The organism is Kangiella sp., assembly GCF_048265365.1.
Lineage (GTDB): Bacteria > Pseudomonadota > Gammaproteobacteria > Enterobacterales > Kangiellaceae > Kangiella.
This window is the reverse complement of sequence record NZ_JBLXBT010000002.1, coordinates 1-230,686: the sequence shown is the minus strand read 5'-3', so window position 1 is coordinate 230,686 and position 230,686 is coordinate 1. Positions and strand designations below refer to the sequence as shown.

The 230,686-nt window shown below is 43.4% G+C and carries 198 protein-coding genes, 4 tRNA genes and 1 other RNA gene (1 of these 203 cut by a window edge); 140 read left to right on the top strand and 63 right to left on the bottom strand.

Annotated features, from left to right (window positions below; all coding sequences use genetic code 11):
* The 14 genes from ACN0VI_RS10285 to ACN0VI_RS10220 all read left to right on the top strand — a co-directional run.
* On the top strand, positions 1–1,050 hold the 3' portion of the coding sequence (locus ACN0VI_RS10285; protein WP_417446727.1) for an O-antigen ligase family protein. It extends 141 nt beyond the left edge of the window; the window shows 1,050 of its 1,191 coding nt (coding positions 142–1,191); its start codon lies beyond the left edge, outside the window; its stop codon occupies positions 1,048–1,050.
* Positions 1,051–1,052: 2 nt separating this feature from the next.
* Positions 1,053–2,318 carry a chondroitinase-B domain-containing protein gene (locus ACN0VI_RS10280; RefSeq protein WP_417446726.1) on the top strand — a complete coding sequence of 422 codons (1,266 nt, stop codon included), beginning with the start codon at positions 1,053–1,055 and terminating at the stop codon, positions 2,316–2,318.
* 26 nt (positions 2,319–2,344) lie between these two features.
* A complete protein-coding gene (locus tag ACN0VI_RS10275; RefSeq protein WP_417446725.1) occupies positions 2,345–4,483 on the top strand; it encodes a bi-domain-containing oxidoreductase in 2,139 nt (712 codons plus the stop codon).
* Entirely contained in the window at positions 4,483–6,297 is a 1,815-nt protein-coding gene (locus tag ACN0VI_RS10270; protein WP_417446724.1) for a heparinase II/III domain-containing protein, read from the top strand. The genes ACN0VI_RS10275 and ACN0VI_RS10270 overlap by 1 nt, the downstream gene beginning before the upstream one ends.
* A 2-nt stretch (positions 6,298–6,299) precedes the next feature.
* The gene (locus ACN0VI_RS10265) at positions 6,300–7,517 is read left to right on the top strand and encodes a glycosyltransferase family 4 protein (RefSeq protein WP_417446723.1); all 1,218 of its coding nucleotides are present in this window, start codon (positions 6,300–6,302) and stop codon (positions 7,515–7,517) included.
* A complete protein-coding gene (locus tag ACN0VI_RS10260; RefSeq protein WP_417446722.1) occupies positions 7,514–8,104 on the top strand; it encodes a sugar transferase in 591 nt (196 codons plus the stop codon). The genes ACN0VI_RS10265 and ACN0VI_RS10260 overlap by 4 nt, the downstream gene beginning before the upstream one ends.
* A 2-nt stretch (positions 8,105–8,106) precedes the next feature.
* A complete protein-coding gene (locus ACN0VI_RS10255; RefSeq protein WP_417446721.1) occupies positions 8,107–8,721 on the top strand; it encodes an acetyltransferase in 615 nt (204 codons plus the stop codon).
* A 1-nt stretch (position 8,722) separates the two neighbouring features.
* The gene (locus ACN0VI_RS10250; protein ID WP_417446720.1) at positions 8,723–9,898 is read left to right on the top strand and encodes a DegT/DnrJ/EryC1/StrS family aminotransferase; all 1,176 of its coding nucleotides are present in this window, start codon (positions 8,723–8,725) and stop codon (positions 9,896–9,898) included.
* Between the two features lie 10 nt (positions 9,899–9,908).
* Positions 9,909–11,852: a polysaccharide biosynthesis protein gene (locus ACN0VI_RS10245; RefSeq protein ID WP_417446719.1), complete on the top strand. Its 1,944-nt coding sequence runs from the start codon at positions 9,909–9,911 to the stop codon at positions 11,850–11,852.
* A 265-nt stretch (positions 11,853–12,117) separates the two neighbouring features.
* Positions 12,118–13,023 carry a sulfate adenylyltransferase subunit CysD gene (gene cysD / locus ACN0VI_RS10240; RefSeq protein ID WP_417446718.1) on the top strand — a complete coding sequence of 302 codons (906 nt, stop codon included), beginning with the start codon at positions 12,118–12,120 and terminating at the stop codon, positions 13,021–13,023.
* On the top strand, positions 13,023–14,441 hold the full coding sequence (gene cysN / locus ACN0VI_RS10235; RefSeq protein WP_417446717.1) for a sulfate adenylyltransferase subunit CysN: 1,419 nt from the start codon (positions 13,023–13,025) through the stop codon (positions 14,439–14,441). The genes cysD and cysN overlap by 1 nt, the downstream gene beginning before the upstream one ends.
* Before the next feature lie 20 nt (positions 14,442–14,461).
* Complete coding sequence (locus ACN0VI_RS10230; protein ID WP_417446716.1) at positions 14,462–16,210, top strand: SLC13 family permease; 1,749 nt, start codon at positions 14,462–14,464, stop codon at positions 16,208–16,210.
* An 18-nt stretch (positions 16,211–16,228) separates the two neighbouring features.
* Positions 16,229–16,825 carry an adenylyl-sulfate kinase gene (gene cysC, locus ACN0VI_RS10225; protein ID WP_417446715.1) on the top strand — a complete coding sequence of 199 codons (597 nt, stop codon included), beginning with the start codon at positions 16,229–16,231 and terminating at the stop codon, positions 16,823–16,825.
* A 51-nt stretch (positions 16,826–16,876) separates the two neighbouring features.
* A tRNA-Val gene (locus ACN0VI_RS10220) sits at positions 16,877–16,953 on the top strand.
* Between the two features lie 602 nt (positions 16,954–17,555).
* On the opposite strand, the gene nth is transcribed toward ACN0VI_RS10220, so the two are convergent.
* The 8 genes from nth to ACN0VI_RS10180 all read right to left on the bottom strand — a co-directional run bounded on the left by nth (position 17,556) and on the right by ACN0VI_RS10180 (position 24,218).
* Entirely contained in the window at positions 17,556–18,191 is a 636-nt protein-coding gene (nth, locus tag ACN0VI_RS10215) for an endonuclease III (protein ID WP_417446714.1), read from the bottom strand.
* On the bottom strand, positions 18,184–18,885 hold the full coding sequence (locus tag ACN0VI_RS10210; protein ID WP_417446713.1) for an electron transport complex subunit E: 702 nt from the start codon (positions 18,883–18,885) through the stop codon (positions 18,184–18,186). The genes nth and ACN0VI_RS10210 overlap by 8 nt, the downstream gene beginning before the upstream one ends.
* Positions 18,878–19,519 carry an electron transport complex subunit RsxG gene (gene rsxG / locus ACN0VI_RS10205; RefSeq protein WP_331893125.1) on the bottom strand — a complete coding sequence of 214 codons (642 nt, stop codon included), beginning with the start codon at positions 19,517–19,519 and terminating at the stop codon, positions 18,878–18,880. The genes ACN0VI_RS10210 and rsxG overlap by 8 nt, the downstream gene beginning before the upstream one ends.
* Positions 19,509–20,591: an electron transport complex subunit RsxD gene (rsxD, locus tag ACN0VI_RS10200; protein ID WP_417446712.1), complete on the bottom strand. Its 1,083-nt coding sequence runs from the start codon at positions 20,589–20,591 to the stop codon at positions 19,509–19,511. Before rsxD ends, rsxG begins: the two co-directional genes overlap by 11 nt.
* Entirely contained in the window at positions 20,588–22,192 is a 1,605-nt protein-coding gene (rsxC, locus tag ACN0VI_RS10195; protein ID WP_417446711.1) for an electron transport complex subunit RsxC, read from the bottom strand. Before rsxC ends, rsxD begins: the two co-directional genes overlap by 4 nt.
* Positions 22,192–22,779: an electron transport complex subunit RsxB gene (rsxB, locus tag ACN0VI_RS10190; RefSeq protein WP_417446710.1), complete on the bottom strand. Its 588-nt coding sequence runs from the start codon at positions 22,777–22,779 to the stop codon at positions 22,192–22,194. Before rsxB ends, rsxC begins: the two co-directional genes overlap by 1 nt.
* 8 nt (positions 22,780–22,787) lie before the next feature.
* Entirely contained in the window at positions 22,788–23,369 is a 582-nt protein-coding gene (gene rsxA, locus ACN0VI_RS10185) for an electron transport complex subunit RsxA (RefSeq protein ID WP_018625604.1), read from the bottom strand.
* Positions 23,370–23,684: 315 nt separating this feature from the next.
* Positions 23,685–24,218, bottom strand: coding sequence for a hypothetical protein (locus tag ACN0VI_RS10180; protein WP_417446709.1), 534 nt, complete (start codon positions 24,216–24,218; stop codon positions 23,685–23,687).
* Between the two features lie 105 nt (positions 24,219–24,323).
* Here ACN0VI_RS10180 and uvrY point away from each other — a divergent pair, with 105 nt between their 5' ends.
* From uvrY to ACN0VI_RS10150, 6 genes are all read left to right on the top strand, one after another.
* Positions 24,324–24,962, top strand: coding sequence for a UvrY/SirA/GacA family response regulator transcription factor (uvrY, locus tag ACN0VI_RS10175; RefSeq protein WP_331892459.1), 639 nt, complete (start codon positions 24,324–24,326; stop codon positions 24,960–24,962).
* Positions 24,963–24,985: 23 nt separating this feature from the next.
* A complete protein-coding gene (gene uvrC / locus ACN0VI_RS10170; RefSeq protein ID WP_417446708.1) occupies positions 24,986–26,824 on the top strand; it encodes an excinuclease ABC subunit UvrC in 1,839 nt (612 codons plus the stop codon).
* Positions 26,825–26,895: 71 nt separating this feature from the next.
* On the top strand, positions 26,896–27,462 hold the full coding sequence (gene pgsA / locus ACN0VI_RS10165; RefSeq protein WP_417446707.1) for a CDP-diacylglycerol--glycerol-3-phosphate 3-phosphatidyltransferase: 567 nt from the start codon (positions 26,896–26,898) through the stop codon (positions 27,460–27,462).
* Between the two features lie 150 nt (positions 27,463–27,612).
* A tRNA-Gly gene (locus tag ACN0VI_RS10160) sits at positions 27,613–27,688 on the top strand.
* Between the two features lie 64 nt (positions 27,689–27,752).
* Positions 27,753–27,826, top strand: a tRNA-Cys gene (locus ACN0VI_RS10155).
* A 44-nt stretch (positions 27,827–27,870) separates the two neighbouring features.
* Positions 27,871–27,957: transfer RNA gene (locus ACN0VI_RS10150), tRNA-Leu, on the top strand.
* Positions 27,958–28,065: 108 nt separating this feature from the next.
* Here ACN0VI_RS10150 and ACN0VI_RS10145 read toward each other — a convergent pair.
* From ACN0VI_RS10145 to ACN0VI_RS10130, 4 genes are read right to left on the bottom strand one after another with little or no spacing between them, the layout of a single operon-like run.
* Positions 28,066–29,301 (bottom strand): ATP-binding protein, encoded by a 1,236-nt coding sequence (locus ACN0VI_RS10145; RefSeq protein ID WP_417446706.1) that lies wholly within the window; start codon positions 29,299–29,301, stop codon positions 28,066–28,068.
* Positions 29,298–29,999, bottom strand: a complete 702-nt coding sequence (locus ACN0VI_RS10140; protein ID WP_417446705.1) for a response regulator transcription factor — start codon at positions 29,997–29,999, stop codon at positions 29,298–29,300. The genes ACN0VI_RS10145 and ACN0VI_RS10140 overlap by 4 nt, the downstream gene beginning before the upstream one ends.
* 2 nt (positions 30,000–30,001) lie before the next feature.
* Positions 30,002–30,439: a DUF3019 domain-containing protein gene (locus ACN0VI_RS10135; RefSeq protein WP_417446704.1), complete on the bottom strand. Its 438-nt coding sequence runs from the start codon at positions 30,437–30,439 to the stop codon at positions 30,002–30,004.
* A gap of 8 nt (positions 30,440–30,447) precedes the next feature.
* Positions 30,448–31,362 carry a MipA/OmpV family protein gene (locus ACN0VI_RS10130; RefSeq protein WP_417446703.1) on the bottom strand — a complete coding sequence of 305 codons (915 nt, stop codon included), beginning with the start codon at positions 31,360–31,362 and terminating at the stop codon, positions 30,448–30,450.
* Positions 31,363–31,604: 242 nt separating this feature from the next.
* Here ACN0VI_RS10130 and ACN0VI_RS10125 point away from each other — a divergent pair, with 242 nt between their 5' ends.
* The 4 genes from ACN0VI_RS10125 to ACN0VI_RS10110 all read left to right on the top strand — a co-directional run bounded on the left by ACN0VI_RS10125 (position 31,605) and on the right by ACN0VI_RS10110 (position 43,756).
* Positions 31,605–36,872: a S8 family serine peptidase gene (locus tag ACN0VI_RS10125; protein ID WP_417446702.1), complete on the top strand. Its 5,268-nt coding sequence runs from the start codon at positions 31,605–31,607 to the stop codon at positions 36,870–36,872.
* A gap of 150 nt (positions 36,873–37,022) precedes the next feature.
* The gene (locus ACN0VI_RS10120) at positions 37,023–37,739 is read left to right on the top strand and encodes a response regulator (RefSeq protein WP_417446701.1); all 717 of its coding nucleotides are present in this window, start codon (positions 37,023–37,025) and stop codon (positions 37,737–37,739) included.
* Positions 37,736–40,006, top strand: a complete 2,271-nt coding sequence (locus ACN0VI_RS10115; protein WP_417446700.1) for a tetratricopeptide repeat protein — start codon at positions 37,736–37,738, stop codon at positions 40,004–40,006. The genes ACN0VI_RS10120 and ACN0VI_RS10115 overlap by 4 nt, the downstream gene beginning before the upstream one ends.
* A 276-nt stretch (positions 40,007–40,282) precedes the next feature.
* The gene (locus ACN0VI_RS10110; protein ID WP_417446699.1) at positions 40,283–43,756 is read left to right on the top strand and encodes a S8 family serine peptidase; all 3,474 of its coding nucleotides are present in this window, start codon (positions 40,283–40,285) and stop codon (positions 43,754–43,756) included.
* An 80-nt stretch (positions 43,757–43,836) separates the two neighbouring features.
* Here ACN0VI_RS10110 and ACN0VI_RS10105 read toward each other — a convergent pair whose 3' ends face one another.
* Positions 43,837–44,187, bottom strand: a complete 351-nt coding sequence (locus ACN0VI_RS10105) for a hypothetical protein (RefSeq protein ID WP_417446698.1) — start codon at positions 44,185–44,187, stop codon at positions 43,837–43,839.
* 12 nt (positions 44,188–44,199) lie between these two features.
* Complete coding sequence (locus ACN0VI_RS10100; protein WP_417446697.1) at positions 44,200–47,409, bottom strand: winged helix-turn-helix domain-containing protein; 3,210 nt, start codon at positions 47,407–47,409, stop codon at positions 44,200–44,202.
* 222 nt (positions 47,410–47,631) lie between these two features.
* Between ACN0VI_RS10100 and ACN0VI_RS10095 the strand changes: the two genes are divergently transcribed.
* From ACN0VI_RS10095 to ACN0VI_RS10060, 8 genes are all read left to right on the top strand, one after another.
* The gene (locus ACN0VI_RS10095) at positions 47,632–48,246 is read left to right on the top strand and encodes a DUF2589 domain-containing protein (protein WP_417446696.1); all 615 of its coding nucleotides are present in this window, start codon (positions 47,632–47,634) and stop codon (positions 48,244–48,246) included.
* Positions 48,247–48,310: 64 nt separating this feature from the next.
* Positions 48,311–48,982 (top strand): DUF2589 domain-containing protein, encoded by a 672-nt coding sequence (locus ACN0VI_RS10090; RefSeq protein ID WP_331889425.1) that lies wholly within the window; start codon positions 48,311–48,313, stop codon positions 48,980–48,982.
* A 68-nt stretch (positions 48,983–49,050) separates the two neighbouring features.
* The gene (locus tag ACN0VI_RS10085) at positions 49,051–49,239 is read left to right on the top strand and encodes a hypothetical protein (RefSeq protein ID WP_331889423.1); all 189 of its coding nucleotides are present in this window, start codon (positions 49,051–49,053) and stop codon (positions 49,237–49,239) included.
* Between the two features lie 39 nt (positions 49,240–49,278).
* A complete protein-coding gene (locus ACN0VI_RS10080) occupies positions 49,279–49,794 on the top strand; it encodes a hypothetical protein (RefSeq protein ID WP_417446695.1) in 516 nt (171 codons plus the stop codon).
* Positions 49,795–49,805: 11 nt separating this feature from the next.
* On the top strand, positions 49,806–50,156 hold the full coding sequence (locus ACN0VI_RS10075; RefSeq protein ID WP_417446694.1) for a hypothetical protein: 351 nt from the start codon (positions 49,806–49,808) through the stop codon (positions 50,154–50,156).
* A 147-nt stretch (positions 50,157–50,303) separates the two neighbouring features.
* The gene (locus ACN0VI_RS10070) at positions 50,304–52,124 is read left to right on the top strand and encodes a PDZ domain-containing protein (RefSeq protein WP_331889499.1); all 1,821 of its coding nucleotides are present in this window, start codon (positions 50,304–50,306) and stop codon (positions 52,122–52,124) included.
* A gap of 69 nt (positions 52,125–52,193) precedes the next feature.
* A complete protein-coding gene (gene xthA, locus ACN0VI_RS10065; protein ID WP_331889417.1) occupies positions 52,194–53,009 on the top strand; it encodes an exodeoxyribonuclease III in 816 nt (271 codons plus the stop codon).
* Between the two features lie 48 nt (positions 53,010–53,057).
* Positions 53,058–56,201: an AsmA-like C-terminal region-containing protein gene (locus tag ACN0VI_RS10060; RefSeq protein WP_417446693.1), complete on the top strand. Its 3,144-nt coding sequence runs from the start codon at positions 53,058–53,060 to the stop codon at positions 56,199–56,201.
* Between the two features lie 13 nt (positions 56,202–56,214).
* Here ACN0VI_RS10060 and ACN0VI_RS10055 read toward each other — a convergent pair whose 3' ends face one another.
* Positions 56,215–57,066, bottom strand: a complete 852-nt coding sequence (locus ACN0VI_RS10055) for a 6-pyruvoyl trahydropterin synthase family protein (RefSeq protein ID WP_417446692.1) — start codon at positions 57,064–57,066, stop codon at positions 56,215–56,217.
* 94 nt (positions 57,067–57,160) lie between these two features.
* Between ACN0VI_RS10055 and ACN0VI_RS10050 the strand changes: the two genes are divergently transcribed.
* The 10 genes from ACN0VI_RS10050 (at position 57,161) to ACN0VI_RS10005 (ending at position 66,875) form a co-directional block, all read left to right on the top strand.
* Positions 57,161–58,168, top strand: a complete 1,008-nt coding sequence (locus ACN0VI_RS10050; protein ID WP_331889411.1) for an adenosine kinase — start codon at positions 57,161–57,163, stop codon at positions 58,166–58,168.
* Positions 58,169–58,225: 57 nt separating this feature from the next.
* Positions 58,226–58,687 carry a phosphohistidine phosphatase SixA gene (gene sixA, locus ACN0VI_RS10045; RefSeq protein WP_331889409.1) on the top strand — a complete coding sequence of 154 codons (462 nt, stop codon included), beginning with the start codon at positions 58,226–58,228 and terminating at the stop codon, positions 58,685–58,687.
* Between the two features lie 372 nt (positions 58,688–59,059).
* Positions 59,060–59,692 carry a lysophospholipid acyltransferase family protein gene (locus ACN0VI_RS10040; protein ID WP_331889407.1) on the top strand — a complete coding sequence of 211 codons (633 nt, stop codon included), beginning with the start codon at positions 59,060–59,062 and terminating at the stop codon, positions 59,690–59,692.
* Positions 59,689–60,603 (top strand): 50S ribosomal protein L3 N(5)-glutamine methyltransferase, encoded by a 915-nt coding sequence (gene prmB, locus ACN0VI_RS10035; RefSeq protein ID WP_331889405.1) that lies wholly within the window; start codon positions 59,689–59,691, stop codon positions 60,601–60,603. The genes ACN0VI_RS10040 and prmB overlap by 4 nt, the downstream gene beginning before the upstream one ends.
* Positions 60,604–60,617: 14 nt before the next feature.
* Complete coding sequence (locus ACN0VI_RS10030) at positions 60,618–61,163, top strand: elongation factor P hydroxylase (RefSeq protein ID WP_417446691.1); 546 nt, start codon at positions 60,618–60,620, stop codon at positions 61,161–61,163.
* A complete protein-coding gene (locus ACN0VI_RS10025) occupies positions 61,151–62,272 on the top strand; it encodes an ATP-NAD kinase family protein (RefSeq protein ID WP_417446690.1) in 1,122 nt (373 codons plus the stop codon). Before ACN0VI_RS10030 ends, ACN0VI_RS10025 begins: the two co-directional genes overlap by 13 nt.
* A gap of 456 nt (positions 62,273–62,728) precedes the next feature.
* Positions 62,729–63,292, top strand: a complete 564-nt coding sequence (locus tag ACN0VI_RS10020; protein WP_331889399.1) for an NAD(P)H-dependent oxidoreductase — start codon at positions 62,729–62,731, stop codon at positions 63,290–63,292.
* Entirely contained in the window at positions 63,292–65,184 is a 1,893-nt protein-coding gene (locus ACN0VI_RS10015; protein ID WP_331889397.1) for a monovalent cation:proton antiporter-2 (CPA2) family protein, read from the top strand. Before ACN0VI_RS10020 ends, ACN0VI_RS10015 begins: the two co-directional genes overlap by 1 nt.
* Positions 65,185–65,186: 2 nt before the next feature.
* A complete protein-coding gene (locus tag ACN0VI_RS10010) occupies positions 65,187–65,903 on the top strand; it encodes an ABC transporter permease (protein WP_331889395.1) in 717 nt (238 codons plus the stop codon).
* A 99-nt stretch (positions 65,904–66,002) separates the two neighbouring features.
* On the top strand, positions 66,003–66,875 hold the full coding sequence (locus tag ACN0VI_RS10005) for a pirin family protein (protein ID WP_331889393.1): 873 nt from the start codon (positions 66,003–66,005) through the stop codon (positions 66,873–66,875).
* Positions 66,876–66,956: 81 nt separating this feature from the next.
* Here ACN0VI_RS10005 and ACN0VI_RS10000 read toward each other — a convergent pair whose 3' ends face one another.
* The gene (locus tag ACN0VI_RS10000) at positions 66,957–67,991 is read right to left on the bottom strand and encodes a hypothetical protein (protein ID WP_417446689.1); all 1,035 of its coding nucleotides are present in this window, start codon (positions 67,989–67,991) and stop codon (positions 66,957–66,959) included.
* A 241-nt stretch (positions 67,992–68,232) separates the two neighbouring features.
* On the bottom strand, positions 68,233–68,490 hold the full coding sequence (locus ACN0VI_RS09995; RefSeq protein WP_417446688.1) for a DUF5676 family membrane protein: 258 nt from the start codon (positions 68,488–68,490) through the stop codon (positions 68,233–68,235).
* A gap of 307 nt (positions 68,491–68,797) precedes the next feature.
* Here ACN0VI_RS09995 and ACN0VI_RS09990 point away from each other — a divergent pair, with 307 nt between their 5' ends.
* On the top strand, positions 68,798–69,595 hold the full coding sequence (locus tag ACN0VI_RS09990; protein ID WP_417446687.1) for a putative porin: 798 nt from the start codon (positions 68,798–68,800) through the stop codon (positions 69,593–69,595).
* A gap of 67 nt (positions 69,596–69,662) precedes the next feature.
* On the opposite strand, the gene mnmD is transcribed toward ACN0VI_RS09990, so the two are convergent.
* Complete coding sequence (mnmD, locus tag ACN0VI_RS09985) at positions 69,663–71,582, bottom strand: tRNA (5-methylaminomethyl-2-thiouridine)(34)-methyltransferase MnmD (RefSeq protein ID WP_417446686.1); 1,920 nt, start codon at positions 71,580–71,582, stop codon at positions 69,663–69,665.
* A 9-nt stretch (positions 71,583–71,591) separates the two neighbouring features.
* Positions 71,592–72,149, bottom strand: coding sequence for a GTP cyclohydrolase I FolE (folE, locus tag ACN0VI_RS09980; RefSeq protein WP_331892493.1), 558 nt, complete (start codon positions 72,147–72,149; stop codon positions 71,592–71,594).
* A gap of 97 nt (positions 72,150–72,246) precedes the next feature.
* On the opposite strand from folE, the gene ACN0VI_RS09975 reads away from it, so the two are divergent.
* From ACN0VI_RS09975 to ACN0VI_RS09965, 3 genes are all read left to right on the top strand, one after another.
* A complete protein-coding gene (locus ACN0VI_RS09975; RefSeq protein ID WP_417446685.1) occupies positions 72,247–73,308 on the top strand; it encodes a 4-phosphoerythronate dehydrogenase in 1,062 nt (353 codons plus the stop codon).
* Positions 73,305–73,541, top strand: coding sequence for a hypothetical protein (locus ACN0VI_RS09970; RefSeq protein WP_417446684.1), 237 nt, complete (start codon positions 73,305–73,307; stop codon positions 73,539–73,541). The genes ACN0VI_RS09975 and ACN0VI_RS09970 overlap by 4 nt, the downstream gene beginning before the upstream one ends.
* Positions 73,542–73,771: 230 nt before the next feature.
* Positions 73,772–73,981 (top strand): cold-shock protein, encoded by a 210-nt coding sequence (locus ACN0VI_RS09965; RefSeq protein WP_331892489.1) that lies wholly within the window; start codon positions 73,772–73,774, stop codon positions 73,979–73,981.
* 94 nt (positions 73,982–74,075) lie between these two features.
* On the opposite strand, the gene pdxH is transcribed toward ACN0VI_RS09965, so the two are convergent.
* From pdxH to ACN0VI_RS09950, 3 genes are all read right to left on the bottom strand, one after another.
* A complete protein-coding gene (gene pdxH / locus ACN0VI_RS09960) occupies positions 74,076–74,711 on the bottom strand; it encodes a pyridoxamine 5'-phosphate oxidase (protein ID WP_417446683.1) in 636 nt (211 codons plus the stop codon).
* Positions 74,712–74,813: 102 nt separating this feature from the next.
* On the bottom strand, positions 74,814–76,181 hold the full coding sequence (locus tag ACN0VI_RS09955) for a DEAD/DEAH box helicase (protein ID WP_331892487.1): 1,368 nt from the start codon (positions 76,179–76,181) through the stop codon (positions 74,814–74,816).
* 165 nt (positions 76,182–76,346) lie between these two features.
* On the bottom strand, positions 76,347–76,619 hold the full coding sequence (locus tag ACN0VI_RS09950; RefSeq protein WP_417446682.1) for a DUF3820 family protein: 273 nt from the start codon (positions 76,617–76,619) through the stop codon (positions 76,347–76,349).
* 77 nt (positions 76,620–76,696) lie between these two features.
* Here ACN0VI_RS09950 and ACN0VI_RS09945 point away from each other — a divergent pair, with 77 nt between their 5' ends.
* Both ACN0VI_RS09945 and ACN0VI_RS09940 read left to right on the top strand, forming a co-directional pair.
* Positions 76,697–77,971: a dipeptidase gene (locus tag ACN0VI_RS09945; protein WP_417446681.1), complete on the top strand. Its 1,275-nt coding sequence runs from the start codon at positions 76,697–76,699 to the stop codon at positions 77,969–77,971.
* A gap of 72 nt (positions 77,972–78,043) precedes the next feature.
* Positions 78,044–78,247 carry a DUF3185 family protein gene (locus tag ACN0VI_RS09940; protein WP_331892483.1) on the top strand — a complete coding sequence of 68 codons (204 nt, stop codon included), beginning with the start codon at positions 78,044–78,046 and terminating at the stop codon, positions 78,245–78,247.
* A 159-nt stretch (positions 78,248–78,406) separates the two neighbouring features.
* Here ACN0VI_RS09940 and ACN0VI_RS09935 read toward each other — a convergent pair whose 3' ends face one another.
* Positions 78,407–79,270 (bottom strand): LysR family transcriptional regulator, encoded by an 864-nt coding sequence (locus ACN0VI_RS09935; RefSeq protein ID WP_331892482.1) that lies wholly within the window; start codon positions 79,268–79,270, stop codon positions 78,407–78,409.
* Between the two features lie 234 nt (positions 79,271–79,504).
* Between ACN0VI_RS09935 and leuC the strand changes: the two genes are divergently transcribed.
* The 19 genes from leuC to ACN0VI_RS09840 all read left to right on the top strand — a co-directional run bounded on the left by leuC (position 79,505) and on the right by ACN0VI_RS09840 (position 95,841).
* On the top strand, positions 79,505–80,938 hold the full coding sequence (gene leuC / locus ACN0VI_RS09930) for a 3-isopropylmalate dehydratase large subunit (protein ID WP_417446680.1): 1,434 nt from the start codon (positions 79,505–79,507) through the stop codon (positions 80,936–80,938).
* Positions 80,938–81,579 carry a 3-isopropylmalate dehydratase small subunit gene (gene leuD / locus ACN0VI_RS09925; protein WP_417446679.1) on the top strand — a complete coding sequence of 214 codons (642 nt, stop codon included), beginning with the start codon at positions 80,938–80,940 and terminating at the stop codon, positions 81,577–81,579. Before leuC ends, leuD begins: the two co-directional genes overlap by 1 nt.
* Positions 81,580–81,815: 236 nt before the next feature.
* Complete coding sequence (locus ACN0VI_RS09920) at positions 81,816–82,193, top strand: hypothetical protein (RefSeq protein WP_417446678.1); 378 nt, start codon at positions 81,816–81,818, stop codon at positions 82,191–82,193.
* A 13-nt stretch (positions 82,194–82,206) separates the two neighbouring features.
* Positions 82,207–83,283, top strand: a complete 1,077-nt coding sequence (gene leuB / locus ACN0VI_RS09915) for a 3-isopropylmalate dehydrogenase (protein WP_417446677.1) — start codon at positions 82,207–82,209, stop codon at positions 83,281–83,283.
* Positions 83,284–83,291: 8 nt separating this feature from the next.
* Positions 83,292–83,918: a heme ABC exporter ATP-binding protein CcmA gene (ccmA, locus tag ACN0VI_RS09910; protein WP_331892475.1), complete on the top strand. Its 627-nt coding sequence runs from the start codon at positions 83,292–83,294 to the stop codon at positions 83,916–83,918.
* The gene (ccmB, locus tag ACN0VI_RS09905; RefSeq protein ID WP_417446676.1) at positions 83,918–84,589 is read left to right on the top strand and encodes a heme exporter protein CcmB; all 672 of its coding nucleotides are present in this window, start codon (positions 83,918–83,920) and stop codon (positions 84,587–84,589) included. The genes ccmA and ccmB overlap by 1 nt, the downstream gene beginning before the upstream one ends.
* A 59-nt stretch (positions 84,590–84,648) precedes the next feature.
* Entirely contained in the window at positions 84,649–85,425 is a 777-nt protein-coding gene (gene ccmC, locus ACN0VI_RS09900) for a heme ABC transporter permease CcmC (protein WP_331890848.1), read from the top strand.
* The gene (gene ccmD, locus ACN0VI_RS09895) at positions 85,426–85,650 is read left to right on the top strand and encodes a heme exporter protein CcmD (RefSeq protein ID WP_331890846.1); all 225 of its coding nucleotides are present in this window, start codon (positions 85,426–85,428) and stop codon (positions 85,648–85,650) included.
* Positions 85,651–85,657: 7 nt separating this feature from the next.
* Positions 85,658–86,137, top strand: coding sequence for a cytochrome c maturation protein CcmE (gene ccmE, locus ACN0VI_RS09890; RefSeq protein ID WP_331890844.1), 480 nt, complete (start codon positions 85,658–85,660; stop codon positions 86,135–86,137).
* Between the two features lie 11 nt (positions 86,138–86,148).
* The gene (locus ACN0VI_RS09885; protein ID WP_417446675.1) at positions 86,149–88,137 is read left to right on the top strand and encodes a heme lyase CcmF/NrfE family subunit; all 1,989 of its coding nucleotides are present in this window, start codon (positions 86,149–86,151) and stop codon (positions 88,135–88,137) included.
* On the top strand, positions 88,127–88,693 hold the full coding sequence (locus ACN0VI_RS09880; protein WP_417446674.1) for a DsbE family thiol:disulfide interchange protein: 567 nt from the start codon (positions 88,127–88,129) through the stop codon (positions 88,691–88,693). The genes ACN0VI_RS09885 and ACN0VI_RS09880 overlap by 11 nt, the downstream gene beginning before the upstream one ends.
* Positions 88,690–89,136 carry a cytochrome c-type biogenesis protein CcmH gene (locus tag ACN0VI_RS09875; RefSeq protein ID WP_417446673.1) on the top strand — a complete coding sequence of 149 codons (447 nt, stop codon included), beginning with the start codon at positions 88,690–88,692 and terminating at the stop codon, positions 89,134–89,136. Before ACN0VI_RS09880 ends, ACN0VI_RS09875 begins: the two co-directional genes overlap by 4 nt.
* Before the next feature lie 3 nt (positions 89,137–89,139).
* Positions 89,140–90,165, top strand: a complete 1,026-nt coding sequence (locus tag ACN0VI_RS09870) for a tetratricopeptide repeat protein (RefSeq protein WP_417446672.1) — start codon at positions 89,140–89,142, stop codon at positions 90,163–90,165.
* A 153-nt stretch (positions 90,166–90,318) separates the two neighbouring features.
* Positions 90,319–90,684, top strand: a complete 366-nt coding sequence (locus ACN0VI_RS09865; protein ID WP_417446671.1) for a hypothetical protein — start codon at positions 90,319–90,321, stop codon at positions 90,682–90,684.
* Positions 90,685–90,761: 77 nt separating this feature from the next.
* Complete coding sequence (locus ACN0VI_RS09860; protein WP_417446670.1) at positions 90,762–91,607, top strand: DUF692 domain-containing protein; 846 nt, start codon at positions 90,762–90,764, stop codon at positions 91,605–91,607.
* 13 nt (positions 91,608–91,620) lie between these two features.
* Positions 91,621–92,406 carry a DNA-binding domain-containing protein gene (locus ACN0VI_RS09855; protein ID WP_417446669.1) on the top strand — a complete coding sequence of 262 codons (786 nt, stop codon included), beginning with the start codon at positions 91,621–91,623 and terminating at the stop codon, positions 92,404–92,406.
* Between the two features lie 89 nt (positions 92,407–92,495).
* Positions 92,496–93,224, top strand: coding sequence for a VacJ family lipoprotein (locus ACN0VI_RS09850; protein WP_331890832.1), 729 nt, complete (start codon positions 92,496–92,498; stop codon positions 93,222–93,224).
* Between the two features lie 35 nt (positions 93,225–93,259).
* Positions 93,260–94,168, top strand: a complete 909-nt coding sequence (locus ACN0VI_RS09845) for a 5'-nucleotidase (protein ID WP_417446668.1) — start codon at positions 93,260–93,262, stop codon at positions 94,166–94,168.
* 113 nt (positions 94,169–94,281) lie between these two features.
* Positions 94,282–95,841, top strand: a complete 1,560-nt coding sequence (locus ACN0VI_RS09840; protein ID WP_417446667.1) for an amidohydrolase family protein — start codon at positions 94,282–94,284, stop codon at positions 95,839–95,841.
* A 41-nt stretch (positions 95,842–95,882) separates the two neighbouring features.
* On the opposite strand, the gene ACN0VI_RS09835 is transcribed toward ACN0VI_RS09840, so the two are convergent.
* From ACN0VI_RS09835 to pabB, 4 genes are all read right to left on the bottom strand, one after another.
* Positions 95,883–96,779 (bottom strand): TIGR01777 family oxidoreductase, encoded by an 897-nt coding sequence (locus tag ACN0VI_RS09835; protein WP_417446666.1) that lies wholly within the window; start codon positions 96,777–96,779, stop codon positions 95,883–95,885.
* Positions 96,780–96,981: 202 nt separating this feature from the next.
* On the bottom strand, positions 96,982–98,355 hold the full coding sequence (locus ACN0VI_RS09830) for an L-serine ammonia-lyase (protein WP_417446665.1): 1,374 nt from the start codon (positions 98,353–98,355) through the stop codon (positions 96,982–96,984).
* Positions 98,356–98,484: 129 nt separating this feature from the next.
* Entirely contained in the window at positions 98,485–99,048 is a 564-nt protein-coding gene (locus tag ACN0VI_RS09825; RefSeq protein WP_417446664.1) for a CoA pyrophosphatase, read from the bottom strand.
* Positions 99,041–100,459: an aminodeoxychorismate synthase component I gene (gene pabB / locus ACN0VI_RS09820; RefSeq protein ID WP_417446663.1), complete on the bottom strand. Its 1,419-nt coding sequence runs from the start codon at positions 100,457–100,459 to the stop codon at positions 99,041–99,043. Before pabB ends, ACN0VI_RS09825 begins: the two co-directional genes overlap by 8 nt.
* 175 nt (positions 100,460–100,634) lie before the next feature.
* Between pabB and ACN0VI_RS09815 the strand changes: the two genes are divergently transcribed.
* The 7 genes from ACN0VI_RS09815 (at position 100,635) to ACN0VI_RS09785 (ending at position 109,343) form a co-directional block, all read left to right on the top strand.
* Positions 100,635–102,140, top strand: coding sequence for a fumarate hydratase (locus tag ACN0VI_RS09815; RefSeq protein WP_331890823.1), 1,506 nt, complete (start codon positions 100,635–100,637; stop codon positions 102,138–102,140).
* Between the two features lie 2 nt (positions 102,141–102,142).
* A complete protein-coding gene (locus ACN0VI_RS09810) occupies positions 102,143–102,418 on the top strand; it encodes a hypothetical protein (RefSeq protein WP_417446662.1) in 276 nt (91 codons plus the stop codon).
* 50 nt (positions 102,419–102,468) lie between these two features.
* Positions 102,469–103,353 (top strand): methylisocitrate lyase, encoded by an 885-nt coding sequence (prpB, locus tag ACN0VI_RS09805; protein ID WP_417446661.1) that lies wholly within the window; start codon positions 102,469–102,471, stop codon positions 103,351–103,353.
* A 19-nt stretch (positions 103,354–103,372) separates the two neighbouring features.
* Entirely contained in the window at positions 103,373–104,512 is a 1,140-nt protein-coding gene (gene prpC / locus ACN0VI_RS09800; RefSeq protein ID WP_331891746.1) for a bifunctional 2-methylcitrate synthase/citrate synthase, read from the top strand.
* Positions 104,513–104,676: 164 nt separating this feature from the next.
* Complete coding sequence (gene acnD / locus ACN0VI_RS09795) at positions 104,677–107,265, top strand: Fe/S-dependent 2-methylisocitrate dehydratase AcnD (protein ID WP_417446660.1); 2,589 nt, start codon at positions 104,677–104,679, stop codon at positions 107,263–107,265.
* A 61-nt stretch (positions 107,266–107,326) separates the two neighbouring features.
* Complete coding sequence (gene prpF / locus ACN0VI_RS09790; RefSeq protein ID WP_417446659.1) at positions 107,327–108,508, top strand: 2-methylaconitate cis-trans isomerase PrpF; 1,182 nt, start codon at positions 107,327–107,329, stop codon at positions 108,506–108,508.
* A gap of 88 nt (positions 108,509–108,596) precedes the next feature.
* Positions 108,597–109,343, top strand: coding sequence for a hypothetical protein (locus ACN0VI_RS09785; protein ID WP_417446658.1), 747 nt, complete (start codon positions 108,597–108,599; stop codon positions 109,341–109,343).
* Between the two features lie 95 nt (positions 109,344–109,438).
* Here ACN0VI_RS09785 and ACN0VI_RS09780 read toward each other — a convergent pair whose 3' ends face one another.
* Positions 109,439–109,933 carry a winged helix DNA-binding protein gene (locus ACN0VI_RS09780; protein WP_417446657.1) on the bottom strand — a complete coding sequence of 165 codons (495 nt, stop codon included), beginning with the start codon at positions 109,931–109,933 and terminating at the stop codon, positions 109,439–109,441.
* 177 nt (positions 109,934–110,110) lie between these two features.
* On the opposite strand from ACN0VI_RS09780, the gene ACN0VI_RS09775 reads away from it, so the two are divergent.
* The 8 genes from ACN0VI_RS09775 (at position 110,111) to ACN0VI_RS09740 (ending at position 119,055) form a co-directional block, all read left to right on the top strand.
* Positions 110,111–111,277 (top strand): dipeptidase, encoded by a 1,167-nt coding sequence (locus ACN0VI_RS09775; protein ID WP_417446656.1) that lies wholly within the window; start codon positions 110,111–110,113, stop codon positions 111,275–111,277.
* Positions 111,278–111,367: 90 nt separating this feature from the next.
* Positions 111,368–112,069 (top strand): hypothetical protein, encoded by a 702-nt coding sequence (locus ACN0VI_RS09770; RefSeq protein ID WP_331891521.1) that lies wholly within the window; start codon positions 111,368–111,370, stop codon positions 112,067–112,069.
* Between the two features lie 184 nt (positions 112,070–112,253).
* Positions 112,254–113,291, top strand: a complete 1,038-nt coding sequence (locus ACN0VI_RS09765; RefSeq protein ID WP_417446655.1) for a lyase — start codon at positions 112,254–112,256, stop codon at positions 113,289–113,291.
* A 228-nt stretch (positions 113,292–113,519) separates the two neighbouring features.
* A complete protein-coding gene (locus ACN0VI_RS09760) occupies positions 113,520–114,866 on the top strand; it encodes a glycosyl hydrolase family 18 protein (RefSeq protein ID WP_417446654.1) in 1,347 nt (448 codons plus the stop codon).
* Between the two features lie 25 nt (positions 114,867–114,891).
* On the top strand, positions 114,892–115,404 hold the full coding sequence (locus ACN0VI_RS09755) for a hypothetical protein (protein WP_417446653.1): 513 nt from the start codon (positions 114,892–114,894) through the stop codon (positions 115,402–115,404).
* 116 nt (positions 115,405–115,520) lie between these two features.
* Entirely contained in the window at positions 115,521–116,111 is a 591-nt protein-coding gene (locus ACN0VI_RS09750; RefSeq protein WP_417446652.1) for a hypothetical protein, read from the top strand.
* 41 nt (positions 116,112–116,152) lie between these two features.
* Complete coding sequence (locus ACN0VI_RS09745; RefSeq protein WP_417446651.1) at positions 116,153–117,712, top strand: hypothetical protein; 1,560 nt, start codon at positions 116,153–116,155, stop codon at positions 117,710–117,712.
* 362 nt (positions 117,713–118,074) lie between these two features.
* The gene (locus tag ACN0VI_RS09740) at positions 118,075–119,055 is read left to right on the top strand and encodes a hypothetical protein (RefSeq protein ID WP_417446650.1); all 981 of its coding nucleotides are present in this window, start codon (positions 118,075–118,077) and stop codon (positions 119,053–119,055) included.
* A gap of 4 nt (positions 119,056–119,059) precedes the next feature.
* Here ACN0VI_RS09740 and ACN0VI_RS09735 read toward each other — a convergent pair whose 3' ends face one another.
* A complete protein-coding gene (locus tag ACN0VI_RS09735) occupies positions 119,060–120,391 on the bottom strand; it encodes an NAD(P)/FAD-dependent oxidoreductase (protein WP_417446649.1) in 1,332 nt (443 codons plus the stop codon).
* Between the two features lie 273 nt (positions 120,392–120,664).
* On the opposite strand from ACN0VI_RS09735, the gene ACN0VI_RS09730 reads away from it, so the two are divergent.
* From ACN0VI_RS09730 to ACN0VI_RS09685, 10 genes are all read left to right on the top strand, one after another.
* Positions 120,665–121,006, top strand: coding sequence for a hypothetical protein (locus ACN0VI_RS09730; RefSeq protein ID WP_417446648.1), 342 nt, complete (start codon positions 120,665–120,667; stop codon positions 121,004–121,006).
* An 83-nt stretch (positions 121,007–121,089) separates the two neighbouring features.
* Complete coding sequence (locus tag ACN0VI_RS09725; protein ID WP_331891530.1) at positions 121,090–121,719, top strand: flavin reductase; 630 nt, start codon at positions 121,090–121,092, stop codon at positions 121,717–121,719.
* A 592-nt stretch (positions 121,720–122,311) separates the two neighbouring features.
* Complete coding sequence (locus ACN0VI_RS09720) at positions 122,312–124,657, top strand: efflux RND transporter permease subunit (RefSeq protein ID WP_417446647.1); 2,346 nt, start codon at positions 122,312–122,314, stop codon at positions 124,655–124,657.
* Positions 124,657–126,420 (top strand): fatty acyl-AMP ligase, encoded by a 1,764-nt coding sequence (locus tag ACN0VI_RS09715; RefSeq protein WP_417446646.1) that lies wholly within the window; start codon positions 124,657–124,659, stop codon positions 126,418–126,420. Before ACN0VI_RS09720 ends, ACN0VI_RS09715 begins: the two co-directional genes overlap by 1 nt.
* Positions 126,417–128,204, top strand: coding sequence for an acyl-CoA dehydrogenase (locus ACN0VI_RS09710; RefSeq protein WP_417446645.1), 1,788 nt, complete (start codon positions 126,417–126,419; stop codon positions 128,202–128,204). Before ACN0VI_RS09715 ends, ACN0VI_RS09710 begins: the two co-directional genes overlap by 4 nt.
* Entirely contained in the window at positions 128,201–128,479 is a 279-nt protein-coding gene (locus ACN0VI_RS09705) for an acyl carrier protein (protein WP_331891534.1), read from the top strand. The genes ACN0VI_RS09710 and ACN0VI_RS09705 overlap by 4 nt, the downstream gene beginning before the upstream one ends.
* An 18-nt stretch (positions 128,480–128,497) precedes the next feature.
* Positions 128,498–132,493, top strand: coding sequence for a non-ribosomal peptide synthetase (locus ACN0VI_RS09700; protein ID WP_417446644.1), 3,996 nt, complete (start codon positions 128,498–128,500; stop codon positions 132,491–132,493).
* A gap of 15 nt (positions 132,494–132,508) precedes the next feature.
* Complete coding sequence (locus ACN0VI_RS09695) at positions 132,509–132,988, top strand: SRPBCC family protein (RefSeq protein ID WP_417446643.1); 480 nt, start codon at positions 132,509–132,511, stop codon at positions 132,986–132,988.
* Positions 132,961–133,713, top strand: coding sequence for a 4'-phosphopantetheinyl transferase family protein (locus ACN0VI_RS09690; RefSeq protein WP_417446642.1), 753 nt, complete (start codon positions 132,961–132,963; stop codon positions 133,711–133,713). The genes ACN0VI_RS09695 and ACN0VI_RS09690 overlap by 28 nt, the downstream gene beginning before the upstream one ends.
* 95 nt (positions 133,714–133,808) lie before the next feature.
* Positions 133,809–135,254 carry a bifunctional 2-methylcitrate dehydratase/aconitate hydratase gene (locus tag ACN0VI_RS09685; RefSeq protein ID WP_417446641.1) on the top strand — a complete coding sequence of 482 codons (1,446 nt, stop codon included), beginning with the start codon at positions 133,809–133,811 and terminating at the stop codon, positions 135,252–135,254.
* 72 nt (positions 135,255–135,326) lie between these two features.
* On the opposite strand, the gene ACN0VI_RS09680 is transcribed toward ACN0VI_RS09685, so the two are convergent.
* Together ACN0VI_RS09680 and ACN0VI_RS09675 are read right to left on the bottom strand one after the other, a co-directional pair.
* Complete coding sequence (locus ACN0VI_RS09680) at positions 135,327–135,596, bottom strand: DksA/TraR family C4-type zinc finger protein (protein WP_417446640.1); 270 nt, start codon at positions 135,594–135,596, stop codon at positions 135,327–135,329.
* 50 nt (positions 135,597–135,646) lie between these two features.
* The gene (locus ACN0VI_RS09675) at positions 135,647–136,549 is read right to left on the bottom strand and encodes a pseudouridine synthase (protein WP_417446639.1); all 903 of its coding nucleotides are present in this window, start codon (positions 136,547–136,549) and stop codon (positions 135,647–135,649) included.
* A gap of 447 nt (positions 136,550–136,996) precedes the next feature.
* On the opposite strand from ACN0VI_RS09675, the gene ACN0VI_RS09670 reads away from it, so the two are divergent.
* On the top strand, positions 136,997–137,524 hold the full coding sequence (locus ACN0VI_RS09670) for a hypothetical protein (RefSeq protein ID WP_417446638.1): 528 nt from the start codon (positions 136,997–136,999) through the stop codon (positions 137,522–137,524).
* Positions 137,525–137,704: 180 nt separating this feature from the next.
* Here the strand turns inward: ACN0VI_RS09670 and ACN0VI_RS09665 are convergent, their stop codons facing one another.
* Positions 137,705–138,364 carry an integrase core domain-containing protein gene (locus ACN0VI_RS09665; RefSeq protein WP_417446637.1) on the bottom strand — a complete coding sequence of 220 codons (660 nt, stop codon included), beginning with the start codon at positions 138,362–138,364 and terminating at the stop codon, positions 137,705–137,707.
* Positions 138,365–138,711: 347 nt separating this feature from the next.
* Positions 138,712–139,248, bottom strand: a complete 537-nt coding sequence (locus tag ACN0VI_RS09660; RefSeq protein ID WP_417446636.1) for a hypothetical protein — start codon at positions 139,246–139,248, stop codon at positions 138,712–138,714.
* 183 nt (positions 139,249–139,431) lie between these two features.
* On the opposite strand from ACN0VI_RS09660, the gene ACN0VI_RS09655 reads away from it, so the two are divergent.
* On the top strand, positions 139,432–140,355 hold the full coding sequence (locus ACN0VI_RS09655) for a hypothetical protein (protein WP_417446635.1): 924 nt from the start codon (positions 139,432–139,434) through the stop codon (positions 140,353–140,355).
* Positions 140,356–140,368: 13 nt separating this feature from the next.
* Here the strand turns inward: ACN0VI_RS09655 and ACN0VI_RS09650 are convergent, their stop codons facing one another.
* Positions 140,369–141,124 carry an SDR family NAD(P)-dependent oxidoreductase gene (locus tag ACN0VI_RS09650; protein WP_331890617.1) on the bottom strand — a complete coding sequence of 252 codons (756 nt, stop codon included), beginning with the start codon at positions 141,122–141,124 and terminating at the stop codon, positions 140,369–140,371.
* Positions 141,125–141,189: 65 nt separating this feature from the next.
* On the opposite strand from ACN0VI_RS09650, the gene ACN0VI_RS09645 reads away from it, so the two are divergent.
* Both ACN0VI_RS09645 and ACN0VI_RS09640 read left to right on the top strand, forming a co-directional pair.
* Positions 141,190–141,696 carry a GNAT family N-acetyltransferase gene (locus tag ACN0VI_RS09645; protein WP_331890618.1) on the top strand — a complete coding sequence of 169 codons (507 nt, stop codon included), beginning with the start codon at positions 141,190–141,192 and terminating at the stop codon, positions 141,694–141,696.
* A 60-nt stretch (positions 141,697–141,756) separates the two neighbouring features.
* Complete coding sequence (locus tag ACN0VI_RS09640) at positions 141,757–142,056, top strand: DUF6694 family lipoprotein (RefSeq protein ID WP_331890619.1); 300 nt, start codon at positions 141,757–141,759, stop codon at positions 142,054–142,056.
* A 75-nt stretch (positions 142,057–142,131) separates the two neighbouring features.
* Here the strand turns inward: ACN0VI_RS09640 and ACN0VI_RS09635 are convergent, their stop codons facing one another.
* Positions 142,132–142,560, bottom strand: coding sequence for an ATP-dependent zinc protease (locus tag ACN0VI_RS09635; RefSeq protein ID WP_331890620.1), 429 nt, complete (start codon positions 142,558–142,560; stop codon positions 142,132–142,134).
* Between the two features lie 14 nt (positions 142,561–142,574).
* Complete coding sequence (gene rimK, locus ACN0VI_RS09630) at positions 142,575–143,489, bottom strand: 30S ribosomal protein S6--L-glutamate ligase (RefSeq protein WP_012800955.1); 915 nt, start codon at positions 143,487–143,489, stop codon at positions 142,575–142,577.
* A gap of 222 nt (positions 143,490–143,711) precedes the next feature.
* Between rimK and ffs the strand changes: the two genes are divergently transcribed.
* Positions 143,712–143,808: signal recognition particle sRNA small type (gene ffs / locus ACN0VI_RS09625), an RNA gene on the top strand.
* A 109-nt stretch (positions 143,809–143,917) separates the two neighbouring features.
* On the opposite strand, the gene ACN0VI_RS09620 is transcribed toward ffs, so the two are convergent.
* On the bottom strand, positions 143,918–144,406 hold the full coding sequence (locus ACN0VI_RS09620; RefSeq protein ID WP_417446634.1) for a hypothetical protein: 489 nt from the start codon (positions 144,404–144,406) through the stop codon (positions 143,918–143,920).
* 290 nt (positions 144,407–144,696) lie between these two features.
* Between ACN0VI_RS09620 and dnaX the strand changes: the two genes are divergently transcribed.
* The 17 genes from dnaX to ACN0VI_RS09535 all read left to right on the top strand — a co-directional run bounded on the left by dnaX (position 144,697) and on the right by ACN0VI_RS09535 (position 162,266).
* Positions 144,697–146,970, top strand: coding sequence for a DNA polymerase III subunit gamma/tau (gene dnaX / locus ACN0VI_RS09615; RefSeq protein ID WP_417446633.1), 2,274 nt, complete (start codon positions 144,697–144,699; stop codon positions 146,968–146,970).
* A gap of 24 nt (positions 146,971–146,994) precedes the next feature.
* Positions 146,995–147,324 carry a YbaB/EbfC family nucleoid-associated protein gene (locus ACN0VI_RS09610; RefSeq protein ID WP_012800958.1) on the top strand — a complete coding sequence of 110 codons (330 nt, stop codon included), beginning with the start codon at positions 146,995–146,997 and terminating at the stop codon, positions 147,322–147,324.
* A gap of 406 nt (positions 147,325–147,730) precedes the next feature.
* Positions 147,731–148,330: a recombination mediator RecR gene (recR, locus tag ACN0VI_RS09605; protein ID WP_331890469.1), complete on the top strand. Its 600-nt coding sequence runs from the start codon at positions 147,731–147,733 to the stop codon at positions 148,328–148,330.
* 33 nt (positions 148,331–148,363) lie between these two features.
* Positions 148,364–148,996, top strand: a complete 633-nt coding sequence (locus ACN0VI_RS09600; RefSeq protein WP_331890471.1) for a class I SAM-dependent methyltransferase — start codon at positions 148,364–148,366, stop codon at positions 148,994–148,996.
* 132 nt (positions 148,997–149,128) lie between these two features.
* Positions 149,129–150,739 carry a S41 family peptidase gene (locus tag ACN0VI_RS09595; protein ID WP_331890473.1) on the top strand — a complete coding sequence of 537 codons (1,611 nt, stop codon included), beginning with the start codon at positions 149,129–149,131 and terminating at the stop codon, positions 150,737–150,739.
* 26 nt (positions 150,740–150,765) lie between these two features.
* A complete protein-coding gene (locus tag ACN0VI_RS09590; RefSeq protein ID WP_417446632.1) occupies positions 150,766–151,134 on the top strand; it encodes a hypothetical protein in 369 nt (122 codons plus the stop codon).
* Positions 151,135–151,255: 121 nt separating this feature from the next.
* Complete coding sequence (htpG, locus tag ACN0VI_RS09585; RefSeq protein ID WP_417446631.1) at positions 151,256–153,160, top strand: molecular chaperone HtpG; 1,905 nt, start codon at positions 151,256–151,258, stop codon at positions 153,158–153,160.
* Positions 153,161–153,574: 414 nt separating this feature from the next.
* Entirely contained in the window at positions 153,575–154,072 is a 498-nt protein-coding gene (locus ACN0VI_RS09580) for a papain-like cysteine protease family protein (protein ID WP_417446630.1), read from the top strand.
* Positions 154,073–154,262: 190 nt separating this feature from the next.
* A complete protein-coding gene (locus ACN0VI_RS09575; protein ID WP_417446629.1) occupies positions 154,263–154,829 on the top strand; it encodes a hypothetical protein in 567 nt (188 codons plus the stop codon).
* Between the two features lie 48 nt (positions 154,830–154,877).
* On the top strand, positions 154,878–155,726 hold the full coding sequence (locus ACN0VI_RS09570; protein WP_417446628.1) for an alpha/beta hydrolase: 849 nt from the start codon (positions 154,878–154,880) through the stop codon (positions 155,724–155,726).
* A gap of 60 nt (positions 155,727–155,786) precedes the next feature.
* On the top strand, positions 155,787–156,278 hold the full coding sequence (locus tag ACN0VI_RS09565) for a hypothetical protein (protein WP_417446627.1): 492 nt from the start codon (positions 155,787–155,789) through the stop codon (positions 156,276–156,278).
* Between the two features lie 193 nt (positions 156,279–156,471).
* Positions 156,472–156,828 (top strand): VanZ family protein, encoded by a 357-nt coding sequence (locus ACN0VI_RS09560; protein WP_417446626.1) that lies wholly within the window; start codon positions 156,472–156,474, stop codon positions 156,826–156,828.
* A gap of 185 nt (positions 156,829–157,013) precedes the next feature.
* Positions 157,014–157,670: an adenylate kinase gene (adk, locus tag ACN0VI_RS09555; protein ID WP_417446625.1), complete on the top strand. Its 657-nt coding sequence runs from the start codon at positions 157,014–157,016 to the stop codon at positions 157,668–157,670.
* A gap of 41 nt (positions 157,671–157,711) precedes the next feature.
* Positions 157,712–158,704: a ferrochelatase gene (gene hemH / locus ACN0VI_RS09550; protein ID WP_417446624.1), complete on the top strand. Its 993-nt coding sequence runs from the start codon at positions 157,712–157,714 to the stop codon at positions 158,702–158,704.
* 24 nt (positions 158,705–158,728) lie between these two features.
* Entirely contained in the window at positions 158,729–160,690 is a 1,962-nt protein-coding gene (locus ACN0VI_RS09545; RefSeq protein ID WP_417446623.1) for an ATP-dependent DNA helicase, read from the top strand.
* Positions 160,691–160,699: 9 nt separating this feature from the next.
* The gene (tsaB, locus tag ACN0VI_RS09540) at positions 160,700–161,401 is read left to right on the top strand and encodes a tRNA (adenosine(37)-N6)-threonylcarbamoyltransferase complex dimerization subunit type 1 TsaB (RefSeq protein WP_331890495.1); all 702 of its coding nucleotides are present in this window, start codon (positions 160,700–160,702) and stop codon (positions 161,399–161,401) included.
* 139 nt (positions 161,402–161,540) lie between these two features.
* A complete protein-coding gene (locus tag ACN0VI_RS09535) occupies positions 161,541–162,266 on the top strand; it encodes a Slp family lipoprotein (RefSeq protein ID WP_331890497.1) in 726 nt (241 codons plus the stop codon).
* A gap of 162 nt (positions 162,267–162,428) precedes the next feature.
* Here ACN0VI_RS09535 and ACN0VI_RS09530 read toward each other — a convergent pair whose 3' ends face one another.
* Genes ACN0VI_RS09530 through purB form a run of 3 tightly spaced genes read right to left on the bottom strand, consistent with a single transcriptional unit; the run spans position 162,429 to position 166,429 of the window.
* Positions 162,429–163,817: an MATE family efflux transporter gene (locus ACN0VI_RS09530; protein ID WP_417446622.1), complete on the bottom strand. Its 1,389-nt coding sequence runs from the start codon at positions 163,815–163,817 to the stop codon at positions 162,429–162,431.
* A gap of 55 nt (positions 163,818–163,872) precedes the next feature.
* Positions 163,873–165,033 carry a cupin domain-containing protein gene (locus ACN0VI_RS09525; RefSeq protein ID WP_417446621.1) on the bottom strand — a complete coding sequence of 387 codons (1,161 nt, stop codon included), beginning with the start codon at positions 165,031–165,033 and terminating at the stop codon, positions 163,873–163,875.
* Between the two features lie 31 nt (positions 165,034–165,064).
* A complete protein-coding gene (gene purB / locus ACN0VI_RS09520; RefSeq protein ID WP_331890503.1) occupies positions 165,065–166,429 on the bottom strand; it encodes an adenylosuccinate lyase in 1,365 nt (454 codons plus the stop codon).
* 326 nt (positions 166,430–166,755) lie between these two features.
* Here purB and ACN0VI_RS09515 point away from each other — a divergent pair, with 326 nt between their 5' ends.
* Entirely contained in the window at positions 166,756–167,157 is a 402-nt protein-coding gene (locus tag ACN0VI_RS09515) for a hypothetical protein (protein ID WP_331890505.1), read from the top strand.
* 62 nt (positions 167,158–167,219) lie between these two features.
* On the opposite strand, the gene ACN0VI_RS09510 is transcribed toward ACN0VI_RS09515, so the two are convergent.
* Positions 167,220–167,702, bottom strand: coding sequence for a hypothetical protein (locus tag ACN0VI_RS09510; protein ID WP_417446620.1), 483 nt, complete (start codon positions 167,700–167,702; stop codon positions 167,220–167,222).
* Between the two features lie 225 nt (positions 167,703–167,927).
* Between ACN0VI_RS09510 and acnB the strand changes: the two genes are divergently transcribed.
* Together acnB and ACN0VI_RS09500 are read left to right on the top strand one after the other, a co-directional pair.
* Positions 167,928–170,540, top strand: coding sequence for a bifunctional aconitate hydratase 2/2-methylisocitrate dehydratase (gene acnB, locus ACN0VI_RS09505; RefSeq protein WP_417446619.1), 2,613 nt, complete (start codon positions 167,928–167,930; stop codon positions 170,538–170,540).
* 112 nt (positions 170,541–170,652) lie between these two features.
* The gene (locus tag ACN0VI_RS09500) at positions 170,653–171,051 is read left to right on the top strand and encodes an MAPEG family protein (protein WP_417446618.1); all 399 of its coding nucleotides are present in this window, start codon (positions 170,653–170,655) and stop codon (positions 171,049–171,051) included.
* Between the two features lie 103 nt (positions 171,052–171,154).
* Here ACN0VI_RS09500 and ACN0VI_RS09495 read toward each other — a convergent pair whose 3' ends face one another.
* The 12 genes from ACN0VI_RS09495 to ACN0VI_RS09440 all read right to left on the bottom strand — a co-directional run bounded on the left by ACN0VI_RS09495 (position 171,155) and on the right by ACN0VI_RS09440 (position 187,364).
* On the bottom strand, positions 171,155–173,791 hold the full coding sequence (locus ACN0VI_RS09495; protein ID WP_417447043.1) for an EAL domain-containing protein: 2,637 nt from the start codon (positions 173,789–173,791) through the stop codon (positions 171,155–171,157).
* Positions 173,792–173,910: 119 nt separating this feature from the next.
* On the bottom strand, positions 173,911–176,070 hold the full coding sequence (locus ACN0VI_RS09490; RefSeq protein ID WP_417446617.1) for a S46 family peptidase: 2,160 nt from the start codon (positions 176,068–176,070) through the stop codon (positions 173,911–173,913).
* Between the two features lie 160 nt (positions 176,071–176,230).
* Complete coding sequence (locus ACN0VI_RS09485; RefSeq protein ID WP_331890515.1) at positions 176,231–176,887, bottom strand: CoA transferase subunit B; 657 nt, start codon at positions 176,885–176,887, stop codon at positions 176,231–176,233.
* A gap of 10 nt (positions 176,888–176,897) precedes the next feature.
* The gene (locus tag ACN0VI_RS09480) at positions 176,898–177,599 is read right to left on the bottom strand and encodes a CoA transferase subunit A (RefSeq protein WP_417446616.1); all 702 of its coding nucleotides are present in this window, start codon (positions 177,597–177,599) and stop codon (positions 176,898–176,900) included.
* A gap of 30 nt (positions 177,600–177,629) precedes the next feature.
* A complete protein-coding gene (locus ACN0VI_RS09475) occupies positions 177,630–178,571 on the bottom strand; it encodes a hydroxymethylglutaryl-CoA lyase (RefSeq protein WP_417446615.1) in 942 nt (313 codons plus the stop codon).
* Positions 178,571–180,580 carry an acetyl/propionyl/methylcrotonyl-CoA carboxylase subunit alpha gene (locus ACN0VI_RS09470; RefSeq protein ID WP_417446614.1) on the bottom strand — a complete coding sequence of 670 codons (2,010 nt, stop codon included), beginning with the start codon at positions 180,578–180,580 and terminating at the stop codon, positions 178,571–178,573. The genes ACN0VI_RS09475 and ACN0VI_RS09470 overlap by 1 nt, the downstream gene beginning before the upstream one ends.
* A gap of 21 nt (positions 180,581–180,601) precedes the next feature.
* The gene (locus ACN0VI_RS09465; RefSeq protein ID WP_417446613.1) at positions 180,602–181,432 is read right to left on the bottom strand and encodes an enoyl-CoA hydratase/isomerase family protein; all 831 of its coding nucleotides are present in this window, start codon (positions 181,430–181,432) and stop codon (positions 180,602–180,604) included.
* 18 nt (positions 181,433–181,450) lie between these two features.
* Positions 181,451–183,061 (bottom strand): carboxyl transferase domain-containing protein, encoded by a 1,611-nt coding sequence (locus tag ACN0VI_RS09460; RefSeq protein ID WP_417446612.1) that lies wholly within the window; start codon positions 183,059–183,061, stop codon positions 181,451–181,453.
* A gap of 15 nt (positions 183,062–183,076) precedes the next feature.
* Positions 183,077–184,225, bottom strand: coding sequence for an acyl-CoA dehydrogenase family protein (locus ACN0VI_RS09455; RefSeq protein WP_331892035.1), 1,149 nt, complete (start codon positions 184,223–184,225; stop codon positions 183,077–183,079).
* 55 nt (positions 184,226–184,280) lie between these two features.
* Positions 184,281–185,459 (bottom strand): thiolase family protein, encoded by a 1,179-nt coding sequence (locus ACN0VI_RS09450; protein WP_417446611.1) that lies wholly within the window; start codon positions 185,457–185,459, stop codon positions 184,281–184,283.
* Between the two features lie 316 nt (positions 185,460–185,775).
* Positions 185,776–186,936, bottom strand: a complete 1,161-nt coding sequence (locus ACN0VI_RS09445; protein WP_417446610.1) for an isovaleryl-CoA dehydrogenase — start codon at positions 186,934–186,936, stop codon at positions 185,776–185,778.
* A gap of 44 nt (positions 186,937–186,980) precedes the next feature.
* Complete coding sequence (locus tag ACN0VI_RS09440; protein ID WP_417446609.1) at positions 186,981–187,364, bottom strand: MerR family transcriptional regulator; 384 nt, start codon at positions 187,362–187,364, stop codon at positions 186,981–186,983.
* Between the two features lie 440 nt (positions 187,365–187,804).
* On the opposite strand from ACN0VI_RS09440, the gene rmf reads away from it, so the two are divergent.
* The 5 genes from rmf to pbpC all read left to right on the top strand — a co-directional run bounded on the left by rmf (position 187,805) and on the right by pbpC (position 198,446).
* Positions 187,805–187,987 (top strand): ribosome modulation factor, encoded by a 183-nt coding sequence (gene rmf / locus ACN0VI_RS09435; protein ID WP_012800996.1) that lies wholly within the window; start codon positions 187,805–187,807, stop codon positions 187,985–187,987.
* A 158-nt stretch (positions 187,988–188,145) separates the two neighbouring features.
* A complete protein-coding gene (locus ACN0VI_RS09430) occupies positions 188,146–189,486 on the top strand; it encodes an energy transducer TonB (RefSeq protein ID WP_417446608.1) in 1,341 nt (446 codons plus the stop codon).
* 14 nt (positions 189,487–189,500) lie between these two features.
* Positions 189,501–190,868: a TonB family protein gene (locus ACN0VI_RS09425; RefSeq protein ID WP_417446607.1), complete on the top strand. Its 1,368-nt coding sequence runs from the start codon at positions 189,501–189,503 to the stop codon at positions 190,866–190,868.
* Positions 190,869–191,133: 265 nt separating this feature from the next.
* Positions 191,134–196,071: an alpha-2-macroglobulin family protein gene (locus tag ACN0VI_RS09420; RefSeq protein WP_417446606.1), complete on the top strand. Its 4,938-nt coding sequence runs from the start codon at positions 191,134–191,136 to the stop codon at positions 196,069–196,071.
* An 11-nt stretch (positions 196,072–196,082) separates the two neighbouring features.
* Complete coding sequence (pbpC, locus tag ACN0VI_RS09415; protein ID WP_417446605.1) at positions 196,083–198,446, top strand: penicillin-binding protein 1C; 2,364 nt, start codon at positions 196,083–196,085, stop codon at positions 198,444–198,446.
* Positions 198,447–198,483: 37 nt separating this feature from the next.
* On the opposite strand, the gene ACN0VI_RS09410 is transcribed toward pbpC, so the two are convergent.
* On the bottom strand, positions 198,484–199,497 hold the full coding sequence (locus ACN0VI_RS09410; RefSeq protein WP_417446604.1) for a GAF domain-containing protein: 1,014 nt from the start codon (positions 199,495–199,497) through the stop codon (positions 198,484–198,486).
* A gap of 217 nt (positions 199,498–199,714) precedes the next feature.
* Between ACN0VI_RS09410 and ACN0VI_RS09405 the strand changes: the two genes are divergently transcribed.
* The 8 genes from ACN0VI_RS09405 to ACN0VI_RS09370 all read left to right on the top strand — a co-directional run bounded on the left by ACN0VI_RS09405 (position 199,715) and on the right by ACN0VI_RS09370 (position 210,230).
* Positions 199,715–202,828 (top strand): hypothetical protein, encoded by a 3,114-nt coding sequence (locus ACN0VI_RS09405; protein ID WP_417446603.1) that lies wholly within the window; start codon positions 199,715–199,717, stop codon positions 202,826–202,828.
* Positions 202,829–202,975: 147 nt separating this feature from the next.
* The gene (gene queA, locus ACN0VI_RS09400; RefSeq protein WP_417446602.1) at positions 202,976–204,073 is read left to right on the top strand and encodes a tRNA preQ1(34) S-adenosylmethionine ribosyltransferase-isomerase QueA; all 1,098 of its coding nucleotides are present in this window, start codon (positions 202,976–202,978) and stop codon (positions 204,071–204,073) included.
* A complete protein-coding gene (tgt, locus tag ACN0VI_RS09395; protein WP_331891653.1) occupies positions 204,063–205,184 on the top strand; it encodes a tRNA guanosine(34) transglycosylase Tgt in 1,122 nt (373 codons plus the stop codon). The genes queA and tgt overlap by 11 nt, the downstream gene beginning before the upstream one ends.
* A 28-nt stretch (positions 205,185–205,212) precedes the next feature.
* Positions 205,213–205,527 (top strand): preprotein translocase subunit YajC, encoded by a 315-nt coding sequence (gene yajC, locus ACN0VI_RS09390; protein ID WP_331891654.1) that lies wholly within the window; start codon positions 205,213–205,215, stop codon positions 205,525–205,527.
* Positions 205,528–205,592: 65 nt separating this feature from the next.
* Positions 205,593–207,512, top strand: a complete 1,920-nt coding sequence (secD, locus tag ACN0VI_RS09385; RefSeq protein WP_417446601.1) for a protein translocase subunit SecD — start codon at positions 205,593–205,595, stop codon at positions 207,510–207,512.
* A 13-nt stretch (positions 207,513–207,525) separates the two neighbouring features.
* A complete protein-coding gene (gene secF, locus ACN0VI_RS09380; protein ID WP_331891657.1) occupies positions 207,526–208,464 on the top strand; it encodes a protein translocase subunit SecF in 939 nt (312 codons plus the stop codon).
* Positions 208,465–208,546: 82 nt separating this feature from the next.
* Positions 208,547–209,704 (top strand): mechanosensitive ion channel family protein, encoded by a 1,158-nt coding sequence (locus tag ACN0VI_RS09375; RefSeq protein ID WP_417446600.1) that lies wholly within the window; start codon positions 208,547–208,549, stop codon positions 209,702–209,704.
* Positions 209,691–210,230: a CAP domain-containing protein gene (locus ACN0VI_RS09370; protein ID WP_417446599.1), complete on the top strand. Its 540-nt coding sequence runs from the start codon at positions 209,691–209,693 to the stop codon at positions 210,228–210,230. Before ACN0VI_RS09375 ends, ACN0VI_RS09370 begins: the two co-directional genes overlap by 14 nt.
* 97 nt (positions 210,231–210,327) lie before the next feature.
* Here ACN0VI_RS09370 and rimO read toward each other — a convergent pair whose 3' ends face one another.
* The 5 genes from rimO to ACN0VI_RS09345 form a co-directional block, all read right to left on the bottom strand.
* Positions 210,328–211,680, bottom strand: a complete 1,353-nt coding sequence (gene rimO / locus ACN0VI_RS09365; RefSeq protein WP_417446598.1) for a 30S ribosomal protein S12 methylthiotransferase RimO — start codon at positions 211,678–211,680, stop codon at positions 210,328–210,330.
* 137 nt (positions 211,681–211,817) lie between these two features.
* Complete coding sequence (ppnN, locus tag ACN0VI_RS09360) at positions 211,818–213,200, bottom strand: nucleotide 5'-monophosphate nucleosidase PpnN (protein WP_417446597.1); 1,383 nt, start codon at positions 213,198–213,200, stop codon at positions 211,818–211,820.
* Positions 213,201–213,315: 115 nt separating this feature from the next.
* Complete coding sequence (locus ACN0VI_RS09355) at positions 213,316–213,852, bottom strand: GspH/FimT family pseudopilin (RefSeq protein ID WP_331891663.1); 537 nt, start codon at positions 213,850–213,852, stop codon at positions 213,316–213,318.
* Positions 213,853–213,973: 121 nt separating this feature from the next.
* On the bottom strand, positions 213,974–215,302 hold the full coding sequence (locus ACN0VI_RS09350; RefSeq protein WP_417446596.1) for a sigma-54-dependent transcriptional regulator: 1,329 nt from the start codon (positions 215,300–215,302) through the stop codon (positions 213,974–213,976).
* Positions 215,303–215,324: 22 nt separating this feature from the next.
* A complete protein-coding gene (locus ACN0VI_RS09345; RefSeq protein WP_417446595.1) occupies positions 215,325–216,986 on the bottom strand; it encodes a sensor histidine kinase in 1,662 nt (553 codons plus the stop codon).
* Positions 216,987–217,111: 125 nt separating this feature from the next.
* Here ACN0VI_RS09345 and ACN0VI_RS09340 point away from each other — a divergent pair, with 125 nt between their 5' ends.
* Complete coding sequence (locus ACN0VI_RS09340) at positions 217,112–218,743, top strand: NAD+ synthase (protein WP_417446594.1); 1,632 nt, start codon at positions 217,112–217,114, stop codon at positions 218,741–218,743.
* A gap of 29 nt (positions 218,744–218,772) precedes the next feature.
* The gene (locus tag ACN0VI_RS09335; RefSeq protein WP_331891667.1) at positions 218,773–219,111 is read left to right on the top strand and encodes a P-II family nitrogen regulator; all 339 of its coding nucleotides are present in this window, start codon (positions 218,773–218,775) and stop codon (positions 219,109–219,111) included.
* An 88-nt stretch (positions 219,112–219,199) separates the two neighbouring features.
* On the opposite strand, the gene bamD is transcribed toward ACN0VI_RS09335, so the two are convergent.
* Positions 219,200–219,970: an outer membrane protein assembly factor BamD gene (gene bamD, locus ACN0VI_RS09330; protein ID WP_331891668.1), complete on the bottom strand. Its 771-nt coding sequence runs from the start codon at positions 219,968–219,970 to the stop codon at positions 219,200–219,202.
* Between the two features lie 93 nt (positions 219,971–220,063).
* Here bamD and rluD point away from each other — a divergent pair, with 93 nt between their 5' ends.
* The 4 genes from rluD (at position 220,064) to clpB (ending at position 225,328) form a co-directional block, all read left to right on the top strand.
* A complete protein-coding gene (gene rluD, locus ACN0VI_RS09325) occupies positions 220,064–221,038 on the top strand; it encodes a 23S rRNA pseudouridine(1911/1915/1917) synthase RluD (protein WP_331891669.1) in 975 nt (324 codons plus the stop codon).
* Complete coding sequence (gene pgeF, locus ACN0VI_RS09320; protein ID WP_417446593.1) at positions 221,035–221,760, top strand: peptidoglycan editing factor PgeF; 726 nt, start codon at positions 221,035–221,037, stop codon at positions 221,758–221,760. Before rluD ends, pgeF begins: the two co-directional genes overlap by 4 nt.
* 27 nt (positions 221,761–221,787) lie before the next feature.
* Positions 221,788–222,534, top strand: coding sequence for a lysophospholipid acyltransferase family protein (locus ACN0VI_RS09315; protein WP_331891673.1), 747 nt, complete (start codon positions 221,788–221,790; stop codon positions 222,532–222,534).
* A gap of 205 nt (positions 222,535–222,739) precedes the next feature.
* Complete coding sequence (gene clpB, locus ACN0VI_RS09310) at positions 222,740–225,328, top strand: ATP-dependent chaperone ClpB (RefSeq protein WP_417446592.1); 2,589 nt, start codon at positions 222,740–222,742, stop codon at positions 225,326–225,328.
* 80 nt (positions 225,329–225,408) lie between these two features.
* On the opposite strand, the gene ACN0VI_RS09305 is transcribed toward clpB, so the two are convergent.
* The gene (locus ACN0VI_RS09305) at positions 225,409–226,608 is read right to left on the bottom strand and encodes an NnrS family protein (RefSeq protein ID WP_417446591.1); all 1,200 of its coding nucleotides are present in this window, start codon (positions 226,606–226,608) and stop codon (positions 225,409–225,411) included.
* A 117-nt stretch (positions 226,609–226,725) separates the two neighbouring features.
* Here ACN0VI_RS09305 and ACN0VI_RS09300 point away from each other — a divergent pair, with 117 nt between their 5' ends.
* Genes ACN0VI_RS09300 through ACN0VI_RS09290 form a run of 3 tightly spaced genes read left to right on the top strand, consistent with a single transcriptional unit; the run spans position 226,726 to position 228,566 of the window.
* Positions 226,726–227,190, top strand: coding sequence for a hypothetical protein (locus tag ACN0VI_RS09300; protein ID WP_331891678.1), 465 nt, complete (start codon positions 226,726–226,728; stop codon positions 227,188–227,190).
* A 52-nt stretch (positions 227,191–227,242) separates the two neighbouring features.
* Positions 227,243–227,971 carry a hypothetical protein gene (locus ACN0VI_RS09295; protein WP_417446590.1) on the top strand — a complete coding sequence of 243 codons (729 nt, stop codon included), beginning with the start codon at positions 227,243–227,245 and terminating at the stop codon, positions 227,969–227,971.
* Positions 227,972–227,984: 13 nt separating this feature from the next.
* Positions 227,985–228,566: a hypothetical protein gene (locus ACN0VI_RS09290; protein ID WP_331891680.1), complete on the top strand. Its 582-nt coding sequence runs from the start codon at positions 227,985–227,987 to the stop codon at positions 228,564–228,566.
* Between the two features lie 81 nt (positions 228,567–228,647).
* Here the strand turns inward: ACN0VI_RS09290 and ACN0VI_RS09285 are convergent, their stop codons facing one another.
* Entirely contained in the window at positions 228,648–229,118 is a 471-nt protein-coding gene (locus ACN0VI_RS09285; protein ID WP_331891682.1) for a DUF4124 domain-containing protein, read from the bottom strand.
* Between the two features lie 57 nt (positions 229,119–229,175).
* The gene (locus ACN0VI_RS09280; RefSeq protein WP_417446589.1) at positions 229,176–229,457 is read right to left on the bottom strand and encodes a DUF3579 domain-containing protein; all 282 of its coding nucleotides are present in this window, start codon (positions 229,455–229,457) and stop codon (positions 229,176–229,178) included.
* 183 nt (positions 229,458–229,640) lie between these two features.
* Here ACN0VI_RS09280 and pssA point away from each other — a divergent pair, with 183 nt between their 5' ends.
* On the top strand, positions 229,641–230,441 hold the full coding sequence (pssA, locus tag ACN0VI_RS09275) for a CDP-diacylglycerol--serine O-phosphatidyltransferase (protein WP_331891684.1): 801 nt from the start codon (positions 229,641–229,643) through the stop codon (positions 230,439–230,441).
* Positions 230,442–230,686: the final 245 nt, after the last annotated feature.

Below are 230,686 nucleotides of genomic sequence, written 5' to 3'. Positions count from 1 at the left end.
TTTTCACTAGCAAGCGTTTTTTTCTATATACTCTTCTTTTCAATAATTAAAAGCAAAACAGGATTGTTTTTCTTCCCCAACACTTTGTATTTATTACTAATCTCTCTCGTTCCATTCCTCCTGTTAACAATGATTTCTTTTTTTTACTCAGAACATATTGAATATGCGCTGAGTAAGCTTATTTCACTAATATGTAATGTTGTGATTTTGTTTTGGATTGCTAGTCAGTTCAATGAGAAAGTGCTTTCCTTATATGTTAAGACCACCATAGTGTTTAGTTTAGCCTTAGGCGCTCTTTATCCGTATTTTTATAGTGGTTTATTTCAGAGTGCTCCGGATATATCTACGGATAATATCGCGGTATATCTTACATCAGGATCTCTTTTAGCATTTAGTGGAGTATTATTGATTATTTTTAAGCCATTCAAAAAGGTAAATGCATTGTGGCTTGTAATTATATACGCTGAGATCATTTTTACTGGGGCTCGAGGCCCTCTAATTTTCTTAGCTATTTGTCACATTTTTCATAATGTGGTTATTATGAGAAAACTTTCAACTTTTTTTCTTTTAATTCCGGCTGTAATTATAACTTTAGTTTATATTGTGACTTCTGACTCGGGTGATAGTTTAGTATCAAGAACTATTTGGAGATTTTCACTTATTTTCGATGGTGACTCTGGCGCTCGCTTAGAATATTGGGCTAGATATTATGAAAGTTTCACTGATATTACACAATTGCTTTTTGGTTCTGGCTTGGGTAGTTATGGAGTTATTGCTTTTGGTCCTGGAGTGCGAGATTACCCTCACAACCTATTCATAGGCATTATGGCAGACTCGGGCTTATTTGGCATTTTGTCATTTCTGGTATTTATGTTCGTATTAATTAGGTTGCTGCTTTTGAACAGAGTGAATAAGTATTTTATTATACTAATGCTTCCATTTTTAGAATTGCAGAAAAGCTTTACATATGCAGAATATCGATTATTTTGGATTTCAATTGCTTTGATTCTATTTTTAGCAATCCGACAAAGAGATTTCAAGGAATTATGAGTATGGGTATTACTAGAATGTTTTTAATAGTTGGGCTGCTCCTTCAATTTTTAATAGCTTGTAAAGATGATAGAGTAAATACTATAGAGCTAAGCAAGGACATATATGGAAGAAAATTAAACACTTACAAGAATATTGATTGTATAAACAGAAACTCTTGTGTTTCAAATGCTTTCGAATTGAAGCAAGCATTGGTAAATAGAGAAGAACATATTATTTTAAAAAATGGGTATTATGATTTAGGAGTTATTGAAGTAGATTATCCTGTTAAAATTAGTTCTTCAGAATTAGGTGGGGCTATAGTTACAGGTTCAAGTTATGTAAAGATCACTGCCAATGACGTTGTTATAGAAGGGCTAGCCTTTTTGAATGGTGGTTCTCCGTCGGGTGGAACAAGTGAAGATAGGCATGGCGCAATTTTTATCAGTTCTAATCATGTTCTTATTGAAAATAATTTTTTTGAGTCGATTGGAATTAATACTCCTTTAGAAGATAAAACAGGTATAGGGATATTAATCTCTGGGTCACAAGATATTATTATTAATAATAATACATTTAAGAACAGCCAAGCAATTGCAATCGCTTCAGGGGATTATTCTAAATATATCAGGGTCATTTATAATGATTTTTTGAATAGTTATTATTTTGGCGGTGCAGGGGAAGTCGTTCATTTTGGCGATGCAACATCCGTAAGGCAAGGGGAACCTCCCTTTTTAGATGATACATATCATGAGTTTGCTAATAACTTTGTATCTAACTGGAATTTGGAGAAAGAGCTTATATCAATCAAGTCCAATAAAAACAAAATTTACAACAATTATTTTCGAAATAACTCATTTTCTGCAATTGTAGTCAGAATGGGTAATGACAATCAGATTTTCAATAATGTGATGGTGGGTAATTCTATTTTCCCATTTAGAATATCTGGTGAACGAAATTTATTTGAAAATAACAAAGTCTGTGGTTCTGGTGCTGCAGTGTCACTTCATGCAGAGATGGTTTATACAGAATTTCGTCCAGATCTTTATAATAGCTACTGGGCTGCAAAGGACAATGTTTTCCAAGGCAATAGATTTTATGGTTATAACAAGTTAGCAATTTTAGATGAAGGTGATGCAACTGCTAGTGATTATTTAGCTAGTTACCCAGAAAACAATGTATTTAAGAATAATGTCTTTGTGTCCAAAGACTATTTTGATGCGAGTTTCCCTGGCACTGTTCTGTTAAACAATTTAATACTTCATGACCATGTGAAGTGTCCGTTTTAATTTAGGTATGAGTTAAAAGAGGAATAATGAAGCAAATACTCCAAGATATGTCTAAAGGTGGGACTGCTATAGTCGAAGCCCCAACTCCCCAAGTAACTAGTAATAATATAATAGTAAATACCACAACTAGCTTGATTTCAGCTGGAACTGAAAGAATGCTCGTTGATTTTGGTAAAGCCAGTTTATTCGATAAGGCTCGTCAGCAACCAGAAAAGGTGAAGATGGTCTTAGATAAAGTTAAGACAGATGGATTGATGACTACGGTTGATGCTGTCAAGTCTAAGTTAGCTGAACCACTTCCTCTTGGATATTGCAATGTTGGGGTAGTTAACTCCGTGGGAAAAGGAGCAGAAAAGTTTAGAGTCGGAGACAGGGTCGTATCTAATGGACCTCATTCCGATGTAGTAAGGGTAGGTAAAAACCTCGCCGCGATTATTCCGGATAATGTTAGTGATGAAGAGGCGTCTTTTACAGTTGTAGCCAGCATTGGGTTGCAGGGGATCCGTTTAGCTAAACCATCAATGGGAGAGTCTTTTGTTGTTACAGGAGTTGGCTTAATTGGCTTACTAACTGTTCAAATGCTCAAGGCTAATGGCTGTAGGGTTCTTGCAATTGATTTTGACGAAAGTAAGCTCGAACTTGCTAAGAAGTTTGGTGCTGAAGTTTGTAATCCAGGCAAAGGCGAAGACCCTGTAGCCGCTGGAGTTACTTTTAGCAGAGGTAGTGGCATTGACGGAGTGATTATTACTGCTTCAACAAAGTCTAATGACCCTGTCATTCAAGCAGCTCGCATGTGCAGAAAGCGTGGTCGAATCATATTAGTTGGCGTTACTGGCCTTGAACTAAATCGTTCTGATTTTTACGAAAAGGAGTTAACTTTCCAGGTTTCATGTTCTTATGGTCCTGGTCGATATGACCCAAGTTATGAATCTGATGGTAACGATTATCCTCTTGCCTTTGTTCGTTGGACTGAACAACGTAACTTTGAGGCTATACTGGATATGATGGCTACTGGTTTATTAAATGTGAAGCCACTTATTACGCATCACTTTAAGTTTGAAAACGCCAGCGAGGCATATGATTTATTGACAGCCGATAAAAGCGCTCTGGGAATATTATTACAGTACCGGTCTGAGCCTCAAACACGCCATGAACATTCTATCTGCCTAAAAGAAAATCAAGCTTATCAGTCTAACGAACCTGTTGTTGGTTTTATTGGCGCGGGTAACTACGCGTCACGAATGTTGATTCCCGCATTTAAAAAAGCTGGTGCTCAGTTTCACAATATAGCTACGTCGGGTGGCATTAATGGTGTTATTAATGGTGAAAAAGCAGGTTTTGCCGAAGCAACGACCGATACAAACGCTTTAATTCAAGATCCTCAAGTTAATACAGTTGCTGTTGTGACACGACATAATAGTCATGCATATTTCGTTAAAGAAGTTCTTAAAGCGGGTAAGAATGTCTTTGTCGAAAAGCCTTTAGCGATTTCGCATGAAGAGCTTAATGAGGTTCAAAAGGCGTATGAAGAAGCTATTCAACTCGACAACCCGCCGATACTTATGGTTGGCTTTAATCGACGCTTCTCGCCACAAATACAAAAAATGAAAGCATTACTTACTCCTATTAAAGAACCAAAATCGTTTGTAATGACAATGAATGCAGGGAGTATTCCGGCCGCTCATTGGACGCAGGATAATCAAATAGGTGGGGGACGTATAATTGGTGAAGCCTGCCACTTTATCGATCTTATGCGTTTTTTAGCGGATTCAGAAATAGTTTCGGTTCAAGCCCGAAGGATGGGAGATAATAATGCTGTAACCATTACTGAAGATAAGGCTGCTATAATACTGGGTTTTGCCGATGGTTCTTTTGGAACTATTCATTACTTAGCTAACGGTGCTGCAAGTTTTCCTAAAGAACGAATTGAAGTTTTTGCTGCAGGTGGCACACTTCAGTTAGATAACTTTATTAAGTTAAAAGGGTTTGGCTGGAAAGGATTTAAGAAGATGAACTTGTGGCGGCAGGATAAAGGACAGACAGCATGCTCCGCTGCTTTTATACAATCAATACGAAATGGACTTGAGGCGCCGATCCCAGCCAATGAGCTTTTTGAAGTTGCTAAAGTTACTATCAGTATTGCCGAGCAATTACGTCAGCAGTAATGGGTTTTGTTAAAGTAAAAACAGCACTCGCGTTAGGGGTACCAAATTTAGCAAGAGTTTTTGCATATCAGTTAGGGATAAAAACGGGTCTAAATCCAATTAAAAAGCTCCATGCTGAATTAGAGGCTGGGTTATTTTTTGATTCCTCATTTTCGGCTTTGAGTGGGTTGAAGCCAAATAATCAATGGCTTCAACATCACTATTATTTCGGTAAAGCTGCCTCGGAATCAGGTCTTCCTAACTGGCATCAAAGCTGTTTATCAAAAAAATCCACCCCACAGAACCTACCTTGGTATGAGATTGCCGACTTTGATACAAATATAGGTGATATCAAAGGTATTTGGGAGGCTTCACGTTTTGATTGGTGCATCTCATTTGCGCAGAAAGCTAAGCTTGGTGATAGCTCGATGTTAGACTCACTTAATGGTTGGCTCAATGATTGGGTTGAAAACAATGCGCCTTATCTAGGCGTTAACTGGAAGTGTGGGCAAGAAGCTTCAATTCGGGTTATTCACTTATCTTTAACGGCTTTATTATTAGAGCAAACAGTAGGAACTCAACGTGCTTTGTTAACCTTTATAAAAGTTCACCTCAAGAGAATTTCACCTACAATGATGTATGCAATTGCTCAAGATAATAACCACGGGACATCAGAAGCTGCCGCCTTATATATCGGAGGCTCTTGGTTAGCGTTGAATGGTGATCCTGATGGCTGGAAATGGCATAAGCAAGGACTAAGATGGCTTGAAAATCGAGCTAAACGTTTAATAGAGAAAGATGGCAGTTTTAGTCAATATTCAGTAAATTATCATCGAGTAATGCTAGATACTTACTGCATGACGGAAGTTTGGCGAAAGAAGCATAAATTGCCTGATTTTTCGGCTCGGTTTTACGATAAACTTAGGTCAGCGTCTATATGGCTATACTACTTCACTAACCCAGAAAATGGTGACGCTCCCAATCTTGGTGCCAATGATGGTGCAAGGTTGATTCCTCTGACCGGTACAGATTACAGGGATTTTAGACCAAGTGTTCAGTTATCCTGTGCTCTGTTTCTAAAACGTGCGGCCTATGAGACCACAGGAGAATATGATCTACCTTTAGAATGGCTTCAGTTAAGCAAACCAATGCAGGTTATCTCTGCTAAAGATGCTAGAGATTTCTCTGACGGCGGTTACTGCTATTTGACTACCACCTCTGTTGATGTGTTTTTAAGATACCCTAGTTTTAAATTTAGGCCTAGTCAATGTGATTCCCTGCACATAGATATGTGGGTTAAGGGTGTGAATCTTTTTCGAGATGGCGGCACATATAGTTACAATGCAGGTCAATCATATATTGATTATTATGGTGGGGTGCGCAGCCATAACACAGTACAATTTGATGACCGTGAGCAAATGCCAAGGCTTAGCCGTTTTCTACTTGGTGATTGGCTGAAGACTAGTTTTAAAGATGAGCTATCAACAAACGCGGAAGCAAAACAGTTTTCCATTGGTTACGTGGATAGAAAGGGGTGTAGTCATAAAAGGCAGCTGCACCTTTCTGATGACAAACTAACGATAGTAGACCAAATGACAGGGTTCAATACAAAAGCTGTTTTAAGGTTTAGACTAGCACCTTTAAACTGGTCCTTAGAAGACAACGAGCTCATTTGTGATATGTGTCGAATTACCTTTTCTGCTGATGTTGAGATTAGGCGTGTTGAGCTCATGTATGGCAAAGAATCAAGATACTACTATCAAGAGACAACTGTCCCTGTTATTGAGATAGAAATTGTTGCAGCAGGGTGTATTACTACGGAAGTATATTTTTAATTATGAAGGTATTGTATTTTCATCAACATTTTTCAACTCCTAACGGTTCAGTCGGGATACGCTCTTATGAAATGGCACGCCGACTGATTCATCATGGTCACCAAGTCACTATGGTGTGTGGCAGTTATGGTGGTGGAGAAACAGGTCTAGCGGGTGAGTTTGTCAAAGGCCGTCGAAAAGGTAATGTTGATGGTATCGATATAATTGAGTTTGATTTAGCTTATTCAAATTCGGATGGTCTTATAAAGAGAGCGGGGACTTTCTTTAAGTTTGCTTTGAAAAGTATCAGTATCGCTTTAACACACAAATACGATGTAGTTTTTGCTACGACAACACCCTTAACAGCTGGTATCCCTGGGATCTTTGCAAGATGGTTGCGTGGTAAGTTGTTTGTATTTGAAGTTAGGGATTTATGGCCTGAGTTACCAAAAGAAATGGGGGTGATTAAGAACCCTTTTGTACTTGCCGCTATGTCAGTTTTGGAGTGGTGTTCTTACCGTTCAGCGCATCGCTGTATTGGCCTTTCGCCAGGTATTGTGGAGGGAATAAAAAAACGAGGCGTGGAGGCGTCAAAAGTAAAGCTTGTGCCAAATGGATGTGATTTAAACATTTTTGCACAGGAAGTTTCTGCCTGGCGCCCAGAGGGGGTGTCTGATGGTGACTTAATGGCTGTATTTACAGGCACACATGGCATTGCAAACGGTTTAGACGCGGCTTTAGATGCTGCGAAACTACTTAAGCAACGAGGCCGACAAGAAATTAAGCTTGTTTTAGTAGGGCAAGGGAAGTTGAAGCCTGCTTTGCAGGAAAGAGCTGCTAGTGAGGGACTAAGTAATGTCATCTTCCACCCGCCAGTAAATAAGGCAAAGTTGGCTGAGCTAATGACAGGGGCAGATATTGGATTGCAATTACTAGCAAATGTTCCAGCATTTTATTATGGTACTTCACCAAATAAATTTTTTGATTACATTTCTGCAGGTCTGCCCGTGTTAAATAATTACCCTGGTTGGTTGGCAGGTATGATTAAGGAATATGAGTGCGGGTATGCAATTGAACCAGATAACCCAATTGTCTTTGCCAAAGCTTTAGAACATGCAGCAGACAATAGGGACGACCTCTCTGAGATGGGAAAGCGAGCAAAAAAATTGGCTGCTGATAGGTTTAAAAGGCATGATTTGGCAGATAACTGGGTTGAGTGGGTAACGAGTACTGTTGAATGAAGCGTTTATTTGATTTAGTTTGTTCTTCTTTGGCATTAATTACTTTGTTTCCAATAATTATTGTAGTTGCTTTATTAATCCGTATAAAGTTAGGCTCTCCGATTATATTTACACAAAAACGCCCTGGGCTTAATAATAAAGCATTTAATATGATCAAGTTCAGAAGCATGCTGGATAAACGTGATTCAGACGGTAACTTACTACCTGACTCAGAACGATTGACAAAATTTGGCTTATTTATTCGGGCAACAAGTTTAGATGAGCTTCCCGGACTATGGAATGTCCTAAAAGGCGACATGAGTCTTGTTGGTCCAAGACCATTGCTGATGGAATATCTTGAACTGTATACGCCAGAGCAAGCTCGCCGTAACGAAGTTCGGCCAGGAATTACTGGCTGGGCTCAAGTTAATGGCCGTAATGCGATCAGTTGGGAAGATAAGTTTAAGCTTGATGTCTGGTATGTTGATAATCAGTCAATTTGGTTAGATTTAAAAATTCTATTTATGACTGTTAAGAAAGTCTTTGTTCGAGAAGGTATTTCTGCGGATGGGCATGTCACTATCGAAAAATTTAAAGGCTCTAAATAACTATGGGTAAGCTCGCTATCATAGGTGCTAGCGGTCACGGTAAAGTTGTTGCCGACGTTGCTCTAGCGAATGATATCAAGGATATTATTTTTTATGATGACCGCTGGCCTGAACTAAAGCAGAGTTATGGGTTTCCCGTGGTCGGCGATACAAAGGCCGCATTGCATAGCTCAGAGTCCTACGATTTTGTAATTGTTGCTATAGGAAGCGCAAGCGTTAGAGAAGATCTTCAAGGGAAGCTCCATAAGGTTTCACCTGCACTTATTCATCCGACAGCAGTTATTAGTAAAGCTGCTGTAATAGGAAAAGGCTCCGTGGTTATGCCGGGCGCAATAGTTAACGCTGATGCAATAATTGGTGAGGGTGTAATTATTAACTCTGGAGCTATCGTAGAACACGATTGTATTGTTGGGAACTATTCACATATTTGCCCAAGTGCTTCCTTAGCTGGTGGAGTTATTATTGGTGATTTTAGTTGGGTTGGTATCGGCAGCTCTGTTATTCAACAGACTAAAATTGGTGATTACGTCACGGTTGGTGCTGGGGCAATTGTTCTTAAAGATATCCCTGATCGTCAAACTGTAGTTGGTGTACCAGCTAAACAATTAGAGAAATAGAATGCTAAACACTCCATTTTCCCCGTGGCCTTCCTTTACTGAAGAAGAAGCGAAGGCTGTTCATGATGTATTGCTTTCTAACCGTGTGAATTATTGGACAGGTTCTGAGTGCCGAGATTTCGAGAAAGAATTTGCGAGATTTGCGGACTCAAAATATGCAGTTGCTTTAGCTAACGGCACTTTGGCGCTGGATGTGGCTTTAAAGGCTTTGGACATTGGTCCAGGGGATGAGGTCATTGTTACTCCTCGTACCTTCATTGCTTCAGTGTCTTCAGTAGTTAATGCAGGGGCCAGACCTGTATTTGCCGATGTGGATCTGGACTCACAAAATATAGAAGCGCATACTATTAAGTCATTAATTACACCAAGAACAAAAGCCGTTATTGTGGTGCATCTTGCAGGGCGTCCGGCAGATATGGACCCTATTATGGAGCTTGCAGCGAAGTATAACTTTTACGTTATTGAAGACTGCGCTCAAGCGCATGGCGCTCGTTATAAAGGTCGCTCGGTGGGCTCGATTGGTCATGTCGGAGCTTGGTCATTCTGTCAGGATAAGATTATGACGACTGGTGGCGAAGGCGGTATGGTTACAACTAATGATGAACGGCTTTGGCGTACTATGTGGTCTTTTAAAGATCATGGTAAAAGCTACGAAGCGGTTTACGAGCGAGAACATCCTCCGGGTTTTCGCTGGTTACACGAGAACTTTGGAACCAATTGGCGGATGATGGAAATGCAGGCTGCTATCGGTCGAATTCAGTTAACGCGCATGTCTGAGTGGGCTGCTAAGCGCCAACAATATGCAGCACTTATCACTGAAGCCTGCTCACATTTCGATGTGATTAGAACTCCTGAGCTGCCAGAATACATGGAACATGCTTGCTATAAGCATTACTGTTTTGTTGACGAAGAGTTGTTAGCCGATGGTTGGACACGTGACCGAGTGGTATCTGAGATCGTTGAGCGTGGCGTGCCATGTTTTCAAGGCTCATGCTCAGAAGTGTATTTAGAAAAGGCATTTGATAATACAAGTTTTAGGCCAAAGGAATCATTACCAAACGCTCAATCGTTAGGTGAAACGAGTTTGATGTTTTTGGTGCATCCAACATTAACTGAAGATGAAATTTCACTAACTTGTTCAGTGCTTCGTCAGATACTCGAAGAAGCAAGTAAATAGGGAAGAATGTATGAAAGCTACAATGGATCTACTATCTACAGCTCCACGCCTTGTGAAAAGAGCAATAACTTACTTCGTTGATATTTGCATTAATATATTTGCGTATTCACTAGCTCTATACTTGACAGTAAAAAGCTTGGACATAGAAACTCTTGGTAGCACCTATTATATACATGCCCTGTCTACAATATTTGTTTCAATATTGTTTTTAGCTATATTAGGCTTTTATAGAACAGTTAATCGTTTTATCAGTTTTAAGATTTTAATTACTGTTTCTATTGCAACTATTCTTTCAAGTGTGGCTTACTACTTTTTAGGAAAATCTTTAGGAATTGAGTATATCGTTGCATCGTCAACAGTACTTTATGGAACTGTCTTGTGTATTCTTCTTGGTGGTTCTAGGCTACTTGTACGATCTTATTTTAGCACCCGCTATAATACTCAAAAAAAACGTGTTGTTATTTATGGTGCTGGCTCTGCGGGACGCCAGTTAGCTATAAGTTTGTTTAATGGTAATGAGTATTACCCTGTTGCTTTTGTTGATGACGATGGAGCGTTGAGCAAAGTAGTGATACAAGGTATCAAGGTTTATCATTCTGATGAACTTAAATCTGTGGTTAAAAGCCATAATGCTGAAAAAGTATTACTGGCTTTACCTAGTATTTCAAGAGCTCAACGAAAGCTTATTATTAGTCGAGTGGAAAAGGCTGGTGTCGCGGTTCAGACTATACCTGGTATGGCTGATATAGTTGCTGGGAAAATGAAGATTGATGAGTTCCAGGATGTCGAAATCGAAGATCTTTTAGGGCGCGATCCTGTGCCGCCAGTTGAGGAGCTACTACAAAAAAACATTACTAATAAAGCTATTATGGTTACAGGCGCTGGTGGTTCTATTGGCTCAGAGCTGTGTAGGCAAATTATCAAATTACAACCGAGGTTGTTAATTCTTTATGATGTATCTGAGTTTGCGCTCTATCAAATTGATAAAGAGCTCAACGAAATTCTAAAAAATTACAATTTACACATTTGTATTAAACCAATCTTAGGCACGGTCTTAGACTCAGAAAAGGTTCAAAGAGTAATAAAGCATTTTAATATACAAACCGTCTACCATGCGGCTGCGTATAAACATGTTCCAATGGTCGAACATAATGTTGTTGAGGGAATTAAGAATAACATTTTCGGTACATTAAGTGTTGCCAAAGCATCAGAAGAGCAAGGTGTTGAGAACTTTGTCTTAATTTCTACAGATAAGGCAGTAAGGCCAACTAATGTAATGGGAGCAACTAAAAGATTTGCAGAGTTAGTATGCCAGGGGCTGGCTACCAATCAAAAGAACACATGCTTTAGCATGGTTCGATTTGGAAATGTATTAGGCTCCTCTGGCTCTGTTGTACCTGTCTTTAAAAAGCAGATTAAACAAGGAGGTCCTGTCACGGTTACTCATCCCGATATTATTAGATACTTTATGACTATCCCTGAAGCAGCTCAGTTGGTTATTCAGGCTGGTGCTATGGCAAAAGGTGGGGATGTTTTTGTACTGGATATGGGAGAGCCTGTGAAAATCGTTGAATTGGCAGAAAAGCTGATTCTACTTATGGGACTCGAGTTAAAAAATGATGAGAATCCAAATGGTGATATAGAGGTTGTATACTCTGGATTAAGGCCTGGTGAAAAGTTATATGAGGAGTTGCTGATTGGCAACGATGTTGAAGGTACTAGCCACCCTAGAGTTATGACAGCAAAGGAGAAACTTTTGTCCTGGACTGAAATAGTTAAATTAATCGACCAGTTAGATAGCTACTGCAAGAGGAATGATCTTGAAGGAATTAGAGATGTTTTATTGAATGCCCCTGCAGATTATCAGCCCACTGGCGGTATAGAGGATTACTTGTGGGATGAGACTTCAATCATATCATCTAAAAGCTCCAAAATTGTCAAGCTTCCACATTAATATTTTCCTGTTGTTCAAAATAAAACGGATACTACCTAGCTCAAAGTGAAATAGTGTAGTTTGAGTTAGGTATCGAAGTACTTTTGACTTAGCCAAACCTTTCTTTCAAATTATTTGAGCCATAGTCATATTTCTTTAGCTGAAATCTATATCCTTTCTTGTTATTTAAATAACAGAACCCCCTTCACTATACTTTAATGATTGTTTAACACCCCACTTATGGGGTGTTTTTGGTTTTATTCCAAATAGGGGATAAGCAATCATTATGGTCATTTCTATATCTCATCTTCGTCAACTTGAATATGAGTCAATCCACATCATGCGTGAAGTTGTTGCCGAGTTTGAGAAACCGGTAATGCTTTATTCTGTGGGTAAGGACTCTTCAGTTCTCCTTCATTTGGCGCGTAAAGCTTTTGCGCCAGGCAAAATTCCATTTCCACTATTGCATGTGGATACTACGTGGAAGTTCCGCGAAATGATTGAGTTTCGTGATCGTATGGCTAAGGAATATGATTTTGAGCTTTTGGTTCACCAGAATCCAGAAGGTTTAGCGATGGGCGTTGGCCCTTTTACGCATGGTAGCGCGACCCATACGGATATCATGAAAACTCAAGGCCTTAAGCAAGCACTTGATCAGTATCAGTTTGACGCTGCTTTTGGTGGCGCTCGTCGTGATGAAGAGAAGTCTCGTGCTAAAGAACGTGTGTATTCCTTCCGTGATAAGAAGCACCGTTGGGAGCCGAAGAATCAAAGACCTGAACTTTGGAATATCTACAATGGTAAGGTTCATAAAGGTGAGAGCATTCGAGTTTTTCCTTTATCCAACTGGACTGAACTGGATATTTGGCAGTATATCTATTTGGAGAATATCCAAATACCTGAACTGTATTTTTCTAAAGAGCGTCCGGTTGTTGAGCGGGATGGCACCCTGATTATGGTTGATGATGATCGTATGCCATTGGAAGAGGGGGAAACTCCTGTTATGAAGAAAGTACGCTTCCGTACTTTAGGTTGCTATCCACTGACTGGCGCCGTTGAATCTGAAGCAGATACTTTACCAGCCATTATTCAAGAAATGTTATTAACTAAAACCTCTGAGCGTCAAGGTCGTGTCATTGATCGTGACAGCACAGGCTCAATGGAAAAGAAAAAAATTGAGGGGTACTTCTAATGTCACACGCTTCACCTTTGATTCAAGAAGATATCCTCAGTTATCTTGACCAACATGAGAATAAAGAGTTATTGCGCTTTATTACATGCGGTAGTGTAGACGATGGTAAAAGTACGTTAATTGGACGCTTATTACATGACAGCAAGATGATTTTTGAAGATCAGCTTGCAGCCATTACTGAAGACAGTAAAAAGTCTGGTACTACAGGTGATAAAGTAGACTTGGCATTGCTGGTAGATGGATTGCAATCTGAACGTGAGCAGGGCATTACCATTGATGTTGCCTATCGTTATTTTTCGACCGACAAACGCAAGTTCATTATTGCGGACACTCCTGGGCATGAACAATATACGCGTAATATGGCAACCGGCGCTTCAACTTCAGACCTTGCGATTATTCTGATTGATGCTCGTTATGGTGTGCAAACGCAAACCCGTCGTCATAGCTTTATTTGTTCACTACTTGGCATTAAGCACGTGATCGTTGCGGTTAACAAAATGGATTTGGTGGATTACTCGCAAGATGTTTATAAGTCGATTCAAGCTGATTACCTTAAGTTAGCGGGAACATTGGATATTCCGGATATTCGTTTTGTACCAATTTCTGCATTGGATGGCGATAACGTGGTTAATCCAAGCGAGAATATGAAATGGTTCCGTGGTTCACCGTTGATGCATTATCTAGAAATCACTGAAATTGCACATGACATTAACCTGGAAGACTTCCGTTTCCCGGTTCAGTATGTGAATCGTCCTAACCTTAACTTCCGAGGTTACGCTGGAACCATTACGTCAGGATCGCTCAGGGTTGGTGATACGGTTAGAGCTTTGCCTTCTGGAAAATTGAGTACCGTAAAGTCAATAGTAACTTTTGAAGGTGAGCTAGAAGAAGCTACTGCGCCAATGGCGGTTACTATAACGTTGAATGACGAAATCGATATTAGTCGCGGTGATATGATTGTTAAGAAGGACAACTTACCACACGTTTCTTCTCGGATGCGTGCCAAAGTTGTTTGGATGCATGAGCTGCCACTTACCGAACATAAAGAGTACTATATAAAGTTTAACAGCAAATTAACCTCTGGTGAGTTTGACAAGATTCATCATCGTATTGATGTTAATACTATGGCAGAACATCCGGCTGGTCAGTTAGAGCTTAATGAAATAGGTCTGGTTGATCTTGAGGTGGGCGAAAAAGTGATGTTTGATGATTATCGCTCTATCCACAAAACTGGGGCTTTTATCATTATTGATCGTCTGAGTAACGTAACAGTCGGTGCAGGTATGATCGAAGAACCGCTATCTGATTCTGATGAGCCAAGCGAGCCTGTAAACGTCAGTGCTTTTGAGTTGGAACTCAATCAATTTGTCAGAAAGCACTTCCCGCACTGGGGTGCTAAAGATATCTCGAAAAATTAGTCACTATTGTTGAAAGCAGTATGCTGCTAACGCAAATTTACGTCTTTAGTGTGGTTATAGCCATGCTGGCAGGGCTAGTATTTAATCTGGCTCGGCCTGCGTGGCTTTTTTCGTTAGCTGCATTAGCGCTTTATTTTCCCGGCTTCGTGCCTGCTGAGCGTTTCTTTAGTCACGCAGTTAATCCAGCGGTATTAACTTTAGTGCTATTGCTTGTTTGCTCTATCGCGCTGGAGCGAACTCGCGCTTTAGCCTGGGTCAGTAAGCAATTATTCAGTAAAAGCCAATTTGTTACTTTGGCCAAAATGGGCGGATTGGTCGCTGCCAGCTCCGCATTCTTAAATAATACCGCTATTGTTGCCTCCTTGATGGGAGCTGTACGAAATAACTCTAGTCAATCCGCTAAACGCCTCCTGATTCCCTTGTCTTATTTCGCCATTCTTGGTGGCACCTTAACCCTGATTGGTACTTCGACCAACTTAGTAGTGAACAGCTTCCTGGTAGATTATGGCGAGCCAGGCTTTAATTTCTTTGACTTTTTACCTGTGGGCTTAGTCATTTTATTAATCTGTGGTATCGCGGTTATTATTGTCAGCTATTGGTTACCTAAAGAAAATATTGCCGGTACCGTTTCGCGTGAGTATTTCCTCGAAGCGAATATTGATACGGACAGTTCGCTTATTGGTAAAACTCTTTATCAAGCTGGGCTCATAACTATTTCAGGACTCGATTTGGTTGAGGTTGTTCGTAAGGAGCAAGTGATTGCACCCGTTGAGCATGACTTTGAAATTGAAGAGGGCGATCAACTCATTTATTGTGGTGATGTCAAATTAGCGAAACAGCTTGCAAGTATTAAGGGTTTGAGTGTTTTCGCTGAAGATTCAGGCTTGTTAGACAAGCATCTTAAAGAAGTGATCGTGAGCCCTATGTCCACTTTAATAGGACGTAGCTTAAAACAGAGTAGTTTCCGCGCGCATTTTGATGCCGCAGTGGTAGCTATTGGGCGCAATGGTGGGCGTCTATCAGGGGCTTTGGGAGAAGTCGAAATTCGCGGGGGTGATAAACTGGTTATTGCAACCGGCCGTGACTTTTATAAACGTCCAAACGTCGAACGAAATTTTATCTTTCTAGACAATGTTAAATTACATCCTCCCTTAAAGATCTCGCAAGAAGTTATTACCTTTACCGGGTTCTTTCTAGCGATAGCTTTGGCGGCTGTTGGCCTTGTAGATTTACTAACCGCACTTATTGCATACCTGATACTAATATTTTCAACCAAAGTTATTAGCGCTACCGAAGTAAGACGTCGCTTGCCGTTAGATATCTGGCTGGTCATTGCTTCGGCACTTGCCATTGCTGATGTATTTAATCAGGTGGGAGTGGCCAGTTTAATTGCGAATGGTGTGACAGGCTTATTTCATATTGAAGGCAGTGATGATTTAACCGGTATTTATTTATCCTTTATTAGCATCTATTTACTGACCTGGATTATTACTGAGATGGTGACCAATAATGCTGCGGCAGCGTTGATGTTCCCCGTTGCTTTTGGTTTAGCAGAGTCCATTGGCGTAAGCTATATGCCATTCGTTATGGCAGTTGCTTATGGCGCATCGGCTAGTTTTATTAGCCCTTATGGCTATCAAACCAACTTAATGGTAATGAACGTCGGTAACTATAGTTTCAAAGACTTTGCAAAAGTCGGTTGGCTTGTTTCGCTTTGTTTTACTATCGTGGCCTTGGTAATGATCCCCATAATATTTCCATTTTCATAATATCAGGAGAGAGTTTTCATGACAGAGAATATCGTTTGGCATCATCATAATGTGACTCATGAAAACCGTTGTCAGCAGAAAAAGCAAAAGCCTTGCGTACTTTGGTTTACAGGGCTTTCAGGATCGGGCAAATCGACTGTTGCCAATGCAGTTGAAGCGCTACTATTTAAGAACGGCAACCACAGCTATCTGCTAGACGGAGACAATGCTCGGCATGGTTTGAATAAAGACTTGTCATTTTCTGAGCAGGATCGCGTTGAGAATATACGCCGTATTGGGGAAGTCACCAAACTGTTTACCGATTCAGGTTTAATTGTATTGTCCGCATTTATTTCGCCATTTAAGACCGACCGTCAACAAGTCCGTGGTTTGCATGACGCTGGTGGTTTTATTGAAGTTTTCGTTGATACTCCTTTGGAGGTGTGTGAGCAGCGCGACCCTAAGGGGTTGTATAAAAAGGCTCGAGCTGGCGATATCAAGAATTTCACCGGACTGGACTCTCCTTATGAAGCACCTCAACAGCCAGAGATACACCTAAAAACGGATGAACATTCGGTTGATGCCCTAGCTGAACAAGTATTGGCATATTTAAGACATGAAGGGTTTATATCATAAATAATTGCTTGAACCGCAAAAGGATTATGGTAGAATTCCCGCTCTTAAAATAGTCGCGTAGCTCAGCTGGTTAGAGCACCACCTTGACATGGTGGGGGTCGGTGGTTCGAGTCCACTCGCGACTACCAAATTCAAAAGAATGCCGCTTAATGCGGCATTTTTTGTATTTGAGATAAGCGGACCGAAGAACCACCGAAGGTGGTTTGACAAAGTCGTCGGACATTAAATTGCTCCTGCATTTAATGCATTCCTGCCATCCCTGGCAGTCAGTCAACTTAGAACAGACTTTAGTCTGGCCCGCAGGGCGAGGGCAGGATAGCCCGAGTAGTCCACTCGCGCCAGCTCAGGACAGTGGGAATGCGAGTTTTGAAGGGACTGTAACTTGTTGACTACCAAATTAAAAAGAATGCCGCTTATGCGGCATTTTTTGTGCCTGTAATTTATCAATAATCTAAAGTAGGCTGGTGATGCACCCCTAGGGCAGAATCAGGTCACGAATCCCAGCTAGTTTAGCTCATAAGGTAGATGGCGTTGTGAGAAGTGCACTGTGATGATTTAATGGGTTACGCTTTGCTAACCCATCCTATGATACTGGGAAGAGCAGATTCCAAATTACCCAAGGGCATTTCCGTTGGTCACAGTTTGGAATGACATTCCTTGAGGGGATGTTCTCTATGGGCAAGTGTCATTCCTTAAGCTTCTGGTTTATTTGTAGTGTTCCAAGGCACATTTAATCACTAGTCTTATCTTTAAACTCACACAGGTCTTCGATAATGCAGCTGCCGCAGCGGGGCTTTCTGGCAAGGCAAGTGTAGCGACCGTGCAAGATTAGCCAGTGGTGGGCATCAAGTAGGAATTCTTTGGGGACAAATTTGAGTAGCTTTTCTTCGACCTGACGGACGTTTTTACCGGGCGCGATTTTGGTGCGGTTGGACACGCGAAAGATGTGTGTGTCCACCGCCATGGCGGGCTGTCTGAAGGCGGTGTTGAGCACTACGTTGGCGGTTTTGCGACCGACACCAGCCAATGCTTCGAGTTCTTTGCGATTGTCAGGTACAACGGAGTCGTGTTTTTCCACTAAGTCTTTGCAGCAGGAGATAACGTTTTTAGCCTTGCTGTTAAAAAGTCCGATGGTTTTGATGTATTCCTTGAGCCCTTCTTCGCCCAGTTCATAAATAGCTTCTGGGGTGTTGGCGACAGGAAATAGTTTGCGAGTTGCCTTGTTGACCCCGACATCAGTGGCTTGCGCTGATAAAATGACGGCAATGAGCAACTCGAAAGTGGAGTTGTATTCCAGCTCAGTTTCCGGGTTGGGATTATGCTCACGCAGTCGCTCGAATATTTCCTGTCGCTTGGCTTTATTCATGACTCAAGGCTTCTCCACTTTGTATGGGCGAAGTTTTACTGGCTTTGGCTTGTTCAGCTCGCTTGTGGTCAATACCGTTTTTGATGGCGATCAGAATTCCCAGTCCAACGAATGCACCTGGCGGCAAGATGGCGAACAGGAATGTTGAGTCAGTCAGATAGAAAGAAATGGTTAAGTCACTGGCCCACTCACCGAGCAGTTGTTCGGCGCCTGAGAAGAGGGTTCCTTGGCCAATCATTTCGCGTAGCGCGCCAAGTGTACACAATACCGCTGTAAAGCCTAAACCTTGCATGACGCCATCAAGAAGCGATGGGAAGAATTTATTCTTCGAGGCAAAGGCTTCGGCGCGGCCAATGATGGCGCAGTTGGTGACGATCAATGGAATGAAAATGCCAAGCGTCAAATATAAATCGTAAGTGAAGGCATTCATGATTAGACCAACGTTAGTCACAAAGCTGGCGATCATCATCACGAAAATGGGGATACGAATTTCTTTAGGGATATAGTTACGGACCAGCGACACTGAGCCGTTGGAGCCGGCCAATACCCAGGTGGTGGCAAGACCAAGCGCCAGGCCATTAATGAAAGTATTGCTAACTGCCAATAAAGGGCACAAACCGAGCAATTGAACCAGTGCGGGATTGTTATCCCATAGTCCGTTTTTGATGATGGTCTTGTGTTCGGAGTTAATCATTACTTCCTCCACAGTTTTGCGGCCCTTCGAACAGCTGCTGTTTATTGTTTTCGAAAAAGACCAATGTTTTGGCGACTTGCTGAATCACTGCTCGTGGCGTAATGGTGGCGCCAGTAAATGCATCAAATTGACCGCCGTCTTTAGTCACTGCCCATGCTGCAGGCTTTGGATTATTCAGTGATTTTCCAGAAAAGCTTAAAATCCAGTCGCTTTTCTTAGCGTCAATTTTATCACCGAGTCCCGGCGTCTCTTTGTGATCGGTGACGCGTACACCGGCGACAGTGCCATCTGCATAAATACCTACTACCATGGTAATTTTACCGCTGTAGCCATTAGGAGCCACCGACTCCAGAACCACTGCAACAGGCTCTCCATCCTGGCGCATGCGATAGGCTTTTAAGGGCTTGTTAGAACCCAGCTTACTGGCATCTTCAATTAAAGTGCAGTCATGGTAGACATCATTGTTGTATTCGTTTTGTGCGACCAGTTGATTCAAGGTTCGAGCTAATGCCGCTTCCATCTCACCAGCAATGGTGTCGCGAGTAATGTAGTAGGTTATTGCAATCAGCCCCACACATACAGCCGCAAAAATCGCCAGAATGAGTCCGTTCTTACTAATCATCTTAGCGAGCATCAGAATCTCCTTTGCCATTGTTTGCTTTCGCTTTGTGGCCATAAACTTTTGGTTTGGTGTAATAGTCGAGCATCGGCACGGTCATGTTCATCAGCAAAACAGCAAAAGCAATAGCATCGGGATAACCACCAAAAGTTCTTATCAAAATGGTGATAACGCCAATACCAAAACCAAATATCCAACGGCCTTTAGGCGTGGTTGATGCAGTCACTGGATCGGTGGCGATAAAGAATGCACCTAGCATGGTTGCGCCGGCGAACAGGTGAAAGTTTGGTGATAAATAATGATCGCTATCGGTGATGAATAAAGCCAATGACATAATTATCATGCCGAGTAACACACCAGCCGGTATTTGCCAGCCGATAACTTTGCGGAACATAAGTACCAGGCCACCCGCAAGAAAGCCCAGGTTAACCCACTGCCAGCCAGAACCAGACAGTCCATTGATGACAGCGTGAGTTTCAATTTCCGCCAGACGATAGCCCTGTGCCAATTCTGTTTTGACATGATCAAGTGGTGTTGCCATGGTAAAGCCATCAAGCCCCATGCGAGCCGCGGTGATAGATTGGCCATCAAAGCCTGTGCCGGTGAAAATATAAGAGAGTGCATCTAAAAATCCAACCGGGTTTTGCGCAAGCTCTGCCGGTGGAAGCCATGAGGTCATTTCTAATGGAAAAGAGATCAACAGAAGCACATAACCAACCATGGCAGGATTGAACAGGTTGTTACCAAGCCCACCATAGACATGCTTGGCAAAAACAATCGCGAATGAAACGCCCAGTACCGTCATCCACCAGGGAAGCAGTGGCGGAATGGCGAGCGCCAATAACCAGGCGGTTACTAGCGCACTACCGTCGAATAAAGATGGCAGAATAGGTCGCTGGCGAACTTTTAGGATAAGCGCTTCGGTGACTATCGCAGTGGTGCCAGCTAGAATGATGTTGATAATGACGCCAAAGCCATAAAAATAGACGAGCGCAAATAGACCGGGCAGAGTTGCACCAATTACCCATAGCATCAGCTCAGTAACTGATGTGGGTTTTTTAGCAAATGGTGACGAAATTAGACTCATGCGTCATTACCTTTTTGGTCGGTTTCATTGGAAGGCTTCGTTTCAGGTTCATCGTCTTGTTGTGCTTTTTTTGCTTTGACCCGTGCCAGCGCTGCGGCAACTGCAGATTTTTTGGCATCATCTTCATTGGTCGCTTCGGCTGCTTTTCGTCTTGCTTCGGCTGCTTTGCGGTGTTTCTCAGCCTTTTCACGCTTCACACGTTCCAACCGTTCCTGGCGCGCTTCATGACGCAAGCGAGCTTTGTCGGCTTTAGTCTTTTCGACTTTCTGATTGCGAATAGTCGATTTGGCATAGCGATAGTATTGCACCAGCGGAATATCACTGGGGCAAACATAAGCGCAGGCTCCGCACTCGATGCAATCAAATAAATCATACTCTTCGGCTTTTTCGAACTCATCAGACTTGGCGTGCCAATATAATTGTTGTGGCAGCAGCGAAGCGGGACAGGCATCCATACAGGCACCGCAACGAATACATGGCAGAGCTAGATGATCATGCTTTAATTCTTTTGGCGCGGCCATAATAATGCAGTTGGTGGCCTTAACAATACCAACTTTGGAGTTCGGTAATTCAAAGCCCATCATGGGGCCGCCCATGACCAGAACTCCTGGATTAGTGGCATTACTGATGGCCATTAAATGCTCAACGGGAGTGCCAAAGGGTACTCGATAGTTGCCGGGTTTTTGGCAAGCTTCACCAGTCAAGGTGACAATGCGCGACACTAACGGTTTACCAAACTCAAAGGCTTCGTAAATCGCGAAACAGGTGCCGACGTTGTGCATGACCAACCCTAAGTCGGCTGGTAATCCACCATGCGGGACTTCTTTGCCGGTGATAAGCTGGATAAGCTGTTTCTCGCCACCACTTGGATACTTGGTTGGTATGACGGCAATTTTAGCGTCATCTAAACCAAGCTCTTTCCGTGCCGACACTAAAGCATCTATCGCATCAGGCTTATTGTCTTCGATGCCTATGACAATGTTTAAATTGTCATAGAGGCGGCTAATAATTTGCGTGCCTTTTAAGACTTCTGCCGCATGCTCTTGCAGCAATCGGTCATCGCAGGTGATGTAAGGTTCACACTCAGCCGCATTGATGATTAGAGTATCAATGCCGGACTCGCGTTTTAGTTTTATATGAGTGGGGAATGATGCGCCGCCAAGACCAACGATACCGCTTTCGCAAATGTGGGCCAGAATTTCCGCACGCTCTAAGTTCTGAACATCTGACTTAGGGTTTAAGTCACACCATTGATCATTGCCGTCGGTTTCAACGACGACGCATATATCATCAAGCCCCGATGGGTGCGCAATTGGGCGCTTCTCAATGGCCACTACTGTGCCAGAACTCGGCGCATGATGGAATGTACTGAATACGCCATCGCTTTCGGCTATGACCTGGCCTTTCAATACTGTGTCGCCAATATTGACTGTCGGTAAAGAGCGATTGCCGGCCTGGCCTTTAAGGTTGATGACTAGCTGTTTCGGTAAAGGGATATCCTGAATCGGCGTCTGGTTCGACTCGACTTTGTGTTCCTTGGGGTGAATGCCGCCAGGAAATTCAAAAATAGGGATTTCAGATTTATAATTGGAGCGCTCCATTAATGGGACTCCTTACTGAAAATCTGTTTGACTGGAATTTGGTTCAATTCCATCTGTTCAGGCTGTTGCCATTTCCAGGTTGCAATGGTCTGCGGAATTTCAAGCATATCGATGCAATCCACCGGGCAAGGCTCAACACACAAATCGCAGCCGGTACATTCATCAACAATGACCGTATGCATTAACTTGGGCGCACCTAAAATGGCATCGACAGGGCAGGCCTGAATGCACTTGGTGCAACCAATACACTCGTCTTCACGAATATAAGCGATGCGAGGTGGTTTTTCTTCACCGCATTCTTCATCCAGCGGAATGACTTCGCGACCCAGTAAATCAGCTAGGGCCTTAACGCCTGCTTCACCGCCGGGGGGGCACTTATTAATGGCATCGCCATTAGCAATGGCTTCCGCGTAAGGTTTGCAGCCAGGATAGCCGCATTGGCCGCACTGTGTCTGTGGTAATACTTCATTGATTTGCTCAACAATGGGGTCGCCTTCAACCTTGAATTTTACCGACGCGAAGCCAAGAATGGCGCCAAAAATCAGGCCAAGCACAGCAAGAATAATAACTGCTACGAGTAAGTCCATCGGCAACCTTACAGCTTAACGAGGCCGGAAAAGCCCATGAACGCAAGCGACATCAGGCCCGCAGTGATCATTGCAATGGAAGCACCTTTGAAGGGGAGCGGCACATCTGCTGCGGCCAAACGTTCGCGCATCGCGGCAAATAAAATCAGAACCAGGGAAAAGCCTACCGCTGCACCAAAACCATAAATGACAGACTGCACAAAGTTGTGGGCTTCATTAACATTAAGTAAAGCCACACCAAGTACTGCGCAGTTGGTAGTAATTAAAGGCAAGAAAATCCCCAGCAAGCGGTAAAGAATCGGGCTGGTCTTATGAATAATCATTTCCGTCAGCTGCACCATGACAGCAATCACCAAAATGAAGGAAAGAGTTTGTAAATACTCCATGCCAAGAGGGGCAAGGATAAAGGTGTTGACGATGTAACTCAACGCAGAGGCTAGGGTTAAAACAAAGGTAGTCGCTACCGACATGCCTATCGCTGTTTCCAGTTTTCCGGAGACACCCATAAACGGACAAAGCCCAAGGAACTTCACCAGAACAAAATTATTGACCAAAACGGTACCGATAAAGAGTAGCAAATACTCGCCCATCAGCTGATAACACCTTGTTTTTGCGCAATTTTCGCGACGGAGTGGGTCGAAAGTGACAATTGGTAAAACTTGCCATCGAAAGAGTGCATATTATGCGGGATAGCCGGTTTCTAAACAACCACAGAAAGTTTAGGGATTTGACCTGGATCAAAGCGATTGGGATATTATGAGGGCTGGTTATTAGGGTGGGCCTTTGGCCATTGACTCTGTGTTTATTGGGCGACCGCAGGTCGCCCCTACACTAGATTATAATTCCGGTTGGTAGTAGTGCGGGCCTTGGCCCGCTATAAAAGGATATTAAAGTTCGATTTTGGGTTATTCGACACGGATTACACGGTAGCTTTTGTTCCTTCCTTTGACGTTCATGTTGTAGCTGTCCATAAATCCTTTTTCGATAGTCACTGTAGGGTTGGTGATTTTGTAGTAACCAGGACGCAGGTCTGTGATTTCCCAGACTTGACCATTATCAAGTTGGATTTGCATACCTTTTTCCCATTCAGCGAATTCACCCAGCGCGGTCGCCGTAATTTTTTCTAAGGTTTCTTCTTCTTTAATTCGTTCACTGCCAAATTCATTTACCTTGTCTTTTTTGCTGACAACTTCAGCTTTCGGTGAAGGCTTTTGTGCTTGCTCCGGCATGGCTGGTTTAGCTGGTTCGACTGGCTTGGCAGGCTGTGCAGCAGGTTCAGATTTAGAGGGTGCTGGTCTATTTTTTAGAAACTGGTCATAGCAGGCGAGGCGCTTGGCATCGTCGGTGATGGCTACGCAGTCCTCTGGTGTTGAGGCCGCTGTGGAGAAGTTGGCCCATGCGGTTATCCCAAATAAAATGCAGATGTGCTTTATATTCATATTAGTTCTCATTCCTGTTCTAACTGTGCTTGCTATATTAAAGCAATTTCATAATAATTGAACCGCTATTTTATTCAAAAATATAAATGAGTTATTGAGGTATACATGATTAAAGTCTTGCTGGTGGATGATCACGATTTGGTACGCATGGGATTGGGTCGTTTACTTTCTGATGCAGATGGAATTGAGGTCGTAGGCGAGGCTGAGTCTGGGGAAGAAGCGATAAAGAAAGTTAAAGAGCTGAATCCTCATGTCGTAATGATGGATGCCAATATGCCGGGGATAGGCGGTTTAGAGGCAACTCGGCGTATGTTGCGCTTTGAACCAGATCTTAAGGTGATTGCTTTGACGGTACATGGTTCTGAACCTTATCCAACGCAGTTTATCGCTGCTGGTGCTATGGGTTATCTGACTAAAGGAACGGATATCAGTGAAATGGTTAAAGCCATTCATTCGGTCAATCGCGGTAAGCTTTATCTGGCTGCGGAAGTGGCGCAACAGATGGCGCTTAGCCAGTTCAATAAAACCGAAGATAATCCTTTCAGCACCTTATCCGAGCGCGAAATGCAGATTATGTTGATGATTACGCGCGGTGAAAAAGTCCAGGCGATTTCCGACAAGCTGCATTTAAGTCCTAAGACAGTTAACAGCTATCGTTACCGCTTATTTGAAAAGCTTGGCGTTGAGAATGATGTGAGCCTGACTCACATGGCACTTCGCTATAAAGTGATTGAAGCTCAGTAGCCGGTTTAGCAACAAGAGAACCTATGAGTCCTGTGGACGACAATTCATCTTCAATTAAACCGCACATTAAAAAAATCCTTGCTCACCTGAGTCATAAGCCCGGCGTGTACCAAATGCTGGGCAAAGATGGCGAAACCCTCTATGTGGGCAAAGCCAAGAATCTTTCCAATCGCGTTAAAAGCTACTTCACGAAAAAGTACCAGTCGCCGAAAACTGAGTTGCTGGTGACCTATATTGAAGATATCCATACCACGGTAACGGAAACGGAAACGGAAGCACTGCTGCTCGAAAATAATCTAATTAAGAAATATAAGCCGCGCTTCAACGTTATCTTTCGTGATGATAAATCCTATCCTTTTGTATTTTTATCGGCCGGCGATTTTCCACGACTGGCCTATCATCGTGGTGCTAAAAAAGAGAAGGGTGAATATTTTGGCCCTTTCCCCAGCTCCAGTGCGGTGCGCCAGAGTTTGTCACTGATTCAAAAGACCTTTCAGATTCGTCAATGTGAGGACAGTTATTTTGCCAACCGTTCTCGCCCCTGTTTGCAGTATCAGATCAAGCGCTGCACAGCGCCTTGCGTGGATTATATTTCAAAAGAAGAATACGCCAAAGACGTCGAGAACGTGAAGCTGTTTTATCAGGGCAAAAGCGAACAGGTTATTGAGCGTTTGCAGAAGAAGATGGACGTAGCCAGCCAGAACCTGGAGTTTGAAATTGCCGCGCGTTATCGCGATCAAATAAAACAGATGCGCCATGTCATGCAACAACAGGTAATCAGCGGCACTGCGTCGGATCTGGATGTGATTGGTGTGTCTTATGCTTCTGGGGTGTGCTGTATCTTATTAGTATTTATTCGCCAGGGCATGATCGTTGGCAATAAAACTTATTTTCCGAAAGTACCCAAGCACAGTGATTTGCAGGAAATCGTGTCAACCTTCCTCGGGTTTTATTATTTATCCGGTGCAGAAATTCCCAAACAGGTGGTGATTGAAAATTTACCGGAAGATATTGATGCATTACAGGAGGCTTTTGCCGAACAGCGAGGTTCTAAAGTCACGATTCGCCAGGCCAGTCGCGGGCAGGTCAAAGAATGGCAGACCTTCGCTAATAAGAATGCCGAACACTCCTTACGGGCTAAGCTCAACAGTAAATCTAACTTCACGCAACGTTTGCTGGATCTACAAAAAGCATTGCAAATGGAGCAGATGCCGAAACATGTGGAGTGTTTTGATATCAGCCATACCCAGGGTAAGCAGACAGTGGCATCTTGCGTAGTGTTTGATGAGAATGGCCCCAAGAAAGCTGACTATCGCATGTTTAATATCTCGGGGATTACCGAAGGTGACGATTATGCGGCCATGCAGCAAGCTCTAACGCGTCGCTATAAGCGCTTAAAAGATGAAAAGCAGGCATTGCCCGATTTGGTCATTGTTGATGGTGGAAAAGGGCAGCTGGCGAAGGCTGAAGAAGTTTTTAATGAGCTGGAGTTAAAATCGAGCTATCTGATTGGTGTTTCCAAAGGCAGCGACCGCAAGGTAGGCATGGAGCAGATCTGGTTTCCAGGGCAACACCAGCCACTATTACTGGATGACGACTCCAAAGCACTACACTTTATCCAGCATATTCGCGATGAAGCACATCGCTTTGCCATTACCAAGCACCGCCACCAGCGTAAAAAGTCAGCCACCAAGTCACTGCTCGAAGAAATACCGGGAGTGGGTGCTAAGCGACGCCAAGCGCTGCTGAGACATTTCGGTGGCTGGCAAGAGGTGGAAAAGGCCAGCGTTAAAGATATTGCTGGAGCACCGGGAGTGAGTCTGGCACTGGCACAAAAAATTTATGATTATTTGCATAGTTAGCGGTATTTCTCAAAAACAATCCGCTACAATGATGCCGTCAATAACAATCAATCAGGAACCTTAAAGTCATCATGTGGAATTTACCCAACGTACTCACAGCTTTTCGTATTTTGCTGGTACCGCTGTTTGTCGTATTCTTTTATATTGATAGCCCTGTAGCACGCTGGATTACATTAGGTATATTCTGTTTTGCCGCAGCGACCGACTGGCTGGATGGTTTTTTAGCCCGAAAAATGAATATTGAGTCACCGTTTGGGGCATTCTTAGACCCCGTTGCGGATAAGTTGATGGTGGCTATTACCCTAATCTTGTTAGTTGAAAGAGAGGGGAGCCTGTGGCTGGCCATTCCTGCGTTAGTCATCATTGGCCGAGAAATCACCATTTCGGCATTGCGTGAATGGATGGCTGAAGTTGGTAATCGGGCCGTGGTTGGTGTATCGGTGATTGGAAAGCTTAAAACTCTGAGCCAGATGTTCGCCATTTTCCTGTTTCTATTAGCGCCGCCAAGTGTATTCGGTCTGCCTAAGACCTTTGGTTTTGTCTTCATCTGGTTGTCAGCGTTACTGACTTTATGGTCTATGTATAGCTATTTAAAAGCTGCCTGGCCGTACTTGACAAGCTCGGAGAATGACGCATAATAACCAGCTCCTGAAGCGGCACCAGGATTTAAGGTTAAAAAAACAGCATATTGTTCAAGCCTTAATCAGCCTCAGGAAGCGTGCTAAAAAAATCGTTTTTTTGTGTTGACACATAAAGATTTCACAGTAAAATGCACGCCATCAAATGACGCGGGAATAGCTCAGCTGGTAGAGCACAACCTTGCCAAGGTTGGGGTCGCGAGTTCGAATCTCGTTTCCCGCTCCAAATTCAAAACCTCGGTGCTTCTAGGCCGAGGTTTTTTATATCAGCACCAGCAAAACTGATTTATGGCTGAGTGGTAGAGTGGCTATACAGCGGATTGCAAATCCGTGGACGTCGGTTCGACTCCGGCCTCAGCCTCCATAATTACGGTTAGCTATAAACTGGTGTGGTTAAGCAAGTCATCTGCCCAGGTGGCGAAATTGGTAGACGCAAGGGACTTAAAATCCCTCGGTGGCAACACCGTGCCGGTTCGACTCCGGCCCTGGGCACCATCTCTTTTTTAATCTTTTTTCTAATATCCCTTAGTAAACAGAGCTCTAGTAGCAAGAACTGTTAATGGCTATTGGTATTCGGTAATTCTAGTGAGAAGATCTAAACAGCTAGCTATGGGGCAGGTTGCTTGGCCAGCAAATGACCATCTTTGCGCCACCAAGGGAGTCGGACTTAGAAATGGAGAATTCTCCCTCATGCCAAATTGCTACCTTGCGTACGATATAAAGTCCTAAACCAAAGCCCTTGTGGTTCTGTTCCTTCACGTTCTCGCGGCTAAACGGTTGCATCAGCTGTTGTGCATTATCTCCCACGCCCGGACCATCGTCTTCTACTGATAGCACACAAGTATTATCAAGGATTTCAAAATGGAGACTAATCTGTTTGTCTGAAAAACGAATGGCATTGGTCAGCAGGTTTTGTATCGCTATCGACATTGATGACTTATCAAAACAGACTTGTACGTCATCACTATGGCAATGAATAACGGTTTGTTCCTCATAAATGGAAAATTTTTCGTAAATTTCTTTTAAGAAGTCTTTTATCGACAGAACCTCAAAGTTCAGAGTATCTGTTTCATTTTCAACTTTTGCGAAGGATAGGTAATCATTGACCAGGGATTCAATTTCTGAGATGTCGTTTTGAATTCGTTGTTTCTGCGAAGCTTTAATATTCGGAGAAATGAGCTCCAACATAAATTTCATCCGTGCCAATGGTGTTCTAATTTCGTGTGAAATCGTTCGCGATAAATCCTTATTCATTTGAATAAAGTTTAAGACTTTGTCTGACATGGTATAAAAGGCGCGAGCAAGAGGGTATATGTTGGACGTTTCCTTAATTGAGCGCTTCATTGGAGAGGGCTTCAAACCAAAGTCCACCGCATCCTGCTGAAGCTTGTAGAGGTCTCGGAAAATAGGACGCATCATAAGCAGTATGAGAAATGCAAGGCTGCTGTAAAAGAGAGGCACAACATAAGGTTCAAAGGATGTTACTTTTTTTTGATGTATAAAGGGACCAAACTGCATCAGCTGTCCGCTATTCAGATCTTTCTTGTAGTAAAACGTCTGATCGCTATCATCAGTAATTGCAATTACTTTTCCTTGTTCTACCATCTGCTGAATATCAGATGGTAAGGCTAAACTGCTGGCTTCTAGGGTTAAAAGATTAGGTAAGGGTTTTGAACCTCTTTTACTGCCTGTGCTAAGGCCATCAAAAAAATAATCGACCTCAATTTGGTAATTTAGATTATCGTCTTGGATTGCGTTATAAATCTGATTAAAAGACCATACCAGCAGAGTACCAGCAAGGATAATCAGGGCATAAAACCTAAAGAACTGGAACTTCATTGAGACTCAACTTCTTTGGTGTAAGTAAATAGATAGCCTTTGCCCCATACTGTACGTATCACAAGACCGGGAATTTTGAAGCTATCAATTTTTGCGCGTAAACGGCTGGTTCTGGCATCAACAGTTCTATCCATACCATTATATTCACGGCCGATAATTGCCTGAAATAGAAATTCTCTGGAAAGCACTTTGCCCTGGTTGATTGCGAAGACCCACAAGAGATCAAAATCCTGACTGGTTAAATCCAGAGGTTTGTTATCTACCGTCACTACTTTTTGATTCTTGTTAAGCTCTAAATCTGAAATGGTTAAAATATCCTGTGATTTAAGAGGCTTTGTTTTACGCAGGTTGGCTTTTATTCGGGCGAGCAGAACGTTGGGTTCTACTGGTTTGACGATGTAATCAATAGCGCCCAGCTCCAGACCTCTAATCTGATCTTCATCATCACTCAGCGCGGTCATGAAGATAATCGGGCAATGGAAAGTTTGTTCTAAAATATTTTTTAAGTTAAATCCATCTATATCAGGCAGCATCACATCACAGAGGATTAGGTCAAAAGACTCCGGATTAGAGACTTTTTTTGCATCGAGACCTTTTGCTATGTGGGTAATCAAAAAGCCATGAGCGGTCAGGTACTCTTCTATGAGTTGAGCTAATGGTAAATCATCTTCAATTAACAGGATATTACAATCAAGCATCGCTACAAGATCCCTAGGCCGTAGTTTCGTCGCTTTTTTTTATCAACGGGCTCGAAAACACTGTGAGTAAAACTGCTGGTTGCTAACACCAGTCCCTTGTCTTCATCAACTGCCTGGAGCTGAATACTCTTATTAGCTGTTATCTTAACGTTAAGCTCTATCTCGCTGGTTTGTTCTTTGCACCATAGCGGATTCTCTTTTGGAACTTGATAGATACATAGATTGTGCTGTTGTTGGCTCACAAACAATATGGTGATGGCTTGCTTACAGATTTGGCCCTGTTGTTTAACCACACAAGTTGTTGGTCTAATAGTCAGACTTGCCTTCATCTTTTCGATAGGGGAGTCCGCGCTCCAGCTATGCTCCTGCTGCGTGGCCAAACAACAACTTCCCACCAAGAGGTAAGTTGTTAGTGAAATGGCAAATGCAGGTCGCTTCATCATTAATCCTAGAATCGATATTTGATACCCAGAAAGTAAGTGTCTGGTTCATCCGTGCTGATGATTTCGTTATCAGTGATTTCGTGTGCTAAAAAAGTTCTCCGATAATTCAACTGCCAAGACCAGGAGGAGTTTATTTGGTACTCGGAGTCGATGCTAAAAGCATAGTTTGTGCCTGAAGAATTTGGCTGATAAGAAAAAGCAGGTAAAAGTGCTTCTTCAGGCCTGGTTCCATAATAATAGTTGAGCAGTCTTTTGCTCTTGTGTATAGCACTACCTCTCATACCTAATGACCATTGGTCGGTAATCATCAAGCCATAAGAAATAGACACATCAATTTCATAGCCATTATGAACATCGGTGACGTCATGGTAATACCCTGAACGAATATCAAAGTCTCCAATCGTGTAGTTTACCGCCACGCCAGCCAAATATGAGATATCGCGCTCGACATCTTCGGGCTGAATTCTGGGATCTCTGAGAGGAGGTTGAATACCTAACGCAGTGAATACACCGAAGTCATCAAGTTTGAAATAAATACCGTCGTCATTAAGTCGCCCCACTAAATCAATGTACAAATCAGAGTTTTCAAATAGTGTGTAACCAATCGTTGTGTTGTCCAAGAAGAAATTTTCGCCGTAGTAACTAATGCTTGGAAGCAGATAGAGTTCATAGTCATCTACATTACCTATGATACTTTCAACCTGGCCATAACCTATGCTGAGTGCGAATTCCCACTGACCAGTGGTTTGATACTGAGATGAATCTTTTTTTTGTGACTCTTTTTCTTTAGGTATTAGAGTTTCATCAACTGCTTCGATTTCTATAATTTCAGTTTCAATAGGGGGATTCTCGGTTGCGCTGACCGATAGACAAAATAAGCTTAATGATAACAATATATATAAATGGAAACGTTTCTTCATAGGTGACCCATAAAAGGGTTGGCTACTGTATTTTATTGACAGTAAATTGAGTCTAGCAACGACTAGAAAGCTTGTCCAACCAGTAACTAAGATTCGTACAATTTCGTACAAAGATTGCGGAAGTACTTGATCTATTCCTGCTCGTACAATTTCGTACACTTTATGCTTCTAGGTATTAGTTTTGGTTGTGCTATACGTACTGGCGCTATAAAAAAACTTATTCAATTTATAGGAGTACAGTCGTGAAAATCAAAACCATTGCTTCAGTCGTTGTTGCCGCTGTTTATTCAGCCGGTATTGCAGCTACTGCCAGTGCAGTCGGTGGCTCAGGCTACCAGATTGAACCCATCAATATCAGCCCTGAATCTGCTAAGGCTCGTGTTGAGTCTGGTTACGAAACTTCGGATACCTCTTTACTTGAGGGGATGGGGGGTAACCTTAAACTGAGCCCGAAAGTAAAGTTTAAAGTCGAAGACAACATTTCAGGTCGTCATAACTACATTATTCAATTAAAAAGTGCCCCTGCTGCACTTTATAAAGGTGACGTGAGTGGTTTTGCATCAACCAAAGATCTGTTCTCAAATAAGTCGTTAGGTCCTAGAAAGGTCGACCTTAAATCAAACTCTAAAATTGCTGCTTACACCAGCAAACTGAAAAGTGAACAAGCAGTATTAGTTAGCAAAGCTAGCTCTGTAGGTGTCAATTTAAATGTCAAAAAGCAACACCAGATCGCCATTAATGCGGTGATTGCTGAAATGACTCAGGAAGAAGCGGAGCGCTTATCAAAATTAAGTGAAGTTGCTTATATCTCAAGAGATGTCCGTCATGAATTATTGATGGATATTGCTCCAGAGCGTACAGGTGTTCCTAATGTATGGACCGATACCAGCGCTCCGGGAAACCCAGATGGCTTGAAGGGCGAGGGTATGTTAATCGGTGTTATCGATACCGGTATCAACACTCAACATCCTTCTTTTGCAGCAGCAGGTGATGACGGGTATACGATACAGAACCCACTGGGTTCCGGAAATTTTTTGCATGATTGTTCTGTAGAAGCCTACCAATACTTATGCAATGACAAGCTTATTGGTGTCTGGTCGACTCCAATTATCACCGATGCATTTAGTGATTCTGAGTTTACAGAAACTCGCCCTGCTGTGGGTGAAGATTATCAGGGACACGGCTCGCATACTGCCAGTATTGCCGCGGGTAATGTTCTATTTGATGTGCCCTATAAAGTTCCGGCAATTGCACAGACCCACGAAGGTATTGATACCGGTTATGTGATTCCAAAGATGTCAGGTATCGCACCTCATGCCAACATTATTTCTTACCAGGTTTGTTATCCAGGAAATGGTGCGGATAAGTGGGTTGGCTGCCCGAGCAGTGCGATTATTCCTGCGATTGAACAGGCGATTCTTGATGGCGTAGATGTCATAAACTATTCAATCTCTGGTGGTTATGATTCACATAATGATCCGGTTGAGCTTTCATTCCTGTCAGCTCATGAGTCTGGCATTAACGTCGCTGCATCCGCCGGTAACGCAGGTGCCTATCGTTCAGTAAACCACGTATCACCTTGGTTATTATCCGTTGCCTCCAGCCAGCACGGACGTAGATTTAACGTTCAAACAGCTTCCCAATTGCAGGATCTAAGCTACAACGGTACATCGATTCCTGCTGTTTATCGTACGGATGTTCAAGGTATCAACAAGGCGCCTGTCTCTGGCCCAATGGTTTTAGCTGCTGATTATGGTAACTCTCTTTGTTCAACACCCTTCTCTGCGGGAACATTTGCTAATGGAGAAATCGTATTCTGTGAGCGTGGTGAGAATGCACTTATCGATAAGTCAGCTAATGTTGCTGCTGGTGGCGCTGCTGCTGCGGTAATCTACAATACTGCTGACTCGTCACAGGATATGTATCCAAACTTACCACACAGCATTCCAACGGTTCAGATGGATCGCTACGATGGTGATGTGGTTGTTGCCTGGTTGAATGACCTGGATGGCCACTATGGCACGATTCCAGCAACTGAAGTTACGCGTACGATTGACCCAGCACGTCAGGACGCTATTTCTCCATTCAGTTCAATTGGTCATGCGTACCTGGACGAATACAGAGAATCTACAGCACCAAGCATTACAGCTCCGGGTTCAGATATTTACTCTGCTTATTCTTCCGATCAACCCTTTACTCAATATGCAGGCGCTACTGACTTTAATTCCATCAGTGGTACGTCTATGTCTAGCCCTCATATTGCAGGTGCATTAGCACTCATTAAGCAAGCTCGCCCAGACTGGTCGCCTTCTGAAGTTATGTCAGCAATGCAATTGACAGCCAATGATCTGGTTGGTGATCAATTTGGTCGTCCTGAATTAACCAATCCATGGTTCTATGGTTCTGGTATGGCACAAGTCGATAAAGCTATTCATTCGGGACTGGTTATGCATGTTCCTGTAGAACATTACACCATCGCTAATCCACATCAGGGCGGAAATATTGGTGCTTTGAATACGCCTAACATGGTTGATTCGAGCTGCTACCGTACCTGTAGCTGGGTCCGTGAAGTGACGGCAACTGTTGATGGTACCTGGACTGTTTCAACTGAAACTGATGAGTACAGTGTTGAAATTGAAGCCTTCCCTAGTACGTTCTCTTTAAAGGCTGGTGAAACACAGCGTCTCATCATCAATGGCTCTTGGACTGACTCTCGTAGTGTTCATGCTTCGCCACGAGGTCTAACGGTGTTTGGTAAGGTTCTTTTGACTCATGAAAACGCATCAATTCCAGTTGCCAGTATGAATGTGGAGATGGAGTTGGACAGTGGTACTTTGCCAGAAGTCGTTGAATACAATGTGTTCTCTGCTCAAAGTAGTCATACCATTAAGAATTTGGCCCTAGGTGATGCTCCTTACTTGAATGTTACGGCATATGAGCCAGTATTAGCCAGTATTGAAGAAGTTGAACTGGTTGAACGTGATTCTGGTAATGGTTCCAATCTGTTTGAAGTTGCACAAGACCTTGAGCGAGTTAAAGTGACCTGGGTTTCGGTTCCTGAAGGTGCTAAGCGTTTTGTAGCTGAAGTTCTAGAAAGCGGTGCTGCTATAAATCCTAATGAATATACACAACCTATGGGTAATGCCGGTATTTATGTCGGTATCGATGCCAATGAAGATGGTGTGATTGATTATGACAATGAAGCCATTTGTAAATCTGTATTAAAATCAACTGAGCTACTTGACTGGTGTAATATTCCTAATCCTGAAGCTGGTAATTATTGGGTAGTTTGGCAAGAGCACAACTTCAACAGCCGTGGTTATTTAGGCTATGAGGATGCTATTTTCAAACATAAAGTTGCCACTGCAGTTGTTATGGATGAACAAGCTGCGTACTTGAACGTTGAAGCGCCAGCCAGCACTAACAGTGACAACTTCTATGATGTGACTTTACATCTTGATGACACCAACTTTGTTGAAGGTCAGAAATATTACTCAGCAATTGAGCTTGGTACTGATGCCAACAACCCTGAGAACATTGGCTTAATTTCTACCAACTTTGTTCGTCAAAAAGATGGCATTAATATGGCTGCTAGCCAGACAGGCGCAGTTGTTGGGGATGTGATTGATTATACGGTTTCAATAAACGCTAACCTGAGTGGCGCTGACCGCAGCTTCAATCTTTCCTCTGAAATTCCAGAAGGGCTTGAGCTGGTTGATGGTAGTGTACAGTTGGTTGATAACCGTTTTGTAAATGCAGACATTGTTCAAGAAGGTAATAGCTTCAATGTAACGGGTATACAGAATGACAGCCGCGATCGTAAGCGTGAGTATATTATTACTGACTCATTGACTGATGCATCATGTCGTGCACCGGTGGGCGCTGGCGGTTATGTCAATTTGTATGACTATGGCTTCTCGCCACTTGAGAATGCTCCAGAAAGTAATAGACAACCTGGTATGCAAGTTACCTTGAATGAAATATTCCAGGATGAACGAGCTTCATCAGGTGAGAGTTACGCGCTATTTAATTATCAAGATGGTAATACCTTCAATAGTAGCAGCCTCTATATCTGGGGTAACGGCATGGTGGACTTGCACGGCATGGCACCAGGTTTCTTTGGCTCATTTACCAATAGGGCTTTCAATGACACTTATAAAGCACCGTCTATAGCTAATATTGGGGTCTTCTGGTATGGATTGGCAGGTTTTGGTTCTCAGGGCATGGAGTTTGGTGCCCCATACGTTGACACTGGTGTGGAAGCTGAAGCATCGGGTATTAGCTTTGTGCGTCTGGTTAATCAACAGAATGAAGGGACTCACGTTTTAATTGAGTGGGATAACCTTCAGCATGTAACTGGTACATCATGTACCTTCAGAGGATGCGCTGATTGGGAACCCAATCCCAGTTCAACAACTTCTGTAGATGCACAGCTTATTCTGGCGCGTGACTATAGCTCTGCCACTGGTGCTTACGAGATGGTCTATGTGTATGACAATTTGAACTTTGGTCATTACACCGGTAATGGTTCACCGTTCCAGACGGATCTTCGAGTCGAGAATGTTGTAACAGCTGGTGTGCATGGTGGTGCCAGCCCATGGGCTGGTGACCCGGTTGAAGGTTACTTAAATCAAAGTGCTGTTCCAGGCTATGATGGCTATGGTCAATTAGCTAATTACCTTCAAGACGATATGGCTATCTGCTTTGACTACAACGGCCCAGAAGTCACTGCTTTTGAAGTTGCGTTTAAAGTTAAGGTTAAGTCTGAAGCTATTGGCCAAAGTTTTGATGTGATGTCTATGCTGACAATGGACGGTGTGGGCAGCAAAGTGCTTACTGCGAGCTTGATTGCGCCTTCGAACATCACGCTTTTCAGCATTGATGACCAATCCATGGTGGAAGAGAGCACAATTGAAGGCATTCAAGTTGCTTACATGGATAACAACAATGTCTCTAATACCATTAGTGTTCACGGTGAAGGTGTGACCGCGGTTGTTCATGGGCATCACAATGGCGCCACCTTTGACCTGATTGCTAATGAAAACTTCTCAGGCTTGACTGAAGTTACTGTGACGGTTCAGGATGATAACCAGCCAACGGATCGTGCATCAACCAAGTTCATGGTTAATGTTAGCGGGGTGAATGATGCACCGGTTATTGTGCTTGAGTCAGCAGAGATCACTATTACTGAAGGTCAAAGCGCTAACTTAAATGCTTCAGGTACCTATGATCCTGATGGTGATAGCTTAATCTTCAACTGGTCTGGCTCAGGCTCGATTGAGAACAGTTCAGCAGCAACAACTTCTGTGAGTGGTCTGGCTGCCGGTTCCTACACTTACACGCTTGTGGTTAGTGATGGAGCACTTCAAGTCGAGAAAACAGTTGATGTTGAAGTATCAGCAGCTCCTACGTCTGCCGGCTCTGAAGGTGGCTCTGGTGGCGGTGGTAGCACTAACTGGTTGCTATTACTGATGCTGGGCTTCTTCTTGAGAAAACGTATCAGAGTCTAGAATTCTAATAATCATAAAATATCTCCTATTCATTTTACTCAGGCTTCGGCCTGAGTTTTTTTTACAATTGTTAAATTTGTATTTCAATAAACACTAATCTATACATTATGATACAATTCTGCGTGTATTGATTAACCGGTTGATGGATTTATGAAGTTAAGCGATTGGATTCTTATTGTTGACGATGATACCGAGTTGACTGAGTTGTTGACTCGATTCCTGGAAAAAAATGGGTTTCAAGTCAGAACCGAGACGAATGGTGCCAAAGCAGTTTCTACAATCATCGAAGGTCAGCCTAAGCTTGTCATTTTGGATGTGATGTTACCTGACTTGGATGGACTTTCAATTTGTCGCGAAGTGCGCAATGACTATGAAGGGCCCATTTTAATGCTGACTGCCCTTGAGGATGATGTAGATGAAGTGACCGGTTTAGAAATTGGGGCGGATGACTATCTGGCAAAGCCAGTTCGCTCTCGAGTTCTGTTGGCAAGAGTCAGAGCACTATTACGTCGCTACGGATTACTATCGAAGTATCAGGAAGAATCCGAGTCTCAAAGCGATCAATATCGGGTAACGGTTAATGGGTTGACCGTTGATAAGGTCGCGCGATCTGCAACGTTACATGGTAACAGCCTGGATCTCACTACCTCTGAATTTGAATTACTTTGGATTCTTGCGAACAATGCCGGTCAGGTGGTCACTCGTGACGAAATCTCTGAGAGTTTTAAGAGCATGGGGTATGACAGCTCAACTCGAACTATCGATTTGAGAATTTCACACTTAAGGCGCAAAATGGATGATGACCCGAGGGTTCCGACTCTCATTAAAACTGTTCGCGGCAAAGGTTATCAACTGGCCCTACAATGATTGCAAAGCAAACTCACAATAGATTTTATTCAGGCCTGTTCACACAAGTGGTGACAGGCCTGCTTTTTATTGTGTCTTTGTTAGTTGTTTTTCCAAGTAAAGCTGATCACGAGCAAACGCTTACCAATGAAGAGTTATTCCAACAGCTAGCTCAGGCAAAAGGCCAAGATAAAACGGTCACCTATCTGGATATTATGGTTAAAAACCGCAATGCTCAGCCACAGGTGACGATTGATTATGGCAAACAGGCACTGGAGCATCTCAAACAATTTCCGAGCGATGACGATAAAGTTTTGGTGCTGTCTAATATGTCCTGGTCACACATGGTGATAGGCCAATATGAAGAAGCAGAGTCGCTGGCAGTTGAAGGGCTCGAACTGGCGCAAAGTATTAACGATATTAAAGCTTTAATTGTACCCCTAAACATCGCAGGACTGGCCTATTGGCGACAGGGCCGTTATGACGAGGCTTTGAAGTATTACTTTAGAGCTCTGGATGTAACCCAGGAGATTGGTGATGTTCGGGGGGAAGCCACGACTTTAAATAACATTGGTTTAATTTATATTGAGCAGGGAGATAGTCCAACCGCTTTTGTTTATTTCACGAACGCAAAGATGCTTTACGAGAAAAATAATAATCAGCATGCGTTAACCACCGCCATGAATAATATTGCCGGAATTTACTCGGCACAGGGAAGTTATAGTCAGGCACTGGAAATCCAACTGGAAGTGCTTCGAATTCGCGAGAAGTTGGACGATGAACCAGGAACCGCTGAGATACTATTAAACATTGGTATTACCTATGACCATATTGGGGATTACGATAAAGCTCATGAGTTTTTTAGTCGAGCCATTCGTTATTTTGAGCCTTTGGGTGATACCCGTGCGATAGCACAGACTTTGAACGCAACGGGCTTGGCATATTTTCACCAAGCCAATTACAAGCAGGCCTTATGGCATTATGAAAAAGCATTGGATTATGGTCGTCAGACAGGCGACAAACTCGTTGAATGCAATATCTTATTATCGTTAGCTGAATTAAAGGTTGCTGAAGAGAAGTATACCGAGGCGCAGTTTTATCTTGATAGCGCGGTAGAACTGGCCCAAACCCTTGGTTTGGAGTCCATAGAGTCACAGGCTCATGCTTTACAGGCTGAAATCTACTTGAGTCAGAATCAACTGGAGCAGGCATTAGCTGAAATTCAACTGACAATCCGTATGTCTCAGAATATGAAAGAAAAAGCCCAGGAAAGTCGGGCTTATGAACTCTTATCGAGAATCTACGAAGCACAGGGAGAGTACCAGAAAAGCCTGAATTCCTTTAGACAATTCAAATCTCTTAACGATGAGATTTTTAGTCAGACCAATAGCGATAAATTAGCGCAGCTACAAAGTCTATATGAAGCTGAAAAGCGTAATAAGCAGATTGAGTTATTAGAGCGTGATAAAGCATTACAGGCTAATAAGATTCAACAGCAGCGTTTTGAGAGAAATGTCTGGATTACCAGCTTAACGCTTCTATTATTCATTGCGCTGCTACTTTATGGCCGCTACAGCCAGAGAAAAGTCAATCAGGCACTGAGCCGAGCACTCGATACACAAACCGGTCTTATGCAAGCAGTAGCCCATGAGTTTCGTGGACCATTGGCAAGGGTTCAGCTGGGTGTTGATATGCTTGAAGAACCTAGCCAAGATCAGGATAAGAAGGTTTTCCAGAACATCAATCGTGGACTGAAAGAACTGGACTCCCTATTAAAAGAAATTCTTGAACTCTTAAAGATGGAGTCGAGAAGGCAAAAAGAGAATCTCCAGCCTGTCATACTGACCGATTTGCTCTCAGAACAAGCTCATGCACAAAGACAGTTAAGCCCGGATAAATCTGTTGTTTTACTGGATTCTTCCAAGTTGGAGACAGAGTTTGAACTACCCAAAAAGCACTTCAATTGGATTTTGAGTAACTTGATTAGTAATGCTATGTACTATTCAAAGAGCAGGGTAGATATCAGTTATAAAGTAAGCCCTACACAATTAGAGATTCATGTTGAAGATGATGGTCCTGGTATTCCGAAAGAATATCGTGACCGAATTTTTGATCCCTTCATGCGCCTTGACCCCAGCCGTACTAGAACGACAGGGGGGACCGGACTTGGTTTAGCCATTGTTAAACGCCTGACATCAATTTATGGTGCCAGTGTCAAAATCACCGAAAGCAAATTAGGGGGGGCTTGTTTCGCATTACAGTGGCCTCTTTATACAAAACCCATTTAGTATAAAAAAACATACAAATCCGACCTGCTTGATTGCTTCTTGCCTGCCATCCCAAAAAAGCCATTTAAAATCAATCGATTAAGCCCTAATTAAAAGCATTGCCTGCCTTATTCGCTATTAGTTTTTCTTGTGGTTTGTATCTTTTAATATAAAAACTATTTTACAAAACCACACGAATATGCTTTATTACTCATAATTGTATACATAAATATACAATTCTCAAAGTAAGTATATCCAATCTAAGGGGTAATAATCGCATAAAGCGAGGAGTTAAAAATGAAATTTCCAAGTAAACCTAATAAGGTGTTAGCTGCATTGCTATCGACCAGTTTATTGGCTGGAGCTGGCATGGCCTCAGCAGCTGATACAAAAGGCAAAGAGACACCAAAGGCTAAATTTTCCAATGAGTCGATCATTGTAAAGTTCAAAGAGAACGTGAAAGGTTCTGAGCGTAAAATGTTGGCAAAGTCGCTCGGGGGAGCGTTCAAAGATAAAAACGATGATGGAGTTGATGATCGTTTCAGGAACATCGCTAAAGGTAGATTAGCGCAATTGTCTCTCCCTAAAGGAACCGATCCAGAAGCGCTTGTTGAGCGTTTAAAGCACAATCCGAATATTGAGTACGCAGAGCTAAATTATTTACATTTCCCTTCGGTTGTTCCAAATGATCCCGATTATGGCACTTTATGGGGAATGTCTAAAATCAGCGCTGAGCAGGGTTGGGAAATGGAGATGGGTTCCAAAGATATCGTGGTCGGTGTGATCGATACAGGCTTTGATTATACCCATCCAGATCTAGCCGCTAACATTTGGTCAAACCCAAATGAGATTCCAAATAACGGCGTCGATGATGACGGTAATGGATATATCGATGATATTCACGGTATTTCTGCTATCAACGATAACGGTAACCCACAAGACACGCACTACCATGGTACACACGTTGCTGGAACTATTGGTGCGACCGGTAACAACGGTGTGGGTGTTGTTGGTGTGAACTGGAATACCAGTATGGTTGGCTGTAGCTTCCTTGGTGGTTCTGGTGGTACTACAACAGATGCGATTCAGTGTATTGATTACATGGTTGATTTGGTCAACCGTGGTGTGAACATACGAGTCTTGAACAACTCATGGGGTGGTGGAGCTTTCAGTCAATCATTAAAGGATGCCATCATTTCAGCTGATAACGCGGGCATGTTATTTGTTGCGGCAGCTGGAAACGATGCTGTGAATAATGACCAGGTTGATTCTTGGCCAGCAAACTATGACGTACCAAACGTTATGTCTATTGCTTCAACCACCAGTACTGATGCTATGTCGAGTTTCTCTCAGTGGGGAGCAACTACTGTAGATATGGGCGCGCCTGGCTCTAGTGTTTATTCAACCGTCCCTGGCGGTTATAACACGCTAAGTGGTACTTCAATGGCAACACCGCATGTAGCGGGTGCAGCGGCTCTGATATTGTCGGCAAACCCAGGTTTGGCCACAGCAGATGTTAAAAACATCTTGATGACTTCTGGCGATCCGCTTCCATCACTTGATGGATTAACGGTAAGTGGCAAACGCCTTAATGTTAACAATGCTCTTAATATGGCTGGTGCGGGTGGCCCAGGTTATTACTTGCTAACAACACCAAGCAGCAGAACTGTCAATCAGGGGTCACCAACAGACTACGTAATTGACATGAATGCTGTGGGTGGTTACACCGGAACCGCTACCTTTACTGCTACGGCTCCTGGTTTGAATGCTGATATCAGTTTCTCAAACACGGCTGTTGGCGCTAATAGTTCAACAGTTATGACCGTTCAGACAAGCGCAGCTACTGCCTTGGGTGAGTATACGATTACTATCACGGCTGTTGATGGTGATATTACTGAAACAACAGACGTAACATTGTTGGTTTATCCAACTGGTACCTTTACTGGTACGTTTGAAAACAACAATCCTCTTGCTATCCCTGATAACGATCCTGCAGGTATCAATAGCATAATTAATGTCGGCATGAACTTAACCATAACCGATTTTACAGTGAACATTGATATCTCTCACACTTACATCAGCGATCTTATCGTTACTTTAACATCGCCTTTAGGGCAAACGGTGACATTGCATAATGCAACTGGCGGCTCAGCTGATAACCTGGTTGCTAGTTATAACTTATCGGATTATGACCTGACTGAAGCTTTCGGTGATTGGGTACTTAACGTAAGTGATAACGTAGGTGCTGATACAGGTACTCTGAATAACTGGAGTATGGATATTACTGGTGGTGCCGATCCTGGTACTAACTTGCCTCCAACTATTACAGTGTCTAGTCCTACTGCAAACTCACTTCATTTGCCAGGTTCAGCAATTAACTTCAATGCTGAAGCAATTGACTCTGAAGATGGTAACATTAGCCAGAACTTAACTTGGACTTCAAGTATCGATGGTGTGATTGGAACTGGTGGAACCTTTACTCGAAGTGATTTAACTCAAGGTTCTCATCAAATCACCCTATCAGCAACAGATAGCGACGGTGCTGTTAGTAGCAAGCAGTTCAATATTTACATTGTGACAGACGGTACGACAGTGTCTTATGAGGATACAACACGTTACCCACTACCTGATCTTCAAACTGTAATCGCTCAAATAGAAGTACCATTGGGTGTCACAATTGGTGAAATGAGTCTCTTCGTAGACATTCAACATAGTTTTGCTAATGACATGTTGATTCACCTTGTTTCTCCAAACGGAACAGTGGTTGAAATCTTTGATCGCAAAGCTGATGGTGAATATTACCGTGATTTGGTCAAGACATTTAACCCAGTAGAGTTCAATGGTGAGAATGCCGCAGGTACTTGGGAACTTCGAATTAAAGATGAATGGTCAAATAATTCGGGTAACTTAAATCGCTGGCAGTTAACTTTTGTCCACGATGGTAGTGGTGGCACTAACCCAGGTAATCAGGCTCCTGCTGTTACCATTAGCTCTCCAACCGGAGGCTCTACATTTACTGAAGGTGACCTGGTGACATTCGCTGGTTCTGCAAACGATGTAGAAGATGGTGATGTGACGAATACTTTGGTTTGGTCTTCAGATATTCAGGGCAATCTTGGCACTGGTAGCTCAGTAAGCACATCTTTATTGAGCGTTGGTACACACGTTGTAACTGCTACTGCTACAGACAGTGCAAGTGCAAATGGTACTGCTCAGGTTTCTGTAACTGTTAATCCTGCTCCAGTGAATGAACTTCCGGTAGCTGACTTTAACTTCAGTGTTAACAATCTTGATGTCATCTTCTCAGATTTAAGTGGTGACGCTGATGGTTCCGTAGTTGCGTGGGACTGGGATTTTGGTGACGGTATTAGCTCAAGCTTAGCTAACCCTTCGCATACTTATAATGCGAAGGGTTCTTATACGGTAAGCTTGACGGTAACCGATGATCAGGGTGCGAGCCATACTGTATCTAAAACAGTATCTGTTTCAGCAGCTATTGATTTGATTGCCTCAGCTGAAAACAAGAATGGTCGCATTACGGCTCAGTTAAACTGGGTTGGTGGTTCAACAAACTCTGTAGATGTGTACCGTGATGGTGTGCTAGTTGATACAACTAACAATGACGGGTCATTTACAGACCGATTCCAGTCAGCAAATAACGAATTTGCTTATCAAGTTTGTGAAGCTGGAAGTAATGTTTGCTCAGAGACCGTGATTGTTGTTGCTGCACAGGCAACTAACAAAGGGAAAGGTCCAAGACAACCTCGTTAGTCTTGTTAAAACACAATCCCCTTGTGTTTATAGCCCCAGTCTTTTGTAAGACTTGGGGCTTTTTTTGTGTAATGGGGCGTTTAGTTTGGTGGCTTATTCATAACCTGGGGATCGCAGTTAACCAGATTCCCCAACTTGGTGTCTTTAACCAATATTGAAAGGCTAATTAATTGCTTTTTAGTATTGATGTCGACAAAACTGATGCTTCGACCATCTTCGGCAATTTTGATATCTTTAAATTGTTTGCCAGAACCAGCAACGAACATATCGATAATTTTATAATGTGGCTGGGTTTCCTCAGATAAGGTAAAAGTTATAGGACATTCACAGTCCTCCACGAGCAAAATAGCTGGGTCATAATTATAAAAGTATTTGCCTAAATTAGAGTTACCATTAACTCCTACATAGACTACTGTGAGTTCTGTTTTCATATGTTTTCCTTTTTAGTTTGCTTTTGGTGTTTCGAATATATTGTTGTACTCTGGATGGTTATGAACAAGGCTGATAGTCCCATCTCCGCTTGCCCCACACTGTCTGTATGCAGTTTTTTTCAGGTAATGTCTTATTTGGCAATAGGGGAGTTGATAGCGTAAGGAGCGGTTGTGCTGTGTCAATTTTTTAAATATCTTTTCAGCTTTCTCCAACTCTATCTGCACAGTTCCAGTAATTGACTGTTGTCCTGTTTCATCCATCTTTAGTTCTGCTCTTCTAAGATGGATTAATGCGACGAGCTCTCGGTAGTAGCCGTCTTGACTATTTATGATGTTCTGAGTTAATGCTTTCCGGTAATAATCAGCGGCACTGTTGAAATGCTGTTGGGCATGGTGGTAGCGACCGAGTTCATAATAAATCTTGCTTTGATAGAATCCTGCTTTATGCGATATTCTTTTGTCTTCTATTGGCTGCGTTAATGCCTGATTGAGGGTTAGGGCTTGATTAAGGTGAAGCTGTGCTAAATCATTTTGACTTTGAAGTCGATAAATTTGACCCATCATAGTCAGGGAGAATACTTTTGACTCTTGATATTCCACATTAGTTGGCTCGTATAAGATTAATTCATCGAGAATAGCTTGAGAGCGTTCTAACTGATTTAGAGACAGTTTAAGATCGTTTAACACGAAACTCATGTTAGCTAGATTTTGATAGGCTACGGCAAGATAATACTGTTGTGCTTTGCTGATCTTTTGTTGTTGCTTTAACGTCTGAAGCGTCTCGAGCTGTATCTGGTACTGACTTCGACTTTGCTCTGTTTCGCCGAGGTAGTCATAAGTTCGAGCAATCCATGAGTAGGTATCCACCAATTCGGTTGTTACATCATATGCTTTATCTTCGACTAATTGTTGTTTTAGTTGTGCGGATTTCTGAAAATGTTCAAGTGCGTTCTGGTATTGGTATTCAAGTAATGCCAGAGTGCCAAGATTGTTATGTGCGTAGGAAAGCTCATTAAGATAATGGCTGCTTTCGGGTAACTGCTCGACAAGCTGCGTTGATAGTTGGTAATAGTCATTCCAGTATTGACGCGCTTGAGAATAATTATTATCTAAATAACCCAGGTATCCTCTCCAGTAACTCACCTGCCCTAATTCAAAAGTTACGTCGTTATATAGGGGGCTCGAATTAGACTGTGTTTTCATCAGATGATTGAGTATCTTTGCAGATTGTTCGAAATTATTGCTGGCTTTGTCATGATGCCCCTGCTGGGTATAAACTTCCCCTAAAAGTCTTTGTGCCATGGCATTGTGAAGTTGAGCGCTTGAGCTATCAATGCCGCTACTGTTGAAGTAGTTGATAATTTCAATGCCGAGGTTCTCCATCAGGTCCAGTTTGCCAAGGGGTATCAGTTCTCGTTTTAACTCCTGATTCATGAAGGCAATCAATTGCTCGGCATTGCTTCTCGCATTCTGTTGGTTAATTCTTGCTTTATTGGCCACCAGTAAAGCACTGGTTGAGGTTAAGGATAGGATACAGACTGCTGCTACCAAAATAGTTTTAATTCGTTTTTTTCTTTTCTCTGATTGTATTGATGCGCGGATATAGTCTTTGTGTGGCTGAGCAAGATCCTGCTCCTTTAATTCGAGAAGCTGTCGAGCATCCTCAAGTGACTTTCCAGGCGATAATAAATACCCGTTGCTATGATGATGAGTTTTCCACAATTCACAATTCGCAGAAATATGCTCTTTGGTTATCAGACTCTGATAGTGTTTGTTTATCCATTGTTGAGTGAAAGGTAGCGTATGTATAACAGACTGGTTTGCAAAACGGATATGGGGTTCTTCATTCTTTACATAACAGACGAGTAAATCATTACTGATCAATTCCCCAGTCAGCCTTAACATATTCTTACATTGTATTGTGTCTAATGGTATTTCGGCTAATTTGATGTGGAAAGCGCCATTAAAGTTAACTTTAATTAGCATTGATAGGAGGGTATCAATGGATTTAGAGTTTGTATGAAACTCATTCCTGACATGTAATTGTCGCTTTATCCATAGGTCAGTTCTGTCTCGCTTAATTTGATTATAAGTTTCAAAAGTCAGTTCTTTACCGGAGCTTCTTTGGCATAACTCTAGCAAAAAGCCCTGCAGTTGTTTGAGAGACAACTGATTTTTCACATAAAGTTTGTGTAACTCTTGAGCAAGGGTTTTTCCTGTTTTAGGACATATTTCAAAGGTATATCCATTGTTGGTTGCAGGTTGTGTTATCGCTAGATGGACGTCGGTAGAAGAGGGACTGTCCAGGCAATACAAAGAGGCGCTATCGGCGAGAGATTGGTAGACAGCATGTCTTCTTAGTAAGCCCAAACTGAAGGGGGACATGCATATAACCAGTTTTATATTTGGAATCGAATTAAGCTTTACTGCCAAGCGCAATAATTGATGAACCTTATTACCAACTTCAGTTTTATATCTTGAATTTTCTTGAGCCATTTGTTCTTCCGGTAACAGAAGAGCAAGATCCAAGTGATCAATAAAAACGACTGTGTCTCTGTCTAAATGATTTCTACCATTGGCAAAATCTTCTAGAGATCTATAGGTTTCTTCAAAGTCACTCTGAGTGGAGGTTGCATCTATACATTTGAACACAATTTTCTGATTCTCAAGTTCCGGCCTTAGACCTGCATGAATCAACGAGGTTTTTCCTACGGATGATTGGCCTATAACTAGAATACCGGCGTTATTGCAGACAGATTGTGGTTGCTTTACTAGGTAGAGTAGTTCTTGAACTTCGTAGTCTCTACCATAGAAGAGATGGCTTTCAGTATTGGAAAAGCTGCGGGCTCCGGGGTAGGGAATAATGTCTGTGTCGTATAGCGGTTTGTCATCTGGCGGGGAGATTACTTTGGCTATTAATCGATAACCACGCTTAGGAATGGTTTGGATATAGGTTGGATTTCTTGAGCTATCTTTAAATGCTTTCCGTAGCTGAGTGATACATTTATGCAAAGGATTATCGCTTAGGAATTGATTGGGCCAACAGCGCTCAATCAGCTCTTCAGAACTGACAACTTGACCAGCATGTTCGACAAGACAAGCCAAGACATTCATGACTTTAGGTTCAAATATGACTTGTTGATTTACATCATCACAATGATGCATCTGGTGGCTGTCAATATCCACAAGCCACTCGCCAACTTGAATGGGTCTCTTTTCCATCATTTTCTCTTCAGCTATTTGTTTTTATTTCTATTGTTAAAATTATTTTTGTTCTTTAACTTATTGAAATATATAGGTTTTTCAATATCCAGTTTTCCGCAAGCTTTCTCCAGCTTTCCAGAAGGACTTTCATCTCAATCCGTCGCATAACTTAATCATCCTAACCGCATGAACGCTGTTTGTCAGCAGATGCAAATATGACTTATTTAAGGGAGTAAAACGATGATTAATTTAGAAGAGCTAGTTTCCGCGATACAGCAAAGTGCACTATCAGCTTCGTCGGTAGTCGCTAAAAAGAATCTTGAGATTCTGGATGATTTTTTTGAGCGTTATGAAGAAGACTCTGATGTCGACGATTTGGCTAAGTCAGCCCTGTCAGCGATTTCAGAACTCGACAGTAAAGATGCTGAGCAGGCAGAGAAAATTAAAGACGTACTCAATAGCCTATCTGCTGCATTGAAAAAAGCAGGACATGATAAAGCGGGCTCATTGGCACCAAAGCTGGTTAATATTGAATATCCTAACGTGACCAAGCATGGAGTGGAGACTCATACCGTTAGCGTGCCTCTGTTAAGTCTCATTCCAATTAACTCCATTCAACTGTCTGAACTTAAGTTTACCACTGACCTGGATATCAGCCTGGTCGAAGACAAACTTCAGATTGCATTCCCAGATAAGCCTAAAGCTGGTCGTCTTGGTAAATCCAAGGATGATGGCCAGGGCAAATCGCATCACGCCACTTTAGAAGTGGTGATTGACTGCAAAGAACCGCCACAAGGATTGCAGAAACTTGTGGAAGGTTATGACCGAGCACTAAGAGCACAAATCCCAGGATAGAAGAAGTGGGTTTGGGTTCTTCTGCACTTTAACTTAATAAACTTTAAATATAAGGAGATTTACTATGTCTGATGCACAACCACCATTAGTCAGTATGGCTGAGCAGTTCACAGGGTTACCAATGGGTGATTTGATTGGTGCACCTTTATTAGCGGCAGCTAAAGCGAACTCAGCAATGGCGGCAACACAGACCAAGTTTTTGCTTGATACCTGTTTTGCGAAGGAAACCACCGATGACGGAAAAGATCATTATCAGCCTGTGCTGATCAAAATGACGTTGTCACGCGGTGTTCTGGTGCCTGTGGATCCATCGCAGCCCGACCAGGAACCAACCATTAGCGAAGTTAAAACGACGTTTGACTTACCACTGTTAACGATCCTTCCTCTGAACTCATTGGCCGTCGATGATGTGTCAATTGGTTTTGATATGGAAGTGAAATCAAGCTTTAGTGAAACCACCAATGATAAAACTGAAGAAGCACTGAGTGCACAGTCAAGCTTCTCAGCCAAAGTTGGTTACGGTGTATTTTCCGCTGAAGTTTCAGGTAGCGTGAGTTATGACAGTTCTAGTTCGTCTTCTCGTGATACTCATTATGAGAAGAGCAACTCTGCTCAATACAGCGTGAAGGTTCATGCCGGCCAAATCCCACTGCCGCAGGGTGTTACAACCATTATCCAGGCTTTCACAAACAGCATTTCACCAATTGAAATGCCTGTTTATGGTGAAGCTGGTTAAGCGGTGTTCGAATCAAGGCTATGCTTCGGCATAGCCTTTTAATAAAGCTAATTATGCAAGGAGTTTTTATGTTTACGCAGATTAATTGCCCTAATTGTCAACAACCCATAGCGATTAACGTGAAAAGATTGGTTGCTGGAGATTCTTTCAGCTGCAAAGGATGCTCTGCCAAGGTTTCTCTGGCTGGAGAATCATCTAATGTGGTGACTAAAGCCGTTAACTCATTTGAAAAAGTTGCTGAACAAGCCAAGCATTAAAATGCGTCTTCACTAACAGTCTTTTAAAGGAGTGACATTATGAACGTACAAGTAGGGCGGCTACCCATAGGAAATCTTGGCTACAAGGCTGCAAGCTTTCAAGCTTGGGATGCAGCAATATACCAGCAAAATGCAGGTAACGACGCAGATTGGTCAGGTTTGTACATTGCAGAGGTTGAAGCAACTGCAAAAGGTTATTTACCGGATTACGCAGGCGATAACGGTAATGGCGTTGGCTATATTCATCGAGCATCTTTAACACAGGAGCTACAGCTTATTACCTGTCTGGATGAGTCATTTAAGCGGGGTGATATTGATATGCCAGCACTCAAGCAATCCATTAGAGACAAGGGTATTCAGGTTGCCGATGATGAGTTGCTAATACCTAAGCTGGGTCAATTGGGCTATTGTTTCCGTTGTTATAACAACGAAGAAGGGGCTATAGAAGTGATTGTCCCTAATAGCTTGGCTCAGCATATTGCCATGAACGCTATTCAGCGCTGTACCATTAAACAGTATGAAGTGCAGAGCTGTCAGGCCATTCAGTTTAACTAAGGAGAGTAGCTATGCCATGGGACCAGAATAAATGTCTGTGGGGTTATCCCCCCCATTTTACTAATCAGGATGCGGCTCAGGCAGTGGCCTTAGCCGATTTTAATAATGCCGTGTTTGTGAATACCTCACAAGCTGGGCAAACTCGTCAAGCCTATACCTATGTGGTGATGCAGGGTTACAGAATCTGTGTGGTGGGACACATTCATCCACAAGCTAACCAGCCGCCTAAACCGGGTAATGCCTTCATTCCTGGCTGGCTGGATTGGGCTATGCCAACCCCTACACCGAGTGCAGCCGTGATTGCTGGTTTGCCTGATGGGGGGGACTTCCCAGGTGATAACCGATACCCTCATCCAGTATGACAAAGAGCAAACTATCGTAGCGATAGGGTAGCTGCGGTTGGACCTTGTTTGTCCGGCTGCAGCTATTTTTTCAGTAAGACCTGCAAATTTTTATTCGATTGCCTATAATCATGCGAGAACTTATCGTTAGGATATTAATTGTCTTTCATGACTCAATACCAGATTCTTCCCATTGATCCACACGCCCATCTTTTCGAAGTAACCCTGACTCTTGATAAACCATCCGGTTCTGAGCTGGAATTGTATTTGCCAAACTGGATTCCGGGCAGCTATATGATTCGCGATTTTGCCAAGCATGTTCAATGGTTAAAGGCTGATTCGCAGGGTAAAGCTTTGCCGGTTAGTAAGTTGGACAAAGCTCGTTGGCTGGTGAAGGAGGTGGCGGGGCCGCTTGAGGTTCGTTATCAAGTGTATGCTTGGGACTTGTCGGTGCGAGGAGCGCATCTCGATCAGACTCACGGTTTTTTCAATGGTACCAGTGTCTTTCTAGCGGTCAAAGGGCAAGAAGAGACTCAGTGTCGTGTCAACATTGAGCGACCCAAGGGTGATACTTATCAGTCCTGGCGTGTAGCCACCGGCTTGAAACCTGTTGATGGGACAGCAGAGTTTGGTTTTGGCTGGTATGCCGCGGATAACTATGATGAATTAATTGATTGCCCGGTTGAGATGTCTGATTTTCGCTTAATCAGTTTTGAAGCCTGTGGTGTGCCGCATTACATGGCGCTGACTGGTAAGCATCAAGTTGACGAAGCACGCCTAAGAAATGATCTGATTAAAATCTGCGAACAGCATATCCGTTTCTTTGGTGAACCAGCACCTGTTGATCGTTATATCTTCATGACCTATGTTCTTGGTAAGGGATTTGGAGGCTTAGAGCATCGCAACTCCACCGCACTGCATTGCAGTCGTGAAGATTTACCCTTGCCCAGCGACGATCCGGAGAAGGTAAAGGATTCTTATCTGACGTTTCTGGATTTGTGTTCGCATGAGTACTTTCATACCTGGAATGTGAAGCGTATTAAACCTGCTGAGTTTTTACCCTACGACACACAACAGGAATCCTATACTGAGTTGTTATGGGCTTTCGAAGGGTTTACTTCCTACTATGATAATTTAGCCTTAGTACAGACTGGTATCATTCCGATCAAACAATACCTGTTAAGCATTGCTAAAACCATTACGGTATTACAGCGAGCGCGAGGGCGTTTGATTCAATCCATTGCGGATTCCAGTTACGATGCTTGGACCAAGTTTTATAAGCAAGATGAGAATGCACCCAATTCAGTGGTCAGCTACTATGGCAAGGGTACTGTGATTGCGCTTTGTATGGATTTGTTAATTCGCCAGCTAACGGATAATCAAAAATCATTACGGGATGTGATGGTGCGTTTATGGCAGGAATTTGGTCAACCACAGGTTGGCGTTAAAAATGACTCGATTCAAAATATCACGATTGAAATCTGCGGTGACCAACATCAATCCAAGTTAGAGCAATTTTTCCAGAAAGCACTTTATTCGACTGATGAGCTACCCGTGGAGGAGTTGCTGAAAACAGTTGATCTAGAACTTGTCTTCCAGCCTAAAAATGATCGTAATGATAAAGGGCAGGTTAAAGATGAAATGCCTCATAATAAACCAAAGCCCAGTTTAGGCATTGATTATCAAGCGGCCAGTTTAGGAATATTGGTTAAATCAGTATATTGGGATTCTGCGGCTTGCGAAGCTGGCATTTCTGCGGGTGATCAATTAATCAGTATGAACGATCTGAAAATAGATAATGACGAGTTCGCGAAACGTCTGGCCGAGTATGAAATCGGTGAAACTGTTGTTATTCGAGGCTTTCGCCGCGATGAACTGATCCGTTTTGAAGTCAAACTGAGAGCAAGTGTTGCCGATACTGCTTATCTGGTCTATAGCAGTGAAGAAAAAGATCAGTCGGCAAAGCTGAAGCAGTGGCTGACGCCTTAACTATTGTATAAGCCAGTTACAGTAAGAATTTTTAAGTTTAATAAATTGAAATAAAAAATGGGAAACCGAATGAAAATAGTCACCTTTAATATTAATAGTGTCCGCACACGAGCGCATCAAATTGATGCATTGGTCGCAAAACATGATCCGGACATTATTTGCTTACAGGAAACCAAAGTCCATGACGATGCTTTCCCGTTTGATCTATACGAACATCTTGGCTATCACATCGACATTCATGGTGGAAAGGCGCACTATGGGGTAGCGACCTTTAGTAAGCAAAAACCAATAACGGTTGAGAAAGGTTTTCCAAATGATCCCGAAGACGCGCAACGTCGGATGATCATTACCAGTTATCAGTATGGCGATGAAATTATCAAAGTGCTCAATGGTTATTTCCCACAGGGTGAGAATCGCGAGCATCCTGTGAAATTCCCGTACAAACGAAAATTTTATGCAGATTTGTTAGCCTATTTGCAGAATGATACAGGCGATCACCGTACCATCGTATTAGGTGATATCAACATTTCTCCGCAGGATATCGATATTGGCATTGGTGAACCGAACCGCAAGCGCTGGTTGCGCGATGGTAAGTGTAGTTTCTTACCAGAAGAGCGCGAATGGTTGCAGCAGATTTTGGCAACAGGGTTGTATGATACGTATCGTACTATTAATCCTGATGTTGACGATAAGTTCAGCTGGTTTGATTATCGAAGCCGAGGTTTCGAGCGCGAACCAAGACGTGGCCTTCGTATCGACTCTGTATTTGCTTGTGATTGGTTAAACCAACGAGCGGTTGCCTCTGACATCGATTATGAGATCCGTTCAATGGAGCGTCCATCTGACCATGCGCCGGTATGGACAGAGTTTGACTTAAATCGTTAGGAATTGTTGTAATTTAAAATACATCTTTTGATTCGGAACAGGAAGCGTATGACTAAGTTATGGAAGTGGAGTAAAAGGCTACTTTGGGTTTTGGCAGGCTTGTTTATTCTGCTGATTCTTTCTGTTTCGATTCTGGTTTATCTGATCAACTCAGAAGCTTTTTTAGAAAAGCAAATTCAAAAGCAATTAGGCATGAGCTCGCAAGTGGGCGAGCTTGATGTGTCGATATTTTCCGGAACCGTCAGTATCTCTGAGACGAGAGTAGGGCCGGAGGATAATCCTGCCATAACTTTCGATAAGTTAACCGCAGAGATTTCTTACTCTGGTTTATTCAGTAGTATACTCATTGATAGCATTGCGCTTGATAAAGCGGTTATCCGATACCCCTTCGATTATGAGTTGTCCGAAGCTAATGAAGTAGCTGAAGAGAGTGAGCAAGGCTTCTTTTTCGAACGATTGAGCGTTTCTGAAATTCGTATAAAAGATTCTGATTTCGTTTTTGATGATGAAGTGAAGTTAGAGGCTACTGGAATTAATTTAGTCATTACGGATTTGCCGGTTGCCGAGCGCAGTATTTTCCTGTTTAGTCAACTTAACGAGTTCTTCGTTGAGAGTAATACTCGGATATCTGCCGACATTGATCAATTACATACCGATAAAAGCAGCCTGAATAAGGTTAAGCTGCAAGCGAGAATTTCAGACCAGAATATTATTATTGAGAAGCTTTCATCAACTTCAGCGGATATTATTATTAGCGTCGCTAATAGCGGTTCTGGCGGTAATAATAATAGCAACGTTCAGGAGACTGAGTTACTAACGCTACCTTTCAATAGCCTATTGGTTGAGGCTGTTGATATCGGAACAACTCACTTTAAATTGGAAGGCCAACACCAACTATCGGTAAATGATATTCAAGCGACTTTTTCTCAGTTAGTTCTGGTTAAAGATAAAAAGCCTTTATGGACTGACTGGGAAGACTTTTACCTACAGCAAAACAGCCAATATACTCTGTCTTCCAAGGAGCTCGATTCCGAGAAACTCAGCTATAAAAAACTTCAAATGGAAGGTGAGTTAGCTGATAGCTCTTTTGAGATTAAGCAACTTACGCTGGCTACTCCAACCTTCAATTACCACGCTGATGCTCAGGCAACCGATACTGATAGTAGTCAGTCAGAGGATGCGTCTTCTGAAGATAATGTTTCGCCTGAAAATAGTACAGATTTTCATTTGCCGTTTGCACGCGTTCATTTAAATCAACTCACTATTACTAACGGTAGCTTGGATCTGCAGCTGAGTGATAGCTATAAAGCTCAATCTATTAATGCTGAAGTGCAGCAGTTACCAGTGATTCTTGAACACAAATTAGTCATTGCAAACCCCGAACTATGGAAGCAAAAGACTAATGCAAAAATTGAGGCTTCTGACGTTCGTTTGCCTCAAGCAGCGATCACAAAAATTTCTACAGATATTGAAAGCGAGTCCGGTAGTCTATTGATATCTCCCCTGAGTCTGGAGGGAGTCGCTCTTAAGCTTGATTTAGCGGCAGTAGGAGATGCGGCTGACAATACTTCCGGTAGCAATGATACCTTACCGTTCAATCAAATCACTATTAAAGACGCTAAAGTTAAACAGTTGGATGCTGTGGCCAAGCTCACTGATGGTGAGCTGACTGTAGATAACGCTTCAATAGAGTTTGATGTCTTTCCATTAATGGCAAATAAAGTGCTTTTTAATCTTGATGCTTTAGATCAGCTTGATATGGGCTTTAGAGTCACCACCGATAGTTTTGAATCGAAACAGTTGGCTATCCGTTCTTTATCAGCTGTCGGCTCTATTGCCGATAGTCGGCTGATATTTGAGACTCTTACTAATCAGTCGGGAAGGTTAACTCTCGATTTAGACTCTCCATCACAACAGAAGGCTACTTCTGAGCAAGCGGTAGCGGCCCAGCGTTTGCCGATTAAATCTGTTGTCATAAATAGTCTTAACCTGCGTAACTTTAATGGCGATATTGTTAACATGACGGATGGTCTTGATGAGGACGGTAATGAAGCTCGCATAAAGGAAATATATAAAATCACGGATGTGGACCTGTTAGCTTCTAATTTGTCGCTGGTTAAAAATAACCAATTGATTAGTGAGTGGTTCGACTCGCAACTTGAAAATGCATTTAAAAGCATCGAATTAAAAGTTGCTCAGATACAACAGGACGAAGATACTTATTCCAACTTTGATATTAAGGCCGTGCAAGCGGCTCGCACCATCACGGTTAAACCTTTAACCGTTAAAGTGAATGAGGCTGATCTCAGTGCTGACTGGTCGATTGACTTGGCCCAGCCGGGCTATGCATCACATTTTGAATTTGATTTTCAAAATCTTGATTTGGAGAAACTGGTTCGTCCTGACAACGAAAGCTCTATTAACCTGCGCGGTAAGCTTGATGGCTTAGCAGATTTAAACTTTACCGGTTTAAAAACTGATGACATCTACTCCAGCTTGAGTGGCCAAATTCTGTTAACCAATAATGAACCAGTGCAACTGGTCAATCTGAATGTTAATAAAGTGTTAGAACGTTTCCTCGAAAGCCAGGAGTTCGGTTTATTGGATATTGGTGGTTTCGTTTTGGCGGGGCCAGCGGGATTGTTATTGTCACAGGGCGTTAGTATGCAGGGTGTGTTAAGTAACCTTGGTGCTGATCAAGGTAATACCATGTTTGGTCAAGTTCACGTCGATATGACCATCGATAAGGGTGTTTTAAAAACACGTGATGTTGCCGCTTCTACTCAGTATTATCGCTTTGCTTTTGACGGTAATATCGATTTATCGATTATGGCATTCAATGATTTCGAGTTTATGATTCTCAATAAAGAAGGTTGCAAAGAATACAGCCAAACCTTGAACGGAAGTTTGAGCTCTCCTGAAATAGAAACCTTCCGCACCGCTTTTGATGCGGTGACTGGCTCTGTGGTTGGGCTTTTGAAAACAGGCGTTGGTCTGTTAACCGGTGGTTATTGTGACAGCGTTTATGACGGTAAAGTAACGCATCCTGAGAAAGGAGTTGAAATACCGCATCCAGAGTTGAAAAAGGAAGAGCCTGAGGTTGAAAATTCGCTTAGTCCAGAAAGTGAGATCGAAACTAGTGCAGAAGCAGAAACTAACGATGAGACTGAGTCGGGAGAGCCGACTCAGTAGCTACAGATTTGGGCTAAGCAAACGCAATAGCACCTTTGTTAACGCCTTCATAGGCTTTAACTTTAATATCTGATTTAGGCTGCTTTTCTTTGAGTTGGTCCGCAATGTGTTGGGCAATTAATTCTACCGTCGAATCTTGTTGCATGATATGGCATCGCTCTGCGGGTATTACCAAGGAAAACTCACCTTGTTCGCTTTGGTAGGAAAACTCAAAATATTGTACGCCATTGTCTTCAAAATCTTTCTGTAAGTCTTCAGCAGTGCCAATATAAATATCCCGCCACAACTCACACCAGTATGTTTCTAGGTCAGTGTTGCGCTGATTATTCTCATAAACGTGTATTTGCGAGCGATGACCATGCGCGATGCGCTGGCAGTCACCTAAATGTTTTTTCAAGCCATGAGCATAATGATAGTAATCGCCACTAATGTTTTCCGTGCGCAGGTTAAGGTAAATCTTCTTAACATTGCCCGGCACCACTTTCAAGCATGCTTCATGTAACATCGGCAAAGCGCTTTCGCGAGTGATGATCTCTGCTGGAACCAGTGCAACTGCCTGCTTTGGCGACTGATGGCGGTAGAAGCGGCCTTGTTTATCACGCATGTCTAGGCTCAAGGTATCGCCATCTTCTGCAATAGACAGCTCCGAGTACTGGCTCGGAACCGCTAACTTGTGATCCAGAGTTGCATCAATCGCTTGCTTGATTCGCTTCTTTACGTCACCAAAGTCGAACACCATGCCCTGGTCATCGAGTTCACCTTCCAGCACTAGATCGACAATCCAGCTTTCGCCCACAATCCCGCGGACAGGATCAAAAAAGGCAAAATCAATAACAGTGAGTTGGTCAACAAATAGTGCAGGCATAATGATTGGTTCTTTAAAAGGCATTCAATAATGACTCGAATTATAGCATAATCCCTGCATCGCAAAATTAACTTTTATAAGCTATTAGAATTTTATGAAGCATTATGATTTATACGCCTTAGGCAATGCATTGGTCGATATCGAAATCGAGGTTGATGAACAGGAATTGGAGCGTCTTGGGGTCGAAAAGGGGGTTATGACTCTGGTAGACGAAGAGCGTCACGATTATCTGTTAAGCCATTTGCACGGTAATATTCACCAGCGTGCCTCAGGCGGCTCAGCGGCTAACAGTGTAATTGCGCTGGCACAATTGGGTGGTAAAGCCTTTCATTCCTGCAAAGTAGGTCGTGATGAAGCCGGTGTTTTTTATGCTTCAGATTTGAATTCTGCAGGTGTGGATAATGGCTTACATCAATTGGAAGATAACCATGGTGCAACCGGCAAGTGTCTGGTCATGGTGACACCTGACGCTGATCGCACCATGAATACTTTCCTGGGTATTAGCAGTGAGCTCAAAGAGCAGGATATCCACTTTGATGCACTGGCCGACAGTAAGTATCTGTATCTGGAAGGCTATCTGGTGAGTTCCCCTGAAGCGCATCTGGCCGCTTTGAGCGCGAAAAAGCATGCACAAGCCAATGGTGTTAAAGTTGCCACCACATTATCGGATCCCAACATGGTGCGTTTCTTTAAGCCGCAGATTGAGCAGATTCTGGAAGCTGGTGTTGATTTGTTATTCTGTAATGATGATGAAGCTCTTGAGTTTACTGGCGCATCCGATATTAATCAGGCCATGGAAATTCTAAAGCAGTCAGCAAAACAGGTGGCTATCACGCTTGGCAAGAAAGGAGCCATCTTCTTTGATGGTGAGCAAACTCACAATATCGAAGCCCACCCGGTAAAAGCAGTGGATACCAATGGTGCTGGCGATATGTTCGCTGGTGCCTTTATATATGGCTTAACTCAGGGCTATAGCTTTGCCGAGTGCGGAAAACTGGCTAGTTTTGCGGCAGGACACCTAGTGACTCAGTTTGGCCCTCGTCTGTATGGCAAAGCGATTGATGAGCTCAAAGAGTTTAATCAACAACATTTCGGCAAGTAAAGAGACTGTTTTTTCAGGATTTCTTTCAGGACCAATTCAGGATTAATGTAATCGATTATGAAAGTATGGATTATGCGACACGGCGATGCTCCCTATATTGATGGGGAGCGTCAATTGTCTGAGCTTGGTAAGCAGGACGTAGCACAGATGGGGCAACGCCTTGCTGAAATATTGAAGGAGCAGGAACTGGAACTTGAAGTGATGCTGGCCAGTCCTTATTTACGCGCCCAGCAAACTGCCGATATCGTAGAACAGCAGTTAATGACGGCTAAAGTCAGGCCGTTTTTAACTGAGCAAGAGCCTTTGTTGCGCTCAGAGTCTGATCCTGAGATGACAGCTTCCTATATTGAAGCACTGCCGCAGTCGACGATTTTGCTGGTTAGTCATATGCCATTAGTCGCAAATTTGCTTGCCAGCTGGTTGCCAGGGCAGGGGCGTTATTTTCCAACCTCGGCTATTGCAGAAATAGAATTTGTCGGTGGAAAGCCAAAACTTACCAACTTTTATGAGCCTCAGTGACTTATCCTGGGGGGAACCACCGTTCTTCAGTTAGGCAGGAGCGCGCAGCGCTCACCCAAGCTCCTGAATAAATTTGCACATAACAATCTATTAAGTAAAGGCTTCCTCAGCTGCACTAAGGGCTTTTGATACAAGTTTATACTGGAAGTTAGGGCAAAAAGTGGCTAGCATTGCCACTTCATTGATGATTGACCTTCTATAACTTTGAACTCTTCAACTCAGACAGCACAAACAAAGACCGAGAAGCAGCCACGTCCGCAACCGAAAAAGGCAGGCTTACTACGAGCGCTATGGGTAATAACCTATTCGATTGTGGTAACCGGTAAATATTGTCTTAAGACTTTGTATTTCGCCTTCTTTTCGAAAAAGAATATGCGCGGCAAAGTAGACAAGATCCTTTATGACTGGTCGAGCCGATTGATTCGCGCTGGTCGACTGGAGTGGGAAGTGGAAGGCGATCTAGAAGCACAAATCGAGGAAGGGCGTCGTGTCATCATCATGTGCAATCATTCCAGCACCTATGATATTCCGCTCGCTTTTACTGCGTTACCGGGCAGTATCCGCATGATTTCTAAAAAAGAAATGTTCAGTATTCCGCTACTTTCTAGTGCCATGAGAGCCGCTGAAATCCTTTCCATCAATCGTCAAAATCGCCAGCAAGCGATTAAAGATCTGAAAATTGCCCGTGAAAAAATGGAAAGCGGTATTCGAATCTGGATGTTCCCTGAGGGCACCCGCTCTAAAAATGGTGAAGTAATTCCTCTCAAAAAAGGCGGTATTCGCCTGGCGATTGATACCAATGCGCTGATTATTCCAGTGGTGATGCAGGATATTTATAAGGTGCTGCCTGACAAGAAATGGCTCAAAATGCGCCTGCATCAGCCAGTTAAGGTTAAGGTAGGGCAAGCAATAGATTGTCGTGAGTTTGATGTAGAACATCGCCATGAACTGTCTGATCTGGTATATAATTCGATGAAAAGGATGCTGGAAGAGAGAAGCTCATGACCTTAAGTCCCGTTTATCAGGAAGCAGAGCAGTCTTTAGAGACAGTTGCTGACTTCATTCGCTTTGCTGCTTCGCAGTTTCATCAGTCAGACTTATATTTCGGTCATGGCACCGATAATGCCTGGGATGAAGCGGTTGCCATCGTTCTGCAAATGCTAGATCTGCCGCAAGATTATCCGCAAGGTATGTTAACGGCGAAGTTATTAGCTGATGAGAAAAAGCATCTCATTCACGCTATCTTTGAGCGCGTTGAGCACCGCAAACCTTTAGCTTACATTACCAATAAAGCGTACTTTGTCGGCCTTGAATTTTATATTGATGAGCGAGTGCTTGTACCTCGCTCACCGATTGCTGAATTAATCGAAAATGATTTCTATCCCTGGTTGGAAGCAGACAACCCTCGTATTCTCGATTTATGCTGTGGTAGCGGTTGCATTGGTCTAGCAATTGCGGCTTATATCGAAGATGCAGATGTTGTTCTGTCGGATATTTCCGAAGATGCCATCACGGTTGCTGACATCAATAATGAGCGCCTTGGTTTGTATCCAAAAGCACAAACGGTGGTTTCTGATTTGTTCGAAGCCATGAGTGATGAAAAGTTTGATTTGATCGTTTCCAATCCACCGTATGTGGACTCGGAAGATTTGTCAGATATGCCGGCAGAATACCAGCATGAACCTGAAATTGGTTTAGGCTCTGGCGAAGACGGCCTGGATATCACGCGCCGTATTCTAGAACAAGCGGCTAAGCATCTTACTGAGCAAGGCTGTCTAATTGTCGAAGTGGGTAATAGCTGGCCAGCACTGGAAGAAGCCTTCCCGGATGTGCCTTTCAGCTGGCTGGAATTTGAAAAGGGTGGTGATGGCGTTTTCTTACTGACTCGGCAGCAGCTACTTGAGCATTTTTCATAAACGTTTGTTATTAAATGATCTATAACCAAGACTTTCATAAAGTTGAGGACTTCGTTGAACTCTTTAATCGAGAGTTTTCCGACTGCAATACACGCCTGCAAGCTGGTGCGGATGAACCTTTCTATCAAGCTCCGGTAGACCATAAGCCAGCGATTATTTTTTCCACCCAAGATTATTTTTCCAGCGCCTTGCATGAGTGTGCCCATTGGTGCATCGCAGGCGAAAAGCGCCGTCAGATGGATGATTATGGTTATTGGTATGCAGCTGATGGTCGAACTCCCAAGCAGCAGCAAGAGTTTTTCAGGGTCGAGCAAAAGCCACAGGCATTAGAATGGGCTTTTGCACTGGCCTCTAATCTTCCATTCCGTCTTAGCCTGGATAATCTGAACAATCCTTCTGGTGATGGAAAAGCTTTCAGAGAGCAGGTATTTTCAGCTTTAAACGATTACTTTGAGCATGGTTTTCCACCTCGCGCTACACGTATGATTCAAATGCTTTGCCGTTATTATCGACAAGGTCACCCCATTCAAATTCCAGATATTTCAACATGTTCCATTTAGGTTTTATTGTTAATCCATTTGCCGGTATCGGTGGCAAAGTGGGCCTTAAAGGCAGCGATGGCAAAGCAATCCGTGAGGAGGCTTTTGCCCGCGGCGCTATCAGTCAATCGACAAATCGAGCGAGGATTGCTCTGCAAATTTTGCAGCCTTACAAGGATAAATTATTTTTCTATACCGCCTCAGGCGATATGGGCGAAGGTTTGCTCAAAGAGATGGGCTTTAGCTATGAGTGCGTCTATTCGTACCAGGGCCAGTCCAGAGCGCAGGATACGATTGATGCAGCCAAAGTGATTACAACAAAAAATGCTAACCTGCTGTTGTTTGCCGGAGGCGACGGCACGGCTAGAAATGTTTATGAAGCTGTGGGTGAAGATTTACCCGTGTTAGGAGTACCTGCCGGAGTCAAGATCCATTCTGGTGTCTATGCGGTGACTCCTAAGGCAGCAGGACTGGTGATTGAGCAGATGCTCAATAATGAGCTGGTCAGCTTGCTCGAAACGTCAGTCATGGATATTGACGAGGATGCTTTTAGGCGGGGTAATGTTCGCGCCAAGAAATATGGTGAAATGCAGGTTCCAGCTGAGCATCGATACGTTCAGTCCACCAAGTCTGGCGGCAAAGAAGTTGAAGCCTTGGTGGTACAGGATATCGCTGAGTATATAGTTGAGCAGATGGTTGATGATTGTCATTACCTCATCGGCTCGGGGACAACCTGTGCAGCGATTATGGATGTTTTGAAGTTACCCAATACTCTATTGGGTATCGACCATATTTTTCAGCAACAGCTGGTTCAGGCGGACGTTTACGAAAAGCATCTACTGGAGTTGGTTGATAATAATCCAGGCAAGGTAAGAGCTATCATTACCATTATTGGTGGGCAGGGCCATATTATCGGCCGTGGAAACCAGCAACTTAGCGCCAAGGTGTTGCGTAAGCTTGGGCGCGATAACCTGATTGTAATTGCTACCAAGACTAAGTTACAGCAACTGAACGGTAAGCCTTTAATCATTGATAGTGACGATTTAACGCTTAATGAAGAGTTTTCAGGACCGATCAAGGTTATAACAGGCTACGAAGACTCAGTTTTATACCCGATTGGACGGATCTGAAACTTCGATTATTACGACTATCGCCACTATCTTTGTGCGAGATCTCTCACAAGCTCCTCGGAGATCGCTGAAAAGACTCTAGTAGAAGAGCCCCTAAAACACACAGTTTTGATCTAACTTCCTGATTTATAACTATATAAGTAAGTCTTAATGTACGGTTCTCTGGCCGAACTTCATTTTTGACTTGTTGTACAAAACATCTTATTTGCTAAAGTAGCCCGCGTAGTCAGGGAGATTACACAATCTACAAATCGAGTCTGGAAGAATATAGGAACATGGAAACGAGTATACGGATATACCACCCAAGGTAGGGAAAAGGGGATCTAACGATTCACATTGAAAGCGGCTTCGGCCGCTTTTATTTTGTCTGTCTGTTTTGCAATAATTTATATTTCCAGCAATCTTGTGTAGACTCAAAGCATAGTAAGCCTTACTGGCCGTATTAAAGGAAAAACTATGCAAAACAGGGTCTTAGTCATATTTGCCCATCCCGCTTATGAGCAGTCCATTGCCAACCGCGCTATGGTCTCTGCTATCCGAGATCTTGAAGGCGTGACATTTAACGACCTTTACGAAAAGTACCCTGATTTTTTCATTGATGTTGAAGAAGAGCAACGACTTCTTAAAGAACATCAAATTGTTATTTTTCAACATCCCTTTTATTGGTACAGCTCTCCCTCACTTTTGAAAGAATGGCAGGACGTGGTATTAGATTATTCTTTTGCTTATGGCGAGGGCGGCTATCAGTTGTCTGGGAAGTGTTTGATGAATGCTGTCACTATCGGCGGCAGTGAGTCGAGTTATGGTTCTAGCGGTTTTAATCACTACCCTGTCGAAGAATTACTTAAGCCTTTTGAACAAACCGCCATATTTTGTGGTATGCGTTTTCTAAAACCGTTTGTCTTGTATGATGCATTGGCTTTGTCCGACTCCGAACTTGCCGACGAGGCACACCGTTATGCGCAATTATTACGGTCATTAAGGGACGATGATTCACTAATACAGGAGGATAGGTATTAATGGAAATGCAGGGCGTTTTATACCAGACCTTTATATTCCTGTTGGCAGCAGTCATAGGGGTAACGCTGGCTAAGCGAATGGGGCTGGGCTCTGTGCTGGGTTACCTGGGAGCCGGGATTATCATTGGGCCATTTGCGCTGGGCCTGGTAGGTAACGACGTTAGTGACGTGATGCATTTTGCTGAGTTTGGCGTAGTCATGATGTTGTTTCTGATTGGCTTGGAACTTGAGCCTAAAAAGCTGTGGAAGCTGCGAGTTCCTATTTTAGGATTGGGTGGGTTGCAGGTTCTGCTCACTACCTTATTGATTACCGCGATTGCTGTATCGATTCTTGGCTTGCATTGGAAAATGTCATTAGCTATTGGCATGATGCTGGCTTTGTCATCAACAGCAATCGTTCTGCAAACTCTTTCTGAAAAAGGTTTGCTTAGAACACATGCTGGTAAATCTTCTTTTGCAGTATTGTTATTTCAAGACGTTATCGTTATTCCGATGATTGCGGTGATGCCGCTACTGTCGACTTTGCAAGTTGATGCGGCGACTTCTGTTGGACATGTTAAAGAACTGGGTTTGCAACAGACCTTCTTAATTCTTGGTTCTGTTGTAGGTATTATTTTAGTGGGACGCTATCTGATATCACCAATTTTCAACTGGATTGCTCGAACCGGGCTTCGAGAAATTTTTATTGCAACGTCCTTGTTGCTGGTTATAACCATTACCCTGGTGATGCAGAAAGTAGGCCTGTCTCCAGCTCTTGGCGCGTTCTTGGCTGGCGTTGTGTTAGCCGAAAGCCAATATCGACATGAGTTAGAAGTCGGTTTAGACACCTTTAAGAGTTTATTGCTTGGTCTGTTTTTTATTACCGTTGGGGCTAGTATTAATCTAGAGCTTTTGGCTGATTCGGTATGGCTAATCGTTGGCCTATTGCTTTTGTTGTTAATCGTTAAAATTGCGGTGCTGGGTGTGTTGGCTCGACAATTTAAAATGCCTCTTTTGGAAAACTTGATATTTACCTTCTCCCTCGCGCAAGGTGGTGAGTTTGCGTTTGTATTATCAACCTATGCTGCTCAAAATGGGGTGCTGGATCAAAATACCATTTCGATTCTGACTGTCGTTGTAACTTTAAGCATGCTGCTGACGCCGCTTTTGATTATCTTTGCTGAACGTGTGTTGCAACCGATGCTGAAAAAAGACATTGAGCGTCGTGATTTTGATGAAATTGATGATGGGGAAACTCCGGTTATCGTGGCGGGCTATGGCCGCTTTGGGCAGGTGGTTTCACGCTTATTGCGGTCACAAGGTTTTAATACAACTTTGTTAGAATATGACGTGATGCAGATAGAGTTGGTCAAGCGCTTTGGTACTAAGGCTTTTTATGGTGACGTGACCAATGTTGATATTTTGCGGGCGGCGGGAGCAGAAACAGCAAAGTTGATGATTATAGCAGTTGATAATCAGGATAAGTGTCTAAAGGTGACCAAGCTGTGTAAGGAGCATTTTCCGCAACTCAAAGTGCTTGCTCGCGCGAAAGGTCGGCGTGAAGCGCATGAAACCAGGAAAGCGGGTGCTGATTACGTGATTCGCGAAACTTTGGGGTCAGCATTGTTGTTAGGACAGGAAGCGCTGAGTGCTCTGGGCTACCGACATTACCAGGCGCACCGCGCTGCAAAAACTTTTTTACATTATGATAACAAACACCTTGAGGAGCTGTCGGATATTTGGGGAGATGATAAACAGTATATTTTGGAGGCAGCTGAAAAAGCAGAGTTACTGGAAACGGTTTTACGGGCGGATCAAGAGGCTAATAAAGTTGAGCAACGACAGCCCTGGATGGCCGACTGGACATCTGAAGAGGGTGCTGAAGAATCGCAAAGTAAGAAAGAAGAGTCATAATTTTGACCTTGCCTGATATTGGTTATCTAGAACTTGTTTATGTCCTTCTACCTGTTGTGCTTGTTGGCGTGATTTTCTATCGCTGGTCGATCCCGCTATCTGACTTGGTGATTGCCACCGTACGAATGGTAGTTCAGTTGATCGCTATTGGCTTTGTACTGGTCTATCTATTTACCACCGACAACTGGTTGCTTGGGCTGGCGGTTTTAAGTTTCATGCTACTGGTTTCGAGCTGGATCGCTTTGCGGCCGATAAAAGACAAAAACCTCCGTCATTTTATACAGTTAGTGGCGTCCTTAGCGCTTGGATGTGGATCGGTTCTCGCTCTCATTATCGTGGCTGTGCTACATTTAGATACATGGTATCAGCCACGTTATGTGATTCCTCTTGCAGGAATGTTATTGGCTAATACCATGAATAGTTTGAGTCTTGCTGGTGAGCGATTGGATAGTGAGTTATTAATTAGTCAGCCACCAGAGCAAGCTCGAAATAAAGCATTCAACACCGCGATGATACCGCAGATAAATAGCCTGCTGGCGGTAGGATTGGTTGCTTTGCCTGGCATGATGACAGGGCAGATTTTATCCGGTGTGTCGCCCCTGTTAGCAGTGCGCTACCAGATTGTGATTATGGCAACCATTCTTTGCTCTGCGGCATTCTCGGTAGCAATATATTTAAGTTTACGACTCAAAGCCCAGTTAAATAGCCATAAGGATTAAATGGTTGGTTTAACATCAAGAGAAACATCAAATTGACAGGCTTTGTTGATGATTGATTTTGTAGAAAGATAGATTGTGTAATTCTAATTTGGAGACCTTATGAATTTACGCGGCATTTTGATGAAAGTGCGAGCCGTGGAACTCATGGAAGGTGGCGGCTTTAAAGTTCGACGTCCGTTTCCAGGACAGATCCCTGACAGGATTGTTGATCCTTTTTTATTAATTGACGAGATGGGCCCCACTGAATATGAGCCAGGCGAAGCCGTGGGTGCCCCTGACCACCCACACCGTGGCTTTGAAACCGTGACCTATATGCTGGATGGAGTCTTTGAGCATAAAGATTCAGCAGGTAATAGTGGACGGATTGCCCCAGGTGATGTTCAGTGGATGACCGCCGGTAGTGGTGTAGTACATTCTGAGATGCCTTCCAGTTTAATTATGGAAAAAGGCGGCAGAGTACATGGTTTTCAAATCTGGATTAACTTACCTGCTAAAAATAAAATGGATCCGCCGCGTTATCAGGAGGTCCCTGATGAATCGATCCCAACAGCTACAACAGAAGACGGTCGCGTATCGGTTAAGATTATCGCTGGCGAAGCCATGGGTAAAAAAGCAGTTATTGATACCCATACTCCAATCACTTTTCAGCACTGGATTATTAACCCCGGAAGCTCATATACCCAAGAGCTCAAGATTGGCGTTAATGCCATGCTCTATGTGTTTCAAGGTAATGGCTTGAGAATTGATGGCCTAAAAGTTGATGATGGTGAAATGGTTATCTTGCACGATGGCGATGCGGTTAAATTTTCACTCGACCCAGACGCTGAAAACTACGTCGAGTTTCTGCTACTTGCTGGTGAACCGATCAAAGAGCCTGTCGTTCGTCATGGTCCATTCGTTATGAACAAGCCTGAGGAAATCAAACAAGCTATACTCGATTTTCAAAGTGGAAAAATGGGGAAAATAGAGTAATAGGCCCATTCTATAAATTAGTCATTTTAGCCTGCTTTGCGCAGGCTATTTTTTATATAGAATAAATTCAGGCGGTAAAATTTATGATGATAGTTTGTTTAACAGTTCCAAAGCAATATCATTAAATTTATGAGCTATTTCTTCATCACTATATCTAATGCCTCTCGCCTCAATCATTATTGCGCCTTTCTCTAAAGGAATATAAAGACGGTTTCTTTGTCTCACGACACTGTATTGCGATAGCATTTCTTGGTCGCCATTTTTCTCAAAATAACTATTCCATCGCTTCACACCGTCATTGCCCAGATAAGTAACAGTCACCGAGCCGCGTCTATCACTGCTGTAGGTACAGGCAACGCCATCTTCTTGCGGACGCTCTTTCAAGGATGGAGTATGGTTAATCTCAATTCTAGGGATAGCCCAAGCAACATCACCTTGCAGTAATTCGTAAGGCTTAGCAGCATTACTGACTTTACACATATCCAGTGATGGTCCGCCAAGCAAACTGATATTGGCGGATTGCGGCTGGGTTGAATCTGATATTTCTTGCAAACGACTAAGCACTTTCTCAGCAATCCAGATGTTGGACTCCATCTCGGATTTATTATTATAAGGAATTTGATTCACTACCATGACCAATCGTCCCCCCGTTTTTATAATCAACTGATCTCGGCCTTCAAAGGTCCCTTTCCAGGCAGCTTCACCCAAAGAATAACGTTCTTCTCCCTGAGGTTCTACTTCTCCCTTTATCTGTTGCACTTGAATCCAACCAACAGGAGTACCCTGATCCACTGACCGCCATTTACAAGCTATGAATGGGGTAATGGGACTGTGATTAGGAATTTGCCTGCTCCAGCCATATTGCGAAAAGTGCTGTTTGTCGGGTAACCCAATTTCGTTAAGTTCTGCTTTTGATAGCAGCTGGCAGGGATCTAAATTTACTGTGGCAGGCAACTCTGCTAACTCTATCATGGGCAGAGCAGGTTGATTATTCGTGGTGGATTGCGGTTTTACCTCTGGCTGATTTGAATTGTTCGTCTCAGTGGTAGCAGACTCTTGGTCACAGCCACTCAGAATAACCCCTAATAAAACAATCGCTAATAATGGTCTATACATTATTCTATTTCTCCTTTTGGTTCCCCTACTTAAAAATTGTTTTTTGTGATCCTATCTAATATCTTTTCACATATTCGCAAAAAATCAGTGAAATCTCAAAAATAATCAATAACAAGTCAGGAGATTAAGAAGTACTTCATACAAAACGGGATGCAAAGCACTGGATGGTAGAGGCTCTTCCCTTAGAATGACCGAAAGGCTGCATTTCCCTGATGTAGATAAAGATGTGTCTATGATTATTTTATGAAAGCTTGTTGTATATAACCGCTAGTAGCCAAGCTGTAAATCCTCCACACACAGACCAAACAACCAAGCCAACTAAAAATCCAGACATACTGATATGCCATTCCATACCCATTTCAGTACTGTGCATCATATCTTCAAAAACATTCATTGATAGTGATGGTAGCACCCAAACAAAAATAAAACATAGTGTCCAGACGATGGCGAAAGCAATCGCAGTTGCTATTCCTAATGTTAATGGTTTGATTTTCATCATACATCTCCTTGTTACAGAATACTCTTGCTAAGTTACAACGAACTAGCGATTAGAGTATTGACTTGGCTCAAGTAGGTGAAAGTTACGGTAGCATTATAAAGTGTAAAAAGGCAATAACTGCAATGAGCTATAGCAACGAAACAAAGTAAGAAAATCTAACCGATAGGATTAGTTAATTTAATCCTATCGAGGCTAAAAAACCTTTAATTACAAAAAGATATAAGAGTTCAGTTTTTAATTGACCATCCTGTTTCCTTCGCTTAGAATCCGCGCCGCACTTTAGATAAAACACACGGAGACTAACAAAGTGAAATTAAAATTAATTACTACAGCAGTTCTTTTTTCTTCAGCGATTTCTGTTTCTGCAGAAGAGTATCAGGTTATCTCTGACATTACCTGGAGTAATGTAGATGTTGCTGGTTCTTCTTATGATGTATTAGGGCTGGATGGCACTTACTACTTCGATAAAAAAGAATCATTGGGTCCATACAACGAATTCGAATACATCAACAAAGTCAGCAATATTGGCGCAGCTTATACTAACTGGGAAACTGGTGAGTATTACACAGCTGAAGTTTCTGGTGAGTTGTTTGTTGAAAACTTCTTGATCGGTGCTGGATACGCAGAAGATAAATTTGATAATGATGCGACTCTATTTTCATTAGGTTACTTGTTCAGCGACGACTTGTTAGTTCGCGTTGATGCAATAGATACTGACGGTGCTGATACTGTTTACAATATCTCTGCTGCTTACAATCACCAAATCAATGAAACTGATTACCTTGGTTTCACTTTGGCGACTGACGACAATACTGATTATGTAACTTTGTCTTCTAAATACTTCACTCACTTAGGTGATGACAAGTATTTCACAGCTAACGTTTCATTCACTGATACAGATTTTGGTAGCACTTGGGCGTTAGGTTCAAGCTACTACTTCAGCAAAGCAACTTCTGTTTCTGCAACTTTAGGTGACGATGACTTGTATGAAGTTAGTGCTCAACACTTCTTCAACGAGAACGTTGCTTTGTATGCAAGCTTTGCTTCTCAAGATGATTTGGTTGAGACTGAGACTTACACTATTGGTTTAAGAGCTCAGTTCTAATAGATTGTTTTGATCTAAGAGTCTGTTAGTCATAGAAAGCCGGGAAGTTCACGCTTCTCGGCTTTTTTTATGCTTTTTGTACACGCTTCGGACTGATTCTTTGTAGTAAGAATTTAGGCAGAGAAAGAGACTCATGGTTGATAGCGCTACTGATTATTTCTGCGCATAAAAGCGAAAGACACAAACCGCGAGTTCCGAAGCCGTAGTTCGTCCATATCATTGGCGTGTTTTCAGACTGCTCAGTGAGCGGGCCACAAAAGGGATAACGATCATAAGTTGCTGCACGTATACCAACGTAATCAGTACACTGCTTGTTATCTTCTAAATGTAAGCCAAACCGTTCGTTTGCCTGTTGTAGATTCTTTTGCCGGTCTTCTAGATTGATACTTTCGTCCAAACTCATATCAAAGGTTGCACCAACCATCAGTTGGTTCCCACATTCAAATAAATGGCCGTCGTAATTAATTGGATAGTCTAAGCCTAAACGCTGCTCAGGTTTTTGTGTCAGTGCCGTTAATTGCCCCCTGAGAGGAGAAAGTGTCGGCTCATTCTCTGCTAACTTGTTTAACAGACTATGATGACCTGTCGCCATAATAATATGATCGAATTCTTTCAGCTCTGCTAAGGACTCAATGGCATGATTTAAGTGAATTTGTTTTTGCGGTATGGACTCTATCAGCGACTCGCAGAATGCCGGCCCATTAACTAAAAAGCCAGGGAGCAGCAACCCTCTGTGTGCTGTGTAATTAATTGTTGTCTTACGCCATGTGAGTAGCTGAGGATCCCAGTAGCGCCCTTGATAGACCTTGATGTATTGCTCAAGTTGCCATTCAGAATATTTCTCACTGCCAAGCTGTAAACATGTTTTGCTATAGTTTATCGTCGGCTGAGTTTGTTTATGTTTGTCTTTGTGCTTGTGTAAGAAGCGTTGGAGGTGTTCCATGCCCATAAAGGTCAATTGACTAAACGCATTATGGTCAAGCGAGATATTCGGTGTTGCTAATAGTGCAGGCATTTTCGAGGCACCACTGGCCAGGCTGTTGCCTTTCTCAAAAAGATGTACCTCAATACCTCTTTGATGCAGGCTATAGGCTAATGAACAACCTGCGAGCCCTGCGCCAATTACCGCTACTTTTTGATGCGATGAATCGCGTTTTAGAAAATAATCATCAGCGAGTGTTGGGTGTGGGCTTGAGATTGTTTTCTGCAAAAATGATCCAACTAACATTTCCCGCTTCGAGCCAAAACCTTTCTGTTTTGAAACTTCAAATCCATAATGGTGTAGTTGCTTGCGAACAACGGATGCCGCGGTAAATGTTGCAAAGGTAGTTTGTCTGCTGTCCGTGTTGATGCCATGCAGTGCCATGAAGTGTAATAGGCCTTTCCCCCACATTTCAGGATTCTTGATGGGAGCAAAACCGTCCAGAAACCAGGCATCAACCTTAAAGTCTGCTCCCGCGGCAAATTCTTTGAGAGCTTTATCAATGGGATTAAGTATCAGGGTCAATTTAATATTGTGTGGAAGCTCGATGGTATAAACACCGGGCATGGCAGGTGGGTATTGGGCCAGTAGTTGTTCGGTAAACTCTGATTCAATATCAAGTGCCTGATACATTCTTTGCAAATCATCGGGGCCAATTGGATATTGCTCAATACTGATAAATTGCAGTTGAGCGGCAGGGTTGGTTTTGTGATTATCAAGCTCATGCCAAAGCTTGCATGTGCGAAGAAAATTAAGTCCGGTACCAAACCCCGTTTCGATAATGACAAATCGGTCGCTAGTCAGATTTTCAAATCGTTCAGGAAGGCGATTACTTTTGAGAAACACATAGTCGGTTTCCGCGATGCCATCGCGGGTATCGAAATAGATATCATTGAATCGTTTTGAGTAGGGAATGAGGGGAGCTGGTTCTGTTGAGCCCTCTCGAACTGTGGCCGGGCGCCATTCGATGTTTGCGGGCTCAACGCCTAAAAATGCATTATGCATTGTCAGGTATTATCGTTTCTCAATCAGGGTTAAGAATTCCTGGCGAGTATTTTGCGATGAGCGGAACTGGCCGAGCATGGTTGAGCTGGTCATCACCGAGTTCTGCTTTTCCACGCCGCGCATCATCATGCACATGTGCTTCGCTTCAACAATCACGCCAACGCCAGAAGCGCCTGTAACATCTTGAACCGCGTGAGCGATCTGCTTGGTCAGGTTTTCTTGAATTTGCAAGCGACGGGCAAACATATCTACGATACGGGCAATTTTGGAAAGACCAATCACTTTGCCAGTCGGCAAGTAGCCTACATGAACCTTGCCAATAAATGGCAATATGTGGTGCTCACACATGGAATAAAGCTCGATGTCTTTAACGATAACCATGGCATCATTGTCAGAATCGAAAATCGCACCATTGACCACTTCGTTCAAATCTTGCTCATAACCATGGGTCAGGAATTTCATCGCTTTAGCAGCGCGTTTGGGAGTATCTAAAATACCGTTGCGGGAAATATCTTCGCCGATTTCCACCAGGATTTCGCGGTATAAGTTTTCTAATTTGTCAGACATTTATCTTACTCTGCGGTCGTTTCAGTCGTAATTCTAATAGATATCGCTACAATACCCAAATAATTATGAGTTTTGTGTGAAGGCTTGACCGTTAAGTATGAAAATTGTTGCCGATGAAAATATGCCTTTGGTCAAAGAACTGTTTGGGCAGTTTGCCGAAGTGAAGTTAATGGCTGGTCGAAAAATAACCTCTGAGGATCTGATTGATGCTGAGGCATTATTGGTTCGTTCAGTAACTCAGGTTAACCAAAACTTGCTTGAAGCTAGTCAGGTTAACTTTGTCGGTAGCGCCACCATTGGCACTGACCATATTGATCGAGACTATTTAGTAAAACAAGGAATTCAGTTTTCCTACGCGCCAGGCTGTAATGCGCAGGCTGTGGCCGAGTATGTTTTGACAGCGATAGCCTACTGGGCACAGCATCAACAAAAAGATCTGACTCAATGTCGAGTCGGGATTATTGGTGCGGGAAATGTGGGCTCAAAAGTTGCGCAGGTTTTAGAGTTATTGGGCATTGACTATTTATTGAATGACCCACCTTTAGAGGAACAGGGTGATTCCCGCCAATTCGTTGCTTTAAAAGCTATTCAACAGTGTGATGTGGTTACATGCCACGTGCCACTGACCAAAGCTGGCAAACACCCCACCTATCATTTAATCAATCAGACATTTCTTGCGGGTATGGCTGAAGGCAGCTTATTGATCAACAGCTCGCGAGGTGCGGTGTTGGATAATCAGGCGGCACTACAATCTAAGCAAATTGGTCAAAACATCGACTTTATCCTCGATGTCTGGGAAAACGAGCCGAACGTTAACCATGAGCTACTGGAGCAAACATTAATTGCAACGCCGCATATTGCCGGCTATACGCAAGAAGGCAAGATTAGAGGTACCTACCAGCTTTACCAGGCGTTCTGTCAGTGGCAGGGCATTGAACCGGCAATAGAGCTTATATCCTTGCTGCCAGCGGCAACTAAGTGGAGCTTACCGCAGCAGTTAAAATCCGAGTCGAACAAACTGTACCAGAGCCTACAGCCTTTTTACGATATTCAACAAGATGATAAGCAAATGCGGCTAGCGGGGGCGACTATTGCCGCGGAGTTTGATAATCTGCGAAAAAATTACCCGCAGCGCTTAGAATTTTTGGAGTTAGAGTGAACCCTATTGAGTACATCATTACCAGCCGTATTCCTCGTGGCTGGAAAATTGTCATCCTTAGTTTAGTGTTGGCACTTTTTATCGGTTTGCCTCTATTGTGGGGTTCAGCTTTTTTGCCCGAGGGTGGTTTCCAGGTATTCGTAGGTCTTATCGCACTTTTCCTCGTCATTGCTGGCTTAGTCAGCATGATTGGCGGCTTCATTGTCCTGCTGGTGGATATATATCGCAGTTAGGATTATCCGAACTTGCAAATAAAAGACTTAATTCAGCGATATATGTTGACAATAATTCAAACTACTATAAGCTGACCACAGCTAGAAAGAATGACCTAAGTATTTATACACTCCAAATCGCAGTTTTATTCGTAGTACTCCGTTCTGTAGTTTCAAAATTCTCAGCCAGTATTTCACGCTATTCATGCCTCATGAAGGCAACACTATATTTAAATTACAGGATATTTATTATGTCTAAAACAGTTAAAGGAACCGTTAAATGGTTCAACGAAGCAAAAGGTTTTGGTTTTATCGAGCAAGAGTCTGGTCCAGACGTATTTGCTCACTTCAGCGCTATTGCTAGCTCTGGATTCAAAACTTTGGCAGAAGGTCAACAAGTTGAGTTTACCTTGACTGACGGCCAGAAAGGCCCACAAGCTGAAAACATTACTGCTCTTTAATACTGATTAACACACAGTATTAAATCGTAATACGAAAAAGCAAGCACCTAGTGCTTGCTTTTTTTATGCCTGACTGAAAAGTTTAAATTTATTGTTAAGGCATCAATCGTTCAATATTCCAGCCGCTGTCTGTGCTCGTATATACAAAACGATCATGAAGGCGATGCGCGCCACCCTGCCAAAACTCAATACTTTGAGATTTCACTCGATAACCGCTCCAGAAGTCCGGCAAGGGTACTTCACCCTTAGCAAAGCGAATTTTCATTTTCTCAAACTGTTGCACCAGTAATTCACGACTTTTGATTGGTCGACTCTGTTGCGAAGCCCAGGCTGCAATCTGGCTCTCTCTCGGTCTTTTTGCAAAGTAAGCCAGAGTATCTTTAATGCCTAGTTTTTCGGCGACCCCTTTGATTGAAACCTGACGTTCCATTTTATGCCAGGGAAAGTAGAGGCTGACCTTTGGGTTCTGTGCAATCTGTTGTGCTTTCTGGCTTTGGCTGTTGGTATAGAAAACAAAACCTTTATCGCTCACATCTTTAAGCAGAACAATGCGTTGGCTCGGAGACTGGTGCTCATCAACAGTGCTGAGTACCATCGCTGTTGGGTCATTTAATTCAAAGTCGATAGCTTGCTGTAACCAAAGCTGAAACTGCTCAATGGGGTTATCCAACAGATCTGAGCGATGGAGTTTGGTCAGCAGGTATTCGCGCCGCAGATCATCTATTGCCATAGTATCGATTCAATTATTTAAAGTTGTCCTGATATTAAAGGGCTCGTTCAGTAAAGTGCAAGCCCCTTAATCAAATTGCTCACTAAGTGTAGCCTCGCAAAATCAGGATTTTTTCTTCATTGGAGCATCACCGGAATCAACCATAACGGCCCCAAATTTTTTCTTTGCTTTCTCTGATGGAGAGGCTGGTGAACCCGTTACTTTCTTCTTTTGCTTTTTCTCTAAACGCTTCTTTTCGCGTGCAGTCAGTTTTTTTGCGCCGTCTTTCTTCTTTTTACTACCGGCTGCTTTGCCGCTAGATTTTAATTTCTTCGGGCCTTTATAGTTAGCTGGAAGCTCTTTAATGCTTCGTAGCTGGAAACTACCGCTGATTGCTTTTTCGATGGCTGCCATTAGATTCCATTCGCGGTGACTGATTAACGAAATTGCGGTGCCTGTTTCAGCAACTCGTCCAGTACGCCCGATACGGTGAATATAATCTTCAGCGTTATGGGCCATATCAAAGTTGATGACCAGGTCAATATCTTTAACATCAATACCACGAGCAGCTACATCTGAAGCAATCAATACCTTTACTTTTCCATCACGAAATTGAGTCATAACATGATTTCGAATGCTTTGTGATATATCGCCATGCAAAGTACCGGCAGCGATCTTGTGGTAACGAATCAGACCGCCCAGTCGATCAACCTGCTCTTTGGTATTACAGAACACAATCGCCTTACGATAGTCTTCATTGGCTAATAGCCACTGAGTTAGTTTTTCTTTATGAACTAAATCATCAGCGGTGATAATGAATTGCTCAATGGAATCATTTTTCGCTTCAAAAGAATTAAGAACAATCGCTTGGGGATCATTCATTAGGTAGTCAGTTAAATGCTGTATGCCTTTACTCTTCAAAGTGGCGGAGAATAAAAGTGTTTGACGCTGTGGGCTGCAATAGCCAGCAATGGCTTGTACATCATCAGTAAAGCCCATCTCAAACATTTTGTCCGCTTCATCAATCACTAGATACTCGAGATCATTAAGATCTGCGCCTTGCTTTTCGCAATGCTCTAGCATGCGCCCCGGTGTAGCAATAATGATTTCAGGGTTATCACGGAAAAGAGCTTGTTGATATTTGTAATCAGCGCCACCGATAATCAATCCCGTTTTAATCTGGGTAAACTGCGACAGATCTTTGGCCTGCTTATTTATCTGACGCGCAAGTTCGCGCGTTGGTGCAAGAATCAAAACACGTGTGCTTGTATGTCGCGAAGGCTTTTCCAATAAATTATGGATGATCGGTAGCAAGAAGGCCGCCGTTTTCCCAGAGCCCGTTTCAGCACTGACCATAAGATCTTGCCCATCAAGAATGGGCTCAATGGTCTTATCCTGAACTTCAGTTGGAGTGTGATGTTTTAACTTTTGTAACGCTTTTTGTAGTCCAGAATGGAGTTCCTGAAAAATAGATGTCTCTGACACATGCATATCCGGTTGAAAATATCTGGCGGTATTTTAGCATTAAATTTTGTGGGGTGTTCATTTTTAATGCGGTTTTTACAGCTGAAGAGGAGAGGGTAGCTCTAAAGTTTAGGAGTAATTCATGAATTGCCTGTGCGTAAATGGGGTCTTTCGAGCGAACACCGTTCGCCCCTACGGATGCCTTTGTGTTTTACTCTTTAGCAAAGGCTTCAGCATACCCTCAAGACCATTAAGTTTTACTTCATAAATAAGCGCTAATTGACGACCTAGCTTGTTGTTGGGGAAGCCTTCTTTGTTAAACCAGACTAAATAGGGTTCTGGCAGCTCCAGCAAACGACGTCCCTGGTATTTTCCGAAAGGCATGACCTGGTTAATGGCGTCGATGAGCTCTTGTTGTGGAGAGGCTTGTGATGGCGGCTGTGCTGTAGGCTTTGTTTCGGGCATAGAGGTATAGGTTGTGGATTGCAATCTGAGTATGAGTGTTTATGATGCTATAGAGTCTTAAAGTCAAGAGAGAAACTATGAAAAGCATGTTTTTAAAATTATTACTGCTAGCGCTTTCGTTATCTGTGGTTACTGCTTGCCAGCAAGAAGAGCAAGCGACAGATGAAGCTGTCAGCAACCTTGAAGTTGTCGCTGAAGTAGAGGTTTCGGATAAACCGGTAGATTTCAGTGCTAAAGCAGAAGAAATCAGTAAAAAATATATTATCGCTGATACTCATGTCGATGTGCCATACCGATTACTGGAAAAATATGATGATGTCAGTGGGTCGACCGAAGGCGGGGACTTTGATTATCCGCGTGCGGTTAAGGGCGGCTTAGATGCGCCTTTCATGTCGATTTATACACCTGCTGACTTAGAAGAAAAGGGCGGCAGCAAAGCGCAGGCTGAACAGCTGATAGATATGGTTGAGAAAATGGCCGCTGATTCACCCGAGAAGTTTGCTATTGCTCTTTCGCCAGGTGACTTACTGCGTAACTTTAGGCAGGGCGTTATGTCACTGCCAATGGGCATGGAAAATGGTTCGCCTTTAGAAGGTGACTTAGCCAATGTTGAACATTTTTTTAAGCGAGGTATTCGTTACATTACTTTGGCGCACTCGCTGAGCAACCATCTATCGGACTCTTCTTATGACGAAGCCCGTCCGAACGATGGATTGAGCGACTTTGGTCGTGCAGTGGTCAAGGAAATGAATCGTCTGGGTATGATGGTGGATGTGTCGCATCTATCGGATAAAGCCTTTTATGACGTGCTTGAAGTATCTGAAGTTCCAGTCATCGCCAGCCATTCTTCGGCACGTGAGTTCACACCTGGTTTCGAGCGCAACATGAGCGACGAAATGATTAAAGCTCTTGCTGAAAAAGGTGGCGTTATATTTATCAATTTCGGTTCTACTTTTGTCTCACAGGCATCACGTGATAACTATGATGCTTACAAAGAGGCGCGCCAGAAGTTTATGGATGAAAACGGTGTTTCAGTTGAGCATGAAAGTGTTATGACGTTTACGGAACAGTACCGCGCTGAAAAGCCGTTTGAGTTTGCAGATCTGGCGATTGTCCTTAATCATTTTGATCATGTGATTGACTTGGTCGGCGTGGATTATGTGGGTATCGGTTCGGACTATGACGGTGTTGGTGATAGTCTTCCAACAGGCCTTAAAGACGTTTCAACTTATCCGAATTTGATTGAAGGATTGTTGGTGCGAGGCTACAGCGAAGACGATATAGCCAAGATTTTGTCTGGAAACCTACTTCGCGTTTGGACTCAGGTTGAGAACCATGCCCAGCAACAATAATTGCTAACTGCTTGAAATTCTTTATGATAGTTGGTGTACTAAACAACTAATATCATAAAAGGGGAAACAACTATGAACAAAAAGATTATGGCAGTAGTTCTACTGGTCGTTGGAATCGCTCTATTTGTATGGGGCTATAATATGTCGCAGGCAGCAGGGGAGCAAATACGCGAAGCTTGGACTGGATCTTTTTCAGATAAAGCCACCTGGTTAATGATTGGCGGTGGTGTACTAGGCTTGGTCGGAATTTTGCAGTTAGCCTTTAGTAAGAAGTAAATTTTAAAATTTATTATATTGTTTTACTAGCGTCATACCACTGTTAAGAGTGGTATGACGTTTTTCCACTCTGGCAATCAACCAGTTTCAGGTCATTCTCTTTCTTTCTCATAATCCAGTTACCACTTCTGCCCAACTATTGAACTTTCGAAATTTAACTTAGTTAGTATGTAACAAATCGACCAGCGCCTGCGCGGCATTGGAGAGGGTTTTATTAGTGCGATAAATGATGCCCATGCTACGAACGGAGAGTTGTTCTGACTCTCCGATAAGTGTTAATGGCTCACTGACCAACCGCTCCGGTAATAAGGTCCAGCCCATTTTGCAGGCGACCAATTTTGCAATCACTTCCAGATAGTTAGCGGTTTTGACTTTGCCCAGATGCACGCCAAGTGCTTCCAGCTGATGTTCAAACAGCTCTCGGGGGAAGGTGTGAGCTGGCGGCAAAATGCAGGGGTAGTCGCTGAGTTGGCTCATGGGCTCTTGGTGGTTAAGCAGCTCATAGTCGCAGTGACACACTATTTGCAACGCTTCTTGCCAAATAAGTTGATGTTCTAATCGTGGGTTAGCTTGAGAGGGGAAGGTCAGTAGTGCCAGTTCAAGATCCCCGCTAAGTACTCGATCATAAGCCAGTTCCGAGTCAATAAAGTCAATATTGAGATCCACTTCAGGATAAGTGTCAATATATTGCTCAAGGTAATCGGGCAGCAGGTGCAATCCAATATAGTGGCTGGTGCCAATATGCAGTTGACCGCTGACTTTGCCGGTGAGGTCTCTGATATCCTGAAAGGTGCTATCAATGCTACCAAGTATGGCTGGGGCCTGTTCACGTAATAGTCGCCCAGCCTCCGTTTCGATAACATGGTTACCGACTCGGTCAAACAAATTGGTACCAACAATAGCTTCCAACCTTTTAATTCGTTTGCTCAAAGCAGGCTGGGTCAGCTGTAGCTTTTTGGCAGCCAAGGTAAAGGAGCCAATGCTGGCAACGCTTAGAAAGGTTTTCAGTAAATCTGTATCCATGTCATTCCTTTGGGTTATTAACTTAATGAAATTAATGAATTTGAGTTATTATAAGCGAAGCTCTATTATGCTCAAGTGATAGTTGTCACTGTCAGGACACTCTCATGCCTGAGTTTGCGTAATAACAGCATTCAATAGGCAAGCCTGACGGCCAACATTAACCTAACTCAAGACTCTTTTTTTATACATACTCTTTTTTATAAAGACGCTTTTTTAAGATAATAGAGGTGCCAAATGGCAGCAAAAACCCTTTTTGACAAGTTATGGGATGACCATCTTGTCGCGCAAAATGACGACGGTTCTGCGTTGATCTATATCGACCGTCAATTGTTACACGAAGTCACTTCGCCACAGGCTTTTGAAGGCTTGAAACTGGCGGGTCGTAAACCGCGTCGTATTGAAGCTAATTTAGCGACGCCGGATCACAATGTTCCTACCACAGACAGAACAAAAGGCATTGCAGATCCAATTTCACGCATTCAGGTGCAAACTCTGGATGATAACTGTGATGAATACGGTGTCACTGAATTTAAGATGGACGATATTCGTCAGGGTATCGTGCATGTGATTGGTCCTGAGCAGGGCTACACGTTACCGGGTTTAACCATGGTCTGTGGTGATTCGCACACTGCTACCCACGGTGCATTTGCAGCGATGGCATTTGGTGTGGGTACATCAGAAGTTGAGCACGTGCTAGCGACTCAATGTTTGCGCCAGAAGAAAATGAAGAACATGCTGGTCAAAGTTGATGGCAAGCTAGGTCATGGCGTAACCGCAAAAGATATCGTGTTAGCGGTGATTGGTGAAATTGGTACTGCGGGCGGTAATGGTCATGCTATCGAGTTTGCTGGTTCTGCGATTGAAGATTTGTCGATGGAAGGCCGTATGACTATCTGTAATATGGCCATCGAAGCCGGTGCCCGTATTGGTCTGGTCGCTGTTGATGAAAAGACCATTGAATACGTGAAAGGTCGTCCATTCGCACCAAAAGGCGAGCATTGGGATATGGCGGTTGAAGCCTGGAAAGAGCTGAAAACGGATCCGGATGCGCACTTCGATAAAGTGGTTGAATTAAAAGCTGAAGACATCATTCCACAAGTGACCTGGGGTACTTCTCCAGAAATGGTTAAGCCAGTCACCGGCACTATTCCAAATCCAGCCAAAGAATCAAACCCGGTTAAGCAAGAGGGTATTGAGCGTGCATTGAAATACATGGATTTGAAAGCGGATATGCCAATCACGCAAATTCCCGTGGATAAAGTCTTTATTGGTTCCTGTACTAACTCGCGCATCGAAGATTTACGCGAAGCAGCAGCTGTGGCAAAAGGTCGCAAAGTAGCTGCCAGCGTTAAATTAGCGATGGTGGTTCCAGGTTCTGGTCTGGTTAAAGAGCAGGCCGAAGCGGAAGGTTTGGACAAAATCTTTACCGAAGCTGGTTTCGAATGGCGTGAGCCAGGTTGCTCCATGTGTTTGGCGATGAATGCTGATCGTTTGGAGCCAGGTGAGCATTGTGCTTCAACCTCAAACCGTAACTTCGAAGGTCGCCAAGGGCAGGGTGGACGTACCCATCTGGTTAGCCCTGGAATGGCCGCCGCGGCAGCTGTTTATGGTCACTTCACCGACGTTCGTGAATTAGAACTGCAACCGATTAATGGAGGTGCTAACTAATGGAAGCCTTTACTCAACACACAGGCTTAACGGTGCCTTTAGACCGTGCCAACGTCGACACTGATGCGATTATTCCCAAGCAGTTTTTGAAATCCATTAAGCGCAGTGGCTTTGGCCCGAACTTATTTGATGAGTGGCGTTATCTGGATCATGGCGAACCCGGTATGGACAATTCACAGCGTCCTATTAACCCAGACTTCGTTTTGAACTTTCCGCGCTATCAGGGGGCATCCATTTTACTGGCGCGTGAAAACTTTGGTTGTGGCTCAAGCCGTGAGCACGCGCCATGGGCATTGGAAGATTATGGCTTTAAAGCCGTTATTGCGCCAAGTTTCGCGGATATCTTCTTCAATAACTGCTTCAAAAACGGTATCTTACCGATAGTTTTAGATCACGAAACCGTTGATTTGCTGTTTAAAGAATCCGAAGCGAACGAAGGCTACAAGCTGGATATTAATCTTGAACAACAAACAGTTACTCGCCCCAATGGCGAAGTGATCAAGTTTGAGGTTGAGCAAGATCGTAAACACAGCTTGTTGAACGGCCTGGATGATATTGGTATTACCTTGCAGCAAGAAGCGGCGATTACTGCTTATGAGAACGAGCGTAAGAAACGCGCGCCTTGGCTTTTTCAATCGTAAAATGCGTTAAATTGCTCTTTGGCTTTGTTATTAAGGGTTTTTCTGGGTCATTAACCTGAACGTTAACTCCCCATTAGAAACTCTTAATGCCTCGCCTTTAAACAATGTCTCAGCGTTTTTTTGATTGAAAAGTCAAACTATAAGTTGAATGTAGGGTGCGTCGTGACGCACCGTTCTACAAAAGTAGCCTTCGCAGTGAACTTTACTCATCAAGTTATCAACTAGAGAGAATAATTATGAAATGGATGTTTTTTTTATTGGTTTTAATGGGAACTGCCTCTGCTCAAACCACAGACTTGAGTTTCGACCAAGCGCTATCTAAAGCGCATAGTATGGAGTCAAGTTTAGGACAGCAGGATACTTATCGTTTAATGAAGGCCCAAGGTGAGTTGTTGGGTAAGGCAATCCCTGTCTGTATTAATAGAACAGGTAGTTTTGCAGAGATATTTACGGTAGTTGTGAGTCTTGATGCGTCGGGTAAAGTGGATCAAGTATGGCATCAACCTGAGAACGCATTCGTTGCATGTTTTTTGAGTGAAATGAAGCGACAATTTTCATATATTGGTGATAAGACTCCGTTCTATACAGCAATTGAATATACAACAAACAATTAAATTGAGTTGAATTATGACTAAGAAAATTTTGGTATTGCCGGGCGATGGTATTGGTCCGGAGATTGTAGGTCAGGCGACGCGTGTATTGGATGCGTTGATTGCTGATCATGGTTTGGATATGGCTTATGAATCTGATCTGGTGGGCGGTTCATCTTTTGATGAGCATGGCGTCCCTTTGACTGACGAGGTGCTTGAAAAGGCGCATCAGGCAGACTCAGTATTATTGGGCGCGGTGGGCGGCCCTAAATGGGAACAGTATGAAATTGCGGTTCGTCCTGAAAAGGCGTTGTTAAAACTGCGTTCTGAATTAAAGCTGTTCGGTAACCTGCGTCCTGCGATTTTGTATCCACAATTGGCGAGTGCTTCAAGCTTAAAACCTGAGCTGGTTTCTGGTCTTGATATGTTGATCGTTCGTGAATTAACCGGCGGCATTTATTTTGGTCAGCCTCGCGGTATTCGCACCAAGGATAATGGCGAGCGCGAAGGTTTTAATACGTACGTATACAGCGAAAGCGAAATCGAGCGCATTGCTCATGTGGCTTTCCGCGCGGCTATGTTGCGTGACAAGCGTTTATGTTCAGTGGACAAAGCCAATGTACTTGAAGTGACTGAGTTGTGGCGTGAAGTGATGACGCGTGTTGGTAAAGAGTACCCAGAAGTCGAGTTGACGCATATGTATGTGGATAACGCGGCTATGCAATTGGTGCGTGCGCCGAAGCAGTTCGATGTGATGGTAACCGGCAATATGTTCGGTGATATTCTGTCCGATTGCGCCGCTATGTTGACGGGTTCGATTGGTATGTTGCCTTCGGCCAGTTTGGATGCCAACGGCAAGGGTATGTATGAACCGATTCATGGTAGTGCGCCAGATATTGCTGGCCAGAATAAAGCGAATCCACTAGCAACTATTCTGTCAGTCTCGATGATGTTGCGTCATAGTTTCGGCGAAGAAGCTTTAGCAGACAAAATTGAAAATGCGGTTTCTACTGTCCTGGATCAAGGTTACCGTACCGGTGACATTTATACTGACGGCATGAAGTTGGTATCGACCAGTGAAATGGGCGATGCAGTATTAGCTGCTCTGAAATAAGGGTCACTATGACAAACAAAGGCTTATTAGCCTCTGATTTGACCATATCGCGTGCTGAGCACGTTTTGTTGGAAGGCGCTGAACTTGAGTTGGCGCCTTCGACTATTACCTATCTTTATGGTGAAAATGGCGCTGGCAAAACCAGTCTGATGCGTTGTCTGTCTGGCTTATTGCAAGCTGACAGCGGTAAAATTTATTGGAATGGCCAGTCTATCACCAGTCTCGATTCTGAATATTTTCAAGATCTTATCTTTCTCGCTCACGCTTTATCCATGAAGGCAGAGCTGACTATATTCGAAAACCTGAGTTTTTATGCGCGCTTGCGTGGCATCAAAGACCCCAAATCATTAATTGATCAAGCAACTTCCCAGCTGGGGATTGCTCAATTACAAAACCGTCGTTTTGCCGAATTGTCTGCTGGCCAGCAGCACAAAGTGGCTTTGTGTCGGCTGGTGATTGAGCCAGCCAAAATATGGATTTTGGATGAGCCCTTTGTCAATCTGGACAAGGCTACCCGTCACTGGCTCGCAGGCTTGATTCAAAAGTTTGCCAAACAGGGTGGGGTGGTGCTATTTACCTCGCATCACGAAATCGAAGAGCTGGCGATTGATCAGCGCATAGGGATTGAACACTGATGTTTGGCGCCTTGTTGAAAAAAGAGTTAATGGTAGCTCGCCGCAACTGGATTGGCATTGTCATTCCGTTGTTTTTCTTTGTCATGGTGGTCAGTTTGTTTCCTTTTGGGGTGAGCCCCGAAGCGCCCACATTACAAAAGATCGCCCCCGGCATTATCTGGGTGGCGGCGCTACTGGCTACGCTGCTGTCGCTTGAGCAGTTTTATCGTAGCGATTATCAGGATGGTTCGCTGGAACAGACTTTGTTGATTGCTGGGCCCACCCAAGTCGCTAGCGCCAAAATTCTCGCTCATTGGTTATTAACCGGCTTGCCATTGGTGATTGTTTCGCCATTGCTCGGCATTTTGATGCAGATCAATCATGGCTTTGCTGGCTCCAATCATACTTGGGTTCTGATGTTGAGCTTACTGCTTGGAACGCCAACCTTATGCTTGATTGGTGCGGTGGGAATGAGTCTGGCTTTGGCGGCAAATCGCAATGGGATGCTAGTCGCGGTTTTGGTGTTGCCTCTGTACGTACCAATTTTGATTTTTGGCACTTCAACAGTTACAGCATCGCTGGAAAATTTCAGCTATAATGGCCAACTTGCGATTTTAGCTGCTTTATTATTGATTGCGCTGGTTATGAGTCCTTTTGCAGCAGGACGCGCATTGAAAATTTCGGTAAGTTAGCTTCACCATAAGCGACTGCTAATTCAATTAAAGACTGACTGATAATAGGTTTACAATTAATGGCTTCTCGTTGGCGTTGGTTTCATCAACTCGGTTCCCCCAAATGGTTTTTCGAAAAATCCGCTAAATGGCTTCCCTGGATCTGGGTTAGCACGCTGATTTTATTGGCAGTTGGTTTGTACTACTCATTATGGGCTTCACCAATCGAAGCTCGCCAAGGCCAGGGCCACACCGTTCGTATCATGTATATTCATGTTCCCGCCGCTGCCTTATCCATGATTGGTTATGTGGCGATGGCGATAGCGTCTACCATAGGTCTGGTCTGGAAAATGAAGATGGCCTTCGCTGCATCGCGAGCGATAGCACCGATTGGCGCAGCCATGACCTTTATTGCATTGTTCACCGGTGCGGTCTGGGGCAAACCTACCTGGGGCACTTGGTGGGAGTGGGATGCACGTCTGACTTCTGAGTTATTGTTACTCTTCTTATACTTGGGCTTTATAGCCTTGCACTCATCTTTTGCTGAGCGCGCTAAAGCGGACAAGGCTGCGGCTGTGTTGGCGATAGTGGGCGTGATTAATGTGCCTATCATCTATTTCTCAGTGAAATGGTGGAACACTCTGCACCAAGGTTTTTCTGTGACTCAAAAGGGTGCTTTGGCGCCTGAATTTCAAGTGCCGTTGTTCACCATGATTGGTGCTTTCTATTTGCTATTTATTGGTCTGGTCATAATGCGTTTGCGCGTAGAAATTCTAATGCGTGAGCAAAAGTCGCGTTGGGTAGCTGATTGGGCTACTGAACAAAAGACGCAGAAAGCACCGAAGCGAGGTTTATAGATGAATAGTTTCCATGAGTTTATTTTTATGGGCAAACATGGCGCCTATGTCTGGTCGAGCTATCTAATGACCTTTATCGTGTTATTAGGCATGTTCTATTGGTTCCGATATTTATTGAAATCTCTGCGTAGCCAAGTAAAATCTGAGCACAATTCCAGTGATTCAAATGCTGTTCGGCCAAAAGCGCGCAAGTTGAAAGTCGAAAAAACCGAATCGCGAGATTAAAAGATTTATGAAAGCACACCGTCGTAACAAACTTATCGCTATCATCTCTGGCCTGATTCTATTATCCGGTGCCGTTGCTCTGATCCTCTACGCTTTGACCGAAAATATTAATCACTTTTACGCCCCTACCGAAGTTAAAGAAGGCAATGCGCCTTTAAACAAAACCATTCGTGTTGGTGGTCTGGTGGTTCCTGGCTCAATTGAGCGTTCTGGTGAAAGACTCTATGTCGAGTTTAAAATCACCGACAATCAGAGTCAGATGGTCATTAGTTTCGATAACATCTTGCCGGATATGTTTAAAGAAGGGCAGGGTGTGATTGCTGAGGGTCAACTGGTTGATCAAAATAAGTTGGTCGCGACTAAGGTGTTGGCAAAACACGACGAGACTTATATGCCACCTGAGGTAGAAGCCTCGCTGCAGAAATATGGCCATCCGATGCAACCAAGAGATGGTGATAAGCCTAAACAATCCTCAGACAAATACTAGCAGGTTTAACCTTGATCCCAGAACTCGGTAACTTCTTTCTTATATTGGCGTTTATTAACGCCATTTTATTAGGTACTTTGCCATTTTATGGTGCGCACACCAACCATAAGGGTTTGATTCAATTTGCGCACCGTGCATCGACCAGTATTTTCCTGCTGATGTTGGTCAGTTTTGTCTGCCTGACGATTGCCTTTATTCAGAATGATTTTTCGGTAGCTTATGTTGCTAATCATTCCAATTCCCAACTTCCCATTTATTACCGAATTTCTGCAGTATGGGGATCGCATGAAGGTTCTTTGTTGCTGTGGGTGCTAATCTTAACGGGCTGGATCTTTGCGGTATCCAAGTTCAGCAAATCTTTACCTGACACGATGACCGCACGCGTGTTGGGTGTTATGGGCCTCATTGCGGTTGGTTTTGTTTCCTTTACCTTATTCACCTCTAATCCATTCGAGCGTGAATTACCCTTTATACCGATTGATGGTGCTGATCTGAATCCTCTGTTGCAGGATTTCGGTTTGATTGTTCATCCGCCTATGTTGTACATGGGCTACGTTGGCTTCTCTGTGGTGTTTGCTTTCGCTATCGCTGGGCTGTTGCAGGGTGAGCTTGATCATCATTGGGCCAAGTGGTCACGCCCTTGGACGGTGGTCGCCTGGATCTTTATGACGATAGGAATCGCACTAGGCAGTTGGTGGGCTTACTATGAGCTTGGCTGGGGTGGCTGGTGGTTCTGGGATCCAGTTGAAAATGCTTCCTTCCTGCCTTGGTTGGCGGGTACCGCTTTGATCCACTCGTTGGCAGCTACGGAAAAGCGCGGCGTATTTAAGTCGTGGACAGTGTTGCTGGCGATTTTGACTTTTTCGTTAAGCCTGCTTGGAACCTTCCTGGTTCGTTCCGGTGTCCTAACCTCGGTTCATGCCTTCGCTAATGACCCGGTTCGCGGTAAGTTTATTTTAGTATTCCTGGCGATTGTGGTGGGTGCTTCTTTATTGCTGTACGCCATTCAATCGAGCAAAGTTCGCTCGAAATCAGATTTTACCTTGGTATCACGAGAAGTGGCGTTACTGTTTAATAATGCATTGTTAGCAGTGTCGACCTTTGTGGTGTTACTGGGTACATTGCATCCGCTGATGATTGAAGCTTTCACTGACGGTAAGTCGTCGGTTGGCCCTCCTTATTTTAATTTGATGTTCTCTGTCTTCTTCATTCCAATTTTGCTATTGATGCCTTTTGGGCAGCAAATCAAGTGGAAAAAAGATGATCTGCCTGCACTGTTGAAAAAATATATCTGGTGGTTCTTAAGCTGCATTATTCTGGCCTTCATTCTGACCTTGGGTCTGAATGGTTTCACTTTTGATGAACTTGAACCAATGGCAGTGATAGGAACTATTTTAGGCTTGTGGGTAATCGCTGGCACGGTCAAGTACATTCAGCTGCAATCCGAAAAAGGCCAGACACGCTGGGCGGGAATGCGAAAAATAAGCCGTAGTTATTGGGGTATGATTTTTGCCCATATCGGTGTGGCAGTGACAACTCTGGGTGTGGTGTTAACCTCTTACTACAGTATTGAGAAAGATATCCGAATTGAGATTGGCGAGACTGTCGAAGTGGAAGGTTTGTCGGTTCAATTTAAAGATTTCAAGAACATTCAGGGCCCGAACTATATTTCGTCGAAAGCTATTTTTGCGGTGACCAAGTCAGGCGATTTTATCGCTGAATTAAAGCCTGAAAAACGGCGTTACAATGCATCGCAAATGGTGATGACTGAAGCGGCAATTGATCCCGGTTTATTCAGAGACGTTTATATTGCCATGGGAGAGCCGCTGGATAATGCTGCCTGGGCCATCCGTGTTTATTATAAGCCCTTTGTGCGCTGGATTTGGTTCGGTGCTATCTTTATGGCCTTAGGTGGACTTTTAGCGATGACCGATAAACGCTATCGGGAAAAGAAGTTTAAGAAAAAAGGTACTCAGGAGGCTGTTACTAATGGCCAATAAGAAGTTACTGATAACATCAATCCCTATCGTTGTTTTCATAGCATTGGTGATTGTCTTCTGGTTCTCTTTGGGCTCTGATCCAACTGAGCTACCCTCGCAACGTATTGGTAAGCAGGTACCAGAGTTTCGCTTGAGTAATCTGCATAACCCTGAAGAAACTTTTACCAATAAAGATTTGCCCAATAAGCCTTTCTTACTCAATGTGTGGGCAACCTGGTGTGTGTCATGCCATGTTGAGCATCCGTATTTAGTTAAATTCGCTAATCAGTACCCCATCCCTATCATTGGCTTAAACTATAAGGATGTACGGGTTGACGCATTGCAGTACTTGCAAAAAGGTGGTGATCCTTATCTGTTTTCAATAGCCGATGAAGACGGCACTATGGGTATCGATCTGGGTGTTTACGGTGCTCCGGAAACCTTTATTGTGGATGGTGAGGGTATCATCCATCATCGCTATGTTGGTGTCATCGACGAACGCGTATGGACTACGGTGATTCTGCCTAAAATGAAAGAGCTTGATCCATCATTAGTCGACGTGGAGGCAACTCAATGAAAAAGTTTGCACTGATCATCAGCATCTTGTTTTTTGCCCAGCTGGCTGAGGCAGTTATTGAAACTTATGATTTTGATAATGAAGAACAAGAACAACTTTATTATGAAATTATCAATGAGCTTCGCTGCCCTAAATGTCAGAACCAGACCATAGCAGACTCGGATGCTCCTTTATCCCGAGATTTGCGTTTTATCGTGCAGCAAAAAATTAAAGTGGGTGAGACGAAATCTCAAATATTAACCTATATGCAAGAGCGCTACGGTGATTTTGTTTTATATGACCCTCCTGTGCAGCCTGCTAACTATGTGTTGTGGTTTGCTCCGCTGGCGATTTTCCTGATTATACTGGTCGTTGTCATCAGCCGAGTAGGTCGTCGCAAAGTCAATCCTGCTACAGGCGATGTTGAATCAAAAGATATTCACTCAAAAGAGAAGGGCGAATAATTCATGGTTGCTTGGATCACATTAGCACTAATTGTATTGGCTTGGGCTGCCTGGTTATTCGGTGGTGTATTCAAAGGCTCAAACAGAAAGCTGCTGTACCTTAGTATGCTGTTGGTCAGTGGTGTTCTGAGTTTGTTCATCTATTTCAAGATGGGTGCTCATGCCGAGCTTGAGCAGCTTTCTGAGAAGCACCAGTCTTTTGTTGAACTTGATCTTGTACAGTTGGCGGATAAAGCACAAAAGAAAGAGATTACGGTTCTTGAGTTTTTAACCGAGCTACGTTTGCGTAGTGAGCTTGATCCTGACAATAAAGAGAAGTGGTTGCAGCTTGGGCAAATCTTTTTAAGGTTTGGTGAGGTTGAAGAAGCAGATCAAGCTTTTGTTCGTGCTATCAGTCAGGAGCCTGGCGATGCCAGTCGTTTACAAGTCGCGCAATATTATCTTGAGACGGATCAACAGGCAGCCTATGAAAGAGCCGAACGTCATATTAACCTGGTTTTGATGGAGCAGCCCAATCATGAAGGCGCTTTATTAATGCAAGGAGTAAACCAGTTTAAACAACAGAAATTCCAGGCGGCCATCGACTATTGGCAGCGCCTTTTGCAGATGCGCGAACCTGGCAGTCAGTCTGCCGAGCTGATGCAACAACAAATCGCTCGCGCGAAACACCAACTTAAATTACAGCAAACCAATAATATTCGGGTGTTTGTTGATAACTTATCAGATTTACCTTTACAGCAGTTCAGTAAAGCCTTTGTGATTGTACGTTCCTATACCGGCGGTCCGCCTGTTGCAGTGCGCTCTGTGGCATTGGCGCAGCTCGAACAGGGTGTATTGTTGACTCCCAATGATGTGATGTTACCGGATGTTGATTTATGGCAGGCTCAGGATGTGTTGGTTGAGATTCGCTTATCCGTTGAAGGCATAGCACAGCCTGGTACCGGTGATATTTATGGTCGAACTGAGGTATTGGCTAACCTTACTCCGGGTGACCAATTTCACATTGAGCTCAATCAAACTGTGAATTAAGTTCGATCCCTTCTCGTTTTGACGTGACTTTCACAGGGAATAGTGGAAATTTGTTGTTAAGCTATGTAACAAATAGCGAATAGGTTACTCTAATAACCGAATGTTCGATATTATAGAACAGTTTTTTAAACAACAAGTTAGGAGTTATGTCATATGTTAAACAAAGATAAAACCAAGTTAGCCCTAGTAGTATCTGCATCACTAGCTGCTTCTGCAGCAATCGGCACAGCAACTGCTGGCGAGAACCCATTCACTTTAAATGACTTACAGTCTGGTTATAACCTTTCTATGTTTGACGGCCATGGTAAAGATGGCGAAGGCAAATGTGGTGAAGGCAAGTGCGGTGAAGAAAAAGCCGAGAAAGCCGAAGAAGGTAAATGTGGTGAAGGCAAGTGCGGCGAAGGTAAATGTGGTGAAGATAAAGCCGACAAAGCCGAAGAAGGTAAATGTGGTGAAGGTAAATGCGGCGAAGAAAAAGCTGAAAAAACCGAAGAAGGCAAATGTGGTGGCGCTAGCTAATCACTTGAGCTGACCCAATTAAAGTGGCGCTTAGTCGCCACTTTTCCTTTCTACTCATTATTTTCTCAGGAGTAAATGTGAAACAACGTAAGATCATTACAGGTGCAGGCTTAGGACTTCGTCGAGACTTTCTTGATGAGTATGACGCTTTGGATCAGTCTGATGTTGATTTCATGGAAGTTGCCCCTGAAAACTGGATTCCTTACGGCGGTCGCTTACAAGAACAGTTTAAGCGCTACGCAGACAGATTCCCCTTTGTGATTCATGGTTTGTCGCTGTCGATCGGTGGCCCGACGCCGCTGGATACTGACTTCGTCAAACAGGTCGCAGAATTCATTAAGACTTATGACATTCAGTTTTACAGTGAACACTTAAGTTACTGTAGCGATGATGGTCATATGTATGATCTGATGCCAATTCCATTTACCGAAGAAGCGGTTCATTACGTTGCAAACCGAATTAAGCAGGTTCAGGATATTATTGGCCAGCAAATCGCTATGGAAAACGTGTCCTATTATGCGGCACCAGGGCAGGAAATGCCCGAACTCGAATTTTTGTTGGCGGTTTTGGAAGAGGCTGATTGTAAGTTGCTGTTAGACGTTAATAACATCTACGTAAACAGTATTAATCATAAGTACGATCCTAAGCAATTTTTAAAAGCTCTGCCAAAGCATCGCATCGCTTATGGCCATATTGCCGGTCATTACGATGAAGCAGAGGATCTCAAAGTCGATACTCATGGCTCCGATGTTAAACCCGAAGTCTGGGACCTGCTGGATATGGCTTATGAGCAGTTTGGCGTTTTCCCGACTTTACTTGAGCGAGATTTCAACATCCCAAAAATGAGCCAGCTATTAAAAGAAGTTGAGCAGATCAAAGCATTGCAAAATAAATACCAGCAAGTTCCGGCAGCGATAGCTTAGAGGTTTAGGTGTAATGAATAAAAGCCCGGAGCTACCTAAATTTCAACAAATCCAATACGAGTTCGCTAAAAACCTGCGAAATCCAGCGAAGTTTCAGGCGCCTGAAGGCATTGAAGCGAGGCGTATGAAGGTTTATCAGGATTTGTTTTACAACAATGTACAAAATTTCTGTGCCAAAGGTTTTCCTATCCTACGTTCTTTGACGCCAGACGATAAATGGCATCGCATGGTGCGCGACTTTTTTACTGAATATCGCGCCCACTCACCTTACTTTGCAGAGATTTCCGCTGAGTTTTTAAATTATCTGTCAGAGCATCGTCAGCCCGAGCAGGATGATTATCCTTTTATGCTGGAACTTGCCCATTGGGAGTGGCTGGAGGTGGCTCTATTAGCCAATAAAGACGATATTCTGTCGATTCCCCATGATAGGAACGGTGATTTGTTTGAGCAAAATATTGTGATATCACCCTTAGCGAGTGCCGTCGCCTATGAATATCCGGTGCATCGTATCGGTAGCGCTTACATCCCGGAAGACAAGCCTGAACAGCCAAGCTTCCTAATTATTTGCCGTGATCGTAAGCATAAGATTGAGTTTATGGAAACTAACCTGTTCACCTACCGTTTGTTACAGATTTTCCTGGAGCATTTGGAACAGGAGCGGCAAATTACCGGCCAGCAGGCTTTGCAGCAGCTGGCTGAAGAAACTCAGTTTCCCAATCCGCAACAGCTTATTGAAGGCGGCAAGCAAATGCTGGACAGTCTCTTGCAACGGGACGTCATTCTGGGCGTTAATTCATGAGCAAAGGTCAACAGACCCAAACAACAAGTCTGGCGCAAATCCATTGAAACCTTTATCATTGCGCCATTGAGATACCAAAGGACAAAATAATGACGTTTCACCGATTGATATTGGTTTTGGGTGTTTTAACCTTATCAGCTTGCGCAACAACTGACTCAAGGAACCCTAAAGATCCCTACGAAGATTTTAACCGAGACGTGTGGGAATTTAACCGCGCCATCGACAACGCCATCTTAAAGCCCACAGCAAAGGGCTATCAAGCGATTACACCAGATCCGGTTGAGAAAGGCATTTCTAATTTTTTCAGTAACTTAGGTGAAATCGAAACCATTATTAATGACATTCTGCAAGCCAAGTTTGGTAAAGCGGGGCGTGATACAGGACGTTTTCTGATTAATAGTACTCTGGGTTTGGCTGGTTTTCTTGATCCAGCCACAGAAATGGGCTTAAAGAAAGAAGAAGAAGACTTTGGTCAGACCCTGGCTGCCTGGGGCTTCGATTCGGGTCCATACCTGATGTTACCATTCCTCGGCCCCTCAACCGCTCGTGATAGTATTGGCTTTGCGGTGGATAAAGCTGCCTTATACAGCCCGTATGACGAAATGAATGACTCGCAAACCGAGTGGAGCTTAAGAGCGCTTGATCTGATCCAGACTCGGGCATCGTTATTACCTTTGGAAGAACAGCTGGAGCAGGCGTTAGACGACTACTCAATGGTCCGCGATGCCTATCTACAGCGCCGTGAGTTCCTGATTCATGACGGTCGACCACCGATCGAAGATGATTGTGAGTTTGAAGAAGACTGCGAAGATTGGTAATTTACCCTAAGCAGCAATAACAGGAATATCGAATCATGCCGATGGATTTTAAAGACACTTTGGTTATAGCCATTTCGTCAACTGCCTTGTTTGACTTGGCAGAGAGCCATCGCATTTACATGGAAAGTGGCGTCAACAGTTACGCCCAATATCAAATCGATCACGAAGATGAGCTACTCAAGCCTGGTGCGGCATTTGGCCTGGTTCGCAAGCTACTTGCCTTGAACGAAGGTGCGCAAGACAAGCCTCGTGTTGAAGTGATTCTCCTATCCCGCAACAGTGCGGACACTGGGCTGCGTGTATTCAACTCCATAGAAAATCATCGATTGCATATTACCCGCGCTGCTTTTACCTCAGGCAACAGTCCTTATCTTTATGCCGAAGCCTTTGGTGCTCACCTGTTTTTATCGACTAATCCTGTTGACGTCACTCAGGCCATAGAGGCCGGTATCGCTGCCGCTACTATTGTTGCACCGACGCAAGCAGGTAATGAAACCGATATCATCAAGTTCGCTTTTGATGGTGATGCGGTTCTGTTTTCTGATGAGTCCGAGCAGATTTTTCAAAGCGGTGGATTGGAAGAGTTTACCAGGCATGAGAAAGCATCCGCGCAAAAACCTCTCGAAGGTGGACCATTCAAAAACTTCCTTGCCGCACTGCATAAGCTGCAAAAAGAATTTGGTACAGAGAACTGTCCTATTCGAACAGCACTGGTTACAGCTCGTTCGGCCCCTGCGCATGAGCGCGTGATTCGAACACTCCGTTACTGGGACATTCGCATTGATGAAGCTTTATTCCTGGGCGGCATGGACAAAACAAAATTCCTCAAAGCATTTGGTGCAGATGTGTTCTTCGATGACCAGGAAGGGCATATTGAGCGCGCCAGAGAACATATCGCCAGTGGACACGTACCTAATGGCGTCATTAACAAGAACAAAGCGTAATAAAATAGATTGCGCTTACTAAAACCTCGTTACACCTCCTTCCTTGATATTTAACTGCGATTCGGGCATCGTGCTGTAATCTTGTTTTTTGAACATTCCATTGGGATATCAGCGTGAATATCAGTATCAAACACATCATTTCAGCACTTCTATGCTTTGCTAGCTTTACATCAGTGGCTGCCACTCTGGATGCTCCAGAGAGAACCGAAGGTGAAGGTCCTTATGATCGACTCATTCTCCGTGGTGGCATCATCATCAATGGGGAGGGCGCTCCGCCAACTGGCCCAGTCGATATTATTATTGAAGGTAATACCATCAAAAGCATCCGCTCAGTGGGCGCACCGGGAGTTGCTATTAATGAAGCTAAAAGACCCAAAGCTGGCCCAAACGATAAGGTCATGGATATCAGTGGCCATTATGTTTTGCCTGGCTTTGTCGATATGCATGGCCATATCGCAGGTAGTGTTGATGGGCTACCAGCTGAATATCCTTTAAAGTTATGGTTGGCTCACGGCATTACCACGGTGCGCGAACCGGGTAGCTTTAATGGCCTGGACTGGACGCTAAAACACCAAAAGCTTAGTCAACAGAATAAGATCACAGCACCACGCATTGTGCCTTACATTGGATTTGGTATGGGCTGGGATAAAGAAATCACCACACCTAAAGAAGCACGTAAATGGGTTCGCCATGTGGCAAAAGAAGGCGCAGCCGGAATCAAGTTTTTTGGCTTGCCCAAAGATATGATGGAAGCAGCGCTGGATGAAGCTAGCAAGCAAGGTTTAGGCACTATGATGCACCATGCACAACTGAACGTGTATGGCACTAATGCACTGGACTCAGCGCGTTTGGGCTTAACTTCCATGGAACATTGGTATGGTCTGCCGGAAGCTTTGTTCACCGATAAAACCATTCAGGATTATCCACTCGAATATAACTACAACGATGAGTCACATCGCTTCACTGAAGCTGGCCGCCTATGGCAACAGGCAGCTCAAAAAGGTAGTGACCGCTGGAATTCTGTCCGTGATGAACTGATCGATTTAGATTTCACCATCAATCCGACACTGACCATCTACGAAGCCAGCCGTGATGTCATGCGTGAGCGTGAGGCTGAGTGGCATGATGATTATACTCACCCCAAACTACTTGAATTCTTCGAGCCCAACCGTCACTCGCATGGTTCTTACTTTTTTGATTGGACTACGCAGAACGAAATTGACTGGAAAGAAAATTACCGTATCTGGATGAGTTTCTTGAATGACTATAAAAATCACGGCGGGCGCGTTACCACGGGCTCTGACACTGGTTACATATACAAGATCTTTGGCTTTGGTTTGATTCGTGAGTTTGAACTGCTGCAAGAAGCAGGGTTCCATCCGCTTGAAGTGATCCAGTCCGCGACGCTGAACGGTGCAGAAGCTTTGGATATGGACGATAAGATTGGTTCGTTACGTCCGGGTAAATTAGCAGACCTGGTGATTGTCGATGAAAATCCTATCGCAAACTTTAAAGTGCTTTATGGCACAGGCCATTACCGTTTGGGGCTTGATAATGTTCCGCAACGAGTTGGCGGCGTTAAATACACCATTAAAGATGGCATCGTCTTTGACGCTCAACAATTGAGAAAAGATGTTAAAGCCATAGTGCAAAAAGCGAAAGACTCTCAATAAAAATTGAACTAGCCTCTGAAATATTATTCAGAGGCTATTGTTTACTTTAAGATTTGAGTTAATGCCGGTTCTAATTCCGGATATTTAAATTCAAAACCTGATTCTTCAAGTTTATGCGGCACCACTCTTTGCCCAGTCAATAGAATATGAGCCATTTCCCCCATCACAATTTTTAAAGCAAACCCCGGAACCGTCATAAAAGTAGGGCGGCCTAACACTTCGCCCAGTGTTTTGGTTAAGGTTTCATTGGTAACAGGATTCGGTGCGGTCAAGTTGATAGAGCCTGACAAACTGTCGTTGTCTATTATGTGTTTGAGTGCTCGAACATGGTCAAGAATGTGAATCCAGGAAAAGTATTGATTACCAGAACCCAATTTGCCACCAAGTCCAAGCTTAAAAGGCAGTAGCATCTGTGAAAGGGCTCCTTTGTTGCCGAGTACGACCCCTGTGCGAATGCAGCATACACGAACCCCAAGGCTTTCAGCGCGATAGGCCGCATCTTCCCATTTAGAGCATAGTCGAACCTGAAACTCTGAAGCATTTCCCGAAGTTGACTTTTCATCCAGCAATTCACTACCACGTGGGCCATAATAGCCGATAGCAGAACCGCTAATGAAGGTATGAGGCGTGCGCTCTTGATGTGACATCCAATCCACCAGCTTTTCTGTTAAGTGTAATCGGCTGTTAACAATTTCCTGCTTATATTTATCGGTCCAACGCTTGGCTGATAAATTCGCTCCAGCCAAATTAATCACAATGTCTGCATGATGAACCTCACTCAGGTCTTCCACCAGCTGCACGTGCTTATAATAAAAATCATCCTCATATTTAGTCGGTGTTCGACTAAGAACCACAATATTGTAATTATCCTTTTGTAACAGCGGGATTAAATTGCGGCCAATAAACCCGGTACCGCCTGTAACTAAAATGGTTTCCATAAGATCCTTCAATTGCCATTAAGACATAACATCAGTATAGCAATCTAACCGTGTAAATGAAGTGAATAGGTTAGATATTTGGTAGGTGGTATTGTATCGGTTTGAGACGGCTTTGTAGGGGAAATAATACCTAGAGGGGAAGGGGAGTCTAGTGGGGAGAGAAGGGACAACTCAAGAGTTGTCCCTAAGAAAAGCTAAACCACTAACACTCAATAATATGTACCGCTAAACCACCGCGTGCTGTTTCTTTATATTTGTCACGCATATCCATGCCTGTGTCCCACATGGTTTTGATGACTTTATCGAGCGATACTTTGTGTTCACCATCGCCACGTAGTGCCAGGCGAGCAGCATTAATCGCTTTGATAGAGCCCATGGCGTTACGTTCAATACAGGGAACCTGAACCAGGCCACCAACAGGGTCGCAGGTTAAGCCAAGGTTATGCTCCATGCCAATTTCTGCAGCATTTTCTACTTGCTGTGGGCTACCGCCCATAACTTCGGTTAAAGCCCCAGCAGCCATTGAGCAGGCTACGCCTACCTCGCCCTGACAACCGACTTCAGCACCGGAAATCGAGGCGTTTAGTTTATATAAAATACCTATCGCGCCAGCGGTTAATAAGAAACGGATAACGGATTTTTCGTCTGCGTTTTGGTGAAAGCGCATAAAGTAAAAGAGAACGGCTGGAATAATGCCCGCTGCACCATTGGTTGGCGCTGTGACCACTCTGCCACCGGCGGCATTTTCTTCATTAACGGCAAGTGCGTAAAGATCGACCCAATCCATGGCACGTAACACATCATTCTCATTCGAGTCTGACTTGAGTTTACGATAAATGCCGGGCGCACGACGTTTGACTTTTAAGCCACCGGGTAAAATTCCTTCACGATTACAGCCGCGCTTGATGCAATCTTCCATCACTCGCCAGATTTCAAGTAGTTTGGCTTTGACTTCTTCTTCACTGCGCCACGATTTTTCGTTTTCCAGCATTAAAGTAGAAATACAAATCCCTTCATCTTTACAGATTTGCAAAAGCTCAGCAGCACTGGTGAAGGGGTATTTAACTTTAGTGTCATCTTCCATGATTGGCGTATCAGCGTCGATATCTTCGTTTACTACAAAGCCGCCACCAACAGAGTAATAAGTTTTCTTCGCAATCTCATTACCATCTTTATCGAAAGCTAAGAAAATCATACCGTTTGAATGCCGTGGTAACGATTTTCGACGATGCATGACTAAGTCTTTATCTTCCTTAAACTTAATCTCGGCATCACCGTTCAGCTTAATTTTTTTCTCTCCACGAATGGTTTCCAAGCGGGCGGGAATAATATCGGGATCAACATCTTCTGGAAGATACCCTTCAAGACCAATCATAACTGCTTTATCAGAACCGTGACCCTTACCTGTTGCGCCGAGTGAGCCATAGAGTTCGGCTTTGACTCGTGTCACCGAATCTAATAGATTTTTTTCAGCCAAAAACTCAATAAAACGGTGCGCAGCACGCATAGGGCCAACAGTGTGTGAACTGGATGGGCCAATGCCGATGCTGAACATGTCAAAAACGCTAATTGCCAAGGTGAAACCTCAAAAAAATCATTATGAAATTAATAGTCCGATTGTACTCGCTATAGCAGTGAGTTGCTATGGCTAGCTACTCAGACCAGAGACCCTTTATAAGGGGAGGTTATTGCAAAATATGGTGGGTTAACGCCTGTGGATAAGCTTAGAAAACTGGACAATGATGTTGGCGGTAGCGCCCCAGATGTTACGCTTCAGATAAGGGATCGAATAGACCGAATAACGTTGCCCATTGTACTCTTTATAAAAGTGATTTTGATTGTCTGGATTTAACACAAAATCAAGCGGCACTTCAAAAGCATCCGCAACCTCAGCTTCACACAGTCGCATTTCGTAATGTTCCTGAACCTGCGCGACTATGGGCTGGATCATAAAACCTGAAACGGTGGGTTGTAGTGGAAGTTTACCGATAACATTGATAAGACGATCCGGAATCCCCACTTCTTCGTGGGTTTCGCGTAATGCAGTGTGGATTAGATCCTTATCCGTATCATCCATGCTGCCACCTGGAAAGCTGATTTGTCCCGCATGATGGCGCAATTGGAAGGTTCTTTGGGTCAATAATAATTGTAACCCTTCTTCACGCTCAATAATCGGAACCAGAACAGCACTCGGTCTGAGCGTGGTTTCCTTTGGTGTGATCTGGTTTGCGCGCGCCAGAGCTTTTTCTATATCAATCAGTTTAATCATCTTTAAGAACGGGTAAAATTTTACTCAGTTTATGTAGTGTTTCCTGATATTCATTGTCGGCTTCGGAATCAGCGACCAGTCCACCGCCACCCCATGCATAAATCGTATCATTTTCGGTGACTAATGTGCGGATAGCGATATTCGAATCCAACATTCCTCTAAAGTCATAATACAACACTGAGCCACAATAGATACTACGGCGATGTGGTTCCAGCTCTTCAATGATTTGCATTGAGCGAACTTTGGGTGCGCCAGTAATCGAGCCACCGGGGAAGCAGTATTTTAATAATTCAATGGCGTCTTTATTGGGTGCCAAATCAGCTTCTATGGTACTGACCAGATGATGCACTGAAGTAAAGGTTTGCAGTTCAAACAGTTTAGTAACCTTGACGGAACCAATCGCTGCGCTACGACCAATATCATTACGCAGCAAATCAACAATCATCAAATTTTCTGCACGGTCTTTAACACTGTTCTGCAATTCATCGGATAGGCGTTCGTCCTCAATCGGATCTTTAGAGCGTGGACGCGTACCCTTAATCGGTTGTGTCACAACATGGCTTTTGTGTTTTTGCTTCTTAACTTCAATGAAACGTTCTGGCGAAACAGAAAGAATCTGTTGTTGTTCGAGGTTCATGTAAGCAGAGAAGGGCGCTTGATTGTGCTCGGCCAGTTTTAAATAAGCATTCCAGGGATGACCCTGATAAGCTGCTTTGAATCGTTGCGCGAGATTGGCCTGATAGCAATCGCCTGCATGGATATAGTCATGCACTTTTTGGAATCGATCCGTGTAGCTTTGCTGGCTCATGTTAGATTGCCAGTTGTCGGCTAATTGAAACTCATCGAAATGCGCAGGTTCGGCTTGCTCAAAATAACCTTCAAACTCACGAATAATATCTTCCCAATAACTTTCGCAGTAATCGGAAAACTTAAGCAGGTAGCATTTTTGCTGTTCGTGATCACTGATGAAGCCCCACTCATACAAACCAAAAGCCATTTCCGGCAACTGAATATCTTTTTTAGCGATGGTTGGAATTTTTTCAACATAACGACCGAGGTCATAGCTACAGTAGCCAGCGATGCCGCCATGAAAAGGCAGGCGCGATAATTCTTTAGGCAATGACAGATAGTCATCAAGGCCAGCTTGATAAAACTGACGCAGATCCTCAAAAGGCGTGTGGCTAAGTTTCAGATCAAGGCCAGTAACTTCGGTCTTGCCATCGCTGAAGCAAATGGTGGCTCGTGGGCGAGCTAAAATCAGATCAAAACGGGCAGCTTGGTGGGTGGTTTTTCCACTATCCAGCAATAAGGCCCATGGCTCGTTAGCGAACCAGGAGAAAAGGTCACGTAGGGCTGCTGGGTCTCGGTAAGGAAATTCAACAAATTGAGCTGTGTTTTGTGTGTTTTTCATGCAGATAGTTTAAAAAAGAGTCAATTTGACGGCTAAATCTGAATAATTAGCGTCCAAAATTTGGGAAACGCCATTGCCAGCCTGTATAATGTTCTGCCGATTTTAGAGGTTTGTTTGCTTCTTGTATAGCGAAGCACAAATTTACTCATTCTGAGCCGTCCACGGGAGAGACTTAATGGCCGCCATTAAAGCAGAAGACTTTATTGCAAGTGTTGCTGATGCCTTTCAATATATTTCCTATTACCACCCAAAAGATTTTATCCAGGCGTTAACCGCAGCCTACGAAAAAGAAGAAAGCCCTGCGGCAAAAGATGCCATGAAACAGATTCTGGTCAATTCACGTATGTCCGCCATGGGTCATCGTCCCGTATGTCAGGACACCGGTATTGCCTGTGCTTTCGTCAAAGTAGGGATGGATGCGCGTTTTGAAGGTGGCATGACGATTCAGGAAATGGTCGATGAAGGTGTTCGTCGTGCTTACTTGAATCCTGATAACCCATTACGTGCTTCAGTACTGATGGATCCTGCGGGTAAACGCCTTAACTCCAAAGACAATACACCAGCTGTAGTACATGTTGAGATGGTTAAAGGCGATAAGGTTGAAGTCACCTGTGCCGCGAAAGGTGGTGGCTCTGAAAATAAATCCAAATTTGTTATGCTCAATCCAAGTGATTCTATTGTCGACTGGGTTGTAGAGACCGTGCCCAAAATGGGTGCTGGCTGGTGTCCGCCGGGTATGCTTGGTATTGGTGTTGGCGGTACGGCTGAAAAGGCTATGGTACTGGCCAAAGAATCCTTGATGGATCCAATTGATATGCAGGAGCTATTGAAACGCGGCCCAAGCAACCGTGTTGAAGAATTACGTATCGAGATCTACGAAGCAGTGAACAAGCTCGGTATCGGTGCACAAGGTTTGGGCGGTGTGACGACCGTGCTTGATGTTAAAATCAAAGACTGGCCAACTCATGCTGCTTCTAAGCCAGTAGCCATGATTCCAAACTGCGCCGCTACGCGTCACATTCACTTCACATTAGACGGCACTGGGCCTGCTATGCTAACCCCACCATCAATCGAAGATTGGCCGGACATGGAATATGAAGCAGCGGCCGATGCCAAGCGTGTGGATATGAATAATATCACGCCAGAAGAAGTAGCTAGCTGGAAACCAGGACAAGTCTTGCTGTTAAACGGCAAAATTCTAACCGGCCGCGATGCTGCCCATAAAAAGATTAAGGATTTACTCGATTCAGGCGAAGGCTTGCCAGAAGGTCTGGATTTCACCAATCGTTTTATTTATTACGTTGGCCCAGTAGATGCCGTAGGCGATGAAGCAGTAGGCCCAGCAGGCCCAACAACTGCAACCCGCATGGATAAATTCACTGACATGATGCTCGATAAAACTGGCTTGCTAGGCATGATCGGTAAAGCAGAGCGCGGTGATGAAGCCATTGAAGCCATCAAGAAACACAAATCCGTGTATCTAATGGCCGTCGGCGGAGCAGCCTACCTGGTTTCTAAAGCGATCAAGCATTCAGAAGTCGTTGCATTCCCTGAACTGGGGATGGAAGCGGTATATGAATTTGACGTTAAAGATATGCCAGTGACTGTAGCTGTAGATTCGCAAGGCGAAAGCGTCCACAAGACGGGGCCAGCGGTGTGGAAAGTTAAGTTAGCGAGCTAAATATGGCTAGTAGGTATAAAAGATATAGGTCACTACCATTAGAAAAAAAAGTTCGTAGTATTAAGAGAATGTTGATCTTTATGATTGCTTTTCCCGCGCCATACTACTTTTTAATGGGCTATTTATACGAGAAATATGACTGGGGTAGTGGTGATCCATATAACTGGTGGATATGGATTATTTTTTTCATTCTCGCAGTAACATGGGAAGTTTTTGAAAAGCTAAACATCTTAAAGGATGAGCTTGCCCAGCCAAAGAAAATCCCCTTGGGTAAATGACAAGAACGTAGGGTGCGTCGTGACGCACCGAATAAAATAAGGTTTATATTATGAGTGCAGGTTTAAAATTTCGTAAAGCGGTTGAAGAAAACCATCCGCTACAATTAATGGGAACCATCACAGCCTATACCGCACGTATGGCTGAAAAAATTGGTCACAAAGCGATTTACTTATCAGGTGGTGGTGTTGCTGCTAATTCATTAGGCATGCCTGATCTTGGCATATCAACAGCAGAAGATTTGTTGGTGGATATTCGCCGTATCACTGATGTCTGTTCATTACCATTAATGGTCGATATTGATACCGGATTTGGTGGCGCATTTAATATTGCTCGTACCACGCGCGCTTTAATCAAGGCTGGCGCTGCCGGCTTCCATATGGAAGATCAGGTTGCGACTAAGCGTTGTGGTCATCGCCCCAATAAAGAAATCGTCAGCCAGCAAGAAATGGTCGACCGTATCAAGTCAGCAGTCGATGCGCGTAGCGATGAAAACTTCGTTATTATGGCGCGTACTGACGCGCTAGCAGTTGAAGGTATGCAGTCAGCGATTGACCGTGCCAATGCTTGTATCGAAGCGGGTGCCGATATGATTTTCCCTGAAGCCATGCGCTCTCTGGAAGATTATGAAACTTTCCGTAAGCACGTTAAAGCTCCATTCCTGGCTAACATCACTGAATTTGGCGCAACACCACTGTTCTCCTGTGACGAACTAGCAGGTGTTGGTGTCGATATCGTTTTATATTGTTGTGGTGCCTACCGTGCCATGAACAAAGGCGCTGAAACTTTCTACAAAGATGTCATGGCGAAAGGACATCAACGCGACGTGATTGATATCATGCAAACACGCGATGAATTATACGACTATCTTGGCTACCACGAATACGAGCAAAAGCTCGATGAATTATTCGCGCAAGAAAAAGCCAAAAAGAAATAAATCATACCAGGAGACAACCATGTCAGATTTACCAAAACCAAAAAAATCCGTAGCACTGTCTGGAGTAGCGGCAGGAAATACCGCTTTGTGTACCGTAGGCCGTACTGGTAACGACTTGCATTATCGTGGTTACGATATTCTAGATTTAGCAGAAAACTGTGAGTTTGAGGAAGTTGCCCATTTATTGATACATGGCAAATTACCCAATAAAGCTGAGTTAGCAAACTACAAACGTAAATTAAAAGCGCTTCGTGGTTTGCCAGCATTACTTCAGGACGCGTTAGAACTTATTCCAGCTAATGCACACCCAATGGACGTTTTGCGTACCGGTTGTTCCATGTTGGGAACCGTCTTACCTGAGCGCGAAAGCCAGCCGATGAACGAAGCAAAAGACATTGCTGATCGTTTGTTAGCGTCTTTCCCGTCCATGTTGTTGTACTGGTACCACTTCTCGCACAATGGCGTAGCGATTGATTTGGAAACAGATGAAGAGTCTATTGCCGGACACTTCCTGCACTTATTACACGGCGAGCCATGCCCAGATTCGTGGGTTCGTGCGATGCAAATCTCCTTGAACCTGTATGCAGAGCATGAGTTTAATGCATCAACTTTCACCAGTCGCGTTATTACAGGTACAGGCTCAGATATGTACTCAGCCATCTGCGGTGGTATCGGTGCATTACGTGGTCCTAAGCATGGTGGTGCAAACGAAGTCGCACTGGATATTCAAATGCGTTACGACAGCGCGGATCATGCAGAAACTGATATTAAAGAACGTTTGGCACGCAAAGAAATCGTTATCGGTTTCGGTCATCCGGTTTACACCGTTTCAGATCCACGTAATGAAGTGATCAAAAAAGTAGCCAAAGAATTATCAGACGAGCAGGGCGACACTAAATTGTATGACGTTGCAGAGCGTCTGGAACAAGTCATGTGGGACGAAAAGAAAATGTTCCCTAACCTTGATTGGTTCTCAGCCGTGTCATACAACAAGATGGGCATCCCAACGGCCATGTTCACTCCTATCTTCGTAATCTCGCGCATCACCGGTTGGTCAGCGCATGTTATGGAGCAACGTGTTGATGGCAAAATTATTCGTCCGAGCGCGAATTATAATGGGCCGGAGAATACTAAATTCGTTCCAATCGACAAGCGTTAAAATTTTTTTAGCGCCAGTAGCTGTGTTATGCAACAGAGTTGTTGCAAGCATTGCTGCTGGTGCTTAAAAATCATGTTAATGCCACTCTCGGGGAACTGGGAGTGGTCATAAATTAGTAATAATTAGTAGCGCCAAATCCAACAAACACAATCGTGTGGACACTTATGAACACAAACTATAGAAAAAAGCTTGAAGGCACTAATCTTGATTATTTCGATACGCGAGAAGCGGTTGAAGCTATCCAGTCTGGTGCTTACGATAAACTCCCTTACACCTCAAAAGTACTTGCTGAAAATCTGGTGCGCCGTTGCGATCCTGAATTGCTAACGGACTCTCTAAAGCAACTTATTGAGCGTAAGCGTGATCTTGATTTTCCTTGGTTTCCAGCGCGTGTGGTGTGCCACGATATTCTCGGACAGACAGCGTTTGTAGATTTGGCGGGTTTGCGCGATGCGATCGCGGAGAAAGGCGGTGATCCTTCTAAAGTGAATCCAGTGGTTCCGACTCAGTTAATCGTTGATCACTCGTTAGCAGTGGAACATGCTGGTTTCGAAAAAGATGCCTTCGAAAAAAACCGAGCTATCGAAGATCGTCGTAATGAAGATCGTTTCCATTTTATTAATTGGTGTAAAACGGCGTTTGAAAACGTCAATGTTGTTCCACCGGGCAATGGCATCATGCACCAGATCAATTTAGAACGTATGTCGCCAGTCATTGAATCACGCGATGGCGTTGCTTTTCCAGACACTCTGGTTGGTACTGACAGCCACACTCCAATGGTTGATGCATTAGGCGTTATCGCAGTAGGCGTTGGTGGTCTGGAAGCTGAAAGCGTTATGCTGGGCCGTGCCTCATACATGCGTCTTCCTGACATTATCGGTGTTGAGTTAACGGGCAAACCACAACCAGGCATCACCAGTACCGATATCGTATTAGCGATTACCGAGTTTTTGCGTAACGAGCGCGTGGTTTCTTCCTACCTTGAGTTCTTTGGTGAAGGTGCTTCGCACTTAACTTTAGGCGACCGTGCCACTATCTCCAATATGACTCCGGAGTTTGGTGCAACCGCAGCCATGTTCTACATCGATCAGCAAACCATTGATTATTTAACATTAACGGGTCGTGATGATGAGAATGTAAAACTGGTTGAAACTTACGCCAAGCAAACTGGCCTGTGGGCAGATGGTTTGACCGGCGCTCAATACGAGCGTGTACTGACCTTTGATTTATCGTCAGTAGGCCGCAACATTGCGGGTCCTTCGAATCCTCATGCACGAGTTTCCACTTCCGATCTGGCCAGCAAAGGTATCGCCAAACATATTGAAACCGAAGAAGGCAAAATGCCGGATGGTGCCTGTATCATTGCAGCGATTACCAGTTGTACCAACACCAGTAACCCACGCAACATGATTGCGGCTGGTTTGATTGCGCGTAACGCCAACAAATTGGGCTTAACCCGTAAGCCTTGGGTGAAAACATCATTGGCACCTGGTTCAAAAGCGGTAACTATGTATCTTGAAGAATCTAAGCTACTTCCGGAACTTGAAAATCTCGGCTTTGGTGTCGTCGGTTATGCCTGTACTTCCTGTAACGGCATGAGCGGTGCGCTTGATCCTAAGATCAAACAGGAAATTGAAGAGCGTGATTTATACTCGACCGCGGTGTTATCGGGTAACCGTAACTTCGATGGTCGTATTCATCCGCACGCTGATCAGGCTTTCCTGGCGTCGCCCCCATTAGTAGTGGCTTACGCGATTGCAGGTACCATTCGTTTCGATATCGAGAAAGATGTATTGGGAATTGATAAAGATGGTAACTCAGTCACCTTGAAAGATATTTGGCCAAGTGATGAAGAAATTGATTCGATTATCAAAGAAAACGTTAAACCTGAACAGTTCCGCGCAGTTTATGAGCCGATGTTCAATGTCAAAGTGGACACAGGCGAGAAGAGCAACCCATTGTATGATTGGCGTCCGCAGAGTACCTATATCCGTCGTCCTCCTTATTGGGAAGGCGCATTGGCAGGCGAGCGCACCATGAAAGGTATGCGCCCGTTGGCGGTTCTTGGCGACAACATCACAACCGATCACCTGTCACCATCCAATGCGATTCAAAAATCGAGTGCAGCAGGTGCCTATCTCGACAAGATGGGCTTGCCGGAAGAAGATTACAATTCTTATGCAACCCACCGCGGTGATCACTTGACCGCACAACGCGCCACTTTCGCTAACCCAAAATTGTTAAACGAAATGGTTCGTGACCAAGACGGTTCGGTAAAGCAAGGTTCATTAGCCCGTCTTGAGCCAGAAGGCAAAGAAATGCGCATGTGGGAAACGATTGAAACCTACATGGAACGCAAGCAGCCGTTGATCATTATTGCTGGTGCAGATTACGGTCAGGGTTCTTCTCGTGACTGGGCTGCTAAAGGTGTGCGTCTTGCAGGCGTTGAAGTGATTGTTGCTGAAGGCTTCGAACGAATTCATCGCACCAACTTAATTGGCATGGGTGTTTTACCTTTAGAATTTACCAACGGTGAAACACGCAAAACCTACAACATCGATGGCACTGAAACCTACGACGTCGAAGGCGAAGTGAGCCCGGGTGCAAACTTGACCGTGATTATGCATCGTAAAGATGGTGAGCGTGTTGAGATCCCTGTGAAGTGTCGCCTCGATACCGCTGAAGAAGTTTCTATCTACGAGGCTGGTGGTGTGTTGCAGCGTTTCGCACAGGACTTCCTGGCAGCGAGCTAAAATCATATAGCAAATCATCCCCACAACAGTGGGGATTTTTTGATTAATTAAAGGCAAAACTATGTCCAAACAGTTCCCTCCACAGATTAGAATTCCAGCCACTTACATGCGTGGCGGTACCAGTAAAGGTGTTTTCTTTAACCTGACCGACTTGCCCAAAGCAGCACAAGTGCCAGGTGCAGCGCGCGATAAATTATTGCTGCGTGTCGTTGGCAGCCCGGATCCATATGGTAAACATACCGATGGTATGGGTGGCGCTACTTCAAGCACCAGCAAGACAGTGATTCTTTCAAAGAGCAGTAAGCCCGATCATGATGTGGACTATCTTTTTGGACAGGTTTCAATCGACAAGCCTTTTGTAGACTGGAGCGGCAATTGCGGTAACTTAACCGCGGCAGTAGGTTCGTTTGCTATCAGCAGTGGTTTGGTTGATCCCAGTCGAATTCCAGACAATGGTGTTGCAGTTGTTCGCATCTGGCAAGCGAACATTGAGAAAACCATTGTGGCTCACGTGCCTATAACCAATGGTGAAGTGCAGGAAACCGGTGACTTTGAATTGGACGGAGTTACATTTCCAGCAGCAGAGGTCAAAGTTGAATTTATGGATCCAGCCGATGGTGAAGGTTCGATGTTCCCAACGGGTAATCTGGTTGATGATTTGCAAGTGCCGGGCATCGGTACCTTGAAAGCAACCATGATTAACGCTGGCATTCCAACCATTTTCCTCAACGCTAAAGAAGTTAATTACAACGGCACTGAGCTTCAAGAAGCGATCAACAATGATGGCAAAGCATTACTTATGTTTGAACTCATTCGCGCACACGGAGCAGTGAAGATGGGCTTAATTGCAGACATCGAAGAAGCCGCCAATCGCCAGCATACTCCGAAAGTCGCCTTCGTAGCACCGCCAGCGGACTATGTATCTTCCAGTGGCAAGCAAATCAACGCCAACGACATCGATCTTAATGTTCGCGCTTTATCCATGGGCAAATTGCACCATGCCATGATGGGCACCGCCGCCGTTTCCATCGCAACCGCAGCAACCATACCGGGCACATTAGTCAACCTCGCTGCAGGTGGAGGAGATCGTCAAGGCGTTACCTTTGGTCATCCGTCAGGAACCCTCAAGGTTGGTGCCGAAACTGAAAAGCAGAGCAATGACTGGGTCGCCAAAAAAGTCAGCATGAGTCGAAGCGCACGCGTCTTAATGGAAGGGTGGGTGCGAGTGCCGGGTGATAACTAAGAAATCGTAATAACAAAAATAACTCTAAGCGGGTATTCTAACCAATAGTTGGCTGCGAGTTGTTGCGTCTATTTTAAAAGGAAATGTGATGATAAAGAAAACCGCTGTCATAATAATAAGTCTGTTTCTGTTAACCGCCTGTGTGGATGAGCCGCCTTACTCTGAGAAGATATCAGAGTGTATAACTGAGGCTCATGAAGCTTATAAAAAGACCTTTCAAATTAATTTTACTTCTAACCCGGTTCAGGAGTGTTTTGATAAAAATGTCATAGGCGATTCTTTTTCTCCACTCGTCATTGCGTCCGGCAATAAAAAGATAGATCTGAGTACAATCAAAAAACCAATCTATTTACATACTTTTTCAGATTCTTTGGGGCAGTCACTCAGGGAAAAAGAGTACATTAATGATATGGCTGTAAAGTACTCCGATGATATTAAGTTTATTGTCTTACATAAACAAGCGCCTTTCGCTTCAGGTATGATGGAAGAGAAATTTCCAAAATTATATGGCCCATTTAATAACAATATAACTGTAATTAGCGTAACTGAAGATAATACAACTGATTTAGATGATGGTTACGGGGAGTTAATTTCGGGTGTTAGGAACATCAGTTACCCAACAACTTACTACCTTTCTACCGATAAGAAGATTGTAAAGGTAACCAGTTTGGAAGAGGTTATGGTCCAAACCAATATAATCTATATGGATAATAATCAACATTTATCAGATCAAGAGCTTAGCAAACTTAGTTTTTATGCTCGGGTACCTAAGCTTATTGATGAGTTGATCTCTAAAGAGGAAAAAAATCCAAAAGACACTCAGGCAACGGAATAAACTAAAATACTAGTTATTACACACTTGGTATTTTTGTTTTTTACAATAATAGAAAGCTTAAAATGCATCGTTAACTTTCATAAGTTAACGATGCATTATTTTCGGGTGGTGACTTGGGGCCCTCCATTAAACCTCTCCCACAAGCTCTTGCCTTCTATCGCTTTAATAGCTTTATCGATGCTGCCAAAGATATGAACTCCAATCTCTTCAGAAATACTATCCACCAATGCGGCTGATTCCTTGAGGTATTCTTTTATCTTATGGCTTTGCTCTTCGCCTTTGTTAGTTAATGAGTACAGCGTTCGTCTTTTATCTTCTTTGTCTGAGTGTTGCTGTACAAGTCCCAGCTTTATCAGTTTCGGTATTTTTTGTTTAACCAGTTGGTGAGATTGTCCGAGTTCCTTGGATATATCAACTAAGGATGCTTGTTCTAATTCGAGTAAGCTTAGCAGGGTGGAACAGGATTTGATTGGCACAATGATGCCCAGGCTATCAAAGATAGGCTGAGTTTGCTGTTCTATGAGATTGCTGAGATCTTCGGCTCTCTTTCCCAGCAATGCTTTCTGGTTGATGCTTTGCTCTAAGCCCATGAAGTTTTATCCGTTTTTGATTCGCTTTTATTTTCTTTCAACACGCCTTTAAGACGCTGTTCAACATTCTGTTTCAATTTGGTAGTTGACTTAAATTTAGGAAAGAATGTAACATGTTGCGCAATATGTTGCAATAATTGCATGTGCGTAGATTTAGATCATCAAAGGAATAGAACAATGAATAGACGGTCGTTTATCAAGAACTCTGCTCTCGCTGCGGCAGCTGTGGGTATCAATCTTGGTTCTGGAGGTTTGCTAGCTTCTACCAAAATACATAATGTGATTACTAGAAAACAATATAACGATTGGTTTGTATTTGATGGGTTAGGTGTTTTGTATGATATTAATGACCCAACAGGCGGTATTCAGGATAACTGGCGCATGACGGATCGTTTGAAGCAGGAGCTGTTAGCCAGTGGTCTTGATTGTTACCGACAAACGACAGGAGCACCCTTTCCAGCCTATCCCGGTGATGATGTCTTCGAGACCAGCGTCAGTATTCTCAGCCAACACCATAAGCTCATTGATGCCAATGCCGATGTGCTGACTTTGGTTCGCAAGTTCGACGATATCGTACAGGCAAAAAAAGATAATAAGATTGCCGTCACCTTAGGATTTCAGAATAGTCATACCATCGGTAATAATCTGGAGCATATTGAAACCTTCAAACACCTTGGTGTGCTGACCATGCAGCTTACTTACAACGGACAAAACCAAATTGGAGGAGGGGCGAATGTTAGTCCTCGATTACCTTTGACCGAGTTTGGGCATAAGGTCATTGAGAAGATGAACGAACAGAATATTTTGATTGATCTTAGTCACAGCGGTGAGAGAACCTGTCTCGAAGCGATCAGGGCCAGTAAGGTGCCGGTAACTATCAGTCACAGTGGTTGCAGAGCTTTAGCTGACTTTCCGCGTAATAAAACGGATAAGGAGTTGCGTTTGTTGGCTGATAAAGGGGGCTTGTTCGGTGTCTACTTTATGCCGTTCTTAGCGCCGGACAGCAAGGCGAATTCTGAGCATCTGGTGGCGCACATTGAGCATGCCATTAATGTCTGCGGTGAAGATCATGTCTCCATTGGCACAGACGGTGGCTATACCGGTATTGATGACATAGATAAAGTTCGTCAAAGCACCGATAAGATGACACAGCACCGGATTGATAATGGAGCTGCAGCCGCCGGTGAGAAAATCGGTAATTTAAACTTTATGCCTGATATCGTTGGATCAAACCAATTTTACTTACTCGCAAATAAGCTCGCAGAAAGAGGGCACAGCACTACCAGAATTGAAAAGGTGCTGGGTTTGAATGCCTATAATCTAATGCGCGAGGTATGGCGTTAATGGTATTTTAATCATACTTGAACTAAGGCAGCACTTAACATGCAGCTTTATTTATGGGATAGTTTTGTCAAACCATAATAAGGAAAAAACATGAATAATATAAAATACTTAACAATGCTAACCATTATTTTTTGTACAATTGTTACTCCAAGTCTAGTGAGAGCTAACGATGTTGAGACCATTGTAGTAACAGGCTCTAGAATCGATTGGTATGATTCTCCAGCTGTCACGTTAGTTAAGCCTGCTGATTATTTAGTGCAACAAGTCAAATTGCTTAATGACTCTAGGGATCAATCTTTGCGAGAAAAGGAACTTACTAATACGGTAAAGGACATTCTTAGGAGCGCGAATAAAAGCAAACTTATTGAGTTAGGCGTTGGCAAAGATATCGTTTATCCAATTACGTTAGATGATTTACAGTTGGACTTTGAGGAAGGCGAGCGCACAGATACTTCTGTCGTTAATTTGTACATTAAGACTCCAATAAATAATAAAAGCCAAGTTGAAAAGTTAGTAACGCGCATTAATGACTTTATAACTACAATTTCTGTATCAGGACGAACCGAAGTTGAAAAGAATGGTGAGCTTGTATTAAGTATTGTAAATCCAGAAAAATATCGTCAAGAGTTACTGGCTGCAATTGCTAAAGATATAAACTCTACAATTAATATATTTGGTGATAACTATAAAGTAGATATTAGTGGATTAAGTCAATCTCTGATGTGGGAAAGGGCGTCTGTCTCTGAGTTGCGTCTTTATCTCGAATATGACTTTACCTTAATTGCTAAATAGTTTGATATATATATGTCGAGACATACCAACAATTAAAAGATCACTGGATCCCGTAGTCACCGACCGAAGGAAGTGCCTATGGTGCCACGGGATGACAAGTGTTGGTAGTCTGCAAAGTACCTCTTTGCTCCTACATTAATTTCCACATATACTGAACTCCTGTGTTTTATTACAGGAGTTCTTTATGTTTCTCGCCTCTTTGAAGTTTCTGTTCTCTTCTTTTTTCCTTTCTGGGTTGTTCATCGCTTCTGCTAATGCCGCTGGTGAAGTCGCAGCTCCCAATAAACTACCGTCACTGCTTGAGGTAACGGCTTATGAGGTTGAGTGGAAGGGGCGGCCGCGAGATCCTTATGTAGCTCCGGACGGCATGGTGTGGTTCTGTGGGCAGGCGAATAATTATATTGCGCGCTTGGATCCTGAGTCAGGTGAGATGAAGAAATTTGAAGTAGCTGAGGGCAGTCATCCGCATAACCTGATAGTCGATAGTAAAGGCTTTGTTTGGTATGCCGGTAATCGGAATGGCCATATCGGTCGTATTCATCCTGAAACAGGTGCTATTAAGCAATACTCAATGCCAGAAGGAGTTCAAGATCCCCATACTCTGGTATTCGATTCCGATGAGAATATCTGGTTTACCGCTCAGCACTCCAATGTGATTGGTCATTTAAATGTGGAAACGGGCGATGTGCAACATGTGTCTATGACAAAAAAGCGTTCACGTCCGTATGGAATTAAAACCGATGCTAATAACAATGCGTGGTCGGTATTGCTGGGTACTAATAAGTTAGCTTTTGTTGATAAAGAAACTTTTGCTTTAATTGAAGTTAGGCTTCCTCGCGATAATGCACGCCCACGCCGCATGGAAATTACTGATGATGGTAATGTCTGGTACGTGGATTTTATGGGTGGTTTCTTGGGACGATACAACCCTCAAGAAAAAGAGTTTGAGGAGTGGTTGTTACCCAGTGGAGAAGGCAGTCGACCCTATGGCACCGCACTGGACGATGAGGAAGTGATCTGGATTGCACAGACTGGACCTTATCCGAATGTAATGGTGGGTTTTGATACCAATCGTGAAAGCTTTTTCAGTAGCACTGTTGTTGAAGAAGGTGGCTCGATTCGCCATATGTATTATGATCCTGATACTGATGCTTTTTGGTTCGGAATAGATACCGGGTATATTGCTAAGGGTAAGATGAAGGGGGAGGGAGCTAAGGAATAGCTATTTATAAGTTAAGAGCAGATCACCTAAAGGTGCTTCCTTCGGTCGCTATTCATAATGACAGGGCTTTATAGATTTTCTGGTTGTATTCTGTGTTAATGCAAATTTGCTTTTGATAATTTCTTGAAAGTACTTGTTGAGCTAGGTGATACTGTTTTTCGACCTATACTTTATACAGATATCATATCAATCACTGCTAGATGAGTGATGCTTACAGGGAGTTAAAGGATGCAAAAAAAGAGCAATGGAATGTACGCATGGATTTTGTTAGGGGAAAACAATCCGAGCGGTACTAATTATAATGATTCTATCAGTTGCTATCAGACACTTAATCGATTCAATGTTTATCAAACTTTAGATGCTGTAAATTTATGTTTTTTCGTTACCGTTAAAAGAACTGATGGCTCGTGGACTATTGAACTCGGCAATAAAGATCAGACCTATCCAAGTAACCAACCCGGCAATAACACTCATCCTTCTACCCAAGATTATATGGAGTATGTTATTCGCGATGCTAAAGCTGCAAATCCTAATATGCTCTTCCTGGCAACTCTTGGTTACAACGAAGGAGTATTAAGTAATATTTTCTCAGGAAGTGATGACTCAACAGGCGCTACCAACTTCGCAAATAATTTGGTGGAATACTTAGCTGATAATAATCTTGATGGATTTGATCTCGATTGGGAGTATCCCGTTCCTAATTCAATTACTAGCGAACAGTTTTCTTTGTTATTCAATGCGATTCGCAAAGCTTTTGATGCATCCAGTAGAAAGTATTATCTGACAATATCACCGGCAGGTACCGGGAGCATGGTTGCGGAGGTCGTTAATCAAACGACCGACTGGTTAAATGTTCAAGCATACGGTCCGACTTCGAAAGAAGATTATACGAACATTGGAATTGATGAAGATTTGTTGTCATTTGGAGCAAAATACGAAAGCACCAGTAGCTATGATATTGCTCCCTATCAAACGCCGCAACAAGCTCACTCAGAGTTTTTAGATTACTCATCCGCTAAAACATGCACCTGGCGCTTAAACTCAGGTAATTATCAATCCGAACAAGCCTATCAATTGATTTACAGTCAATTAGTACGTGGAATGGGTTTGCCTTTTGATGATAGCGATATTCTGGGTGCGATTGGTTCTCCTGTATTAGAACAACTGGTGATACGCCATGGTGATGTGATCAATGCTATCCAAACCGCTAACTCAGCTCCTTTTACTTTTAATAACCAAACAGTGCAAATTGATTATTCATTGCTATTACATGGTAGTGAGACGGGAACGGTAGACGCCATTACTATTCCTTCAAACGATTCTCTTGTGGCAGTAACCATATCCCGTGGAACCTGGTTTGGTTGGCAGTGCGTCGTTCAAGTGTTGTTTGAATGTCAAAGTGGTCAACAATATGGCCCGTTTGGAACCATGCATTATGCAACTAATATTCAAAAGCAGACATATAAGCAAGAAGGGAAAAGCTTAGTTGGATTTAAAGGACGCTTGGTTAAAGTGCCTTTATCAAACTTACCAGATAGCAATATCGTGGCTGATTTAGAACCCATATTTATGTAAGTGCATCGAATATAAGTATAGTGTTATGAAGGAATTATATAAGTATACGATTAGAAATCGTAAATGGTTAATGCTAATTGTTATGTTTTTGTTGTTTGGTGCTTTTACTACAAAAGTTTCAGCCGAGGAGAATATCCTGACTGGTAAGGTGACCATAAAAAATAAATGCCATTGGCCCAGATCCGTTCACTTCTATTCCTATGATAGGCCATTTCAATGTGTAGGATTGCCGAAAAGTAATAACTATATTGGCAAGAAAAGTAGCAGGGAACTGAGAGCTGTGAGTGAAGTGAAGAACTTGTTCGGAGGCTATGATTCATGCGGATTTTGTGTTGAGCCCCTTGGCTCCTTCTTATCTTGTAGTGGCCAGCATATTTATCCATCCACTCAAACTTTTGGAGTTTACTTTGAGTTTAAGCATAAACAAAAAGAAGTCTCAATAACCTGCAAAACGCTTTCCGAGACTTACACCAGTGCTCAACCTGATAATTGCTTCTGTATGCAAGCCCCCTGGCCTCCTGAGTGGGAAAAACATTAATGCAAATTTGCTTTGAGAAACTACTTGTTTAAGCTAAGTTTTTAATGGATTATGCTTAAAAAGCTGTCATGGATATAGGGGTGATGGCTTACAAGAAGTTATCATGGAGGTTTCTTATGAATGTTTTAAACTCAACACGTCTGTTCAGTATTCTTTTCCACACGCTTTTCTATTGCTGTATATTTTCTTCCACTATTAATTTTAGCTCTGTATCTGTAGCCAATGAGGTTGCAGAAAACGATACATTGCAAGTATGCAAAGGGAAATATGCTTTGTGTACAACCGCGCAGTGTGAGCCTATTGATGGCACTGATGCGGTCGCATGTTCTTGTGATGTTAAAAAAGGATATTCGGTCGGTTCTAAAGCCTGTGAAAGTGAGGGTGATGCTAAGTCAGGCGCTCTGGTGTCACGATATTACCCAGTTAAAAGTTTTGTCGCCTGTCAAAATGATCGCGAGTGGGCATACTGTTTAGATGCGCCTTGTACGATCGATAAAAAAACTGGCAAAGCCATGTGTACATGTTCAACTAAAAAGGGCAGTGATTTATATGTGATTACTACCGATAAATACACACCAGAAACCTGCACCTCAGGGATTATATCGTCGGCGACGGTAAATTCGATTATGGAAGTCACTGAGTTTTTAAAAACAAGTAAAGAGTTGCCACCTAAGGATTTCAAAATCCTTAATAAGATAGATAAGTAAAAAAGCAATTTTAATCTATTAAATATAGCAACGGGGGAGTTATGTTTCGATATAGTGTTTTAGTTTTATGTTTCGTTTTATTTTCTTGTGAGCAGCAAGATACATCACAAACAAAGGATGTGCATGAGAAAGTGTCTGTCGAGAAGATTGAGGTAGTAGAAGAGGAAAAAGTCGTTAAAGATGAAGAGGTCGTTGAGGTAGTTGACTGGAACTCAGACGGTTACGTGCCATTTCCGGATGGTTATGGCTACATGGAAAACCTAAAGGTCTTGCAGCAAGCCACGGATGAAGGCGATAGAACCGTTATTCGTCAGCACGCCTGGAGTTTATGGGCAGGTATTATGCAACCGGATGAGTCGCTTGGTTGGCCTTTGTGGTTCAGTTGGCCTAACACCAAAGGTGCTTTCGAAAATTCTGGGCCGGGGCCAATAGGGGAAAGGCAGTCGGGCTCTCAAAATCAATCTCAAGAGAAGCCTAAAAACGTTCACTCTACAATAGTGCAGAAGAACTTTGAAAATGCACCTGACGTTGACACTCCCGCGCCTATCTATGATCTTCCTGCAGGTGTTATAACCAGTTATCCCAAAAGTATCTGTAAAGATAAGAAGGGCAAAGATATTGCTTGCGATGGTAAGAACTTTGTGTCGAATGGTGACATCATGATTGCCACTGAGTCTTTGAGCCGTGCTGCGATGAATGATATTCGCGGTCGAAAACTGTATTTGCAATCGACTCTGGATGATAAGCATGCACAAGGTGTTCACATGCTGGATCTGGATCAACGATGGATTGTTACCAAGCATATGTATTGGCCAGTTAAAGCCAAAGGGATTACGGCACTTCCCGTTTGGAAAAATAACTTTGAACCAAGCTTTACCGGGTATGCGGGTTATGAAGTGTGGGACACATTGGTTGCCATTGACCCGTCAGGATTACAGGTCGGGCAGATTGCGAATGCGGCGTTTTTATATGGTGTAAAAGACCATGAAGGTAAGCTGATGGAGCCCGTAAAAGGCAAAGCCAAAGTGTATGCTCTTGATGATTTTTACTTTCATAAAATTACTGATGAAGACTGGAAACGCTTTGATGAAGCCGATAAAGCGATTCTTGATGCTGCCAGTCGGTGGGCGAACGGTAAGCCAATTGAGGTTGGTGATTATTTAGTTACGGTCGCGATGCACGTGAACACCAAAGAATTGATGAGCTGGACCCTGCAAAGTGTTTGGTGGTCGGATACTCCGAACGAGGGAATTTACTCTAAAAATCGTCCAGAGCTGCCGCAGGCGCAAGGCCCATGGGATCATTATCTACTAACTGATGCTTATGCGGTTCCTGCTAATCCAGACGGTAAACTTGATATTGCGGTTAACCCTTACATCGAAGGCGTTATTCATCCGGTTGCAACTAACTGCCGTAACTGCCATGTTCGCGCAGGCTGGCCAACGGGTAAGGTCGCTGGAACAGCCAGTTATCAGAATCCAGACTGCCCAGGCTTGCTTGACGATTTAGACTCCGATAGTGAGTGTTTAAAAGACCTCACTCTAACGGACTATCTTTGGATCATCCCGGATCGTGCAGTAAAGGACACCGAAAGCGAATAATCTATTATTCACCATCAAATAAGCGGCTTCTATGAGGTCGCTTTTTTTATTCTCCTTTTCCTTTCGAACGATCCCATTTGCAGCGATCAGTATTGTAAATCTGTCATGACTGATGTTGCCGGTATTGGCGGTGCAGGCTTCAAAGATTGAGTCTAAAACTTTTCGACTGATTAAATTTTAAACAAATAGTGCCAAATATGTTACGGTTATATAGCCTCATAATCGGCTTCAAAAGCAACGTCAGGCGATTTATTAGAATAAAAATAAATATAGCTGAAAAAATAAAGTTTATTGGAGACAGCCAAAACTGCATCTAAGCAGTGCTGTCAGGTTGTATAACAGTAAGAGGGAGATAGAGAGTTATGAATATATTTAAAGTCAGTATTGTCGTTGCTTTAGCTGCTTTTCAACTGGTGGCCTGCGATCAAAATGATGAGAGTGAAAAAGTCGTTGCTGATCATTCATCTACTTTGGCAACAGATTATCAAGAACAAGCCAAAGACGAGGTCATCACAGATAAAGATGATGGAGTTATTGAAGTAACAACCACGGATTATAAAATTTCCGCGCCTTCTGCAATCAATAAGGGCTGGACAACATTTCGTTTTAAAAACGAGGGTAAGCAAGTACATTTTGTTGCCATGTACCGCTTGGTTGATGGAAAAAATATAGACGATCAGCTGGCAGAAGTTGCTCCAGTTTTTGACCCTTTGATGGAGGGGCTACGAAATGGCGAATTAACCAAAGCCGATATCGGTCCTTTCTTTGCAGAAAACGTTCCGGAGTGGGGCTTGCAAATGACTTGGGTTGGTGGCGCTGCTTTGCTATCACCTGGCAAGTCAACAGAATCCAGTTTTTATATCGAAAAGCCGGGTATTTATTTAGTTGAGTGTTATGTAAAAGCACCCAATGGTCAGTGGCATACATTGATGGGAATGATGCATCAGATTGAAGTATCAGATGATCTTAATGATGCTATTGAACCGACGTCTGATTATCAAGTTATCGTATCCAACTCTGGGGTCGAAGCACCAAGTTCGCTACCGGCTGGAGAACATACGATCAAAATTTCAATGCAAGATAATCCCGCGAGCTTTATTCCCTATGATTTGAACTTGGCGAGGTTAAGCGACGATACTGATTTGGAAGAAGTATATTTCTGGATGGATTGGACTAATGTTGGCGGTTTGAGAGCTCCGGCCCCGGTTCAGTTTATTGGAGGCCTGGAGCATATGTCCGAGGGTAACCACGGATACATAAAGGTCGACTTAACACCCGGTCGTTATTTATGGGTATCAGAAATTAATGCCGCCGAGATTAATAAAAGTTTTGTCGTCGAATAAGAGGCTATTGCCACTTTTCTTTCCACCAGTCGTTCAGTTCATACCACCAGTAGCTTAGTTGAGCTGCTGGTGGCCCAAAGATTCCGCCATTCCAAGGCAAGTCCCATTGCTCAAATCTTTTGTAGTCCTGGTTTTGTTTGGTGATTGCTGATGCCACGATTTCTCCGGCTGCGGTAGTTGGGGCAACTCCATGCCCACCAAAACCAATGTTATACCAAACGTTAGGCGCGAGCTCGCCGATTTGCACCATCTGGTGACGGGCATAGCCCATCCATCCTTGCCAGTTGTAATCTACTTTAACGTCTTTAAGTTCCGGGAATACTTTGGCCAGATCGCGACGTAGAATGTGGTCGAGGTCTTTCGGCTTACTGGTATTAGCATTAATACGGCCACCCCACAAAATACGCGTGTCTTTTAATGGTCGGTAATAATCAAATGCGAAGCGAGTGTCGTAAACGGCAGCTTGGGTATTGATATAATTTTGTAATTCGTCCCCCAGTGGCTCCGTAGTCATCACGTAGGTCGAGATGGGAAGAATCGAACGTGCAACCGGTTTGCATAAGTCGCCAATATAACCACCGCCTGATAGAACGATATTCTTTGCTTGGACATTGCCTTGTGCGGTTTTCACAACTTTGGTAGCGCTTTGATAGTCAATATCCAGCACTTCACAATCTTCGAAAATCAGCCCGCCTTGAGATTGGATTTGTTTTGCGATGCCACGAGCATAATTGAGTGGGTGAAAGTGCATGGCGTTAGGTTCAAATAAAGCACCATGATAGCGTTCAGTCTTAAGCTGGTCCTTTAGGGTATCTGGAGTAATGTACTGCCAATCAACCCCCATCTTGTCTTGCATGAAGGCTTGTTCTTTCAATAGCATTGACTGATCCTTGAACCAGTTAGCCCACAGTACGCCTTCGTCAACCAGATCGCAGTCAATGTTGTACTTTTTAACACGCTCACGAATCAGGTTAACGCCACTAAGTGTCAGCTGATACAGCTCACGGGCTTTCTCCTCACCAACCTGCTTGATGAGTTGCTTAGGACCCAGTGAATAGCCACCGAACACAAAACCACCATTACGCCCAGAACAACCCCAGCCAACCTTATTCTTTTCAATAACCGCCACATTGGTGTGACCGCGCTCAATCAGGCTCAGAGCCGTCATTAAGCCCGCATAACCACCGCCAATGACGCAGGTTTCAACCTGCAAATTCTGTGGTAGGGGAGTAGCTTCCAGTTCAGAGTTCAGGGTCGCCGCGTAATAACTGTTTGGGTAGTTGGCCATAATGACTGAGATATAGAAATGATGCGCCAAATCATAATGTAAGCACAAGAATAGTCAACTGAGCTGGATGTCTATACTGGGAGGTTGGATGAGCAGGCAGAGTAAGTTAGGTGTGCAAATTCTTTTTTTTAGGGGCAGTTTATGAATCAACCGTACTTGAACTTACTTGACCTTATGAATAATTCAGATGGGCTAGACCTGACTGAACGTAAAGGTTAATCTGTCCGCACTTATAAAATTAACGTTTTAACTCAGATGAACCGCTTTAGACTGTACCGCTACCTCCTGGGTATTAATCTGCCTCCAATTCTTGGAGCGATATTGTTTTATGTTTATATCGATTTAGCGAACGATGGCACTGTAACCCTCATTGACTCAGGCGATGATCCTTTTCTACCTATCCGTGCATTGTTAGAAATTATAGGCTTTGCTTACATATTGGTTGGCATTCAAGCGCTGATAGCCACAACCATTATGGAGTTCCTCGTCTTAACAAAAGTAAAATCCTTTACCTTACAGATGTTCATTGCGGGCTTGCTGGGTTTAGTGAGTGGTGGAGTGCTTGGCGAGTGGCTGTTTCTGGTGATAGGTCTTATTGTCGGTATTTGCGCGGGCTATGGGTTGATAACATTACAAAGATACGAAAATAGGGTCTTTAACTAAGATAATAATCTATTCTGCGTTCACATTTTTTCGACTTGTAAAGTGGACAATATTGCTAGGTATTACCTTTTAGAGTCCGCAGTATGTTTATCGATAAAGAGCAGATTAACCGGTTAGACCGGAAGTTTCGTCTAAACCTGATTAATAGTATCACTGGCATCAAGCCAGCTAACCTTATTGGTTCCCAGTCGTCAGAAGGGGTAGCAAACCTGGCAATTTTTAGCTCGGTAGTCCATCTTGGTAGTGATCCCGCATTGATTGGGATGATTGTACGCCCTGACAGCGAGGTCGCCCGTAACACTTTCGATAACATTAAGGCGACAGGTTACTACACCATAAATCACGTCCCTCTGACTTTAACCCGCCAGGCTCATTATACGTCCGCTAAATTTCCTGCGGATATTTCAGAGTTTGATCGATGTGCAATCGATAAAGAGTACATCAAAGGGTTTCCAGCACCTTTTGTGAAAGATTCGTATATCAAGTTTGGCCTAAAGCATGTCCAATCAATTCCGATTGAATTGAATGGAACCACCTTAGTTATAGGCGAAATCCAGCTTATGGTCGTTCCCGATTATGCGGTGAATGAGATGGGATATATCGATTTGCAGGCCTGTGACACTACAGGGGTAGCGGGGCTGAACCAATATTACTGTTTGAGAAAAGAAGCAGAATATTCCTATGCCAGGTTGGAGGAGGTGCCAGAGTTCTAAATTTCTTCCACAAAACATCTCTTATCAATACACGTTCAATGATTAATTGTATTCATACAAATACCAATTTATTTTTAAATACGGCTATTTCTATTTATTGAAAAAAGTGAAACCGTGTTATTAACAAATCGAGTTTGCAGAACGCAATAAATTCACCATTCATTGTGACGTTTGTATGTCATCTTTTTTTATCACCTTGTTATTTTCTGATCATAATCCTGATTTTATTAGTGTCATGTTTTTGTACATGCGATCAAAATTTAATCGATTTTAAAGCGCATATGACTCAATAGTTAAACTAATAAGTAGTATTTGCATTAATTTGTCTTTGTGTGGTTCAACCAGTAAATAAATAACTAAAATTCATTTTACTTTGCTTGAAGATTATTTATATACTTCCCGCCGCTTAGAACTCGCCAGGATATAAAAACCATTGCAAAACAGCGAGTTAAGCGTCAAATAATTTAACGTTTTCTAAACGTTACTTAAATCATTTCGTAACACAATGGAATGTAAGATATATGTTAGATCGAAAGGAGTCTTGTCGATCATTTTTAAATCATTAGTTAAATTTATCAATAAAGGTGTCTTTATGGGTTTCTGTTGGGTGAACAAATATCGTTGGCATTTGTTAGCGATGAGTATAGTTATAGCTGTGATATTTGCCGTAGGCGCGAAAAATCTAACTCAAACAGCGGATTACAAAGTCTATTTCGATAAAAGCAATACTCAGCTAATGGCTTCTGAAAAGCTTGGCGATGATTATTCGCAAAGCGATAACCTGCTATTCGTTATTGCACCGAAGTCAGGTAGTGTATTTACTAAAGAAACTCTGGCCACTGTTCAGAAGCTTACTGAAGAAAGTTGGCAGATTCCTTACTCAACACGTGTTGATTCAATCACAAACTTTCAGCATAGCTATGCACAGGAAGACGATCTAATCATTGAAGATCTTGTGGGTGATCTTGAGTCAATGACAGCCGCGGACATTCAAGACATCAGAAGCACCGCGCTTAATGAACCTAATCTAATTAATCGTTTAATTTCAGATGATGCCGCTGTGACCGGCGTGAATGTCACGATCAACTTCACCGAAGGTAAGGTTGATAGCCAGACTCGTGAAGTAGTGGCTCATGCCCGTAACCTGATAGAAGAAACACTGGCCTCAAACCCTGACATTGATATGTATCTGACCGGCATTGTTATCATGAACAATGCATTCCCTGAAACGACTGAGAAGGATAATGGCAAGCTGATTCCATTAATGCTACTCATTATCTTGGTTGGTCTTTATTTCCTACTTCGTTCTATTACCGCTGTATCAGCCACGTTACTTGTTATGTTGCTCTCCATTGGAGCTGCTGTTGGCGTTGCTGGATGGACGGGTATGGAATTAAATCCCGTATCAGGTGCGGCACCAATTATTATCTTGACGGTTGCTGTAGCCGACTGTGTTCACTTGTTACTGAGTTTTGTACATTATTATCGCGTTAATGGTTATGAGAAACATAAAGCGATGCAGGAAGCCTTAAGGCTCAATGCAAAGCCGGTCATGCTGACTTCCCTTAGTACTATCATTGGCTTTCTAACCATGAACTTCAGTGATGCACCTCCTTTCAGAGAGCTTGGCAATATTGCGGCAGTAGGTATAGCGGTTGCATGTTTCTTATCACTGACACTTCTTCCTGCATTGATTAATATCTTGCCGGTAAAAAAACTATCCAATAAGAAACCACAAAACCAAAACCTTTCAAACCTGCTAAGAGGCATTGCTGGCTGGGTTTCTAAGCATCCAGCTAAGGTTCTGTTAGTTGGTATTATTGCTGCAGTTGGTTTGTCTGCTGCTGCAATGAAAAATGAGTTGAACGAAGATTTCATTCGTTACTTCGATGAATCATACGATGTTCGTAAGTCCACTGAGTTCGCACTCAACAATTTAACGGGTATTGCCATTGTTGAGTATGACTTGCCAGCAAAAGCAGGAGAAAAAATTTCTCAGCCTGAGTATATGAACAATTTGGAGAAGTTCAGTAACTGGCTTTATGAGCAGCCGGAAGTTGTTCATGTGAACACTTTCTCTGATGTGGTTAAACGCTTAAATAAAAATATGAATGGTGATGACCAGTCATTCTATACCATACCGGATAACAGTGATCTTATTAGTCAATACATTCTGCTATATGAAACTTCTTTGCCTTACGGTCTTGGTATTACAGAGCGTGTAAAGCTTGATAAGTCAGCAACTCGCATGACTGTGACCCTGGATGATCTGACTAACAACCAGTTACTTGCATTTGAACAGCATGCACAGAATTGGATGGCTGATAATCTGCCAGCATATATGCATAGTGATGGCCTTGGCTGGTCAATGATGTTCGGTAATGTGGCGCAAGATAATATCGACAGTATGTTATGGGCAACAGCCATCGCTCTTATCGTGATTTCCTTTATATTAATTTTCCCATTCCGCTCAGCAAAACTGGGTGTCTTAAGCTTGATACCCAATGTATTGCCTGCTTTAGTCGCTCTGGGCATCTGGGGCTTAACAGTAGGGATGATTGGATTGGCTGCATCAATCATAACGGCACTGACCTTTGGTATTGTTGTCGATGACAGTATTCACTTCATCAGCCGTTATGTTCATAACCGACGCGTCAATAATATGAACCCACAACAGGCTTTGAATGATACCTACACCAGTGTTGGTAAAGCGATTGTTGTGACATCAATAGTGCTAGTGATTGGTTTTGCAATTCTTGCAACATCTGGTTTCAAAGTTAATAGCACCATCGGTTATTTATCTTCATTGACCTTACTGGTTGCACTAATCATGGATTTAACCATTTTACCTGCGTTGTTATTGAAGTTTGATAGTTGGATATTTGCTAGAGATTTGAATGAGGACCGTTTAAATATAGAACAGGGAGAGAAAGTGTAATGATTAATCAGCATGACTTTTGTGGTGGCTCATTGATCGACTTAGTCGAGCATAGAGCCAAAGTTCAACCAGATAAAATTGCCTATATCCATTTAAAAGATCGAGACGGTGATATAGAGAAAATTACTTATATTGATTTTGAGAGAAGGGTCAAGCAACTGGCAGCAAAACTACAAGAGTTTGACGTTGCAGGTGAACGTATCGTTTTAATGTACCCACCTGGTATTGATTATACGGTTGCTTATTTTGCGGTGATATTTGCCGGAGCTATTGCGGTTCCAGTATATGAACCTCGACAAAGTAACCATTTCAATCGGATTGAAAGAATCCTGGCCGATTGCCAACCAAAAATTTTACTGACCAAGGAAAAGGTGATTAAAGCCACCAGTGATGAAATTTTAGAGAAACTGAGTCAGTTTGGGGCCAGCTGGCTTACCACCGATAGCGAAGATTGTTTCACCGGTGATGAAGTATGGAAGCCTGTTTCACTTTCTAAAGATTCAGTGGTATTCCTCCAGTATACCTCTGGATCAACGGGCAACCCTAAGGGAGTCATGGTTACTAATGGTAATCTGCTACACAATTCTGAAATGATTCGTCAGGTCACTGGTCAAGATCAGTCCTCATGCATGGTGACATGGTTGCCGCCTTACCACGACATGGGTTTGATTGGCGGACTGATACAGCCAATGTATACAGGTTATCAATGCGTCATTTTGTCACCTATTTCCGTAATCCAGAGACCCATTAAGTGGCTGAACGCAATACGTGATTACAAAGGTACGATTTCGGGTGGCCCTAACTTTATTTACGAGGCATGTGTAAAGAGAGTTAGAGAAAAGCAGCTGATTGATTGTGACTTGAGCAGTTGGCAAGTTGCTTTTAATGGCGCCGAGCCAATTAACGCTGATACGGTTAATGCTTTTAGCGCACGGTTTGAGCAGTATGGTTTCAGGCATTCTAGCCATTTGCCCTGTTATGGAATGGCTGAAACCACGTTAATGGTTTCCAGTGCATGTCATGTGTCCAGTCCGATCATAAGTTACTTTGATAAAGAACATTTACAAGCTGATTTGGGGAAACGCTCTAACCAGTTGGATGCTGCAGTGTCTTTGGTGAGTAGCGGTAAAGTGGTACCCGACCTCGAGATTAAGGTCGTAGATCCTGAAAATGCAATTGAAAATGCAGATGGTCAAGTAGGTGAAATCTGGGTAAAGGGCGATAGTATTGCTCTTGGCTATTGGCAAAAAGCTCCAGTAACTGGTGAAGACTTTGTTGGGATATTGGATGGTGACACAGAACATCGTTACTTGAGAACAGGCGATCTAGGGTTTATCGATAACCAAGAAGTGTTTATCACTGGCCGAATCAAAGATTTAATCATTATTCGCGGTAAAAACCATTATCCACAAGATATTGAAGCAACTATCACTGATGCCAGCGAGCACATAAAGCCACACTCAGGGGCTGCGTTTTCCGTAGAACTCGATGGGGCAGAAAAGTTAGTGGTAATGCAGGAAATCGATCGTCGTCTAGAACCTGAGCAGCATGTTGAAGTTAAAGAGATCCTAAAAGAAAAAGTTGCCGAAAACCACGGTTTACAGCTCTTTGATGTCAAATTTATAAGACCAGGAACATTACCTAAAACAACCAGTGGCAAGATACAGAGACGACAAGCAAAAAAAGTCTATCTCGATGAGGTTTTAGCAAACGCCTTACCTTTGGAAGAAAAGCCAGTTGCAAATTTAATGGAGGAGTTATGAACATAAAGGAATTGCCACATTTTCAATTGGCACAAGAGCTTGAAGCTAAGCTTGGCGACCCGAACAACCCTGAAACCCTGATGTCCTTTAAGCGCATCATGGAGTTGGATGAAAGCGAATCATTTCAGGAGGAGTTTTTCCAGTTTCTTCTGTCGCTCAAACTTCATCACAAATATGTTCCACAAAGTCTTGGTGGCGAACTCCATTCTTATGAAGAAATCTATGAGCTTGGTAGAGTTCTGGCACGCCGTGATTTATCTACTGCGGTTACTATGAGCACTTTGATCTGGTCATTGATTGCCTGGGTTGGAGGAGATGAGAAGCTAAAGAAGCGTTGTGCAGAAATTACTTTGTCAAATAATTGCTCACCCTGTCTTGCTTATTCAGAAGAGGATCATGGTTCAGATCTTTTAGCAAATGGATTAACAGCCACAAAGACAGAAGATGGTTATATTTTAGAAGGAGAAAAGTGGCCAATTAATAGGGCTGCGCGTTCTGACACCGTAATGCTTTTGGCTAGAACCAGTAATGACAAAGGAGCTCGTAATCTGTCGTTATTCATGGTTGAAAAGAGCAAGCTTGACCCTTCAACTTTCAGTTACCTACCTAAAGTGAAAAGCTATGGTCTAAGAGGGTGTGACATTTGCGGTATTAAGTTTAAAGGTACTGAAATATCAAAAGATAGTTTGATTGGTCGAGAAGGCGATGGTCTGGAAATTGCAATTAAAGCCTTTCAGGTTACTCGCACACTTTGCGCAACTTTATCTATTGGCGCTTTAGAAAACAACTTGAGAGTTGTTATGGACTTTGCTCAAAAGCGTCAGCTGTATAAAAAGTCAGTTTTTGACATCCCTAATGCAAAGCGCTATTTGACCGGCGCATTCGTTGATATTTTAACTACAGACACAGTGGGTTCAACCTTGATTCGAGCCGCTCATGTCATTCCAGAGCAACTCAGCATTTTGTCGGCTGTTGCCAAATGTTTTGCACCGCTGAAGCTGGATAAATCACAAAAGGATTTAGCTACCGTTCTGGGTGCTCGATTCTTCTTTAGAGAACGCCATAAAGAGGGGATTTTTCAGAAATCATTGAGGGATAGCCAGGTGGTCAGTCTTTTTGATGGAAGCTCAGAAGTTAATCTTTATTCTCTCAGTACTCAGTTACCATTACTGGCAAGACGCCAGAAAAAAGTCCTTGAGAAAAAAATCCCAGTAAATAATGAGCTATTGAGCCAGTTATTCAGAGCATCAGAAAAAGTGCCGGCGTTTGATGGTGGCAAACTTGATCTATCAAGTCATTCTAAAGATCTGATCATGGAAAGTATCGTTGATATTCCAGAGAAGCTTGCTCAAATTTCGGATGTGTCTTCTATTCAAGCAATACGGTTATTAGTCGATAAACTGCTAGAAAAATATCAAGCGAATTTAAATCGTGTCATGGGGAATACAGGCTACAAGATTGGTCTTCAATCGCCTGAAATGTTCAATCTTTCAAGACAGTACTGCATTACTCATGCTGCTGTGTGTGCTATTAACTATTGGCTATACAACCGTGATCTAAGTGATCAATACATTGCAGATGGTGAATGGCTAATCGTTGCCTTGGATAGGTTATTACACGAACTTCATGAGGGCACTCAGGATAACCTCAACCCTTATTATGATAATGCGGCTAAGGAGCTGGAACGAAGAACCAATCAGCATCTTACTTACTCACTGGTTAGTTTACCAATTCTACCATTAATCAATAACAACATTAACAATACGGAAGAGCATGTAGCATGAACGATACAACTATAATCGAACAACCAACAATTGAAGAAATTCAAACTGAAACTAAGAAATTATTAGCGAAGCGTTTATCGATCACCGAAAGTGAAGTTGACTTAAATAAAACCTTCACCGGATATGGTCTTGACTCGATTGACGCTATAACACTGATCGGCGACCTTGAAGATCAGTACGATATCGAGTTGCCAAGCACTTTGTTATGGGATTTTAACAACATCAATGAAATGGCTGAATATGTAGCTAATAACTTTAAAGACTTAACGTTATAAATCGAATACGGGAATATTATGAGTGCTGATGAAATGGAACTGTTAAAACATGCAACCGCAACTCAAAAAGGCTTGTATTATATACAGAAAAGTAACCCATCAACGGCAGCATACAACCTTGTGTTCGCTGCCAGGGTTATCAATGGCTGTGAGCTTGATCAATTGCAGAGCGCGGTTTCACACGTGCAAAAAAGGCACACGGCTCTCCGTTCTGTTTTTTGTGAATATCAGGAGGATATTTATTTTAAACCAACGGAACAGGTAATTCAGGTTGAAAGTGTTGACTTATCGGGCCTTACTTCAGCTGAAGCCAAAGACAATATTTTAAACTATTCACGATCGTCTTTTGCGTTAGAAGATGAGGTAGCACTTAAGTGCTATCTTTTTCAACTAACTGATAAAGAGCAAGTATTGCTATTTGTTGCCCACCACTCGTGTTTTGATTTTTGGTCGCTGGGTCTTTTCTTAAAAGATGTATCATCTGCATACTCGGCTGTATCCAATGGTGAACTTTTTTCTAATGATGATAACTGTGAATACAATAACTATCTAGATGAAGACAGTGAATATAAAAAGAGCGATGAGTATAAAGCCATAGTAACTTCTTTGGCTGAAAAAATAACCATGGGCGATATGGTTTTAAATATGTCAACTGACTTCCCAAGACCTACTATAAATTCTTTTAAAGGGGAGTCGATAGAGTTTCGTATTCCTGGTGACATCACCGCCAGGCTTTTAGAGAGCTCAAAGGCCCTGGAAGTAACACCCTATACCTTATTGTTAGCTTCGTATTGTATTGTGCTGCATAGTTATACCGGTCAAGATGAAGTGTTGGTTGGCACACCAGTTTCTGGCCGAGATAGACGAAAGTATCACAAAGCTATTGGTAACTTTGTTAATACCATCGTGCTTAGTAGCTCCTTGCAGGATAACTGTAAAGTATCACAGTTTATCAGTGAAACTGCCAGCGCCATAAAAACTGCGGTGAAAAACCAGAAAGTTTCTTTCCCTGATTTGGTTGCAGCATTAAAGATTAAACCTGACCCCAGCCGCTCTGCATTAGTACAAGCAGGTTTTGCCTGGGATAAATTACCTGGTTTGAATGATTTTTCTGACTTCTTTAACGATACGGGTTCTGATAGCAGTGTAGAGTGGGGCGATTTATTGCTCAAGCCCTATTGGTTGCCACAACAAGAAGGCCAGTACGATATTAATATTGAAATGGGGGCGATGGTCGATGGTGAACTCTGCGTTTCGCTAAAGTATCGCGACGATCTTTTTAAACGCGAGAGCATGCATCAGTTAGGGCTCAGTTTTACTCATATCCTTGATCAGGTGCTTAGAAAATTGGATTCTGATGTTTCTGCGCTAGAGCTGCTGCCAGAACTTCATGCAAATGGTATGCAGTCTGTGGTTAGTTCTAATATTGAGCTCGACATTCCAAAAGTATCCATTTCTGATTTGATAGAAACTACCGCAGACAACTTCCCCAACCGAGTCGCAGTTCAGGATGAAACTTCTGAACTGAGTTATGATGAATTGTCTAAATCCTCAACACAGCTGTCCCAGTATTTATGTGAATATTATTCGATTGCCGGGAAAAGGGTTGGCGTTTCATTGGAGCGTAATAAAGAGTTAATCATAACACTATTAGCTATTATGAAAGCTGGAGCAGCTTATGTTCCGATTGATCCGAATCTTCCCATGGATCGAGCACAGATGATAGTCGAAGATGGTAATTTGTGCCTTATCATTAATGACTCACAAGGACATTCAGATACAAGTGGTGCTCTTGATAGTGTCAGCATTCAAGAACTTATAAATAAAGCTGCCGAACAACCTTGTAACAATAAAATACCCGCAGTCGCCCCTGACGCTTCTGCGTATGTGATATTCACCTCTGGTTCTACAGGAAGACCGAAAGGGGTTGAGGTAAGCCATAGAAATGTTGTTAACATGTTGCGTAGCTTCGCACACACTCCTGGTATGTCTGAATTTGATTCGTTATTAGCTGTTACCACGATTTCTTTTGATATCTCAGTGTTGGAACTTTTCTTACCTTTATCGGTTGGCGCTAAAACTATTATTCTGGGCTCTAATACTAGTGCCGACGCGTCTCTGTTAATCGACAAATTGAATGAACTTAAGCCTAGTTGGATGCAGGCAACTCCCGCAACTTGGAAAATGTTGGTTGATTCAGCTTGGCAGGGTATAGACGGGCTAACGATTCTTTGTGGAGGTGAAAACCTTCCCAAGTCACTTGCTGATGATTTATCAGAAAAATGCTCAAGGCTATTCAATGTTTACGGACCGACAGAAACGACCGTTTGGTCAACGCTGTCTGAATATCAGGGAGCGCAAGTCGATATTGGTACTCCTATTGCCAATACTACAGTCATGATTCTTAATAAGACCCTAGAACCGGTCCCTCTCGGTGTGGTTGGCGATATCTACATAGCAGGTGATGGATTAACTAAAGGTTACTTCAATAGAAACGATTTAACAGAACAAGCGTACCTATGGTCAGACAGTTTTGGGGATAAAATTTATCAGACTGGTGACGTTGGTAGACTCACTCATGATCGACAGATTGAATGTCTTGGTCGTCGTGATAACCAACTCAAAATCAGAGGCTTTCGTATAGAGCTTTCTGATATAGAAGAAAACTTTCGCAAAATTACTGGTGTTAAGGATGCCGTAGTCGTCGCAGAAAAGTTGAACGGCGAGCTTATTCTAGTTGGCTATTTTGTAAGTAGTAGCGAACAGAGCCTGACTGGTAAAATGGTAAAGGCAGAACTGAAGCATTTGCTTCCGTATTACATGATTCCTAATTTTATTAATGAGCTTGATCGATTACCGCTGAACTCGAATGGGAAAGTTGATCGTAAGCAATTACCAAATTTTGATTTTGCAAATAATTATAATAGGACATTGATTGAGCCAAGCTCAGACTTAGAAAGACAACTGCTTGAATTGTGGCAAGAAGTCCTGAATCAGGAATCTATCAGTGTTGACGATGATTTCTATGATATTGGCGGTCACTCGTTATTGGCCATGAAGTTGATCGGCAAGATTAATGAAGCTTTTAATTTAAACTTAAATAATCAGTTTATATTTAGCAATACCACAATTGAAGCAATGGCATCTGCTATCAGTCACAGTGATTTTGGTTCTGACGATCATATTGTTGTGCCTCTCAATAAAGGTCACTCTGAAGTTAGGCCTCTGCATTTGCTACATCCTATTGGTGGAACTATTCATTGCTACATGGCATTAAATCAATATCTTGATAGTAATATTCCGGTATTTGCCTATCAATCTCCCGGCATTAAAGATGCAGATGAAATTGAAGTCGGTATAGAAGATATTGCGTCAAAATATGTAGAGAGAATACTTATAAACCAACCCGAGGGTCCATTTAGATTGGGAGGGTGGTGTTTCGGAGGTGTTCTAGCTTACGAGTCCGCATCCCAGCTCAAAGCATTGGGTCATGATGTAGAGGCGATACATGTCTTCGACACTAGAGCCCCCATTGTTGCTAATCACCCCAGTGACGGTGATGACGCGACACTGTTGTCTTGGTTCGCGCGTGATCTTGCTGTACCCCATAATAAAACCTTGGATATTCCAATCGAAATACTGAGAGAAATTGAGCCCGAAGATCAGTTTGAATATGTGCTCGACAGAGCTCGAGAAATAAACATTTTAGATGCTGATACCGATGTTGATAGCCTGCTTAATTTTTTCCAGGTTTATATTGCAAATGGCATGGCGCTACAAATGTATGAAGAAAAGCGTTATGACTTAGATGTGTATTTATACCGGGCAGAAGATGAACCTGAGGATTACGGTGAGTATTTAGGCTGGGATAGCATACTAAGCAATGACTTTTCTGTTGTTGATATCCCAGGAGATCATAACTCTATTATGTATAAGCCGAATGTCCATCAGATCGCTGAGCATTTGAATCAACATTTAATGATCAACAACGCAAGAATAAAGAAAGCTTCTTAGAATTTGGAGAAAACAATGAGCGGACAAAGTAAGGATATTACAGTGGTTTTGGATTACAGCTTGCCGGGAACCATTGATGAAGTGTATCAATACCTGGCAAACCCTGTTAACGATGAAGAGTGGCAGTCATCGTGCGACAAGGTTACTCTGAAAAACCCTGATATGCCGATTCAAAAAGGTACGGAGTATATTATTCACTTTGCTTTTTTAAGTAGAAAAATGAATTTTGAAGCACAAGTATCTGAGTACGACAAAAATAAGCACTATGCTTATGAAACGTTATCTGGCCCACTGCGTTATCAGGGACACTACACATTTGTACCAACGGAATCAGAGGTTAAGATACATTGGGTTTTTACTGCAACACCAGGTAAGTTCTTCGGCATCATTCCGCATAATTTAATTCGCAAGACATTAATTAAGCGGGTCAGTGAAGATGTTGAGCGCTTAAAAGAAAGGTTTGCCAGTTGGCAGCGAGTAAAAAAAGCCAGTTGAAGCCGTTTGTTTCACGGGAGTTCTATTTTGGAGCTCCCGATAGTATTCCCAGTGTCATATCAGCAGTTTCCTTTGACCCTGAATGCTGCAGTTTAGATTTGTTCCAACAGTTTGATATTAGTATTCCTGATAAAGTATTCGAAGCCTCTGCAAAGCGTCAGTCGGACTATTTAGCCGGTCGACTAGCTGCAAAAAATGCTATGTCTGAGTGCTTGAAATGTTCAGCAAGTATGATAACTCCAGGCCAAGTGATGACTGCAGATTCTAGAGTGCCTGTTTTCCCGAAGGGCTTTGTCGGATCCATATCTCATACCGGCAATGTGGCCATAGCTGCTGTGACAAGCTGTGAAACGATTCGGTCTATCGGAATTGATATAGAACCACTTATCTCCGAAGAGAGTTATGCGGTTATAAAGCGTCAGATTCTAACCGAGTCTGAATTCTCGTTATTGCCTCACTTCCCCCTTACAAAGAACGAAGCTTTAACGATGATCTTTTCGGCCAAAGAAAGCTTGTACAAATTACTTTATCCTATAGTAAAACGTTTTTTTGACTTTTCTGTAGCGCAGGTAACTACTATCGAAAACAGAGAGGGTTGGTCACGCTTTTCCATACAATTGATTGACTCCCTTAACCCATACTTTACTCAGGGTGATATATTCCAAGGTTGGTATAAAAAGTATCAGGGTTCCATTGTGACGTTATTAACTTTAACAGCAGACTGAAATCATTTGTGCAGTCAGCTCACTCCTGATGACAATCATAACTTTCAGCGTTAGTATGAAGCCATTACCTTCAATACATGGATTAAGGAATGAGTATGAGCACTAATGTTGAGTCAAATATTCGTCAGCAACCGGATCAGGTTCTGGTTGATATCGCCGAATACGTTGCCGATTATGTGGTGAGTAGTGATGAGGCGATGGAAACCGCACGTTATTGTTTGATGGATACCTTAGGCTGTGGATTCTTGGCACTGCGATATCCTGAGTGCACTAAGCATCTTGGGCCGATCATGCCGGGAACTGTTGTGCCGTTTGGGGCGCGTGTTCCAGGAACACAGTTTGAGCTGGATCCGATAAAAGCGGCATTCGATATCGGCTGCATGGTGCGCTGGTTGGATTTCAATGATACCTGGCTGGCGGCGGAGTGGGGGCATCCATCGGACAACCTTGGGGCAATATTAGCTGTAGCAGATTTTTTCAGTAGGCAAGCGTTAGCCGAAGGTTATTCACCCATGACCATGAAAGAAGTGCTTGAAGCCATGGTCAAAGCGCATGAAATCCAGGGAGTTCTGGCATTAGAGAATAGTTTCAATCGAGTCGGCCTGGACCATGTCATTCTGGTTAAAATTGCCTCCACTGCTGTGGTTGCGCACATGCTAGGTGGCGAAAAAGAAGACATCATTGACGCAGTGTCGCAAGCCTTTGTTGATGGTCAATCTCTTCGCACGTATCGACACTCGCCGAATACCGGATCGCGAAAGTCGTGGGCGGCAGGTGACGCCACATCACGGGCTGTACGTTTGGCCATGATTACCATGACTGGTGAAATGGGCTATCCGGGAGCTTTAACCGCAAAAGGTTGGGGGTTCTATGATGTGTCATTTGGCGGCAAAGAATTTAAGTTTCAGCGCGATTATGGCTCTTATGTCATGGAAAACATCCTCTTCAAAATCTCTTATCCCGCAGAATTTCATGCACAAACTGCGGTAGAAGCGGCAATTCAATTACATGATGAAATCAAAGACAAACTCGACAGTATCGAACGAATAGAGCTTACTACGCACGAATCTGCAATCCGTATCATTTCCAAAGAAGGGCCGCTGCATAATCCTGCAGATAGGGATCACTGCTTACAATATATGGTTGCCTGCGGACTCCTGTTCGGTGACTTGGTTGCAGAATATTATGAAGATGATATCGCTGGCGACGAACGACTTGATGCTCTACGTGAGAAAATGTCAGTGGTGGAAGATAAAAATTACTCAGAAGATTATCACAACCCCGAAAAACGCAGCATCACCAACGCCATCCAAATCCATTTCAAAGATGGTAGCTCCACCGACAAGATAGAAGTGGAATATCCACTCGGCCATCGCTTCCGTCGCGACGAAGGAATCCCAGTGCTTATCGATAAATTCAAAAAGAACGTCTACACACGATTCCCTAAAAAACATGGTCAGGAAATCATCGATCTTTGCCTCGATGAAGAGGCTTTCCTTGAGACACCGGTTAATGAATTTATGAACTTGCTGGTGATATAAGCTTTAGAGTGTGTTTCAGGTCTTGGGCTGGAGATGTTTGAGGGGTTAGGAATATCTCAATAGAGCAATCCCTTATCGTAACTGGCTATCTTTGCTTCCTCGACGATTCATGCCAGCGGAGGCTAGTTTTTCTTTCTCATACTCTTCCTGGCACTGAATACAAAAACGTACGCCTTTTATTGCTTGTCTGCGAAGTTCAGGTATTTTGGCATCGCACCATTCACAGTGAGTGAGTGACTCTCCGGCATGGTTCATTTCGTTGCGCGCACGCTCAACGCCATCTTTGATGGTGCTTTCAATTTGTTCCTGTACCGCGCCTTCGCGCGCCCAACCTGAAGCCATAATATTAGGGAATAATGGTGACTGTTACTGACTATTGTGGGACTTTTGGTCTAAATTTCAAGTGACACGGGGCTGGTGAAAGCACGTTGCTGTCCACTGATGGGGTCTATGAAGTTCAGTTTGTGGGCCAATAACTGTAATGGCTGCTTGAAATTATCAGCTTGTCTCGGCTGTAGGGAAGGGTAAAAACGATCATTAAGTATCGGAAAGCCGATGGACATCATATGGAGGCGTAATTGATGGGTGCGCCCAGTTATGGGGGATAAGGTGAACAGTCCCAGTTCATGGCTATCATCTTCGCATTGGATGAGTGACTCTGCATATTGAGCATCTTTATCATATGGAGGCGTATCAAGATTTTGGAAAAGAAATTGAGGATTTGAGCGAGCCAGATAATTCTTAACATGCCAACTTTTATCGCTCAGACACTTGCCTGCTTGAGTCTTTGCGAGTGCTTGATAGTGTTTTTTAATCTTTTGCTGGGCAAATAATTGATGATATTGGTTGCGAGTGTTCGGATTGGTTGAAAACATGACAAGTCCAGCGGTGTCTCGATCCAGTCGATGAACCGCTTGAAGGTCGTGGTTGCCAGTTTTATTGATTAACCTTTGTTGTAGACACTCGTTAACAAAAACGCCACCCGGCATAACGGGCAGGAAGTGGGGTTTGTGAGCAATCAAAAAATGCTCATTGTGCTCAATAATAACCTCTGAAAAAGGAATCGTCGGCTCTTGTTCTACCTCGCGGTGATAATATACAACCCTACCTGCGTCATATTCTGTATCGACTGTAACTTTTTCGCTGTTTTCCCAATAGACCTTCCCTTCAGCCATTCGACTCGTCCACTCAGTTTCAAATACATGAGGAAAGGTATCAATCAGAAATGATAAGACTGACTGATAACCGCTCTGAACCGGAAGCGTTACTTTTGAGGGTTTATCGGCTTTGGACACAACAATATACTATGCATTGATTAGACCCACATTGTATGTGTTTGGTGACTAAAGAAAAAGTTTCAGCGCTTTTGTGATTATCCTTGAATGTGTGCGTCTTAAAGTATTAGCGGCTCTACCTAAAAGAAGCCTTGATTGAGACACAGGTTATAGGACTTATGAATTTGCTAGTAATTTACTAGAAAATTTCATATACCCCTTAAGTCAAGTGCGCATTGTCCACTATGCGCTAACGGCTTGTTAAATCAATTAACTAGCTGCTTAAGTAAAAGTGATTTGTTTGCTATATAGTTTAACTGTAAACAAATAAGTCATATTTGCATTATTTTATATTCATTGCAGATTTGACACGCATTTACACCCTCACTAAAATCCGACACCTTGCGGTTAATAAAAATAAGAACTGCAAAAAACAACTTTAATAATCAGGATTTGAGAGGGATTGTCATGGAGTTTTTGTCACTTCGCCACTACATGATTGGCGCACCTTTATTCGTACTTTTTTTTGTAACCGTTCTTTTACCCGCTACGGCTGAAGCATATATATGCTTAGATCCGTATAGTGTTGAAGACCCTTCTGATGGGACAGAGCCCACTAAGGGCAATAAAAAAAATAAAGAAAAACGTGGCAAGGGTAATAACTCCAATGATTATCAGGTGAGCTCGGGGAGTTGTGACACCGATGAGCCTCCACCGAAGCCAACCCCTCCTGGGACTCCAAGCGTGTCGGTGATTAAAAGTACGAATGGATCCTATACAGTATCCTGGACTGCATCTTCAAATATGATTATGAGCGGCATGGAGTCAGGGGAGTACGAGCTAGTCGAGTATCGCAATGGCTCTTATGTTAGTAAGTATATAACTTCTCCCACAATCACTAACTATTCGTTTACTTCAAACCCCGATGGTAATTATCAGTACAAGGTGTCCTGTCCGCATGTCCGTTACAGTGTTGCTTTAGTTTTTCAAGGTTGATTTGGTTAAGAAATAGTCAAACCAACCTTTGCTTTTTTGTTTTCGCTATAAAAAAGAGTAGTCTTTTTTCACTTTACAATAGTTTTCTGCTCAATATTCAACCTGTTTTTTGAATTTAAAGCACTCGGCATCTACCGAACTTACGGACTGTGAGTTGGTACTATAAAGTGATAGTATTTTTTACTGCCGATATCGCTTTCCTACTTGAGTCCAATAAATTTCTTCTGGTGCTGCACCATTGAGAGATTGGTGTGGACGAATGACGTTATACCACTGCTGGAAGTCGTAACAGTGCAATGGTAATTCTTCTGGTTTAATCGGTAATCCATCAATGGTGGTTTTAAAGGTTCCAAATAAACGTTCAACCCTACCGTTCATCCATGGACAGTGTTTCTCTATCGTTTGGTGTTTGATGCCAGCGAATTTTAGAAAGAGCTTGAGCAGCTTTGAATTGAAGCAAGCCTCGTTGTCACTTCTAATTATTGAAGGTTTCTTGGAATAACGAAATAACCTGACAAGCTGCTTAATGATATTTAGTGACGACTTTGAGCTGAGCGGTATTAACCCCATAAGCTTTCGAGAATGATGTTCAATCACACCAAGTACAGGCTTGTTGTCCACAAAGGTAATGTCCATTCCCCAGTAACGATTAAAAGCAACATGGTAGGGTGGTTGGCTTTTAATCTGTTTGCGTAGCACCTGAATGTCGTACAGATGGTTACGAATAGTGTAACTGACAAACGTTTTACCAACAGATTGCTCTTTGTGCCTGAACTGTCTGTTAAAAATATAAGCCAAAGTACGGCAACTTGCTTGAGGTAGATGAGCTTTTAACCGCAAAACTTCCTGAGTTACCCAGTCGGGCTTCTTTTGGTTCCTATGAATTCTTATAGTCTTTAAACATTCATGTTTATTAGATTTATGTCTTGCATATTGTTTGTATGATCCTTTAAACCAATATTGGATTAACAGGGAAATCAAAACGACAATTAACATGTTGGCTTGTGTTTAATCAAAAGCCGGCGATGCTAACATACTTTTAAAATATCGTTTGCAAAAAAAGCTCCCGGTGAGGGAGCTAAAAGCGATATAAGATAGTTGGGTTAGGAGGGTATCTTATATCTAGGGTAAGAACCTTTAACGTTCAAGGTCTACGACTAATCCATCAGGCTAACCTGCCTAAACTTTCAATGACTTGTTTGCATGAAGTCGAATGGAATGACGGTTTCGATTTCATCGCTGAGTAATTTTAGTTGTGGGTGATTCAGATGAATCGATTGCACAACAGTTTTTAAATCATGTTCTTTTATATCTATCAATAATAAATATTTCCCTTCTTCTACCAAGTTATAATATTTACGTAACTTGTAGTTTTTACTTTCAAGTCCTAACAAACCGCCTAACCATGTACCAAATCCACTCAATAATATGGTTGTGGCTACAAAGCCAAAGGTGCTGTACAAGCCGTTAAGGGCTTCTGCGTTATACAGTATCGTCGCGACAATTAAACCAATTAGGGTTCCGCCAATAAACCCCTTGAAGCTACCGTTTAGTACATTGGTTTTGTACCAGAAGTTAGCTGTATTTAATCCGCGGCGAAGTACTTTGCCTTGTTTTTTAGCGATAACGTGCAGATCGCTGTCTTCAATACCGTGTGCCTTTAAATCCTCATAGGTGGCTTGTACATGTTTGAGCTTGTCTGACTCATAAAGTAAACGACTCATAATGAAACTCCTGTAACACGAATTTGTTATTAAGCTATCAGGCGGCATGTGAAAAATATGTAAATATCATGACTCCCTGGTCAATTATTAATTGTCAGACCGGATAATCTAGCTAGAATGTCTTTTTAGTCGGATGACTATGACTATAGACATAAAAATAATGTTAAGTATTTAGGGGGGCGTATGGAGTATCACTTTAAAAACGATAGTAAAGATGCTGATGAGGTAAAGTTCAGTGAGGATATAGGGCCTGAACTTGAAGAGTGCAAAATTAAAATAAGGCGGGGCTTTTGGACTACTGTTGTCGTTGCTGTCTTAACCTTAATCATGGCTATTGTCACTAATTATGAGAGTGGTCTAGTTGCTATACTTGACTCATCATATTTCTACGATGTAGCAGTTTGTGTTTTTTTAGCAATAGGCATTTATTATAAAAGCCGAGTTAGTGCGCTATTAATGCTGTCATATTACGTTATCTCTAAAGTTATTCAAATTAATCAAACCGGTAAAGCTTCTGGAGTCGTTATTGCAATAATTATTGCTGTCCTTTTGACTCAAGCTACCTTAGCAGCCTTTAAGTATCACCGCTTACGAAAACAACTGAACCCAGACTATAAGTCAACGAGCAAACGAACATGGTGGCTGGCTACACCAGTTAATACAATTTTGAGCTTGGTTCTTGTGCTTTTTCTTCTTGTTGAGTCAGGATTCTGGGTACCTACATCGTTGATGAGTGAAGAGACACTTTCTATATCTCATGTCGAAACTTTACGTGATAACAACATCATTAATAGTGATGAAAAAATTGAGCTGTTTTTCTCAGAAGGTCTTACTTCAATACTGGAAGGTGGCAATGTTGTCACTAACTCACGTGTAATCAGTTATGAGACTCTTGATGGGGAGCTGTATATCTATTCGGCACCATTTTCTGAAGTTTCTTTTGTTGGAATTGAGGAAAAGGGAACTGCTATTAGCTATAGCCAGATCTATGTTGAAACATATGATGGCGGCAGCTTTTATTTATTGTCACCGCATGATCATAAAGAAGATGAGACTTTTGTAAATACCATCAAGACTAAAGCTGATTTGGCCCAGGCTGGTTCCTAACTCTTTCAAGGCTTCACCATTCTATGGTTGAGCCGTCCCAGGCAAAGAATTTTCCGTTATCTTCAAGAAATAAGTTATCGATGATTTGAAACATCCTGCGCACTGAATACTCTGTGGAGAAGAGTTTTTCGGGTTTGACGTTTTGTTGGAAAGGCTTTGACAGCTTCGTGTCGGTTGTGCCTGGGTGTAGCCCGATAATCGCGGTGTTTTTATTGCGTCGAGCTACTTCAATCGATAATGTTTTGATGATTTGGTTAAGCGCGGCTTTGCTGGCGCGATAGCTGTACCAACCGCCCAGTCGATTATCACTGATGCTTCCGACCCGTGCCGACAGGCTGGCTAATATGGCGGGTTGTGCGTCTGATTTTTTCAATAGTTTTATGAAGTGCTTTGCTATTAATGCGGTAGTTGAGGCGTTTATTGTCATTACCTCAACAAAGTTATCGAGTTTAAAGTCTTCTATTTTCTTCTCAGGTTGCAGTTCTTTTGAATCATGCAATATGCCAATTGCGTTAATAATGAGGTCTACATGACCGTATTGATTGCTTACATGCTGCGAAAAACGCTGTAACTTTTCTTCATCAAGTGGATTGAGTTTAACCTTGACCAGACCATTATCCAGTGGCTTAATATCGGGCAATTGAGAGCTATCTGATGTTGGTTCCTTTGGACGCGAGCAAGCAAAGACTACCGCATAGCGTTCGAGAGCTTGTTTGACAAACTCTTGGCCGATGCCACCATTGGCGCCAAATACAATCGCGATACTCATGCTGTTATTATTCCGTTTCGCTGTGAACGAGAAGTGAAGGCTTATTTAGGGAAATGAGACGTTTTATGAAGACTGTAACGATTAACAAGGCATCCCAAACGGACTTGCCCTCTATTGCTAAGCTGGCAAATGACATCTGGCGCGAGCATTACACGCCTATTATTGGCTCTGAGCAAGTTGAGTATATGCTGAAGAAATATCAATCTGTTTCAGCGATGGCGGAGCAGATTTCTGATGGGACCTTTTATTACAGTGTTTTGCTTGATGGAACGTTAGTCGGGTATCTTTCTTTTTACCCTAAAGATGGGGCTTTGTTCTTGAGCAAGATTTATGTTTCCTCCAGTCTCAGGGGGAAAGGCATAGGGCGTCAGGCGATGGAGTTTGTCATTGAACAGGCTAAAACAATGGGTTTCGCAAAGATACAGCTGACCGTTAATAAATACAATTCTGGTAGTATAGAGGCCTATAAACGGATGGGATTTAAAACTGTGGATGAGGTTGTGGTGGATATTGGTGGAGGCTTTGTGATGGATGACTATGTGATGGACTTATTTTTAAATGAGCAGAAATAAGTATTAGAAGACGGGTTTATTTTCAAGTAAGATGAAGCCTCTTAATAAGAGGGAATCAGTATGACAATTTTAATCCGTTCAATTTTTGTTTTGTTTTTGGCGTTGGGTGTAGCGGCTTGTAGCAGTGAGCCTACATTTGATGCAACGAATGACCAAACCATGGAAGCTTCGATGGAGGAAATGACGAAAGACATGACCGAAGAAGAAAAAATGGAATTGGGTCAAGCTGTAATGAGTATTGCAATGCAGGTCGGTTTTAGTTCTATGGGCGATGAAGAAAAAATCGAAAAAGAACTTAAAGAAAAGCTACATGGCAAAACTGCAGAAGAGATTATTGAACAGGCTAACGGTAACAAGTAATTAGTTTTCAATAAGATTTAAAAACCCGGCTTAAGCCGGGTTTTTTATGCCTGCAAGTAAGTTAACTTACAATATTTAATCTTTAGGACTCTGCAAGTAAGCTTCTGTCGGAGAAACCAGTATGTTTTCCATTGCCTCGCGGCCAAGCAGCATTTTGTAGCGCATTTTTTCGCGATTAGCTAGGCTAATATCAATATCCCAGGTTTGATCACCAATGGTGATAGGGGTTCGTATCACGTAGCGTGATTGGGTTTGGCCATTGGAGCTGGTGATTTTGCGATAGTCGATCATTTCTGCTTCACAATTGAAGACTCGTTTTGGGTGACGGCGAAGCGGACAGGTTTTGAATGACACGTATGTGTTGCCGTCTTTGTCAAAGGTTTTGATGTCAAAGGCGTGCAGGCTTGAGGTTTTCGCGCCTGTATCAACTTTGATTTTAATGCTTGAAATGCCAAGCCCTGATAGCTTGGCTTTTTCTTTCCATCCGACTCTTATCTTGCTCATATTGCTGATCTCAATTAGCCACGGCCTTTCGGCTTATTAGGGCCTTTCAAAGCGTCTTTTTCGATGAACTGGATAATAGCACCGGCAACATCTTTGCCAGTGGCTTTTTCAATACCTTCAAGACCGGGTGATGAATTCACTTCAATCACGAGCGGACCATGTGCGGAACGAATCAGATCGACGCCAGCTACGTCCAGTCCCATCACTTTTGCCGCACGAACGGCCAGAGCGCGTTCTTCCGGTTTAAGCTTGATGACTTGAGCGCTACCTCCACGATGCAGGTTAGAGCGGAACTCGCCTTCTTTGGCGCTACGCTGCATGGCAGCAATCACTTTCTCGCCAACCACAAAGCAACGAATATCAGAGCCGCCAGCTTCTTTGATGAATTCTTGCACCAGGAAGTCTGCATTCAGGCTACGAAAAGCATTGATCAAACTTTCTGCTGCTTTATTGGTCTCTGCCAATACCACGCCATTGCCGTGGGTACTTTCGATAACCTTAACAATCAAAGGCGCACCGCCAACAGATTCGATGAGTTCATCGGTCGCTTCAACCGAGTGCGCATAACTGGTGATTGGCATGCCAACACCTTTACGGGCTAGTAGTTGGTGTGCGCGTAACTTATCGCGCGAACGGGTAATGGCTATCGACTCATTAACCGAGTAAACGCCACCCACCTCGAATTGTCGTAATACTGCAGTACCATAAGCAGTTACGGAGGCTCCAATGCGCGGAATGACCGCTTCAAACTCCAACTGGCGAACTTTGCCTTGAACCTTACTGTGTACAGTAGGGCGGTTAGATGTGATGTTCATGAAGCATTTGAGTACATCAACTACTTGCGCTTCGTGACCACGTTCCTCTGCTGCTTCAACCAGTCTCTTGGTGGAATAAAGGCGAGGATTACGCGATAAAATACCTATTTTCATGTGCCTTCCAGATTGTACTTAGAGTGATATCAATAAATTGAATGGCCGATTGACCAATTGCTGGTCAATATAGCATAGATCCCTTTGGCCATCACAAATAAAATCAAGGGCACAGCGATTAAACAAGCAGAGACTTTCCTTCTGCGGAACTCAGAGTAGAAGGAAATTTTTAAGATTAAGGGTTTATAATTTTTTTTAGTTGGGGGATAATGCGCCCGGCTCTGCTGGTCCCCTCGCAACGTAAGGTTGTGAATCCCGCCAGGCCCGGAAGGGAGCAACGGTAGCAACTGTCTCGTGTGCCGAGGTGTGGCTAGCAGAGTCTTTAATTTCTAACATCTATTTCTGTAGATGTAGGAATAAAAAAAACCGCCAAGTTGGCGGTTTTTGTGTTTCATGACTTTAAAACTGTGTGTTTCAAGCCGATCAAATCAGCGCTTCACATGGTTATCTTCATCTTCGTCATGGTTTGGATCTGTTATGACACTGTGAAGTTGTGCTTCATATTCTTTCATTCTATACACTTCGCGAAGTTCAACAATTTTAGCAATAGCCTCTTTATCAACTATGACACCGGGATTCGTTGGGTTGCTTACAGTGTTCCAATCTTCAATGATATCGTCATAGGCTTCGTAATTGGTTTCATAGCGCCAAACACATTTAGGGCTTCCTTCAAAGGGTAGCCAGTTATCATTGTTACCATAGTCATCATTCACTGCCTGCCAACAAGAGTCCTGATCTGAGAATGGGCCTACTGACATATATTGGTAATTAGTAATGCCATTGTTATTAATATACGAAATGGCTGTGTAGAAATAACCACCGCAGGTAGTACAGTTACCAGCAGCATCAGCTGGTTGAGTTATTCCTGATGTGGCAATCAATCCAGAAATCAACAGGGCTTTGCTTAACGTTTTCATTGTGTACCTCAAAAAATTTGTTTATGGATTAAACGAGCTTTATTGCTCAGTCTTAATGACAGATTCACCATAGTGGACGATTGACGCTTTGTAGATCGAAACAGCAGGCAAAAGCGGGCAAGCTGGGGAGCTTTTGGTAAAAATGTAGATTAAGTAACTGATATTGAAAGAGTCGGTGCTTTTATCTATTGATACTGAGTGATAGAGAAAGATTATTCTATTTTCTCGATAAGGCTAATTGTGCTATTGTTTGCCCACTTACCAATCACTCAAATAAAACTGACTAAAAAATGAGCTATCAGGTGCTCGCCCGTAAATGGCGTCCAAAGAATTTCGATGAATTACAAGGTCAGGAACACGTTAGTCGTGCGCTGGTCAATGCTATTGAAAGCGGTCGTTTGCATCATGCTTATTTATTCACCGGCACGCGTGGGGTTGGTAAAACCACTATCGCGCGCATCCTTTCTAAATGTCTTAACTGTGAAACTAACGGCTTAACCTCAAAACCCTGTGGTGAGTGTGGAAGCTGTGTTGAGATTGACGAAGGGCGTTTTGTTGATTTGATTGAAGTGGATGCGGCATCACGAACTAAAGTTGATGACACCCGCGAGCTCTTAGAGAATGTTCAATATAAGCCTACGCGCGGTCGTTATAAGGTTTACCTTATCGATGAGGTGCATATGCTCTCTAACAGCTCATTCAATGCGCTGTTAAAAACTTTGGAAGAGCCGCCCGAACACGTCATATTTTTATTAGCGACCACTGATCCGCAAAAACTTCCGGTGACTGTACTGTCGCGTTGTTTGCAGTTCCATTTAAAGCACATGGAAGAGCAAACCATTTCTAAGCATCTCGCTTATATCCTGCAACAAGAAACGATTGATTTTGAGACGCCAGCGCTTGAGTTGATTTCACGTTCGGCCGAAGGCAGTATGCGTGATGCATTGAGCTTGCTTGACCAGGCGATTGCCTTTGGTCAGGGCAAAGTTCAGGAAGAAGATATTCGTACTATGCTCGGTACAATTGACCATCAGTTTATGGTCAAATTGCTCGAAGCACTGGCCAACAAAGATTCGGCAGAAGCAATCAATGCGATTGCTGAAATGAGTCATTATCCTGTAGATTTTGCCGACGCACTTAAAGAGTTGTTATCACGCATTCATCAAATTGCTATTTTCCAAAGCACTGGCGTGTTATTGGATCAAGCTGCCCCATATGTTCAAGACTTTGCGAACAAAATTGCCAGCGATGACTTACAACTTTATTATCAGATGGGCTTACATGCTCGTCGCGATCTGGAATGGGCACCGTCACCACGACAGGGCCTTGAAATGGCACTGTTGCGAATGTTGGCGTTTCGACTTGAACCTTCCCAAGTCGTTCACAACAGCACAAGCCAAACCTCATTAGATTCAGAGGCAAAAAAAAAAGTTAGCCTGAAGCCATCAGAGCCTGCTACGCAAGAAGTTCCTAGTGAGAATGCTCCTGCTGAGAATTCTACTGTTGAAAAAGAACCTTCTGAAAAAGCTGAGCCTGAGCAAGCAGCAAAACAAGAACAAAAGTCTGAATCAAGCATTGCTAAAAAAACCGTAAATGAGGAAACTCAATCAACCAGCAATGGCCCCGAAGAACCACCATTCAATCCCGATGATTACGCCTCATTCAGTGATGATGAAAAAACTGAAGATTCGATAATCGATCAATATCAAACTCCTGAACCATCAAAACTAGAAGAGCAGGTGGTTGAAGTACCGTCTAACAGCATCAAAGAAAATACGGAGCAGTCTTCTGATAATGAGCAAGCTGCACTGGCCAGCCTGCACTCAGCACTAGGACTTAGCTTCTCAGATGATGGGGACGCATCATCTGAAAAATCAGTACAGCCAGCTCAACATAAAGTTGTTGAGACAGCGCAAACTGAAACAGCACAAGCTGAGACAGTTAAAGTAGCCGAACCTGAGCAATCGAATGATGATGGTTTTCAATTACAGCCTCATACAATCGAGCAGGAACCTGAACCAGAGGTATTAATCCAGGAGAATGAAAGGGCTTCAGCAACTTCTTCGGAATCTACTGAATCAGTTCAGGTAAAGGCAAGTGAGCACATGACTGATTTGGACGAGACTGATCTTGAACAGACTGATCCATTAGAGAATGATCCACCTGCTACAGAAGAAGCGCTGAAGTGGTCGCAGCACGTTAAAAAGATGGATTTAACCGGCACTTATCATCAAATTGCACAATCCAGTACAGCTCAATGGCTATCTGATGATAAAATACAGCTCACTGTCGAGCCAGCTCAGGATATTCTGAGTACCGAGACCGCAAAGCAAGCGATAGAAGAAGCACTGGCGCACTATTTCAGCAAGCCTGTTACAGTAGAGTGGCGATTTGCTGAACCGGAAGTGGCAACACCAGCCATGATTTGGCAAAGAGCCGCCAAAGCAAAACATCGCAAAGCTTGCGAAACGATTACCCAGCATCCTTTTGTGCAGCAACTGGCGCAAAAGTTTGGCGCAAAACTTGATAAAAGCAGTATCCAATATCTGGATGCTCAGCAATGATTTAACTGATTAGTAGAGGTCACTATGTTTGGTAAAGGTGGTTTGGGCAACATGATGAAACAAGCCCAACAAATGCAGGAAAAAATGCAACAAGCTCAGGAAGAAATTGGCAATCTTGAGGTTACCGCAGAAGCGGGAGCAGGCATGGTCAAAGTAACCATGACCGGCCGTCACGACGTTAAGCGCGTCGAAATCGACCCAAGCCTGATGGAAGATGACAAAGATCTTCTCGAAGATCTGGTCGCCGCAGCAGTTAATGCCGCAGTACGTAAGGTTGAAGAGACAACTAAAGCGCGTATGGCGGAAGTGACTAAGGGGATGAATTTGCCCCCAGGGATGAACCTCCCATTTTAAAAATACCGATGAAGTTGGCCTTTTTGCTCAATTTCTTCGTTAAAGCTGTGCTCGAGACATCGAGTATTTTTATACACTCAGTCTCTCCGCGCAGTTTTGCCTCGAACTTGAGCAAAAATCCGCAACTTTCTCGATATTTTGGGGTAGAGGTTTGCGCGCAGTACTTCCTCGCTCAGAAAGAAAAATCCTGAGTTAAAACGCGGTATGTGAGGGGAAGAGGTAGGGTTTGAGTATTTTTATACGCTCAAGCTCTCCGTGCGAAACTGCCTCGAACACACGAAAATATTTTGCGTTAAAGCTTAAGGTGGCAAGATCTGTAGGGTACCCAAGGGGGCTAATCCTACGTCGAAACGCATCGCTCTTTTGTAAAGTTTATGCATGACAGACGATTATTACAGGCACTTAAATGCAATCACCGTTGATAAAAAAATTAATTGAAGCTTTTACTTGTTTGCCGGGTGTGGGTAATAAATCGGCGCAGCGTATGGCGTATTTTTTATTGGAGCGTAACCGCGAAGGTGGCGAGCAATTGGCCGAAGCATTAGTTGCTGCAATGAACGGTGTGAAGCATTGCAAGCGCTGTCGCGATTTTACCGAAGATGATCTGTGTGGAATCTGCAATTCTCAAGCACGCGATAACAGTTTGCTTTGCATCGTTGAAAGCCCCGCTGATGTGTTCGCCATCGAATCTACTGCAAGTTTTAAGGGTAAGTACTTTGTCTTGATGGGGCACTTATCGCCACTTGATGGTATTGGCCCGGAAGATTTAGGGCTTGACCAACTGAAGCGTCTAGTGGATGAGGAAAAGCCCGCGGAAATTATTTTGGCAACCAACTCGACAGTTGAGGGCGAAGCCACTGCACATTTCATTTCAGAAATGTTACAAAAGAATGAAGTTATCCTGTCACGTATTGCTTCGGGTGTGCCGCTTGGCGGTGAGCTTGAATACATTGATGGCGGAACCTTGATGCACTCACTTTCAGGGCGCCAACCCTATCGACGTTAGCTTTAATTCTGAAAACTTAAATAAGGAGTTAGGATGAACTTTATCGATAAGGAGATTGAGGAGTACGCAAAGCTCTATACCAGTAACGAGCCTGAGCTGTTAAAAGAACTGGCTGAATTCACAGAAACGAACATGCCGATGGCGCAGATGCTAACCGGCAAGATAGAAGGGCGCTTGTTGAAGATGTTGGTAGCTTTGACTGGTGCGAAAACAGTTCTTGAAATTGGTATGTTCACCGGTTACTCGGCACTTTCTATGGCGGAAGCCTTACCCGACGATGGCCAGTTAATAACCTGCGATATTGATGAAGAAGTGGCTAAGCTGGCCAAAGATTATTTTGCTCGCAGCACTCATGGCTCCAAAATCACTATTGAGCTTGCTCCAGCTCTGAACACTATCTCCAGTCTTAATCAAACCTTTGATCTGGCTTTTCTTGATGCCGACAAAGAAAACTATGTGGAATACTACCAGGCGATAATCCCAAAATTAAAGTCCAATGGATTATTGGTGATTGATAACTGTCTCTGGTCAGGCAAAGTTTTAGAGCCAGAATCAGAAACGGATATCGCCATTAATAAGCTCAATCAATTAATTGTCACCGATCCACGTGTTGAAAACGTCGTATTAACAGTACGCGATGGTATTAATCTGGTTCGCAAGTTATAAATCAATAGTTTAATCAGACTGTCGTTTAAAAACTACACAGACCGGCATAAAACTGGTAATGTATTTTTATCTCTGAAAAATACTATTCAGCCGTCATTTCATTACTTATTACTTAAGTTCAGGTAGGTGCGCATGAGTACACAACATAATAACTGGGCGAATCGCCTAAAGATCCTTGGCTTAACCTCTCTTTCCTTTATTTTGATCAGTTGTAATTCGGACTCAGATTCTGATTCATCCCCACCAACGGACGAGCAACTGTCCTGGACCCAAGGGGTATTTGAAGATGAGGCTAGCTTTAAAGATTTCTGTGAAGTGCCAAGAACGGGGACTGATATTGATGGCGACCCATGGCCTGATAAGGCTGGTTCAACCTTGCATGAAAACCATTGGCTTCGTTCCTGGAGCAACAATACTTATCTTTGGTATAACGAAATCCAGGATCAGAATCCTGCCAACTTTAATGACCCACTTGATTATTTTGCAGTGTTAAAAACCACTGCCTTAACGCCATCAGGCAATCCCAAAGATCGTTTTCATTACACGTATGACACCGATGTTTATGAGCAACTGGTATCATCAGGTGCTTCTGCCGGTTATGGCGCTGAGTGGGTATTGCTCCAATCTTCACCGCCACGCGATGTCCGCGTTGCTTTTACTGAACCAAACTCTCCAGCGACAACTGCCAACTTAACGCGGGGCGTGAAAATCCTTGAGGTTGACGGCGTTGACATGATCAATGGCAGTGATGTTGATACTCTGAATGCTGGTTTGTTTCCAGACGGTGCTGGAGAAAGCCATGAGTTTTTGGTCGAAGACATTGGCGGTACCACTCGTACCATCACTATGAACTCGGAAATTGTGACCACTGATCCGGTACAAAATGAAAAAATTATTGCGACTGCCAGTGGTGATGTGGGTTACCTAACTTTTAATACCTTCGGTATTGTCGACGCAGAAGCAGAGTTAATTGATGCCTTTAGCACTTTTGAAACTCAGGGCATTAATGACCTGGTTATAGATCTGCGCTATAACGGCGGTGGCTTCCTGGCCATTTCCAGCCAGTTGGCTTACATGGTGGCGGGCAGCTCGGCAACCAGTGGAAGAACCTATAGCCAAACGGTGTTTAATGATAAGCATCCGACTATCAATCCGGTTACTGGTCAAACTCTGTCACCAACCCCTTTCTACAATACTTCGTTAGGATTTTCAGTGAACCAAGGTCAGGCCTTGCCTCAGTTAAACCTTAATCGAGTGTTCGTCTTATCTGATGGTGGTACTTGTTCAGCCAGTGAAGCATTCATCAATGGCCTTCGAGGTGTTGATGTGGAAGTGATTCTAATTGGTGATGATACCTGTGGTAAGCCTTATGGCTTCTATGCCACTGACAACTGTGGTACCACTTACTTCACTATCCAGTTCCGTGGTGAGAATGACAAGGCCTTCGGCGACTATGCTGACGGCTTCGTGATTGCTGGTAGCGATAATGGTGAAGACGTAGTCCGCGGCTGTGTGGTTGCCGACGACTTCAATAACGCCTTAGGCAATGAGCAGGAAGCCAGATTAGCGGCAGCTTTAAATTTCCGTGATACGGGAACCTGTCCAGCATCATCTCCAAAATCATTGCATCAGGCACCTTATAAACCTTCCGATGTTTATGACCAAAACTCGCTCTATAACTCACAAATACTGCGTGATCGGATGTTCTTAAAGCAGAACCTGATTCTGACTGAGCCGAAATAGTCATGAGTTTCAGGCTGATATTAGCAATGGTTTCAACGGTCTTGTTGGCTTCGGCCTGCAAGACCATTGATCCTGCTCATGCCGAGCCTGCTGTTATTACCAATCCTTCAGCCGAAACCACCGCGGAGTTAACCGAAGTGGTTTCGACTATCTTTAATAACCGCCCAGTGACTCTGGCGCAAGATGTGCTAACGAATACCAATATTCTCTCTATTCAAATTGCAGCCCACAAAAAAGACGGCCTGCCAGTGATGGGTCGTATTGAAGAAATGCCACGTCAGTTTCAGCTGCTAAAGTATGACGACAATTGCTATCTGTTTGATTCTCAAAACGATACCCTGTATCCATTGCAAACCGTTAAGTGTAAGATCCTAGAGTTACCCCCTAGGGCATAAAAGCTGACTAGCCTTAATTGTTTAGGCTGGCCTTGAAATCAAGCCAACAAATCCCCACATTCTATCCAAGTTTCAACCTTTCTTTCTGAACTCATAACTGAACAGATAACGGAGATTTGTTATGTCGGTAGCGGCTGAAAAACAAACACATTCATTTCAAACTGAAGTCAAACAACTCCTGCACTTGATGGTGCATTCTTTATATTCCAATAAAGAAATCTTCCTTCGTGAGCTTATCTCGAACGCAGCAGATGCAGCGGATAAACTCCGCTTCAAGGCATTGGATGATGCTAGTCTGTTAGCAGATGATCCTGAGCTTCGTATTCGCATCACAACAGACAAAGACACAAAAACTTTAACCATATCTGATAACGGTATCGGCATGACCGAAGAAGAGGTCATTGCCCATCTTGGTACTATCGCCAAGTCAGGTACTGCCGACTTCTTGAGTCAGTTGACTGGCGACAAGAAAAAAGACTCAAAGTTGATTGGACAGTTTGGTGTTGGTTTCTACTCAGCCTTTATCGTTGCCGACAAAGTTACTGTCGTGACGCGTGGCGCTGGGCTGGCTGCCGACCATGCGGTGATCTGGGAATCGGCAGGCGATGGTGAATTTACCATTGAGCCAACCACCAAAGATACTCGCGGTACCGACATTACCTTACACCTCAAAGAGGGTGAAGAAGAGTTCCTGGAGGATTACCGTCTACGCACCATCATCGGCAAATACTCAGACCATATTTCCTTGCCAGTAGAAATGCATAAAGTGCATCAAGGTGAGGACAAAGACAAGCCTGAACAACCTGAATTTGAAGTGGTCAACAAAGCGACCGCCTTGTGGACTCGTCCTAAGGCAGAAATCACTGACGAAGAATATCAAGAGTTTTATAAGCATGTTGCGCATGACTTCCAGGATGCATTGAGCTGGAGTCATAATCAGGTTGAAGGTAAGCAGGAATACACCAGCTTGTTATACATTCCAGCCAAAGCACCATTCGATATGTGGAACCGTGATCGGGTGCGTGGCGTAAAGCTATACGTACAGCGTGTCTTTATCATGGATGATGCGGAGCAATTCCTGCCAGTTTATTTGCGTTTCGTGCGCGGATTAATTGATTCTAATGATTTACCGCTTAACGTGTCGCGTGAAATTCTGCAAGACAGCTCAGTAACGCAATCATTACGCTCAGCGACTGTAAGCCGCGTGCTAAAAATGCTTGAGCAGCTGGCCAAGAAAGATAAAGAAAAGTATCAGCAGTTCTGGAACGAATTTGGCCAGGTCTTGAAAGAAGGCCCCGGCGAAGACTTCTCCAACAAAGAAAAAATTGCCAGCCTGTTCCGCTTTAGCTCAACCCATAACGACAGCAAAGAACAAACCGTCTCTTTGGATGACTACATTGAGCGCATGAAGCCAGAGCAAGACAAGATCTACTATATTGCTACTGACAGCTTCCTCGCTGCCAAAAACAGCCCACACTTGGAAATTTTCCGCAAAAAAGGTATCGAAGTTCTCTTGATGCACGACCGTATTGACGAATGGACGGTATCGCACTTGCAGGAATACAAAGGCAAGCAATTTGTCTCGGTCACACAAGGCTCATTAGATCTTGGCAACCTTGAAGATGCTGAAGACAAGAAAGCCCAGGAGCAGGCCTCAAAAGAACACGAAGACCTAGTCAAGCGCGTCAAAGAGGTACTTGGCGACAAAGTAGCCGATGTTCGAGTGACCTTGCGTCTAACCAACACACCAGCATGTATCGTAGCAGGCGAAGGCGACATGCCACTGCAGATCGTCAAAATGATGCAAGCCGCTGGTCAACCCGTGCCAGATGTTAAACCAGTATTCGAACTCAACCCAGAACATGCCTTGATTCAGTTGGTTGAAAAAGAACAGGATCAAGACCAGTTCAACGAATGGGTCGACGTACTGTTCGACCAGGCACAACTCGCCGAAGCTGGGCAGTTAGAAGACCCCGCCAGCTTCGCAACAAAGCTTAATAAACTGCTGCTAAAACTAGCCAGTTAAAACTCCTTTCCATCATTAAAATGCCGCGTAAATCGCGGCATTTTTTTATTCGTGTACATAATTCTTTACAACTGCCATCCTGTGGCTTGATGTAGGCTGGTGATGAGCCTGCGAATCCCAGCAAAATGTGTATCAAAATAAAAATCACGCAGACTCTATTAATATAATCCTGTCATTCTGAACTAGATTCAGACGACCGAAGGAAGTGCCCGTGGTACGATCGAAGGAAGTGCCCGTGGTACGAACGAAGGGAATGCCTGTGATGCGACCGAAGGAAGCACCTTTAGGTGATCTGCTCTTTATTGTTCGTAAAATAATCACTTGTAATAAAATTACTTCGAAATTAGGATGTTATGAAGGAGCACATTGAGCAATGCTTGTTTAAAACATCAATTGAATCAAAGGAGTGATGGAATGAAAAAGTTATCTAAATTCTTACTGGTAGTTGTACTTTCGGCTGCCTCATTGACAACATCCGCTATTGAACAGCAACGGGCTCAGAACTGGTGCTGGGCTGCATCTGTGCAAGATGTTATGGCTCAAGCCGGTTTATATCAAACACAAGAACAGATTGCAGCTCGTTTAGATGGTTGGCCAACTGATAGACCTGCTCACATTCAAGAAGTTGTGATGTTATTAAGGTCATATGGTTTTCGTGCATGGAGTGCGGGTAGACCGGGGTCACCACAGGAACTTTATGATTCATTAAATGATGGTTGGAAGTTAATAGCTTTTGCGCGGCCTTCGAATGGTCCGGTTGGGCATTTTATTGTTTTGCAAGGAGTGCATCCTAGAACCGGTGGCATCATTGTATCGGACCCATGGACAGGCTACACCTATGTTAATTCTTTACAAGAATTGTACCAAGGTTGGCGTTGGGGTGATTCAGTAGTTGTTGGTACTCCTCTCTAGTTACCTAAATTACTATAATATCGTTACTGTATAGAAAGCCTTTTGAAATAAGGATGTTACAATTGAATTCGTATAATAAAAGGTTAGTTTCTCTCGGTATTAAAAGAGTTAATGGTGGGAGTTAATGGGGTCAGAGTTAATTAAAAGCAATTCCCATTATTTCCTTATATAAAGTTTCAAGGAGAATTTAGTGATTAGATTATTTGTCCTGTTGACTGTCTTGCTATGCGCACCGAGCTTGTATGCGCAGGAAGATTCAACGCCTTCGACCTTCCATCGGTTGCTAATTTTCAACGATAGCAATGAAATGTTAGTGGTGAAGATTAAGGACAGAGACCTTTGGGTCACTCCGGGTTGGTATCAGGATCAGGACTCGACAATCAGTGAGGGATTAACAAATCTAGCGCACAGCTATGCTCTTAAAATCAACAATCCACAACTTCGGGGCGTTTTCATTCTTAGAATGGGCTCAGAACAGAAGATTTCCACCCGATTGATCCATTCTGCTGAAGCTCTAAATGAAAACTACAAACTTCCCGACGGTATCGACCAGGTAAAATGGTTACCAGTAGATCAGGCGCTTGAGGTGATTAACCTTCCTCATATCCAGTATCAGATAAAGCAGATAACGGAGTACCGCGAAACAGTCTGGGGTGGAACGCAGCAAATGCACTGGGAAGGGGGAGTAAATAAGTTTGAGGTGGTTGAAGGTTTCTATCCGCTCTTTTCTACAAGCAATGGTGGTGATTCAAAGTAAAGCTCTGGAAGTGCGTAAATTTTAATAGAATAAGAGAAGAGAGAATTAATGAAGCTCCATCGAATTTGTTATTTAGTCATCGCGATATTTCTATCAGCCTGCCAAGCACATTTATCTTCTGAGGATAATGATGTCGCTGTGGATTCAATACAACACCTTCCTGCGTTGCAGGGTGATTATTTTGAGTTTCAGTCTGAGGTTTTAGAGCGTCCTTTGCATATTTATGTGCGTCTACCGCAGGGTTATGATGATAACTCTACTGATTATCCCATAGTTTATTTGCTAGATGGCGATTCATTGTTTCCGATTCTGGCATCGAACCATTTGTTCCTGACTTATGATGATAAGCTTCCTGAAGCGATTATTGTGGGGATTGCCTATGGATCCTTTGATCCTGCTATTAATAAACGTGGCTACGACTTTACTCCGAACTCACCCGACGCCAAAGAAGGGGAAGGTGGGGCGGCGAACTTTCATCATTTTTTGCAAAATGAGTTGATTCCTGATGTCGAGAGTCGCTTCCGTGCTGATCCGACTAAGCGAGTGCTTTTCGGTCAAAGTTACGGTGGAACAATGGTGCTTTATTCCGCTTTTACTGAGCCCGATTTATTCTGGGGGCGAATTGCTAGCAATCCCCACTTCAATGCCGGGCGCGATCTGTTTTTCTCTGCGGGTGAACCAGCTAGTCGGACAGACTTGGGGTTAGTGGTGACTAGTGGTTCTATTGACCGTCAAAATTTAAGGCAATCCGCGTTTGAATGGCTTGATTATGTAGAAGCGCAGAAGTCTTTGCCGTGGGCTGTTAAAGTGATTAGCATTGAAGGTGGTACCCATGCCGCAAACAGTACCGATAGTTACCGCGAAGGTATGAACTGGTTGTTTAAGAGTTATAGGTAATTAAAGTATAAATTTTAGGTTATGCACAAACTGTGTGAACATGGTTGATAGAGAGTTAGTATGAGATATCTAATTGTTATTATATTATCCGTAAGTATTTTTGGATGTATATCGATAGAAGGTAAACATAATGAAATGGTATCTGATCCCTCTTATGGGGTTATATTGGTGAAAGCTGATAATCAAAACGCTGCATTATCAGCCCAAATCCAAGTAGAAAATATTAATACAGGTGAGAAGGTTGTATTGCGCGACATGATCCGTGAGGGAAACCGCGGAAATCCTGTAGTATTTAAATTAACTCCCGGACTTTATCGTCTTTCAAGATATAAGTTGTATACAAATTTGAGGCCTAGTCTAAAGCACATAAATTATTTCTTTTCTGTAGAAGCACAACAAATTAATTATGTTGGTGATTGGACATTTAAAGAATTTTGGCAGAATGGTGACTTGGACGTAGATTTTTCAGTTGAATATCATCCCGAAACGGTGAATAAAGCAAAAGATACTTTTAAAATCATCTTAAACAAATGGCCTTTAGCCCCACACTAAACTCAAAGAAACTCTGTCACAACCTGAACGTATTGAGTTTTAGTAACATTTTAGCTCTATCGGTGCGTCACGACGCACCCTACTGTACATTGGGGGGTAACCCATTTTATGGCAACATACTTCTAGTCAGTTAACTTTCTAATTGCTAGAATCTTGCTAACTTATTGGATTCACCGCTTCTGGCGGTTTTTTTATGGTTCGATTTTTAAACAGTCGATTATTTAAATTCTTATTTGTGATTGCCTGTTTGGCAATTTTTACAATGTCGTTGATGCCGGGTAAGCAGCTGCCGAAAGGCTTGCCGTGGGATAAGGCGCTGCATTTTATTGGTTATGCAGGATTGGCGTTTTTGGCGCGGATGGGCTCGAAGAAACACCCAAGCTGGCAGATAATCATCGGTTGTATTCTTTTTTCGCTTCTTATTGAGTTTTTGCAGCAGTTCATTCCGAATCGTGGCTTTGAGTGGATGGATTTAATGGCTAACTCACTCGGTGTTCTGACTGGCGTTGTGGTTGGATATTTGCTCAAGCCTTATCTGGTCAAGGACTAAAGGGCCGCATCTCTCCAGTGTTATAACCTTTGGGCACTCTTACCATGCCTCATTACCTTGAATTCCCTGTAATGGCTCGTAAATCGGGAAATTGGCCGATTTTTTACTTGAGATAGCCTGCCGATCCAAGTATCTTTAGCGCCTTATAACTCATACATTGCGACTACTTGTAGGAGATTCCGCAGATGCGCATTATTTTGCTTGGCGCGCCAGGTGCTGGTAAAGGTACACAGGCTCAATTCATTAAAGAAAAGTATAATATTCCTCAGATTTCTACCGGGGATATGTTACGTGCGGCGGTTAAAGCCGGTACTGAGCTTGGTATACAGGCCAAACAAAAGATGGATGCTGGTGAGTTGGTGTCGGACGACATTATCATTGGTATCGTCAAAGAGCGTGTGAAAGAAGCCGATTGTGCCAATGGTTACTTGCTTGACGGCTTCCCGCGTACTATCCCTCAGGCTGACGCTATGCGTGAGAACAATATCAATGTGGACTATGTTGTTGAAATAGACGTTGACCATGAAGAGATTGTTAAGCGTTTAAGCGGTCGTCGTGTCCATCCTGCTTCAGGCCGTGTTTACCATGTGACTTACAATCCGCCTAAAGAGGCCGGCAAAGATGATGTCAGTGGCGAGCCTTTGATTCAGCGTGATGATGATAAAGAAGATACTATCCGTCGTCGTTTAGCGGTTTATGTTGAACAGACTAAGCCTTTGATAGAGTATTATTCTGACTGGGCTGAAAAAGATGCGGATGCTGCGCCAGAATACGTTAGAGTTGAAGGTGTGGGTTCTGTTGAAGATATTCGTGACGCAATCTTCACGGGATTGGAATCATAATCCCGAGCACCTTTAGTTTTATCGAATAAGAGAGGCTGTTTTTGAAAAAACAAGGAGTTCTCCTCTGTAATCTAGGAACGCCGGACGAGCCAACTCCTAAAGCAGTTCGGCGCTATCTTGCTGAGTTTCTTCATGATTACCGTGTGGTGTCACTAACCCGCTGGGTCTGGTGTCTAATACTACACGGTATTATTTTGCGTATTCGTCCTGCCAGAGTCGCCAAACTCTATAAATCTATCTGGACGCGCGAAGGCTCGCCATTGCTGGCGATTACTCAACGCCAGCGCAAGAAGCTACAGATCATGATGAATAACCGCTTCGTTGATCAGGAATATGGCAAACATATTCCGGTTGAAATCGCGATGGCTTATGGTAACCCTTCAATTCCGAAAGCGTTAAAAGCGCTAAAGAACCAAGGCTGCGAGCGTATTATCGTGTTACCGCTTTATCCTCAATACAGTTCTGCCTCAACGGCTTCAATTTTTGATCGAGTTGCTAAAGCCATGAAAAAGGAATTCTTTGTTCCTGAGTTTTCTTTCGTTGGCGACTATCACGATGACCCGCTTTATATCAAAGCACTTGCTGATTCCATTAAGCGCCACTGGAGCAATCAAGGTAAAGCAGACAAGTTGCTTTTTTCCTATCACGGTGTGCCAGAGCGTTTCAGTAAAGGCGGTGATCCTTATGAGCAGCAATGCCATAAAACCACTGAGTTAGTTGTTAAGGAACTGGGTTTGCAAGAGGGCGATTATCTGACTTCATTCCAATCACGTTTTGGGAAAGAAGAATGGATTAAACCGTACACTGATGCAACTTTGGAAAGCTGGGGTAAAGAGGGCGTTGAATCGGTGCAAGTTGTTTGCCCAGCCTTTAGCGCCGATTGTCTCGAAACACTTGAGGAAATTGCTGAAGAAAACAAAGAAGTCTTTGTTGAAAGTGGCGGCAAGCGTTACGATTATATTCCTGCTTTGAATGATGATGATGCTCACATCGAAATGATGCTCACATTACTTGAACAGCGTTTGCTCAAGTAGCTGTTGCATAAGTATCCTTGAGTAATGGCATCACTAGCATCTTTAGAAGAACTTTTTTCTGCTGATGGCCTGTTGGCCGATTATTTCGAAGGCTTTGTCCGACGTTCCGAGCAGGAACAGATGGCACAGTCGATTGAGTCGGCCATTAAAGAAGAAGCCTCGATCTGTATTGAAGCGGGCACCGGAACTGGTAAAACTTTTGCTTATCTCGTTCCTGCCTTAAAAAGCTGGTACGAACAAGACAGTAAAATTATTGTGTCTACCGGTACCAAAAACCTGCAAGACCAACTTTATTTCCGCGACCTTCCTGATATCTGTAAAGCGCTTTCTATCTCTCCAAAAATTGCCTTGCTCAAAGGGCGAAACAATTATTTATGCCAATACAGACTGCAACAGAGTCTGGAAAGTGGGCGTTTCCAAAGCCGCTCCATGGTCGATACTTTAAGCCGAGTTAATGAATGGTCGGTAAAAACTGCCAGTGGTGATTTGACGCAGTGCACTGATCTTGCTGACAATGATCCGTTGTGGTCTTACGTGACTTCGACTAATGAAAATTGCCTTGGCGCTGAGTGTCCGGATTATGCGGAATGTTTTGTTGCCAAGGCTCGCCAGCGAGCGGTTACTGCCGATGTGGTAGTGGTGAATCATCATCTATTGTTGGCGGATATGGTGCTCAAAGAAGACGGCTTCGGTGAGTTGTTGCCCGATGCCGATATCGTGGTGGTTGATGAAGGACATCAATTAGCAGACATTGCACACAGTTTTTATGGTCGCCGTTTAACCAGTCGACAATTGATGGAGATTTGTCGCGATACCGAGCTTGAAGCATTAACCAATGCCAAAGATGACCGTCAACTGTCAGTGGCGGTACGACGGGTTGAAGGTGCGGTCAATGAGATTCGATTAAGTCTTGGCGAGTCTGGGCAAAAGAAGAACTGGCAGCAGATTGTTAACCCTCAGCGTAAACAATTACTGGCTGAACTGAAAAAAGAATTAGGTGCATTGCACAGTCGTTTAGAACGTCACGCTTCGCGCTCCAAAGGTCTGGATTCATGCCATAAACGCGCAGAAGAATGCTTGCATACGCTGGCTTTCTTTAGCGATAAGGATCAGGAGCTTACTGCTGTGCGTTGGGTGGAAACGTACCGTCAAGGTTTTGCCATGATGGAAACGCCGCTCGATGTATCAAAAGCCTTTGCGCAAAGTTGTCGCGAGCAGTCGACGCGTAGTTGGGTTTTTACTTCGGCAACCATTACCCAGGCAAGCAGCAAAGGCACTAGCGATTTTAAACACTTCAAAGAACGCTTGGGACTGGAAGAGGCTCGTGAGCTTGAGCTACCAAGCCCTTTTGATTACGCGTCGCAAGCGATCCTGCATATCCCACGCGGACTTGCTGATCCGCGGTCCAAAGACTTTATCAACAGTTGGCAAAAAGCGGTGTTACCAATTGTTGAGACAAATCCCGGTGGTACCTTCGTGTTGTTCACCAGTTATTCCGCCATGCATCAGGTGCAGGAGCTCTGGAAAGATAAGCTGTTGGATAAAACGGTATTGATGCAGGGCGAGAAGCCGAAGAATCAGCTGATCGAACATTTTCGTGAAGAAGGCAATGCGGTACTGTTGGCAACCTCCAGTTTTTGGGAAGGAGTCGATGTTAAGGGTTTGGCGTTAAGTTGCGTGATTATTGATAAATTACCCTTTGCTGCGCCGGATGAACCACTTATTGAAGCGAAGATTCAGGCAATGCGTAAGTCGGGCAAGAATCCGTTTTTTGACCTGCAAATTCCTGAAGCCATTATCGCCTTAAAGCAGGGCGCGGGACGCTTGATTCGTGACCAAACCGATCGTGGTGTCCTGGTGTTGTGCGATCCTCGTTTGATAGCCAACGCTTATGGCAAACGATTCCTGCGTAGCTTGCCGCCAATGCGGCGTACGCGCGAACAAAAGACTGTGATAGAATTTCTGCAAAACCTAACTCAAGATTAATCCATATACATGTCCAATATTCTTGTCATTGATACTTCTACTGAAGCCTGTTCGGTTGCCTTGCAAGTTGGCGATGCGGTTTATACCGACTATAAAGTTGCGCCTCGTCAGCATGGTGAGCTGGTGTTGCCAATGGTTGATGCGCTATTACAACAGGCTAAAATCAAACTGGCGGATCTGGATGTGATCGGCTATGGGCAGGGCCCCGGTGCTTTTACCGGTTTACGGATTTGCATCAGTATTGTGCAGGGTCTTGCATATGGAGCGGGAGTGCCTGTCGTTGGTGTTTCCAGCTTACAGGCAATGGCACAAGCTGCTTATCAGAGTACAAATGAGGAGCATATCTTGAGTGCCATTGATGCACGCATGGGCGAAGTTTACTGGGGTGTCTATCAACTGCAGGATGGATTGATGATGCGAGTGGGGCAGGAAGAAGTTGCTGAACCAGAAACTGTCACCATTGATCAGCTTGATTCGTCTATTATCTATAGAGCAGTTGGAAGCGGTTGGCAGACTTATCCCGATCAACTGGCGCAGCGCAGTAGTGTATCGCTAGTGATTGAGGGAGAAGTTTCTTTTCCGAGCGCGAAACACATGTTGCCATGGGTCGCTCAACAGCTTGCTGATGGCTTAGCGTTGGATGCTGAGCAGGCACAACCGGTTTATTTGCGCAACAATGTAGCTAAGAAAGTTGCTGAGCAAGGCAGCTAAGTAGGGTCAACTGAGTTGAATCCTTAAAATTCAGGAAGCGTTCATAGACTTTGTGTTACATATAAAGCAATATAGTTTAAGTGCTTGATTTTAATTGCCTGTCTGGAATTCAATCAGGCCTAATAAAGGGAGGCATTTAATGCGACATTATTTAAAATTTCTTTCAATCAGCGCCATAGCTGGTTTATTAGCGGCTTGTGCTAATGTTCCTGAATCGGTTGAGTTTGAAGAACAGAGCGTCGATTTTACTCAGGTGGCACAAAGCCCAGCAAGTTACACTGGTCAGGAGGTTCGCTGGGGCGGCATTGTTGCTCGGGTTGAGAATCTGGAAAAAGATACCCTGATAGAAGTCGTGAATTTACCACTCGATCGCCAGGCTAGACCTGTTCAGGATAGCCAAACAGGTGGTCGTTTTATTGCCCGAGTCCCTGGTTTCCTGGACCCTATGATTTATCAGAAGGGTAAAGAAATTACCCTGGTTGGTATGCTAGGGGAGCCTATGCCGGGCAAAGTAGGCAAGCACGAAATTAATTTCCCCGTAGTAGATACTAGAAGCCATTATTTGTGGAAAGAACGTCCAAGACGTGAGTATGTCGAAGTTTATTCGATGTGGGATCCTTACTGGTTCTATCATCGTCCTTATCACTGGCCTTACTATTATCGCTACCGTGTGATTCGTGACTACGAGCCTCGAGTGAATCCAAATTTAAAGAATCAGCCGAATGATCCGCCGATGCCAAAGCAACGGATTGAGCAACGCAGTCCGGAGCCTGAAGTAAGGGTTCAACCAACATCTAGCCCAAGGCCTGCCAGTAAGCCGAGAGTAAGTCCCAAGTTAGGTGATGGGTTTATTAAGCAGAAGTAACGACAATATAATAAAATTGATAATACCGTTCGCATGAGATTGTGAACGGTATTATTTTATCTGTAGAGGGGAGCATTGGTGGGTTACGCAGGAATGCCGGGTCTGCCCTCCTGGGTAAACCCATTCTATAAAAACTTCGAACATCGCCGTATAACGGGTTTATTACTTAGATGCTTCTGCAAACGCAATGGTCTGCTTTGAACGATGGATAAAGCGGCCCAGTAACAGGATTGCGGCAACGGTTAACCCAAATAGAATGCCTATCCAGAAACCTTTAACTTTAAGGTCCATATAATCCGCCATGTATATCCCAATCGGGAAGCCAATCAACCAATAGGCAATGGCCATGTAAACGGTTGGTATCTTGGTATCCTTCATGCCGCGCAGTGCTCCGGCGCTATTAACTTGCAAGCCATCTGAGAACTGGAATATGGCGGCCAAGAAAATCAAGGATGCTGATATTTCTATGATTGCCTGGTCGTCGGTGTAGACGCCCACTAATTGGTAGCGGAATAACAGCATAATAGCTACCGAGACCGCTTGGAAAAACAGGCTGGTTCCAATGCCGCAGAAGCCTGATAAACGCATCTGGCGATAATCTTGTCTGCCCATCCAGTAGCCAACACGTGCGGTAATCGCTATGGAAAGCCCCCAGGGCACCATGAAAGCGACGGTGGCAATGTTCATGGCTATCTGGTGCGCACCGGTTAAATCAACGCCATAGCGAGCAACCAGGATGCCGATCATGCCAAACATGCTGACTTCCATCAGCAGTCCCAACGACATTGGAGTGCCAATGGAGAAAAACTCTTTAATCAGTTTCCAGGTAGGCAAGCGAACTTTCTTGAAAATGTTCAGGCTAGCAAAAGAAGGATTACGCCAGGTAAAGAATAATAAGAACAGAAAGAGTAATGTCCAGACCACACTGGTGGCATAGCCAACACCAACAGCACCCATTGCCGGTACACCTAACCCACCATAAATAAACCAGGTGTTAAAAAGTAGGTTGAATGGAATCACCATGAAGGAGCAGAACATTACGATTTTGGTTGAAAACAAACCTTCATTACCAGAGCGCAGCGCAATAAATAAAAATGCAAAGACGCAACCCCAGCTTAATGCTTTCAGGTAGCCACTGGTGGTTTCGACAATCGCATCTTCGACACCGAGCAAATAAAGAATCGGATCAACGTTACGTAACAGGATAAAGGTAATGATGCCGAAAATGACCGCCAGAAACATGCCCATCTGGAAGGTCTTGCCAATACTGTCCATTTTCCCCTGGCCATTAAAGTGCGCCACCATAGGGTTGATGGCCATCATCAGTCCCATAAACAGAGAGAAGATAATCATGAAGGTGTTGAAACCGGTTCCGACCGCGGCCAGTGCATTACTGCTGTAATTACCCGCCATCAGGGTATCAATAACCCCCAGCGACATTTGCGCCAGCTGGGCCAGGATTGCAGGTATAGCGATACGAATGATCGCGCTGGTTTCATGGCGAATATCTTGCCAGCTGTGGCTATCGCTATTCTTTTTTGAATCTACCATGAAGAACCTTTTTATGATTGGAAGTTATTAATACTTATGCCCGAGGCACAGTCAATTATATATCGAATGATGCAGGCTTTAGCGCACCTAAGGCTACCGCAAAACTTAGGAATATGTGAGCAACTTGATCATCTAAAGCGTTTAACTCATCTGCTGAACAGGCAAAGGTTAGATTCAACTGTTCAACAATAGGTTTAAGGCTGGTGTGCATTACTTGCCATTCGCCATTGATGAATAACCAAAGTTCGTCGTTTTTCGCGAAATAAGTCATGCGTGCAAGCGGCTCAGCTTTAACGCCTTCTTGCAGGGCCAGATCGATCCAGTCCTTGAGTTCGTCATCAGAAGGTACTTCTAACATCTCAGGGTATTTTAGCTCGGTGACTTCTTTACCAAAAGCCATCAGATAATCATCCGATGTCCAAAGCTGTTTCAGCTGCTGTTCCGCCCACAGGCTCATGTCGGGTGTTAATTCGCCATTAGCTGACTGTCGAGTGAGACGATCTTCATCACTCCAAAGCCGATCTAAATCGGTCTGTGGTAGCTGTAGCAGCTTTTGCACAATACCACCAATACTGGGTGCTCGAAAACCTACCGAATAGCAAGTGCTGTCACCAATAGATTCGCCCCAGTGTGGTGTGTTGGGAGGTATGTAGAGCAAGTCACCTGGGTTGACGATGACATCCATATCCGCATCGAAAGGCTCAATTTGAGCAATCTGCGGGTGCGGACAGAAAATGACGGTTGCTTGATCTTTGTGACCCACTCGCCAGCGACGTTGTCCGTCACCCTGAATCAAAAAAACATCGTACTTGTCTAAATGTGGGCCAACGCCACCACCATTGGTAGCAAAAGACACCATTACATCATCCAGCCGCCAGCGCGGGATGAAGCTACAGGCTTTAATTAAGTCGCATAGTGGCGGGTGAAAATAATCCAGCGACTGAACCAGCAAAGTCCAGTTCTCATCACCTAGCTCAACATACTTGGACTCATCAATGGGGCCATGTTCCAGCTGCCAGCTATCTCCATTTTTCTCCATCAGACGCGACTCGATTTCATCCTCTAAGCTATAACCAGCTAATTCTTCTGCGGAAATCAGCGCATCTTCGCCAGATACCTGCGCAGAAGAAAACGCCCCTCGGATTAACAAGGGGCGTTTTTGCCAATATTCCTTCAGGAATTGCTCAGGACTGATGTCGCCGAGAATGCTTGTCATAGCTTTTCCATTTGTATCGAATCAAGTCGCTTTAGATGTTTTTCGCCTGACTGATCGCATTACCGATATAAGTCGCCGGCGTTAATTGCTTCAGGCGCTCTTTTTCGTCTTCTGGTAGTTCCAGAGAGTCGATGAAGGCTTGCATCCCCTCACGTGTTACACGCTTACCACGAGTCAGCTCTTTCAATTTTTCGTAGGGGTTAGGGATACCGTAACGGCGCATAACCGTTTGGATGGGCTCTGCCAACAATTCCCAATTGCCATCGAGTTCATTAAGTAACGCTTGCTCGTTCACTTCAAGTTTCGAAATGCCCTTTAGCGTTGCTTGATAGGCGATCACGCTATGCGCATAGCCCACGCCTAAAACACGTTGTACGGTAGAGTCTGATAAGTCACGTTGCCAGCGAGAAATAGGCAACTTCATCGCCAGGTGATCGAATAAGGCATTGGCGATACCCAGGTTACCTTCAGAGTTTTCAAAATCAATCGGGTTAACCTTGTGTGGCATAGTAGATGAGCCAATTTCGCCAGCAACAGTTTTTTGTTTGAAGTGGCCCAGTGCAATGTAACCCCATACGTCACGGTCAAAATCGATGATCACTGTGTTAAAGCGCGCAATAGCGTCAAATAACTCCGCCATGTAATCGTGTGGCTCGATTTGAGTGGTGTAAGGATTCCAGGTTAAACCTAAAGAGGTTACAAACTTCTGAGCGAAGGATTGCCAGTCAAATTCAGGATAGGCAGAGAGGTGCGCATTGTAGTTACCCACGGCACCATTAATTTTACCAAGAATTTCCTGGTTCTGAATTTGCTTTAATTGACGTTCTAAACGATAGACCACATTAGCCATTTCCTTGCCCATAGTTGAAGGCGAAGCTGGCTGACCGTGGGTGCGGGCCATCATTGGAATTTCTGCAAACTGAGCTGCCAGGCTGCGAATAGACTGGCATACCTCTTGTTGGTATTTGGCGAGAGATTCTGTGCCTTCTTTGAGCATCAAGGCATAAGACAGGTTGTTGATGTCTTCAGAAGTACAGGCAAAGTGAATGAACTCACTAACATTCTCGAGCTCATCACTGTGACGGATTTTTTCTTTCAGGAAATACTCAACCGCTTTCACGTCATGGTTGGTGGTGCGCTCGATTTCCTTGATTTTTTCAGCATCACTCTCAGCAAAGAATTCAACGATACTGTCTAACAACTGATTGGCTTCGTCAGAAAAAGCAGGAACTTCTTTAATAGCGTCTGCTTTAGAAAGCGCCTGTAGCCAGCGAACTTCAACCGTAACACGGTATTTTAATAAGCCAAACTCACTAAAAATGCTACGTAAATCAGTGACTTTTGAGCCATAACGGCCATCGACAGGTGAAATTGCGGTAAGAGCTGAAAGTTGCATGAAATGTTTCCCGTTACTGGTTTTCAAACTATAAGAAAAACTATCTGAATAGCGTGGCTCTCGTTTTAGGCCCTGTTACAAAAATATAACCGGCTGGAGTCACCACTTAGCCTATGAATCAAAGGCATTTTTCGAAACGCGGATCATACCGCAACTGGCGCTTTTTGGCATCTATAAAACTGGGTATGAGATATTTTGATGGGCTAATGCGACAATTCTTTACAAAAATATGGGAAAGATCGGTTTTAATCTGTCAGCTTTTTTGTCATTATCCGCGCCATTAGATTTTTATAGCTTTATATAGCTAAGAGCTGAGTACGGTCACGATGAGTAAGTTTTTGATAGTTATAAGCATATTGGTGTTTTCACTGACAGGATGTAGTGACGGGCAATCAGTAAGTGGTGAAGGTAAGTCGACCAATAGTCAAATCAGAGAATTGATTCAGCAAATGGAGTGGGTAGAAAATGCGAATGTTGAAATTTTGGTAAAACAAAAGCTGAAAGCACCTCGCCGATTCTTAGCCGTTGAAGCCGATGGTGAAATCTTAATCCCTGGTCTCCCCAAAGATGTGTGCGAATTAGTTGTTGATAATGGTGACTATGAAATATTGCCCGGTATGTCTGAAATTGTTTATAACTCACGGCATGCTGAACTTAGAGTGAAGACACGTAATTTTGCTGCTATCTATAACAAGAAATTAATAAGCTTAATCAAATCGAATACTTAACCTATTGATTGTAAAAAAAGCCAGCGTTTCGCTGGCTTTTTTGTGTTTGAGTACTATGTAGTTTATCGGGTTTCCAAATTTAAGATATCGATAATTTCTCGAGAATTTTCTAAGACTCGTATGATTTTGCCCTCAACTTCAATGATTTCGCTACCTTCTGGGGTATATGGCAGTTGCCTTTTCAAGTCCACAGGTAGAGGCTGTCCGTAGCGGTAGACATCTTCAGAGAGCACTTCGCCGCGCTGTAACTTCTTTTCCCAGCCGGGAGGAAGTTCACCGGTTCTTTCGTATTTCTTTTGCAATCCTTTGGGCAAGGTTTTTTTCTTGCCGTCCCTATCATGTTCTCGATCATAATCACGGTAATAATCACGAATAACTTGAATCTCGTCTTCGTGGAACCTGCCGTCACGAGCTGCTTGTGGGGCAATTTGCTCTGCACGGTCGGCTTGCTCGCTTTTTGGCGCTCTGTCCATAGCGTAACTATTTGAAAATGTGAAAGTCAGCCCTAAAGCTGCCATAGTGATAATTAATGGTGTTCGATTCATCTTGTAACTCCATTTAAAGGTATATGTGTACTTATAGCATAGGCCTATTGTAACCAACATACACTTTATTGGTGGCTTACTTTAGTTAAATAAGATATGGCTCACATTCTATAAAGCCTGTGTTATAATCGGCCACCTTTTGAGAGAGACTCCCTGTGTCATTTGCGTACTGGTACGCGGGTGATGTCAGCGGTACAACAAACATCGAACAACGAGGAATCCTAAGTGTTAGAAGCTTACAGAAGTCATGTTGCAGAACGCGCAGAACAAGGCATTCCGCCTTTACCTTTAAATGCAGAACAAGTGAGTCAACTGGTTGAGTTATTAAAGAACCCTCCAGCTGGCGAAGAAGAGTTCCTGGTCGAATTGTTAACTCATCGTGTACCACCGGGTGTTGACGAAGCTGCTTATGTGAAAGCCGCTTTCTTGGCAGCTATTGCTAAAGGTGAGGCTGAGTCTCCACTAATTGATAAAGCTCATGCTACCAAGCTGTTGGGTACTATGCTGGGTGGCTATAACATTGTGACTTTGGTTGAGCTGCTAGACGATTCTGAGCTGGCTGAATTGGCCGGTGAAAAATTAAAACATACCTTATTGATGTTTGATGCTTTCCATGACGTTGCTGAAAAAGCTGATAAAGGCAATGCGGTTGCTAAAGCTGTTATTGAATCATGGGCAAATGCAGAATGGTTTAAAGAAAAGCCATCTTTGGCAGAAAAAATCACCTTAACCGTATTCAAAGTTCCTGGCGAAACCAATACTGATGATTTGTCACCAGCGCAAGACGCCTGGTCGCGTCCGGATATTCCTTTGCATGCTCTGGCAATGTTGAAAAACGAGCGTGAAGGTATCAACCCAGACAAGGAAGGCGAAATAGGCCCTATCTCTGTTATCGAAGAATTAAAACAAAAAGGTCATCCATTAGCTTATGTAGGCGATGTTGTGGGTACCGGTTCTTCGCGTAAGTCTGCAACTAACTCTGTTCTATGGCATATGGGTGCAGACATTCCTCATGTACCTAATAAGCGTGCTGGCGGTTTCTGTTTCGGTAGCAAAATTGCACCAATCTTTTACAACACCATGAAAGATGCGGGTGCATTACCAGTTGAGCTGGATGTGTCTAAAATGAACACTGGCGATGTAATTGATGTGTATCCATACGAAGGTAAAGTTGAGAAAGATGGCGAAGTTATTGCTACTTTCGACTTTGGTTCTGGCGTGGTTCTTGATGAGGTTCAAGCAGGTGGTCGAATTCCTTTGATCATCGGTCGTGGTTTGACAACACGCGCTCGCCAATATTTGGATATGCCGGCTGCAGATTTCTTCCGTTCACCTGAAGATGTTGTCGAGTCGGACAAAGGCTTTACGCTTGCCCAAAAGATGGTCGGCAAAGCTTGTGGTCTGGAAGGTGTTCGTCCTGGCCAATATTGTGAGCCATTGATGACTACTGTCGGCTCGCAAGATACTACCGGCCCTATGACTCGTGATGAGTTGAAAGATTTGGCCTGTTTAGGCTTCCAGGCTGACTTGGTTATGCAGTCATTCTGTCACACTGCCGCTTATCCAAAGCCTGTTGACGTTGGTACTCAACATACGCTTCCAGACTTTATCATGAACCGTGGCGGCGTTTCATTACGTCCAGGTGACGGTATTATTCACAGCTGGTTAAATCGTATGTTGCTACCTGATACCGTCGGTACCGGTGGTGACTCGCATACGCGTTTCCCGCTTGGTATTTCTTTCCCGGCAGGTTCTGGTCTGGTTGCTTTCGCAGCGGCTACCGGTGTTATGCCATTGGATATGCCTGAGTCAGTATTGGTTCGTTTCAAAGGTAAAATGCAGCCTGGCATCACTTTACGTGATCTTGTCCATGCGATTCCTTATCAAGCGATTAAAGATGGTTTGTTGACGGTTGAAAAAGCTGGCAAGAAGAATATCTTCTCGGGTCGCATACTTGAAATTGAAGGTCTTGAGCACTTAACTGCTGAGCAGGCATTTGAGCTTTCTGATGCTTCTGCTGAGCGTTCAGCTGCTGGTTGTACGATTAAGTTAAGCGAAGAGTCTGTTGCTGAATACTTGCAATCAAACATCGTACTATTGAAGTGGATGATTGGTAATGGCTATGGCGATGAGCGTACTATCGGACGTCGTATCGAGAAAATGGAAGAGTGGTTGGCTAATCCATCCTTGATGGTTGCGGACAAAGACGCAGACTACTCAGCGGTTATTGAAATTGATATGGATAACCTGAAAGAGCCAGTTCTATGTGCACCAAATGATCCAGATGATGCTCGCCTATTAAGCGAAGTCGCTGGCGATAAGATTGATGAGGTATTCATCGGTTCTTGTATGACGAATATTGGTCATTTCCGTGCTGCCTCTAAGTTGCTGGAAAGCGTTGAAGCGGGTACTTTGGAAACACGTTTATGGATTGCTCCGCCAACACGTATGGATGAGCATCAGTTGATGGAAGAAGGGCATTACAATATCTTCGGTCGTTCAGGCGCTCGCCTTGAAATGCCTGGCTGTTCATTGTGTATGGGTAACCAGGCGCGTGTGGCTCCGAAATCAACGGTGGTTTCTACTTCAACCCGAAACTTCCCGAACCGTTTAGGTCAAGGCGCTAATGTTTATTTGGCATCGGCTGAGCTTGCATCAGTTGCAGCTGTGATGGGTCGTTTACCAAGTGTTGAAGAGTATATGAGTTACGCGAGTAAACTAGACTCTTTATCTAAAGATATTTATAAGTACATGAACTTCCATCAAATGGAAGAGTACAAAGCAAAAGCGGCCAAAGTGACTATCCCAGTCGCAAATAAAGTAACCGTTGGCGCTTAAGCTTCTTTTAAAAGCTGTCTACTAAAAAAGCCCACTTCGGTGGGCTTTTTTTATGTCCGACTGTCTGCTAGATTGTAGCTGTCTTAAACAACAATAATTGGGGTTAGCTTTTATGAGTATTGGAATCACGTCGATATACGCTGCGTTTCTGGCGCTATTAATTTTACTGCTGTCGTACCGAGTGGTGATGCTTCGTAGGAAGTTGCAGGTTGGAATAGGAACTAATGGTGAGAAGGTACTGGCTCGTGCTATTCGTGTTCACGCTAATGCTATTGAGTATATTCCTATCTGTCTTTTATTGATGGCTTTTGCCGAAATGCAGCAAGCTTCTTACTGGTTAATGCATGGAGCAGGTATTGCGTTGTTACTGGGACGGGTGTTGCATGCATTAGGGCTGTCTAGATCTGTGGGCAAATCATTCGGTCGATTTTATGGCGTAATACTGACTTGGGCTGTGATGTTGTTATTATCGGGTTACCTGATTGGCTATGCGATAGGTTTCAACTTTTAACAAGTCTTTTCTTTAGCCAAACCGTGATCAAAGTGTGACTTTTGGTTAGCTCTGAACAATTCTTATACACCCCACTGCTGATTGCCACATCGGTGTTGGGGTTTTAGTCCTTTTTAAAGTATTTGTCCTGTATGACCATTGGACTGACTGGTCTATCGAAATAATAGCCCTGGAATTGAGGGCATAGCTCGTTTTTTAAGAACTCTAGTTGCTCTATGGTTTCGACACCTTCCGCAGTAACCTCTAGCCCAAGTTCCTTACTCATCTTAATAATGGTTTTTATGATGGTTTCGCTATCCGGATCTCCGGGTATGTCGCTCACAAAAGTTCTGTCAATTTTAAGCTTGTCTAAAGGCAGCTTCTTTAAATGGTTGAGAGATGAATAACCAGTGCCAAAGTCATCAATAGAAATTCTAATACCCAGTTTCTTGAGTGATTTAAGCACCTCAATAGAGCGCTTCTCTTCATGCAGAATTAAAGTTTCTGTCACTTCTAACTCAAGTAATTCTGCGGGGATTTTTTCTTGTTCTAATAAATTTGAAATGGTTTCAACCAAGTCACTTTGACTTAATTGAATGGCAGATAAATTTACTGATATGGCAGGAGAGTAACCATATTCTTGTATCCATAACTTTATTTGTTGGCAGGCCTTTTCGAGAACCCAGTTGCCGATTTGAACAATACTTCCATTGTCTTCTGCGATTGGGATAAACTCGAGCGGCGAAATAATACCTTCCTCTGGGTGGTTCCAACGAATTAATGCTTCTACACAAAGCAACTTGCCGGTGTTGGCATCAATTTGAGGCTGATAAAGCAAGAAAAACTCATTATTGTAAATGGCTTTATGCAGATCGCTTTCCAGAGTTTGGCGGCGCATTATGACCGCTTCCATATCGGACTTGAATACGGCGTATCCGTTACGACCTTTAGCTTTAGCATGGTACATGGCGGTGTCTGCGCGTTGCATTATTAATTCATGGCTATCAGCGTCGCGCGGGTAAACTAGAACCCCGATACTGGCGGTAATATGCAGTGATTGGCCATTGACATGGAACTCCTGGGTCAGAGTTTGTATCAGTTTTTCCGCTACGGTAATGGCATCCAGTTCGGCTTCTGCTTCAACATCACTCAATTCGCTCAGTTGAATAATAAACTCATCGCCACCAAGACGAGCAACTGTATCACCGGAGCGAACATTATTTTCTAATCGCTTTGCGACTTCGACCAGTAACTTATCGCCTGTCATGTGCCCTAAGGAGTCATTAATATTTTTAAAGAAATCCAGATCAATGAATAATAAAGCCCCGTTGTGATGATGTCGCAAAGATAGCGCTAATGACTGATTAACCCGGTCATTTAGTAGTAAGCGATTGGGCAAGCCGGTTAAGGAGTCATGTTGCGCCATATGCTGGATTTGTTGCTCAAACTGTTTTGTCTCGGTGACATCCACGCCAACGGTAACTACTGCTGGTAATCGACTATAGCGTCCTACAAAAGGAACCTTTGATATCGTGAGATAAGTGGCTTTACCGTTACTGTCGTTAAGCTTTAATTGCTTTTCCACGGCTACAGCATCTTTGCGTAATAAGTAATCTTCATCTTCAAATAAATCATTAGCAGCGGGCGCTTTTAATCTGAGTTGTTCAATACTGATGTTGTTAAGATCTTTGAGGTGCAAACCAAAAAAGTCGGCAGCATAACGATTTGCCAGAATCAGCTCACCATTGGCATTAGTGGCATAAATCATGTGTGGCACGAGATTTATGATTTGCTTGATTTGGTCTGTTTTATCGGCAAGGTCTGCTGTTTTCTTGCGGATTTGTTTGCGTAAAATCAACAGAACCAATGCACTCAGTAGCAACAACAAGCCTAAGGCTGCCAAACTATAGAGCAACCACCTTGGCATGAACTGGTTGTGAGCATCTTTGCCCAGCCAGCGCTCATTAATTTCGTAGTAGGGAGAGCTAGGGTTTTCTTTCCATTGTCCGAGGTAGTTATCGATAGTTTGTAGTATCTCGGAGTTTTTATCTTTAGGGCTGGCAAATAACACTTTGGAAGGATTGAAGACTATCGGGGTGCGTTCGATATTGAATCGCTCCTCAAAGCTATAGCCCACAAGATTTCCACTAACAGCGCCGTCAACCAAGCGCTTATCGAGCAGGGAGAACGCTGTATTATAATCTTCAACTTCCTTCAGGTGGCAGATGATATCGAACTGTGCGCATAAGTTAGCAAATTGAATGGCGTAAATTTCATCTTTGACCACAGCAATCGTCTTGCCCTCAAAGTCGAATATATTTTCGAGGAATTGTTCGTCGGGATGGATGTAGACCTGTCCCCAGCCAGTAATATAACTGATTGAATTATAATCCAGATATTCGGAACGCTCGCGGGAGTAGGCAACGAAGGGTACTAGGTCGAGCTCGGCTCGTTTTGCGCTGTTGATAATCTCCGGCCACTTGAGGTATAGCCATTGCACACGCCAGTTTTCACGGCTGGCAACTTCTTCAATGTAGTCGACTAAAAAGCCGGTGTGTTCACCATTGTCGTTTGGAATTAGGGCTGGAGGAGCATCGAATATAGCTACCCGCAAAGTTTTAATTTGTTGGTTATCAGCTGCATTGAGGTAACCGCTTTGCAATGACAAAAGCATAAGTAGGAACAACGAAAAATGACAAAGCTTTTTTAGTAACAATGGGCACCCTCCTGCAAACTTCTCCACCTTAGCTGTAATTACCATTTGACGCAATATACTTCCTTAATTATTTTAAATAACTTATTGAAATAGCAGGCTTTTGCTTGATTATGGGCATAAAAAAGCCGACTATTAAAGTCGGCTTTTTTGAGCTTTCTGACTGACTAGTCAACGATTTTCATTTCTTTGATGAGGTTGTCGGCATGATCAACATGCTCCATAACCCACAACATATATGCACTGCTAACATGGATTGAACGATTTAATTCATCGTTATAATCCCAGTCAGCAATAATCGACTCGTATACGCCGTCAAAGATAAGACCTACAAACTCTGCTTCGGCATTGAGAGTTGGTGAACCTGAGTTACCACCTGTCACATCTAAAGTGGTTAGGAAGTTGACTTGAACACTGTTCAAGTCTTTATCTAAGTAATCGCCAAACTCTTTAGCTTTGATTAAATCAAGTTGCTTTTGAGGCGAGTTAAAGGGCTCTTCACCAGTATGTTTAGCTGCAAGACCTTCTAATGTTGTAAATGGCGTTGCATAAAGACCATCTTTAGGTGAATAGCCTTTAACGTTACCAAAGGTTACTCGCAATGTGCTGTTAGCATCCGCATAGATAGGCTTATCTTGTGACTTATAGAAGTCAATCACTGCAGACATGAAGCGAGGACGAAGCTCCTGGAATTTACCGCTACGTTCTTTACTTTCCAGCTCTTGCTCATATTTTTCATCAAAGGTAGCGACTGCCAGCTTAATGTAAGGATCATCAGAGTTTTTAAAGTCTTCTACTGATTTTTCCGTCCAGGCCAGTCGAGTTTCAAGGTCTGCTAGTTCTGTTTCGGCATACATCGCATCCACTTTCTGCGCGAATGACTTTTCATCCAGTGTTTCACCAATACCCATAAACTCATCATAGCTTTTCAATCGCTGATCAGCAGGAAGCTCTGCATACATTGGAGCAAAGTGCTTCAACAAGGCTTTCTCGACACTCGCATCCCAACGACGCTCCATGCTTTTCAGGCCTTCTTTAAATCGAACCATGTCGCGTTCTTGATAACCTGGCTCACGCTCTGCGTCAGGCTTTTCTTTTTCAATCGCGAGACGATATAAACGAGCTGCTGTGCTTGTTAATGTGTCGCGGTTAATAGCCCAAGAACGTAGAGTGCGTTCCTGTTCAGCAATGTTTTCAAGGATTAAAGCATTCAGTGCATCTAATGCATCGCCATGTTTAGCTTGCATTTTTGGGTTAGCGTTAAGCCAGGTTTTAAGATCGTTCTCTAGAGCGACTCTGCGTTCTAGGAGGTCTCCTTTAGCATAACTTTCTATCATGCTACCCCAGTTCTTTTCAGCGTTATTAAGACCAGCCAAAGTACTTGCGTATTTCACGCGGGCATCGGTTCCTTCAGGGGCTGTTTCTTTGATCAGGCCAATATATTCTTGTAGCGTTGTGCGGAAAGTTGGGTACCACCACTCGAACTGGTTTTTCACTTCTGCACTGGTGCGGTAACGGTTGGTGCTGCCAGGGTAGCCTGCAACCATCACGAAATCACCCTTATCAACACCGTCTTTATTCACTTTCAAGTAGTGCTCAGGCTCGTAAGGAACGTTATCCTCTGAATATTCGGCCGGGTTGCCGTCTTTATCGACATAAGCACGGTAAAAGGCAAAGTCACCGGTATGGCGAGGCCACATCCAGTTGTCTACATCACCACCGTATTTACCAATGTGGGAAGAGGGCGCATAGACCAGACGAACGTCCTTAATTTCCAATTGCTTGATAAGGTAATATTCTAAACCACCATGAAAAGACACAACATTACAGCGATGCCCTTCATCTTGTTCGCAGTCAGCAACTAAAGCTTTTTCTTTGTCTTCGATAGCTTTATAGCGCTCAAGGCCTGAAAGCTCCTCGCTGGCAGTGTTAACGTCAGATGTAACGTTGCTAACATCAATAGTGACATAAACGCGAGAACCTGGCGCAGCTGGAAGCTCCTTGCTCAAATCTTCAGCTAAGAAGCCTTTGTCTAATAGATTGTTTTCAGCAGTTGAGTTGAACTGAATACTGCCGTAAGCACAGTGATGGTTAGTTGCAACCAAGCCTTTTGGTGACAGGAATGATGCAGTACAACCGCCTAAACTGATAACCGCACCCATAGGGAATTCAGTCAATTCTGTGAGTTTATTAGGATTGATTTTAATACCAGCTTTCTTTAGCTGTTTTTTGATAGTAGGTAATTGGTGGGGCTGCCACATGCCTTCATCCGCCATTAAAGGCGAGACGGCAAGGGCCAAAGCCGCCGTGATTAATAGTTTTTTCATTGGACTCTCTACATTGTTGTTAAAAGAATAACCGATTAATCCTAAAGCATTGATAATGAATTTCTAATGCCAATTTGCGGAAAAGTGTTAATAAATATTACAAAAAAGCCGACACGAAGGCCGGCTTTCAGGTTCAATTTTCTAATTTGATTGTAGTCAATTAGACTTTCATTTCTGGAACATGATCAGGAACCACCAAATCAGCTTCAGTTTTTTCTCGAATTTCTTCAACTGAAACGCCTGGGGCACGCTCAATGAGGTGGAAGGCACCGTCTTTAATTTCCATTAATGCAAGCTCAGTGATGACGCGCTTAATGCATTTGGCACCGGTTAGCGGTAGGGTGCACTGTTTTAAGATTTTTGACACACCGTGTTTATTGGCATGCGTCATGGTAACAATGATGTTTTCTGCGCCCGCTACCAAATCCATTGCACCGCCCATGCCTTTAACCAGCTTGCCGGGAATCATCCAGGAAGCAATATTTCCTTCCTGATCCACTTCGAAAGCACCAAGTACTGTTAAATCAACGTGGCCGCCACGAATCATGGCGAAGCTTTCTGCTGAAGAAAAGAAGGCTGCGCCAGTGACCGCGGTTACTGTCTGTTTCCCTGCGTTGATCAGATCTGGATCGATTGTTTCTTCGGTCGGGAACTGACCCATACCTAATAAGCCATTCTCAGACTGAAGCATGACTTTAACGCCTTCTGGGATATAGTTTGCGACCAAGGTAGGGATACCGATACCCAGGTTAACATAGAAGCCGTCTTCTAATTCTTGCGCCACTCGCATGGCGATTTGTTCACGTGATAATGCCATGATGCGCTCCTTATGATCTTACCGTGCGTTGTTCGATACGTTTCTCAAAGTTATTGCCTTTGATCACGCGCTGAACGTAAATACCTGGTGTATGAATAAAGTTTGGATCTAACTCACCAGGTTCAACAATTTCTTCCACTTCAACCACGGTGATTTTACCGGCTGTCGCCATCATTGGATTAAAGTTCATGGCAGTCTTGTTGAAAATCAAATTGCCCATGGTGTCCGCTTTCCAGGCCTTGATTAAAGCAAAGTCAGCAGTTAATGATGGCTCAAGCACATAGTCGCGACCATCAATATTGCGGGTTTCTTTACCTTCAGCTACTTGTGTACCAAAACCGGTTGCTGTGAAGAAAGCAGGGATACCTGCACCGCCCGCACGTATTTTTTCGGCCAGCGTGCCTTGAGGTGTCAAAATCACTTCCATCTCACCAGAAAGAAGCAACTTTTCAAATAGCTCATTTTCGCCAACGTAGGAGCCAATCATGGTGCTGATTTGGCGTTTTTCTAACCATTTACCCAAACCAAAGCCATCAACGCCTGCGTTGTTTGAAATTGCGGTCAATCCGCTGCAGCCCATTTTGTAGACTTGTTCAATCAAGCCTTCAGGGATACCGCATAGGCCAAAACCGCCGACCATTACGGTCATGTTATCGGTAAAGCCTTCTAAAGCTTCTTCGTAACTGTGTACGACTTTATCAAAACCTGACATCTTAGTTCCTCGTCAAATCGAATGAATCAGTTATTGTTTTTTAGCGAGCAACGCATTGGCTGCTCGGGATACTGGATGACGACCCAGTTGCTCTGAAATATAAGCACCAGCGTCCACCAGTTTATTTAAATTGATACCAGTTTCAATCCCTAAACCGTTAAGCATATAAACGACATCTTCTGTTGCTACATTGCCAGTAGCACCTGGTGCGTAAGGGCAACCACCCAAACCTGCAACTGAGCTATCAACTGTGGCAACTCCAAGCTCAAGGCATGCATAAATATTGGCTAATGCCTGACCATAAGTATCGTGGAAGTGACAGGCTAATTTATTGGTCGGTACATGCTCTGCAACCGCTGCTATCATAGCGCGCGCCTTGTTCGGTGTACCAACGCCAATGGTGTCGCCCAGAGAAATTTCGTAGCAGCCTAAGTCATACAATGCTTTGGCAACTTCGGCGACTTTGTCAGGGGCAATGGCGCCTTCGAAGGGACAGCCTAACACACAGGAAACATAGCCGCGAACTTTAACGCCTTGCTCTTTGGCAGCTTCGATAACTGGCTTGAAACGCTCGATAGATTCTGCAATCGAACAGTTGATATTTTTCTGCGAAAAGCTTTCTGATGCAGCGGCAAAGACGGCAACTTCTTTAGCGCCACCTGCTAACGCACCTTCAAAACCTTTAAGGTTTGGTGTTAGCACCGGAAACCAGACGCTGCCATCTTGAGCTTCGGGAAAGTTTTTAAGGCCTGCCATGATGTCGTTATGATCTGCCATTTGTGGCACCCATTTTGGTGAAACAAAAGCTGTCGCTTCAATGTGTGTCTCACCGGCATCAATCAAACGACGAATCAACTCAAGCTTAACTTCAGTGGATACCGGTTGCTTTTCATTTTGTAATCCATCACGTGGCCCCATCTCAACAATTTTAACGTGAGTGGGTAGGGCTGGATTATCCGATACCATGACCATTATTCAGCAACCTCCAACGAAAGCAATTCAGCGCCATCATCAACCAAATCGCCTGCGGCATAATGCACTTCACTGACTACGCCAGCAGTTGGCGCGTTTATAGTGTGTTCCATTTTCATCGCTTCTAAAATTACCAATGGCTGACCGGATTCAACGTGATCACCTTCGCTGACCAGAACTTCAATCACGGTGCCTGGCATCGGTGCGGTTAAGCTACCGCCTGCATCTTCGGAATCGCCGGCCAAGCCACGTTCTACTTTTTCAAGCACTTTATAATGACCATGGATGAATATGTGCAGGTTTGCACCATCATCAACCACGGTTGCATTGAAACGTTTGCCGTTAGCATCCAAACGTAGAATATGATCATTAAGAGTTGCGCTATGAACCGGTAGTTCACCGCTTGGTAAATCCAGTAAATAACCTTTGTCACGGAAGTGGACAATGACTTCCACATCATTGGCGATGCCATCAACTTTATCCAGATATTCAAAATTATGATGGTTGTCAGTATTTAGACGCCAGCCGTTAACAGTGTGCCACGGTGAATAAGGGTCATCACTGTGTGCTGCGTTTTCAGCTGCTACCTGTTCACGTTTTAGTAACTGATAGACCGCTGCTGCAACCAGAGTGTCATCGTCAGCTGCTTCTTCGTCTAAAATTAAATCGTCTTTGTAACGTTCAATAAAGTTTGTGTCGAGGTCAAGATCTTCAAACCCTTGACTATGAGCCAATGCAGAAAGGAAAGGGACGTTGGTGGTTAAACCGACAACCTGATACTGAGCTAAGGCGCCGCGTAAGCGAGCTAGCGCAGCATTCCGATCCTGATCCCAAACGATTAGCTTGGCAATCATGGGATCATAGTGAACCGAAACCGAATCGCCCTGAGTGACACCAGTATCGATACGAACGTAATCGGATTCTTCGGGAGTGTTCAGATGTAATAAAGTACCTGTTGCTGGTAGGAAGTCCTGATTTGGATCTTCTGCATAAATGCGCACTTCAAACGCATGACCATTGATGCTCAATTCATCTTGTTGCATCGGCAGTTCTTGGCCAGCTGCAACTTTTAATTGCCATTCAACCAGATCCTGACCGGTGATTTTTTCAGTAACCGGATGCTCTACCTGCAAACGAGTGTTCATTTCCATAAAATAGAAAGACTCGTCTTCATCGTACAAAAACTCAACCGTACCGGCGCCCACATAACCAATCGCCTGTGCTGCACGGATTGCTACCTGTCCCATCTTGGAGCGAGTATCTTCACTTAAGCCTGGAGCAGGGGCTTCTTCAATAACTTTTTGATGACGACGTTGCACAGAGCAATCGCGCTCAAATAGGTGTACCGCATTACCATGCTTATCAGCAAACACTTGAATCTCTACGTGGCGAGGTTTGGTAATGTATTTTTCAACTAGAACCTTGTCGTCGCTAAATGATGCAGCGGACTCACGTTTACAGGAAGCCAAGCTAGAAGCAAAGTCTTCTTCTTTCCAGACGATGCGCATACCTTTGCCGCCACCGCCAGCTGTTGCTTTGATGATAACGGGGTATCCGATCTCGTCCGCCTGTGATTTAAGGAAGTCGCCATCCTGGTTTTCACCGTGATAGCCTTTGACTAAAGGTACATTGGCTTCTTCCATGATTTCTTTCGCTGCAGACTTTGAGCCCATGGCGATAATCGCACCTTCTGGCGGGCCAATAAATTCAATGTCATTTTCTGCAAGTGCTTTGGCAAAATCAGCGTTCTCAGATAGGAAGCCATAACCTGGATGCACTGCCTGCGCGCCGGTTCTTTTGCAAGCCTCAATAATCAGCTCACCTTTAAGATAAGATTCGCGTGCTGGAGCAGGGCCTAAATATACCGCTTCGTCGGCCATTGCTACATGCATCGCATCTTTATCGGCTTCTGAATAAACGGCAACGGTTTTAATACCGAGTTTTTTCGCCGTTTTTATCACGCGGCAAGCAATCTCACCACGGTTAGCAATCAATATTTTTGTAAACATGTTCGCTGTTTCCTTAACCAATTATTGTGAACTGCTTTTAGACTGGCCAACCGACCAATCAGCAGTACGTTTTTCGAGGAAAGCGTTCAAACCTTCTTTACCTTGTTCGCTGGCACGAATATCCGCAATGCGACGCGCCGTTTCATCCATCAAGGATTGATCAATGGTTTGATTCGCTACAGCTCTAATTAAACTCTTTGCTGCTTTTACAGCTTGCGGGCCATTGCTCAACAAGGTGGCGATCACCTCATTGGTTTTTTCAACCAATGATTCTTCTGTAACCACTTCGTGGGCCAGACCATATTCAGCGGCTTTATCGGCTTTGAAACGTTCAGCCGTAGTAAAGTAGCGCTGCGCCTGACGTTCGCCCATAGCTTTGACTACATAGGGGCTGATCACCGCAGGAATAAGACCTAGCTTTACTTCCGATAAACAGAAGCTGGCGCGCTCAGATGCAATGACAATATCGCAACAGGCAACTAAGCCAACGCCGCCACCAAATGCTGCGCCTTGTACTTGGCAGACTGTAGTTTTGCTCATGCTATAAATCGTGTTCATCAATGTGGCCAGAGCTTGCGAGTCCTGGTAATTTTCTTCCCAGGAATAATCTGCCATGCGACGCATCCAGTTTAAATCTGCACCGGCTGAAAAGCTTTTGCCTTCCGCGCGCAACACAACCACTTCCACTTCAGCGTTGTTTTCCATCGCAGTAAAAGCTTCAGTCAGCTCGCCAATTAACTTGTCATCAAAGGCATTATGAATCTCAGGGCGGGTGAGGGTGATATATCCAACACCGCGGCCGCTTTTACCGAGCTCACTTTGATCGATACTGATATTTAATGCTTCACTCATAAGATGATTCTCCTTGCCTTACATTCTGAAGACGCCGAACTTCGTTTCTTCGGCTTCTTTGTTCATGGCAACAGATAATCCCAGACCAAGAACCATACGCGTATCGGCTGGATCGATAATACCGTCATCCCATAAGCGAGCACTCGAATAGTAAGGGTGACCTTGCTTTTCATATTGCTCTTCAATCGGACGCTTAAATTCTTTCTCTTGTTCTTCGGACCACATTGGCTGATCGGTACGTTCGAAATTGTCACGCTTAATTTGTGCCAATACGTTAGCAGCTTGTTCGCCACCCATCACAGAGATACGAGCATTAGGCCACATCCACAAGAATTTAGGGCTATAAGCACGACCACACATGCCGTAGTTACCGGCACCAAAACTGCCGCCAACAATAATCGTAAACTTAGGCACTTTGGCACAGGCTACTGCTGTCACCATCTTGGCGCCGTTTTTAGCAATACCTTCGTTTTCGTATTTGCGACCGACCATAAAGCCAGTGATGTTTTGCAGGAATACCAAAGGAATGCCGCGTTGTGAACACAGCTCAATAAAGTGGGCGCCTTTTAGTGCCGACTCAGAGAACAGAATACCGTTATTGGCAACGATACCTACCGGATAACCATGAATGCGAGCAAAGCCGCAAATAAGCGTATTGCCGTATAAAGCTTTGAATTCATCCAGCTCAGAACCATCAACGATTCGCGCAATAATTTCGCGAATATCAAATGGCTTGCGAGGATCTTTGTTGATAACGCCATACAATTCTTCAGCAGGGTAGAGCGGATCAACGGGCTTTTTCAAAGTGACCGGAGGCATTTTCTTGCGATTTAAATTGGAAACTACCTGACGCGCTAATTTTAACGCGTGTTCGTCATTTAAGGCATAATGGTCAGTAACACCAGAATTTTTACAGTGTACGTCTGCGCCACCTAAATCTTCGCTGGAAACCACTTCACCGGTTGCTGCTTTAACCAATGGAGGACCACCCAGGAAAATAGTGCCTTGTTCTTTAACGATGATTGACTCATCCGCCATTGCTGGAACATAAGCTCCACCTGCAGTACAAGAACCCATCACCACCGCAATTTGCGGAATACCTTTCGCGGACATATTGGCCTGGTTGTAGAAAATACGACCGAAGTGGTCTTTGTCCGGGAATACTTCGTCTTGTTGCGGCAAGTTTGCACCGCCTGAATCGACCAGGTAAATACACGGCAGATTATTTTCTTCTGCAATTTCTTGAGCACGTAAGTGCTTTTTAACTGTTTCAGGAAAATAGGTGCCGCCTTTAACGGTAGCATCGTTGGCAACGATCATGCACTCGATGCCTGAAACACGACCAATACCGGCAATCAAGCCAGCTGCTGGAACCTTATTGTCATACAAGTCCCAGGCGGCCATTTGAGAAATCTCAAGGAAAGGTGAACCAACGTCAAGAAGCTTGCGCACACGTTCACGAGGCAGCAATTTGCCGCGTGATAAGTGCTTCTCCTGATACTTGGGACCACCACCTTGGGTGATGTATTCCATCTTGTCGCGTAAGTCGTCGACCAAAGCAGTCATTGCTTCGGCATTTTCAGTAAAACTTGCGCTACGCGGATTCAATGACGATTTAATTACAGGCATATGTCTGTCCTACTGTTATTCTGATGCGATCGCACGGCCAATCACCATGCGCTGAACTTCGCTTGTACCTTCGTAAATCTGCGCGATGCGAACGTCGCGATAAATTCTTTCCACAGGGTAGTCACGTAAATAACCATAACCGCCTAAAATTTGAATCGCTTCTGAGCACACTTTTTCAGCAATTTCAGATGCGAACAGTTTTGCCATACAGGCTTCTTTTAAGCAGGGCAGATTATTGTCGCGTAACTGTGCCGCGTGTAACACCATCTGACGGGCCGCTTCAACCTGAGTGGCCATGTCGGCCAGTTTGAATTGTACTGCCTGATGTTTATTAATCGGCTTACCAAAGGATGTGCGTTCTTTGGAGTATTCAAGAGCATACTCATAAGCGGCTCGAGCCATACCCACAGCTTGTGCTGCAATACCGATGCGGCCGCCTTCTAAACCGGAAAGGGCGATTTTGTAACCTTCGCCTTCTTTACCAAGTAAGTTTTCGGCTGGAATTTTGCAGTCTTCGAAAACAATTGAGGCTGTGTCTGACGCATTTTGCCCCATCTTATCTTCGATGTTGGCAACAATATATCCTGGAGTATCAGTCGGCACGATAAAGGCACTGATGCCTTTTTTACCTGCGCTTGGGTCGGTGACCGCAAATACGATTGCAGTGTCGCCGTTTTTGCCTGATGTAATGAACTGCTTTGAACCATTAATAATGTAATGGTCGCCATCTGGACTCTTTTTAAGAACGGCCTTAGTTTTCAAGTCAGATGCATCACTGCCGGCATGTGGCTCGGTTAAACAAAAAGCACCAAGCTTTTCGCCAGAGGCCAAAGGTTTTAAGAATTTTTCTTTTTGTTCATCGGTGCCGAAATTTAAGATTGGCATACAACCAACAGAGTTTGTAACCGAGATAATAGTCGAGCAAGCGCCATCGCCTGCGGCGATTTCTTCCAGTACTAAAGCTGCTGCAACATAACCTATTTCGCAGCCACCCCATTGCTCAGGCACTAACATGCCATAAAAACCTAGCTCGGCCAGGCCTTGTAGCGCCTCAGCAGGGAAGGTCTTATTCTTGTCCCATTCCTCGGCGAAAGGGGCAATGCGCTCTTGCACATAGCCCCTGGCCATATCCTGAATCATGCGTTGTTCTTCACTCAGAATCATAAAATTGTTCTTCCAAAAGTTGGTAAATCTATACTTTAGTTTTTGGGAATAGAAATTATAGTAACTCTACGGCCAAGGCAGTGGCTTCTCCGCCACCAATACATAAAGAAGCAACACCCTTCGACTTGCCATATTTGCGTAAAGCTTCAATCAAGGTAACAACAATACGCGTGCCAGAACAACCGATAGGGTGGCCCAATGCACAGGCACCGCCGTGAACATTCACTTTAGCGTGGTCAAGTTGCAAATCTTTCATGGCAGCCATGGTTACTACGGCAAAAGCTTCGTTGATTTCAAACAAATCAACATCATCTTTTGACCAGCCGGCTTTATCCAATACTTTTTCAATTGCGCCGACAGGAGCAATCGTGAACTCAGCAGGTATGCGAGCATTGGTTGATTGCGCAACAATTTTGGCAAGAGGTTTCAAGCCACGTTTTTCTGCTTCTGATTGACGCATTAATACCACAGCCGCTGCACCGTCAGAAATAGAGCTGGCATTAGCTGCCGTGACAGTACCATCTTTTTTGAAAGCAGGGCGTAGTGAAGGGATTTTGTCAGGGCGAGCTTTTAAAGGCTGCTCGTCAACATCCACTTCAACATCACCTTTGCGGGATTTTACAGTGACCGGTGTGATTTCGTTTTTGAACGAACCCTCTTCGATTGCCTTGTTGGCGCGGGCCAAAGATTCAATGGCATAAGCGTCCTGGTCTTCGCGAGTAAAACCATATTTCTCAACCGTCTGCTCAGCGTAAACACCCATAGCCTGACCTTCATAGGCATCTTCAAGACCATCAAAAGCCATATGGTCTAAAGTTTTGCCATGACCAAAACGTTGGCCATAACGACCCGTAGGCAATAGGTAAGGTGCAAGGCTCATGCTTTCCATACCACCAGCAACCATCACTTGATTAGTGCCAGCCACCAATAAGTCATGAGCCAGCATGATGGTCTTCATACCAGAACCACAGACTTTATTAACAGTCGTAGCGCCAGTAGACTGAGGAAGGCCTGCACCCAACGAAGCCTGACGTGCTGGAGCCTGACCAACGCCAGCAGGAAGTACGCAGCCCATGATGACTTCTTGAACATCATCGGCTTTAATTCCTGCGCGCTCAACAGCAGCTTTGATAGCTGTAGCGCCAAGTTCAGTTGATTTTACGGTTGATAGTGCGCCGCCAAAGCCGCCCATTGGGGTTCTCGCAGCGCTTACAATTACGATTGGATCTGACATAAATATTTCTCCTGTTCGAAGTTTCCGAGCTTGCTATAACTTTGTTAAATGACTTTTTTCTTCTCCAATGACCAGCTAGGTCACCTCCGAATCTAAAAAGTTATTTGCCTCGTTCTAGCGTCGCACGATAACTCCTCTTGCTTAATTTTGTTGAGAGAAGCTCGCTCACTTCTACTACAAAGTGAATTTAACTGTTCTTCGAGAAGCTATAATCTGTCACGTTTTAGCCTCGCTCGATAACTTCTCTTGCTTGAGTTTGTTGTAGAGAAGCTCGCTCGCTTCTCTTACCTTAGTCTTTTACTTTAATAGAGCAGGTTTAAGCTGTTTCGTTAAACAACTCACGACCAATCAACATACGACGAATCTCTGAAGTACCAGCGCCGATTTCATACAATTTAGCGTCACGTAGCAAACGGCCTGTAGGGTATTCATTGATGTAACCATTACCGCCAAGAACCTGAATCGCATCCAAGGCTAATTTAGTAGCATTTTCTGCTGCGAATAGAATCGCTGCAGCGGCGTCTTTACGGGTGGTTTCACCACGATCACAGGACTTAGCTACGGCATATACGTAAGCGCGGCTGGCGTTCATGGTGGTGTACATGTCTGCTACTTTGCCTTGAATAAGCTGGAAGGAGCCGATTGGTTTGCCGAATTGTTTACGCTCATGAACGTAAGGAACAACTACATCCATACAGGCACGCATGATGCCTAGTGGGCCAGCCGATAGAACTGCACGCTCATAATCCAGACCGCTCATCAGGATTTTAACACCTTCATTGATTGGGCCCATGACGTTTTCGGCAGGGACTTCACAGTCTTCAAAAACTAATTCACAAGTGTTTGAACCGCGCATACCCAATTTGTCGAGTTTTTGCGCTGTTGAGAAACCTTTGAAGCCTTTTTCGATAATAAAGGCAGTAATACCTTTTGAACCGGCTTCTGGTTCAGTTTTGGCGTAAACCACCAACACATCGGCTTCTGGACCATTGGTGATCCACATTTTGTTGCCGTTAAGAATGTATTTGTCACCCTTAAGCTCTGCGCGAAGTTTCATGCCTACCACGTCAGAACCAGCACCAGGCTCAGACATGGCCAAAGCGCCAACGTGCTCGCCAGAACATAGTTTAGGTAAGTATTTTTGTTTTTGCTCTTCTGAACCATTACGACGAATCTGGTTGACACATAAATTAGAGTGAGCACCATAGCTCAAGCCAATAGAAGCACTGGCGCGGCTGATTTCTTCCATCGCCACAACATGCTCAAGATAGCCCATGCCAGAGCCGCCATATTCTTCTTCGACTGTGATGCCTAAAAGCCCCAGTTCACCGAATTTCTGCCATAGATGGTGTGGGAACAGGTTGTCGTGGTCCGTTTTTTCTGCAATTGGAGCGATTTCTTTTTCTGCAAACCCACGAACCATTTCGCGGATCATGTCGGCGGTTTCGCCTAAGTCAAAGTTCAACGATGGATACATGCTTGTTCCTCTATCTTAAAATCAACAAATCAATAGTAATCAGTTCAGTCCAGTTTCTGTTCGAGCATATCCAGCTCTTTCAGCATATGTTCAATGTCTTTACGCTGTTGGAGCAGGGCATCCCGACGTTTTTGGATGAGTTCTGCGAGAAGCTTTGCCTGCTTTTGCTTACCTTCAGGCAAATCATATAAATCGATAATTTCGCGGATTTCGGCCAGTGAAAAGCCAAGGCGCTTACCGCGAAGGATAAGTTGCAAGCGGACTCTGTCTCTGGCGCTGTAAATACGATGGACGCCGCGACGCTCAGGGCAAATCAGTTTTTCATCTTCATAATGGCGAATCGAACGCGCAGTAATACCGAACTCTTTAGCGAGATCGCTAATACTGTATTCTCGTTCGCTGATGGATTTTGCTGTCTGGCCTGACATAAGCCTGCTTATTCGGTCAAATAAGACAAAATGATACCTTACCTTTACGCAAACGTAAACTTGCAGAGGTCTCGTCTCATTCAGATCAGACCAGTCGTTATCGATTTTGGCTAAGAAAATACGACTAAGTAATTGATATTGTATGTGCGCGAATAAAAAACAATCAATTGAGCTTGTATCTTCAATAAAAAATAACTTTAAAAGCTAAATGATTGAAATGAAGAAAATATGGTCAAAGTGTGAAACTTATCAATTGCCAAGCCCTCTAAGTTAGGTGTAAGTTAAACCCATAGAGTAAAAAAATAGACAGTGACTATACGTTTAATGACAGCAAACAACAGAATTTTAGAATAAAGCCGATCGCTCGCAAGAGCTGTCGGCTTTTTTTATGTGTTCAATACATCAAGTAAACATCGTTAACATGAAAGGGGACGATATCTATGAAACGTCAGAAAAGAGATAAACTTCAAAGAGCCCACACAAAAGGTTTTAATGCCGCACTTCAAGGTCAGTCAAAAGAAAACTGTCCCTTTGAAGAACTGAATGCGCGAGAGGAATGGTTAGGCGGTTGGCGAGAGGGCCGAGAGGCGTTTACTACTAATGGAATGAAAGCTTATATTTAACACCTTTAGTAAATAGTTTTATCAATACATCAAAATATAAAATACACAAGCCCGGTTCAGCCCGGGCTTTTTAATGAGGATCGTTACAGCGTTGAATATGAATGACGTTATTTATATACTTGTCGACGGATTATTACAGATTACAAAAAGGACTCACTATGAGAATAGCTACAAAGATAGCCTGTCTATTAATTTTATTTACGACTTCTATTGTATCCCACGCAACTTTTGAAGATGCGGTGAAGTATTACGAAGAAGGTAATCACCAGAAAGCACTTACAGAATTTCAGGCACTAGCAGAAATTGGTCATAAAGGAGCACAGTTTAATTTAGGTGTTATGTACCTTGAGGGAACTGGCGTTCAATCTGATCCGGTCAAGGCTCATGCTTGGATAAAGTTATCCGATAAAAAGCCGCAACAAGAAAAAGCCTTCCTTGATGAAATTTTTCAGCAACTTAACCAAAAACAACAACAAGAGGCTGATTTTTATTTTACCAGTCTTGATACAACATTCAGTGAGGAAGCACTAAAGTTGGCACTCGAACCTGTCTATAAGCCGATTGAAGAGTCTGCAACTAGCTCTAACAATGCCAAGCCGCTTAAGACATTCGCTCCAGAGTACCCACTGGAGGCTGCTATGAAAGGCGTTGAAGGTTGGTCCCAGTTTGCTTTCAAACTTGATCAGGAAGGAACCCCGACAGACATTCAGGTAATGGATGCATACCCTGGAGATGTTTTTGTTAAAGATTCAATTGCTGCAATTTCGAAGTGGCAGTTTGAAACCCCTAATGACAAAAGCCAACTTAATAAAATTTATAAATATCGTTTAAGTTTTGAGCTTGATAAAAATAATAGAAAAAACAGATCGATTATTTCAGAAGTTAAAGAAAAAGCAGAGTCTGGTGATCCGGTAGCGCAGTATTATTATGCAAAATATGCGCCTATGGTTGATCCTGAAGAAGAGTTCAATCCAACGATTTGGCTTTATAAATCAGCACAGCAAGGAATTGCCGACGCTCAATATGAATTAGCCATCAACTTGTTAGAGGGTGAGGGTTGTGAGGAGGATAAAGAAAAAGCTATCTCTTGGTTAATCCAATCAGCATCAGGAAACTTGGGACGTTCGCAATTTAAGCTAGCCAAGCTTTTCTTCCAAGTAGATGATAAAGAAAAGGCTTATTTTTGGTTGGATAAGGCTATTCAGTCTAACGACCAGGAAATCGCTCTTGAGTTAGCAGAGTATTTGCATGAATTAAATGACTCCAAATATTCATTGGAGTTAATCATCGAGCAGCTCAAAGAAGCAGATCTAGATAAAGTCGCTTATCCGGTCAAGCATCATGAGTTTGCAGCAAAGCTATACTTTCTTAATGGCCAATTTGCTCTCGCAGTGGAAAGCCAAGAAAAAGCTAACAAAGTTATGAGAAAAATTAAAAGAGTACCTGACTATATGCAGGATACATTAGCTCAATATGAAAAAGCTTTAGCTAATTCTTAAACTAAGGATAACCCATGAAGAAAACCATATCTTTTATAGCTTTCTTATTATTTTTGCAGGCTTCGCCAGTCTTAGCAAATTTTGAAGAAGCTCTCCAAAACTATGAAAACAAACAATACCAGGAAGCTTTTTCACAGTTTTATAATCTGGCAGAGATAGGACACAAAAAGGCTCAGTTTAATCTCGGCTCTATGTTTTTAGAAGGAGCTGGAACTGATAAGGATTTAATCAAAGCTTATGGCTGGATAAAACTGTCAGATCTAGAGGATCAAAAAGAAGTCGATTTAGTAATGGAAATTTACCAACAACTTACAGATGAGAAGCAAGTAGAAGCTGATACCTTTTACACCAGCTTAAAAGAGACCTTAAGTGAAGAAGCTTTAAAAACTGCGCTTGAACCAATTTATAAAAACACGGACAGGAAATCTAAAGCTGAAATTAGACGTGAGGATCCAAAGATATTAAAATCCGTTGCTCCTTTGTATCCAAGGGAAGCTTCTTACAAAGGAGTTGAGGGTTGGGTAACCGTTGCATATCAGCTTGATGGTGAGGGGCTGCCTGTTGAAATTAAAGCGATTGATTCCTATCCAGGAAATATATTTGTCAGGAATACCCTAAAAGCAGTCAAGCGATGGAAGTTTCAACTTCCATTAGGAGATGAGCCATATCAGGAAGTTTATAAGTTTAAACTTGAGTTTAAACTTTCTGAACCTACACAGTCTAATAAAAGGTTGCTGGCAGAGATAAAAGAAAAAGCTGAAGCTGGGGATCCTGATGCTCAGTATCGTTATGCAAAATTTAAAGATAAAGTCGATTATGAGCCTGAGTTTAACCCTACAAAATGGCTTTATAAAGCAGCTCGTCAAGGTCATTTACAGGCTCAATACGAAGTAGCCGACAGTCTGTTATTTGGTGATGGTTGTGAAGCTGACAAGGAAAAAGCAATCAATTGGCTAGTTAAGTCCGCCTCCGGTGACTTGGCGATTTCACAACTAAAGTTAGCTAAACTCTTTTCTAGGCTTGAAGATAAGGACAGGGCTTATTTTTGGTTGGATAAGGCAATTTCTTCTCAGGATCCAAAGTCTGCATATGATGTAGCCGCTTTTGCCTATAATCTTGATGATGAAAGATATAGTTTGGAATCAATAATCTCATTCTTGCTTTCTTACAATATTTCAGATATCCAGTACCCAATAAGACATTATGAGTTACTTGCGAAGCTTTATTTTGAAAGTGGCGATTTTGGTGAAGCTATAAATTACCAAAAGATGGCCCACAAGAAATTGCGCCGTGTTAATAAAGTTCCTGAAAGTATGCAGGCTAAACTTCAGAAATATGAAGAGGCTCTGAAAAATTCAAAGGTTAGTAACGTTGATGCGTAGGTAATGCTTTACTAATCACTACATACCAAGAGTCTTTTTAAACTGATTATATAACTATTTAATGTGTAGTGGCCTCATAAAGACTGTGCCGCTGCACCATTTTAGTATGCGGTGGCTTAGCTTAGATTTTTCTTATTGCTAGCCTATTTCCATCTCCTTTGGAATAATGAAGCATAAATTATTCATAATTCGCCACAATCTTAACCCTTTCTGGTTATAGTGGCGTTTGTATAATAGCGATTATAAATCATTACAGGGGAGTATTATGTCTTATCGTTTGCGCTCATTGGTAGCTGGGGTGGGTTTGTGCTTGGTTTTATTGTTGACGGGGTGCGGTGATGAGTCTGATGACTCCAGTGCCTCTGAGGTAAGTTCCGAGAAGAAATCGAGCCAGGAGTCCTCTCAGACAACCGCCGCTTCTGAAGCTGACACACTGACACCTTTCAATGTATTAAGCGTCTATCAGGGGACTTATGATAATGCGCCTGCCTTGCAGATTAACTTCAGTCGAGCGATTAAGCGTGACCAAGATTTAGAACAGCTAATTCAACTTTCTCTCAATAATACTCCTCAAGATGGCGGCTGGGTCATTAGTGATGATAACCGTCGTATTTATTACCCCTATATTGAGCCTGAGCAGATCTATGAGGTTACTTTCTCTAGTGACCTGGTAGCTGATAATGGACGCTCCTTAGGTAGCGCTTTTAAAAAGCAGATTAAGACCAGTGCGCTTGAGCGTCAGTTACGTTTCCTGAGTCAGGGATCAACCATTTTACGTGATAGCGGCATCTTGCCTATTGAAGCGGTCAACGTAAAAGAGGTCGACATTAAGTTCTGGCGTTTAAAGCCCCGTTACTATGATAACTTTTTTGCAAGTGGCGATTATCGTCGATACTATCAGCTACAAAACCTAAAAGAGATGGCCGAGCTGGCACATACCGGCCGTTTTGAACTTGAAGCCAAAGACAACCAGCGTCTGACTCATCACATTCAATTAAAAGATATCAAGGCACTGAAGGACAATGGTGTTTACGCGGTGACTATGCAACCCGCCGATGACTATCCCTATCAATATGAATTTAGCTGGTTTGTGATGAGTGACGTTGGTCTGCATACCCGTCAATATGCAGATACCCTGGTGGTGTTTGCCCATCAGTTGCCATCAACTAAACCCTATCAAGGTGTTGAGCTTGCTTTGCTGAATAACAAAGGAGTGCGTTTAGCGGAGCAGGAGACTAATTCAGAAGGTTTTGCAGAGTTTGATGCTACGAGGGTTGAAAATGCGCGATTTTTAATTGCTAGCAAAGGACAAAATACCAACTTAATTCGCTTAAACAGCCCCAAGCTGGATTTGTCTGAATATAAGCTAACCAAGCGCCAACAGTATCCCATCGAATTATTTTTATATGGCCCGAGAGATTTATATCGCCCCGGTGAGACGGTGCGTATACAAGGAATCTTGCGTGATTATCAAGCTAACTGGCTAGAGCCCACGCCAGTTTCTGTGCGAGTGTTACGGCCTGACAATAAAGTCCATGCCTCACTGCAATGGAAAGGCGATGAAGCTGGTTATTACCAAACTGATTTTCAGCTTCCAACAGATGCCATGCGCGGCAGCTGGACCTTTGAAGCAACTCTTGCCAATAAAACTACCTTTAAATACGAGTTGGCCGTAGAAGACTTTTTACCAGAACGTCTGAAGCTTGAGTTGAGTGCCGGTAATGATCAGCCACTTAAGATAGCGGATGTGCCGGTTATTAGTGTTCAGTCTGATTACCTTTATGGCGCACCTGCCAGTGGCAACCGTTTTGATGCAACGGTAACCGTTTCAAGCGCTAAAAATCCTTTTGAGGATTACAAAGGTTTTCATTTTGGTTCAAATAAATATCGTGATTTTAATCAGGTTATGGATGTTCCTGCTGGTGCATTGGATGAAGAAGGGCACGCGACTTTGAAGTTAAACAATCAATGGGCCGGCAGCCAGTTCCCGATCCGTTTACTGAGTAGCGTTAATGTTTATGAAAGTGGGGGGCGTCCGATTACTCGTCGAGTGACTCAGTATGCTTTCCCGCATGAGGAATTAGTAGGAGTAAGACCGCTATGGGTTTCCGAGCGTGAATTTGCCGCACCTAACGATAATAACCTGGTTGAATTGGCTGCTGTTAATACCCAAGGTGAGCCATTAACCAACGGACAGCAATATCAGGTGACCCTGATACGTGAAGACAGTCGACTCTATTGGCAGTATGGAAACAGTGGCTGGGAGTACCGGTCATCGGAAGCGAACGTTCCTGTTTATGCCAAAACTATAAAGTTTGACTCAGCACAACGTCCCGAAATTTCTTTGCCACTGGAGTATGGTAACTACCGATTAGAAATTCATAATCAAAAGAATCAATTGCTCACTAGCTATCATTTCTTTGCTGGCTGGTATTGGTCTGACAATAGCCAGCAAAATGGCGAGCGACCCGATCAGGTTAAGTTGTCTATTGAGCAGGATTTTGTAGAGCTTGGTAAAGATTTGCAGGTCAATATTACTTCGCCTTATGCAGGACATGCATTGGTTACTGTAGAAAGCGATCAGCTTCTGTGGAAGCGTGCGGTAGAGCTTGATTCGGCCGAATCGGCTGTCACTATTCCTATGGACAGTAATTGGAACACTCATAACCTTTATGTGTCGGTGATGGTACTTAAACCTGGTGATATTAAACGAAAACACCTGCCCAACCGAGCCTTTGGGGTTATGCATTTACCTCTAAAGCGTGACGCAAAGAAACTTGATGTTGAAATCACACATAGTGAGAAACTGCGTCCACTGCAAACCGTAGAGGTTGAACTAAAAGTTAACAACCAAAAATCTGATGAGGAAGTATTTGCTACATTAGCCTTGGTTGATAGTGGCATATTAAGCATTAGCAACTTTGAATCACCAAACCCGATTGACTGGTTCTTTGGCCAGCGTGCGTATGAGGCTGCATTAAAAGACAATTACGGCAGTTTTGTTGAACTGACTGACGGCAGTATGGCCAGACAGCGCTTCGGTGGTGATGCGGATTTAAGTCGTGGTGGTGATGCGCCAGTTTCTGATGTGCAAATTGTTTCTATCGTTAAAGACAAAGTGCAGCTAGATGAGAATGGGCTAGCTAAACTCAATATTGAACTGCCATACTTTAATGGTGAGTTACGATTGATGGCTGTTGCTTTCAGTAAGAATCGTTACGGTTCGGCTGAGTCGAAAGCTAAGGTTGCAGCCCCCCTAGTGGTTCAGGCTTCCATGCCACGTTTCTTAGCCAAAGGTGACCAGTCACAAGTCATGTTTGATATCAAAAACATGGAGGAGACTGAGCAAACCATCACCGTGACACTTGAAGCCGATGATGCTTTAGGTAATGGCAGTGTTTCTAAGACGTTAACGCTTGAGCCAAAAGGCAAGGCCCTGCTAGCACTGGATGTGAAAGCCTCTCAATTTACCGGCTCAGGAAAAGTGTCCCTAACTGTCCAAAGCGATAATTCGGATTTAAACATGAATCGTAGCTGGTCGCTTGGTCTGCGTCCTGCCTATGCCGCTTCAATTATTAGCAAGCAAGCGGCTATTAATGCCGGTAGTCAATTTACGGTTAGCGATGACTTTGCCAGTCAGTACGATAATTATGGTTTGAAATCGGTGTTAACAGTGTCCAGCACTCCGCCTTTGGATACAGGTTCTTATATTAATGGCCTGTTGCAGTACCCTTATGGTTGTCTGGAGCAAACTACATCGCGTGCCTGGCCTTGGTTGAATATTGAAAGGGACGACTTAAACACGCTCGAGTCAGAACGTACTGCTCAGTTATTCGAGCAGCGACAGCAGTTGATTGATGCGGCTATTAGTAGAACGCTTTCGATGCAACGTTATGATGGAAGTTTTGGTCTATGGTCGAACAATTCACCGGAAGAACCTTGGATGACTGCTTATGTCACTGACTTTTTGATTGAAGCGAAGCAGTTGGGTTATCAGGTTCCGGAAGACAACTTGGACAAAGCGGTTAGACGCCTACAACGTTATGTGCGCTCCAGTGCTTTTAGAACAGACAATTGGAGTTACTATGATGATAGAGAGCATTTTGAACTAGCCTATCGCGCTTACTCTGCTTATGTGTTAACCAAAATCGGTAGCGCCAGTTTGCAGGATGTACGTGCGCTTTATGACAAGAATGCATCCGATGCCGAGCGATCCTTGCCGCTGGCCCACTTAGCCTTTGCACTAGAGAAGCTCGGCGATCAGCGTCGTGCCAAACTGGCGTGGGGACAAGCCTTTACTACTAAGTTCAAGCATCAACCTTATTGGTATTACGGAGATTATGGTTCGCCAATTCGCGATATGAGCCAGGTAGCAAGTTTGAGTTTAGATAGCAAAGTTGTGGAAGCGCTAGACCTTAATGGACTGGATTTGGTTTATGACTTAAAAGGTGAGCTGGAATCCCGTAGTTGGTTATCGACGCAGGAAAAAGGAGCCTTGGCTCGTTTAGCCAAGCAGTTGAATGATATGAACTCGGATCAATCTGAACTTAACTTGGAAATAGGGCGGGGCAGCGAGTCAGAGTCATTTAAGCAAACGGTGGATTATATTGCGGTAACTAAAAACAAGACAGTAAAGCAGCCTTTAGTTTTGAAAAATTTGGGTGCGAAAACTGTCTTTGTGGATTACAAAGCCCAAGGCTATCCTAAAACAGCTCCAGAAGGTATGTTTGATGATGTTGCCATAAAGCGTCGCTATTTTAGTCTCCAAGGTGATCCTATCTTTATTCAGAACTTGACTGCTGGTGACAGGATTATTGTGGGACTGTCTATTGATCTGGCACGCGAACATAATAAGTTACGTAATGCCATGATCATCGATTTACTACCTGCAGGCTTTGAATTAGAGAATCAAAACCTTGAGCATTCATTCAAGATTGATGACATTAATATTGATGGAAAAAGCATTAAAGAGCTGACCCAGAATACTCAAATTGCTCACCAAGAGTTTTGGGATGATCGTTTCATGGCGGCTCTCGAGTTGAGAAGTTATCAAACGACTCATTTGTTCTATATGGTTCGCGCGGTAACTCCCGGTACTTACACTGTGCCCTCTAGTTTTGTAGAAGATATGTATCGTCCTGAAATTCGCGGCATTAGTGAACCAGAAAAAGCCATTACTATTAGTAAGCCGGATGCTCAATAGTAGGTTGTTTGATGGCTCAATCTAAAAGTGTATTCAGTAAACGCTTCTGGCTGAAAAGTCTGAAGCGTTTATTGATTGTTGCACTGCTTTGTTTTGTTTCCTTTTGGGTTTTAGACAAACTCCTTCCTTTACCAATCGAAGATTTTGAGCAACGAAGTTTTGCTCAGCTTGTGGTTGATGCGGAAGGTAGACCTTTGCGAGCTTTTCCGGATTCGCAAGGTGTCTGGCGCTATCCAGTAACTCTGGATGAAGTCTCTCCATTATACCTCGAGGCCTTGATTAATTATGAAGACCGCCATTTTTATCAGCACCCTGGAGTTAATCCTTTTGCTTTGATGAGGGCCCTGGCTCAGGCGATTTATCATGGCGAAATCGTTTCGGGCGGCTCTACTTTGACCATGCAGGTGGCAAGAATACTGGAACCACATGATAAAAGTGTTGCTGGAAAGTTGCAGCAGATGTTCCGGGCATTGCAATTGGAATGGCATTATTCCAAAGATGAGATTCTAACTTACTACCTTAACTATGCACCCTTTGGTGGTACTATCGAAGGCGTTGAAGCAGCCAGCTTTACTTATCTGGGTAAGTCGTCCAAAGGTTTAACCGCTTCTGAAGCCGCCATGTTGGCAGTATTACCACAGGCGCCTTCATGGAACCGTCCTGATTTGTACCCTGGGCGAGCCAAAGCGCAACGCAACAAACTGCTTGATCGTTTAGCTGAGTTTGATGTTTGGTCTGCCGATTTGGTTGATGAAATTAAACAAGAAGAAGTCTGGGCGGAATATAACACGCAACCTGTGTTAGCTCCCTTATTAAGTCGTGAATTGATGAGTCATTATCCACAACACCGATTGATTAAAACAGCGATCAATCGCAACTTGCAAACAGAACTAGAGTTAAGTGTTTCCGACTATATTCGAGGTAAAGAAAAAGGTTTGTCAGCGGCAGTGATTGTAATGGATAACGCTACCTCAATGCCTCTGGCCTATATTGGCAGTGCCGATTTTGCAAATCCTGAGCGTGCTGGTTATGTCGATATGACCAAAGCGACTCGCTCACCAGGCTCAACTCTTAAACCCTTTATTTACGGCTTGGCTTTAGATAAGGGATTAATTCATTCTGAGTCTTTATTGTTTGACGTTCCACAGTCATTTCAAGGTTATAAACCCAAAAACTTCAACGAAAATTTTAATGGTGCAGTCAGTGTTTCTCAATCGCTTGGACGTTCACTTAATATGCCGGCGGTGCAAGTATTGAATGAGTTATCACCTGAGTATTTTTATACACAGCTTACCAATGCCGGGCTGAAATTATCATTACCCGAAGCAGCATCTCCTAACTTAAGTTTGGCTTTAGGAGGAGGCAGCGCTACTTTGCAGCAGTTGGTTGGTGCTTTTTCAGCTTTGGGGAATAAGGGTGTAGCAACTGAGTTGAGATTAGCTCCCGATCAGACACAGAAAAAGTTGCCCTTGTTGAGTCAGGAAGCTAGCTGGGTGGTGCAGAGTATTTTAAGACAAATCCCGCTTAACAATCATCTGAGGGATCAATATCTGCAACCCACCAAACAAATCGCCTATAAAACGGGTACCAGTTATGGTTCTCGTGATGCCTGGGTGTTGGCCTCAAATGGAAAGGTTACTATTGGAGTCTGGGTAGGAATGCCTGATGGCTCATTTAGTGTTAATAATAGTGGGCGCACAACCGCAGTACCTTTGTTGGAGAGAATTATAAGGATAATGCCTAGCGATTGGCTACAACCCATTGAGCGCCCGGCTAGTGTAACCATGGCTGATATTTGCTGGCCACTCGGAACGTTGGCTTCATTACAGTCTGACGAAAACTGCCATAAAAAACGATCGGCCTATCTGATCGATGATACTGCTCCTGCGACTTTTGCCGATCCCTTGAGTAGTAATTGGCATAATGGTGTGATGAAGGTGCAACTTGATGCTGAAACAGGCAAACGTGTCAATAATCAGTGTTTCCAAGGCTCTGTAGTTATCAAGGGGATTGCTCTATGGCCGAAAAGTCTTGAACCGTGGATTGCCAAACCATTTCGTAGTGATAGTTTGTTGCCGGAGTATGCAGAAAACTGTCAAGTCAATGTCAGCTCAAACAAGCTTAGAATTGTTGGGCTTGATCCTGAAGCGGTTATTTACGCAGAACCCCAAAAGAAAAAGCTACCTGAAGTGCAGTTAAGGGCAGAGGGAGTTACTGGTCAACCTTATTGGTTTTTAAATGGTCGCCTATTGGAGTCTCAGCTAGAGTCAGAACATCGTATTGCATTGAATGATTTATCGCGCGGCGATTATGAAGTGATAGTGGTGGATGAAACCGGGGCTTTCTCTGAATTACATTTCCGTGTTGAACAATAAGTAATCCACCCCACCCACTACTTACCGTTTTAGATACTTACTCAATAATTGGCGCGACGGTCTTCATATCCTTATGTAGCTTAGCCCATAAAAAATCAATCAGCTCGGCTCTGGCTTTTGCTAGATGCCGCGCAAAAGTGCTGTAGGACATTCCAAGTTCGTCTGCAACAGCTTGATGATCGTTGAGAGGATTGATGTAGGTGTGCTCAATGATAAAGTGATATCGCTGAGTTTTAGGGCTAGGCAAGAAAATATCATCCATTGAAAGCTTAACCAGATCTTTGACTCGATCACAAAGGAAGCGTTTAAAGTCTTCATTGTGTTTAGCAAGCATTTTGTCCAACACTGAAATATGCTTAAAGGGGTAAGGTTTGGAGTAATGCTTTAGAAATACCTTCATAATTTCTTCAAACTCATCATGACTCAATGAAGCAAAAAGCCTAAATGATTCTTGCATATAATCTATTGTTACTTGCTTAAGCTGACTATTATCAAAGTGAAGTCCATACTTGATGCTAGCCTGCTGCCTATCAGTTTTTCTTCTGGTTAAATATAGATCTGGTATTTTGGGATTGCCAATCCATGGAGCCGCGAGTGCAGCTAGTGTTTTAAACAGTAGCAAGTGGTGTTGTTTGTAGAAGTTCGGTTCTTTATGTTCAGAGTCGATAACGCCTAATATGGTATTGTCGTAAATGATGGGGACCGATAATTCTGAAGCGCAAATATCGCCATCGACAACATAGTTTGGGGTTAAAGCAGTGTTATCGACGATGATTTCTCTTTTTAGCAGGGCTGCATTACCAACAATGCTTTGACCAAACTTTAAAACTATAGGATCGATTATTTGCTGTAATTCATTGACCTTGGCTCCAATTGCTGCAACCTGAGTCAGCTCTTCTGATTCAATGTCCGCGTTATACACAACACAGTCGTTAAGGCCTGTTTTTTCCACTGTATTACAAATCAACCACATCACTTGGCTGGGGCTTGGAGCAGATTGAAGTCCTGAAGAAAAATCCTTTAGTACGCTATATATATCCGACGTTTCCATAACCATTCTTATCTTTATTTAACGTTCCATGGACTAGTATAGCGCTTTTTTCAATGCAAATAAATCAGATAACTTATTGATTTTATTGGTATGCGTGGCTTTGCTCATGTCTAGTGATAAAAAAATGATAAAAACCTGAGTAAATTTGAGAAAAAACGATTATGCAAAGCCTCATAAGATTGCGCTACGCAATACAGGAAAACTTCAGGAGGAAACTATGTATTCAAGCGTAATTAAAGGAGTGGCTGCCACTGTGATAGCCGCGGTCACACAGCTAACGGTAGCTGAGACATCAATCAAAGTTCAAAACCTATCTGATATCAACACGAATAAGTCTAGCGTGTATTCTTACAGTAGCTATGGGCAAGCTTTCCCATTTTCAGATGGTGATTCGTCTGCATTATTGTTCATGGGACGAAGTCCAGAGGAGGGCGTCGAGCTATGGGCAGCAAAAGAGGATATGTCAGTTGAAATGGTGGCTGACATTTACCCAGGGATGAAAGATTCTCATCCCAAACTGTTCACTTCGTACAGTGGCCAGGTCTTTTTCAGTGCTGAAGGCCCGGATGGTCGAGAGCTTTATATCTATGATGGCTCTACAGTAGAGCTAGTAATGGATATCAACCCCGACGGCTCAAGTGAGCCTGAGCAGTTGACTGAGTATCAAGGGTATTTATATTTTGTTGCTGACGACGGTGTTCACGGGCGAGAGCTTTGGCGTACAGACGGCTCGCAAACAGAGCGACTGTCTGACATTAACAATGAAGGTGATAGCGCTATTGCTAACCTTACCCCTTTCGGCGACTGGATGTACTTTACCGCCAATAATGTGGTTCAAGGTCATGAGTTATACCGCACGAATGGTGAAACTACCGAGTTGTTTAAAGAATTTAGAGCCGGTAATTCCCATGGTGTGAAGCACGAGTCTCCGATGATAGTTTATGGTGACAAGTTATTGGTGCATGCTTACACCAATGTGGTGGGTTATGAGTTACATTTTGTCGCAGATGACCATCAGACTGTGCCACTATTGTTTGATGCTGTGGTGGGGGCAGATTCAATAACTGCAATCGAAGAGATGCACATTGCACCAGATGGTTTGCTCTACTTCACGCCTCAAATTGGAGTCCATGAAGAGCTATGGTCATACAATGGAGTTAACATTCCCGAAAAAGAAGCTGAACAGGATACGATTGATTTCTTGTGTGATTTTGATGGTGCTCTAATGTTGTCATCTAATGTGCTCGAGGGTAATGGCGTCGAATTGTATAGAGTTAAAAGTGGTCAAGTTGATCTTTTCTTTGGATTAGAAGGTGAGATTGCTGATATAAATTCGGGAGCTGAAAGCTCTAACCCCAATAGTTGCGTAGTGTATGACAATGTTATGTACTTTAAAGCTGTGGCTACCGATAGAGGAGAAGAGCTTCTAAAGTTAACGCTGGGCTCTTTTGATATAGAACTTGCTTATGAAACTCTTGAGGGACAACCCAGCGACACTTTAGGAGTGTTAGGGGTATTACCTAACGGGCCTGTTTTTTATGAAGGTCTAAATCGAAAAGTCCGATTGTTTGATTCGAACAACTCGGAAACCAATGATTTCAATGTTGCTCAAGCCAGTGGTGTTGATAGTGGTAACGTCAATAACTGGACTAAAGCTGAGGTAGAGTTTCAAGGCGAACTATATTTCACTGCATACACAGAAGAGTTTGGTGTAGAGTTGTGGCGTACTGACGGTCATGATGCAGAGTTGGTGCATGATATTAACTCAGGTAAAGCTGGCTCTAAACCTGCTAACTTTATGGAATATGATAATTGGCTTTACTTTGCAGCGACGACTCTTAACGAAGGTAGGGAATTGTGGCGCACCAATGGTGAAATCACCGAACTGTTTGCTGACCTTGAAGAAGGCCCAGAAAGTAGCTACCCCACTGAGCTGATTCCATTCTATGGCTATCTATTCTTTGTTGCGACCATTGATGGCCTTGGTGGAGAGTTAATCGCTACCAATGGTGATGATATTGAAGTTGCCTTGGATCTTAATCCAGGAGCAGGCTCATCGGATCCTGCAGGCTTAACTCTCTTTAACGATATGTTAGTTTTTGCTGCTAATGATGGTACTCATGGACGCGAGCTTTGGGTGTATATTGAACCTGGCCAATATCAAATCGTTTCAGATATTAATCCTGGAGCTTCATCCAGTAATCCAAGCCAATTGATAAAAGTCGGAAGTACCCTGTACTTTTCCGCCAGCACTCCTCAGCTTGGAAGAGAAAAGTGGTCTACTGATATGGATAATTATATCGAACCATTGTTAGATATTTATCCTGGTGCAAACAGCTCAAGTCCGGGTGCGCCTATTTCTCATCAAGGCAGCCTCTATTTCACTGCAAGCTCTGATACTGGACGTAAGGTATGGCGTGCAACTGGCGATACCGTAACTGAAGTAGCTTCAGAAGCAGACTTAAGTTTTGGAACTATTGCCTCGACTGGTGAAAACCTCTACGCACTGGCTACTAATCAGGCTTACGGTACTGAACTGTGGGAAATGCAGAATGACAACTTTGTGCTAGTACAAGATTTTACACCAGGAGAAGGTTCCATTCTTAGTTCGTTGGCCGTATCAAATGGACATCTATTGGGATTTTCTGCTAGCAGTTCGGGTACTGACGGTATTTATCTGTTGAGTGGTGAAGCAGAAGATGAATGGAACAAGGTTTCAATGCCCGGTATGGATTACTTGAGGATGTCTTCTTTTAACGCCATGACTTATGGTAAGTACTTGATAACGCGTGGTTGTAACAATGATGTTGGCTGCGAGTTTTTTAAGGTGGTGTTTAATGAGCTGCCAGTGATCAGTGTCACAGCACCTGATGAGGTTGATGAAACCCTTGAGGTGGTGATTGATGCGAGTGGATCAACAGACAGCGACGGCATTATTACTGATATTTCATTGGTGCAATTATCTGGCCCAGCAGTGTCCTTGTCACAACCTGAATCAGGTGTGTTTAGCTTTACCGCGCCTGAGGTGGATGAAGATATATTAATCAGCTTTGAAATCGAAGTTGTCGATGATGATCTGGATGTTACTAAGCAAACTTTGAATATCAATGTCCTGCATGTTGCTGACGAGCAGGGTGGTGATGACGACCAGGGTGGTGATGACGACCAGGGTGGTGATGACGACCAGGGTGGTGATGACGACCAGGGTGGTGATACGCCTAATCCAACTCCACCATCAAGTGGTGGCTCGGGCGGTGGTAGCGCAGGATTGCTATTGTTGCTTCTTCTCGGAGTCAGGTTGTTTGGTTCTAAGCTTTTTGGAAGAAACTGAGTTCTTCCTGAGGAGAATGGGGCTTCGGCCCCTTCTTTTTTGCCCGTTATTTACCTTTCTGATTTTTGCTTGTTAAGCTTGTCTTTTCTCTATCAGTGGTTAAACTATGCGCACTTTTACTTGTGACCCCGTAAGGTCAGAGTTTTTATGCGTTTAGAAGATTTTCATTTCGATTTACCTGATGAGCTGATTGCTCGTTATCCCACCGAACAACGCTCTGCCAGTCGTTTATTGTGCCTTGATGGTCAAAGTGGTGCCGTCGACCATAAACACTTTTATGATCTGGTTGATCTGCTTCACCCTGATGATTTATTGGTGTTCAATAATACACGAGTAATACCGGCCCGTTTATTTGGCCAGAAGGTTACTGGCGGTAAGCTTGAGATTTTGATTGAGCGCCTGGATTCGGATGTTGAAGCCATTGCTCATATTCGCTCAAACCGGACCCCTAAGCCTGGTTCGCATTTTGTACTGGAAAATGGTTTTAAGGTGTTGATTACTGGACGAAAAGAGGCTCTCTTTTCTTTGCAGTTGCAGGAAGGTGATTGGCAGACAGCTATGATCGCTGTAGGGCATATGCCATTACCCCCTTATATAGACCGTGCGGACGAACTATCGGATAAAGAGCGCTATCAGACGGTGTATAGCAAGGTTGACGGTGCGGTAGCCGCGCCGACCGCCGGTTTGCACTTCGATGATGAGCTGCTTGAGAAAATTCGTAGCAAGGGAGTCGATTCGGCCTTTGTCACTTTGCATGTTGGCGCTGGGACCTTCAGCCCGGTTCGGGTTGAGAATATCACTGAACATAAGATGCATTCAGAATGGTTCGAGGTTTCGCAAGAGGTGTGCGACAAGGTTAATGCGACTCGTGCAAAGGGCGGACGAGTGATCGCGGTGGGAACAACCTCGGTGCGCTGCTTAGAATCAGCTTCAATCGACGGCTCTATCAAGCCTCATATGGGCGAAACCGATATTTTTATCTATCCTGGCTATCAATTTCGCTCGGTCGATGCGTTGATTACCAATTTCCATTTGCCTGAATCCACCCTGATGATGTTAGTCAGCGCCTTTGCTGGCAAAGATCACATTATGAATGCCTATGCTGAGGCAGTTAGAGAGCATTACCGCTTTTTCAGCTATGGCGACTCTATGTTTATTCACCAGATCAAAACTGAATCTAGACTAATCCAAACAAGCAGGTCTGCCAGTGAAGACAGCTTAAGAGAGACTCACAATGCAATTTAAATTAAACACAACGGACGGTATGGCACGCCGCGGTGAAATCACCTTTGAGCGTGGCACCATTCAGACTCCTGCCTTTATGCCGGTGGGAACCTACGGTACCGTTAAGTCAATGACGCCTGAAGAGATAAAAGAAATTGGAGCGGAGATTATTTTAGGTAATACTTTCCATCTAATGCTTCGTCCTGGTACCGACATTATTGAGATGCATGGAGACTTGCACGACTTTATGCATTGGGATAAGCCTATTTTGACTGATTCAGGTGGTTTTCAGGTGTTCAGTCTGGGTAATTTGCGCAAAATTACTGAGCAGGGCGTTGAGTTCCGCTCGCCGGTCAATGGCTCAAAAGTGTTTCTAGGCCCCGAAGAGGCTATGGAAGTTCAGCGTAAACTGGGTTCGGATATTGTAATGATTTTCGATGAGTGTACGCCGTATCCCGCCACTGAGTCGGAAGCTCGTGACTCAATGGAGCTTTCGCTACGCTGGGCCAAGCGCAGTAAAGTTGCTCATGAAACCAGCAATAAAGCAGCGCTGTTTGGTATCGTGCAGGGTGGTATGTATCCCCATCTGCGTAAAGAATCTTTGGCAGGTCTTACTGAGATTGGTTTTGATGGTTATGCCATTGGTGGCTTGTCGGTAGGTGAGCCGAAAGACGAAATGCTGAAAGTGTTGGATAACCTCACGGGCGACATGCCTCAGGATAAACCGCGCTACCTTATGGGCGTCGGTAAACCTGAAGATATTGTTGAGGCGGTCCGCCGCGGTGTCGATATGTTTGATTGTGTGATGCCGACTCGTAATGCTCGCAATGGCCACCTTTTCACCAGCACAGGGGTTGTAAAATTGCGCAACAGCCACAATAAAACCGATACCGGCCCGTTGGATGAGGCCTGTGATTGCTATACCTGTAAAAACTATAGTCGCGCCTATTTACATCACCTGGATAAGTGCAATGAGATTTTAGGTGCTAAGCTCAATACCATCCACAATTTACGCTTCTATCAAAATCTGATGAGTGGATTGCGAAAGGCGATTGAAACAGGTACATTGTGCGACTTTGTTAAAGATTTTTATACGAAGCAGGGAAAACCTGTTCCGTCACTAACTAATTGATAATATTAAACTATAGAGGTAATTCCAGATGTTTCTAGCAGCTGCTGCACCACAAGGTGGTGGTTTGATGAGCTTCCTTGTGATGTTCGTTCCTTTGATTCTTATCATGTACTTTATGATGATTCGCCCTCAACAGAAGAAAATGAAGCAACATAAAGAAATGGTTTCTAGCTTGGAAAAAGGTGATGAAGTCATGACCACGGGTGGTATATTAGGTCGTATTAATAAAATCAAAGATGACTTTATCGTTGTATCAATCGCTGATGGCATTGAAATTAAATTCCAGAAAGCGGCCATTGCGCAAACTTTGCCAAAAGGCACCATTAAGTCAATCGACGAATAATATTTGATCGCCCGACATGTGATTAACATGCTCGGGCGGTTTCGTTTTTAATCCGGACATAAATTATGTTTACTGATCAATCCAATCAAAGATTGCTACCTATCAATACCTACCCCAAGTGGAAGTATGTACTGATACTTTTCGTTGTCGCAATCTCTCTTCTTTACGCAGCACCTAATATTTATGGTGAGGATCCAGCGGTTCAATTATCAGCTCTTCGTGACGCTACTATCTCTGAGCAACAGATTGAGCAAATTGAAGCAGCTTGGCAGGAAGAGGGCTTGACACCAAAAGCTATCGAGCGCGATGGTGAAAAGCTGGCAATTGCTCGATTCCAATCCAACGAAGAGCAGCTACAAGCTCAGGAAATCGCTAATAAGATTCTGAATCCATCGCTTGAAAACCAGAACTATGTTGTGGCGCTTAATTTAGCTCCTGCGACTCCAGACTGGTTAGCGTCGCTTGGCGGTAAGCCAATGAAGCTTGGTCTTGACTTGCGTGGCGGTATCCACTTCCTGATGCAGGTGGATATGGAGCAGGCTATGGCTCGTCAGCAAGAGCAGTTACGCCGTGACTTTATTGAGTCATTAACTGCAGAGAAGCCTTCGATTCGCGGCCGCGTTGAAACAATTGATAATGGCTTGTTGATCAGTTTCCGTAGTCAAGAAGATGCGGAGCGTGCTTATTCAGTGTTATATCAAAGCTACATCGATCGTATCGATATTAATTTAGCCGAGCAAAATAATCGTCCGGTTGTTCGTGCTACTTTTAATCAAACTAAACTGCAAGCCATACAAGATAACGCGATTGATCAAAACCGTTTGATTTTAAGTAATCGTGTTAACTCTCTAGGCGTTGCTGAGCCATTAATTCAACGCCAGGGTAGTGACCGAATCGTGGTTCAGTTACCTGGTGTTCAAGATTCGGCCTTAGCAAAACGAATTCTCGGCGCAACCGCAACACTGGAATTCCGTTTGGTTAATCATGAAGCAGATATCGTGGCTGCACAACAAGGCCGTGTTCCACCTGGTAGCAAGCTTTTCGAATCAGACCGTGGCCCGACTGTGGTTTACGATGAAGTTCAAGTCTCAGGTGATCACTTAACTGATGCATTTTCAAGTTTCCACCCACAAACTAATCAGCCCATTGTTTCAGTACGTCTTGATGGTGAGGGTGGTGCACGTATGCTTCGCACCACTACCGCTAATCGAGGCAACTCATTGGCAATGATTTTAAAAGAGTCAGTGCCCGTTTTTGAGATTAAAGACGGTAAGCGTGAGTTAGTAAAATCCAGTGTAGTAGAAACTCTAGTTAGTGCGCCTCGTATTAACGGTGCTTTTGGCACAGATTTCTTTATTGAAGGACCTGACTTTACTCCGGCAAATACAAAAGATTTAGCGACTCAACTTCGTTCAGGCGCTTTAATAGCTCCTACCTTTATTGTTGAAGAGCGTACCATTGGTGCATCGCTTGGTGCGGAAAATATTGAGAAAGGTATTAACTCGGTTATTATCGGCTTCTCACTAGTAGTGTTATTCATGCTGTTGTACTACAAAGCATTTGGTGTGGTTGCCAATATTGCGCTGATATTCAATGTTGTTACCATTGTTGCTGTAATGTCGATTATGGGGGCAACCTTAACGCTACCTGGTATCGCTGGTATCGTGTTGACAGTCGGTATGGCGGTCGATGCTAACGTCATTATCTTTGAGCGTATTCGTGAAGAGCTCCGTCATGGTACAGGTGTCGCTCAGGCTATTGATAAAGGTTATTCGCAAGCCTTATCAACTATTGCTGATGCCAACATTACTACTGCAATTGCAGCCATTATTCTTTATGCGGTTGGTACTGGTCCTATCAAAGGGTTCGCAATTACCTTGTTTATCGGTATCTTGACATCAATGTTCACCGCAATCCTGGTTAGTCGAGGTATCATAAATCTGATTTATGGTCGTGGCAAAAAACCAAGCAAACTGTGGATATAAAGGGAGTATTAGAATGAGTTTTTTAAATGAAGATACTAATTATGATTTCCTCAAAGTCCGCAAGTTCGCGTTTACGTTATCTGCAATCTTAATTATTGCTTCGATAGTGTCCTTTTTTACCAAAGGGTTGAACTACGGCTTAGATTTTACTGGTGGTACTTTGGTTGAAGTCAGCTATGAGCAAGATGCAGATTTACAAAAGATACGCCAACAGTTAGCTGAGATTGATATCAACGGTGCGGTAGTTCAGAACTTTGGTTCAGCTAAAGTTGTACAAATAAGAATGCCGCAACAGGATCACATTGCAAACGCTGAAGTTAGTGACGTGGTTCTTGCCAAACTTGCTAGCGATGGTTCTGAGGTAACAAAGCGTGACCAGTCATTTGTTGGTCCTGTTGTTGGTGAAGAGTTAAAAGAGCAAGGCGGATTAGCTATGATTGTAGCTCTAATCTGCATCATGATTTATGTTGCGTTACGCTTCGAGTGGAAGTTCTCTGTTGGCTCCGTAGCTGCATTGGCGCATGATGTCATTATTGTTGTTGGCTTTTTCTCAATCACTTCGGTGGAGTTTGACCTGACAGTATTGGCGGCTTTGCTGGCGGTTATTGGTTACTCATTAAATGATACCATTGTTGTGTTTGACCGTATTCGAGAAAACTTTCTTTTGATGCGTAAGGCAACCCCGAAAGAAGTGATCAATAACTCAATCAACTTAACTTTGTCGCGTACAGTAATGACCTCCTTAACGACAATGTTGGTATTATTAGCCTTATTTTTCTTCGGTGGCCAAACTATCCACTCGTTCGCAGAGGCTCTAATCGTTGGTGTTTTGGTGGGTACTTATTCTTCGGTATTCATAGCAAGTCCAACCACACTTGCCTTGGGTATTACTAAAGAAGACCTTATGCCTCCAGAAATTGAGAAAGAAGGTGAAGAGTTTGACGCTCCCTAATTGTTATTAGTAACACTTTCTTTTATATTAAAACGGCTTAGTATGAAAACTAAGCCGTTTTTTTATATAAGGATAATGCATTGTGATCGCTGAACAGTCGAACAAATCTGAAGAAACAGAGAACACCAGTACACTTGCCGATGAAACTCTTGGCAACATTGAAGCTTACCTGCCAGATTTTATTGTTCCATTATGGGATAAGTTACAGACGAACCCCTGGATTTTATCGATTATTGTATTCGTCCTTGGCTATATAGTTGCCAAGAGTGCACAGTGGTTCATTCGATCGCTAATAATGAAAATTGCTGAAAAGACGCCCGGTGATTTTGATGATAAGCTGGCTCCGCTTCTTAGCAAGACAGTCTTTACCTTTATCTTTTTTCTAACCCTGATTATTGCTATAGAAGCCTTGGATTTGTCTGAGTCGATTGATACTTTCCTCAAACGCTTTGTTGTTTCTATTTTGATCTTATCTTTGATGTCTAAATTGCTCAAAGCAACAAAATTGGTACTTAATGCTCTAGCTAATAGCAAAAACAGGTTTAAGTTCGTTGAAGAAAGAACTATCCCTATCCTTGATATATCGTCAAAGATTCTGATTGTCGGTGCTGCGCTATATTTCTTGATTCTTTCCTGGGGAATCGACCCAACAGCTTGGTTAGCCTCAGCGGGTATCATCGGTATTGCCGTCGGTTTTGCAGCTAAAGATACTCTGGCTAATCTATTTTCTGGTTTTTTTATCGTTGCAGATTCACCCTATAAATTAGGCGACTACATTATTCTCGACGCAGCTGAACGCGGTAGAGTTACCCATGTTGGTATCCGTAGTACACGATTGCTGACGCGTGATGACGTTGAGATCACTATTCCAAACTCAGTGATTGGTAATGCCAAAATTGTTAACGAAAGTGGTGGTCCTTGGGAAAAAACACGTATTCGAGTTGATGTAGGAGTTTCTTATGACTCTGATCTTGAATTTGTGCACGATGTCTTAATGGAGCTAGTTGAAGATCGAGATGATATTGCCAATAACCCAGCCCCCAGAGTCCGTTACCGTGCCTTCGGCGCTTCAAGTATTGATCTACAATTGATGGCTTGGATTAATTACCCTGAGCAGAAAGGGATGATTACACACAAACTGATTATGGATATCCACAAAACCTTCAGAGTGAAAGGCATTGAGATCCCATATTCTAAACACGACTTGTATCTTAAGGAGATGCCTTTTGCTAAGGATTAGTCTGCTGCTGCTTGTATTTTCTTATGCTCAAGCTAGCGGAAACGAATACCTATCATGTGGAGAGAATAGCAAAGCACAAGAGCTTGCTCGCATGATCATCACAGATAAAGATCAGAAGCGACCTAGTCTGGAATGTAATGCTATGTTGTCAGAAATAGCAGCTGATAAAGCCAGAGAGATGGCTAAAGAAGGCAAAGTTAACCACGATGGTCCAGGAGGGACTCCTGACTTGCGACTGATGAAAGCTGGTTACCCTCTATCCTTACCAAACTTGGTTGTTGGTACTAATCATGTAGAGTCAATCATGGGTGGGGCAGCTAGTGCGGAAGAAGCTCTGGACTACTTTAGAAATTCATATGCTCACAGAATTCATTTGTTTGGAGAGCATCCCTTTTATTTAGAACAATACGAAATTGGTGTTGGTTATGCCGAAGAGTGGTTTAGCCCTCACGTTAATTATTGGGTAGTGTATATTGCCAAGCCCAACCGGCCTACGATCGAGTATGGTAAAAAGATCCTAAAGTAGAGTTAAAGTATCTTGGAGTTTATAAAAAGTAAGATCTGATTGGAGCTGAAAAAGGAGGCAAGAGCCTCCCTTTTACTTGAAAGTAAATAGATGGTTTTTAGTTTACCGAAGCAAATAGGTCGTGCTGATCGGCGGCTTCGATAGTCACTTCAACGAACTGACCTTCTGTTAGATTTTCAAAACCCTTGTCAATGATAACCTTACCATCGATCTCCGGAGCATCTGCGCTGGAGCGAGCTAAAGCACAATCTTCGTAAAGCTCATCAACTAACACTGTCATGACTTTCCCAATTTTTTGCTGTAGCTTTTTTGCGCTTATGGCTTCTTGAACAGCCATAAACCGAGCAAGACGCTCTTCTTTCACTTCTTCCGGCACTGGATCTGGGAGCTCATTGGCGCTGGCGCCTTCAACAGGAGAGTATTTAAAGCAACCAACCCGGTCAAGTTGAGCCACTTCCAGAAACTCCAATAATTCCTGGAACTCTTCCTCGGTTTCCCCCGGGAAGCCGACAATGAAGGTGCTACGAATAGTAATATCAGGGCAGATATCACGCCATTTTTGGACACGCTCAAGCACATTATTAATATCGCCAGGACGCTTCATTAATTTTAAGATTCGCGGGCTGGCATGCTGGAAAGGGATATCCAGATAAGGCAGGATTTTGCCTTCAGCCATCAAAGGAATGATGTCGTCTACGTGCGGGTAGGGATAAACATAGTGTAGGCGTACCCAAACATTATCAAACTGTCCCAGAGCTTCGCACATATCTTTCATGCGGGTCTTGACGGGCTGACCTTGCCAAAAGTCCATGGCATATTTTTTGTCGACACCGTATGCACTGGTATCTTGCGAAACCACCAATATTTCTTTGACACCAGCTTTGACTAGTCGCTCCGCTTCATCAAGCACCTGACCTACCGGGCGGCTGTCTAGCTTGCCACGCATTGATGGAATGATGCAGAAGCTGCATTTGTGATTACAGCCTTCGGAAATCTTTAAATAGGCATAGTGGCGAGGTGTCAATTTAATGCCTTGTGGCGGTACTAGATCGATAAAAGGATCATGCTCAGTCTTCGGTGGCAAATGCTTATGCACAGCCGTTAACACCTGCTCATACTGGGCCGGCCCGCTGACACTCAATACGCCAGGATGAATTTCTCGAATGTCATTTTCTTGAGCCCCAAGACAACCAGTAACAATCACCTTGCCGTTTTCATTCAAGGCTTCGCCGATGGCTTCCAACGACTCTTGTTTGGCGGCGTCGATAAAACCACAGGTATTGACCACAACAATATCCGCATCCTCATAGGTTGGAACTATGTCATAACCCTCGGTTCTTAGCTGGGTTAGGATTCGCTCTGAGTCAACCAATGCCTTAGGGCAGCCTAGGCTGATAAAGCCGACCTTTTTAGCGGGAATTTTAGTGGTTACTGTGGTATTTGTAGGCATATCTGACATGGTGCTCGAATGAATACTCAAAAAGGGGCTGTATTCTAGCGCAGCCCCTGAAATTGATACAAGTTATCAAAGAATTATTTTGCATAAAAAACAACCTTGTTATGGTCAAAAGCCTCGAGCTCTCTGATTTACTTTTTCAATTCATAACAAGGAGTATAACGCTCGTAATCCAGCTTCATGCGTTTTTGTGCGACAAAAGCTTTCAATAATTCATCCAGCTCTAGCATGATGTCCTTATTACCATCCAACTGATAAGGACCGTGCTTTTTGACTTCAGCAATTCCTTTTTCCTTAACGTTACCCGACACTATTCCGGAAAAAGCTTTACGCAGGTTAGCCGCTAATAAGTGTAAAGGCTGTTCGGGATGGAGGTTTAGGCTTGCCATGTTATGATGGGTTGGATCGAAGCTTTCCTGGAAGTCCCAGTCGATGTGAAGTTGCCAATTGAAGTGATAGGCATCTTGAACTTGCTTACGGTATTCTCTTACTTCAGTAACGCCAGCTTGCACCCTGCGTGCTACTTTGACCGGATCATCGATGATGATTTGATATCTAGCCTGAGCTTCTGGGCCAAGCGTGTTGCCGATAAAACGGTCAATTTGGGTAAAATAGTCTGCCGATTCGGCTGGGCCAGTGAAAATTAATGGGAAGGGGATATGTTGGTTTTCGGGGTGGAGCAAAATTCCTAAGATATACAAAATTTCCTCAGCTGTACCAACGCCCCCAGGGAACACCACAAAGCTATGCCCCATTCGAACGAATGTCTCAAGCCGCTTTTCAATATCAGGCATAATGATCAGTTCGTTAACAATAGGGTTAGGAGATTCGGCGGCTATGATACCAGGCTCAGTAATGCCGATGTATCGACCTCGTGTAATGCGCTGTTTTGAATGTCCCACCAGAGCACCCTTCATTGGGCCTTTCATGGCGCCAATACCACAACCAGTAATAATGTTTTGCCCTCGCAGGCCAAGCCGATAACCGACCTCTTTGGTGTATTCATATTCATGGTGGGGAATAGCGTGTCCTCCCCAGCATACGACCATATTCGGATCAATGCCTGGTTTTAATGCTTTGGCGTTTCGTAAAATGTGGAAGATTGCATTGGTGCAGCCTGAGCTTGAATTAAAGTCGATGCGTGAATTATTCTCCAGCTCCTGCTTTAAAAAGACAATATCTCTAAGGACACTAAAAACGTGTTCCTTTAAGCCTTGAATCATGACTCCATCAACAAAAGCTCCCGATGGAGCATTTTTAATTTTTAACTTAACGCCTTTATTTAATTGCATGACTTCAATATTGAAATGGTCAAGCTGATCCTGAATAACGCTAATATCGTCAGTGATATTGGTGCTATTAAGTACTGCTAGTGTACACTTCTTAAAGAGTTCGTAATCGTTACCTGATGTGTGTTCGCTGAGTCTTTGGATTTCGTCATTGGTTAATAATTCCAGTCCTGACTCTGCTGTAATCTCGGTATCTATGTATTGTGATTGTGCGATTTGATTCATAAGCTTGATAGTGACCTGAGTGGCTGGTGGTTAGGCTAAAGAAAAAAACATTTGAATAGACTTCAGCATACAATAAGTCGTTGCGAGATAGAAATAACAAATTATGAATAGTGATTTAATTGTTGCAGTTGTCGTTTATTGATTTTGAATCTTCATGTATTGTTACTCGCCCGCTTTTACTGATGGAAATTGCTCTATGGAGTGACCTGTGGCGGTTATGACAAAGATACAGAGTTCCATTTTGGTGGTCGGTAAAACCATTAGGCTTGAGTTGCAAATACGGTTTTCTTTGAAAAGAGGACCATTGAATCTGCTCATAGTTTCCGTCTAAGTGATGCACATGGATAAGCTCTAGTTTTTTAGATTTTCCAGGCGCAAAAACACTGAGTTTAGTCCAGTCTCTTTGGCAATCAATATCACTTTGCTCAAGTTCTAAGTCTTCTAGACCACAAATTCGGATGGTCCTATTATTTGAAATGGCATGGTTACGGGCAGTTTCTATAATACTTCTTACTTTAAATAAATCAGAACTTACTTTCTGTTTTTCTATAAACATGAGCATTGAAGGAGCTGCCATGAAGCTGAGGAGGGTAGCGATTGAAAGAGTGACGATAAGTTCTATTAAAGTTAGTCCTTTAACTTTGGTTGGCATTGTGTAGGTTCCTGTCCAATTATCAACAAAGGATGCCTATACTAATTTCATGCCAATAGTGTGACTAGACTGTATGGCTTTGAAGGTTGTGCGAATTTTCTCAAGTGATTGTCCTACATTGTCACTCAATGCCTAACTTTTTCATCTTATAACGGATTGTTCTAAAGCTAATACCTAATAGTTTTGCTGCTTCAGTACGATTCCATCGTGTTTCATTCAGTGCTTTCTCGATTTCGGCTTTTTCAACTTTTTCAATAAATTGATCAAGAGGCAAGTTGCCGCGGGTAAACCCTTTATCGGAAGATTGCGATTGCAGCTTTTTTGCATCCAGATCCTCGCTTTGCGCAAGCAATAAATCAGGCTCTTCAATGGTGTCGCTTTCAGCTAAGGCACAGGCTTTTTCGAGAATATTTTCAAGCTCACGATAATTAAAAGGAAATTCGTAGTTATGTAGCGTTTGTCTTGCTTTAGAGCTAAGCTCCTTGTTCTCAGCTAACTCTTCCAGGTAACTATCGATAAGCGTATCCAAATCCGATAAGCGCTGAGTAATCGATGGAACTTTAAGCTGAATAACGTTCAGTCTGAAGTATAGGTCATCCCGTAATTGATGAGAGTGTACATAGTCGATAAGCGGTTTCTCAGTGCAGACCATTATACGAAGATCCAATGGTTCGTCGCTTTGTTCAGACTCAACAGGATATTTCTTTTGTTCAATGGCATGCAGTAATTTCTTTTGAGTGATGATTGATAGACTATGAATATTGCTAAGAATTAAAGTACTGCTGTTGGCTTGATACAGTAAGCATTCGTTATCATCATCTTTACTGAAAAGCAGATGCTCAAGTTCTTCGGGACTTTGACTGGAGCAATCTAGAAATACTTCAGCATGATCGGAGCGCGAACTTTGCTCATGCAAAATTTGTGCTAGTCGTTCCTTCTCCGTGCCTCTTTCACCTTCAATCACAATTGGCGCCTGAGAGCCGCGTATCTTGACCATCTTCTCCCGTAGCTTGTTGATAACCTCACTACTACCCGCTAAGAAAGTGAAAGGTGCTTGTGGCTCCACTTGTTTGCCACCTACGTATTTAAAGGCATGCTTTAGAAGCTGTCGCAAGTGGGCAAGATCAATTGGTTTGGCCAGAAAATCAAAGGCACCCAATTTCATCGCTTCGATTGCATTGTCTGTACTACCGAATGCTGTAATAACGGCAATTGGCATGAGAGGGTATTGTTGGCGAACATACTTTACAAAGTCGAGGCCATTCCCATCAGGTAGCTTTAAGTCAGTTAAGCAGAAGTGGAACTTTTCTTCTGAGAGCTGTTGCTTGGCATTGGTCAGATCTTTGCTACTTGATACATCCAGGCCCATTTGAATTAAAGTCATGGTGAGCAGGTGCCTGATATCCGCTTCATCATCAATAACAAGGATTCTGGGTTTATTGTCACTCATAATACTTTTTGTATTCCTTGTACTATCGTCTACGATCTTCGTTTGGCTGAGAGTCCGCCGCACGTGAAGACTCTTCATCTTCAATCTCAGATAATTGCTCAGCGAGTTCGGAGTCTATCGAAAAACTTGTGGTATCAAAGCTAATCCTGAAACAGGCGCCGCCAAAAGCTACTGGGATACAATCCAGTCTGGCCTGATTAGCTTCGCAAAGTTCTTTCGAAATATATAAGCCCAAACCTGTGCCGTTATGGTTAGTAGTGTAGAAAGGTTCAAAAATTTTATCTTTTTCTTCAAGCGATACACCAGAACCTTCATCGATCACATCGAGGAATAAGTCTCCGCTTAAGGGATCGCGACCGGCAGTAAGATGTAGCTGATATTGATTGGTGTTGAGATAGCTATATTTTAGAGCATTATCAAACAGGTTGGATAGAACCTGTTTTAATTGCGACTGGTCAAATGCCACTTTTAAACCAGGTTCAACACCTTCGGTTGTAATTGTTGCTTTTTCTTGTAGTCCTTGCTGATATTCATTAATAAAGCTTGGCAGGAAGCGATCCAATAGCAACACCTGACGTTCAGGAGGTTTGCGCTTGGAAACTTTCTGGATGTTGTCAATGATTTCATTAATGCGCTTTGATTGACGCTCAATAATCTCCATGAGCTGCTGCTCTTGTTCGTTCTCGCTTACGCTCTCTAAAAGTAATTGAATCGATTGATTAATGGCACTGAGCGGGTTTCGTATTTCGTGTGCAATACTGGCTGTTAATTGGCCGAGTGAAGCGAGCTTTAACTGCTGTGCTTTTTTTATGACATCAGAGTAATTGTCCAGCAAAATCAGTGTCATGTTGTTAGCATTCAACGAAACAAAGCGGGGTAGGAGTTGTGGTCCTGTATTAGTCGCTCTAAAAGGTAGCCCTTCATGTGATGCGCGGTAAGCCCGTTTTAACTGATAATCCAGATCATCGGTAATAGCTGCCAGTGGTTTGCCAATTGGAGTATCCGGCAAACCTAATCCATACCAGGCCGTTTGATTGATGTGTCGAATTCGGTGCTGTTCATCAACGACGATGATGCCTCGATTCATTTTCTCGATGATTTGGCTGTTAAGCCGGTGCATATGGGCAATGGAGCGCTGTTGTTCCGCGGTTTCTTCTTCATAATAGGTGAGGCGCCTTGCGAGAATATTCCCTAGCAAGGTCACGACCAGAATCCCGGCTATTTGCAGGCTGACTTCAGAGTAGAAGGTTTGGTCAAACGATCCTTCGCGAAAACGGTAGATAAGAACTAAACTAATGCTGACAAAGATGCCGTAAAGCATTCCGAGCCGGTTTCGAACAAGAAGCAGAGCAAAAATGGCTACCAAAGCCATTAGCACAATGTAGCCTGCACTGTCGGTTTGTCCCGCATAGGCAAGCAAACTAAGCAGCACTATATCGGTAAAGGGTTGAGTATAAGCCTGAATATGAAACTGGTGTTCAACGAAGGATAAGAAAAGTAATAGGCTAGCTAAAATGACGTAACTGATGGCCGCAGTAGTGTATACATCTTGATCATATAAGCTGGATTGCGATTTGGCGATGAAAGGCAGCAAAAAAAGTAGTAATGCAATAATCAATCTCGCCACAGAATAGTAGCGTAAAAATTGCCATCCAAAGTCTATTTTTTTATTGTTATCAAACACTAAGCGTCCTGAGCTATTGATGCGTGTCATCTAGATTAGGGTGAGTTTGCACTGATTTCAAGCATTGTGTGTATAACTCATTGAAAAAAATTGAAATTGTTGGAAAATATAGAGCAAATTATTACATGAGTCCTGCGATGCGAATTGCAATTGCGCAAAACAATTACACGGTTGGTGACATTAAGCGAAATTTAGAGCTTATAAAAGCTTCACTTAAGCAAGCTGAATCAGCCAACGCTGACATTGTGGTCTTTTCCGAGCTCTCGCTCTGTGGTTATCCCCCTGAAGACCTGCTGTTACGTCCTGATTTATATACTATTATTGATAAAGCGATTGAGGCGTTGTTAGCGCTGAACTCTGAAGTAGCGATGATCGTGGGGCATCCGATAAAAGAAGCCGAAGGGCTCTTTAATGTCGCTACTGTGATTCATCGCGGGCAAGTGTTGGTTCAATACAAAAAGCAATTGTTGCCGAACTACTCCGTATTTGATGAAAAACGCTATTTTGAATCAGGCTCTGAAGATTGTGTGTTTGAGTTTAACGGTGTCAAGTTAGGTTTGTTGGTTTGTGAAGACCTGTGGTATCCAGAGCCGACCGCTCGGGTAAAAGATTTGGGTGCTAAGATTTTATTAAGTCCTAATGCATCACCCTACTGTTATGGCAAAGGGACCTTACGCAGCGCTGAGATGGGGGCTCGTGCTCGTGAAAATGAGCTGCCAATTGTGTATGTCAATCAAATCGGTGGTCAGGATGAGCTGATTTTTGATGGCTGCTCCGCTGTTTACAATGAAGAAGGTCAGCGTGTTTTCCAAATGGCCGAAATGGCTGAAGACTTCGCATATATCGATTTTGATCCTGATACAGGTGCTATCAAGCCAAGTAAGGCCTATCTCAATCAGTTTCAGGGGGAAGAAGAAATCTGGCAGGCATTGGTGTTGGGCGTGCGAGACTATGCTCATAAAAATGGTTTCGAAGGCGCGCTGTTAGGTTTGTCCGGTGGAATTGATTCAGCTGTGACATTGGCGGTTGCAGTGGATGCATTAGGTAAAGAGAATGTTAACGCTGTGATGATGCCATTTCGCTATACCGCCAGTATGAGTATTGAGGATGCTGAAGAAGAGGCTAAAGCGTTAGGTATTGAGTTTGATGTAATTTCTATTGAGCCAATGTACGAAGCATTTATGAGTCAGCTGTCGCATCAATTTAAAAATACTGACGCTGACTTAACTGAGCAGAATATTCAAGCGCGCTGTCGTGGTACTTTGCTGATGGCACTGTCCAACAAGTTTGGTCGATTAGTGCTGACCACGGGTAATAAATCGGAAGTGGCTGTGGGTTACTGTACTTTATATGGTGATATGGCCGGTGGATTGGATGTGCTAAAAGACGTGTCCAAAACGATGGTTTATCGTCTGGCCCGGTACAGAAATACGGTCTCGCAAGTGATTCCTGAACGGGTTATCACGCGTCCACCATCGGCCGAGCTGGCGCCGGACCAAAAGGATGAAGACAATTTACCACCGTATGATATCCTTGATGCCATATTGGAGGCTTATGTTGAACAAGACAAAAGTATCGATGATATTATTGCGTTGGGTCATGATGAGGAGGTTGTTCGTAGAGTGATTCGACTGGTCGATATCAATGAACATAAGCGCCGCCAAGCACCTCCTGGGATTCGCATTACCCAAAGAGCGTTTGGTCGTGATCGTCGTTATCCCATAACCTCAGGTTTTGGGCGACAATTTAAATCTTGATTGATTAAGGGTTTATAAAGGATATACAAATGAAGAAAATAGAAGCCATCATCAAACCATTCAAACTTGATGATATTCGTGAAGCTTTAACCGACTTAGGGGTAAACGGAATGACGGTTACCGAAGTAAAAGGCTTTGGTCGCCAAAAAGGTCACACGGAATTATATCGGGGTGCTGAATATATGGTGGATTTCCTACCAAAAGCAAAAATTGAAGTAGTTGTTAATGATGAACTGGTTGATAAATGTGTCGAAACTATCATCGAAGTAGCGCGTACGGGTAAAATTGGTGACGGTAAAATCTTTGTGACTAATGTTGAGCGTACAGTGCGTATTCGTACTGGTGAAGAGGGCGAGGATGCTATATAAAGGCTCTCTAAAGGTCTAAAGTTATTTTTTTTATTTCATAATAAAAAACGGGCTCTTATTTGAGCCCGTTTTTTTAAATTTATTTACTTTAGAATTCAGCTAGCTTGTAATCAGGATAATTCAACAACAATACTTTACGATACTCTTCAGAAATTTCTGGTAACTCGAGTATTTTGTATGAGTTGATTAAAATTTCAAGCGCGCTTGGAACTGCCGGTGTCTTTGGAAAGTTTTCAACAATGTATTTGGCACGATTTGCTGCACCAATATAGCTGTCGCGCTTCATATAATAGCGAGCGACATGTAATTCATAATCAGCTAGAAGATTGCGAATTTGGATCATACGCTTTCTTGCATCAGGCGCATATTCGCTTTCAGGGTACACTTCAACTAATGCTTTAAAATTATCAAATGCAGCTTTAATATTTGTCGTGTCACGCTTTTCGATGTCTGCAGTAAAAACTTCTTTGAATGTGCCGACTTCCTGTTCATAGTGCATAACACCTTTCATGTAGTAAACATAATCAGCATTTTCATGTTGTGGATGTTGGCGTAAAAAACGATCAGCAAGAGCTTGGCCTGACTCATAATCCGCTCTTTTGAAGTAAGCATAAATGAGCTCAAGTTTTGCTTGCTCAGAAATTCGTCCAAAAGGATAGCGGGTGTCAATCTCCTCTAAAAGTTCCGTTGCTCTGACGTAGTTTCCATTTCGCATTGAGCGTTTGGCGCCATCAAATAACTCTTGCGCAGCCATTGATTCGACTTTGGTCTTGTTTAAGTCAGGTTTTTTAGGAGTGCTGGAACAGCCAGCAAGCGAAAATACTAGGAGCGCGAGGACGATAATACTGTGTTTTTGCATATTTAATTCTTTCTGTTTGTGTTCAGCCTGATACAATGTGGCTCATTCTAACTGACCATCAGTTATAGGCCAATCTTTTTACGTGATTTTACAATGACCACCCAATCTATTGCACTCAGACACATATTCGACGAAAAAGTTTACGGAAAAAGACTGGATGCTGCTTTATCCCAGCAATTTAGTGATTATTCCCGCTCTCGAATTCAAGAATGGATCCAAAATGGCTTCGTTAAAGTTAATGGCGAAGTAATAACATCCAATAAATACAAAATGGCGGGTTTCGAAGATATCGAAATCAACGCTGAGATCGAGGTTGCCGGTGCCTGGAAGCCCGAAGCAATTGATCTCAATATTGTTTATGAGGATGAGGCTCTATTAGTTATTAACAAGCCTGCAGGCCTTGTGGTTCATCCTGGTGCCGGAAATCAGGATGGCACTATGGTCAACGCTCTATTGCACCATTGTCCCGATCTAGCCAATTTGCCAAGAGCTGGCATCATTCACCGTATTGATAAAGAAACGACTGGTTTGCTGGTCGTGGCTAAAACTATTGCGGCGCATACCAGTCTGGTTGAGCAGTTGCAAAACCGTGCTTTCACCCGTGAATATGACGCAGTAGTCAATCGGGTGATGGTGTCTGGCGGGACCATTGATAAGCCGATTGGTCGCCATCCTACTAAGCGTACGTCAATGGCAGTGGTTGCCGATGGCAAGAGGGCTATAACTCATTATCGTGTGGTGGAAAAGTTTTTGGACCATACTCACTTAAAACTGCGACTTGAAACGGGGCGTACACACCAAATCCGTGTCCATATGGCTTACTTAAAATTTCCTCTGATTGGTGATCCTATGTATAGCGGTCGCTATCGTGTGCCTACCCGTATTACCCCTGAATTGCGTAATGCAGTGGATAATTTTAAACGCCAGGCGCTACATGCCAGTTTGCTGGGCTTAAAGCACCCTGAAACGGGTGAATACATTGAGTGGCGTGCACCTATGCCACAAGACATGGCTAAATTACTCGATCACTTACGCGAAAACAGAGACACCTTCGAAGCAGAAGAATGATCGAGTTCATCAAACCACACTGGCCAGCCCCAAATCATGTTAAAGCTTTTGCAACCACACGCAAAGGTGGGGTTAGTGAGTTTCCGTTCGACAGCTTGAATCTGGGATTGCATGTTGGGGATGATGACAAAAAAGTCATGGTCAATCGCGAACTGCTACAAAAAGCATCCAATCACCCACCAGTGCAATGGCTTAATCAAATTCATAGTAATAAAGTGATAAAGTATTCTGGCTCAAAGTCGCTCATTGAGGCAGATGGGATGGTTTCTGACCAAACCGATTCGGCTTGCGCTATTATGACCGCTGATTGTCTGCCAGTGCTTTTTACAAACACCAGCGGCAACTGGGTTGCAGCCGCGCATGCCGGATGGCGTGGATTGGCTGAAGGAATCCTTATAAACACTGTCAATCAATATAACCGAGCTGAATCATTAATGGCCTGGATCGGACCAGCTATTAGTCAGGACTGTTTTGAGGTGGGTGATGATGTCAGACAAGTTTTTGTTGATCTGGATGATAGTAATCACGACTATTTTGTGGAAAATAACCGAGGACGTTGGCAGGCTGATCTGGCTAGTTTGGCAAAAAAGCAGTTAGAAAATCTGGGTGTGGAAGTTTTCTTAAGTCAGCTGTGTACTGTTAAAAATGAACAGCAGTTTTTTTCCTTTCGCAGAGATGGGCAAACTGGGCGAATGGCTAGCATGATTTGGATAGCTGAATAATTACGATGATAGGTTAGTGAGAAGATAATGACGACATTTTGGTGGATAATGCTGGCCGTGGTATTAATTGTGACTTTTGTTATTGTCAAATTAATCAAGGGTGCTAAAAAGTATAACCACATTGACTGGGGTTCGCCTTTTCTTAACTTTATTGATGGCTTGAGCCGTTATTACTGTATTCGCTTCCATAGCTTGGATTTTGAGCGTTTCTCCTTGCCGAGAGAGGGTGGCGCCATACTCATTTCAAATCACATTTCTGGTCTTGACCCTCTTTTATTGATTGCTGCCAGTAACCGCCCGATTCGTTTTATGATCGCCACAGAAGAATATAACCGGTTTGGTTTAACCTGGCTGTTTAAGCGCGCAGGTTGTATTCCAGTTAATCGTAGCGGCCGCGCTGATATTGCTTTTCGTCAGGCTCGGAGGGCTCTGGATCAGGGTGAAATTATAGCGCTGTTTCCTCATGGAAAAATTCATCTGGATCACGAAGAACCTTACCGTGTTAAACCTGGAATTAGGAAGCTGGCAGAATTAAGCAAACACTCTATTTTTGTCTGCCGTATTGTTGGAGTTCGTGGGCAGGGGAGCGTTTTTACTTCATTACTGCTTCGTTCTCAATCAAAAATTATTCAATTTCCCACCATCAATTACCATTACTTCAGTCACAGTGATAGTTTGCATCATTTAGGTGAGGTTCTTTTAGGCCATCGAAATCCATTCTCAAGAGATGTTAGCTTTAAGCATGATGTTACAGAGCCATCAACTTCTGACTAGTCAGGTCTCAACCTCAACACTTTTTACATTTCACTATCTCTTTTCTTTTAAAAAACTGATTAAAGTCAATTCATTAGATTAATTATTAAACAAAATACTCTATAAGCTCTTGAAAATGGTCTAAAAACCCACATTTTGTAAGGCATAGTGTTTTATTTTGAGTTTGCACACAAAAAAGTGTCGATAACTCTAGAGAGGTTTTTGCATGAGAATGGATAAATTTACCAGTAAGTTTCAATCAGCGTTAGCCGATGCCCAGTCGTTGGCGCTAGGTAAGGATCACCAATATATCGAGCCGTTACATTTGATGTTGGCGATGCTGCAACAGCAGGGCAACAGCGTATCGGCAATTCTGAATCAGATTGGTGCACATGCCGGTCAGTTGATGAATGCCATCGATGCTGAGTTGGCAAAGCTGCCACAGGTCAGTGGTACTGGTGGCGAAGTTCATCTTTCCCCAGACCTGGGCAAGCTACTGAATGTCTGTGACAAGATTTCACAGCAACGTCAGGACCAATATATTTCTTCAGAACTGTTCTTGCTGGCTGCGCTTGAAGATAAAGGTGCTTTAGGCAAGTTACTTAAGGCTCAGGGTGTGACCAGCAAGATGGTTGAAGATGCGATTGCACAGATTCGTGGCGGGCAAAACGTCAATGACCCCAATGCAGAAGATAATCGCCAAGCCTTAGAAAAATATACCATTGATCTGAACGCTCGCGCTGAAAGTGGCAAGTTGGATCCGGTTATTGGGCGCGATGATGAGATCCGTCGTTGTATTCAGGTTCTGCAGCGACGCAGCAAAAATAATCCAGTGTTAATTGGTGCGCCAGGTGTTGGTAAAACCGCTATTGTGGAAGGTTTGGCGCAACGAATCGTCAATGGAGAAGTTCCAGAAGGACTGAAAAACAAACGTGTCCTATCTTTGGATATGGGCTCATTAATTGCTGGCGCAAAGTTTCGTGGTGAATTTGAAGAGCGACTGAAAGCTGTTTTGAGTGATTTGTCCAAAGAAGAAGGCCGGGTCATTCTGTTCATTGATGAGCTGCATACCATGGTCGGTGCTGGTAAAGCAGAAGGTTCAATGGATGCAGGCAATATGCTCAAGCCTGCGCTGGCTCGCGGTGAATTACACTGTGTGGGTGCCACGACGTTAGATGAGTATCGTCAATATATTGAAAAAGACGCGGCGCTGGAGCGTCGCTTCCAGAAGGTGCTGGTTGATGAACCAACTACCGAAGATACCATTGCTATTTTGCGTGGTTTAAAAGAGCGCTATGAAGTGCACCATGGTGTAGAAATTACTGACCCAGCGATTGTTGCGGCGACAACTTTATCTCAACGCTACATTACTGATCGTCAACTGCCTGATAAAGCGATTGATTTAATTGATGAGGCAGCCAGTCGGATTCGTATGGAAATTGACTCAAAACCTGAGGTGATGGACAAACTTGAGCGTCGCTTGATTCAGCTAAAAATCCAACGTGAAGCGTTGAAAAAAGAAGAGGATGAAAGTTCTAAGAAACGCCTGCTGGATTTAGAGCTACAAATTGATGAGCTAGAAAAAGAATTTGCTGAGTTTGATGAAATTTGGTCATCTGAAAAAGCCTCAGTACACGGCGCTCAGAACATTAAAGCGGACTTGGATAAAGCTCGCGTGGAGCTTGAAGCAGCGCAGCGCGCTGGTGACTTAACGCGTATGTCAGAACTGCAGTATGGCACTATCCCTGAGCTTGAAGCCAAACTGGCTAAAGTCTCTGAGCAAGATACGGTTGAAATGCAGTTGTTGCGTAATAAAGTAACTGACATTGAAATTGCCGAAGTGGTTTCGAAATGGACCGGTATTCCGGTCTCAAAAATGCTGGAAGGCGAGCGTGAAAAGTTACTACGCATGGAAGATGTATTGCACAATAATGTGATTGGTCAGGATGAAGCCGTTACTGCAGTATCGAATGCCATTCGTCGTTCACGTGCGGGCTTGTCTGATCCTAACCGTCCGAATGGCTCCTTCCTGTTCCTTGGCCCTACAGGTGTCGGTAAAACTGAACTGTGTAAAACGCTGGCTAAGTTCTTATTCGACAGTGAAGATAATATGGTGCGTATCGACATGTCGGAGTTTATGGAAAAGCATGCGGTCGCTCGCTTAATTGGTGCGCCTCCGGGCTATGTGGGCTATGAGCAGGGCGGTTATTTGACCGAAGCGGTGCGTCGTAAACCTTATTCTGTTATTTTGTTTGATGAGGTTGAGAAAGCGCATCCCGATGTGTTTAATGTCTTGCTGCAAGTACTTGAAGATGGGCGCTTGACTGATAGCCAAGGTCGTACCGTAGATTTCAAGAATACAGTGATAGTTATGACCTCTAACATGGGCTCTGATTTGATTCAGGCGCATAGTGCTAACACCGAAAATGGTGATAAAGACTATGAGGGGATGAAGTCAATGTTGATGGACCTTATCGGCAATCATTTCCGACCAGAGTTTATCAACCGGATTGATGAAATCGTGGTATTCCATCCTCTGGCAAAAGAGCAAATTAAATCCATCGCAGCAATTCAAATGGAACGATTGTTGCAAAGACTGCGAGAGCAGGGTTTTGAGGTTAAAGTTACGGAAGGGTTGCTTGAGTTGCTTGCAGAGTCAGGCTTTGATCCGGTATTCGGTGCTCGTCCATTGAAACGAGCGATCCAACAGAAGGTTGAAGACCCACTTGCACAGGCCATATTGGCTGGCAAGCTTGATATCAGTAAAGCTCTGACATTGGACGTAGATGGTGAGCAACTGTCCATTAAGCAATAAGCCTCTGCTCTAATCATTGCGATAGCAAAAAGCTCTAGTGTTAAAAGCACTAGAGCTTTTTTATGTGGCTGAAATAATGTTTAGCCTGGTCGGCCATCAATCCGTGGCTTAGTTAAAACAGGCCAATAAAAGACAACAAATAAACCGTAAGCCAAAATCCACAGTACACCACTAACCTGGTAACTTTCGGCTAAGTATGACGGTGCGATCATTGCAGTAAGACCACGAATAATACCGGCCAGTAAGACAACGGCAAAGGCTACCGTCATCCATTTGCTAGGTTGTAAAGGGCGCCCGGAGTGGCCTAAAGAAACTCGAGCAATCATTCCGAGTATTACCGAACCAAGTGCTCCAGCAGTTAATAAGTGAGAAGCGTTTGAAATGGTTGTAGTTTGCTCTAGAAGCGCACTGGCGAATACCAACAAACCAACTGGAATGAACCAGTAACCAAGGTGCAAAATCCACAGCAGTGGAACTTTAAGTGCGGGGACTGGTTTCCAGCGTGCGATGCGAACAATATTCGACACAGCAGCCAATATCATCAGAATGGCCACAATCATATTCATTGTTTCCGTTCTTGGCAGTAACAACCAGGCAAATGTGGCCAACCAGATCGAGCCTAAACAAACCCACTCTAAAGAGACAATTGGCATCGGTTTTTCAGTGTCAGTGGCTCTTGCGGTAAAGAAGGGGATGACTCTGCCACCCATGACGGTAATAAGGGCTGTAATGGCCAGAACTGTAGTAATAAATATACGTTCGGCTAATAACCAGTCGTTGCTATAGGCTGCATAATAGCTAAGCGCATTTAGTATAGTGAACAGCAACATTAGTGGGACAAAGAAGAGGTTGCGCCATTGTTTCACTTGAATAACCGGGCGCGCTAGAAATATTGCCACTAAGGGCAACCAGGCAATATCTAAAATCATTACCAGCCAGCTTTTCTCACCTAAAAAGGGCAGAAGTACTCTGGGCAGAAACCATAAGATCGATGCTATCGCCAGTGGCCAACCTCGAACTCCGGGAATGCCTGTCCAGTTTTGCATCGCGGTTAATACAAAACCTGCAATGATGGCTAGCGTAAAGCCAAACAGCATCTCGTGGGCATGCCACCAGATGGAGTTGTGGATACCTGGTATCAGGTTTTGACCACTTAATTGAAAGATCCAGAGAAGCATAGACAGTGTTGCGACTAAAGCTCCACCTAAAAAGAAGACCCTGAATCCCAGTCTAAACAAGGGCCAGATCGCATTTTCTTTTTTGGAGTCCAAGATTTGCATGGTTTTCTCAGTACAGGTTGATTGAAAGGTATGTAGATATTATAAAATAAACATGCATTAAAAATACATCTTTATTTGGTTAAAAATTGCCTTCCTTGTAAAAGCAGAATAGATACAATGAGAAAAATTAGTAAATCTATCAATATGCTCATTCGTTATTTTCTCTGGTTGTTATTAATTGGCTTGCAACTTGCGCTAGGCATTATCATTTACCTCCAATCTGGTAGGGACTTGGTGGGTTTTACTTGGCTAGAACAGCAATTTCCAAGCCTGTCCAATTGGTTGTCTAGTTTGGTTAGTCAGTTACCAGAGCTCTACCAAGAAGGATGGCTCGCTAATCATCTGCCTGACATACTGTGGTCAAGTGCCTGCGCCTCACTTTTGGTTGGTATCTGGGTGAACCAGTTAGCACTTTTAAAATTATTGCCAGTAGGAATTGCCTGTGCTATTTTTTATGAAACGCTTCAGTGGCTTGGGCTCGCGGGCGGTACGTTTGACTGGCTTGATTTTATCTATTCTTTTTTAGCTGGGGTTTTGAGCACAATGTTAACGTATCTGCTACTAAAACAAATCGACAATTAACGATACAAAGCTTGTTTGACTATCTTATCGCTTGTGACATTAAGGGAAGGCAATGAAAAAGAAACTGTTAGTGGGGGGCTTTGCAGGATCCATAATACTCTTGTCTGGGTGTATGCCGGTGTATACAGCCCCAACAACTCCTCAAAAGACCGAATATAAAGGCGCTCACCCTCTTATCCTTAAAAAACAGCAACCAGCTAGTAGCGTCACTTACCTGACTATTAATGGCTCTTACTACCAACTCCCAGAAGAGTGTCTGTTAACACGGGCATATGGAGACTTGGCTGATGACCGAAAGTTTGGTGATGATGCTGAATCGCGTAATTATGGGGATATGGCTGATAATCGAAAATTTGGTGATGACGCTGAATCCCGTAACTTCGGCGATGATGCGGAGAGTCGCCAGTTTGGCGACGATGCTGAATCGCGTAATTATGGGGATATGGCTGATAATCGAAAATTTGGTGATGACGCTGAATCCCGTAACTTCGGCGATGATGCCGAGAGCCGTCAGTTTGGCGACGATGCTGAATCGCGTAATTATGGGGATATGGCCGATAATCGAAAGTTTGGTGATGACGCTGAGTCCCGTAACTTCGGTGATGATGCAGAGAGTCGTCAGTTTGGAGAGATAACTACCCAGTTCCGTTGTTCTAAAATACAAAATATAAAGAAAGTGGTTGTATCTGGTTTTGTTGGTCAGGAAACCATTTTAGTGAACAACGGAGTCAGCTTTGCAGGTTATGAAAGAGACGGAAAAACAATTTTATTAAAATTCTAAAGAGGAGTGAGTCATGAAAATTTGGGCAAAGACAGTGACAAGTGTAGGTGCCTTGGCAGTTATGTTATTACTTGCAATGGGATCAGATGATCCACCTGCGCGTTTGATGGATCAGACAAATAAATCAAAAGTACCGATTCAATATGGCGTTGTGCAAGAGGGTATGCGAATTGTTGCAGAAGATGGTTCTTTTGACCTGAAAGGCGGGCAGCGCTTTACTTCACCTTTCCAGTCGGATTTGTGGGGCTATGGCTGCAATAACTTTAGTAATAAAGATGTGTTAACTAAAGCTAACGATGTTCTGCTTTGTGGTGCTAAAAAAGTTAAAGTTTATTATGGCAATAATCCAGAGCCTTTATATGGGGTATTGGCTTTAAATCAAGCTATACAGGCAGCACATGGCCCAGCCTCACGCTCCTATATGATTAAAATAGCTGAAGATAAAATTCAGCATGCCCGTGCTGGTAATACATCAGTTACTTTTGAATATATGAACTGGACGGAATCAAAACGTTGGTCTCATACTTACAGAGAGCAAAAGAATGAAAAAACCTGGTATAGCTGGATTCTTTGGGTTTCAGCCTATCCGATGTGATTTTCATTACGTATAAAAAAGCCCTCGATGATGAGGGCTTTTTTATACGTAAGCTTTTAATGTTAATTTAAAAGTTAGTAATCATTTTTCGCAGTATTTTTTAACGTTCTCACGAGCCTGCTTTAATCGCTCTTCACGCTCAGTATCAGTTAACATCCTGCGTTCACCATTTTCTTCAATTTGAACACGAGTTCTGTTTTCCAATACTTCCATATTGTTTTTTGCAATGGTGCAATTTTTTTTGGCGATCTCTTTATTCTGTTCTTCAATGTTTTTCTTCTGGGCTTCCTGCTTAGCAATGATATCGTCTTGAGCGTTAGTTATATTGCTTGATTCTTGGCTCTGTTCATTGCCACGTTCAGTTGCGGGCTTTGAATCACTGACTCGTTGATTGATGGTTTCATAGCTTATGCCGTGAGGTGGCTTGGTTTGGGTATATTTAATATTGCCCTTATCGTCCTTCCATTTATATATCGGCTGAGCAGCACTAGCTATTGTAGCAATCCCTAGCCCGAAAATAGCGATTAAAATAATGAGTTTGATATTTACCATAACTTTCCGTTCTCTCGACTGTTTGGTTTATAAGGGTTGAATCATAAGAGATTCGACTCAAGCACCTTCTTCAATAATCTCTAATTTATTCGTTTTGGCAAAATCTAGCAACTGTTTGAATAGATTGGGGTGTTCTAATGATAACTGGTTTGAAATTATGACGCACTTTACTCCCTCTATAACGGCGGGTCTTAAGAGGGGAGAGTAAACCATTCTGCGGTTGCGGAAAGTACATAAGTTTCCGCACATGCGTTCCGCCCAGTCACTGGGCCTGAAGGTTTCCCCCGTTTCTGTTCTGCCTTTAATAATAAAGCGCTTGCTGGTTTGCGTTCCGCTCATGTTTGGCTTTTACTTGATAAGTTGCGCGTATATTGACAGAATCCTCGTCGCTGTCAATATACCCATATAGATGCAATGGGTTTGAAGCTATAAAGTAACACTCTACAAAACACTTCTCCAGCTGTTCTTGAGTGTGTTAATGTAACGACATCAATGATTTAGATTCATCAGGTAACAATTTTAATGAAAGCTAATAAGCAAGCAGCACAGAAACGCGGTATTTACCTTCTTCCCAATTTATTGACGACGGCAGGCCTCTTTGCGGGTTTTTATGCTGTTGTAGCTTCGATGCAAGGTGCCTTTGCAAGTGCTGCTATTGCCATCTTTATTGCTATGATCATGGATGGCCTTGATGGTCGAATTGCACGCATGACTAATACTCAGAGCGACTTTGGTGCCGAGTATGACTCAATGGCAGACATGGTTTCTTTTGGCATAGCTCCAGCCCTCGTTATTTATAATTGGGCTTTGTACGATACGGGGAAGATCGGCTGGTTGGCTGCTTTTGTTTATGTCGTTGGCGCGGCTCTACGCCTGGCGCGCTTTAACACCCAAGTGACCACTGCGGATAAGCGATACTTCCAAGGTTTAGCAAGCCCATCGGCAGCCGCTATTATTGCTGGCTTGGTCTGGCTTGGTGCCGAGTATCAATGGGAGTCAAAACCATGGGGCATCTACATTGCCGTGATGACAATGGTTGTTGGCCTGTTGATGGTCAGTAATTTCCGTTATTCAAGTTTTAAAGAAGTAGATTGGAAAGGCAAGATCCCTTTCATTGGAGTTTTGATCATTGTCCTTGTTTTCGTCTTAATTGCTTCTGAGCCGCCATTGGTCTTATTTAGTGGCTTCGCCATCTACGCACTATCCGGTCCGATTATGACCTTGTGGCGTATCAAGGATATAAAAGAAGAAAGAAGACAGCGAAAATTACAAGAAGCTCAGTCAGCAGAAGATCATGTTGAGAGTGACGACATCGAAAAATGATAATAACTACTTATAATTATGCCACTTGGCAAGTGGCATAATGGCAGTAAATGTTACAGCTAATACAGATCCGAGCTATCTATTAGCGATATTAATCTAAATAAGCAGATTCCTGTTTAAATTTTACCCGTTTTGGCGTTATAATGACCAGCTCGCAAAAATCTTTTGAAAACCTTAAAAAAGAGCTTGCGAAGTCAAAAATGGTGCTTATAATGCGCACCACTTTCGAGGCATAAGTCGCGGAG

Bases quoted from the DNA above. Each gene is read 5' to 3' on its own strand.
- ACN0VI_RS09695 (WP_417446643.1), top strand. From the start codon at position 132,509: ATGAGCGGACAAAGTAAGGATATTACAGTGGTTTTGGATTACAGCTTG.
- ACN0VI_RS10105 (WP_417446698.1), bottom strand. From the start codon at position 44,187: ATGAAAACAGAACTCACAGTAGTCTATGTAGGAGTTAATGGTAACTCT.
- ACN0VI_RS09710 (WP_417446645.1), top strand. From the start codon at position 126,417: ATGAACATAAAGGAATTGCCACATTTTCAATTGGCACAAGAGCTTGAA.
- pdxH (WP_417446683.1), bottom strand. From the start codon at position 74,711: ATGGCAATAGATGATCTGCGGCGCGAATACCTGCTGACCAAACTCCAT.
- ACN0VI_RS09470 (WP_417446614.1), bottom strand. From the start codon at position 180,580: ATGTTTACAAAAATATTGATTGCTAACCGTGGTGAGATTGCTTGCCGC.
- pabB (WP_417446663.1), bottom strand. From the start codon at position 100,459: ATGAAAAACACACAAAACACAGCTCAATTTGTTGAATTTCCTTACCGA.
- ACN0VI_RS09725 (WP_331891530.1), top strand. From the start codon at position 121,090: ATGTTTATCGATAAAGAGCAGATTAACCGGTTAGACCGGAAGTTTCGT.
- ACN0VI_RS09430 (WP_417446608.1), top strand. From the start codon at position 188,146: ATGAGAATAGCTACAAAGATAGCCTGTCTATTAATTTTATTTACGACT.
- ACN0VI_RS09955 (WP_331892487.1), bottom strand. From the start codon at position 76,181: ATGCATGTGTCAGAGACATCTATTTTTCAGGAACTCCATTCTGGACTA.
- ACN0VI_RS09565 (WP_417446627.1), top strand. From the start codon at position 155,787: ATGAGATATCTAATTGTTATTATATTATCCGTAAGTATTTTTGGATGT.
- ACN0VI_RS09440 (WP_417446609.1), bottom strand. From the start codon at position 187,364: ATGTCAGGCCAGACAGCAAAATCCATCAGCGAACGAGAATACAGTATT.
- pbpC (WP_417446605.1), top strand. From the start codon at position 196,083: ATGGCTCAATCTAAAAGTGTATTCAGTAAACGCTTCTGGCTGAAAAGT.
- ACN0VI_RS09525 (WP_417446621.1), bottom strand. From the start codon at position 165,033: ATGACAAGCATTCTCGGCGACATCAGTCCTGAGCAATTCCTGAAGGAA.
- ACN0VI_RS09740 (WP_417446650.1), top strand. From the start codon at position 118,075: ATGAATATATTTAAAGTCAGTATTGTCGTTGCTTTAGCTGCTTTTCAA.
- ACN0VI_RS09815 (WP_331890823.1), top strand. From the start codon at position 100,635: ATGGCCGCCATTAAAGCAGAAGACTTTATTGCAAGTGTTGCTGATGCC.
- ACN0VI_RS10130 (WP_417446703.1), bottom strand. From the start codon at position 31,362: ATGAAGAAACGTTTCCATTTATATATATTGTTATCATTAAGCTTATTT.
- ACN0VI_RS09285 (WP_331891682.1), bottom strand. From the start codon at position 229,118: ATGGTAAATATCAAACTCATTATTTTAATCGCTATTTTCGGGCTAGGG.
- bamD (WP_331891668.1), bottom strand. From the start codon at position 219,970: ATGCAAAAACACAGTATTATCGTCCTCGCGCTCCTAGTATTTTCGCTT.
- ACN0VI_RS09745 (WP_417446651.1), top strand. From the start codon at position 116,153: ATGTTTCGATATAGTGTTTTAGTTTTATGTTTCGTTTTATTTTCTTGT.
- ACN0VI_RS10115 (WP_417446700.1), top strand. From the start codon at position 37,736: ATGATTGCAAAGCAAACTCACAATAGATTTTATTCAGGCCTGTTCACA.
- ACN0VI_RS09810 (WP_417446662.1), top strand. From the start codon at position 102,143: ATGGCTAGTAGGTATAAAAGATATAGGTCACTACCATTAGAAAAAAAA.
- ACN0VI_RS09680 (WP_417446640.1), bottom strand. From the start codon at position 135,596: ATGGCTTCAGGTTGGGCGCGCGAAGGCGCGGTACAGGAACAAATTGAA.
- uvrY (WP_331892459.1), top strand. From the start codon at position 24,324: ATGATTAAAGTCTTGCTGGTGGATGATCACGATTTGGTACGCATGGGA.
- ACN0VI_RS09760 (WP_417446654.1), top strand. From the start codon at position 113,520: ATGCAAAAAAAGAGCAATGGAATGTACGCATGGATTTTGTTAGGGGAA.
- ACN0VI_RS09460 (WP_417446612.1), bottom strand. From the start codon at position 183,061: ATGCCTGTAATTAAATCGTCATTGAATCCGCGTAGCGCAAGTTTTACT.
- tsaB (WP_331890495.1), top strand. From the start codon at position 160,700: ATGTCCAATATTCTTGTCATTGATACTTCTACTGAAGCCTGTTCGGTT.
- ACN0VI_RS10095 (WP_417446696.1), top strand. From the start codon at position 47,632: ATGATTAATTTAGAAGAGCTAGTTTCCGCGATACAGCAAAGTGCACTA.
- htpG (WP_417446631.1), top strand. From the start codon at position 151,256: ATGTCGGTAGCGGCTGAAAAACAAACACATTCATTTCAAACTGAAGTC.
- nth (WP_417446714.1), bottom strand. From the start codon at position 18,191: ATGAATAAAGCCAAGCGACAGGAAATATTCGAGCGACTGCGTGAGCAT.
- rsxG (WP_331893125.1), bottom strand. From the start codon at position 19,519: ATGCTCGCTAAGATGATTAGTAAGAACGGACTCATTCTGGCGATTTTT.
- ACN0VI_RS09965 (WP_331892489.1), top strand. From the start codon at position 73,772: ATGTCTAAAACAGTTAAAGGAACCGTTAAATGGTTCAACGAAGCAAAA.
- ACN0VI_RS09825 (WP_417446664.1), bottom strand. From the start codon at position 99,048: ATGATTAAACTGATTGATATAGAAAAAGCTCTGGCGCGCGCAAACCAG.
- rsxB (WP_417446710.1), bottom strand. From the start codon at position 22,779: ATGGACTTACTCGTAGCAGTTATTATTCTTGCTGTGCTTGGCCTGATT.
- ACN0VI_RS09290 (WP_331891680.1), top strand. From the start codon at position 227,985: ATGAAAATTTGGGCAAAGACAGTGACAAGTGTAGGTGCCTTGGCAGTT.
- ACN0VI_RS09560 (WP_417446626.1), top strand. From the start codon at position 156,472: ATGGTTCGATTTTTAAACAGTCGATTATTTAAATTCTTATTTGTGATT.
- ACN0VI_RS09600 (WP_331890471.1), top strand. From the start codon at position 148,364: ATGAACTTTATCGATAAGGAGATTGAGGAGTACGCAAAGCTCTATACC.
- ACN0VI_RS09405 (WP_417446603.1), top strand. From the start codon at position 199,715: ATGTATTCAAGCGTAATTAAAGGAGTGGCTGCCACTGTGATAGCCGCG.
- ACN0VI_RS09715 (WP_417446646.1), top strand. From the start codon at position 124,657: ATGATTAATCAGCATGACTTTTGTGGTGGCTCATTGATCGACTTAGTC.
- ACN0VI_RS10015 (WP_331889397.1), top strand. From the start codon at position 63,292: ATGGAAATGCAGGGCGTTTTATACCAGACCTTTATATTCCTGTTGGCA.
- ACN0VI_RS09770 (WP_331891521.1), top strand. From the start codon at position 111,368: ATGAATAATATAAAATACTTAACAATGCTAACCATTATTTTTTGTACA.
- ACN0VI_RS10280 (WP_417446726.1), top strand. From the start codon at position 1,053: ATGGGTATTACTAGAATGTTTTTAATAGTTGGGCTGCTCCTTCAATTT.
- cysC (WP_417446715.1), top strand. From the start codon at position 16,229: ATGACAGAGAATATCGTTTGGCATCATCATAATGTGACTCATGAAAAC.
- ACN0VI_RS10145 (WP_417446706.1), bottom strand. From the start codon at position 29,301: ATGAAGTTCCAGTTCTTTAGGTTTTATGCCCTGATTATCCTTGCTGGT.
- prpF (WP_417446659.1), top strand. From the start codon at position 107,327: ATGTCCAAACAGTTCCCTCCACAGATTAGAATTCCAGCCACTTACATG.
- ACN0VI_RS09975 (WP_417446685.1), top strand. From the start codon at position 72,247: ATGAAAATTGTTGCCGATGAAAATATGCCTTTGGTCAAAGAACTGTTT.
- ACN0VI_RS09485 (WP_331890515.1), bottom strand. From the start codon at position 176,887: ATGGCATTATCACGTGAACAAATCGCCATGCGAGTGGCGCAAGAATTA.
- ACN0VI_RS09935 (WP_331892482.1), bottom strand. From the start codon at position 79,270: ATGGATACAGATTTACTGAAAACCTTTCTAAGCGTTGCCAGCATTGGC.
- ACN0VI_RS09305 (WP_417446591.1), bottom strand. From the start codon at position 226,608: ATGCAAATCTTGGACTCCAAAAAAGAAAATGCGATCTGGCCCTTGTTT.
- ACN0VI_RS10265 (WP_417446723.1), top strand. From the start codon at position 6,300: ATGAAGGTATTGTATTTTCATCAACATTTTTCAACTCCTAACGGTTCA.
- recR (WP_331890469.1), top strand. From the start codon at position 147,731: ATGCAATCACCGTTGATAAAAAAATTAATTGAAGCTTTTACTTGTTTG.
- ACN0VI_RS09620 (WP_417446634.1), bottom strand. From the start codon at position 144,406: ATGAAAACGTTAAGCAAAGCCCTGTTGATTTCTGGATTGATTGCCACA.
- ACN0VI_RS09950 (WP_417446682.1), bottom strand. From the start codon at position 76,619: ATGCCCGAAACAAAGCCTACAGCACAGCCGCCATCACAAGCCTCTCCA.
- ACN0VI_RS10100 (WP_417446697.1), bottom strand. From the start codon at position 47,409: ATGGAAAAGAGACCCATTCAAGTTGGCGAGTGGCTTGTGGATATTGAC.
- ACN0VI_RS09420 (WP_417446606.1), top strand. From the start codon at position 191,134: ATGTCTTATCGTTTGCGCTCATTGGTAGCTGGGGTGGGTTTGTGCTTG.
- rimK (WP_012800955.1), bottom strand. From the start codon at position 143,489: ATGAAAATAGGTATTTTATCGCGTAATCCTCGCCTTTATTCCACCAAG.
- queA (WP_417446602.1), top strand. From the start codon at position 202,976: ATGCGTTTAGAAGATTTTCATTTCGATTTACCTGATGAGCTGATTGCT.
- rsxA (WP_018625604.1), bottom strand. From the start codon at position 23,369: ATGGGCGAGTATTTGCTACTCTTTATCGGTACCGTTTTGGTCAATAAT.
- ACN0VI_RS09455 (WP_331892035.1), bottom strand. From the start codon at position 184,225: ATGATTCTGAGTGAAGAACAACGCATGATTCAGGATATGGCCAGGGGC.
- ccmB (WP_417446676.1), top strand. From the start codon at position 83,918: ATGTTTGGCGCCTTGTTGAAAAAAGAGTTAATGGTAGCTCGCCGCAAC.
- ACN0VI_RS09685 (WP_417446641.1), top strand. From the start codon at position 133,809: ATGAGCACTAATGTTGAGTCAAATATTCGTCAGCAACCGGATCAGGTT.
- ACN0VI_RS09645 (WP_331890618.1), top strand. From the start codon at position 141,190: ATGAAGACTGTAACGATTAACAAGGCATCCCAAACGGACTTGCCCTCT.
- ACN0VI_RS09410 (WP_417446604.1), bottom strand. From the start codon at position 199,497: ATGGAAACGTCGGATATATATAGCGTACTAAAGGATTTTTCTTCAGGA.
- ACN0VI_RS09340 (WP_417446594.1), top strand. From the start codon at position 217,112: ATGAGTCCTGCGATGCGAATTGCAATTGCGCAAAACAATTACACGGTT.
- ACN0VI_RS10025 (WP_417446690.1), top strand. From the start codon at position 61,151: ATGTTCCATTTAGGTTTTATTGTTAATCCATTTGCCGGTATCGGTGGC.
- ACN0VI_RS09870 (WP_417446672.1), top strand. From the start codon at position 89,140: ATGGTTGCTTGGATCACATTAGCACTAATTGTATTGGCTTGGGCTGCC.
- ACN0VI_RS09780 (WP_417446657.1), bottom strand. From the start codon at position 109,933: ATGGGCTTAGAGCAAAGCATCAACCAGAAAGCATTGCTGGGAAAGAGA.
- ACN0VI_RS09280 (WP_417446589.1), bottom strand. From the start codon at position 229,457: ATGAGCGGAACGCAAACCAGCAAGCGCTTTATTATTAAAGGCAGAACA.
- ACN0VI_RS10060 (WP_417446693.1), top strand. From the start codon at position 53,058: ATGACTAAGTTATGGAAGTGGAGTAAAAGGCTACTTTGGGTTTTGGCA.
- ACN0VI_RS09350 (WP_417446596.1), bottom strand. From the start codon at position 215,302: ATGAGTGACAATAAACCCAGAATCCTTGTTATTGATGATGAAGCGGAT.
- ACN0VI_RS10120 (WP_417446701.1), top strand. From the start codon at position 37,023: ATGAAGTTAAGCGATTGGATTCTTATTGTTGACGATGATACCGAGTTG.
- ACN0VI_RS09610 (WP_012800958.1), top strand. From the start codon at position 146,995: ATGTTTGGTAAAGGTGGTTTGGGCAACATGATGAAACAAGCCCAACAA.
- ACN0VI_RS09445 (WP_417446610.1), bottom strand. From the start codon at position 186,936: ATGTATCCATCGTTGAACTTTGACTTAGGCGAAACCGCCGACATGATC.
- ACN0VI_RS09845 (WP_417446668.1), top strand. From the start codon at position 93,260: ATGCCGATGGATTTTAAAGACACTTTGGTTATAGCCATTTCGTCAACT.
- ACN0VI_RS09510 (WP_417446620.1), bottom strand. From the start codon at position 167,702: ATGAATCGAACACCATTAATTATCACTATGGCAGCTTTAGGGCTGACT.
- ACN0VI_RS09590 (WP_417446632.1), top strand. From the start codon at position 150,766: ATGGTTTCAACGGTCTTGTTGGCTTCGGCCTGCAAGACCATTGATCCT.
- ACN0VI_RS10020 (WP_331889399.1), top strand. From the start codon at position 62,729: ATGCAAAACAGGGTCTTAGTCATATTTGCCCATCCCGCTTATGAGCAG.
- ACN0VI_RS10250 (WP_417446720.1), top strand. From the start codon at position 8,723: ATGCTAAACACTCCATTTTCCCCGTGGCCTTCCTTTACTGAAGAAGAA.
- prmB (WP_331889405.1), top strand. From the start codon at position 59,689: ATGACCTTAAGTCCCGTTTATCAGGAAGCAGAGCAGTCTTTAGAGACA.
- ACN0VI_RS09530 (WP_417446622.1), bottom strand. From the start codon at position 163,817: ATGGTAGATTCAAAAAAGAATAGCGATAGCCACAGCTGGCAAGATATT.
- ACN0VI_RS09475 (WP_417446615.1), bottom strand. From the start codon at position 178,571: ATGGTCATGGTATCGGATAATCCAGCCCTACCCACTCACGTTAAAATT.
- ACN0VI_RS09755 (WP_417446653.1), top strand. From the start codon at position 114,892: ATGAAGGAATTATATAAGTATACGATTAGAAATCGTAAATGGTTAATG.
- ACN0VI_RS10210 (WP_417446713.1), bottom strand. From the start codon at position 18,885: ATGATTAACTCCGAACACAAGACCATCATCAAAAACGGACTATGGGAT.
- pgeF (WP_417446593.1), top strand. From the start codon at position 221,035: ATGATCGAGTTCATCAAACCACACTGGCCAGCCCCAAATCATGTTAAA.
- prpB (WP_417446661.1), top strand. From the start codon at position 102,469: ATGAGTGCAGGTTTAAAATTTCGTAAAGCGGTTGAAGAAAACCATCCG.
- acnD (WP_417446660.1), top strand. From the start codon at position 104,677: ATGAACACAAACTATAGAAAAAAGCTTGAAGGCACTAATCTTGATTAT.
- folE (WP_331892493.1), bottom strand. From the start codon at position 72,149: ATGTCTGACAAATTAGAAAACTTATACCGCGAAATCCTGGTGGAAATC.
- ACN0VI_RS10180 (WP_417446709.1), bottom strand. From the start codon at position 24,218: ATGAATATAAAGCACATCTGCATTTTATTTGGGATAACCGCATGGGCC.
- ACN0VI_RS09865 (WP_417446671.1), top strand. From the start codon at position 90,319: ATGTTAAACAAAGATAAAACCAAGTTAGCCCTAGTAGTATCTGCATCA.
- ACN0VI_RS09635 (WP_331890620.1), bottom strand. From the start codon at position 142,560: ATGAGCAAGATAAGAGTCGGATGGAAAGAAAAAGCCAAGCTATCAGGG.
- ACN0VI_RS09640 (WP_331890619.1), top strand. From the start codon at position 141,757: ATGACAATTTTAATCCGTTCAATTTTTGTTTTGTTTTTGGCGTTGGGT.
- ACN0VI_RS10085 (WP_331889423.1), top strand. From the start codon at position 49,051: ATGTTTACGCAGATTAATTGCCCTAATTGTCAACAACCCATAGCGATT.
- purB (WP_331890503.1), bottom strand. From the start codon at position 166,429: ATGCAACTTTCAGCTCTTACCGCAATTTCACCTGTCGATGGCCGTTAT.
- ACN0VI_RS09995 (WP_417446688.1), bottom strand. From the start codon at position 68,490: ATGATGAAAATCAAACCATTAACATTAGGAATAGCAACTGCGATTGCT.
- ACN0VI_RS09940 (WP_331892483.1), top strand. From the start codon at position 78,044: ATGAACAAAAAGATTATGGCAGTAGTTCTACTGGTCGTTGGAATCGCT.
- ACN0VI_RS09875 (WP_417446673.1), top strand. From the start codon at position 88,690: ATGAAAAAGTTTGCACTGATCATCAGCATCTTGTTTTTTGCCCAGCTG.
- clpB (WP_417446592.1), top strand. From the start codon at position 222,740: ATGAGAATGGATAAATTTACCAGTAAGTTTCAATCAGCGTTAGCCGAT.
- ACN0VI_RS10270 (WP_417446724.1), top strand. From the start codon at position 4,483: ATGGGTTTTGTTAAAGTAAAAACAGCACTCGCGTTAGGGGTACCAAAT.
- dnaX (WP_417446633.1), top strand. From the start codon at position 144,697: ATGAGCTATCAGGTGCTCGCCCGTAAATGGCGTCCAAAGAATTTCGAT.
- tgt (WP_331891653.1), top strand. From the start codon at position 204,063: ATGCAATTTAAATTAAACACAACGGACGGTATGGCACGCCGCGGTGAA.
- ACN0VI_RS09570 (WP_417446628.1), top strand. From the start codon at position 154,878: ATGAAGCTCCATCGAATTTGTTATTTAGTCATCGCGATATTTCTATCA.
- ACN0VI_RS09655 (WP_417446635.1), top strand. From the start codon at position 139,432: ATGGAGTATCACTTTAAAAACGATAGTAAAGATGCTGATGAGGTAAAG.
- ACN0VI_RS09920 (WP_417446678.1), top strand. From the start codon at position 81,816: ATGAAATGGATGTTTTTTTTATTGGTTTTAATGGGAACTGCCTCTGCT.
- ACN0VI_RS09595 (WP_331890473.1), top strand. From the start codon at position 149,129: ATGAGTACACAACATAATAACTGGGCGAATCGCCTAAAGATCCTTGGC.
- ACN0VI_RS09775 (WP_417446656.1), top strand. From the start codon at position 110,111: ATGAATAGACGGTCGTTTATCAAGAACTCTGCTCTCGCTGCGGCAGCT.
- prpC (WP_331891746.1), top strand. From the start codon at position 103,373: ATGTCAGATTTACCAAAACCAAAAAAATCCGTAGCACTGTCTGGAGTA.
- ACN0VI_RS10070 (WP_331889499.1), top strand. From the start codon at position 50,304: ATGACTCAATACCAGATTCTTCCCATTGATCCACACGCCCATCTTTTC.
- ACN0VI_RS10075 (WP_417446694.1), top strand. From the start codon at position 49,806: ATGCCATGGGACCAGAATAAATGTCTGTGGGGTTATCCCCCCCATTTT.
- sixA (WP_331889409.1), top strand. From the start codon at position 58,226: ATGAAAGTATGGATTATGCGACACGGCGATGCTCCCTATATTGATGGG.
- ACN0VI_RS09580 (WP_417446630.1), top strand. From the start codon at position 153,575: ATGAAAAAGTTATCTAAATTCTTACTGGTAGTTGTACTTTCGGCTGCC.
- ACN0VI_RS10135 (WP_417446704.1), bottom strand. From the start codon at position 30,439: ATGAAGCGACCTGCATTTGCCATTTCACTAACAACTTACCTCTTGGTG.
- rsxD (WP_417446712.1), bottom strand. From the start codon at position 20,591: ATGAGTCTAATTTCGTCACCATTTGCTAAAAAACCCACATCAGTTACT.
- ACN0VI_RS10110 (WP_417446699.1), top strand. From the start codon at position 40,283: ATGAAATTTCCAAGTAAACCTAATAAGGTGTTAGCTGCATTGCTATCG.
- ACN0VI_RS10040 (WP_331889407.1), top strand. From the start codon at position 59,060: ATGCGCGGCAAAGTAGACAAGATCCTTTATGACTGGTCGAGCCGATTG.
- secF (WP_331891657.1), top strand. From the start codon at position 207,526: ATGAGTTTTTTAAATGAAGATACTAATTATGATTTCCTCAAAGTCCGC.
- ACN0VI_RS09465 (WP_417446613.1), bottom strand. From the start codon at position 181,432: ATGAGTGAAGCATTAAATATCAGTATCGATCAAAGTGAGCTCGGTAAA.
- ACN0VI_RS09660 (WP_417446636.1), bottom strand. From the start codon at position 139,248: ATGAGTCGTTTACTTTATGAGTCAGACAAGCTCAAACATGTACAAGCC.
- rsxC (WP_417446711.1), bottom strand. From the start codon at position 22,192: ATGGAGCGCTCCAATTATAAATCTGAAATCCCTATTTTTGAATTTCCT.
- rimO (WP_417446598.1), bottom strand. From the start codon at position 211,680: ATGCCTACAAATACCACAGTAACCACTAAAATTCCCGCTAAAAAGGTC.
- ACN0VI_RS10230 (WP_417446716.1), top strand. From the start codon at position 14,462: ATGCTGCTAACGCAAATTTACGTCTTTAGTGTGGTTATAGCCATGCTG.
- xthA (WP_331889417.1), top strand. From the start codon at position 52,194: ATGAAAATAGTCACCTTTAATATTAATAGTGTCCGCACACGAGCGCAT.
- ACN0VI_RS09705 (WP_331891534.1), top strand. From the start codon at position 128,201: ATGAACGATACAACTATAATCGAACAACCAACAATTGAAGAAATTCAA.
- ppnN (WP_417446597.1), bottom strand. From the start codon at position 213,200: ATGAATCAAATCGCACAATCACAATACATAGATACCGAGATTACAGCA.
- ACN0VI_RS09880 (WP_417446674.1), top strand. From the start codon at position 88,127: ATGGCCAATAAGAAGTTACTGATAACATCAATCCCTATCGTTGTTTTC.
- ACN0VI_RS09300 (WP_331891678.1), top strand. From the start codon at position 226,726: ATGAGAAAAATTAGTAAATCTATCAATATGCTCATTCGTTATTTTCTC.
- ccmE (WP_331890844.1), top strand. From the start codon at position 85,658: ATGAAAGCACACCGTCGTAACAAACTTATCGCTATCATCTCTGGCCTG.
- rmf (WP_012800996.1), top strand. From the start codon at position 187,805: ATGAAACGTCAGAAAAGAGATAAACTTCAAAGAGCCCACACAAAAGGT.
- ACN0VI_RS09515 (WP_331890505.1), top strand. From the start codon at position 166,756: ATGAGTAAGTTTTTGATAGTTATAAGCATATTGGTGTTTTCACTGACA.
- mnmD (WP_417446686.1), bottom strand. From the start codon at position 71,582: ATGCATAATGCATTTTTAGGCGTTGAGCCCGCAAACATCGAATGGCGC.
- ACN0VI_RS10055 (WP_417446692.1), bottom strand. From the start codon at position 57,066: ATGCCTGCACTATTTGTTGACCAACTCACTGTTATTGATTTTGCCTTT.
- ACN0VI_RS09850 (WP_331890832.1), top strand. From the start codon at position 92,496: ATGACGTTTCACCGATTGATATTGGTTTTGGGTGTTTTAACCTTATCA.
- cysD (WP_417446718.1), top strand. From the start codon at position 12,118: ATGGTCATTTCTATATCTCATCTTCGTCAACTTGAATATGAGTCAATC.
- ACN0VI_RS10090 (WP_331889425.1), top strand. From the start codon at position 48,311: ATGTCTGATGCACAACCACCATTAGTCAGTATGGCTGAGCAGTTCACA.
- ACN0VI_RS09945 (WP_417446681.1), top strand. From the start codon at position 76,697: ATGAAAAGCATGTTTTTAAAATTATTACTGCTAGCGCTTTCGTTATCT.
- ACN0VI_RS10030 (WP_417446691.1), top strand. From the start codon at position 60,618: ATGATCTATAACCAAGACTTTCATAAAGTTGAGGACTTCGTTGAACTC.
- ccmA (WP_331892475.1), top strand. From the start codon at position 83,292: ATGACAAACAAAGGCTTATTAGCCTCTGATTTGACCATATCGCGTGCT.
- ACN0VI_RS09295 (WP_417446590.1), top strand. From the start codon at position 227,243: ATGAAAAAGAAACTGTTAGTGGGGGGCTTTGCAGGATCCATAATACTC.
- ACN0VI_RS09495 (WP_417447043.1), bottom strand. From the start codon at position 173,791: ATGGTAATTACAGCTAAGGTGGAGAAGTTTGCAGGAGGGTGCCCATTG.
- ACN0VI_RS10050 (WP_331889411.1), top strand. From the start codon at position 57,161: ATGAAGCATTATGATTTATACGCCTTAGGCAATGCATTGGTCGATATC.
- ACN0VI_RS09750 (WP_417446652.1), top strand. From the start codon at position 115,521: ATGAATGTTTTAAACTCAACACGTCTGTTCAGTATTCTTTTCCACACG.
- ACN0VI_RS09480 (WP_417446616.1), bottom strand. From the start codon at position 177,599: ATGTCAGGTTTTGATAAAGTCGTACACAGTTACGAAGAAGCTTTAGAA.
- ACN0VI_RS09315 (WP_331891673.1), top strand. From the start codon at position 221,788: ATGACGACATTTTGGTGGATAATGCTGGCCGTGGTATTAATTGTGACT.
- ACN0VI_RS09670 (WP_417446638.1), top strand. From the start codon at position 136,997: ATGGAGTTTTTGTCACTTCGCCACTACATGATTGGCGCACCTTTATTC.
- ACN0VI_RS10005 (WP_331889393.1), top strand. From the start codon at position 66,003: ATGAATTTACGCGGCATTTTGATGAAAGTGCGAGCCGTGGAACTCATG.
- leuC (WP_417446680.1), top strand. From the start codon at position 79,505: ATGGCAGCAAAAACCCTTTTTGACAAGTTATGGGATGACCATCTTGTC.
- ACN0VI_RS10080 (WP_417446695.1), top strand. From the start codon at position 49,279: ATGAACGTACAAGTAGGGCGGCTACCCATAGGAAATCTTGGCTACAAG.
- ACN0VI_RS09720 (WP_417446647.1), top strand. From the start codon at position 122,312: ATGGGTTTCTGTTGGGTGAACAAATATCGTTGGCATTTGTTAGCGATG.
- ACN0VI_RS09450 (WP_417446611.1), bottom strand. From the start codon at position 185,459: ATGTCAGATCCAATCGTAATTGTAAGCGCTGCGAGAACCCCAATGGGC.
- ACN0VI_RS10140 (WP_417446705.1), bottom strand. From the start codon at position 29,999: ATGCTTGATTGTAATATCCTGTTAATTGAAGATGATTTACCATTAGCT.
- cysN (WP_417446717.1), top strand. From the start codon at position 13,023: ATGTCACACGCTTCACCTTTGATTCAAGAAGATATCCTCAGTTATCTT.
- ACN0VI_RS09490 (WP_417446617.1), bottom strand. From the start codon at position 176,070: ATGAAAAAACTATTAATCACGGCGGCTTTGGCCCTTGCCGTCTCGCCT.
- leuD (WP_417446679.1), top strand. From the start codon at position 80,938: ATGGAAGCCTTTACTCAACACACAGGCTTAACGGTGCCTTTAGACCGT.
- ACN0VI_RS10255 (WP_417446721.1), top strand. From the start codon at position 8,107: ATGGGTAAGCTCGCTATCATAGGTGCTAGCGGTCACGGTAAAGTTGTT.
- leuB (WP_417446677.1), top strand. From the start codon at position 82,207: ATGACTAAGAAAATTTTGGTATTGCCGGGCGATGGTATTGGTCCGGAG.
- ccmD (WP_331890846.1), top strand. From the start codon at position 85,426: ATGAATAGTTTCCATGAGTTTATTTTTATGGGCAAACATGGCGCCTAT.
- ACN0VI_RS09500 (WP_417446618.1), top strand. From the start codon at position 170,653: ATGAGTATTGGAATCACGTCGATATACGCTGCGTTTCTGGCGCTATTA.
- adk (WP_417446625.1), top strand. From the start codon at position 157,014: ATGCGCATTATTTTGCTTGGCGCGCCAGGTGCTGGTAAAGGTACACAG.
- ACN0VI_RS09355 (WP_331891663.1), bottom strand. From the start codon at position 213,852: ATGCCAACCAAAGTTAAAGGACTAACTTTAATAGAACTTATCGTCACT.
- yajC (WP_331891654.1), top strand. From the start codon at position 205,213: ATGTTTCTAGCAGCTGCTGCACCACAAGGTGGTGGTTTGATGAGCTTC.
- ACN0VI_RS09855 (WP_417446669.1), top strand. From the start codon at position 91,621: ATGAATAAAAGCCCGGAGCTACCTAAATTTCAACAAATCCAATACGAG.
- rluD (WP_331891669.1), top strand. From the start codon at position 220,064: ATGACCACCCAATCTATTGCACTCAGACACATATTCGACGAAAAAGTT.
- ACN0VI_RS09650 (WP_331890617.1), bottom strand. From the start codon at position 141,124: ATGAGTATCGCGATTGTATTTGGCGCCAATGGTGGCATCGGCCAAGAG.
- ccmC (WP_331890848.1), top strand. From the start codon at position 84,649: ATGGCTTCTCGTTGGCGTTGGTTTCATCAACTCGGTTCCCCCAAATGG.
- ACN0VI_RS09335 (WP_331891667.1), top strand. From the start codon at position 218,773: ATGAAGAAAATAGAAGCCATCATCAAACCATTCAAACTTGATGATATT.
- ACN0VI_RS10000 (WP_417446689.1), bottom strand. From the start codon at position 67,991: ATGTATAGACCATTATTAGCGATTGTTTTATTAGGGGTTATTCTGAGT.
- ACN0VI_RS09835 (WP_417446666.1), bottom strand. From the start codon at position 96,779: ATGGAAACCATTTTAGTTACAGGCGGTACCGGGTTTATTGGCCGCAAT.
- ACN0VI_RS09545 (WP_417446623.1), top strand. From the start codon at position 158,729: ATGGCATCACTAGCATCTTTAGAAGAACTTTTTTCTGCTGATGGCCTG.
- secD (WP_417446601.1), top strand. From the start codon at position 205,593: ATGTTTACTGATCAATCCAATCAAAGATTGCTACCTATCAATACCTAC.
- ACN0VI_RS09785 (WP_417446658.1), top strand. From the start codon at position 108,597: ATGATAAAGAAAACCGCTGTCATAATAATAAGTCTGTTTCTGTTAACC.
- pgsA (WP_417446707.1), top strand. From the start codon at position 26,896: ATGTGGAATTTACCCAACGTACTCACAGCTTTTCGTATTTTGCTGGTA.
- ACN0VI_RS10275 (WP_417446725.1), top strand. From the start codon at position 2,345: ATGAAGCAAATACTCCAAGATATGTCTAAAGGTGGGACTGCTATAGTC.
- ACN0VI_RS09535 (WP_331890497.1), top strand. From the start codon at position 161,541: ATGCGACATTATTTAAAATTTCTTTCAATCAGCGCCATAGCTGGTTTA.
- ACN0VI_RS09700 (WP_417446644.1), top strand. From the start codon at position 128,498: ATGAGTGCTGATGAAATGGAACTGTTAAAACATGCAACCGCAACTCAA.
- ACN0VI_RS10260 (WP_417446722.1), top strand. From the start codon at position 7,514: ATGAAGCGTTTATTTGATTTAGTTTGTTCTTCTTTGGCATTAATTACT.
- ACN0VI_RS09765 (WP_417446655.1), top strand. From the start codon at position 112,254: ATGTTTCTCGCCTCTTTGAAGTTTCTGTTCTCTTCTTTTTTCCTTTCT.
- ACN0VI_RS09425 (WP_417446607.1), top strand. From the start codon at position 189,501: ATGAAGAAAACCATATCTTTTATAGCTTTCTTATTATTTTTGCAGGCT.
- ACN0VI_RS10245 (WP_417446719.1), top strand. From the start codon at position 9,909: ATGAAAGCTACAATGGATCTACTATCTACAGCTCCACGCCTTGTGAAA.
- pssA (WP_331891684.1), top strand. From the start codon at position 229,641: ATGAAAGCTAATAAGCAAGCAGCACAGAAACGCGGTATTTACCTTCTT.
- uvrC (WP_417446708.1), top strand. From the start codon at position 24,986: ATGAGTCCTGTGGACGACAATTCATCTTCAATTAAACCGCACATTAAA.